The organism is Paenibacillus pabuli NBRC 13638 (assembly GCF_001514495.1).
GTDB lineage: Bacteria > Bacillota > Bacilli > Paenibacillales > Paenibacillaceae > Paenibacillus > Paenibacillus pabuli.
This window is the reverse complement of sequence record NZ_BCNM01000018.1, coordinates 1-161,758: the sequence shown is the minus strand read 5'-3', so window position 1 is coordinate 161,758 and position 161,758 is coordinate 1. Positions and strand designations below refer to the sequence as shown.

General features: G+C 48.1%; 150 protein-coding genes, 2 pseudogenes, 2 riboswitches and 1 other annotated feature. Of the genes and pseudogenes, 111 read left to right on the top strand and 41 right to left on the bottom strand.

Going from position 1 to position 161,758, the window contains the following annotated elements:
• The 3 genes from PPA03S_RS33415 to PPA03S_RS23040 form a co-directional block, all read left to right on the top strand.
• On the top strand, window positions 1-232 hold a 232-nt coding region (locus PPA03S_RS33415; protein ID WP_167666088.1), incomplete at its 5' end, for a hypothetical protein.
• Window positions 233-515: 283 nt separating this feature from the next.
• Window positions 516-1,487: a M15 family metallopeptidase gene (locus PPA03S_RS23045; protein ID WP_062326317.1), complete on the top strand. Its 972-nt coding sequence runs from the start codon at window positions 516-518 to the stop codon at window positions 1,485-1,487.
• Window positions 1,488-1,713: 226 nt separating this feature from the next.
• Window positions 1,714-2,148 carry a RidA family protein gene (locus PPA03S_RS23040; protein WP_062326316.1) on the top strand — a complete coding sequence of 145 codons (435 nt, stop codon included), beginning with the start codon at window positions 1,714-1,716 and terminating at the stop codon, window positions 2,146-2,148.
• A gap of 144 nt (window positions 2,149-2,292) precedes the next feature.
• On the opposite strand, the gene PPA03S_RS23035 is transcribed toward PPA03S_RS23040, so the two are convergent.
• Window positions 2,293-3,378: a copper amine oxidase N-terminal domain-containing protein gene (locus PPA03S_RS23035; protein WP_082704278.1), complete on the bottom strand. Its 1,086-nt coding sequence runs from the start codon at window positions 3,376-3,378 to the stop codon at window positions 2,293-2,295.
• A 284-nt stretch (window positions 3,379-3,662) separates the two neighbouring features.
• Between PPA03S_RS23035 and PPA03S_RS23030 the strand changes: the two genes are divergently transcribed.
• On the top strand, window positions 3,663-4,139 hold the full coding sequence (locus PPA03S_RS23030; protein ID WP_062326314.1) for a GNAT family N-acetyltransferase: 477 nt from the start codon (window positions 3,663-3,665) through the stop codon (window positions 4,137-4,139).
• 38 nt (window positions 4,140-4,177) lie between these two features.
• Window positions 4,178-5,248 carry a Gfo/Idh/MocA family protein gene (locus PPA03S_RS23025; protein ID WP_062326313.1) on the top strand — a complete coding sequence of 357 codons (1,071 nt, stop codon included), beginning with the start codon at window positions 4,178-4,180 and terminating at the stop codon, window positions 5,246-5,248.
• Window positions 5,249-5,401: 153 nt separating this feature from the next.
• On the opposite strand, the gene PPA03S_RS23020 is transcribed toward PPA03S_RS23025, so the two are convergent.
• A complete protein-coding gene (locus PPA03S_RS23020) occupies window positions 5,402-5,635 on the bottom strand; it encodes a hypothetical protein (RefSeq protein WP_062326312.1) in 234 nt (77 codons plus the stop codon).
• Window positions 5,636-5,777: 142 nt separating this feature from the next.
• On the opposite strand from PPA03S_RS23020, the gene PPA03S_RS23015 reads away from it, so the two are divergent.
• Entirely contained in the window at window positions 5,778-6,446 is a 669-nt protein-coding gene (locus PPA03S_RS23015) for a TASOR family protein (RefSeq protein WP_157284330.1), read from the top strand.
• Window positions 6,447-6,543: 97 nt separating this feature from the next.
• On the opposite strand, the pseudogene PPA03S_RS32475 reads toward PPA03S_RS23015, so the two are convergent.
• From PPA03S_RS32475 to PPA03S_RS22990, 5 genes and pseudogenes are all read right to left on the bottom strand, one after another.
• Window positions 6,544-6,756, bottom strand: a pseudogene (locus tag PPA03S_RS32475) (transposase); the annotation flags it as partial.
• 57 nt (window positions 6,757-6,813) lie between these two features.
• Window positions 6,814-7,854 (bottom strand): zinc-binding alcohol dehydrogenase family protein, encoded by a 1,041-nt coding sequence (locus PPA03S_RS23005; protein ID WP_157284328.1) that lies wholly within the window; start codon window positions 7,852-7,854, stop codon window positions 6,814-6,816.
• Window positions 7,855-8,056: 202 nt separating this feature from the next.
• Entirely contained in the window at window positions 8,057-8,425 is a 369-nt protein-coding gene (locus PPA03S_RS23000) for a hypothetical protein (RefSeq protein WP_062326310.1), read from the bottom strand.
• 97 nt (window positions 8,426-8,522) lie between these two features.
• On the bottom strand, window positions 8,523-8,840 hold the full coding sequence (locus PPA03S_RS22995; protein ID WP_062326309.1) for a hypothetical protein: 318 nt from the start codon (window positions 8,838-8,840) through the stop codon (window positions 8,523-8,525).
• 231 nt (window positions 8,841-9,071) lie between these two features.
• On the bottom strand, window positions 9,072-11,636 hold the full coding sequence (locus tag PPA03S_RS22990) for a UvrD-helicase domain-containing protein (RefSeq protein ID WP_062326308.1): 2,565 nt from the start codon (window positions 11,634-11,636) through the stop codon (window positions 9,072-9,074).
• Between the two features lie 344 nt (window positions 11,637-11,980).
• Between PPA03S_RS22990 and PPA03S_RS22985 the strand changes: the two genes are divergently transcribed.
• Complete coding sequence (locus PPA03S_RS22985) at window positions 11,981-12,772, top strand: zinc ribbon domain-containing protein (protein ID WP_062326307.1); 792 nt, start codon at window positions 11,981-11,983, stop codon at window positions 12,770-12,772.
• Window positions 12,773-12,831: 59 nt separating this feature from the next.
• Window positions 12,832-13,635 carry a TrmB family transcriptional regulator gene (locus tag PPA03S_RS22980; RefSeq protein ID WP_062326306.1) on the top strand — a complete coding sequence of 268 codons (804 nt, stop codon included), beginning with the start codon at window positions 12,832-12,834 and terminating at the stop codon, window positions 13,633-13,635.
• 260 nt (window positions 13,636-13,895) lie between these two features.
• Here PPA03S_RS22980 and PPA03S_RS22975 read toward each other — a convergent pair whose 3' ends face one another.
• Window positions 13,896-14,591 carry an NUDIX hydrolase gene (locus PPA03S_RS22975; protein ID WP_062326305.1) on the bottom strand — a complete coding sequence of 232 codons (696 nt, stop codon included), beginning with the start codon at window positions 14,589-14,591 and terminating at the stop codon, window positions 13,896-13,898.
• 79 nt (window positions 14,592-14,670) lie between these two features.
• On the opposite strand from PPA03S_RS22975, the gene PPA03S_RS22970 reads away from it, so the two are divergent.
• A complete protein-coding gene (locus PPA03S_RS22970) occupies window positions 14,671-14,973 on the top strand; it encodes a hypothetical protein (protein WP_062326304.1) in 303 nt (100 codons plus the stop codon).
• Window positions 14,974-15,133: 160 nt separating this feature from the next.
• Here PPA03S_RS22970 and mscL read toward each other — a convergent pair whose 3' ends face one another.
• Window positions 15,134-15,631 (bottom strand): large conductance mechanosensitive channel protein MscL, encoded by a 498-nt coding sequence (gene mscL / locus PPA03S_RS22965; RefSeq protein ID WP_062326303.1) that lies wholly within the window; start codon window positions 15,629-15,631, stop codon window positions 15,134-15,136.
• Window positions 15,632-15,898: 267 nt separating this feature from the next.
• Window positions 15,899-15,998: riboswitch (purine riboswitch) on the top strand.
• Between the two features lie 248 nt (window positions 15,999-16,246).
• Between mscL and PPA03S_RS22960 the strand changes: the two genes are divergently transcribed.
• Together PPA03S_RS22960 and PPA03S_RS22955 are read left to right on the top strand one after the other, a co-directional pair.
• Window positions 16,247-16,834 (top strand): xanthine phosphoribosyltransferase, encoded by a 588-nt coding sequence (locus PPA03S_RS22960; RefSeq protein ID WP_062326302.1) that lies wholly within the window; start codon window positions 16,247-16,249, stop codon window positions 16,832-16,834.
• Window positions 16,835-16,836: 2 nt separating this feature from the next.
• Window positions 16,837-18,198, top strand: a complete 1,362-nt coding sequence (locus PPA03S_RS22955) for a nucleobase:cation symporter-2 family protein (protein WP_062326301.1) — start codon at window positions 16,837-16,839, stop codon at window positions 18,196-18,198.
• 216 nt (window positions 18,199-18,414) lie between these two features.
• On the opposite strand, the gene PPA03S_RS22950 is transcribed toward PPA03S_RS22955, so the two are convergent.
• Window positions 18,415-18,753, bottom strand: a complete 339-nt coding sequence (locus PPA03S_RS22950; protein WP_062326300.1) for a DUF4870 domain-containing protein — start codon at window positions 18,751-18,753, stop codon at window positions 18,415-18,417.
• A gap of 305 nt (window positions 18,754-19,058) precedes the next feature.
• Here PPA03S_RS22950 and PPA03S_RS22945 point away from each other — a divergent pair, with 305 nt between their 5' ends.
• A complete protein-coding gene (locus tag PPA03S_RS22945) occupies window positions 19,059-20,309 on the top strand; it encodes a M48 family metallopeptidase (protein ID WP_217998964.1) in 1,251 nt (416 codons plus the stop codon).
• Between the two features lie 106 nt (window positions 20,310-20,415).
• Here the strand turns inward: PPA03S_RS22945 and PPA03S_RS22940 are convergent, their stop codons facing one another.
• A complete protein-coding gene (locus PPA03S_RS22940; protein WP_062326298.1) occupies window positions 20,416-20,691 on the bottom strand; it encodes a hypothetical protein in 276 nt (91 codons plus the stop codon).
• Between the two features lie 394 nt (window positions 20,692-21,085).
• Between PPA03S_RS22940 and PPA03S_RS22935 the strand changes: the two genes are divergently transcribed.
• The 35 genes from PPA03S_RS22935 (at window position 21,086) to PPA03S_RS22765 (ending at window position 61,748) form a co-directional block, all read left to right on the top strand.
• The gene (locus PPA03S_RS22935) at window positions 21,086-21,274 is read left to right on the top strand and encodes a hypothetical protein (RefSeq protein WP_017690840.1); all 189 of its coding nucleotides are present in this window, start codon (window positions 21,086-21,088) and stop codon (window positions 21,272-21,274) included.
• A 156-nt stretch (window positions 21,275-21,430) separates the two neighbouring features.
• The gene (gene map, locus PPA03S_RS22930; protein ID WP_062326297.1) at window positions 21,431-22,192 is read left to right on the top strand and encodes a type I methionyl aminopeptidase; all 762 of its coding nucleotides are present in this window, start codon (window positions 21,431-21,433) and stop codon (window positions 22,190-22,192) included.
• Window positions 22,193-22,772: 580 nt separating this feature from the next.
• Window positions 22,773-23,825 (top strand): cytochrome c oxidase subunit II, encoded by a 1,053-nt coding sequence (coxB, locus tag PPA03S_RS22925; RefSeq protein ID WP_062326296.1) that lies wholly within the window; start codon window positions 22,773-22,775, stop codon window positions 23,823-23,825.
• Between the two features lie 71 nt (window positions 23,826-23,896).
• Window positions 23,897-25,747 (top strand): cytochrome c oxidase subunit I, encoded by a 1,851-nt coding sequence (gene ctaD / locus PPA03S_RS22920; RefSeq protein WP_411835388.1) that lies wholly within the window; start codon window positions 23,897-23,899, stop codon window positions 25,745-25,747.
• Window positions 25,744-26,370: a cytochrome (ubi)quinol oxidase subunit III gene (locus PPA03S_RS22915; protein ID WP_062326294.1), complete on the top strand. Its 627-nt coding sequence runs from the start codon at window positions 25,744-25,746 to the stop codon at window positions 26,368-26,370. Before ctaD ends, PPA03S_RS22915 begins: the two co-directional genes overlap by 4 nt.
• Before the next feature lie 3 nt (window positions 26,371-26,373).
• Complete coding sequence (locus PPA03S_RS22910; protein WP_062326293.1) at window positions 26,374-26,694, top strand: cytochrome C oxidase subunit IV family protein; 321 nt, start codon at window positions 26,374-26,376, stop codon at window positions 26,692-26,694.
• A 106-nt stretch (window positions 26,695-26,800) separates the two neighbouring features.
• Window positions 26,801-27,724, top strand: a complete 924-nt coding sequence (gene ctaG, locus PPA03S_RS22905) for a cytochrome c oxidase assembly factor CtaG (protein ID WP_062326292.1) — start codon at window positions 26,801-26,803, stop codon at window positions 27,722-27,724.
• Between the two features lie 35 nt (window positions 27,725-27,759).
• Window positions 27,760-28,224, top strand: a complete 465-nt coding sequence (locus tag PPA03S_RS22900) for a DUF420 domain-containing protein (protein WP_062326291.1) — start codon at window positions 27,760-27,762, stop codon at window positions 28,222-28,224.
• Window positions 28,225-28,337: 113 nt separating this feature from the next.
• Window positions 28,338-28,709: a hypothetical protein gene (locus PPA03S_RS22895; RefSeq protein WP_062326290.1), complete on the top strand. Its 372-nt coding sequence runs from the start codon at window positions 28,338-28,340 to the stop codon at window positions 28,707-28,709.
• A gap of 256 nt (window positions 28,710-28,965) precedes the next feature.
• Window positions 28,966-29,679: a hypothetical protein gene (locus tag PPA03S_RS22890; protein ID WP_068964202.1), complete on the top strand. Its 714-nt coding sequence runs from the start codon at window positions 28,966-28,968 to the stop codon at window positions 29,677-29,679.
• Between the two features lie 95 nt (window positions 29,680-29,774).
• Entirely contained in the window at window positions 29,775-30,164 is a 390-nt protein-coding gene (locus tag PPA03S_RS22885) for a GntR family transcriptional regulator (protein ID WP_062326327.1), read from the top strand.
• 15 nt (window positions 30,165-30,179) lie between these two features.
• Window positions 30,180-31,076 (top strand): ATP-binding cassette domain-containing protein, encoded by an 897-nt coding sequence (locus tag PPA03S_RS22880; RefSeq protein WP_062326288.1) that lies wholly within the window; start codon window positions 30,180-30,182, stop codon window positions 31,074-31,076.
• A 20-nt stretch (window positions 31,077-31,096) separates the two neighbouring features.
• Window positions 31,097-31,999, top strand: a complete 903-nt coding sequence (locus PPA03S_RS22875) for an ABC transporter ATP-binding protein (protein WP_062326326.1) — start codon at window positions 31,097-31,099, stop codon at window positions 31,997-31,999.
• A complete protein-coding gene (locus tag PPA03S_RS22870; RefSeq protein ID WP_062326287.1) occupies window positions 31,992-33,290 on the top strand; it encodes an ABC transporter permease in 1,299 nt (432 codons plus the stop codon). Before PPA03S_RS22875 ends, PPA03S_RS22870 begins: the two co-directional genes overlap by 8 nt.
• Before the next feature lie 70 nt (window positions 33,291-33,360).
• Window positions 33,361-34,566, top strand: coding sequence for a TraB/GumN family protein (locus tag PPA03S_RS22865; RefSeq protein ID WP_062326286.1), 1,206 nt, complete (start codon window positions 33,361-33,363; stop codon window positions 34,564-34,566).
• Between the two features lie 213 nt (window positions 34,567-34,779).
• Window positions 34,780-35,154 carry a FlxA-like family protein gene (locus PPA03S_RS22860; RefSeq protein WP_245683706.1) on the top strand — a complete coding sequence of 125 codons (375 nt, stop codon included), beginning with the start codon at window positions 34,780-34,782 and terminating at the stop codon, window positions 35,152-35,154.
• A gap of 188 nt (window positions 35,155-35,342) precedes the next feature.
• Window positions 35,343-36,485, top strand: a complete 1,143-nt coding sequence (locus tag PPA03S_RS22855) for a GntR family transcriptional regulator (protein WP_062326284.1) — start codon at window positions 35,343-35,345, stop codon at window positions 36,483-36,485.
• 164 nt (window positions 36,486-36,649) lie between these two features.
• Window positions 36,650-38,872, top strand: coding sequence for a hypothetical protein (locus tag PPA03S_RS22850; protein WP_062326283.1), 2,223 nt, complete (start codon window positions 36,650-36,652; stop codon window positions 38,870-38,872).
• Between the two features lie 27 nt (window positions 38,873-38,899).
• Window positions 38,900-41,974: an alpha-mannosidase gene (locus PPA03S_RS22845; protein ID WP_062326282.1), complete on the top strand. Its 3,075-nt coding sequence runs from the start codon at window positions 38,900-38,902 to the stop codon at window positions 41,972-41,974.
• 48 nt (window positions 41,975-42,022) lie between these two features.
• On the top strand, window positions 42,023-42,937 hold the full coding sequence (locus PPA03S_RS22840) for an ABC transporter permease (protein WP_245683705.1): 915 nt from the start codon (window positions 42,023-42,025) through the stop codon (window positions 42,935-42,937).
• A gap of 12 nt (window positions 42,938-42,949) precedes the next feature.
• A complete protein-coding gene (locus tag PPA03S_RS22835; RefSeq protein ID WP_062326281.1) occupies window positions 42,950-43,846 on the top strand; it encodes a carbohydrate ABC transporter permease in 897 nt (298 codons plus the stop codon).
• A gap of 80 nt (window positions 43,847-43,926) precedes the next feature.
• Complete coding sequence (locus tag PPA03S_RS22830) at window positions 43,927-45,582, top strand: extracellular solute-binding protein (RefSeq protein WP_062326280.1); 1,656 nt, start codon at window positions 43,927-43,929, stop codon at window positions 45,580-45,582.
• A gap of 54 nt (window positions 45,583-45,636) precedes the next feature.
• Entirely contained in the window at window positions 45,637-47,643 is a 2,007-nt protein-coding gene (locus PPA03S_RS22825) for a glutaminase family protein (RefSeq protein WP_062326279.1), read from the top strand.
• Window positions 47,644-47,667: 24 nt separating this feature from the next.
• Window positions 47,668-50,955 carry a glycosyl hydrolase gene (locus tag PPA03S_RS22820; protein ID WP_062326278.1) on the top strand — a complete coding sequence of 1,096 codons (3,288 nt, stop codon included), beginning with the start codon at window positions 47,668-47,670 and terminating at the stop codon, window positions 50,953-50,955.
• A 28-nt stretch (window positions 50,956-50,983) separates the two neighbouring features.
• Window positions 50,984-53,020, top strand: a complete 2,037-nt coding sequence (locus tag PPA03S_RS22815; protein ID WP_062326277.1) for a GxGYxYP domain-containing protein — start codon at window positions 50,984-50,986, stop codon at window positions 53,018-53,020.
• A 166-nt stretch (window positions 53,021-53,186) separates the two neighbouring features.
• Complete coding sequence (locus PPA03S_RS22810) at window positions 53,187-53,921, top strand: class I SAM-dependent methyltransferase (protein WP_062326276.1); 735 nt, start codon at window positions 53,187-53,189, stop codon at window positions 53,919-53,921.
• 174 nt (window positions 53,922-54,095) lie between these two features.
• Complete coding sequence (locus tag PPA03S_RS22805) at window positions 54,096-54,674, top strand: RNA polymerase sigma factor (RefSeq protein ID WP_062326275.1); 579 nt, start codon at window positions 54,096-54,098, stop codon at window positions 54,672-54,674.
• Complete coding sequence (locus tag PPA03S_RS22800; protein ID WP_062326274.1) at window positions 54,671-55,927, top strand: hypothetical protein; 1,257 nt, start codon at window positions 54,671-54,673, stop codon at window positions 55,925-55,927. The genes PPA03S_RS22805 and PPA03S_RS22800 overlap by 4 nt, the downstream gene beginning before the upstream one ends.
• Before the next feature lie 60 nt (window positions 55,928-55,987).
• Window positions 55,988-56,446 carry a 2-thiouracil desulfurase family protein gene (locus PPA03S_RS22795; RefSeq protein WP_062326273.1) on the top strand — a complete coding sequence of 153 codons (459 nt, stop codon included), beginning with the start codon at window positions 55,988-55,990 and terminating at the stop codon, window positions 56,444-56,446.
• 255 nt (window positions 56,447-56,701) lie between these two features.
• The gene (locus tag PPA03S_RS22790; RefSeq protein WP_062326272.1) at window positions 56,702-57,379 is read left to right on the top strand and encodes an NAD(P)H-dependent oxidoreductase; all 678 of its coding nucleotides are present in this window, start codon (window positions 56,702-56,704) and stop codon (window positions 57,377-57,379) included.
• 109 nt (window positions 57,380-57,488) lie between these two features.
• Entirely contained in the window at window positions 57,489-57,926 is a 438-nt protein-coding gene (locus PPA03S_RS22785) for a MarR family winged helix-turn-helix transcriptional regulator (RefSeq protein WP_326100344.1), read from the top strand.
• A gap of 161 nt (window positions 57,927-58,087) precedes the next feature.
• Window positions 58,088-58,669, top strand: a complete 582-nt coding sequence (locus PPA03S_RS22780) for an NAD(P)H-dependent oxidoreductase (protein ID WP_062326271.1) — start codon at window positions 58,088-58,090, stop codon at window positions 58,667-58,669.
• Window positions 58,670-58,763: 94 nt separating this feature from the next.
• Window positions 58,764-59,075, top strand: coding sequence for an ArsR/SmtB family transcription factor (locus tag PPA03S_RS22775; protein ID WP_062326270.1), 312 nt, complete (start codon window positions 58,764-58,766; stop codon window positions 59,073-59,075).
• Window positions 59,076-59,236: 161 nt separating this feature from the next.
• On the top strand, window positions 59,237-60,271 hold the full coding sequence (locus PPA03S_RS22770; protein WP_024632969.1) for an LLM class flavin-dependent oxidoreductase: 1,035 nt from the start codon (window positions 59,237-59,239) through the stop codon (window positions 60,269-60,271).
• Window positions 60,272-60,587: 316 nt separating this feature from the next.
• Complete coding sequence (locus PPA03S_RS22765; protein WP_062326269.1) at window positions 60,588-61,748, top strand: AI-2E family transporter; 1,161 nt, start codon at window positions 60,588-60,590, stop codon at window positions 61,746-61,748.
• Window positions 61,749-61,887: 139 nt separating this feature from the next.
• Here PPA03S_RS22765 and PPA03S_RS22760 read toward each other — a convergent pair whose 3' ends face one another.
• Entirely contained in the window at window positions 61,888-62,259 is a 372-nt protein-coding gene (locus PPA03S_RS22760) for an ArsR/SmtB family transcription factor (RefSeq protein WP_024632971.1), read from the bottom strand.
• 264 nt (window positions 62,260-62,523) lie between these two features.
• On the opposite strand from PPA03S_RS22760, the gene PPA03S_RS22755 reads away from it, so the two are divergent.
• The 7 genes from PPA03S_RS22755 (at window position 62,524) to PPA03S_RS22725 (ending at window position 70,613) form a co-directional block, all read left to right on the top strand.
• Window positions 62,524-64,920: a heavy metal translocating P-type ATPase gene (locus tag PPA03S_RS22755; protein ID WP_062326268.1), complete on the top strand. Its 2,397-nt coding sequence runs from the start codon at window positions 62,524-62,526 to the stop codon at window positions 64,918-64,920.
• 100 nt (window positions 64,921-65,020) lie between these two features.
• Window positions 65,021-65,380: an SdpI family protein gene (locus PPA03S_RS22750; protein WP_062326267.1), complete on the top strand. Its 360-nt coding sequence runs from the start codon at window positions 65,021-65,023 to the stop codon at window positions 65,378-65,380.
• Between the two features lie 247 nt (window positions 65,381-65,627).
• Window positions 65,628-66,068 carry a helix-turn-helix domain-containing protein gene (locus PPA03S_RS22745; RefSeq protein WP_062326266.1) on the top strand — a complete coding sequence of 147 codons (441 nt, stop codon included), beginning with the start codon at window positions 65,628-65,630 and terminating at the stop codon, window positions 66,066-66,068.
• 179 nt (window positions 66,069-66,247) lie between these two features.
• Window positions 66,248-67,468 carry an MFS transporter gene (locus PPA03S_RS22740; RefSeq protein ID WP_062326265.1) on the top strand — a complete coding sequence of 407 codons (1,221 nt, stop codon included), beginning with the start codon at window positions 66,248-66,250 and terminating at the stop codon, window positions 67,466-67,468.
• A gap of 19 nt (window positions 67,469-67,487) precedes the next feature.
• Window positions 67,488-67,910: a universal stress protein gene (locus PPA03S_RS22735; RefSeq protein ID WP_062326264.1), complete on the top strand. Its 423-nt coding sequence runs from the start codon at window positions 67,488-67,490 to the stop codon at window positions 67,908-67,910.
• An 89-nt stretch (window positions 67,911-67,999) separates the two neighbouring features.
• Window positions 68,000-69,424 (top strand): aldehyde dehydrogenase family protein, encoded by a 1,425-nt coding sequence (locus PPA03S_RS22730; RefSeq protein WP_062326263.1) that lies wholly within the window; start codon window positions 68,000-68,002, stop codon window positions 69,422-69,424.
• 367 nt (window positions 69,425-69,791) lie between these two features.
• Window positions 69,792-70,613 (top strand): MerR family transcriptional regulator, encoded by an 822-nt coding sequence (locus PPA03S_RS22725; RefSeq protein WP_062326262.1) that lies wholly within the window; start codon window positions 69,792-69,794, stop codon window positions 70,611-70,613.
• Window positions 70,614-70,769: 156 nt separating this feature from the next.
• Here the strand turns inward: PPA03S_RS22725 and msrC are convergent, their stop codons facing one another.
• Entirely contained in the window at window positions 70,770-71,258 is a 489-nt protein-coding gene (gene msrC, locus PPA03S_RS22720; RefSeq protein ID WP_062326261.1) for a free L-methionine (R)-S-oxide reductase MsrC, read from the bottom strand.
• A 185-nt stretch (window positions 71,259-71,443) separates the two neighbouring features.
• Here msrC and PPA03S_RS22715 point away from each other — a divergent pair, with 185 nt between their 5' ends.
• The 6 genes from PPA03S_RS22715 to PPA03S_RS22695 all read left to right on the top strand — a co-directional run bounded on the left by PPA03S_RS22715 (window position 71,444) and on the right by PPA03S_RS22695 (window position 74,922).
• Window positions 71,444-71,740: a hypothetical protein gene (locus PPA03S_RS22715; protein ID WP_062326260.1), complete on the top strand. Its 297-nt coding sequence runs from the start codon at window positions 71,444-71,446 to the stop codon at window positions 71,738-71,740.
• Between the two features lie 2 nt (window positions 71,741-71,742).
• Entirely contained in the window at window positions 71,743-71,886 is a 144-nt protein-coding gene (locus PPA03S_RS33410; protein WP_167666086.1) for a hypothetical protein, read from the top strand.
• A gap of 54 nt (window positions 71,887-71,940) precedes the next feature.
• Entirely contained in the window at window positions 71,941-72,513 is a 573-nt protein-coding gene (locus PPA03S_RS22710; protein ID WP_062326323.1) for a GNAT family N-acetyltransferase, read from the top strand.
• A 63-nt stretch (window positions 72,514-72,576) separates the two neighbouring features.
• Complete coding sequence (locus PPA03S_RS22705; protein ID WP_082704280.1) at window positions 72,577-74,085, top strand: MDR family MFS transporter; 1,509 nt, start codon at window positions 72,577-72,579, stop codon at window positions 74,083-74,085.
• A 130-nt stretch (window positions 74,086-74,215) separates the two neighbouring features.
• Window positions 74,216-74,710 (top strand): hypothetical protein, encoded by a 495-nt coding sequence (locus tag PPA03S_RS22700; RefSeq protein WP_157284326.1) that lies wholly within the window; start codon window positions 74,216-74,218, stop codon window positions 74,708-74,710.
• A gap of 26 nt (window positions 74,711-74,736) precedes the next feature.
• Window positions 74,737-74,922 carry a hypothetical protein gene (locus PPA03S_RS22695; RefSeq protein WP_139295705.1) on the top strand — a complete coding sequence of 62 codons (186 nt, stop codon included), beginning with the start codon at window positions 74,737-74,739 and terminating at the stop codon, window positions 74,920-74,922.
• Between the two features lie 80 nt (window positions 74,923-75,002).
• On the opposite strand, the gene PPA03S_RS22690 is transcribed toward PPA03S_RS22695, so the two are convergent.
• Window positions 75,003-75,464, bottom strand: a complete 462-nt coding sequence (locus tag PPA03S_RS22690; RefSeq protein WP_062326256.1) for a MarR family winged helix-turn-helix transcriptional regulator — start codon at window positions 75,462-75,464, stop codon at window positions 75,003-75,005.
• Window positions 75,465-75,782: 318 nt separating this feature from the next.
• Between PPA03S_RS22690 and PPA03S_RS22685 the strand changes: the two genes are divergently transcribed.
• Window positions 75,783-77,114: an MFS transporter gene (locus PPA03S_RS22685; RefSeq protein WP_062326255.1), complete on the top strand. Its 1,332-nt coding sequence runs from the start codon at window positions 75,783-75,785 to the stop codon at window positions 77,112-77,114.
• 123 nt (window positions 77,115-77,237) lie between these two features.
• Here PPA03S_RS22685 and PPA03S_RS22680 read toward each other — a convergent pair whose 3' ends face one another.
• Complete coding sequence (locus PPA03S_RS22680) at window positions 77,238-77,630, bottom strand: type II toxin-antitoxin system death-on-curing family toxin (protein WP_062326254.1); 393 nt, start codon at window positions 77,628-77,630, stop codon at window positions 77,238-77,240.
• 2 nt (window positions 77,631-77,632) lie between these two features.
• Window positions 77,633-77,926: an AbrB/MazE/SpoVT family DNA-binding domain-containing protein gene (locus PPA03S_RS22675; RefSeq protein WP_062326253.1), complete on the bottom strand. Its 294-nt coding sequence runs from the start codon at window positions 77,924-77,926 to the stop codon at window positions 77,633-77,635.
• Window positions 77,927-78,130: 204 nt separating this feature from the next.
• Between PPA03S_RS22675 and PPA03S_RS22670 the strand changes: the two genes are divergently transcribed.
• The 3 genes from PPA03S_RS22670 to PPA03S_RS22660 all read left to right on the top strand — a co-directional run bounded on the left by PPA03S_RS22670 (window position 78,131) and on the right by PPA03S_RS22660 (window position 80,638).
• Window positions 78,131-78,868: an ABC transporter ATP-binding protein gene (locus tag PPA03S_RS22670; RefSeq protein WP_062326252.1), complete on the top strand. Its 738-nt coding sequence runs from the start codon at window positions 78,131-78,133 to the stop codon at window positions 78,866-78,868.
• A 20-nt stretch (window positions 78,869-78,888) separates the two neighbouring features.
• The gene (locus PPA03S_RS22665) at window positions 78,889-80,139 is read left to right on the top strand and encodes an ABC transporter permease (protein WP_062326251.1); all 1,251 of its coding nucleotides are present in this window, start codon (window positions 78,889-78,891) and stop codon (window positions 80,137-80,139) included.
• Window positions 80,140-80,254: 115 nt separating this feature from the next.
• Window positions 80,255-80,638: a hypothetical protein gene (locus PPA03S_RS22660; RefSeq protein WP_062326250.1), complete on the top strand. Its 384-nt coding sequence runs from the start codon at window positions 80,255-80,257 to the stop codon at window positions 80,636-80,638.
• 170 nt (window positions 80,639-80,808) lie between these two features.
• On the opposite strand, the gene PPA03S_RS22655 is transcribed toward PPA03S_RS22660, so the two are convergent.
• Complete coding sequence (locus PPA03S_RS22655) at window positions 80,809-82,077, bottom strand: BaiN/RdsA family NAD(P)/FAD-dependent oxidoreductase (RefSeq protein WP_062326249.1); 1,269 nt, start codon at window positions 82,075-82,077, stop codon at window positions 80,809-80,811.
• Window positions 82,078-82,378: 301 nt separating this feature from the next.
• Here PPA03S_RS22655 and PPA03S_RS22650 point away from each other — a divergent pair, with 301 nt between their 5' ends.
• From PPA03S_RS22650 to nadE, 3 genes are all read left to right on the top strand, one after another.
• Window positions 82,379-84,073, top strand: coding sequence for an ATP-binding protein (locus PPA03S_RS22650; protein ID WP_062326248.1), 1,695 nt, complete (start codon window positions 82,379-82,381; stop codon window positions 84,071-84,073).
• A gap of 169 nt (window positions 84,074-84,242) precedes the next feature.
• Window positions 84,243-84,677: a BrxA/BrxB family bacilliredoxin gene (locus PPA03S_RS22645; RefSeq protein ID WP_062326247.1), complete on the top strand. Its 435-nt coding sequence runs from the start codon at window positions 84,243-84,245 to the stop codon at window positions 84,675-84,677.
• 148 nt (window positions 84,678-84,825) lie between these two features.
• Window positions 84,826-85,635, top strand: a complete 810-nt coding sequence (gene nadE, locus PPA03S_RS22640; protein ID WP_062326246.1) for an NAD(+) synthase — start codon at window positions 84,826-84,828, stop codon at window positions 85,633-85,635.
• A gap of 108 nt (window positions 85,636-85,743) precedes the next feature.
• Here nadE and PPA03S_RS22635 read toward each other — a convergent pair whose 3' ends face one another.
• Complete coding sequence (locus tag PPA03S_RS22635; RefSeq protein ID WP_062326245.1) at window positions 85,744-86,559, bottom strand: alpha/beta hydrolase family protein; 816 nt, start codon at window positions 86,557-86,559, stop codon at window positions 85,744-85,746.
• Between the two features lie 187 nt (window positions 86,560-86,746).
• On the opposite strand from PPA03S_RS22635, the gene acpS reads away from it, so the two are divergent.
• Window positions 86,747-87,145 carry a holo-ACP synthase gene (gene acpS, locus PPA03S_RS22630; protein ID WP_062326244.1) on the top strand — a complete coding sequence of 133 codons (399 nt, stop codon included), beginning with the start codon at window positions 86,747-86,749 and terminating at the stop codon, window positions 87,143-87,145.
• A gap of 83 nt (window positions 87,146-87,228) precedes the next feature.
• Entirely contained in the window at window positions 87,229-88,590 is a 1,362-nt protein-coding gene (mutY, locus tag PPA03S_RS22625) for an A/G-specific adenine glycosylase (RefSeq protein WP_062326243.1), read from the top strand.
• A gap of 691 nt (window positions 88,591-89,281) precedes the next feature.
• Here the strand turns inward: mutY and PPA03S_RS22620 are convergent.
• The gene (locus tag PPA03S_RS22620) at window positions 89,282-89,893 is read right to left on the bottom strand and encodes a superoxide dismutase (RefSeq protein ID WP_024632995.1); all 612 of its coding nucleotides are present in this window, start codon (window positions 89,891-89,893) and stop codon (window positions 89,282-89,284) included.
• 536 nt (window positions 89,894-90,429) lie between these two features.
• On the opposite strand from PPA03S_RS22620, the gene PPA03S_RS22615 reads away from it, so the two are divergent.
• From PPA03S_RS22615 to PPA03S_RS22575, 9 genes are all read left to right on the top strand, one after another.
• Window positions 90,430-90,855: a GNAT family N-acetyltransferase gene (locus PPA03S_RS22615; RefSeq protein WP_024632996.1), complete on the top strand. Its 426-nt coding sequence runs from the start codon at window positions 90,430-90,432 to the stop codon at window positions 90,853-90,855.
• A gap of 413 nt (window positions 90,856-91,268) precedes the next feature.
• On the top strand, window positions 91,269-91,814 hold the full coding sequence (gene lepB, locus PPA03S_RS22610; protein WP_062326322.1) for a signal peptidase I: 546 nt from the start codon (window positions 91,269-91,271) through the stop codon (window positions 91,812-91,814).
• 173 nt (window positions 91,815-91,987) lie between these two features.
• The gene (gene queG, locus PPA03S_RS22605; RefSeq protein ID WP_062326242.1) at window positions 91,988-93,886 is read left to right on the top strand and encodes a tRNA epoxyqueuosine(34) reductase QueG; all 1,899 of its coding nucleotides are present in this window, start codon (window positions 91,988-91,990) and stop codon (window positions 93,884-93,886) included.
• Between the two features lie 15 nt (window positions 93,887-93,901).
• Window positions 93,902-94,933 carry an HD domain-containing phosphohydrolase gene (locus tag PPA03S_RS22600; RefSeq protein WP_062326241.1) on the top strand — a complete coding sequence of 344 codons (1,032 nt, stop codon included), beginning with the start codon at window positions 93,902-93,904 and terminating at the stop codon, window positions 94,931-94,933.
• Window positions 94,934-95,156: 223 nt separating this feature from the next.
• Window positions 95,157-95,420, top strand: a complete 264-nt coding sequence (locus PPA03S_RS22595; protein ID WP_062326240.1) for a YneF family protein — start codon at window positions 95,157-95,159, stop codon at window positions 95,418-95,420.
• A 79-nt stretch (window positions 95,421-95,499) separates the two neighbouring features.
• Window positions 95,500-96,093, top strand: a complete 594-nt coding sequence (gene folE, locus PPA03S_RS22590) for a GTP cyclohydrolase I FolE (protein ID WP_062326239.1) — start codon at window positions 95,500-95,502, stop codon at window positions 96,091-96,093.
• A gap of 217 nt (window positions 96,094-96,310) precedes the next feature.
• Entirely contained in the window at window positions 96,311-97,165 is an 855-nt protein-coding gene (locus PPA03S_RS22585) for a lipoate--protein ligase family protein (protein ID WP_082704274.1), read from the top strand.
• Window positions 97,166-97,235: 70 nt separating this feature from the next.
• Window positions 97,236-97,460, top strand: coding sequence for a hypothetical protein (locus PPA03S_RS22580; protein ID WP_062326238.1), 225 nt, complete (start codon window positions 97,236-97,238; stop codon window positions 97,458-97,460).
• Between the two features lie 214 nt (window positions 97,461-97,674).
• Window positions 97,675-98,511, top strand: a complete 837-nt coding sequence (locus PPA03S_RS22575) for an alpha/beta fold hydrolase (RefSeq protein WP_062326237.1) — start codon at window positions 97,675-97,677, stop codon at window positions 98,509-98,511.
• Window positions 98,512-98,647: 136 nt separating this feature from the next.
• Here the strand turns inward: PPA03S_RS22575 and PPA03S_RS22570 are convergent, their stop codons facing one another.
• A complete protein-coding gene (locus PPA03S_RS22570; RefSeq protein ID WP_062326236.1) occupies window positions 98,648-99,967 on the bottom strand; it encodes a Fe-Mn family superoxide dismutase in 1,320 nt (439 codons plus the stop codon).
• A gap of 203 nt (window positions 99,968-100,170) precedes the next feature.
• Entirely contained in the window at window positions 100,171-101,199 is a 1,029-nt protein-coding gene (locus PPA03S_RS22565) for an alpha/beta hydrolase (protein WP_062326235.1), read from the bottom strand.
• A 356-nt stretch (window positions 101,200-101,555) separates the two neighbouring features.
• Here PPA03S_RS22565 and PPA03S_RS22560 point away from each other — a divergent pair, with 356 nt between their 5' ends.
• Window positions 101,556-102,299: an IclR family transcriptional regulator gene (locus PPA03S_RS22560; protein WP_062326234.1), complete on the top strand. Its 744-nt coding sequence runs from the start codon at window positions 101,556-101,558 to the stop codon at window positions 102,297-102,299.
• Between the two features lie 119 nt (window positions 102,300-102,418).
• Window positions 102,419-102,532: riboswitch (TPP riboswitch) on the top strand.
• Between the two features lie 365 nt (window positions 102,533-102,897).
• Window positions 102,898-104,682, top strand: coding sequence for a phosphomethylpyrimidine synthase ThiC (gene thiC, locus PPA03S_RS22555; protein WP_062326320.1), 1,785 nt, complete (start codon window positions 102,898-102,900; stop codon window positions 104,680-104,682).
• A gap of 358 nt (window positions 104,683-105,040) precedes the next feature.
• On the opposite strand, the gene PPA03S_RS22550 is transcribed toward thiC, so the two are convergent.
• The 4 genes from PPA03S_RS22550 to PPA03S_RS22540 form a co-directional block, all read right to left on the bottom strand.
• Window positions 105,041-105,730: an aspartate/glutamate racemase family protein gene (locus PPA03S_RS22550; protein WP_062326233.1), complete on the bottom strand. Its 690-nt coding sequence runs from the start codon at window positions 105,728-105,730 to the stop codon at window positions 105,041-105,043.
• A 200-nt stretch (window positions 105,731-105,930) separates the two neighbouring features.
• Window positions 105,931-106,098 (bottom strand): hypothetical protein, encoded by a 168-nt coding sequence (locus tag PPA03S_RS33015; protein ID WP_017690769.1) that lies wholly within the window; start codon window positions 106,096-106,098, stop codon window positions 105,931-105,933.
• A gap of 544 nt (window positions 106,099-106,642) precedes the next feature.
• A complete protein-coding gene (locus PPA03S_RS22545; RefSeq protein WP_082704272.1) occupies window positions 106,643-107,464 on the bottom strand; it encodes a zinc ribbon domain-containing protein in 822 nt (273 codons plus the stop codon).
• Between the two features lie 69 nt (window positions 107,465-107,533).
• Complete coding sequence (locus tag PPA03S_RS22540) at window positions 107,534-108,484, bottom strand: helix-turn-helix transcriptional regulator (protein ID WP_062326231.1); 951 nt, start codon at window positions 108,482-108,484, stop codon at window positions 107,534-107,536.
• Between the two features lie 83 nt (window positions 108,485-108,567).
• On the opposite strand from PPA03S_RS22540, the gene PPA03S_RS22535 reads away from it, so the two are divergent.
• The 7 genes and pseudogenes from PPA03S_RS22535 to PPA03S_RS22505 all read left to right on the top strand — a co-directional run bounded on the left by PPA03S_RS22535 (window position 108,568) and on the right by PPA03S_RS22505 (window position 113,088).
• Complete coding sequence (locus tag PPA03S_RS22535; protein WP_062326230.1) at window positions 108,568-109,263, top strand: response regulator transcription factor; 696 nt, start codon at window positions 108,568-108,570, stop codon at window positions 109,261-109,263.
• Window positions 109,256-110,344: a HAMP domain-containing sensor histidine kinase gene (locus tag PPA03S_RS22530; RefSeq protein WP_062326229.1), complete on the top strand. Its 1,089-nt coding sequence runs from the start codon at window positions 109,256-109,258 to the stop codon at window positions 110,342-110,344. The genes PPA03S_RS22535 and PPA03S_RS22530 overlap by 8 nt, the downstream gene beginning before the upstream one ends.
• Window positions 110,345-110,442: 98 nt before the next feature.
• Window positions 110,443-111,103, top strand: a pseudogene (locus tag PPA03S_RS22525) (M15 family metallopeptidase); the annotation flags it as partial.
• Between the two features lie 231 nt (window positions 111,104-111,334).
• Entirely contained in the window at window positions 111,335-111,886 is a 552-nt protein-coding gene (locus PPA03S_RS22520) for a VanZ family protein (RefSeq protein WP_062326227.1), read from the top strand.
• 12 nt (window positions 111,887-111,898) lie between these two features.
• A complete protein-coding gene (locus PPA03S_RS22515) occupies window positions 111,899-112,114 on the top strand; it encodes a hypothetical protein (RefSeq protein ID WP_157284324.1) in 216 nt (71 codons plus the stop codon).
• A 225-nt stretch (window positions 112,115-112,339) separates the two neighbouring features.
• On the top strand, window positions 112,340-112,738 hold the full coding sequence (locus tag PPA03S_RS22510; protein WP_062326225.1) for a hypothetical protein: 399 nt from the start codon (window positions 112,340-112,342) through the stop codon (window positions 112,736-112,738).
• Window positions 112,739-112,773: 35 nt separating this feature from the next.
• Entirely contained in the window at window positions 112,774-113,088 is a 315-nt protein-coding gene (locus tag PPA03S_RS22505; RefSeq protein ID WP_062326224.1) for a hypothetical protein, read from the top strand.
• 141 nt (window positions 113,089-113,229) lie between these two features.
• On the opposite strand, the gene acnA is transcribed toward PPA03S_RS22505, so the two are convergent.
• Window positions 113,230-115,944: an aconitate hydratase AcnA gene (gene acnA, locus PPA03S_RS22500; RefSeq protein WP_062326223.1), complete on the bottom strand. Its 2,715-nt coding sequence runs from the start codon at window positions 115,942-115,944 to the stop codon at window positions 113,230-113,232.
• Window positions 115,945-116,326: 382 nt separating this feature from the next.
• Between acnA and PPA03S_RS22490 the strand changes: the two genes are divergently transcribed.
• The 7 genes from PPA03S_RS22490 to PPA03S_RS22460 all read left to right on the top strand — a co-directional run bounded on the left by PPA03S_RS22490 (window position 116,327) and on the right by PPA03S_RS22460 (window position 122,903).
• Entirely contained in the window at window positions 116,327-117,325 is a 999-nt protein-coding gene (locus PPA03S_RS22490) for an amidase domain-containing protein (RefSeq protein WP_439955834.1), read from the top strand.
• A gap of 131 nt (window positions 117,326-117,456) precedes the next feature.
• The gene (locus PPA03S_RS22485) at window positions 117,457-118,557 is read left to right on the top strand and encodes a D-alanine--D-alanine ligase (protein ID WP_062326220.1); all 1,101 of its coding nucleotides are present in this window, start codon (window positions 117,457-117,459) and stop codon (window positions 118,555-118,557) included.
• A 31-nt stretch (window positions 118,558-118,588) separates the two neighbouring features.
• A complete protein-coding gene (locus PPA03S_RS22480; RefSeq protein ID WP_062326219.1) occupies window positions 118,589-118,912 on the top strand; it encodes a hypothetical protein in 324 nt (107 codons plus the stop codon).
• Window positions 118,913-119,069: 157 nt separating this feature from the next.
• Window positions 119,070-120,071 carry a UV DNA damage repair endonuclease UvsE gene (uvsE, locus tag PPA03S_RS22475; protein WP_062326218.1) on the top strand — a complete coding sequence of 334 codons (1,002 nt, stop codon included), beginning with the start codon at window positions 119,070-119,072 and terminating at the stop codon, window positions 120,069-120,071.
• A gap of 107 nt (window positions 120,072-120,178) precedes the next feature.
• The gene (locus tag PPA03S_RS22470; RefSeq protein ID WP_411835399.1) at window positions 120,179-121,042 is read left to right on the top strand and encodes an inositol monophosphatase family protein; all 864 of its coding nucleotides are present in this window, start codon (window positions 120,179-120,181) and stop codon (window positions 121,040-121,042) included.
• A 27-nt stretch (window positions 121,043-121,069) separates the two neighbouring features.
• Window positions 121,070-121,360, top strand: coding sequence for a hypothetical protein (locus tag PPA03S_RS22465; protein WP_062326216.1), 291 nt, complete (start codon window positions 121,070-121,072; stop codon window positions 121,358-121,360).
• Between the two features lie 220 nt (window positions 121,361-121,580).
• Window positions 121,581-122,903 (top strand): SGNH/GDSL hydrolase family protein, encoded by a 1,323-nt coding sequence (locus PPA03S_RS22460; protein ID WP_062326215.1) that lies wholly within the window; start codon window positions 121,581-121,583, stop codon window positions 122,901-122,903.
• Window positions 122,904-123,265: 362 nt separating this feature from the next.
• Here the strand turns inward: PPA03S_RS22460 and PPA03S_RS22455 are convergent, their stop codons facing one another.
• On the bottom strand, window positions 123,266-124,750 hold the full coding sequence (locus PPA03S_RS22455; RefSeq protein WP_062326214.1) for a serine hydrolase domain-containing protein: 1,485 nt from the start codon (window positions 124,748-124,750) through the stop codon (window positions 123,266-123,268).
• Between the two features lie 309 nt (window positions 124,751-125,059).
• Here PPA03S_RS22455 and PPA03S_RS22450 point away from each other — a divergent pair, with 309 nt between their 5' ends.
• The 7 genes from PPA03S_RS22450 to PPA03S_RS22420 all read left to right on the top strand — a co-directional run bounded on the left by PPA03S_RS22450 (window position 125,060) and on the right by PPA03S_RS22420 (window position 134,146).
• The gene (locus tag PPA03S_RS22450; RefSeq protein WP_062326213.1) at window positions 125,060-126,847 is read left to right on the top strand and encodes a sensor histidine kinase; all 1,788 of its coding nucleotides are present in this window, start codon (window positions 125,060-125,062) and stop codon (window positions 126,845-126,847) included.
• Window positions 126,822-128,375 (top strand): response regulator transcription factor, encoded by a 1,554-nt coding sequence (locus PPA03S_RS22445; protein ID WP_062326212.1) that lies wholly within the window; start codon window positions 126,822-126,824, stop codon window positions 128,373-128,375. Before PPA03S_RS22450 ends, PPA03S_RS22445 begins: the two co-directional genes overlap by 26 nt.
• Window positions 128,376-128,595: 220 nt before the next feature.
• Window positions 128,596-129,882 (top strand): ABC transporter substrate-binding protein, encoded by a 1,287-nt coding sequence (locus PPA03S_RS22440; protein ID WP_062326211.1) that lies wholly within the window; start codon window positions 128,596-128,598, stop codon window positions 129,880-129,882.
• Between the two features lie 138 nt (window positions 129,883-130,020).
• Window positions 130,021-130,923 carry a carbohydrate ABC transporter permease gene (locus PPA03S_RS22435; protein WP_062326210.1) on the top strand — a complete coding sequence of 301 codons (903 nt, stop codon included), beginning with the start codon at window positions 130,021-130,023 and terminating at the stop codon, window positions 130,921-130,923.
• A gap of 2 nt (window positions 130,924-130,925) precedes the next feature.
• Window positions 130,926-131,765: a carbohydrate ABC transporter permease gene (locus PPA03S_RS22430; protein ID WP_062326209.1), complete on the top strand. Its 840-nt coding sequence runs from the start codon at window positions 130,926-130,928 to the stop codon at window positions 131,763-131,765.
• A gap of 99 nt (window positions 131,766-131,864) precedes the next feature.
• The gene (locus tag PPA03S_RS22425; protein ID WP_062326319.1) at window positions 131,865-133,064 is read left to right on the top strand and encodes a rhamnogalacturonan acetylesterase; all 1,200 of its coding nucleotides are present in this window, start codon (window positions 131,865-131,867) and stop codon (window positions 133,062-133,064) included.
• 671 nt (window positions 133,065-133,735) lie between these two features.
• Window positions 133,736-134,146, top strand: a complete 411-nt coding sequence (locus PPA03S_RS22420) for a sensory rhodopsin transducer (protein ID WP_062326208.1) — start codon at window positions 133,736-133,738, stop codon at window positions 134,144-134,146.
• Between the two features lie 77 nt (window positions 134,147-134,223).
• Here PPA03S_RS22420 and PPA03S_RS22415 read toward each other — a convergent pair whose 3' ends face one another.
• The 5 genes from PPA03S_RS22415 to PPA03S_RS22390 all read right to left on the bottom strand — a co-directional run bounded on the left by PPA03S_RS22415 (window position 134,224) and on the right by PPA03S_RS22390 (window position 140,639).
• Complete coding sequence (locus PPA03S_RS22415) at window positions 134,224-135,381, bottom strand: Ger(x)C family spore germination protein (protein WP_062326207.1); 1,158 nt, start codon at window positions 135,379-135,381, stop codon at window positions 134,224-134,226.
• Window positions 135,378-136,847, bottom strand: a complete 1,470-nt coding sequence (locus PPA03S_RS22410; RefSeq protein WP_062326206.1) for a spore germination protein — start codon at window positions 136,845-136,847, stop codon at window positions 135,378-135,380. Before PPA03S_RS22410 ends, PPA03S_RS22415 begins: the two co-directional genes overlap by 4 nt.
• On the bottom strand, window positions 136,828-137,934 hold the full coding sequence (locus PPA03S_RS22405; protein ID WP_062326205.1) for a GerAB/ArcD/ProY family transporter: 1,107 nt from the start codon (window positions 137,932-137,934) through the stop codon (window positions 136,828-136,830). Before PPA03S_RS22405 ends, PPA03S_RS22410 begins: the two co-directional genes overlap by 20 nt.
• An 83-nt stretch (window positions 137,935-138,017) precedes the next feature.
• Complete coding sequence (gene trpS, locus PPA03S_RS22400) at window positions 138,018-139,013, bottom strand: tryptophan--tRNA ligase (protein ID WP_062326204.1); 996 nt, start codon at window positions 139,011-139,013, stop codon at window positions 138,018-138,020.
• 343 nt (window positions 139,014-139,356) lie between these two features.
• Window positions 139,357-139,676 (bottom strand) — a binding site (T-box leader).
• Window positions 139,677-139,703: 27 nt separating this feature from the next.
• Window positions 139,704-140,639 carry a DMT family transporter gene (locus tag PPA03S_RS22390; RefSeq protein ID WP_062326202.1) on the bottom strand — a complete coding sequence of 312 codons (936 nt, stop codon included), beginning with the start codon at window positions 140,637-140,639 and terminating at the stop codon, window positions 139,704-139,706.
• Between the two features lie 131 nt (window positions 140,640-140,770).
• Here PPA03S_RS22390 and PPA03S_RS22385 point away from each other — a divergent pair, with 131 nt between their 5' ends.
• Window positions 140,771-142,165, top strand: a complete 1,395-nt coding sequence (locus PPA03S_RS22385) for an aminotransferase-like domain-containing protein (protein WP_062326201.1) — start codon at window positions 140,771-140,773, stop codon at window positions 142,163-142,165.
• Window positions 142,166-142,248: 83 nt separating this feature from the next.
• Here PPA03S_RS22385 and PPA03S_RS22380 read toward each other — a convergent pair whose 3' ends face one another.
• From PPA03S_RS22380 to PPA03S_RS33735, 3 genes are all read right to left on the bottom strand, one after another.
• On the bottom strand, window positions 142,249-143,568 hold the full coding sequence (locus PPA03S_RS22380; RefSeq protein WP_062326200.1) for a glutamate-1-semialdehyde 2,1-aminomutase: 1,320 nt from the start codon (window positions 143,566-143,568) through the stop codon (window positions 142,249-142,251).
• A gap of 87 nt (window positions 143,569-143,655) precedes the next feature.
• Window positions 143,656-144,699, bottom strand: a complete 1,044-nt coding sequence (locus PPA03S_RS22375; protein ID WP_062326199.1) for an LCP family protein — start codon at window positions 144,697-144,699, stop codon at window positions 143,656-143,658.
• 1 nt (window position 144,700) lies between these two features.
• Window positions 144,701-144,847 carry a hypothetical protein gene (locus tag PPA03S_RS33735; protein WP_217998963.1) on the bottom strand — a complete coding sequence of 49 codons (147 nt, stop codon included), beginning with the start codon at window positions 144,845-144,847 and terminating at the stop codon, window positions 144,701-144,703.
• A gap of 56 nt (window positions 144,848-144,903) precedes the next feature.
• Here PPA03S_RS33735 and PPA03S_RS22370 point away from each other — a divergent pair, with 56 nt between their 5' ends.
• From PPA03S_RS22370 to bcp, 4 genes are read left to right on the top strand one after another with little or no spacing between them, the layout of a single operon-like run.
• Complete coding sequence (locus PPA03S_RS22370; protein ID WP_062326198.1) at window positions 144,904-145,950, top strand: ABC transporter ATP-binding protein; 1,047 nt, start codon at window positions 144,904-144,906, stop codon at window positions 145,948-145,950.
• A gap of 1 nt (window position 145,951) precedes the next feature.
• Entirely contained in the window at window positions 145,952-146,746 is a 795-nt protein-coding gene (locus tag PPA03S_RS22365; protein ID WP_062326197.1) for an ABC transporter permease, read from the top strand.
• Between the two features lie 4 nt (window positions 146,747-146,750).
• Window positions 146,751-147,536: an ABC transporter permease gene (locus tag PPA03S_RS22360; RefSeq protein WP_062326196.1), complete on the top strand. Its 786-nt coding sequence runs from the start codon at window positions 146,751-146,753 to the stop codon at window positions 147,534-147,536.
• Window positions 147,537-147,580: 44 nt separating this feature from the next.
• A complete protein-coding gene (gene bcp / locus PPA03S_RS22355; protein WP_062326195.1) occupies window positions 147,581-148,045 on the top strand; it encodes a thioredoxin-dependent thiol peroxidase in 465 nt (154 codons plus the stop codon).
• A 183-nt stretch (window positions 148,046-148,228) separates the two neighbouring features.
• Here the strand turns inward: bcp and PPA03S_RS22350 are convergent, their stop codons facing one another.
• The 5 genes from PPA03S_RS22350 to PPA03S_RS22330 are packed head-to-tail and all read right to left on the bottom strand — an operon-like array spanning window position 148,229 to window position 153,508.
• Window positions 148,229-149,356: a GerAB/ArcD/ProY family transporter gene (locus PPA03S_RS22350; RefSeq protein ID WP_062326194.1), complete on the bottom strand. Its 1,128-nt coding sequence runs from the start codon at window positions 149,354-149,356 to the stop codon at window positions 148,229-148,231.
• Between the two features lie 43 nt (window positions 149,357-149,399).
• The gene (locus PPA03S_RS22345; RefSeq protein WP_062326193.1) at window positions 149,400-150,506 is read right to left on the bottom strand and encodes a GerAB/ArcD/ProY family transporter; all 1,107 of its coding nucleotides are present in this window, start codon (window positions 150,504-150,506) and stop codon (window positions 149,400-149,402) included.
• Window positions 150,507-150,524: 18 nt separating this feature from the next.
• Entirely contained in the window at window positions 150,525-150,761 is a 237-nt protein-coding gene (locus tag PPA03S_RS22340; RefSeq protein WP_062326192.1) for a hypothetical protein, read from the bottom strand.
• Window positions 150,762-150,766: 5 nt separating this feature from the next.
• Window positions 150,767-151,969 carry a Ger(x)C family spore germination protein gene (locus PPA03S_RS22335; protein ID WP_062326191.1) on the bottom strand — a complete coding sequence of 401 codons (1,203 nt, stop codon included), beginning with the start codon at window positions 151,967-151,969 and terminating at the stop codon, window positions 150,767-150,769.
• Between the two features lie 18 nt (window positions 151,970-151,987).
• Entirely contained in the window at window positions 151,988-153,508 is a 1,521-nt protein-coding gene (locus PPA03S_RS22330; RefSeq protein WP_062326190.1) for a spore germination protein, read from the bottom strand.
• 174 nt (window positions 153,509-153,682) lie between these two features.
• Between PPA03S_RS22330 and PPA03S_RS22325 the strand changes: the two genes are divergently transcribed.
• Window positions 153,683-154,999: an MFS transporter gene (locus PPA03S_RS22325; protein ID WP_062326189.1), complete on the top strand. Its 1,317-nt coding sequence runs from the start codon at window positions 153,683-153,685 to the stop codon at window positions 154,997-154,999.
• Window positions 155,000-155,107: 108 nt separating this feature from the next.
• Here PPA03S_RS22325 and PPA03S_RS22320 read toward each other — a convergent pair whose 3' ends face one another.
• A complete protein-coding gene (locus PPA03S_RS22320; protein ID WP_062326188.1) occupies window positions 155,108-155,752 on the bottom strand; it encodes a DedA family protein in 645 nt (214 codons plus the stop codon).
• Window positions 155,753-155,994: 242 nt separating this feature from the next.
• Between PPA03S_RS22320 and PPA03S_RS22315 the strand changes: the two genes are divergently transcribed.
• From PPA03S_RS22315 to PPA03S_RS22300, 4 genes are all read left to right on the top strand, one after another.
• Window positions 155,995-157,263, top strand: a complete 1,269-nt coding sequence (locus tag PPA03S_RS22315) for a polysaccharide deacetylase family protein (protein WP_062326187.1) — start codon at window positions 155,995-155,997, stop codon at window positions 157,261-157,263.
• Between the two features lie 121 nt (window positions 157,264-157,384).
• Complete coding sequence (locus PPA03S_RS22310; protein WP_245683703.1) at window positions 157,385-158,359, top strand: AAA family ATPase; 975 nt, start codon at window positions 157,385-157,387, stop codon at window positions 158,357-158,359.
• Window positions 158,356-159,735: a DUF58 domain-containing protein gene (locus tag PPA03S_RS22305; RefSeq protein WP_062326185.1), complete on the top strand. Its 1,380-nt coding sequence runs from the start codon at window positions 158,356-158,358 to the stop codon at window positions 159,733-159,735. The genes PPA03S_RS22310 and PPA03S_RS22305 overlap by 4 nt, the downstream gene beginning before the upstream one ends.
• Window positions 159,722-161,758 (top strand): transglutaminase TgpA family protein (locus tag PPA03S_RS22300; RefSeq protein ID WP_062326184.1); only part of this gene is annotated, 2,037 nt, incomplete at its 3' end. The genes PPA03S_RS22305 and PPA03S_RS22300, both read left to right, overlap by 14 nt.

Genomic DNA, 161,758 nt, shown 5'->3' with positions numbered 1-161,758 from the left:
CCATGCACCAGCCGGGGCCTGGCTTCGGCGCCGTGAAGGTGCGGCTGGCGCAGCCGGGCAAGCCCCCGGCAACGCCGGAACTGGCGGCGCTGCTGCCAGGCGTGCCTGCCACCGCAGGGCTGGCATTAATCCGCGAGCGCGTAGCTGCGCGGATGTGGGAGGCTGTCCAGAAGAAGAAGAAGGACAGCCCGGCAACCAAATGATGCACTATTCTGAGCGGGGGAGATCTTAGATCATCCCCGCTTGTTTGTGATGTGCATCGGCGCAATCATCCAAAATGGATATACAAACGTTCAATTTGCTTCTTTTTGTCTACATCCTTGGGATGGGGTCTAAACGTCCAAAAAACGACCGTACAAGCTGTACACCTGGTATATCTTGAGGATGGTCTCCCCTCAAGGGAGTCTTTACTGGTGGAGCTTCGCTGTAATTTAAGGTATACTGTCGCAGGGGATGACAAGCCCCGATGGACAATTTTCAGCCATTTTCGATTATATTGCGATAGGAGTTTTTACATGAAAACACGTACAGGACGACAGCGCTACATTGCAGTTATGCTGTCTTCACTTATGATATGCGGTGCCTTGCTGTCTGCTTGCCAGGATGGTTCCGGATCAGAGGAGAACCAGAATCTGAACGCAGCCGGAAACGCACAGCAAGAATCGGATGGTACCACGGTTCATTTTACCGAGGATACCGGCAAGGAAGGTAACACAGGTGGGGATGACAGCTCATCTTCCGGTGATAGCGATGAAGGCGCGGACGGTAGTTCGAGTAATACTTCAGCTGGTGAAGAACAAGGATCTTCTGACGCAGGCAATGGTGCCACAGCTGAAGACCCCCTGATGGAGAAACGCAGCATTAGCGCGCTGCAAACGACGGTTGATGCTCAATCCGTAGTGACCAACGCGGTGGCTATGACAGTGATCGTTAACAAACAGCGCAGCTTGCCCGAGGGATACGAGCCGGATGACCTGGTGGAGCCTAACGTACCATTCTCCTTCGACGGGCCACATGAGAAGCGTCATATGCGCAAGGAAGCTGCCGAGGCGCTGGAGAAGCTGTTTGCAGGTGCCAAAGCGGACGACATTGAGCTTCGGGCGGTATCTGGATACCGTTCTTATCAGCGTCAGGTTTCGATCTATAACAACAATGTCAAAACCAAAGGTCAAGAGTACACGGACCGTGTAAGCTCCGTGCCAGGCCACAGCGAACATCAGACCGGACTTGCGATTGACGTTTCCAGTCCAAGTGTAGGTAATGCGCTGGAAGAGGTCTTTGGCACATCGAAAGAAGGCCAGTGGTTGGCCGAGCACGCAGCTGAATATGGCTTCATCATCCGTTATCCGAAAGGTGAGGAAGGTATAACCGGCTATGTGTACGAGCCTTGGCATATTCGCTATGTCGGCACTGATCTGGCTCCAGATGTTGTGAAAAGCGGCCTGACACTTGAAGAATACTTTGACGAGGCCAATATCAAGCTGTAAGTTAAGGATGCTTTATGTTTTGCATACAACAGCGTAACAGGACCCATGTTCCGAGGTCCCTGAAGGATCACTACTTACCGAGGTAAATGGTGTTCAGTCAGGGGCTTTTTTTACGATTTATGAAATCCAGTTCTGAGAACCTTAATTTCCTTGTCCGCATCGACAGTAGACTGATATACTTCAGAGATTAATCGAGGGGTATGACAATGAAAGCGAGGGATGCAGAATGAGCAGAAAGCAGGTGTTTACCGGTTCTCCATGGGAGCCGCTGGTGGGGTACTGCCGTGCCATCCGGGTAGGCCATCGGATTGAGGTGGCGGGTACAACGGCTATGCAAGACGGTGTGGTGGTTGGAGCAGGTGATCCATATGCACAGACGAGATTTATTTTGCAGACCATTGAAAAAGCACTGAAAGAATTGGGAGCAGACATGTCTCATGTCGTTAGAACCCGCATGTTTGTAACAGACATTTCCCGGTGGGAAGAAGTGGGCAAGGCTCATGGTGAATTTTTTGGTCAGATCCAGCCTGTCGCCACGATGGTGGAGGTTCGCGCACTGATTGATCCTTTGTTGATGGTCGAGATCGAAGCGGAAGCCATTGTTGAAACGGAAACTGAAGCTGAATTTGAACATGAAGTTGATGCCGAAATAACAGAATAGATCGATGTAAAATGCAGGATAGAGAAATAACCTTACCCAACCTCCATGAAGGAGGATATCGGGGTAAGGTTATTTGTTGTGCATTAACCATGTTGATCTGTGGTGTTTTGCAGATGAGTCAGGCTAGCTCTTCTTATTGATTATTTATTTCGCTTCGGATGGTGCTGCTGGTGCTTCCAGTACCACTTTCCAAGCCGTTCCGATCGGTGGCAAACTGCGCGTCAGGACCGGGCTGTAGAATCCAATGACTTTGGCCCCTTTGGTCAGCTCTTCCGGTTTAACCGTTTCCCCTTTATGGTTCACCAGTTGTGTATCCTTGCCAATGTTAAGAATAACGTGATCAGGTGCTGTCTCTGTCAGACGGGAACCGGAGATCTCGATCTGAGAGCCATGATCTTCTGTTGTTTTCACGTTTTCAATCGTGCCTGCTGTACCCAGAACCTCTTTTGGTTGTGCTTCGGATTCGGAAGCTGCAGGATCCAGTACAGTGACCTTATAGGTAGGTGTTTGCGGTGGCAAACTCATGGTTGCAATCTCTGAATGCTCTGCTTCCACGTTCATGCCAATGCTCAGATCGGTGAGTTTGATTTCTTTGCCATCCGCAGATTTGAATACGGTATCTTCACTAACATTAAGTACAATCCCGTCTGTACCGGCACCGCCGATATGGATGGATTGATATTTGCCCTCGCTGTTCATTCCCGTAATGACACCACGTTCAGTAACGGTTTTCACGTCCTCTTCCAGCGAAATGTTAACCTGATTTCCCGTTGTTTTCACTTGAGCATGCAGTACCTTTTCTGCAAAAGAAGCAGGTACAAACAGCTTGCCGCCCGTGATTTCGGGTGCTGTTCCCAGCGTAAGCAGCATTTTGTTAACCGAATACTGGTCTTTGCCTGTGATAACGAGTGTCCAGAGGGTACCTTTGGTCAGCTCCGCAGATTTGTTTTCCTTGTTCCATTTCAGTTCAATGCCAAGTGCCTCGGTAAGATCACGCAGTGCAATCATCGGTACTTGACCATCTTTGTTCCAATAGCCGTCAGCCAGTGATGCGCCATTCACAGATACTTTAACGGCTTCGGCGCCTTGGCTGTCAGCCGTTACGGAAGTTGAGTTCATCGGTTGTGTACTGTCCAGAGCAGCTGCATATGCCGCTCCACCGCTCAGGGCCAAGGACAGGACCATCAGGGCGCTTACTTTTTTCATGTTGCTGTTCATCGTTGATTTCATCCCTTCTAATCTTGGTTATATCGCGGTAAACTCCTAATTAGGGCCTCGCTTCATTTTATAGACGGGACAACTTGATCAAGTGTTGCACTTGCATGTAAAGAATGGAAGCAGTATGTCAGTTGTTTATTTACAATATCGGCCACATCACAGGTTACAGGCACCAGGATACGGTTAAATTCCAGGTGAGTGGTAAAACCTGTAATTCATTTTCCGGATGGCTTTGATTTTGGAATGAAAATTTGATGTGGTTGACACAACATTCAATACAAGGAGGAACGTGTCAGATGAGTGATATGTTGGTTGCACTTTATAATTTACCGGAACAAGAGAGTGGACTGAAAAAGTTGGAGGATTCCTCCATTGTCATCCGAAGAGCCATCGCACCAGAGAAGCAGCTTGTGCTGAATTGGGTGAAATCTCATTTTAGCCAGCCGTGGGTGGATGAGTGTGATGTGGCTTTTGCGCGTCAGCCGGTGTCTTGTTATATTGCGCTTGAGCATGGCAAAATGATCGGATTTGCCTGTTATGAGGCGACGTGTCGTAATTTCTTTGGTCCAACAGGTGTTGGTCCGGAGGCAAGGGGGAAAGGGGTAGGTACGGCTTTGCTGCTGGCCTGTATGCACGCCATGAAGGCTGATGGTTACGCTTACGCGATCATTGGGTCGGCGGGACCCGTGGATTTCTATGCTAAGACACTCGGCGCCGTTAAGATCGAAAATTCAACACCAGGGATATACAAAGGCATGCTCCGGGCAGACTAGACGATATTCATGTTCTGGAAAAGGAAGGGAGGATGAAGATGAGCACAAGCAAAATGCTGCAGATCGGCATGATCGGCACAGGGTCCATCTCAGACCTTCATATGAGGTGTTATGCCAAGAACGAGCATGCCATCATCTACGCCATCTGTGATCTAAACGAACAGCGAGCGACCGCAGCTGCAGAGAAATATAATGCACAATCGGTATACACAGATTATCGGGAGATGCTGAATGACCCGCATGTCGATGCCGTTAGCATCTGTACGTGGAACAATACGCATGCCGAATTTGCCATCGCTGCGCTGGAGGCAGGTAAACATGTGCTGCTGGAGAAACCAGTGGCAACCAACGTACAGGATGCGATGCGAATTGAAGAGGCTGTGAAAAAAAGCGGATGTACACTCATCGTTGGTTTTGTCCGTCGGTATGACAACAATATGCAGATGCTGCGCAGTTTCATTGATGCGGGTGAGTTTGGCGAAATATATTATGCCAAGGCTTCTATTTTGCGGCGTCTGGGGAATCCCGGAGGCTGGTTCGCGGACAAAAACCGTTCCGGCGGTGGCCCGCTCATTGATCTGGGCGTACATATTATCGACCAATGCTGGTATCTGATGGGCAGACCGAAGCCTGTTTCGGTCAGTGGGAATACGTATCGGAAGCTGGGCAATCGCGCCCATATCAAACATCTTTCTTTTTATAAGGCCGCAGACTACAGTTCCGCCGTCAATAATGTCGAGGATATGGCGAACGCGCTGATTCGCTTTGAGAATGGAGCCTCTTTGGCGGTAGATGTGAGCTTTACCCTGCATGCACGTGGGGAGGAATCTTCAGTCAGATTGTACGGCGAGCGCGGTGGGGTCGAGCTGGAGCCCAAGACGCTAATCGTCACCGAAAAACACAATACGATCCTGAACATTGAACCCCAGACAGACGATAAAGGTCTCGACATTCACGGCGCCTTCCAGAATCAGATTGATCACTTTGTGGATTGTTGTCTGAATGGTACCAAGCCGATCAGTCCAATCGCGGACGGCGTGGCTTCAACAAGGATGCTGTGTGGGGTGTACGAGTCAGCCGCAAAAGGTCAGGAGATTCGACTGGACTGAAAAATTTAGATCCGTGTCTTTCGTGAAATAGTGTTGTTACACGTTAAAGTGTTCTGGTAGAAATGGATCTACCAGAACACTTTTTTAAATAGTAGCTTGGACTAATTTACAATATTCATTTCTCTGCAACTGGACTGGAATTACATAGCGCGTTTAGTCATTTTTTTTACTCGAAAAACCAATAACGCAAAAGATCAATCCTAAGAATACAAAAAATGGAATAAAGAGATTGCTGAAAAATCCAGGGTATAACACTGTTAAATCAACAGAGATACCTTCTTTGCCAATACTTGTAATGTAGGTAGAGAAATAGGCAACCATACGTTCAAGAGTATATAAAAATCCTCCTAAAGATAAAAGTAATATGCCTGCAGTTCGGAAACTCATTTAAAATCCTCCTTTATTTGAATTATTTTACAAATCTTTTTCCTTTATTATGGATTATGTACCAAATTATAAACGAAAAGAGGGAATATATGTTGTCTATTAGGAAAAAATTTTTATACCAGTTGTTGCAGCTTCTTTATGTTTGGGTAGTTCTTTATCGTCCATAGCAATGGCCCAATCTATTGAGGATACGGTTGCTCCAGTTTCTAGTAATATTGAAAAGGTTATTGACGGAAAGAACTTTTCCATCTCACCCAATGTAGTAGGGAAAATAACCGATGAGGAATTGAAAGCTATTTCTCAGCAAGCTAATGGAACAGGGGATATCATCATTTCAAATGTTATTGAAGGTACCAATCAAATCTCTCCTTTTTCACAAAACACTGTCACTCCAAGTGCATGGTATGATACTCACATTATTTGGGATATTACTAAACAAGTAACTCAAAGAGATACTCCTTTAGCTGCTCAACAGATAACAAGCGTTGGCCAGTCTCAAGAAAGAACTATAAATACCACATACAAGTTGAGTGCTAATGTCTCTGCTAGTGTAACGATTCCATCTAGTTTAAAAACCTCAATCGAAGCTGGGTTGGCTAGTGAAATTAGCCAAAGCATAAATACAAAATATTCAGGACCGAAAGTTGGTAGCGGTATTGTTTCTTATGTTTTTTGGATAACGCCATTCGTAAATCGCGGAACATGGAATGCAACAGGAAAAGGTAATTTCTCTGGTGACATTTCTGGGCCCTATTCTGGATCGTGGCAAGAACCTAATAAATTCGTAGAATGGACACAAGCAATTAAATAATTCAGCGAATTAAAAAAGAGGCTGTCTCAAAAGTCCTTAAAAACTATCGGTGAATAATAGTCACCATGGATACGTGCAAAAAAGCCGAAGCAGAGGTTCATCCTGCTTCGGTCCTTTTGCATTTTTCTGTCATTGCGGCTTTTTTAAGCAGATTGTAGGCAAGGCAAAGCCGATCGACCTCCAGGCTTACTTTTTGCAAGCCGCGAAGCAGGAATCTCCGGAATCCCCGGTTGTTTTTAACTTGTCCAAATACACTTTCAGGCTCCGTCATGCGCCGAACCGAAAGGATGTACCCTTCCTCGCTACGCAGGGGACAGCCCCTTTGATTCATTGATCGTGATCAGACATAACGAGTTTCCGTTTACTTTTACTTTTCAAACCCTTCCAACACGATTTTTCCGATCGCCGTACCCGATTTGCTCTTCCGGTAGGCTTCCAGCAGGTTAGCCGCATTAATCGGTTCCATTCGCTCTGCCATCGTGGTATGAATCTTGCCAGCCTCCACCAGATCTGCGATTTCATTAAGCAGAAGATGTTGCTTAATCATATCATCTGTCTGGAACATCGGACGGGTGAACATCATTTCCCAAACAAGCGTTATGCTTTTTGAGAATAACTTTTGAAGTTCGGCTGGTTTTTCGAATGGCAGAATGGAACAAATTTTCCCTTGCGGCAAAATAACCTCTGCCATCTCTTCCATATGCTCATCGATATGATTTAGCACGAAAATATATTGTACCCCAGCGAGTCCGAGATCTTTAAGTTGTGGTCCAAATGGTTGATGATGGTTGATCACATGGTCTGCTCCGTTTGATTTTGCCCAAGAGACCGATTCGGGACGCGAGGCAGTGGCTATGACTTTAAGGCCAACCAGCTTGGCTAATTGAGTAGCGATCGATCCGACACCTCCCGCGGCACCGATAATAAGCATACTGCTGCCTTCGTTATCCGATTCATTTCTGGAAATGCCCAAGCGCTCGAAAAAAGCTTCTCCTGCCGTAAGGCTTGTCAGAGGTAAGGCAGCCGCCTGGGCGAAGTCCAGATTTTTCGGCTTTCTGCCGACAATTCGTTCATCCACTAAATGAAACTCACTATGTCCGCCTGGGCGAATATTGCTGCCCGCATAATATACTTCGTCACCCACGTTGAACAAATTGCATTCGGAGCCGATGTCCACTACCACGCCTGCTACATCACGACCAGGCACCGTCAGGGATAAATCGTCCGGATGTTTGGAAATATGCGACCTCCAGTCCGTCGGGTTGACGGAGACCGCCTTCACCTCAACGAGTAAATCCTGTCCTGCAGGTTTTGGTTTCTCCACTTCCACTTCCTGAAATGGCGGTATGTCAGTCTCTAACCCAGGCTCGTAATATCCGAACGCTTTCATCATGATTGGATTTTCCATCGCTATAGTTATCCTCCTTGCAGAAATAAGTTTATATATAAAATATATAGTATAATATCGAAAATAAACAGTAGTATCATTTTTGGTTTATAGTATAAATAATGATACTATTGGAGTTAAATTTATAAAAAAAGACTCCCATTACTCCTGAAGCAGACCATTGGCCTGAATTCATGGGAGAGGAAGTCTTTGTGAAAAGAGTTCATTTATTCAGCGGTGAGTTCTCATACCCCGGGTCCTCGTAATCCGTATCTTGCAGCCGGGGGAGCACATTCATGCTCTCAATCGCCTGCCGGGTATCCGGTGTGCCGTGGTCGTACAGAAAAGTGTACAGCAGCGTCATGCCATCCGAAAATTGTTCCGTGGCCTCATCATGATCCGCCGATTTGTAAGGTACCGGGGCGCGTTGCAGCGTATAGGCATCTTCATCCTCCAGCACGTTCATCAGGTCTTTCAGACGATTTAACTGCTCATCGTCCACGATGACTTCAAACGGTGTTGATTCGTTCCTGGTCTGTTCAATGAGATTATGGGTTACCGATACATAGTAATGCTTTTTGCCGTCCTGCATAATCCAACCTCCATTCTAAAATGGAAAAAAGACGCTTCTACTGTTAATAAACAGCAGGAAGCGTCCTGAAACGAATGACAATCGTTCATCCTTCGTTTTACTCATCAAGGTACTCGGTTACAACCGACCACCCATTGCCTATGCTCCTCAAACGACCTTGTTCAAAAAAATCAATTCCAGTAACTGTGATACTCACTGCAATCATTTCTGGTTCATTTTCTACAGGATCTGCAACAATGAATCCTTTATCCAATAAATAAGTGATCGTTCTCTGTCTCTCTATGTGTGCATCCGGATAGAATCTTTTTTTGGCGACGATGTAAGCAGGATTTTCAGTAAACCATATAGTATACAGTTCTTGTAATATGTCGAATCTTTCTTGTATCCGCTCTTTAATTACAGTTTCCAATTCCATAACTCACCTCTTTTAAAGGGGTTAGAACCTATAAACAACCAAAATCGACGAAATAAGGTCTCTGTGATTCGTTACACCTAAGCTCTAAGCAAACCGAAGCAGTTAGCGTGTGCTAGTTTCGTTAGACAAAAAACAAAAGGTACAACCTGCGTACTCATGACTTACGGGATAGTCCTTCCTCTGTTCGTCATATAATGTTCAGTAATAAAATGCCTTAGTTATACGCGCTTGTTATCTTCCGAACCGCCCGGTTACGGGAACCTTCCGGGTACTGGCCTCCATTGTGCCTGAACACAGGGGACAGGCTGGAGGTCCAGACGTCGCCTTTTTGGATGTTTTGGCTGAAGGCACATCGGGTTTCTGGCGCAGCCATGCTTTGCAGGTAGAAGAGCTGCACTTCCAGATCGCTACGGTCTCCGTACGTTCAGCATCTCCTGAAGCACGCGATACCGAACTGGCTGAGGATGCCTGACTTACACCCGTTGTGCTGAATGCTTTATGATTGCGGAGTTCACCACTGCCACGCCGTTCACTGAGCCGATCATCGTCACGTTCATTATGCACTTCGAAGTCACGACGATCACTGTGGCTGATGGCACGACGCTGTACGACGTCCCGACCTTCGGAACGGCCGCCAGAGCGGGAGCGCTGATCATTGCCTTTGCTATATGACGCGTGATGGCTTGTTCGGCTGTCTTCGCGGTTTTTGCGTTTGTCCGGAACCTCCATGCCAAAGGCCTCAAGCAGAAAGCGGGAAACATCTGCGGGCTTCCCGTGATGACTGGCGGGAGAAGTAACATATAAATACTGCTTGGCCCGCGTAATGGCTACATAAGCGAGTCTGCGTTCTTCTTCCAGAGCCATGTCCAGTTCTGCATCCGTTTGCTGCACCGTTAGGGCAGCCTTCTGGTCTTCGGGAATATCCTGCCGCAGAGCTGTGCTATGAGGCACGATTCCTTCGCTGGCTCCGATCCAATACACACATGGGAACTCAAGCCCTTTGGCACGATGGATGGTCATCAGTTGTACCGCGTCACTGTCCTGTGCACGGCGCAGCGATTCCATCTCTCGGTGCCTGCGGGAGAGTTCATCCGCAAATTGGATGAATTCTTCAACGGTTTCGAACTTTTTGGCGGCAGCTTCGAATTCATCCAATGTCTCCAGCATAGTCTCCTTGTAATGGGTAAAGATGCTTGGATCACCGCTCTCCATATACTTGTCGTAGAACTGTCGGCGCATTTCCTGAATGGCAATAACCGGTTTCAGTTTCGTTAGCGATTTGATCAGTTTGATGCGTTCCTTGACCTGTTCCTGTTGAAAAGGTTTCAGCTTATCCCATTTGGCCAGATGGATGAGTGGATATTTCTTGGCCTGCTGCTGTTCACTGCGCTGAATCCACTCCAGACCGGCGTCGCGGGACACATAGAGTGGCCCAAGTGCGCTCGGCAGAGCTTCCATGGCGCGTGGGTTCAGTGAGAGACGCATATGGTCCATCAACGGTCTGATCAGGGACTGGTCATAGAAGACCGGCGAAGCCCCATGTTGTACAAACGGAATATCTTTCAGTACAAGTTGCTCAAATATAGCTCGGCTGCTGCTGGCTGTCCGGTGGAGAATCGCTATGTCGCGATAGGTATGCAGCCCTTCCTCCACCTGTTGACACAGCTGGTTCACGACCCAGGCAGCTTCTTCCTCGGCATTGGAGGGAGTAGCAAACCGAGGGGCGTCCCCGCGGTGTCCGGCTGCCCGCAGCCGTTTTTCGCGTCTGCGTTTGTTCCGGGCAACCAGTTCGCTGCCCAGTCCCAGAATACGCGCATCACTGCGGTAGTTGATATCCAGCGTCACGATGCGTGCACCAGGGTACACTTTATCAAATTCGAGTATGGATTCCTGGCGCGCTCCATTAAACGTATAGATTGTCTGGTCGTCATCTCCCACAACCATGAGATTGCGATGGGCTGCAGCCAGTTTTTGTACAATCTCATATTGCAGACCGTTGGTATCCTGGAACTCATCAACCATGATGTATTGAAAACGCTGCTGAAGCGGTTTAAGCACCGCAGGGTCACGCAGCAGAGCAGCTGCGCGCAGCAAAATATCATCAAAATCCATTTTGCTCCGATCCCGCTTCCAGGCTTCATAACCAAGAAGAACACGCTTGGCATCGCGTTCTTCCTGGGATTTTTCGGGCAGATCGTTGGTTTCCGATCCTTGCATCTTCCAGGCAGACAGCATGGCCAGCAGACTCTCCGGTTGGAATGCCTCACTCATGCCATATTGGCGAAGAAGCATTTTGATGACAGTGTGCTGAGCCCGGGACTCGCCAAAAATATCCTCCTGCACGCCGTAATGACGCAGCAGCGTCAGTGCAAAGGAGTGGAAGGTTCGGGCCTGCACCGCTCTGGCGGCCGCGGGACGGATGCCAGGCAGTGCGGCAATGCGGTCCTTCATCTCGGCAGCAGCTTTGTTGGTGAACGTCACCAGTAGGATGCTGCCGGCATGAACACCACTAACCTCCATTAGATAGCCCGCTCGTGCAGCGAGTACGGTTGTTTTGCCGCAGCCCGCTCCTGCGAGTGTCAGCAAGGGTCCCTTGCCATGACGAACCGCGGAGATTTGGGGTCCGTTCAGCCGGATACCAACTTCCTCCAGTGAGCGGAAATAAGGGGCATCGCGTTCATCGCTGCTTACAAGTTGCCTGCTCGTCTCCAATGGAGCGGAAGGGGAGTTAGGCAAGGATGCTGCCGGGGTAACCCCAAGCGGACGGGGGTAGAACGTTGAGTTCGGACTTAACATGTTTCATCCACCTCTGTATGCATTCAGGGATAGGGACTATCCCGATTCAAAAGTAATCCATTTGCCCTTTTCACAATCACATTGTAAATTGGTATGATAGAGTTAATTACCCAAGTAGGCGGATCAACAGGGCCAAAGCTCCATTATAACCGAACGTATGGTCCTGACGAAAGCCCCCGAATTCATCCAGCATCGGCAGAAAACGGGCATTCACGCGAGATTGCGCAACTTTTTGGCATGATATCGTATAAGTTATATACTGGAGCATCATCTGATTATGCAGGATGCTTAACAATGAAACATTCAAATGATATGGGTTTTGACGGGACCGAGGAGGAGATTTGATGAAATTGCTTCAACGAATCAAAAACGGAGCGAACAAAGCAACAGAGCGTGCCCAACACGCTGTTGAAATTGGGAAATTGAATAACCAGATTGTGGGCTTGCAGCAGGAACAGGAAGTCCATTTTACAGATATGGGTCGCATCTTCTATGAGGGTTATCGGGCACAGGACATGACGCGTGCAGAAAAAGAGATGGTCGATCTGTCACGGTTGTGCGACGAGCTGCAGGATGAGATCGATGGTCTGCGCAACAAAATTGCCGAACTCAAAAATGAACGGTTATGCGAATGCGGGCACGTCGCTTCACTGGATGCCAACTTCTGTCCAAAATGCGGACGCAAGCTGGGAGAATTCAAGCCAGCAGCGGCGTCGGTGGGAGCTACAAGTGCGGCGAGACAGGAAGCAGCTGTAGCCCAAAGCCCGGAGCGGCCGGCTTACGATGCGCCAGTTGAAGAGGAGCTGGAGGAAGCGGAGCCGTATCATACGGTAATCCCGTCCATCGCGGACCTGGAGACTGAATCCGAATATAACAGCACGGAGTTTACCCAGGAAGAAAAGGAAGCGTTCGATGCAGAGTGGGAGCGCCGCCGGGATGAAGAAATGCAGCGAGAGCGTGAACGTCAGCAGGAACTGGATGAGCGCATTCGGTACTGGAAGGAAAATAACCCCATTGTGAATACGGTAGACGTAAAGACAGAAGTGCCACGTGAAATGGTCAATTGTCAGATTTGTGCAGCTGAGCTGCCCAAAGGTTCGAAATGGTGCCCGCGTTGTGGTGCTGAGCAGATCTGATGCAGTAGAAGTGCTGCATAAGGCAGCGCTGGTTGCTGACAGCATGGGGGGACGGGAATATGGACCAACTGCTGCATCATTTGCGTCACCTCGGGTTTACCGAGATGGAATCTAAAATTATGGTGGAACTCGCCCGTCAAGGGTCAGCCTCGGGATATGAGGTTGCCAAACGGCTGGGCGTGTCCCGTTCCAATGTATATGCCACCCTGCAGCGTCTGGAACAGCGTGGATTCCTGCGTTGCAGTGCAGGGGAGCCTGCGAAGTACAGTGTGCTGAAGCCTGACGAGATGACAAGCATGATCTCTGGGCAGATGCGTGCCTCGCTGGATTATGTGCAGAGTAGTATGCCGCAGCATGAGCCGGAGAAGCCAGTCTTCTACAACATCGAAGGCGACAAAAATGTATTCGAGAACCTAAGCCGTGAACTGGCTGAGGCCCAACATGAGATTGTGGTGGATGTATGGCGGGAGGAAGCAGAATTGCTGCATGATGACTTGCGGCGCGCGGAGGACCGTGGTGTACGTCTGTTATGGTCCTGTGATGGTGGAGAAGGCATTATGGACCAACCCGCTCCCTGGCCAGGTTTGCCTCTGTACGGTACCGGTAATGGCCGCAAGTTCTCCCTCGTGGTTGATCGCCGCTGGAGCATGTTAGGGATGCGCGGAGAATCCTGCGCTACTCAGGCGTTGGTGACAGAACATCCGGTCATGACCGGACTGCTGCTGAACCATTTTGCACAGGAACTGGTGTTGTATGAATTGGAGCAGGACATGGGTGAGGAGCTGGAGAAGCGTTATGGACATCGGTACCAAAACCTATCCGCACGTTATTGGTCGGTTCCTTCAAGAGAAGATCGGGCCTGAGCACGAATGTTGAATCATCCTCAACCAGCATATGTACGTATCGTATCTTGAACAGAACAAGGTTCCTATGAACCTCAATACATGCTTAAACGAAGCAGGCGCTGCCATCAGGCAGACGCCTGTTTATGCTGCTTAAACCGAAGCAGTGATGTTCATCACAGCAAATGTTCCCCGCTAAGCTAATGTAATAGAGTATGAAGTCATGCTATTTTTGAGAAAAATGAAGCTATGAACGTAAATTGATCTTAGGCAGAATTGGATCAGTCTTTGGGCACGTGGTATAACGCTTCAAGTACATCGATGTAATATGCTGTACCGTGTGGCACAAACTCGGATGCTCGTATCTGGCAAATGTGACGTGGATGAATGGGCAAGGAAATAAGTTTGCCATTTGTCTGATTCACCAGATCTGTCTGATCCGACATCTCTGATTGGTCAGCCTGTACCCCTGTCGCATGAATCACGTCTGTTTCACCTCGGAACAAGGCGAGCAGATCATCCAAAGGCACTTCGAACAGGCTGTCGACTTCACTGGCTTGCAGGGTATATGCTTCGAGAGGCTGGTTCAGGCAAAGTCCATACACGGAACTGAGTTCCCGATCGATAAAAGGTACACCGCGCACTTCCCCCTGTAACTGCTGTTTTGCAGTCAACAGGTAGGTCAATTTTTCAAAAGGCGTCTGTACACCCAGTTCTTCTTCCAGTTCACGACTGGCTTCATGCAGCTGTTCGCCGGCAGTGAGGTGCCCTGCAGCTGTGATGTCGTAACATCCAGGGAAGGTATCCTTAATCTCCCGTCGTCGCTGAAAAAGAACCAAACGCTGTTCGCCTTCGTCACGAACGATCCAGCAGTGGAATGAACGATGCCAGTATCCTTTGGCATGGACCACACTGCGCAGCTCGGTACCTATCCAATTTTGCTGATCGTCATAAATATCGAAACGTTCTGGGGTCATGAAACGTATCTCCTTATATAGCAAGTTTTAAAGTTCAAAATTTCACAAAGTATGTTTTAAACGAAAGGGGAACGATTGTATGGAATGCATTGTACACTTTCAGGTCATTTATCCGCAACCTCAGGAGCGAAAAAATCTTAGAGGGTTGATTATAGTAGGGCAGGGTCAGGAGCCAGCCAATAGCCAGTTAACGACGATGTTCAAGGATATGGGTTTCAACGTACGTCTGGAAGACGAGAGCCAATTGTTGTTCAAACCTGTGGATGCTTCAATGAATTTTGAGTATATCCGGGTAACTGAGCTGGATACCGGGGAAGAAGTGTATAAAGAGGATAAGGACTTGAAGTCGATTTTGGAGCACTTGCTGCCGCGTCGATTCTAGTCTGCAAGCAGGCACAGGTAGGTGAGAAATAGGAAAGGCCCCACCTTTACGGTGAGACCTTTCAAGTATTTTTTACATAAAACTAAGAATGATATCCATTGTTTTTAATCGAAGCTAAGCTGAAAATCAAGTTCTTTGATATGTTGAAGCCCGGAAACGATTACGCTGTAACGTGGCTTCCTTCTGCTTCCAGTTCTGAAGTACAGTGTGAGCAGCGGGTAGCGGCAGCAGGAATTTCTGATAGACAGTACTTGCAAGCCTTGGTCGTTTTTTGCGGCTCGGGCTTTTTGTGCTCTTTGCTTTTAATATAGTTGATACCCTTCACCAGCATGAAAATACAGAAAGCAACGATGAGAAAATCAATCATCACGTTAATGAATTGTCCATACGCTATCACGGTGGCCCCGGCTTCATTGGCCTGTGCCAATGTTGTGATTTCTTGTCCACTGGCGGTTCTCATATCCCAATCCAGATTGTAAATTTTCTGACTGAAATCAATGCCTCCAAGCAGTTTACCAACCGGGGGCATGATAATATCATTCACGAGAGATGTAACGATTTTACCAAAAGCAGCCCCGATAATGACACCGACAGCCAGATCGATGACGTTACCGCGTACGGCAAATTCTTTGAATTCCTTAAGTACACCTTTCACCATCTGCAAATCTCCTTTGACGTAATTTCATAACACAGGCGGCGTTTCCATCCTTTCTCCGTTCGGACACGCGCTTCCGTTCTCATATTGTACCTAAAAAACACGCAGCAATCATCCCCTGAATGCAAATTAAGACAAGTTTCCGCAATTTCCATGAAAATACTTCTTTATTTCACGGCGCTGATTCGGTATACTTCTAACATTATCAGTTACGTTCACACGTTTATATTCAGGTTCGCGATCATACATTGTAACGAATCATGGAGCCAAAAAATTAAATATGCCGTTACTCGTATATGTGCAGGAATAGGCCTGCATGTCTCTACCCGATCACCGGAATGATCGGACTACGGGGAAGATCTGCACGGTTTCTCATGGTGAGGAAATTGGCGACTCTCAGATGTTACAGACGTTGTGTCTGAATGATTCTGTCGTCACGTCATCCCTAACTATACTTGCAGTATTCATACGGCTTGTCCCTTATACGTACAAGTCCGTCTTTCCCGTCTCCGGTTATACCCGCAGCGTGGGAAAAGGCGGGCTTTTTGTTTTTTACACTTGTGAGATTGGAGAACATGCGGGCATCTGCTCAGAGGGGCATACAGGGGGAAGAATGACATGCAATTGTTAAAAGACAAGGTAAGACAAGAAGGCATTGTCCTGTCCGAACAGGTGCTGAAAGTGGATTCATTCCTGAACCACCAGATGGACCCGGTTCTGATGAAGGAAGTCGGCAAGGAGTTTATCCGCCGCTTCGAGGGAGAGAACATTACACGTGTACTGACCATTGAGTCGTCCGGAATCGCACCCGGGATCATGACTGCGCTGGAACTGAACGTACCCCTTATTTTTGCACGGAAACAGAAGTCGCTCACACTCACAGAAGATATTCTGGTAGAGAAAGTGTACTCTTTCACCAAGCAGGAGACCAATGAAATTACAGTCGCCAAGAAGTTTATGCAGCCTGGTGACCGCGTACTGATCATTGATGATTTCCTTGCCAACGGCGAGGCGGCATTTGGTCTGGCCCGCATTGTAGAACAAGTCGGCGCTGAAGTAGTTGGGATTGGGATCGTTATTGAAAAGGCGTTCCAGCCGGGAGGTCGTCTGCTGAAAGAAGCAGGATACCGTGTGGAATCGTTGGTTCGCATCGGGGCACTGTCTGACGGACAAGTAACGTTTGCGGATGAGGAGGTCACGATCTAATTATGGCACGCGAACGTATTTTTCAGCGGCATCGTCATCCGGTCAAAACCTTCTCCCTGGGTCTCCAGCATGTGCTGGCCATGTATGCAGGAGCCGTTGTTGTTCCGCTTATTGTCAGCAAGGCACTTGGCTTCACGCAGGAGCAATTGACCTATCTGATTGCGATAGACCTTCTCGCCTGTGGTGTAGCCACATTGCTGCAAGTCTGGGGCAACCGCTTCTTCGGGGTTGGTCTGCCGGTCATGCTGGGGTGTGCCTTCCAGGCGGTATCTCCGATGATCCTGATTGGGATCAACAGCGGAGTATCTGCCATATATGGTGCGATTATTGCATCGGGAATATTTGTCGTTCTGTTCTCGGGAATTTTCGGTAAATTGATTCGTCTCTTTCCGCCAGTCGTGACCGGTTCGGTCGTTACCATTATTGGTCTGACCCTGATTCCGGTAGCATTCAATGATCTGGGCGGCGGTCAGGGAGCTGAGGATTTTGGCAGTGGTGTTCATCTTCTGCTCGGATTCGGTGTTCTGGTATTTATCATTCTGATGACGCGGTTTACTACAGGCTTTATTCGTTCGATCTCTGTACTGATCGGGCTTCTCGTGGGTACAGTGGCAGCCGGGTTTATGGGCGAAGTTAACTTTGCACCCATTCGTGAAGCGAGCTGGTTCCACGTCGTGCAGCCGTTTTACTTTGGCAAACCGACGTTTGAGATTGTTCCGATCCTGACCATGATTCTGGTTGCCATTGTCAGCGTGGCAGAATCAACAGGTGTATTTATGGCTCTAGGCAAAATCCTGGACAAAGATCTGTCCTCCAAGGATCTGGCCCGGGGTTATCGTGCGGAAGGGCTTGCCATTGTGTTGGGCGGTATATTTAACTCTTTCCCTTATACAACTTATTCGCAAAATGTAGGGCTTGTTCAAATGACTCGCGTGAAAACACGGGATGTTATTGTTGTTGCGGGTGGACTGCTTGTTGTCATCGGATTTGTACCGAAGATTGCCGCATTGGCACAGTTGGTCCCAGGCTCGGTGCTGGGTGGAGCGATGGTGGCGTTGTTCGGCATGGTGGTGTCATCCGGTATTCGTATTTTGGGCAGTCAGGTGGATCTCAACCGTCATGAGAACCTGTTTATCATTGCCTGCTCTGTAGGCATGGGGCTGGGTGTCACGGTTGTGCCTCAATTGTTCGCAGGTGCACCGGACTGGGCACAGATTATGCTTGGTAACGGAATTATTGCTGGTAGTTTTACTGCTATTTTCATGAATTTGCTGTTTAATGGTCTTGGAACCAAGGCAGAAGCTGCCAAGATGGCTGAACAACAGGCAGATGTGATTCTTGGAGAAAATGGCAAGTCCGCGTAACCTATCATGCTATGAAATATAAATGATATGAAATAAAAAAAATACCTTATAAACGATTTAGGGGATGAATCACTTATCCCGTGAATAGTTAACACCGGAAACGCCTGCTCGGAAGAGTAGATATCCGGTGTTTTTTTTGTGTTTTTAGATTGAAATACAAATCAATGATTATGTTGACTCACGGGATGAATTACTTTTGAATCGAACTCGCACCTGTTACAGATGCCGCATCTGTTTCTCTGCAAAGTCTCCGACCCATGGGAGTTTTAGCCATTTGCCTTGCAGACTGGTGACCACCATGAGAAGCCAAACCACCACACCAAGTAGGGATAACAGCGATGCCAGCAGCGGCCCAAACAGTGGGAGAAATGCACACAACACATGACCAACCATAATGATGCCAAATACCGTGACGGATTGAAGCGCGTGAAAAAGTACGAAACGGCTGCGCTTCTCTACGGCCAGAAAGATGATCCCGCCTATAAAGGTGAACAAATAACAGAGCATGCCGGCCAAATTTTCATCCAGACCGCTAGACGATTTCATGGGGGACATTCGGTCCAGCCTCCTTTGTCCTTTTTTATAAGGATATGAGGAAGGTGGACAGAACTGAACCGGTAAGATCAAGGAATGTTCCGGATGGACAAAGAAGATGTAACACTCAATATATGTAAACACTGAGACTAAGGATTCATTTGAAATTTGAAGTGCGTATATACACATCCAATTTGAGACTTTCTACATATTCAAAATATTCCATAAAATCCCGATTACTATAAATACCCAGTTAATATTTATAGATGAAAGGGAGGGGACAGCGAACTTATCAGGAATTCGACATTACATAGTGTAGTTGAGGAGTGGAAGAAATTTTGCATTACACAGAGCAAGAGATTTGTCCGGAATGTGCAAACAAGATGGAAGTGAATCCGGGGTACAGCACCTGGTGTGAGAAGTGTAATTGGAATGTTTATGAGGATGAGAAAGGACAAGGAACAGATGAAGGGTTAAACGAGATGAATAGGAATGCTGATAAACGATCATCAGACCGATTGTTAGAGGAGTTTAAGTATAGTATAAATCGGGATCTTCCCTTCACTAAACAGAGGTTTTTCACCTATTTAGTTGCTCTAACCGTGCATCTGTCAACGTTATCCATTTTGGGAGTGGCAATATTTTTCTTTTCGACCAATTCAACATGGCTAGGTATATTTGGTATTGCGTTGTTGTTCCTCTGGATCACAATTATATTGCCATACCGGAAGCGACTTCCGGGCAGGGTCATCTCCAGAGACGAATATCCAGAATTGTATGGAATGATTGATGAGATTGGTGAGCGCTTGAATGTTCCACCTGTGGATATGGTCATCATTAGCGAAGAATATAACATGTACAACCTGCATCTCAAAAGGAAAAAGAGAGCACTTGTCTTAGGTGTTCCCTTTTTTGCAGCCCTGACGTTACAGGAGAAGATAGCCGCGATCAGTCACCAAATGAGTCAATTCGCACATCCGAACATCTCCAACAGCTCACTGGTTGAGCGAGCAATGCATGTACTGAATTCTTGGATTGACACCGTTGATCCACAAGGCAGCGGCCTGTTATATTGGGTAGTGTTTCCACTCATAATACTACGTTTATTGTTATTTGCTGTTATTGGCGGCATCTATGCATTGTTAATCAAAAGCATGCGGAATGAAATGCAACGAGTATTCTACATCGCAGATCATGAAGCATCAGAGACAGCTGGCAGTGAGGCAGTGTTATCTCTATTTTTAAAGTCCGAGATGGAAGGCCTATTTGCACATACGGCTGAACAGGTTGCGGAATATCATTATAACAAGGAGCTGTATGAGGAGTTCAGAAAACGGATTTCGACCGTTCCAACTCAAGAATTTCTTCGGATTCAGCGGCTGCAAGAATTGAATGATACTAAGAACCGTAGCTATCATCCTCCAATGAAGAATCGCATAGAATTGATACGTGAGCACTGGGTAATGATTCCTGCGTATCGGCCGGATGCTGCAAAAGAGCGAAGAATCAACGAAGAGTGTTGTCTATTGGAGCAGAGCTCTCAGAAAATCCTGCTGAGTGATTTGAGGGGAAACTAACCAAAAAATTTCAATGAAAAAATAAAAAATCAGGGGCAGCAGCCAATGTACAGCTTGTTCTGCCCCTGATTTTTTGTGGTTTAACCTAGGTTAACCTTCAGAACAGTTATCCGCCCTGGAATTGTCTGCGCGGGCTGGTGATCTTGCCGCTTTTGTCCGTATCATTCTCTTTGGGTACCAAACGTTCATCGGTACGCCCTTCATGGTGGTTATCGAATGCAAATTCGGTAAGTTTCCATTCCGACTTGCCAAGCACGGGGTCAGCCGGGAAATGCTGCCCCCGGTGCAGATGCTCCTCGCGTCCGGCTTCGTTAATGTAAACTCCGTCCACTTCCACCTTTTCATGCGAAAGGGGCAGCATATCCTGTTCTTTGCGGTCCATGAAACGGCCTCCTTTTGGATAGCAGTAATTTAACTGTATAGGTAGTCCGTGATAATATCCCCCGAATAGTTGAGTGTTATGCTGGACAGATTAATCCGTATAGAATGGTCACATTCATGAATATGATTCGGAATTAAACTTTTTGGGCATAAAAACCGTTATAAATATTAGGTCAAATCGTCAAGTCGTAAGATACTTCCGAATATGCTACAATAAGATTATGATTCATTCTGAATCATATCGGGTATTTATAGTGTCAGGTACTTGCTTAAGCAAGGTTCCCGACCTAAAGCTTGCTTTGAGCCGCGCACACAACTTCATGGATGGCATTTAAGACTTATTCGGCATTCTCTAAACGGAGCATTCACTTTCAACGTTTTGGGAGGGAATTACAATGGCAACGAAAGGTCACAATGAGGTCAAAGAAAGTTTGAGGGAAATGACTCGGATTTTCCGTCCTAAAGATCCAAAAAAATTCGTGAAGGAGTACGTGAGAAAATACCGGATTACGGGTGGATACGAGGAAGAATTGACTTCTGTGGTTGAGCATGAGCTTGTCAAGATGGATTCTTCCGTGTCCTGAAACACACACAACTCTGATTATACTGTTCCGATATGAATAGAACCGTCTCCCGGGCGTCATGCTCCGGCAGACGGTTTTTTTTGTTTGAAAAATGATGGGGGTTGTGTTCCGTTCCTGCGCATATACATGGAAGTACACCTATGGCAGGAAGGATGAATGCATGTGGACCCTATTTTAAAAACAAAAGAAGAGATTGGCTACATGCGTGAAGCAGGACGAATCCTGCGAAGTTGCCATGAGCATATTGAAAAGTGGCTCACTCCTGGTGTAACGACAGGAGATATTGACCAGCGAGTGGAGGCTTTCCTGGCTGAAAGAGGAGCTGCACCGGCGCAAAAGGGATACAAAGGCTATCCTTACGCCACATGTGCCTCAGTAAATGAAGTGGTTTGCCACGGCTTTCCGAATGACAGGAAGCTGGCCGAGGGGGACGTAGTCACCATTGATATGGTCGTGAACAAAGATGGCTGGCTTGCCGATTCTGCATGGACATACGGGATCGGTGAACAACGCAGATCCATACGCAAACTAATGAATCGAACGGAAAGGGCGCTTCATAAGGCGATAGCACAGGCAGTGCCAGGTAATACGCTGGGGGATATCGGGAATGCGATTGAGCGGACAGCGAGGCTCTATCGTTACGGGATTGTGAAACCGCTCATTGGTCATGGAATCGGTCAATATATTCATGAACCACCGAATGTCCTCCCTTACGGGAAACGCAGGACGGGCATGATGCTGACAGAGGGCATGGTCATTACGATTGAGCCCATATTTACGAAAGGCAGCTCGGGAGCGGTTGTATGGGATGAAGACGGATGGACGGTAAGGACGGTTGATGGAAGCTGGGGAGTCCAGTATGAGCATACAGTAGCCATTACCGGGGGCGGCCCTGTTATACTGACTGACGGGACTTGAACGCTCAATCTATCGCCAGCTGCTAGTGAATGCGTATAGGGTATCCGGGATCTAAAGTTATTTCATAGACTCCGTGCCGTCTAATCCTGGAGGGGGCGGTATGGAGCTCGATTGCTTCTTCCAGGAGCTGTAAGAAGGACAACCGGATGCAGGCTGTTCTCTTTTGCATAATACTGCATGTTTCCGAAGTGAGAAAAATCGGCAAAAAAATCAATTTCATCACCGAAATTTGGCAAAAATTTTCAAATGTAGATAGTAATATTTTTAACTGAAATCGTTTACAAAACAAGTTGTGGTGCGGTTTTTTACATATAGTGAACAATTTGTGAACATGTGTCCAAAGATTGACAAAATCATACCCTCAACTTATATTTAATAAGTGATTGAACCATATAGAATGAATTGGAAGAATGCGCAGACATGCCCTGAGCAGGAAATGACGGGAGTGCTGGAAGCGTTATTTTTGTAAGCGTTCTGTATGACGGACAGGATTACGTGTATCGTATTGAAACGGACTGTGTTTTGTTTGTTCCAACACGACACTGGTAATCTACGAAAATGTAAAAAGTGGGGTAGATCAATGATGAAACAGTGGCAGGTTGCAAAGCGAATTCTCCCCTTGCTAGCGGTGTTCTCTTTGCTGCTATCCGCATGCGGGCGGGAAGACTTGTCGGTAATGAAACCTCAGGGTCCTGTGGCGCAAGGCCAATATGATCTGATGAAGCTGTCCATTGCGATTATGATCGTGGTGCTCATCATTGTATTTGCAATTGCCGCCTATGTGTTGATCCGGTTTCGCAGACGAGCCGGGCAGAATGAAGTGCCCGAACAGGTTGAAGGCAATTTCAAGCTGGAAGTAATATGGACAGCCATTCCGTTGCTGCTCGTTATCGTTCTGGCAGTACCGACGGTCAAAACGATTTTTGCCCAAGGCGAAGATCTGTCCAACGACAAAAATGCAATTCAGGTCAAAGTTACCTCGCATCAGTACTGGTGGGAATTCACTTATCCTCAATATGACGTAACCACCGCTCAAGACCTCATCATCCCGACCGGAAAGAAAATCGCATTCGAATTAAAAACCGCTGACGTGCTTCACTCCTTCTGGGTGCCGTCACTCGCGGGTAAAATGGACACAAACCCGGATGGAACGCTTAACAAGTTTAGCTTCTCGGCGCCGAATGAAGGCGTTTACCGAGGAAAGTGTGCTGAATTATGCGGCAGATCGCATGCCTTCATGGAATTCAAGGTCAAAGCGGTCAGCCAGGAATCCTTTGACAAATGGGTCAAGGAAATGAAAGCTCCGGCAGTACTTCCGGAAGATACCCAATTGGCCGAGAAGTTCAAAACGAACTGCCTTTCTTGCCATGCAGTCGGGGATCAGGGCGGGCCAGTTGCACCTAACCTGACAGGTATCGGAGGGAAGCAATCCGTGGCAGGCATTTTGCTGAATCAGGGCGAAGGCCAGGAAGACGGGAATCCGGTACTGGACAACATGAAAGAATGGCTCCATGATCCACAATCCGTGAAGCCGGGTAATACGATGCCTAATCCGAAAGACCTTGGACTCACAGATGAAGAAATCGACGGAATTGCCGAATATCTGGCCAACTACAAATTGGACTATGAATAGAACAGCAAGGACGAAGAAGGGGGTACACAACCTTGGCTCATGCTCATAGCGTCAAGCGGTACAGGGGCTTGATGGATTGGATTACCACTGTCGATCACAAAAAAATCGCCGTGCTGTACTTAATTGCGGGTGGATTTTTCTTTGGAATCGGCGGCATTGAAGCCATTTTGATTCGGATTCAGCTGATGAAACCGATGAATGATTTTGTGTCGGCGCAGGTCTTCAACGAATTGATTACAATGCACGGAACAACGATGATTTTCCTTGGTGTCATGCCTATTATTTTTGCCGTTATGAATGCCGTTGTGCCTTTGCAGATTGGGGCGCGGGATGTCGCTTTCCCTTTTGTTAATGCTTTGGGTTTCTGGACGTTCCTGTTTGGCGGACTGCTGCTGAACCTGAGCTGGTTGATGGGAGGGGCGCCGGACGCCGGCTGGACTTCTTATACGCCACTCTCTGGCAGCGAGTACAGCGGGACGCACGGTGTGGATTTCTACACGATCGGTCTCCAGATCGCAGGTCTCGGGACACTCATCGGGGGCATTAACTTTCTCGCCACCATCATCACAATGCGTGCGCCGGGAATGTCCTATATGCGGATGCCAATGTTTACCTGGACTACATTTATTACATCAGCCATTATCCTTTTTGCGTTCCCTGCCATTACGGTAGGACTTGTACTGTTAACATTTGACCGTATACTGGGAGCGAATTTCTTCGATGTTGCAGGTGGCGGTAACCCGGTACTCTGGCAGCATATCTTCTGGATTTTCGGGCACCCGGAAGTTTATATTCTCATATTGCCCGCATTTGGTATTATCTCTGAGGTTATTCCAACCTTTGCTCGTAAAAGATTGTTCGGTTACAGCTCCATGGTGTTTGCCACCATCCTGATTGCCTTCCTGGGATTCATGGTGTGGGCGCATCACATGTTTACGACAGGTCTGGGGACAGTTGCCAATGCATTGTTCTCGATCTCGACGATGCTGATTGCTGTACCAACAGGGATCAAAATATTTAACTGGCTCTTTACGATGTGGGGTGGTCAGATTCGTTTTACGGCAGCAAATCTGTTTGCTGTTGGATTCGTTCCAACCTTCGTTATGGGCGGGGTTACCGGTGTCATGCTGGCATCTGCACCTGCGGATTTCCAGTTCCATGATACGTACTTTGTTGTAGCTCACTTCCATTACGTTATCGTTGGTGGATTGGTACTTGGCTTGTTCTCGGGACTTCATTACTGGTGGCCGAAGATGTTCGGTCGCGTGCTGAGCGAGACGCTCGGAAAATGGACATTCTGGACGTTCATGATCGGCTTCCAACTAACGTTCTTCGTACAGCATTTCCTTGGCTTAATGGGGATGCAGCGCCGGATCGTTACATACTTGCCGAATCAGGATTTTGACCTGCTTAACCTGGTCAGTTCCGTCGGTGCATTCCTGATGGGTGTGGGGGTAATCCTGTTCCTTGTGAACATCGTGATCACAACGAGAAAACCAGCAGATGCGCCAAATGATCCGTGGGAGGATGGCCGTACGCTGGAATGGTCCATTCCATCTCCGCCACCGGAATACAACTTTAAGCAGACTCCGCTGGTTCGCGGTATTGATGCGTACTGGAAGGAAAAGATGGCAGGACATACAGAGATGACACCGGCCGAACCTGTAGGTTCGATCCATATGCCGTCCGCGACTCCGCTGCCGTTTGTGATGTCCGTTGGTATATTCATTGCCGGACTTGGCCTCATGTTCAGCAAGGATGATTTCCACAATGCGTTTATGAACGGATTGTTCAACAATTATATTGTGGTCATTATAGGTCTGCTGATTACATTTGGTGCGATGGCACTGCGTTCACTTTACGATGATCACGGCTGGCATATTGAACCGGAGGATCAGGATGAGAAGGGGGTTAGAACATGACAACTTCACATGCCGAACCGGTAAACGGCAAGTTGCCGCATGAACCGGAGAAAGCAACGCTGGAAGGACGCAACAAGCTTATCGGCTTCTGGTTGTTCCTTGGCGGCGAGACAGTACTGTTCGGAACCCTTTTCGCAACCTTTTTAGCCCTCCGCGGCCAAACGAATGACGGACCAACGGCGAATGAATTGTTTCATCTGCCACTCGTGGCTGCCGCAACTTTTATTCTCCTGGTCAGCAGTTTGACAAGTGTATTTGCCATCCAGGCTATGCACAAGGGGAAGCGCAATGCTCTCGCTCTCTGGCTTGGCATTACCGTTGTACTGGGTCTCGGATTCCTCGGTCTGGAAATTTACGAGTTCTATGAATATGTGAAACATAAAGAGTTCGGCATGACCACCAGTGCATTCAGCTCAGCGTTCTATACGCTGGTTGGGTTCCACGGAGCTCACGTTGCATTCGGTATTATGTGGATCGGGCTAATTATCGGGCAACTGTTCAGAAAAGGATTAACGGTCGTAACTGCACCTAAAGTATACGTCTCCGCAATGTACTGGCACTTTATTGACGTGGTCTGGGTGTTTATCTTTACGGTCGTGTACCTGCTCGGAAAGGTGGGGTAACACATGTCGGTACAGGATAAGAGTGACCAGCAGCCTGTGAAGCATCGTCACCGGGTGGAAGGGCCACAGAAACACGTCGTTGTTTTCATTTTCTCGATCATCCTGACGCTCATTGCGTTCGCGGCTACGGCTGCGGGAGGAGTTAATACGACCTTTACCATTATTATATTGGTGGTTATGGCAATCCTTCAGGTGTTTGTACAGCTCGGTTACTGGATGCACTTGAAGGATAAAGGGCATTTGATGCCGATCCTGTTCATGTCCTTCGGATTTTTCGTAGCTTTTACATGTATCATTATGGCACTCTATTGGGTTTGGTGGTAAAAGAGATGGCGGCGGCTAATTGTCGCCGTCTTTTCCCCTTTTAGGCGAATCAATCCATCAATGGATTCAGGCAACAACCAAATCAGGTCACGGGGAGGTTTCCCGTATGCTCGGGTTGCAATATTTTAGTTTTAACGATTTATGGAGTCCGCTTATTCTGGCATTGTTTTTGCTCATTGCCGCAGCTTATCTAGTGCTCGTTGGTCCGTTCAGTGAGCGGATCAGGGAGGCTGATCAGACAACGGCTTCGCAGAAAATCATGTTTATTACTGGACTTATCGTGTTGTATCTGGCTCAAGCAGGGCCATTCAATCTGCTCGGTCATGTGATGTTCAGCTTCCATATGGTGAGCATGGCTTTATCTTACCTTGTTGCACCGCCGCTTTTGATGAAGGGTTTGCCGCTCTGGGTATGGCGGAAAATAGTTCAGTGGATGCCGACAAGGCAGTTATCTTTTCTGGCTCATCCCATCGTGGCAGCAGTAATATTTAACGGATTGTTTTCGTTATATCATCTGCCGGTAGTACATGATTATGTCATGCTGAATTTCACGGTTCACCGCTTGTATTACATTGTACTCTTTATCACTTCCATGCTCATGTGGTGGACACTGCTTAATCCGCTGCCGGAAGGCAGACAGGCATCGGGCTTGTCCAAAATAGGATTTATTTTTTTGAATATGGTGCTTCTGACACCAGCTTGTGGGCTAATTATTTTTGCTTCCGAACCGTTGTATGCGACCTACAGCAATCCTGCCGTATGGGCCGAGGCGATGCGGTATTGTGTATCCGGGGATTCCACGGCATTACTGCGATCATTCGGTGGACCGGCGTTCTTCAACTTTCTGTCCTCTGCCAAGGAGGATCAGCAGGTGGGCGGTATTTTGATGAAATTCATACAGGAAGGCATCTTCGTTTCCATGCTGGCGTATGTCTTTTTCCAATGGTACCGCAAGGAAAAACGAGAGGATGATGATGAACCATACCCTGTAGAGAATACGGGAGGACCGCTTAATCCTGCAGCGAAATAACACAAGTTTTGTTTGGACAAGAGGGGGAACACACGATGGATATGTATTTTTGGCTACCCACGATCAGTACTTCTTTCATTGTGATTAGTGCGGTGCTGGTTGGGATCGGATGGGTGCTGATTATTCGTGGCAAACGGGAGGCACATCAAAAAGCGATGGTTGCAGGGGCCGTTGCTGCGCTGCTGTTCTTTGTCATATATACGTCTCGTACTATCTTTGTTGGCAATACAGCTTGGGGCGGAGACCCGGAGATGGAGATCTTTTATCGGATATTTCTGATCTTTCATATTATCCTCGCTACTGTGGCAGCGGTCTTCGGCATCTCCACACTGGTGCTTGGTTTCAAAAAGAAATTCAAGACACATCGCCGCTGGGGACGATTCACATCCATGATCTGGTTTAGCAGCGCCATTACTGGCGTCATTGTATATGTTTTGTTGTACTTGCTGTATCCAGGTGGACATACACGCCCGGTATGGGAAGTCATCCTTGGGGTGTAGGTCAATGAATTCAACACTTTGAAAATATGAAAATGGATGGATTGATCCGTAGATGCGTCCAAGCTTCCTCTCGCTTTCATTCATAGAATGAGATCGAGAGGGGGGAATAACAAATGAAAAAAACAGTCCATGTCAGTCAAACGTATCCACGTCTTACGGTGTATTCAGATGAGAACTATAACGGTAGAAGCCGGGTCTACCGTGGCAACACGGGACTCCGAAATCTGGACAACATTCTGGGTGGAGTAGAGAGCCTGCGTTTTTTCTCGACAAGTTCGAATGCAACGCTGGTTGTGTTTACGAGACCCAACTTTCAAGGTGGGTTCCGTGTTTATCGTGGAAACACCAACTTGAGAGATTTGGATGATCTGATCCGTGGGAATGATGTGGAATCCCTGATTTCCACCAATCAGCGTTTGACGCTGGCTGAGATTCGCGCGATTCGCAGAAATCGCAGTCTGCCAAGTGGCTACGACCTCGTTTAAGAATTAGACCTCTTCTGTATTCAGGTGCCGGGAAACAGGAAAGAGCTGTTCCGAATTGTGTTCGCACAATATCGGATACAGCTCTTTTTTTGGTCTGAAGAGTGTCCTTAATCTCCATTCGGGGATCAATCCTCTGTTTTCCTGATTCAGGAAAATAGGGGATTGACGAGATAAGCGAGTAGTCTGTATACTGTGTATAATGATATATACAGTAGATACAGTGAACACAGTCAAAATGGAAAGGCAGGCAGGCGATATGAACGCATGGAAACAGGCGTGGTGGCTGACCCGCAGCGAGATGAACAAGGATAAGCTCCAATGGCTGTGGACCGCAATTTTTATGATATACACTGGCTGCATGAGCGGTGTGATGTTATTAGGACAACAGAAGACAGACTTCATAAATCCTGTTGTAGATACTTTCTTTTTGATTATGGTGCCATTTCAGGGATTTGTGTTCAGCAGGCGCTCTTTCCGTTACATACATGAGGATTCTTATACACAGATGCTGGCCTATTATCGACGACTTCCGATACCGAACGAAACGGTGATGTGGTCAAGGCTTCAGCAGTCACTGATGGCGTTTACGTATAATGGTATCTTTTTCTATGGATCACTGTATGTGGTCGGGTTGCACGACGAAGGGTTTCGATGGGATCAGTACCTGGCATTTGGCATAACCTGTTCAGGTTATGGGCTGTTCATGACAGGCTTATATATTTATGGAGAATTTCTGCACAGTGGCAAAAAATACTTGCTTCTCAGTTCGTTGTTCTTGCCGCTTACGATCATCGTATCCTTCCTGATCCGAATGTCAGGCAGCTACGGTTTTACGATTGTAATTGATCAGAGTAAATCATGGGGGCTGCTTTCCCCAATGATGTGGGTTGCTTTGGTGGCGGGCATAGCGGGATTATGGCTGTTCAGTCAATTGACACTAAAGAAGCTGGCTTGTCGGGATTTGAGTTAAATGTATGAGCTATGGAGTGTATGTACGATACAGGATGAAACCGGTGCTGTTACGTCACAGACTGACTGAAGTTACCGGAGGGCGAGGTGCAAGATGTGAATATACCCATTCAAATTAATGAAAATAGCGCTGAACCTTTATACCACCAAATTGAGAATCAGTTAAGATCTTTCATTATTACAGGTCAGTTGGAGGAGGGAACCCATTTGCCGTCCATTCGTGAATTTGCCGGATCACTGAATTGCAGTGTTATTACGGTTAGACGGGTCTATCAGGATCTGGAGAACGAGGGCTTGCTTCGCACGAAGCAAGGGACAGGTACATTTGTGGCCCAGGTAGAGGCAGGGGACAGGGAAAATTATAGATTGAAGGCCGCGCGAGAAGCGATGCAGGCAGCAGTTCAGTCTGGAAAAGCGGTAGGGTGCTCCGAAAAGGAAATGGCGAATCTGTTCCAGGAAGCACTGAAGGATATCTATACAAAGTAAGGAAGTGATGGATTCATGGAGCCCATAGCAGTTCAGTTGAACGGTGTATCCAAAATGAGAAAACGCAGAGTTATTGGCCCAATCGATCTGACTATTCCAGAAGGATATGTAGTTGCCATTCTGGGCCATAACGGTTCAGGCAAAAGCACACTTCTTAACATGCTGCAGCAAGTGGTGCTGCCAGATAGCGGTCAGATTACATGGTTTGGCCAGCAACATGAGGGACCGCTTCCCATTGAACTGAGACAGCAGATAGGTTTTGTGGCAGACAATGGTGGATTGGAAGAGAACCATATCACTGCTCGGGAAGCAGCTGACTTCCGATCCTATTGGTACCCGCGTTGGGATATGAACCTGTTTGATCAGCTGATGGATGATATGGAAGTGCCTTTTGATGTGAAACTGATCAAAATGTCCAAAGGGGAACGGCGCAAATTCGAGATTGCAGCTGCGCTTGCAGCTCGTCCCAGATTACTCATTTTGGATGAACCTTCTTCGGGACTGGACCCCTTTGCCTGGAAGGTGATGGTGGAGCAATTCCGGAGTTTCATGGCCGAAGGGGACACGACGATCCTGATTGCCACGCATATTGCCGACGAAGTGAAGCGGCTTGCAGACTACATTGTGCTGATGCATCGTGGACAGTCGCTGGGGATGGCGGAGAAAGATGCCGTACTCGATCAATGGAAGGAAATCTGGTATGAAGGCGAGCTGCGCCCTGAGAGCATTCCCGGTGTCGTTGAATCGGTTCAGGAAGAGAACGGTCTGATCCGGGTCATTACAACCCGGGTCAGTGAAGCACAGGAACGGTTGGAGCTTGCAGGGATCCGGGTCATGAAAGTCCGGAATCTGGAGCTGAATGAAGTGCTGGCATTCTGGATTGCTGGGTATGCACCAGCACAGTGGAGATAACCGAAGGGAGACGATACATGATGAACCGATTGGAATTGAAGCAGGTAGTCAAGCAATATGCAGACAAAACAGCCGTTAATGGAGTAACGCTCAATGTAAAAGAAGGGGAGATTTACGGACTGCTCGGAGCCAATGGTGCAGGCAAAACAACAACGATGCGTATGGTGCTGGGGCTTATTCACCCGGACAGCGGTAATATTCAGTACAATGGAAAACCCTATAGCACGGAATTACAGCAGATCATGGGTTATCTTCCGGAAGAGCGCGGTCTGTATCCGAAGGTAAAAGTTAGTGAACAGATCAACTACCTGGCCCGGCTGCGCGGCATGAATGGGAAGGACGCGGACCAGAGCCTGAAGTATTGGCTGGATCGATTTGAAGTGCCAGAGTATTACGACAAAAAGATTGAGGAATTATCCAAAGGGAATCAACAGAAAATGGGCTTTATTGCCGCAGTGGTGCATAGACCGCAAATTCTGATTCTGGATGAAGCCTTCAGCGGACTTGATCCGGTGAACGTGGAATTGCTTAAGTCCACGGTCAAAGAATTGCGTGATGAGGGTACGGCCATTCTGTTCTCAACACACCGCATGGAGCACGTCGAGGAATTGTGCCGTCAGATAACAATATTGCATCGCTCCAATACCGTAGTGCAGGGAGAGATCAAGGAGATCAAGAGTCGTTATCCGCGTGAGCAGGTGTTCCTGAGCACAACAGGCAGTGTGAGTGGTCTGGAACAGCTGCCAGGTGTGAACAAGGTAGAGAAAAATGAGCGCGGATACCTGATTCATATCGGTCAAATGGAAGCGGCACAGGAAATTCTGAGAGCAGCGATGGCTCAGACGACCGTGGAGCATTTTGAAATCAAGGAACCAACGCTTAACCAAATCTTTATTCGTGAGGTAGGTGAGTCGAATGAATAAAATGGGGACGATTACCGGATTTACGTTCAAAAACAAAGTGAAAACGAAGTCTTTCATGGTGACGACCATTGTACTTGCGCTTTTAATTACGATCGGACTCAATATCCCATATTTCATTACTTTATTTAATGGGGGTTCCATTGGCGGTGGTGCAGGCGGAAGTGATCCTGTGAACATCGGTCTGCTGAGCAAAGGACAAACGGAGGTAGCTGAGAAACTGGAGACATACTCATCTGCTCAAGGTAATCAGACGTATCACTTCGTTAACGATGCGGGTAAAGATGAAGCGGCACTTAAATCCGACGTGGAGTCAGGGGTTCTGGATGGCTACCTGAAGTTTGAGCCTGTTGCGGGGCAAGAATTTCCACAGCCTGTCCTGTACTCAAGCGAAGATATCTCTCCGCAGGTTGTAGCACCCATTGAAGCGGCACTTCAAATTGTGAGGCTGGATGTGGTGGTGAAGGATACACTTACGGCGGAGCAAAAACAGCTTATTAGTACGCCGGTGAAACTGACGGAGCAAAGCCTTGATTCGGATTCGAGTGGAGCTGCTGCCGAGTCGGAAGGTGGCATGAGCGGCATCAATTATATTGTGGTCTACCTGTTGATTATCCTGTTGTTCACTTCAACGATGATGACAGGTAATATGATTGCTTCCGAAATTACGGCTGAGAAGAGCTCGCGAATTATGGAAATTCTGATTACAAGTGTATCTCCGCTGAGCCAGATGTTTGGTAAAATTATCGGTATTTTCTTGGTTGGTTTGCTGCAAATCGGTATTTTCGGTGCGGTCGTTGCCGGCAATATGCTGTTGCCCCATAACCGCGATGTACTGAGTGATTTCAACATGAACCTGAGTGATGTGAATGTCGCAGTCATTGTATATGGACTGATCTTCTACATTCTGGGCTACTTCCTGTATGCGGTGATGTTTGCAGCCATTGGCTCGATGGTGAGTCGGACAGAAGAACTGGGGCAGGCCGTATTGCCGATTACGATGTTGTCCCTGGTTTCCTTCTATATCGCCATCTTCAGTATTGCTACACCGAACATCCTGTTGTTGAAAGTGGCGAGCTTCATTCCGTTCACTTCCCCAACGGCGATTCTGGTACGGATTGGGGCAGGCGTTGCACCAACCTGGCAGATATGGACGTCACTTGCGATTCTCCTGGTTTCGATTATGATCTTCGGCTGGCTCGCAGCCAAAATCTATCGTACAGGTGTGCTGATGTATGGTAAACGCCCAACGTTCAAGGAATTGTTCAAAGCAATGAAGGCTTATAAAATCTGATCCAAGCTTACAATGGTGGGTTGGTGGACAACACCACAACACCTACACTATCTAAGGAGGAATAATGGATATGAGAAATTGGAGAAAATCGCTCTTATCGCTCATCATTTCTGCGGGTTTGCTGGCAGCAGCAGTCCCGGCTATGGCTGCTCCGCAGCAGACGGGGTTGAAGGTTAATGATCAAAATGTAGAATATACCAACCACTCCCCTATTGTGGATCAGGGTACAACCCTGGTTCCGTTGAGAACAACACTTCAAGCGATGGATATCAAGCTGAAGGACGTTGAGAATGGTACCATTCATATCGTTATGGGTGGCAAGGATATCACGCTGAAAAGCAAGACAAAGCTGATTAACGGCGTGACATATGCTCCGATCCGGGTTGTGGGTGAGGCAGCAGGCTACGAGGTTCGTTGGGATCGGCAATCTCGCACCGTGCTTCTGGTGTCTCAGTCAACTGGGAAAGGCGCCCGTGGTTTTATGTGGGAAGTCGAGCATAATGGTAATACAGTATATCTGGTAGGCTCCATGCATATTGCAGATGATAGCTTCTACCCATTACGTCCGGAGTTTGAGGAAGCTTTTGCAGATGCCGACTACCTGGGTGTAGAGATTGATATCAGTAAGGCGGCTGATGAAGCACAGCAGAAGCTGATTATGGATATGGGAACATACCAGGATGGAACAACACTCAAGGACCATGTGTCCAAGGAAACCTATGCCAAGCTCGGTGACATTTTGAAACAAAGTGGCCTGGAGGCCAATGCTCTTGATACATTCAAACCATGGGTAGCGGAAACGACCATCAGCAGACTGAAATCCGTAAAGGCTGGGTATGAAGCGTCTGCGGGTATTGATCTGTATTTTATTCAGAAAGCCATTGAACGGAAATTGCCCGTGCTGGAGCTGGAGTCATATGAATCCCAGTTAGGCATGTTCAATGATTTTTCCAAGGAGCTGCAAGAGAAAAATTTGAACGCTGCGCTCGACAATTTCGATATGCTTGATGATAGTGTCGACCAGATGGCTGAAATGTGGAAAACCGGGGATGACCAAGGATTGCTTGAGTTCACCAATAGCATGGCTTTTGACCCGGAATATAACAAAGCGATGCTGATTGATCGGAATATCGGGATGGCAGACAAAATCGATGGCTATCTGAAAAGTGATAAGCAAGAGGAATACTTTATCGTGGTTGGCGCCGGTCACTTCCTGGGTAAGGATGGGGTCATCCAATTGCTGAAGGATAAGGGATATAACGTTGTGCGTAAATGATTGCTTTGACCAAAGAAAGCCTTTGACACATTAGGCTGATATAAAAATCCGAAATCCCCTTAGAATTTATTTGGTGCCTGTCAGGAAACCAATGGATTCTAAGGTTTTTTTAATTCAGCAATCTTTCAGTTGAATTTAACGTTTCTTTCGTCTGGGTGGGACATAGTGGAACCAAGAAAGAGAAGGAGAGCCATGATGAATATTTCTTCAGCCGTGAGTTCCACGACATCCTACATATCTACATCTTCGTCCAGTTCGAACAGCACAAGTGAACTGGAGAAGCAAAAGACGAAGCTGGAAGCTGAACTGGAAAAAGTACAATCCAGCAAGGACGATGAGAAAACCAAGGAAACCAAAACAAAACAGCTAGAGCAGCAAATCAAACAAATCGAAGCCCAAATCTCACAGCAAAGCTCCCAAAGCAGTGATACAGCTGCAACGAAGAGGCCCCTCCGGCCAAACCGCCGACTAATGGCATGCAAGCAGCTTCTCCGCAAGAAATTGCAAACGCAACAACGGCTAGCAATGGTCGATTTGATATTCGCATATAGAGCGAAACAGGTGAACGAAGCGTGTTCCTCTGGATAAATAGGTATACTGGAAGGCCAGCAGATCGATAGAATCGATATTGCAGGTTTTTTTGTTTTATTTGCACCCAAGGGCCTATGGTGAAGCATTGACAGGCATTATATGGTTGTTTATTGTACTTATATGTGTAAAAATATATTATATATATATATTAAAAATATAATGAATGAATTGGTGATGTGATTATCATGAGTACGAATGATCGAATACCGTTATACCAACAAATTCAAGACTATATCCGCAAATTCATTGCTTCGGAAAAAATGAAGCCGGGTGATCGAATACCGACAGAGAAGGAACTCATGGATCAATTTAACGTTAGCAAAATTACAGTTGTCAATGCCCTGACAGGCTTGGCTAACGAGAAATTGATTGCACGCGTCCCAGGGAAAGGAAGTTTTGTCGCGGAAGGCACAGATGAAACTGACACCGCATTTTCTGAATCCCCGGCAGTAAGGGGAGGCAGATCGAGTACAAGAATGATTGGGGTGATCATGCCTACGATTCATGATTACTTTGCGATTCGACTCATCGAAGGAATCGAGCAGTCACTCAATCAGGAAGGTTATCGCAGCATGATCATGCTGACGCAAGGCAGCATCGAGAAAGAAAAGGACGCGATCAGGGAGCTAAAGGCACTTGGAGCTGAGGGGCTGTTAATCTTTCCTGTGGATGAAGGTAACTATAACGAGGAGATTCTCGGAATGAAGTTATCGGGGTTCCCATTTTTGCTGATCGACCGATATTTGCCTGGCGTTGAAACCCATTACATTGCGGCTGATGGAAGATTGGGCGTGAGACTGGCCGTTGAACATTTATGGGAGCTTGGGCATCGTGATATAGCAATCTGCTCGGATTCTCCACTGCAAACCGTCACGGTCCAGGAGCGAATTGACGGTTATATTGAAGCGCTGAAGGATAAAGGAGCATTGATTAACCCTGCTCATATGATTACAGATTTCAAACCGCTGCCTGTTCTGAAGGATGCAGAATCCCATCCATTGTACCGATATATCAGCAACAAGATGGTGACTGCTTATATATCGCTTAACGGAAGGCTGGGGGTTCAGATCTATCAAATGGCCAAGCAAGCCGGTCTTCGCATTCCCGAAGATGTATCGATTGTAAGCTTTGATGACCCTACTTCCATCGTGGAGGAATTCAGTATTTTTACGCATGTAAAGCAATTTGAGAGAGAGATGGGAATCCGTGCAGCCAACCAGCTTCTCGAAGTCATTCGGAATAGCCCTCAGCTTACAGGCTTCAGCAAAATTCTGATTGAACCTGAACTTGTCGTTCGTCAAACGACGGGAAGCTGTCCTTTATCGTAATTTGAAAACTTAAATTCAAGTCTTTTCCGTAGATGTACGGAAAGGGCTTTTTTATTTTTCTCAAAAAAACATATTGAATATATTCTTAATGTATATTATATTTTATGAAATGGTGAATATTGACAACGAAAGACCCATCCAACAAGGGCAGGGAGGTCAAGGCTGTGGTCAGAGATCGGAAAGAAGAACGAACCGGATTTCAGGAATCAGCACCGTATCATCCCGATTATGATCTGCAAACGGATTTTGTCATGGTGTATGGAATTGACGAAACGATGCCGCAACGTATTCAGCAGTGGAAGGATAAAGGGTACGTCGTGCATTTAATGACAGGAGTAGCATGGGGGACCTATAACGACTATCTGGACGGGGAAGTAGACGGGGAAACGCATTGGGATGAAGCCCAGATGGATCGCAATGGCGAGATGATTGTTCATGGCAAGGATCCTATTATTCCTTACATGGTCCCAACCGTTTCCTTTGGTACATATATCGCTGAACGCATACGAGCAGCTGTTGATTCGGGTGTGGAGGCGATCCATCTGGAAGAACCTGAATTCTGGGTGAATGGGGGGTACTCGGAATCGTTTAAGAGAGAATGGCAGCTGTATTACAAAGAACCCTGGATTGCGCCTCATTCGTCACCTGATGCACAGTTTCGGGCCTCCAAATTGAAAGCGTATTTATACACGCGTGTGTTAGACCGATTGTGTACCGAGATGAAAGATTATGCCTTAAAACGTTACAGTCGCATCTTGCGATTCTACGTCCCGACCCACAGCTTGATCAATTATACGCAGTGGCGAATTGTTAGCCCGCAGTCTCGATTGATAGAGCTTCCCTCCGTAGATGGATATATTGCGCAAATCTGGACCGGGACTTCACGCACACCGAACGTGTATGAAGGGGTGCGCAAAGAACGTACGTTTGAAACTGCTTACCTGGAATATGGTGTCATGCAAGAGCTTGTGAGGGGTACAGACAGACGGATGTGGTTTCTGCATGATCCCATCGAGGACAATCCGATATATTCATGGGCCGACTATAAACAGAACTACCTGAAGACCGTTGCTGCTTCCCTGCTGCATCCCGGGGTTTCCCATTACGAGGTCGCCCCTTGGCCGCGCAGAATCTTCCAAGGGTCATATCTGTCTGATGAAGGCGCGCATAAAGAGCAGATTCCACCTGACTATGCAACAACATTGCTGCATGTCATGCACACGCTTGGAAATATGGATCAGGACCAGATTGAAATGGATGGTGAATCTCCCCACATTGGTGTATTGATCGCCGACTCGGCCATGTTTCAACGCATGAAGCCTGAGCCGGAGGCACCGAATGCTGGAAAATATGATGGTACAGATCCGGAAGGATTCCAAGCGGATGGCGACACGGAGCTGCTGGATTTCTCTCCATTCTACGGTCTTGCTCTGCCATTGCTTAAACACGGAATACCTGTGAGACCCGTCCAGCTTGATAATGTGAGGCGCTATCCACATTACCTGGCTCCATATCGTGTCCTGCTGTTGAGTTATGAGTACATGAAGCCGGAGCACTCCGATATCCATTATGCACTGGCCCAATGGGTACAGGACGGTGGTGCGATGATCTATGTGGGAGACGACAGCGACCCCTATCACAACATCCGGGCATGGTGGAATGATGACCAGCGCAGGGAAAGCACGAATACCAGGTATCACTCCCCACGAGAGCACTTGTTTGAACAGCTGGGGCTTAAGGTAGAACAGGAAGGGATTCATCCTGTGGGCAAAGGGGCGGTGCATTGGCTCCCTGTACATCCGGCTGCATGTACGTCAAGTAAAGCGGGTGCAGATCAACTTCGCCAGACTGTGAAAGAAACATGGGAGAGACTACAGGATTCCAACCTCCGTTGGGATGCCAAGCATTATTTTAAAATCAAACGGGGGCCCTACATCATTGCCTCTGTCCTGGATGAGTCGGTATCTGAAGAACCGTTGGTTATCCAAGGTCCGGTTGTAGACTTGTTCGATCCTACCCTGCATGTTCGGCAAGAAGTCAGGTTAGCCCCTGGTGAACAAGCATTGTTATACGACATTACGGCCGGAAAGCCACAACAAGGCAAGGTCAGCCTGATCTCCGCTTCTTCCAGAATTGAAGATCTGAAGTTAACCAATACAGGTTTTCAATGTGCAGCCAAAGGCCCGTCAAACATGCAGGCCACGGCCAGATTCTACTGTCCACTTGAACCTATATCCGTGTGCGGTATTGATCAAGACAAGTCGGTACCGATCAGATGGGAATGGGACTCGGAATCGAAAACCGTACTGTTGAAGTACGAACATGGCAGTAAGAACAAGGTGGAGATTCAGGTGAAGTGGGATCGTGAGAATAATACAAAAGCTTGATGAATGAGAGGAGAGAACCAAACAACTATGCCATATGAACCGATCAGACTCGGGCATTTGAATCAAATGCTGTCCAAACTCCGTGAAGCGATTTATGAGCCCATTGCCAAGTTGAATGTGACGGCATGGGTTACCCCGGAGCCTGTTCCATTCGAGGAAAGAATGTCAGGTCAGCAAATCACTCTTTCACAGGGCGAACGTTGGGGGGAGTTATGGGATTGTGCCTGGTTTTGTTTTACAGGGAGCATTCCTCCTTCCGGTAGTGACGCCAAGGCTGTTCTTCTGCTGGACGTGAACGGCGAACTCTGTCTGGTGGACCACGAAGGAACGCCTGTACAGGGACTGACAACGATTAATTCAGAGTTTGAATTCACATTGGGTCTCCCCGGGAAAAGAGTGGTTGAACTGGACCATTCGTCGATAACGGTGACGGACGGAACATTCGAACTGTGGGCTGACGCTGGCAATAACGACTTATTTGGCAAATACCAAGGCGGTACGGTAAAAGAAGCGATGTTGGCCCATTGTCATGAAGATATAAGAAGCCTGTATTACGACACCGAAGTGCTTCTGGAGACGGCAGAACACCTTCCTGTCAACACGGCTCGCAGAGAAAGGATTCTTCAATCCCTGTATGACGCTTCCATAGTATTGACGGAATTCACGCCTGACCGCATACATCGCGCCAAGCAATTATTGAACGAACAATTATCACGTCGTGGCGGCGATCCTGTGCTGAACATAAGTGCAGTTGGGCATGCGCATATTGATTTGGCCTGGCTATGGCCGATCCGTGAGACGATCCGAAAGGGCGCAAGAACATTCTCCACGGTGCTTCGCATGATGGAGCGTTATCCGGATTATGTGTTCGGGGCGAGCCAGCCTCAGCTATACGATTGGATGAAGCAGCACTATCCCAAGCTGTATGACCAGATCAAGGAACGGGTGCAGGAAGGCAGATGGGAACCGCAAGGGGCCATGTGGGTGGAGTCGGATACCAATGTGCCGGGTGGTGAATCTCTTGTACGCCAGATCCTGTATGGCAAGCGCTACTTTCAACAGGAATTTGGAATGGAGATGAAGTCACTGTGGATGCCAGACGTATTTGGCTACTCCGCAAGCTTGCCGCAGTTGCTGAAGAAATCCGGTGTGGATTACATGATGACCCAGAAGCTCTCTTGGAGTGAGTACAACCGCCATCCTCATCATTCCTTTCTATGGGAAGGGATCGACGGTTCCTCGGTATTAACACATATGCCGCCTGAGGATACGTACAACAGTCCGGCCGCCCCGCGTTCCATTGCCAAAGCAGAACGGGAGTATCTGGACAAAAATGTATCCAGCCACGCATTAATGCTCTTTGGCATTGGAGACGGTGGCGGCGGTCCTGGTGAGGAGCACTTGGAACGCCTGGAGCGCGAAAAGAACCTGCTGGGGCTGGCGCCTGTGGTTCAGGAACCCTCCTGGAGATTCTTTGAACGATTGAATGAAGAAAGAGAACGATTCCAGATCTGGCGTGGGGAGCTGTATCTCGAGAAGCACCAGGGGACCCTGACCAGTCAGGCCCGAAGCAAGCGGTATAACCGCAAGATGGAGAAAGCTTTACGCGAGCTGGAGTTTGCAGCTGTGCTGGCAGCCCGCATGGGCAAGTCTTATCCGGCCGAAGCACTGGAGACAATCTGGAAGGAAGTTCTCCTGTACCAGTTCCATGACATCCTCCCAGGATCTTCGATTAAGCGAGTATATGATGAGTCGTTAATACGGTATGAGGAATTGCTCCAGCAGACGGAAGGCATGATCACCGAAACCTACAGCTATATTGCAGATCATATCTCTTCCCAAGAGGGAAGAGACGATTCAACTGTAGTATTCAACTCACTGCCGTGGGAACGTCAGGAGTGGCTTTGCTTCAATGGACAATGGCGTAAAGTGTCGGTTCCGTCCATGGGCTACACCGTGGTATCCGATCATGGCGACCGGGAAGTTCTCGGGGAGATTGCAACGGGCGTTGAAACGGACGCAGCTGCGCTGGAAACGGATTTCCGTGTTACCACCAAGGAGCGCAGTATGGAGAATGACTTCTTCGTCCTAACATTTGATGAGAATGGCGGCATCACCTCGATCATGGATAAGCTGGAAGGACGCGAAGTCATCCAGCAAGGACAGCTGGGGAATAACCTTCGTGTGTATCATGATGAAGGCGATGCCTGGGATTTCCGCCATGATTATTCAGCGCAGGAGGGAATGCCGTTAATTCTGAATGATATCCATGAGTTTCGGGATGGTCCGAAGGTTGGGCTGTCTTTGGATTACAGCTATGGAGAGTCCTCTCTAACCCAGACCGTCATTCTGACCGAGGGCAGCCGGCGTATTGATTTTGATACGGTTGTGAACTGGCAGGAAAACGGTAAAATGTTACGCACTTCATTCCCGGTGAATATCCGGACCGATCAGGTTCAGTGTGAAATCCAGTTCGGCAGCTTGAGCAGACCGACTCATCGCAATACGATGTGGGACTTTGCGAAGGATGAGATTTGCGCTCACCAATGGGTGGATATATCGGAGCCCGATTATGGAGTCGCCCTGCTTAATGATTGTAAATACGGGCATCGAGCCATCCACAATGTGCTTGACCTTCATTTGCTGCGCAGCAGCTCCTACCCGGATCCGGTGGCGGATCGCGCAGAGCATTCATTCACCTATTCGTTATATCCACATCAGGGGAGTCATGTTCAGGCTGAGATCTATCGAAGAGGAAATGAGCTGAATATTCCGCTTCGCCTGAGTTCCTTATCTGTACCTTCAACGGATGCAGCAGAGGAAAAGCTGCCTTACACGAAGTCATTCTTGCAGCCGGATCATCCGAACATCATGGTGGAATCGATCAAAAAAGCGGAGGACAGTAACGACATTATCGTCCGTCTGTATGAGACCTCGGGAACCCAGGTCAAAACGAAACTGTCTATCGGATGGAATGCTGCTGAAGTCTGGGAGGTTGATCTCATGGAAAATAACATGTCATCCCTGGAGCTTCAAAATAAATCTGATGTAGTGTTGTCCTTCACACCATTCGAGATCATCTCGCTGCGACTGAAAGGGTAGCAAGAGTAATGGGTTCGACCTTCCACAAGGGAAAGGAGCGTTGGGAATGTGATTAAGAACAGTTTATTAATGAAGCGAATCTGGAAGCATAAGCTCTTTTACTTGTTCATGTTACCTGGAATTATCTGGTTCTTCTTATTCTCCTATGTTCCCTTATACGGAATTCAGGTTGCCTTCAGGGATTATACCTTCGTTGGCGGTTTTACCGGAAGTCCGTGGGCAGGCTTCAAGTATTTTCAACAGTTCTTTAACTATTATCAGTCCGGTGATATCATCCGCAACACGGTGATTATCAGTCTTATGAAGCTGTTAATCGGCTTTCCGATGCCGATCATTCTTGCCATTCTTTTAAACGAAATACGCATGATCAGATTCAAGAAAACCGTTCAAACGCTCTCCTATTTACCCTATTTTGTATCCTGGATTGTGGTTGTCACCCTGATGCAAAGATTACTCACGCCATATGGCGGGCCAGTTAATGATTTGCTGGGATCATTCGGAACCGATCCGATCCAATTCCTGAACAATCCCACCTGGTTCTATCAGATGATTGTTGGATCGGATATTTGGAAGAACATCGGCTGGAACTCCATCATCTTCATGGCTGCCATTGCCGGAATTGACCAGCAGCAATATGAAGCTGCCAAGATCGATGGCGCAGGGCGTTTTCAACAGATGTGGCATGTGACTCTTCCGGGTATTCGTAATGTCGCCATCATATTATTTATTCTCGCCGTGGGTAACCTGATGAGCGCGGGTTATGAGCAGCTGCTTCTCCTAAATGGACCTGCGACTGCCGGTATGGGAAGTGTACTGGACGTACACGCCATTAACTCGGGTATCCGGGAAGGGCGTCTGAGTTACGCGGCAGCTGTTGGGCTGTTCCAGAGTGTGATTGGGCTGATCTTGGTACTGACGGTCAACCGGATTGCCCGCAAAGTCAGTGATGTATCCCTGTTCTAAGGAGGTGACGTGATGACACGCAAATGGTCCTTATTTTCCGTTATAAACTATACCATTCTCGCTTTGGTCGGATTCTCCATGATCTACCCGTTTATTTACATCCTGGCTTACTCGCTCAATGACGGCAAGGATTCCATGCAGGGCGCGATCTATTTCCTTCCTCGACAATTTACACTGGAGAACTATGCCCAGGTATTTGATAACGCGCGCATCTGGAAGGCGTATCAGATCACCATCATGAGAACCGTGCTGGGTACGTTCCTTCATGTGATCCTGTGTACGTTGATGGCTTACGCGCTTTCGAAGAAATCCTTGCCGGGGCGTTCATTCTTTACCTTTTATATCTTTTTGCCTACGATTTTCAGTGCCGGATTCATCCCGTTCTTCATTACGCTTCAGAAACTGCATCTGATCAATACGTTCTGGGTGTACGTCTTGCCGCTGTTATTCAACTTCATGCATATCATCATTATTCGAACCTTTCTGCAAGGTATTCCCGAAGAGTTGGAGGAATCAGCCCACATTGACGGGTACGGGGATTTTCAAATCTTCATTCGCATCATTCTGCCTCTCTCGGGACCCGTGCTGGCAACGATCTCTCTCTTTATTGGGGTCGCCCACTGGAATGACTGGTTCTCAGGTGCCTACTATGTGTCCAACAAGGATCTGATTCCGGTTCAAACCCTCTTGCAGGAGATGCTGACCGAAGCGGAGTCGCTGTCCAATTCGATGCAGCGCGCAGCACAACAGGGAGGACAGACAGTTGGTGGTTCAGGCGGTGCGGGGGCGACGCCCGAATCCCTGCGTATGGCTTTGCTTGTTATCACAGTCTTCCCAATCCTGTGCATCTACCCGTTCCTGCAGCGATATTTCGTAAAAGGAGTGATGATCGGTTCGGTCAAAGGTTAGGGTATCCTGACCCGGAATTTGCTGAGCTTTGCCAAGCTTGACCAAGATCATTCATATTCATATTTCAGGAGGCGATTGGTTTGAACAGGATTTGGTCGAAAGGCGTATCCGTATTACTCGTGTCTATCTTGGCTGGAGGATTGTTGAGCGGATGCACGGATTCATCAGGCAACGGGAATGGCGGAGAATCAGCCGATGGTTCTTATAAGCTCAAAATATTGCACAACTGGAACGGTTCAGGTGGTTCGGACAACGGAATAACGCCTGTGGAAGAAGTCATCAAGGAGAAGACCGGCGTCACGCTGGATTGGGAGTACACCAAGGGCAGTGAGACCGAGAAGGTAAACCAGATATTTGCGACGCAGGATCTGCCGGATATCTATACCGGACCCGCATGGGGGGGCGAGCTGGATGGCATTATCAAGGCTGCCAAAGAAGGGCAGCTCGTCGATATCTCCGACAAATTGGGGGATTATCCTAACCTCGCGAAATCCATTGCAGAAGAAAATGTCCCCCCGGCGCTTTACGAGAAAGCGATAAATGCATATGACGGCAAAAAATATTTGCTTCTGCAAAATCAGCCTGCTACGAACGAAGACGGCATGGACTGGCTTTACGGCTTCTATGTTCGTAAAGATATCGCGGATAAGGTGGGTATAGACCCTCAATCGGTCGTAACGAAGGAGGATTTCTATAACTTCCTCAAAACGATCAAAGATGCCAATCTGCAGGAAAATGGCCAACCGGTCTTCCCGCTGGGCGGCTTCAGTAACGGCTGGTCCGTGGGCATCGGTAACACCATGTTCTACTCGGGTGCCGGTTATGTTGACAAAGGTGACGGAACGGTAGAGCATAACTTTTTCACGAAAGGCTATGAAGAGTACACGCTATTCTATCGGAAGTTGGTTGAGGAAGGGTTAATGGACCCGGAAGCATTTACCCAGACTGACCCGATCGCCAAGGAGAAAATCAATCAGGGTCGTATCGCTATTCTAGCTGCCCACTATCCGGCCATTCTGGATGCTTCTAAAGAATATGTCACTTCGCACCCTGGAAGCGATTACATCCCTATTGGCCCGTTGGAACGGGCAGATGTTGATCCGAATCGCCCTGTGGATCTGGGCATTCAAGGCAACAACGTAACAGCCATCACCAAGAACTGCAAGGGCGCATGTGTGGATGCGGCGCTGAAGTTCCTCGATTACATGGCTTCCGATGAAGGCTTCATGTTGGCAAGATATGGAGTTCAGGGCGTTCATTGGGATATGAAAGAGGGTAAACCTGTTGCCAATCCGGAATGGTTCGATAAGTTTACGGCAGATCAATCGGGCAAAGTTCGCAAGAACGAAGGCATTTCCATTGGTTTGGAATCCATCACAGGGCCTGATCGAATCAATTCGGTCGCAGGCGGAGATATATGGGCGGATCAGAAACGGCTTGATGCCATGGAGAAGGCACGCAAAATCCTGCGACCTAATGGCATTCATGTCATTACAGCCTATAACCCGGGCGATGTGATTACCAAAGCACCAGAATGGGAGATGCTGAAGCCCTCAATGGACCGCATGAGTGATGCCTGGAAGGAAGCGATCTTTGCAAAGTCGGATGAAGCGGCGATGGGGATTATTAACGAACTTCGCGAGCAGCTTCGAAAGACCGGATATGATCAAGCCATGCAATTTACGAACGAAAATCTGAAAGGGAAAGATGTAGTTACCGTTCAAATGCCGAACTGATGACGGCAATTGTTATTCTTGATTCTGACTTTTACACGAAGGAGTTGTAAGGATATGACCACCCGTTTCAGACCACCTTCCGTACCTCTTGTCACCGTGGACCCTTACTTTAGTGTATGGTCGGCCGCAGACCATCTGTATGAAGATCATACCCGGCATTGGACGAACAAAACGAATGGCATAGTGGGCTTGGCGGTGATCGATGGAAAGCTTCGACGATTTATGGGGAAAGTGGGATCGGAGGAGCGTACAGCTGTCCAGGAACCTGAAGTGCTGGTGCAGACCAACCTGACTGTCCAGCCCGTAACGACTCGATATACCTTTCAAGGCGAAGGAATAGAGCTTAATGTTCAGTTCACCACACCTTTATTGCTGGATGATTTGGACCTGTTATCCAGGCCTGTGACGTATTTGAATTTTCAGGTCAAATCGATCGATGGGGCCTCCCACCAAGTCAAAATTTACGTCGATGTAACAGGCGAATGGTGTGTAAACACAACCGATCAGCACGTAACCTGGGAACGCCATGTCATTGAGGAACAATGGAATGCCATGTCCATGGGTACTGTGGATCAGCCCGTATTGAAACTTGCCGGTGATGATACACGAATCGATTGGGGATATATGATTCTCGCTGTTCCTCAATCCTCTCATATCCAGACGGCCATTCACTCAGTTACAGGCCGCGAACAGTATGTACGCTCCCGTCAATTGCCGACAGAAGATGATCAGCACCAGCCGCGAGCTGTATCGGACAACATGCCGGTTATGGCAGCCGAGATCGATCTGGGGGCTGTCCAGGACGAACCGATATCCGAATTTCTCATGCTTGCATATGACGATATTCATGCGATTGAATATTTTCAACAACCGCTGACTGCGTATTGGAAAAGAAATGGATTAACGTTTCAGGAGATGCTGTTACTGGCAGCTCAACAATACGAAGAGATTCAGCAGCGCTGTGACAGCTTTAATCTTGAACTCATGGCAGAGAGTCAGGCCGCAGGCGGTGAGAAATACCGGGATATTGTGGCGCTAACCTACAGACAGGCGATTGCAGCGCATAAGCTGGTTGCCGATGAGGAGGGGAATGTTCTATTTTTCTCCAAAGAGAATTTCAGCAATGGATGTATCGCTACGGTGGATGTCAGCTACCCTTCGATCCCACTTTTCCTCAGGTACAACCCTGAACTGATCAAGGGCATGATGCGTCCGATTTACAGGTATGCGATGAGCCATGATTGGACGTTTGATTTTGCACCTCATGATGTAGGAACATACCCTAGGGCCAACGGTCAGGTGTACGGTGAGAACAAGTTGGAATACCAGATGCCAATTGAGGAATGTGGAAATATGCTCTTGATGGCTGCGGCGGTCAGCAAGTATGAGGGGAACAACGATTTTGCCCGGAGTCATTGGGAACCCCTTACGAGATGGGCAGACTATCTGCTGCAAAATGGACTTGATCCTGTAAACCAGCTGTGCACAGATGACTTTGCGGGACATTTGGCGCACAATACTAATTTATCGATCAAGGCCATATTGGGTATCGCCGCGTATTCCTACCTGTGTGAAAAGCTCGGTTTGCAGGAAGGGGCGAAGTACCTTGAGGAAGCTCGGAACATGGCTCAGGAGTGGGTGTCCATGGCAGATGCCGGGGATCACTATAAGCTGACGTTTGACAGTCCCACCGATTCATGGAGCATGAAGTACAATCTGGTCTGGGATCATCTGCTCGACCTGCATCTGTTCCCTAAAGAGATTGCTGCTAAAGAGCTCGCATATTATACGAACAAACAAAATCGCTATGGCTTGCCGCTGGATAGCCGTGAAACGTATACCAAATCCGATTGGCTGGTATGGTGTGCCTCCATGAGTTCAACGCAAGCGCAGTTTGAGTCTTTCATTTCACCACTGTGGGATTTCATGAATGAAACTTCGTCTCGTGTTCCCGTAACGGATTGGTATGACACGATCACCGCTAAGCAGATGAATTTTCAGAATCGTTCTGTGGTCGGCGGCTTTTTTATCCAATTACTCATGCAACAGTCTACAGACTAATGGGTGTGAAGGCAGGTGGTGAGTATGAAGGCAGACGCAGAAGAAATCTGTAACCCTTCCATACAACTCAAACAGGAATTTGCGAATCCGGATGAAACATATCGTCCACAGCCTTTTTGGTTTCTGAATCATGAGCTGGAGAAGACGGAACTGGAGAGCCAGATTCAATCCATGTTTGAAGCGGGAGTGGGTGGCGTGGTTCTGCATGCTCGGCATGGGATGCAAATGCCATATCTTTCGCCGGAATTCATGGAAGTGCTGGAGTTCTGCACAGCAGAATGCGAGAAACGAAATATGGTTGTTTGGCTGTACGATGAGGAGAATTGGCCGAGCGGAACATTGGGTGGAAAACTGACACGGGAGCACCCGGAATATCGCATGCGTTATTTGAGAATAGAGGAAAAACGGTATTTGCAAGGTACATCGCAGGAAGGCATGAAGCTGGACTTTGCCTCCTGCGATCACAATGAGCTGATCGCCATTCTGGCCTATCGCGCGATTAATTGCGACGGAGAGTGGCTGCTTCAGGATGAATCGGAAGATATCACACATTATTGGGGGCGGGAGTGGACGCCGAATCATGTCGATGATTCTTATATCGTGCTCGCCTGCTGGTCTTGTGAAATTGCCGAAGGAATCACCTTTGCTCAAGGGTATTATCTGGATACATTGAACCCGAAAGCGGTTCAGTCTTTCATTCAGATGTCTTATGAACCGTTTCTTGCATTAAAGCCCTATTACGGCTCAACCATCCAAGGGGTGTTTACAGACGAGCCGGGGCTTATGATTCATGATGGTTTCTTCGGCGTGGAGGCAATCCGAACAGCTGTTCATGATGTGGAGGCTACTTTGCCTGGGCTCGTCTTCGCTTGGACTGAGGGGATGGCCGAACGATATCAGCAAGAGAATGGGTATGATCTAATCCCGCGGTTAGGTGCATTGTTGTATCGAGTGGCAGACGGCAGCCGATCCACAAGGCAGCAATATTATGATACGATCACCCGTTGGTATGTGGAGGGATATCATGCCGGGATTCGTTCATGGTGTGAACAATCCGGTCTGCTCTATATCGGTCATACGCTGGAGGAGCCTGTCTGGGGGCAGGCTCGATCTCAAGGCAATCAGACCCGGGTATTGCAGCAATTCCACTATGCAGGCGTGGATTATCTCACTCCCGGCATCGGGTCAAAGGCAAATCCGCATCGCATTGTGTCCGTCAAGACGGCGGCTTCTGTCGCGCAGCTGAACAGGAAGGAACGAGTGATCTGTGAAGCCTTTGGTGCAAGTGGTCACGGTTATTCCATGCGCCAGCGGCGACTTGATGCCAATTTTATGGCCTTTTTGGGAGTTAATCTGTTTATTCCGCATGCATTCTATTATTCGTTTGCCGGGTATCGGAAGACCGACTTTCCACCGACTGAATTCAAACATGCACCCCATTGGCTGCATTATCGTGCTTTTGCCGATTATATAGGGCGATTGAGTTTGCTTGGAGCAAAAGGAAAACGAACGCCGGAAGTTCTGCTGTTATCGCCTATCCATACGGTATATGAAAACATGTTCACATCAGGCGAAGCGGATATGCATCCTTCATCAGATGTGCTGTTCTCTCTTTTGTCAGATCGCTTGCTGCGATCATCTATCGACTACGACTACGTGGATGAATGCCAGCTTCGCGATGCGCTCCTTGTTGAAGGAGAGGGTCTGCAATTTGATGGAGATGGTCATGGCTATTCGATGGTCATTATGCCGGAGATCGAGGTGATGTCAAGGGACATCGCAACCAGGCTTGTATCCTTTGTTAAGCAGGGCGGAACGTTAATTGCGATAGGTACAATTCCGCGGCATAGTGAATCCTTGCGGCAAGACCCAGCGCTGCTGAAGGATATCCAGGAGCTGTTTGGTTCCGATCCTCAGCACGGAAAATTAGTTGCTGTTGGCAAGGGGCACAGTCTGTTTTACTCCATGGATGAGGCTGTTCATCAAGGCGGTCAGAGTCAGCGTCTGGACCAACTCGAAGCGTTTTGTATTCAATTAGGGGAGTTGATCAGAGAACCACCGGTAATACGATGGGATTGGATTGAAGGTCAGTCTGACGATTTAATTAGCGTCGAACGCAGAATTGGAAATCTGGTGTATGTATGGCTGATGAATTGGTCGGAGCACTCCGTGACCATTAAGCTCATTTGCGATGAAAAGAAAGGTGGCTTGGAAGAGTGGGAGTTGGAGAGTGGAAGAGTATGCAGCATTGACGCTGAATCGTTCCTTTCATTCGTACCCGGAGAGCTGCGTGTGCTGTCGGTAAGCCCCCAAGAGAGCTCCTCTTTTCCGCAAGAACGTACGGATCAAGCGGAGTATACAGAGCAAGCGTGCATGGGAGATAAATCTTTTTCCACGAATGTGGTAGAGGTCATTCTGGATGAGCGGTGGCGGTTCAGGACAGCAGGCCCCAACGTTCTTCAGCTAGATCAATGGCATGTCACGTTGAATGACCGACATTCCAGGATGAACGCGACCATGCCCGGGCAAGTAAATACGTATCGCACGACGTTTGTCATGACGCCAAAATTGATTGAACGGCTTCAATCCCGGCGTGGTTCGGATCGTTCCGGTAAGGCGGGAGAAGAATCATGGGGCAGGATGGAATTGCTTCTGGATGATGTAGATCAGATAATTCCATCCCATATCGGATTTTTGCAGCGTAGGCGTAATCTTGAAATATTCGTCAATGGGGTACGTCAGGAAGCGTTAAGACGCTCTTCGTGGCAGGATGGTGATTATGACAGTGTAGATATCACTCCGCATTTATTGGTCGGTGAGAATGAGCTGGAAATTCTGACGGTTTCGTTATTGGAGCCGATGCCCGCTATTTCATTCCCAGCATTTCTGATTGGTCCGTTCGCGATAGAAAACGATACGACGTTAAATACCGATGTGGAACAATGGGGTGGATGTTGGAATGCTGCTGGCTATCCTTATTATTCAGGTACGGGTGTCTACTCGCAGCAGGTGGATTTGTCTAACGTAAACTTAGCTGCAAATGAGGAGCTATGGCTGGTAGCCGAAGATATAAGGGAGACAGCAAGCCTATATGTGAATGATATTGAAGCAGGTATTCGTTTATGGCCGCCTTACCAATGGGACATAACGCCATATATTCAAGAAGGATTGAATGAAATGAACTTACATGCCGCAAATACACTGGAGAATTTGTATGGAAAGTCAGCGCTGACATCAGGAATTAATGGACAGGTGAGGTTAATCCGACGAACGCGAAGAACATCACAGACGCAACATGACAACAAATCATAAAAAAACATTAAAAGGAGATATGAACTTTATGATTCGTAAATTAACTGTTTTGTGTGTTGCCCTGGTCTGTACAACCGTGTTATCGGCTAGCGCATTTGCTGCCACAGATGAGTTGAAACATACAAACTCTTTGAAATGGCCCCAAAATCAAGCGCTTCCAACGTTCAATAAAGTAGAACGTTTGGATGTGGCGAATGTATATGAGGAATCTGGCGATATCAAATTGCTTTTGACGACGCTTGAAGGAGTTATCAATCGGGAAAAACCACGAATTTACATTCAACAGAATAAAGTAGACCCTTGGCTGCAGGACTTGAACGTCCCTTATAAGCAGCATGACAACGTAATGGACGTTCTCAAGAAATATGCGAAAGAGATCAAAGGCATTATCGTATACGATCCGCAGTTGCCGGACTCCATTAACGTGGCAACGACACTTGCCGGGCTCAAAAATGCTGTTGTTGCCAGTCCTGAACTGGCTCAACAATTGACTGCTGCACCGTACCACCTGTCGGTAATCGAAGACTTGCAGGGCAAGTTCAAGAATCGTATGGATGCATACAACTGGCAGTATGAGCATCTCTGGAGCCAGACCACTCAACGAATGTTGGTCGGATTGAGTCCAGACACCTCCATCCCGATTCCGTCCGGGAATTTTGATTCATTCCAAACGGTTGGAGTCGAGAAGGAACAGATTCGTGATGCAAGCAACAGGAAGACCTATGACTATGACTTGTCATCCTATTTGGGAAAAGAAGCGGTCTACCTTCGCTTTAATGATGCCTTTCCTCAGGATGGCTGGGGGCCTGCCGTTCATCAAGTGACGGTGAAAGCAGATGGACAGATTATTGCGGATTTCAAAACGGGTTCTTCTGAGGAAGAAGCGTTTCTCTATGACCGACATAACTCCAAATTTTTGCCTGGAAGCGATCACCGCTTCGCAGATAATGGAAACTACTTTGTATACGAATTTAAGCCTGCAGCGGACACAAAGCAACTAACCGTATCGATCGAGATGTGGAACCAATACAAGGTATCTGCGAGCAATGTTCAACCACTCTCGTCTGAAGAAAAGGAACCTTATGGCTATCTCCGCGATTATGCCGTAGCGAACAAAGCCATGGTGTTCTGGTTGTCTACCAGTGTGCCAGAGGAAAAGGCGCTGTTCGAGAAGATTCTGTCTGATGTAAAGTCAGGGACTCCTTATCTGGGTTGGTTCGACAATGATTTTGAAGGCGAAGTTGCTGGCATAGAACTCACATCTCGTCATGGTGTCTATGTTGTTCCTTCCGACTGGTTCCATAACATGACCGTATTTTCAGGAACAAACGTAAAACAACAGCCTGCTCCCAAACCGGTAAAATCCAAGCTAGAGAACAAAATCTATGTAACCTATACCTTCGGCGAAGGTGACAACATGCAATACGATCAGAATCATATGCGCAACCTGTGGGCTGATCCCGCTCGGGGTAAAGTGCCTATCAACTGGACTTCTAGTCCGTTACTCTATGATGCAGCTCCTGCCATCCTAAACTATTACCGTTCAACCGCAACACCAAATGATCAGCTTGTTGCAGGCCCATCCGGAGTGGGTTACTTCAATCCAAATGTCTGGCCAACAGGCACATTTCCGGAGTATCTGAAACAAACCTTTTCTTATCTGAAAAAGACGAACATGTCGTACCCTTTTGTCCTCAATCGTGAACTTGGTAAGGACGTTCCGCTGAGTGATTCGATTGCAACTGCGTACGAGAAGAACTATAAACTTCCAGGCCTGTTCCTCGCAGGCGAAGATAAAGCCAATGTTCAGATTATGAATGGGAGCCTTCCGGTCTCCATTCTGCGAGGCATCTCAACCGTGCAGGATGGTAAAAATATCTTGAATACTACCAAGTCCGAGTGGGATGGCAGCTCTCCAACGTTTATCTCGGTTGGCATCAACGCGTGGAGCATGACACCATCGGATGTTCTGGCGATCACGGAATCTCTTGGAGCAGAATTCCAGGTTGTGAAGGCGGATGAGTACTTCTCGCTGATCCGAAAAGCGTACGGCTTGTCCAAGTAAGGTGTCAAAGTGAGCTTAAGGACCTTTGCGCCGTCTTCAAAGCAATCGGAAGCTCGAATAAAAGACCTGCCTGATCCTTGCGGATCAGGCGGGTCTTTGGCTTGTTAATACGTTTATATGATAGAGTTAATGAATGGATTATCTTGGATGACACGGGGGGATCGCTATGAAGCAAAATAAATACGATGAAGACGAATTTTTCGGCAATTACAGTCAGATGGCCCGATCGACACACGGATTGGAGGCTGCTGGCGAGTGGCATGAATTGAAAACGATGCTGCCGGACTTGAAGGGCAAGAGCGTACTGGACCTTGGGTGCGGCTTTGGCTGGCATTGTCGATATGCACGTGAGCAAGGTGCACGTTCTGTGGTTGGCGTGGATTTGTCTGCAAATATGTTGCAACGTGCACGCGAGATGACGGATGACCCTTATATCGAGTATCAGCGTCTGGCGATGGAGGATATTGATTTTGCACCCGGACAATTCGATGTGGTTATCAGTTCACTGGCCTTGCATTATATCGAGCGTCTGGATCAGGTATATGCCAAGATCAATGCATGTCTTGTTCAAGGAGGTACGTTTGTCCTGTCTGCGGAACATCCGATCTTCACGGCGCGGGCGGAGCAGGATTGGCATTATGGACCTCAGGGCGAGATCATGCACTGGCCCGTGGATCATTATCAAGAAGAAGGGCAGCGGATAGCGAATTTTCTAAATCAGGATGTGGTTAAATATCACAGGACCCTGGCGACTCATCTGAATGAATTGATTCAGGCCGGGTTTGTCATTCAACAGGTAGCGGAGTCCAAGCCATCCCCAGAGATGATGGAACAGGTTCCCGGTATGCGAGACGAGAGCCGTCGACCGATGTTTCTCATGATGGCTGCGGTTAAGGCATAACTGGCTGCGAGATTAGGAAGAAAGAAGAGATATAGCTTTGTCATAAATAGACCAGCGCATTCCGCACATGTGGATCTTGCTGGTTTATTTATTTTGCAGGATAGGGAGAAGAAATATACCGTTTGGGAACCAAACCCGATTGGATGCAGTCTTATTAAGTGAGGTGAACATCAGTTGGACTATCAATATCTGGAACACGCTCAGACGATCGACAATTACACACTTAGCAGCATGATGGATGAGTACGGGAACGATGTTTGGAACTACGCGTACTTTCTGACCAAAAGTAACGAGCAGGCGGATGAGTTGTCACAAGAGGTGTTTATCCGGGCGTATTCCGGGATCGCCCATTTTCGAGGAGAATGCTCATTGAAGACATGGCTGCTGACCATTACTAGGAACACGACATTTACATACCGGAAGTCCAGATTTTTTCGCAGCAGTTTATGGGGAGAGACACTGCCAATCCACACGGAACAGGTTAATACGAGCTTGGGTGAGATGAAGCCTGAAAAATTGGTTCACCCCTCTGCCGAAGCCGAGGCGATCAGCAGGGAGCACGTTCACGAAATCTGGGACATTATCATGGCTCTGCCGGACAAATTCCGGGAATTGCTTTTGCTGCATCTGAAGTATGAGCTTACGACGAGTGAAATTGCTGAAATGCTGGGCATCAGCGCGGGAACGGTCAAATCGCGACTGTCCAGGGCGAAGGCCAAAGTAAGGAAACAGTGGGAGGAGCGGAGCGAATGAAACATAAGGATGACGAATGGGAAAAAGTAGTCAGACAGGAGCCGTTTGCGGCGTCTCCTTTTACCGAGGAGCATAAACAGAACGTACTTCGCCAGGTAGCCTGGCTCAAATCGGGATCTGCACAGAAAATGAGTGATACTGGGGTTAAGTCTGCCGAGCAAAAAAAACTACCCAATCAACACAGACGCCGTTTTCGCTCCCGCAGAGCCGTTATGGCGTACACGACGATTGCAGCCGTGGCAACGGCGGTCATTCTCTGGAACGGCCAGATTGTGGAGCCTGTAATCGGAAAAGTATATCCCACAGCAGCGCTACAATATACGGATGATGCCGGCATGAGCCTGCTCACAGACAAGATGAAAAAGAATGTAGCTGTCACGATGCGAGACTATCTTGGCAAACAATTACTCATAACCAAAGTGCAGGACCTGCCTGTCTCTGGTAGAGTGTATGTCGAGGCTGGAAAAGAAGGCGATGAAGAATATGCGTTGATCTGGCTTGATGCGGCAACAGGCAATCTACGTGAGGTACAGATGAGACGGGAGATGTCAGCTAGTGAGCTGGAGCATCGTTATTTGCGTCAAGTATCGTCACTGCTACAGGGTATTGGTGGGGACCCTGCGCTCAAACCAGTATCAGCCAAGCGATATGTGAGTATGAAGCAGGGCGAATTGGAACCGAAATCGTATACTACTCTAATGTTAGAGAATGAAAAAAGCTATGGAGAGATTATTTGGGTGCAGGATAAAGCGATCTCTGTTTCCGGTGATCTCGATCCTAAACAAGTTTCTCAAACAGCTTTGGCGTATGCAGAAGATTCCATTGAGGCGTTTACTGGCAACGCTGATCTTGATCTGATTAGCATACACCGGACAAAAGATGATGAGAATGGTAGAGATTTGATTACTTTTAGCTTTGAAAATCACTATTTTGTTCAGACGACTGAAGGTACTTTGGGTATTAATTATGCCGTTATAGATGCGAATTCTTATCAAAAAGACTATACTACCTGGGAAGAAGTGGAGGCTTATCATGAGAAGCTTCTTCAAGTTAAGGAATCGACCCTCAGGAAAAAGGTAGAGCCTTTAATTAAAAAAATATTCAAAGTTGATCTTCAAGCATATAAACTTCATCGAAATACCGAAGCACCGGGAATCGTTACATTTGAACTGGAATCGACAAGGGATGTTTTTCAGATTCGATATAACGAGGATGCTCGTATTACGATGATCACAAGGGATGCAAACCTCTAAGATTTGGTTTCATATGGTACAATCAATTTAATAGATGATTGGAGCATAAGGAGCATAACGATGAAATATTTGGTGAGTTCATGTCTTGCTGGCGTAGCCTGCCGTTACAACGGAACAGCGAGTCTGGATGCAAAGATTCAGGAGCTTGTGGAGCAGGAACAGGCAAAGATGGTCTGCCCGGAGCTGCTTGGAGGGTTTTCCACCCCGCGGGAGCCAGCTGAAATTATCGGCGGTACGGGTAAGGATGTGCTGGCAGGTACAGCCAAGGTAATTGAGAAAAGTGGCAATGACGTCACGGATCTGTACATTAAAGGAGCCTATCAGACACTTGAATGGGCGCAAAAACTGGATGTCACCTGTGTGGTGCTCAAAGAATTCAGTCCTTCCTGCGGTACACAGATGATCTACGATGGGAATTTTGCTAACCACAAAGTCGTGGGCGAAGGGGTTACGTCTGCTTTGCTGCGGCAAGAGGGATTTACGGTTATCTCGGAAAATGAGCTCATGGAACAGCTCTAATTGTTGTAATTTTATGACACGAATCACAGGTAAGTCGCCTTGGGGAGCAGCAGGTCCATAGCGACTTGTTTTTTGTTACAATAGGGGCACCCTTAATCATTGAAAACCTTGTTAGATAACAATAGTTACTTTTATAAACTAAGAAACATTATTGTGCGTACTTTTATATTTTGATTATAAACTCTAAAATAATACTTAGGTATTCAGGTTTAGACCATAAACATGAACATAAACAAGAAAAGGATGTGCAGACATATGGAATCCTCGGCAAAAGCCATTACGAAAGAAAACATCTTGAACGCTTACCATTTTCGGCATGCAACCAAACAGTTTGATGCTTCACGTATCATTTCGGAAGAAGATTTTGAGTTTATTCTAGAAACGGGACGATTGTCGCCAAGCTCAATTGGTTTGGAACCTTGGAAATTTCTGATTGTACAGAACCCGGACTTGCGCAAACGCCTGTCCGAAGTCTCTTCAGGGGCTCAGAAACAATTGGCAACGGCAAGCCATTTTGTTGTCATTCTGGCCCGGTCTGATGCAAGTTACAACTCGCCTTACGCGGAATATATGCTGAAAGAAATCAAGGGCATGCCGGATGACGTATTTGAGTTAACCCGTGAAGCTTATGGCAAGTTTCAAAAGAACCAACGAATGCTTGAGAACCCGCGTACTTTATTGGACTGGGCGTCCAAACAGACTTACATTGCACTCGGCAATATGATGACAGCTGCAGCGCTGATTGGCATCGATTCTTGCCCGATTGAAGGGTTTAACTATGAGGCTGTACATCGTCTTCTGGATGAAGAAGGTCTCCTGGAGGATGGATTATGGGATGTTTCTGCCATGGCAGCCTTTGGATATCGGGCGGAAAATCCTCCACGCGAGAAATCCCGTCAGCCCTTGGATAAAATCACGCAGTGGATTGATTAAAGCTTCACGTGATCTGATGTTTATATATAAATATCACATGCCCCGTTTCTTCCTTTTTGGAAGGTCGAGGGCTTGTGATATAAAAAGACTTGAATATACATAGACATCTATGTATAATGAACACATGCCAAATTACAACGCAATTGCACTGATCGCAAGAATCAGAGATCACATTAACAAACAGATTGTTCAGGAGCTGGAGAAGAATAATGTTACAGGAATTGTCCCGTCCCACGGTGACATCCTGATGTTCCTCTACCGTGAAGATGCACTTTCCATCAAGATGCTGGCGGAGCGAGTCCATCGGACCCAACCAACTGTCACTGTACTGGTGAACAAGTTGGAGAAGTTGGGGTATGTAGAACGCAGTAAGAGTGCCGAAGACAGCCGAGTGACGATGATTCGTTTGACAGAACAGGGCCTGCAATTGGAACCTGTATTCCATCAGGTATCACACCAGATTAATGGGATGGTGTACGGTCATTTGACTGATGATCAGGCAGAACAGCTGGAGAACTTATTAACCGGTATCGTTCGCAAATTATAATGAAGCATTTTGCATAATCCCACACCAGAGACAAATCGGATGTATACAAAGTGCTTCAACCATTTTTTTGCACATATACATAGACGTCTATGTATTATGGAGAAGTATTGATTTACCATTTTTGCAGCAAACTTATCATAAACCTGGAGGGATTATTTCTTATGAAACATCTAATCGTGTATGCGCACCCGAACACAGACAGCTTGAACAACGCCATTTTGAACACCGCAGTGGAAACACTTGAGGCTCAAGGCCACGACGTCGTTGTACGGGATCTGTACTCACTTGGATTCCAGCCTGTATTGAGCGCGGCGGATACAGCGTCCATGCGTGCAGGACAGACACCTGAAGATATCGCAACCGAGCAGCAATATGTCAAGGATGCAGAGGCCATCACCTTTATTTATCCCATCTGGTGGACAGGTCTTCCAGCAATCATAAAAGGGTATGTTGATCGTGTATTCGCATACGGTTTTGCTTATGCTTCCGGTGAAGCAGGCATTGAGAAATTGCTGACGGGTAAAAAAGGTCTGATCATTAATACACACGGCACGCCAAGTGAAATTTACAACCAAATCGGCATGACTGCCAGCATAAAAATGACTTCCGATATCGGTATCTTCGATTTTGTAGGTATTGAAGCGGTAGATCACTTGCTGTTCGGCAGTATCGGATATTTGGAAGCTACGGCTTATCAGTCCATGCTGGAACAAGTAAAAGAAACGGTCAGCACCAAGTTCTAAACGTATACACATGTATTTATTGGCAGACCGGTTCGTTCGCCCGAATCGGTCTGTTTGGTTTGCAAAATGAAAGAAAGGCGGTATAATCTTACCCATGGAACCTATACTCATATTCAAAGCATTATCCAACGAGACACGTCGACAGATTCTGTTGTGGCTCAAAAACCCGGAGCAGCACTTTCCGCCACTGGAGCTATCCCAGCATCCGGATTCAGGGAAGAGTGGCATATGTGTGGGTACGATTCAGGTGAAGGCCGGACTGGCTCAATCCGTCATATCCAGCTATCTGCTGACCATGCTCAAAGCCGGGCTGCTGATCTCCGAACGCAGGGGACAGTGGACGTATTATCGCCGCAACGAAGAAACCATTCGTCAATTTGCCGAGTACGTACAGCACGAGCTATAAGCCGGACGCCGAGACGGAAGCAGGAATGCAGGTGCAGGCGGGTATTCCGTCCGGATGTAAACGGCTGAGGAGCAGCTCTGTACATCAATTTTTGCGCTTTTAAATCTATATATCTGGATATACAAAAATAAAAATATAACTATAGAGGAGATTTTTCTATTATGTCTACCGAAAACACAGCTGCATCCCATAAAAAACATATTAACGACGTTAAATTATCCATTCTGGATTTGGCTCCTGTCGTTGTAGGTGCCACACCTGCGGATGCGTTGCGCAACAGTCTGGATCTCGCTCAGCACGCAGAGCGTTGGGGATATCACCGCTACTGGGTTGCGGAGCATCACAACATGCCGGGTATCGCTTCTTCCGCGACCTCGGTTGTCATTGGTTATCTTGCAGGTGGAACGAAGACCATTCGTCTCGGTTCAGGCGGAATCATGCTGCCTAACCATGCGCCGCTGGTGATTGCCGAGCAATTTGGTACACTGGAGTCCCTGTATCCAGGCCGTATAGACCTTGGGCTGGGCCGTGCACCGGGTAGTGACCGTCGTACGTCTCTTGCTTTGCGCAAAGACCTGAACAGCGGTGAAGATTTCCCCGAATTGCTGGCTGAGCTTAGAGCATATTTCGATGCTTCTGCTACATCGTATCATGCACCCGTACGCGCCGTGCCCGGTGAAGGTTTGAATATCCCGATTTATCTGCTTGGCTCCAGTGATTTCAGTGCTCGACTCGCAGGGCAGCTGGGATTGCCTTTTGCTTTTGCCAGCCACTTCTCACCGGATTACACCCGGATTGCACTGGAAACGTATCGGAGCAGCTTCCAGCCATCCGATCATTTGAAGGAGCCTCATGTGATTGTAGGTGTAAATGCAGTCGTTGCAGATACCGACGAAGAAGCCGCATGGCTTGGTACGACGATGCAGCAGCAGTTCCTGAACATTATTCGTGGCACAACCGGATTGGTGCAGCCACCAGCCGATATGGAAGGCAAATGGACGGATCGTGAGAAAGCGGGTGTAGAGCAGACGCTGAAAGCAGCTGTGAATGGTTCTCCGGAGACCGTTCGCGGTCAACTGGAATCATTTATTGCTCAGACCCAAGCAGATGAGCTAATTATTACGTCGATGATCTATGATCATCAGGCACGTCTGCACTCGTATGAGTTGATTGCACAACTGGCGGGAAAAGCGTAAGCAAAAAGCATAAACCGAACAGCGGACGTGAGCCTGGGGCTCAGATGCTGCTGACCTATTGACGGTTTGTCTCTTCGGAGGCAAGCCGTTTTTTGATAGGGATATTTTTCATTGGATTCGTATGGGGCAGAAGGTTCTTTTTAGGGTAAAATGAACGTACTGGTCTAATTTGAAACGGTTAAACAGCGCCATACGTATAAACTTCATGTGTTATACATATGTTGGCTTGTACAAGGAACATTATTCGCAGGGAAAGAGCATGCAGATTTATAGTTCATTCGTTGATTAAGGATACATAAGAGAGGAAGACAAGCCTATGGAGCAACCCGAGCAACCCCGTATTTGGCCGGACCGGTTTAAGAGATTTTTTCTGAATAACAAGTTCGTGCTTTTTCTGTTAATTCTGCTGCTGGTAGGACTAAACGTGATGGTTCTTACCAAAGTATCCTTTGTTTTGCATCCGCTCGCGGTGCTGATCAAAACGATCGTGCTGCCAATTATTCTGTCGGGTATCCTCTATTACCTGTTGAATCCGCTCGTGGATGTCATGGAAAAGTGGAAGATCAAGCGCGGCTGGTCCATTCTGATCTTATATCTCGCCATCGGAGGCATCCTGACAGTCGTCGTGCTGGCAGTCATTCCGGTCGTGCGCAACCAGATTATGGGGCTGATCGAAAATTTCCCAACATACAGTGAGACGGTAAAGCATCAGTTTGAGGAACTTACGGGCAGCCAGCTGTTCAGTCAGTTCCAGGAAGCGGTGAATCTGAATGCTCAAGACTGGTGGGGCACGATATCCCAGAAAGCCACTGAAATTCTGAATTCGACCTGGACCAAATTGGGCGGATTCCTCGGTGCGTTCACCGAGACGGTACTGTCCATTGTAACGGTTCCGTTTATCCTGTTCTATCTGCTGAAAGACGGCAAGAAGCTTCCAGCGAAAATTCTGTCTTTCCTGCCAATCAAGAGTCGTACGGGTGCAATGCATGTGCTGGAAGATATCAATCACCAGATCAGTTCATTCATTCGTGGACAGATTATCGTTAGTTTCTGCATCGGTATTCTGCTCTATATCGGTTATATGATTATTGGTCTGGACTATGCGCTGATTCTTGCGATTATCGCATCGTTCACGAGTGTTGTTCCGTACCTGGGACCTGCAATCGCGATTACGCCAGCGCTGATCGTGGCTCTGGTGACTTCCCCGGTGATGCTGCTGAAGATGGTAGCGGTGTGGACAATCGTGCAATTAATTGAAGGGAAGTTCATCTCCCCTCAGATCATGGGCAAAACGCTCAAGATTCACCCAATCACGATTATCTTCGTTATTCTGACTTCAGGCAATCTGTTTGGTGTAGTGGGCATTCTGCTGGCCGTTCCGGGATACGCGGTGCTGAAAGTGTGTGTGTCGCATATCTTCAACTGGTTCAAGGTACGATCCGGCCTGTATGATCCGAAGAATAACAATCTATTGTAACCGGAGTAGGCAAGCCCTTAGCTAGACCTGTGATAAACTTCTATTTCTGGCAAAACGGTGCCCTTATTCAAGAGAACCCCCGTCCATCGGCTAAGGCCGAGAGGCGGGGGTTCTCTTGTGTGAACAGGCAGGCTAATGCCTAGCCATGTTTAATATGCTGGAGCGTTTGCAGGAAGATCTGCTCAATATGAGCGTCATCCAGAGAATAATACACGGTCTTGCCTTCTTTGCGCCGCTTGACAATCCGCATGTTGCGGAGTGACCGCAGCTGGTGCGAAATGGCCGACTGTCCCATATCGAGCAGCACCGTCAGATCGTGTACACATAATTCCTTCTGCAACAGCGCATCAATAATACGAAGCCGGGTCGGGTCGCTGAAAGCCTTGAACCAGTCGGCCATCTCGGAAGAGGTCTCACGATCCATGAGAGAAGCACGAAGGGTCTGCACGTCAGCCTCTGTTCCAGAGCAGGCCGCGTCGCATTCGGCTGGAGCTTTAACCGGTTGTTCCATTTCCTATCACCACCTATATGAATTCAACCTAAGATGAAGTGTTGTTCTTCGATAAGCCTATTATATCCAAAAAACGTCTAAAGCGAAATGATTACTATTAGCATATTCTGTATGAAAAATCAACTGAAATTGTTGACACTCGTGTTTAGGCGTGCATATAATAGGGGTAATTAAACATATGAATGATTGCTCATATATTGATTGTAAATACGAAAGATTACGGATAACCATCATGTTTTACGTATTGCAAAGGGGAGAGTTCACATGGGAACCGGACAGGAACAGGTGAAAAGGGAACTGCTGCTGGATGGGTTGGATTGCGCGAACTGCGCATTGAAAATTGAGAATGGCGTCAAAAAGATTAAAGGCATTACCGATTGCTCGGTCAATTTTGTGACCAAAACTTTATCCATGCACACTACATCCGATATGGATGAGCAGGTGGTGGAGGAAGCGAAACGCAAAGTTCTTCGGCTGGAGCCGCATATTCGTATTTCGGAAAAAGGGAAGCCTTCGCACGGAAGTCGTGCTACTGCCGCGACAGAAGGCTCGACATCCGGCAACATGCACGCATATGCAGGTAGTGTGACCCACGGGCATGAACATGCTTCGAGTGGGCACGATCATGATGGTCATGCCCATAACCATAACCATGGAGCGCATGATCATGCACATGACCACAGCCATCATCACGGCATTCAAGGGCAAGCGCATGATCATGGAAGTCATGCCGGACATGATCACGGTCATGCAGATGGTCACGATCACGACGCGCATGCCGGACACTCGCATGAACATGGCGCTGGGCAGACGAAGGTGCTGCTGGCACGTCTGGCGGCGGGTTCCATTCTGGTGGCAGCCGCGATCTGGTCTCCGCTGGAAGGATGGGCGCAGCTTGCACTCTATGTTGTCGCTTATCTGATCGCAGGGGGAGATATCGTCCTTCAGGCATTCAAAAATATCATTCGCGGTCAGGTATTTGATGAATACTTCCTCATGTCCGTCGCCACCATTGGTGCCTTTGCCATTGGTCAATATCCTGAGGGTGTTGCGGTTATGCTCTTCTATCAGCTCGGTGAGCTGTTTCAGGGAATGGCGGTTAATCGCTCAAGGAAGTCGATCCAGTCGCTTATGGATATTCGCCCGGATTATGCCAACATGCTGATTGGCACAGGAGAAGAGACCAAGCGGGTTTCTCCGGAAGAAGTTCGTATTGGGGATCGCATCGTGGTTAAAGCGGGTGAGCGGGTACCCCTGGACGGGATCGTCAAAACAGGTCGTTCCATGGTGGATACGTCCGCTCTGACGGGTGAATCGGTGCCTCGTGAACTGGAACCCGGCAGCGATGTGCTGAGTGGATTCGTGAACAAAAACGGGATGTTAACTATTGAAGTAACGAAAACTTTTGGTGAATCGACGGTATCCAAAATTTTGGATCTGGTGCAGAATGCGAGCAGCCGCAAAGCCAAAACGGAACATTTTATTAGCAAATTTGCCCGGTATTATACGCCGGTTGTTGTCATTCTGGCTGCGCTGATTGCGCTCGTTCCGCCGCTGGTATTCAGTGGTGCGACATTTGCCGATTGGATCTATCGTGCACTGGTCTTCCTCGTGATCTCTTGTCCATGTGCACTGGTTGTTTCCATTCCGCTTGGTTTTTTCGGCGGCATCGGAGCTGCTTCACGTAACGGTATACTCATCAAAGGAAGCAACTACCTTGAAGCATTGAACGATGTCAAAGTCGTTGTTTTCGATAAAACGGGTACACTAACCAAAGGTGTTTTTAAAGTAACAGCCATTCGCCCTGAAGGCGGGCGTACGGAAGATGAATTGATGGAGCTTGCTGCCATTGCCGAAGCCCATTCCAATCATCCCATTGCTGAATCCATTCGCGCAGCTTGGGCTCAGGATATTCGGACCCAGGGTGTGGACGATTACGATGAGGTTGCCGGACATGGTATCAAGGTCCGTGTGGATGGACGGGAAGTGCTTGCTGGTAACGCCAAATTGATGGAACAGGCAGGTATCTCCTACACGACTCCGCAAACCGTAGGCACAGTGGTGCACGTTGCCGAAGCGGGTTCGTATGTCGGTCACCTGATCATTGCCGATGAAGTGAAGGATGATGCAGCGGCTGCCATCCAGGCACTCAAGAAGCTTGGCATCCGCAAAACCGTGATGCTGACAGGGGATGCCAAAGCTGTTGGTGAAGCTGTAGGGCGTGAGCTAGGTGTAGACGAAGTATACGCTGAGCTGCTGCCACAGCATAAAGTCGAACAGCTGGAGCGCCTCGAAGCTGCCAAATCACCGAAAGAGAAAATGGTATTTGTCGGTGATGGCATTAACGATACGCCGGTGCTGGCGCGTGCCGATGTGGGCGTAGCAATGGGTGGGCTTGGTTCGGATGCCGCGATTGAAGCGGCAGACGTTGTCATCATGACAGATGAGCCATCCAGACTGGCAAGTGCGATCCGGATTGCAAAACGGACACGAACCATTGTCTGGCAAAATATCGGTTTTGCGCTGGGGGTAAAAGCGATCTTTCTGCTGCTCGGTGTATTCGGTATTGCCACCATGTGGGAAGCGGTATTCTCTGATGTAGGGGTGACCGTGCTGGCTGTCCTGAACGCCATGCGTGTACTGCGGGTGAAGGACATCTAAGTTTTGCGAAACGATCCGGACGGCTCTTCGTATATACGTAGAGCCGTTTTTTTGTTTTAATATCTGTGTTGTATTTTGAATGGAGTTAGGGGAGGACATTGTGGCAGGAGCAATTGTTGGTTTGATATGCGGTGTATGTTATTTCGTATTGGGGTTCATGGTTTACAAAAAACCGCCGAAAAGAATTAATGGCATATATGGTTACCGTACCCCGCGCGCGATGAGCAACCCGGAACTATGGGAAGAGGCACAACGATATAGCGCCAATCTGATGATGCAGTTCGGTGTCATTATTACCGTGTTTGGTATTCTCGGTTTCTGGTTTACCGATGTACAAGCATTGGTTCTGAGTCTCTTTGCTGTTGTGTTCTATACGGTACGACTGTTTACGAAGGTCGAAGGCCGCTTGAAGGAAATGCAGCGTGTCCAGCAACAGGGACAGAAGAAGCAAGGCGCTTAGAGGGCACGATGTGGAATCGCATCTGAACGAAGATCCGCGAGAGCGGATCTTTTTTGCATTTTATAGGGGCGGAGGATAACTGGGAACTACTTTTAACAACGTATTGTAAAAATTACCACTGGGATAATCTGTTCATGTTTGAGACATACTATATATTCGAGTCTAAAATCTAACGTTGACGTTAACGTTAATAATATATATAATTATGTACATAACATTATAGACATATTGAAGTGAGGTGAAGGAAATGAGTTTATATAAAATCGATGACGTAGCCAAGGAATGCGGTTTGACCAAGCGTACCATTCGGTATTACGAAGAGATCGGCGTTATGCCTTCACCTCAGCGGACGGACGGTGGCACACGATTATACACCCGGGAAGATATCGATTATCTGAAGAAGGTGGTTCGGGCGAAGGAAGTGCTGGGATTCTCGCTTCAGGAGCTGCATACTTATGTGGCAACGGCGGATGCACTGAACGAACAGCGTTTTGACTACCAGCAGACCACTGAAGTGAGAGAGCGGATCGAGAAGCTCACCAGGATGGAAACGACGTTGGATGACCAGCTGCAGCTGATCGAGCAGAAACTTCAGAGCATTCATGCCGTGCAGGAGGAACTTGAGGAATTACGTGAACGGGTTCAGAACGGTATTCGACGATTAGAAGAGCACGAGAATGACACATAATGGAGCATTTGATTTCAATCGAATGATGCAAACTGCTAAATGAGTATTCCACGATAAGCACCGGGAGATCCGGTGTCATTTGTGCCGTTTTCTTTCCTTTATTTCTGAAAATAAAGATGAGTATTTCATTGTTTTCACAATAGTTCACAACATAAATCATGAACCGGGAGGAATCACATATGAAAAGAGAACCATCATTACCTGACGAATTGCCGTCATCACGCGGGGGTCTGCTGTCCCAGCCCAGAGCGGTATGGGCGGTAGCCTTCGCTTGTATTATCTCCTTTATGGGTCTGGGGTTGGTTGACCCGATTCTGCCTGCCATTGCCGATCAACTGCATGCTTCCAAAAGTCAGGTATCCCTGCTCTTTACAAGTTATAACGCAGTTACCGGGGTTGCCATGCTGATTACCGGTGTTGTATCCAGCCGGATTGGTGTGAAGTGGACCCTGCTCAGTGGGATTTTGCTGATTATTGTCTTCTCTTTCCTCGGCGGGACCTCTGATACCGTAGGTGCTCTCGTCGGTTACCGTGGTGGTTGGGGGCTAGGGAACGCCCTGTTCATCGCAACCGCATTATCCGCTATTGTAGGACTGTCCACTTCGGGGACAGCCAAAGCGATTATTTTGTACGAAGCAGCACTTGGTCTGGGGATTGCTGTGGGTCCATTGCTCGGTGGTGAACTGGGTTCCATCTCATGGCGTGGCCCGTTCTATGGAGTAGCTGTTCTGATGGCGATTGCTTTTATCAGTATTACGTTTATGCTGCCTAAGATGGCCAAACCGAAAACCCGCAGTTCCTTGTCCGATCCGTTCAAGGCTCTGGGTTATCCTTCACTGAAAACATTGGCGATTACGGCCTTCCTGTATAACTTTGGATTCTTTACCTTGATGGCTTATTCTCCGTATGTCATGAATCTGGATGAACATGGACTTGGTTATGTGTTCTTCGGTTGGGGTCTGATGCTGGCGATTACGTCTGTATTCGTGGCCCCAAGACTGCAACGTCGATTCGGATCGGTTCCTTCCATGAGCGTTATGCTGACCCTGTTCGCCATAGATTTGCTGGTGATGGCGATAGGTACAGTAATGGGATCATCTACCACCGTGATCGTAGCTGTTATCGTTGCCGGGATTTTCCTCGGGATCAACAACACGTTAATTACTACGGCAGTTATGGAAGCTGCGCCAGTGGAACGTTCTGTGGCATCGGCTGCTTACAGCTTTGTCCGGTTCCTTGGAGGTGCGCTGGCACCTTGGCTTGCGGGTAAATTATCCGAGTGGTTCCTGCCGGAGACACCGTTTTATTTTGGCGCATTGATGGTACTGATCGGGGTTGTTGTGCTTCTCGTACGCCGCAGACATCTGCGTGATATCGATGCTGCCATTACACATCATTAATGAACAGGAGGAATGGAAAATGTTGAAACAAATTTTGGTTGCTGTTGATGGGTCGGAACATGCACATAAGGCGCTGGAGCAAGCGGTTGTTCTGGCAGAAAGTTTGAAACAACCGGCTTCCCTAATAATTGTACATGTGAATCCTTCGGTCTCGCTGAATGAGCCCGCACTAGGCGTGGATCTGGAGGCACGGATCGCTGAAGAAGGGCAGCATATCATACAACCTGTTAATGATTTGTTAGCCGCTCGTTCTGTTCATTATGAAACTTTGCTGATTGCTGGAGATCCCGTGAATGAGATCTGCCGTGCAGCGAAGGATAGAAACTGTGATCTCATTGTAATGGGGGCGGCCGGGAAAAGCATGCTCGCTGAAATCGTCGTGGGCAGTGTCAGCCACGGCGTCCTGAAACATGCAGGTTGTCCGGTCCTGACCGTTAAATAAAAGATATGGCTTGTGTGGATGGTGCTAAAGTAGTGTATAAATAGGTATGGGAAAACGCTGCGGTAAACATGAATGGGGGATGAGGTTAAATGAAAAAACAACATCTGTTCATCGGGGGCAAGCCCACCGAATCAGTAGACTATATAACACTTCAGGCACCGTACTCGAAAGAAACACTGGCAGAAGTATCCTCGGCGTCAGCTGAGGAAGTCCAATCAGCGATTGCCGCCGCTGTTCAGGCGGGCAAAGAGATGCGCAGAATGCCTGCCTATCAGCGTGCAGACATCCTTTATAAGCTGTCCGCCCTGCTGGAAGAACGGAAGGAAGAAGCGGCACGGATCATTGCGCTGGAGGCGGCAAAGCCGATTACGGCGGCACTCGCCGAGGTTGATCGTACGGTGGAAACGTATCGTTTCGCCGCAGAGGAAGCCAAGCGGCTCACTGGAGAGACTGTTCCCATGGACGCAGCCAAAGGCGGAGAGGGACGCATGGGGTATACGATGCGACAGCCCTTGGGCGTTATCGGAGCCATTACACCGTTTAATTTTCCAATGAATCTGGTGGCTCACAAGGTGGGCCCGGCGCTGGCAGCAGGTAATACGATTGTACTGAAGCCTGCGGAGCAGACGCCGCTGTCTTCCTATTATATCGCCAATTTGCTCCAGGAGGCCGGATTACCGGATGGCGCATTGAATGTGGTGAGCGGTGACGGCAAAACGATTGGTGACGTGCTTGTAGAGCATCCCGATATGGCTCATATTACATTTACAGGCAGCCCTGCTGTAGGCCGAAGCATTCGCAGCAAAGCCGGATTGAAACGGGTAACATTGGAGCTAGGGTCCAATGCGGCAGTTATTATAGACGCAGATGCCAATTTTGACAAGGTGGTCCCAAGATGTGTGACCGGGGCTTTTACTTACCAAGGTCAGGTATGTATCTCGCTGCAGCGGATTTATGTGCACAGCGAGATTGCGGACGAGTTTATTCGCCGCTTCGCTGAAGCGGCAAAACAAGTTGTGGTAGGAGACCCGCTGAACCCGGATACTGTCGTCTCTGCGCTCATTACATCCAAAGACGTACAGCGTACACTCGATTGGATTGCTGAAGCGAAGCAGGCAGGCGCTGAAGTTGCAGCAGGTGGTGAGGCTGAGGGAGGCGTCTTGCATCCAACGGTGCTGGTTAATGTTCCACGGGATGCCAAGGTATCTTGTCAGGAGGTATTCGCCCCCATCGTCGTGATTAATACGGTGGAATCGGTTGATGAAGGCATTGAGCATGTAAATGATTCGATGTATGGGCTTCAGGCGGGTGTGTTCACGAATGATATTCGTACGGCATTGCATGCAGCAGATCATATCGAAGCAGGCGGCGTAATGATTAATGATATCCCCACGTTCCGTGTAGACCATATGCCTTATGGCGGCGTGAAGCAGAGTGGGATGGGACGTGAAGGTGTTAAATATGCTTTAGAGGAAATGACGGAATTGAAGTTTGTCATGTTTAACAAGAACTGAAGACATGTTTAGGACGAGTGGACATTTGAGGTGAAAACAAAATAGGTTATCCTGTACCCAAGTTATTGGGTGCAGGATTTTTTTGCTTTTCTGCATCAGTCCATTCCCGTAAAAAATACATAGTCTTTCTTCTATGACCCGGGGTTCACATCTGATGAGAAGGGTATAAATACTTATCATACCGCAAATCTACCCATCAGATGCCGTTCATGTCACCGAAGCATTGTGTATCCATCCAGAGAAATGAACGGGAATGTGGAGTACAGAATGGTTGAACGTTTTATAATCCCACACTCGAATTTAAATACAATGCAGTATGATCAAGCCTGAACGAGAAAGTTACAGGCCAGTCAGGAGGTGTATTCAAATGGCATATTCCATGGTTGATGTATCCGGGATGTCCGGCGTAAGTCTGAGTGAATTGGGACAGTACGCAGAGACGGGTCTGCTGAATCCTGCCTTCGTAGGTCAAGATGAAGACATCTACTATGAAAAACCGGAGTTGTTGAGGCTGCAGCAGATTCTCTTCTGTAAAGAAGTAGGCATGGAGGAAGAAGAGATCAGACCGATGCTCAGGGACAATCCCCGAGACATGATTCGTATCATGCAGCAGCATCGGATTGAGATGCTGGAGAAGGCACTTCATTTGCATGGATTGATTCAGACACTGGACAAAACCATCTCCTATTTACGTGGCGAGCAGGAACTGAATGAGGATGAACTGTATGCTGGGTTTTCGAATAAGGGGCGTCATCGGCTTTTGAATGAAGCAACCTCTGATCATGCAACCAAGAACTTTTCTGAACAGATGCAGACAGAGGGCAATCAGAAATACAACGCTATTTCCTCTTCCGCGAAGCAGGCAACCTCCCTGTCTGAGGGTCAGGAGATGAAGTCGAAGGAAGATTTTCTCGACTCCCAGGCGAAGATTGACCGAATTCATCTGGATTTGCAGAGCGCTATCGAGAATGGATTACAACCCGGAAGCTCGGAAGTGCAGCAGATTATTGGCAGACATCTCGAATGGATCAAGGATTATTACACCCCGACGGCAGAGATCTACCGGGATCTGGGCAATCTGTACGTCGAGCACAAAAATTTTCGCCAGATGTATGATGGATACCACCCCAAGTTGGCCGAGTTTTTACGAGACGGGATGATGATCAAGGCGGAACAGGAATTATCCTAGCTGCATACAGTATCCTGGGCGAGCAGAACATGGGTGTGAAGAAAATAATCACAACAAAGAGCGCAGAACCTCAAGGAGGAGTGCGCTCTTTGTTAGTGCATATCATTGCAGGGCTGGGGAATTCCCCATCAGCCTTATGACCCGTACTTCATGCAGTTAGGATAATTCCAGCTGCTCTGTAATCAGGCTTACCGCCTTTTCCAGGAAGACACGGTCTTCATCGTCAAAACGGTTCTTGAGCGGGCTGTCGATATCGAGCACGCCGTACAATTCGCCGTTTTTGATAATCGGCACAACGATTTCGCTGTTCGATGCGGCATCACAGGCGATATGGCCTGGAAAGGCATGAACATCTTCAACGACCATCGTACGTCTTTCCGCAGCAGATGTGCCGCATACACCGCGTCCCAGCGGAATACGGATGCAGGCAGGCAACCCCTGGAAGGGACCGAGTACAAGTTCTTTTCCATCATACAGATAGAAGCCGACCCAGTTGGTATCGGTCAAAAATACATTGAGCAGCGCCGCAGCGTTTGCCAGATTGGCAATGGCGCTAGGTTCATCGCGGATCAGAGCACTTAACTGTCCCAGGACGGCGGTGTGCTGCTCGCTTCGTGTTCCTTCATAGGAAACAGCTTGAAACATGGTAAATCACCCTCCCGAGCAAAAATGGTACTTATTTTCAAGATAGTGCAGAGCCTGCGGTTAGTCAAGCGGAGGATTTCGGAAAAGGAGGCCAATCCGTGAGTACCCTCCTGTTTCTCATCTTCCTGCCTGGGGTAATTACTTAGCAATCACGAAGGGCTACAACCCGGGAAGGAGCTTGGCTTATGCATGCAGAGGTACAGAATCTTTTTGTACGAATTCATCTTCTATATTTCGCTCAGAATCAGGACTTAACCATTGGCGACGCGCTGCCTCTATTGGAAGAACGGGGATATCGCGTTGGGGAGCGGGAGATCAAGCAAGAGCTTGAGCACCTGACACAGGAGAACTTCCTGACTGCCCATGGAGATCAATGGAGCCTCACAGGGACAGGCATAGAGGAGTTTAAAGAAATCATAGCTGTCTTTGGCCGCGTAAGCGAGGAATTACTTGCCACTGACAAGAAAACGTCTACAGTCTGAACTTGAAATTGGACAGGCATGCCCGGGCATACTTTCAAAAATGGAAGGATTCATACGTAACAACAAGACCGGGAGCGGAAGCGGCCCGGTTTTTTGACGTGATTATGATGACTGAACAGTTGCCAATCGGTGCAGGTTATGGTTAGATGGCTATTGAATCTTATGGTCTCAGAGATGGATCGGATCGGAGTGTCTTTTTCATGTATAAATGCAAAGGGAGAATTCCCGAACTAGAGACAGGGCGTCTGCGCCTGCGCAAAATGCGTCGTCGGGACGCGGCCCAGATGTTTGCCTGCTGGTCAGACAGGGACGTGACCCGTTATATGAATTTGGCGCCCATGATGGGGACAAGCGAAGCGGCGGATATGATTGGGCTGCTGAACCATATGGCAGGAGAGGAGGAGGCGATTCGCTGGGGAATCGAACTCAAGGAGACGGGACGGCTTATTGGCAGCTGTGGTTATAACACATGGCAGCTCGAAGGTGCATTCCGGGGTGAAATCGGATATGAGTTGGGTCGTGAACATTGGCGTCACGGGTACATGACGGAGGCATTTTCGGTCATGCTGCCCTTCGGATATGAAACGATGGGTCTCAATCGGATCGAGGCGCTCGTAGATCCGCGTAATTTGGCTTCTGGAGAGTTCCTGACGAACCAGGGATTCACGCAGGAAGGTCTGCTGCGTCAGGTGCAGCATACGTCAACCGGATACAAAGATATGGTGATGTATTCCCTGTTGTACGATGAGTTTTTGCGCAAGAGAGATGTGTAAATCAATGTTCCAATGATATAGAGAATTGAAGAGAGAAGGGTTTGTGTGAATGCAACCGGAGGTTTGAAACGCAGCTTCATCTTGGCAGGATTGTTGCTGGCAACCTTTTTGTCAGCGATTGAAGGCACGGTGATTGGTCCGGCCGGACCAACCATCGTTAGTGAATTGGGTAGTGTGCAGCTTCTCAGCTGGATCTTTACTGCTTATCTGCTGACGATGGCAGTGAGTACGCCGATCTTTGGCAAAATCAGTGACCTGTACGGGCGTAAGCCGGTATTTCTGATTGGCTGTGCCTTATTTATACTGGGTTCACTCCTGTGCTGCCTTTCGCAGAACATGGAGCAGTTGATTATTTTCCGCGCGATTCAAGGGATTGGTGCCGGTGCGGTTGTACCGGTTACGTTTACGATTATTGGGGACATCTACCGTATTGAAGAACGAGGCAAAATACAAGGTTGGATCAGTTCGGTGTGGGGCATTTCATCTCTGGCCGGACCGCTGCTGGGCGGTTACTTTGTAGATAATCTGGGCTGGCAGTGGATCTTTGGATTCAATGTGCCGTTCGGGCTGCTGGCCATGTGGTTTGTGTTTCGTTATTTGAAGGAAGAAATGTCTCCTCGTACGGCCAAAATTGACTATATGGGTGCATTGACCTTTACCGTTGGTATTACAGCATTGCTCTTTGTATTGTCCGCGGGTGGACAGTATTATGCCTGGGGTTCTCCGATTATAGTGGGACTGAGCATTGTGGCAGTAGTCTTTATGATTTTATTTTTTGTGGTGGAAAAAAGGGCTCAAGCCCCGATGGTTCCTCTCCATCTGTTCCGTATTCAGGACATTCGGGTGGCGAATATCGCCGGGCTGTTAACCAGTACCCTGATGATTGGCCTAACGAGTTATTTGCCACTGTGGGTTCAGGGGGTTCGGGGCGGTAATGCGACTGAATCGGGGCTGCTGCTTGCACCAATGTCGGTTGGCTGGCTGATCGGTAGTGTACTTGCCGGCCGTCTGTTAATGAAGATTGGATCACGCTTAACCGCAGTGATTGGATTAACCGGAATCGCCATAGGATCGGGAGGACTCTTCCTGGTCGGTGGAACGTCGCCTCAGGCGGTGCTGTTTATACTGACCTTTATTTACGGACTCGGCTTTGGATTTGCTTTTACCATATTCACCATTATTGCACAGTCCTCGGTCGGATATAAGGAACGTGGATCTTCCACGGCGCTGCATACCTTCATGCGTACGCTGGGACAGACCATCGGTGCGGCAGCGTTTGGTACGTGGTTGAATTACCGTATTTCAACGTTGTCGGACGAGCAGCATCTTGCAGATGCAGGCATCTCGGAAGGTGATCTGAATCAGCTGCTTGCTCCGCATACAGAAGCAGCGCTGTCGGATGACAAATGGGCGCTTCTGCGTAACGTATTGGAAGGAAGTCTGCACTCCTTGTTTGTCATCATGTTTGTCATTGCCATAATCTCATGGGTAACGACACTGGCCTTGCGCAAACGGCTAATCGTTCCTGAGAATGCCGATGCTCCGCCGCAAACCCAGGCTTCCGGGCAGTAACGTAGTATGACTATTAAGAGAATCTTACTTCATTAACGATGTGAAGAGAATCAAGGCAGCTGTTCCTTGGCTGCTTTTTTGGTTTATAATTTTCTAAAGGGGAGTCACCAATAAAGGGGGGTGAGTTGAGATGAGAAATCAATGGATAAGATCCGTCTGGTTAGTCCCTATCCCAATCAAATTTCTAGCAGCCATACTAACCAGCACTTCGCTTTCTCTGATTATCGGGATCATGGAGTACGTCCCCTTGGCGGAACGAGCGGAACATACATATTACTATCCCTTCTGGTATACATTGATCATAAGCATTCTGATCAGCTCGGCTATTCTTCTGTTTCTGATTCTGCCTTTATCGTTATTCGCGGATCATATGCTTGCTTCCCGAAAAATGAATGGACGTGTAACGAAAGCGACCTTTGCAATCTTAACGTATTTGCTTCTTGGAGTGGGGAGTGGAGTACTGTTCTCCATCTTTGTATTCAAGTTGGATGCCTTTGAGTATACCGCTCAATATCCGTACATCATGGTAATGACCTTCGTTTTTCTGTTATGGCAATTAGGGTTAAGCGGGCTATTAAGCAGAGTCCGTAATAAGAACAGACCAGCTAGCGTTATGGATAAATAGTCAGCACATGCTGAATGGAGGCCTGGATGATGTTTCCCAATAATCTGAATTCGTCCAAGGAAGATGAAGCCAAAAGCAAATACGAAGAGACTCAAAGGGAGATTGAGGGTCACAGCCGCTCAGGTCTGTCCAGTTACATTGTCGATTTGCTGATTGCAGGTGGATTGGTCGTCGCTGTCCTCACGGTGTTGATGTGGATTCTGTATCTTTGATTAACAAATAGGAATAACCGGTACCGCCTTTATAGGCGAACCGGTTATTTTTAGTTTGGATCAGATGATATGATCTGGCTTTAGCCGTTTGCGGATAAACGATCCGCGCCGAGTGCAAGCCTTTCCAACAGCTCAGAGAGGAGCGTTTTGTCATCCTCACTTAGGCCGCTGACCGCACGATCTATTTTGTGTGCGTAGCCTGGATAGATGTCATCCATCGTACGTTGGCCTTCTTCGGTCAATTCTACGAAAATAATGCGTCTGTCCTGCGGACAATGTTTTCGATGTAAAAGTCCTTTTTGCTCCAGCTTATCAATGACATAGGTGACATTCCCGCTTTGCAGCAGAAGCTGTGCACCGACTTGTTGAATGGGCTGTGCTCCTTTCATATATAACACTTCGAGCACCCCGTAAGCGGTGGGGTTGAAGCCGTGCACTTTGCTTCCGGATACAGCGTGTTCATTCACGCTCTTGAATGTCTGGGCCAAGGTGCGGTACAGATGAAGAGAACGTTCGGTTCCGATTTCCTGTAATTCCAGCATGCTGATCCCGCCTTTTCAGATTATTGGAGTTGATGTGAATTTACATTTGACGATTCAGAGGTTCGCCATACTTTTATTGTAAGTGTCTGTTTGCACGAAAAACATGCGATATGTCACAAGATTTGCATTTTTAGCAATTAAAATTTAATCATTTTCCAACTTGTCAGTGTACATAGAAAGTTTCATTTTAAAATAAGTACTGGAAAAATCATCCGGAAGGCGCCGCTTCTTCTCCGTCTCTGGCAGGAGGTGAGGGTACAGCCTGCTCTCTATAATGAGTTCATATGATGAATGAGTTGAGGGCGGAGGAGCAAAAAAATGACAAACGAATTAACGGTTCAGGTGCCAAGGTCTCTGAAGTACAATCGATCCTTTGTAACATTAATGACTGCGCAGGCCATCTCCAATCTGGGAGACTGGCTGCATCTGCTGGCGATCCTTACGCTGGTGGGCATTCGCTGGAATGCTACGCCGTGGGAGATTACGTTCACGACGCTGTGTGCAGCATTGCCTGTCTTGCTTACAGGGCCATTTGCAGGGGCGCTCGCAGATCGGGTTAATCGGAAGTGGCTGATGATTGCTGCCGACGGTGCACGAATTGTGATCGTTGGAGGGTTCATTTTTGCCGATCAAATCTGGCATGTCTATGTACTGCTTATTCTCAAGTCCTTGTTCGATGTGGTGTTCTCGCCCGCCAAGAACGGCAAGCTTAAGGAGATTGTACCGCAGGAGCAATTGGGGCAGGCAGTGTCCATCAGCTCGGTGATCGAACAGATGTCCAAAATTATCGGCCCGGCTCTTGGCGGGCTGCTGGTTGCAGCTTTTGGGATTACCTGGTGTTTCGTATTGGATTCCGCGTCTTTTCTAATCTCAGGGATTATTTTGCTGTGGATTCCTGGAGCACGGATGATCCAATCCGCGAGTCAGAACGTAGAACATGTAAGGAAAGAGACAGCAGGTGTTGCTCCATCAGGTGAACAAGCTGCGTTTTTGAAAGATACGATGGAGGGCATCCGCATGCTCGCTTCTCTTCCTCAGGTGGGGACTTCCCTGATCCTGCTTGCTTCGGCTATTCTGTTTCTGCAATTTGCCGATTCACAGACGGTGGTCCTGTTTAGACAGCTTCCGGGTATTTCAAGTGATCTGCTCGGATGGTGCGTGGCGGCCAGCGGTGTGGGAACGTTAATTGCGGCAATGAGCGTCCAGAAGTGGAAAAAAGCAGGGCATGTGGTCAAGATGGGTCTTGGAACATCCATGATGGGTCTGGTCATTGGTGCAGCAGGCATGATTGTTGGGGTATGGCCGCATGCGGGGCTTGGAGCCACTTTACTGCTGATATCGTTATTTGCCCTGGCAGGTGTAGGTATTGGTTTCGCTATTGTACCGTTTCAAATTCTGCTTCAGGAGCAAACCCCTGAATCCATGACGGGGCGTGTGTTTGGCACGGTTGGCAGCATCATGACAGCCAGTAATATCATGGGTCCGGTGGTAGGTGGATTTCTGGTCACTTCATTCGGAGTGGTTCCGGCTTTTATCTGTTCAGGCATTTTGCTGACGTTGCTTGGCGTGATGCATGTAATGATTCGCAGGCAAAAAAGGAACAGCATGGACGGGAGTCTTGCAGCAAAGTCGATGGTTACCGGTGAGTGAAATGAGTTGGCAAATGCCCCTGTTTCAGAGGTGGGGAAAGGAAAAAATTATGAGATTTTCACTGTAATATAAAGAAGCAGGGGTCCCGGAGCCCCTGCTTCTTTCGTTTATTATAAAATGATGTTACCGCACGACTGAATGGTACTTTAATATATTTGCTATGCTTTCAAATGAGTGTTTGCCCTCTGCAATATTGACCATGAACTCCACTGCATATTGACGTTCCATTTGGAGATGGTAACCATTCAACATTAAAAACGATTTGGTTACGAGATACGCTGTCCGTTTGTTCCCATTATGAAAGCAGTGATTTTTAACTAAGGACTCTAATATAGCACTAGCTTTATCAAATAAAGAAGGATAGGCATCTTTTCCAAACAAAGTTTGTTGGGGTCTATTTACAGCAGAGTCCAACAAAGAATAGTTCTTCACTCCAGCTTGTGCTGTGTCATTCATCCTCTTCATCATAAAATAATGAGCGGCTACCACTTCTTCTATTGATAGGAATATGATCATGATTAACGATCTCTTAAATCCTGGAGGATGCCCTCATCCTCTTCAAAAACATCAAAAAAAGCTTCCAGTACTTCAGGTCTTACATTTTCAGGTGTTTTCAACTGTCTAACTTTTTTGAGTATAATCTCACCTTGACTGTTCTCAATAAATTCAATCTCATCACCTTGTGACACATCGAGCTTATCGATCAAAACCTTTGGCAAGCTAACGCCTAAGCTATTACCCATTTTACCTATCTTACGAGATAAAATTTTCTTCTTAAAATGGTCCTCTTTCATTTGGGCCCCACCATTCATAGTATGTTCCTCCTATAGTATGATCCAACTTAAGAAATGAATACGTAAGTAAGTATAAATGTTAGTACGTTATAACATTATAACATGAATTCCAAATGTAAAATCACTATACAAAAGCTCAAAATGATCAAACAATTCCTCACGAACTCGATTACAATATCAATAGAATTAAACAAGCACCTGACAGGGCAGGGAGTGAATGAGATGGAAATCAAAAACGAAAACGAAGATACAGCTGCACAGGGGTCCATATTGGACGTACATATTACGGAAGCGGGATATGCGGCGGGGGAATCGACAATACGAAATATCCGGCTCCATGTGTCGCCTGGGGAACTTGTGGGCATTATCGGACCGAACGGAGCCGGTAAAAGCACCACCATCAAAACGTTGCTTGGCCTGCTGGAGCATGCCCAGTACGACGTAACCATTGGAGGAGACGGACGTTATGCCTATATCCCCGAACAACCTGTTTTTTACGAATATATGACGCTGTGGGAACATCTCGATCTGGCTGCAGCTGCTTATGAGATGGAGGAAGACATCTTCATAACCAGAGCGGAGGAGCTGCTGGTTCGTTTCGGAATGGACCACGTCCGCAACGATCTTCCGGCCAGTTTTTCCAAAGGCATGCGGCAGAAAATGATGCTGATGATCGGTTTTCTGTCCTCGCCGGATGTATATATTGTGGACGAGCCTTTCATCGGGCTGGACCCGCGGGCAACCAAGGATTTTCTGAAATTGCTGGATGATGAACGCCGCCGCGGTGCAGGTGTGCTTATGTCCACGCATGTCCTGGATACTGCTGAGCGAATCTGTGATCGCTTTATACTCATCCACTCTGGGCGCTCTGCTGCCGAGGGAACGCTGGACGAAATTCGCGCAGCCGCAGATTTGCCGGCTGCCTCGTTATTTGATTGTTTTGATACACTGACATCCTGATCGGAAAGGGGGAAGAAGAGATGGAAACCTTCCAGCGATACACACCACTTGGTTTATACCGCCGCAGGCGCAGAGAGCACTTCAATGAACAGTTGAAAAACCTGAAACTGGTGGTCGATTGGACGGTATGGGTATACCTGCTTGTTCCCGGTCTGCTATATCTTGGCGGGTGGTATGTGAGTTTATGGACCAAACCGCTGCCCTCATGGGCAACCGGCCTAACGATGCCAACACTGACCGGGCTGATCGATATCGTTATATTAACAGGCGGTGTGCTGATATTTATAGAGGAAGCGGACGTGTTGTTCCTGAAGTCGAGACCACTTTGGATGCGAACATTGATGAGGCAGGGAATGTACCGGGCTTGTTGGCAGCATTTGGGTAAAATGATTGCGATTACAGCTCTGACCGCGCCATTATGGTCCAGGGTGTATGACATGTCTTTTATCCAGATTGCTGTGGTAGCAGTATGGTTCGGAGCCGTTGCCTCCGTTCAGGCCATCGTGCTGCATATGACGAAAGTGCGTTATACCGGGTGGAGACGCTGGGTTCGAATGATTCCTTTGGCGGTTGCCATGGGCATCATCACGATTGGGGCAACGTTCTGGATGCATGGACACATCTGGACACTGCTTGCAGGAATTGTGGCCGCAATCCTTCTTTTAATTACAGTTGGCCAGATGAGACTGACCATGAAGGGAACATTTGAAGGCGATGTTCGTGAGGATCTACGAGAAAGGTTAAAGCTCACGGCACTTTTACTGAGTCGATCAATAACTAAGCCAAAAGCACCGCGTACACGGACGATGATCTTTCGCAAACCGCGCAAGCTGCTGCGTAATCGCTCCATCGCTAATCGGACAGCAGAGACAGCATTCAAGGCATTTTTTCGGAACTCATCAACCATGAAGTTGTATTTGCAGCTTGGTAGCCTATCGATCGCTGCCGTAGCGCTGCCGCCTTTTCCGGTCAATGTAATTGTGTGTGTATTATTGATGATCATGCTGAGTGTACTCTTTTATCGTTCATGGGATGTATTTGCAACCTCCGATTATATTCAGCTCGTATCTTACGATAACGAGGCGTTGAATCGGGCAGCACAGACCATGGTAAGGATGCTGTTCGTACCACTGGGGATTCTGATGGGATTTTCATTGGGAGCAGCATGGTTGGGCTGGTTGGAGGGCATTGTTACAGCTGCTGCTGTCGTAGCATTCGGGCTATTCATTCTGTCTGTAACAGGTTGGGTTCGTTCCCTTCGATCCGATTGATTGATATTCTTCCTCGCATCATAGCATATCCGGTCGTGTAACTGACCATGCTATATAAGAGCGTATCTTTATTGTTTAAAAGTAAGGGACCAGCTCTATCAAGGAGGAAGAGATCATGTTGGAAGATCGTGAACTTCAGGTACATTTCTCGGACCATACAGCTATGCTTGCCGCGCAGGCGACACTGGAGGAACTGGGTTATAAGCCTTATCAATCAGGTCCTCTGGAATTGTACATTCCTACAGATCGTCAGGATCCGCAGTCTGCTGTGGAAATCGTACAATCCCATGGGGGGAGTGCGGTGTTTGCCTCTTCTGTAGAGGATTTGGATCAGTTTCAGAACATATCCATACCGGCTCATCTTGTGAACGAAGATTGGAATGAAGCATATACGAACGGAAGCCAGACAGAGAGCCCCGAACAGGGTCTGCATAACCGGGACGATGACCCGACATATGATGATGCGGTCGATGGATTTTCGGGCAGTGTCAAAGCATAAAGATAAGTTGCGTGATCACCTCGCTGCTTGTTTACGGTGTTATTGAATGAAGAGAAACATACATTTCAAAAAACCTCGAACATCACAGATAGTGTGATGTTCGAGGTTTTTTCATGTTCCTGCTGCGGAAGTATGCAACAAGAATAGTTAATCCAAAAGATATATTTGCATCATACACGTGCGTTTTTATACGCTGCTGCATGCATACCAGCCGTGTATCCTGTAGAGAAGGCAGCGGTAATATTATAGCCTCCTGTGTATCCGTGAATGTCCAAAACTTCACCGCAAAAGAATAGTCCGGGCAGCAGCTTGGATTCCATTGTTTTTGGGTATATCTCCTTTAAGTGGATTCCTCCGCCAGTTACAAAGGCTTCTTTGAGAGAGCGTGTTCCGTCTGCGCGAAAGGTAAAAGCCTTCATTAGGCCAACCAATGCAGTTAACAGGCCTTTGGGGAAATGGTGGAATGTGAGGTCTTCACTGATCTCCGCACGTTTCATTAATAATGGAATCATGCGTTCAGGAACCCATGTTTTCAGTATGTTTTTGACTGCTTTGCGGGATTCTTGTTCCAGCACCTGCTGAACCTGGTTTTCCAGTGCACCAGCAGACAGATCCGGGAACAGATCAATACTCATCGTGACCTGAGGGTTTCCTGATTTCATCTGTACCTTGCGAATGAACTGGCTGCAACGCAGTGCGATAGGTCCAGATACGCCAAAATGGGTGAAAATCATATCTCCGCGATGGGAGATGACCGATTTGCCTTTGGCATCTAAAACGGATAATCCAACATCGCGCAAGGACAAGCCCTGTAGTTCTTTGGATTGAATCCAGCTCTCGCCAGACACAATCGGTACTTCCGTCGGATAGAGCTCTGTAATTGTATGACCAGCAGCTTCCGCCCAAGGATAGCCATCTCCGGTTGATCCGGTTTGAGGAACGGATTTGCCCCCGGTAGCGATGATGACCGATCGTCCAAGCACCGTTGTGCCTGAAGCCAGCTTAACGCCCTGCACATGTTGCCCGTTTTGAATTAACTCCTTAACCGGCTGTTTGGTGCGGATCTCTACCCCAAGGGAAACGATTTTGCCTACCAATGCATCAACGACCGTTTTGGCTTTATCGGTGACCGGGAACATTCTCCCGTTATCCTCTTCTTTTAGGGCAATACCGAGATTCTCGAAGAAACGCATGATACCCTGATTGTCCAAATTCTGAAATGAACTATATAAAAAGCGTCCGTTGCCCGGAATATGTCTGATCAGTTCATCCGTCTCCTTGGCATTGGTCACATTACAGCGACCACCCCCAGAGATTCCGAGCTTGCGGCCGAGTTGATCTCCTTTATCCAACAGCAGCACGGAGGCTCCGTGCTCGGCAGCAGCCACACAAGCCATTAGGCCCGCCGATCCGCCGCCAATTACAATGACGTCATACATACATGATTACCCTCTTTTTTTATTAATTTTATCGGTATATCTTTAGTTGTATCCATTCTTGGGATTGAAAATGAATAATCTATATATAGGTTTGTATTTGTTGTTTCGTCTATATATTGTGGATTCAGGCCTTTATTATCGAATTATGCAGGATTATGTTTAAATGGTACATATTTTTGACCATTTATGGCAAATCGATCGTTCTATTATGCTGTCTTGAGGGATATATTGTAATATACTGTCGCCTATGTTTTAATCAGAAATACATAAGGGATGTGCAGGCGAGGAGGGAGATGGCATTGTGGTTGCGTTAAAGGACATTCTTTTACAGGTACTGCTTGCAGGATCTGCAGTATTCCTGATTCCCTTATTCCATCTAGGGCTCACCAGACAGGCTGCTGCCAAGTTGGAACGTGCTGGAATGACGCAGATCAGTTTGGCTGCAGCCAGCGTGGTAAGCATGTTGCTGTGTTTGCTTTTTGCCTACTATGCGAGTTCAGTGTCCGTTCCCATCTCCATGGGTATTGTACCTTTGACCCTCGTCATATTGTATTGCAAACCCCGCATCGGTGTCATGTTGTCTGTTCTCCACGTACTCTTCTATTTTCTCTTTGCGCATCCCTATAATCTGTTCGAATTTCTACTTCAAACGGGCATTCTTCTCTATCCTATTGTATGGTTGTCAGCCAAACGATTCAAGCATTATACACGTTCACGCAAAATGGGGACGATGATCGCGTTGATTTCGGCTGAATTGGCTGTAGCGAGTGTATTGTACATCCTATCGCTTGAAAGCCAATCCATGTTCTCCACCGTGCAGTGGGTAATGACATCGCTGGGGTACACGATCGGTGCAATCATAGCGGGCAGCCTTAGTATGCTCTGGATTGAACAGATGCATCATCATCGGGGACTTGAACAGCATCTATCCGAAGTTCATCACAGATACATAGCAGAAACGGAAAAGCTTAACCAGATTCTGAATGCCGTGCCTTTATCGATCGCCACCGTCGATAAGGAAGGGACCGTTCAGTTTGTCAACGACACCATGGAGCAAACGGCGCGGGATCAATTGCCCTGCACAACGACACCGGACCTGATTGGACATCCGGCAAGTCAGTTTGTCGAACAGGCTCAGGCAGACAAGATGGAAACCGGCATTCAAAAAGCCATCGTTCATGGTGAAGTGAGCGGACTGACCGTACGTTACGGCTCACATGTGTTCCAGTCCCGAACAGTGCCTCTCTATTCTTTTTCCAAAGAGTATCCACGAGAGGTCACAGGAGCCATGTTGATCATTCAGGATATCACTGAGCTTGAAATGCTGCGAAGTGAGCTTGATAATGTGGATCGCCTCAGTCTGGTGGGACAAATGGCTGCGAGTATTACCCATGAAGTAAGGAATCCGATGGCGGTTGTGCGTGGTTTTCTTCAATTAATGCAGGAGAAGAGCCCGCAGTCCCTGGATCATTATTACCGAATCGTTCTGGAAGAGCTGGATCGTGCCAACAGCATTATCAATGATTTTCTGTCATTGGCACAAAATCGGATTGCCGAGAAAGAAGAATCCCAGCTGCATGACATTATTCATGAATTAAGTCCATTGTTATGGGCGGATGCAAATTTGCGCGGTCAAAGTATCGAATTCAAGCTTGCTCATAATGTACCCAAGCTGCATCTGAATTCCAAAGAAATTAAGCAAGTCGTCCTTAATCTGGCCCGTAACGGCATGGAGGCCATGAATGAAAAGGGCATACTCACGCTGGAGACCCGGGTGGTGGACGACACTGTGGAGCTCTGTGTACGAGACACAGGGCCAGGTATTCCGCCAGGAAAACATGAGAAGCTATTCGAACCTTTTTTTACAACCAAGGCCAAAGGAACCGGATTGGGTCTATCCATGTGTCTGAGCATTGTGGAAAGGCATAACGGCCGTATCACTGTAGAATCGGAGGAGAATCAGGGGACGACGTTCAAGGTGACATTTCAACGCTGAGCTTTAAGCATGTTTTGCCAAGAATGAAGACATAATATTGAAAGAAGAAGCCTTTCCGCAGGCGGTGTCTGATCCTTGCTTTCATTGCTTAGGGATGTATAATAGGAGTAGCATAAAAGCATTTAATTTTTTAAATAATAGAACCTACATGTTTAAGGAGTGAAACTGAATGTCGATGTCATTTGATCAATACATGAAAGATATGGTTCAGCCGATGCGGGATGAGTTGACTCGTTTGGGAATTCAGGAGCTTCGTACGCCGGAAGAAGTTGAAGCAAGTTTGCCGGATGCGAAAGGTACTGCTCTGGTTGTCATTAACTCCGTCTGCGGATGTGCCGCAGGTCAGTGCCGCCCGGGTGTATCCCAGGCACTTCAGCACGATATTACACCAGACCACCTGTACACGGTATTTGCCGGTCAGGATAAGGAAGCCACCGCGAAAGCACGTGAATTCTTTGCACCGTATCCTCCATCTTCACCGTCCATCGCTTTGATGAAAGACGGAGAACTCGTTCACTTTATCGAGCGTCACCAAGTGGAAGACCGTTCTGCGGAGGAAATTGCGGCTGAGCTCACAACTGCGTTTGACCGTTACTGCCGTTAATCAGCTCTAACAGCGCCCCGCCCTTCGGATAACCGATGCCGGGGCGTTTCATTTTGGGTGGATAAGGTTATTGAACCATTCAGACCTGATTCAGACCTTTCAAAGTGGACATCAAATTTCATTCTTGTAGAAACGGGGTGTGTGAACGATGAGTTTGCAACAACAGATCATCGCTGAATTGAAGGTTAAACCAAGCATTAATGTAGAGGAGGAAGTGCGCAAACGCGTTGACTTTCTTAAAACGTATGTAAAGAACGCAGGTTCCAAAGGATTGCTGATTGCGATTAGTGGCGGCATAGACAGCGCTGTAGCTGCTGCACTCTGCAAAAAAGCGACGGACGAGCTGACTTCCGAGAATAACCAGGAATATAAGACGCTGGGTGTGTTCCAGCCTTACGGGGAGCAATCGGATATCAGCGATAGCTATGCTGTTGCGAAAGCCTTTGACCTGAAGCATGTCGTGGAAACAAACATTGAAGATGCTGTTAACGAGATTGCTCTTGAAGTGGAGCAAGGCTTCAAATCCATGGGCAGCCCGCGTCATATGACTCACCAGGGCAAAGGGAACGTGAAAGCGAGAACCCGCATGGTCATGCAATATGCTCTGTCTTTTGAGGAAAACCTGCTGGTAGTAGGTACCGATCATGCTTCCGAAGCCATTACGGGCTTTTACACCAAATGGGGTGACGGTGCTGTCGATATCACACCACTGAGCAGTCTGAACAAACGTCAGGTGCGTCAGCTGGCTGCCTATCTTAACGTACCGCAGTCCATTTTGGACAAAGCTCCTTCGGCGGGATTATGGGAAGGTCAGACGGATGAGGATGAACTGGGCATTTCGTATGAAGCGAATAGTGACTATCTGGAAGGCAAAACCATCGACCCGGCTGCTCAGGAACGTCTTGAAGCATTCTACAAGCGTACACATCACAAACGCAATGCCATTCCTGGCATCTAATAACGAAGCAGGCTTGTCAGCCAAGAATGGTTAAAGCCAGTATCTGAACAGGGTGAACAAGTAAAGAGTCACTGCATAAGCAGCGGCTCTTTTTGTTGTGCGACAATACTAGTACCTCCAAACCGCGATCTGACGAAGCGTTTCGGTGATGGCCTGTTCCAACTGCGGGGTCGTTTCCTGAAATGGATGTACTGTGTTAAAGGTATGATTTCCTCCAGCAATCTGATGCCAGGGAATATCCGATCGGACCCTTACAAGGGCAGCTGAACCGTCCCGCAGACGTTGACTATCCTCTGTTCCCTGAAAGAGTGCCACACGCAGAGATGAAGAAGCCAAGCGATCTATAATTGCGTAACGTTCTTTGTATTTGTCCAGATCTTCCAGGATAGATACGTCCAGGGGCATCTGCTGGTTTGTTCGTGCATTCGTGACATGGCTCCGCCCATGGGTGCGCATTTCTTCTTTTTGCTCCGGGGTGAAGAGATCCAGGTTTGTTACGCCATTCCAGGAGAGTACACCGGCGATCTGTTCTGGATGATCCAATGCATATACCAGACTGACTCCCGCACCACGACTATGTCCAATCAGATACACCGGCAGTCTTTTAAGCTCAAACTGTGTAGTTACGTATCCAAGCAATAGTGCCAAGTCCGCAAGCTCCCGACTGTACGTATTGACAGCAAACTTTTCGAGTTCTGAAAATGTTCCCAAATCTTCTCCAACACCGTTATGAGAGAAATTGAAGGTCAGGACGTGATGATCCTCGCTTAGTTGTGATGCAGCATAGGGAAACATGCCCCAGTCTTTGAAGCCTTTATATCCGTGGGCCAGAATAATGACCCCTTGAGCGGGTTGGCGGGCGAAAAAAGTATTTCCGCGAATGACACCATCTGCGTCTGTGGGCAATTCAAATGCTGTGGGCATAATTTCATACCTCCTATAATTTTTAATGGCTCTTACTCGTATTTTAACATAAATGGTAATACGGATAGGAGGCACTCGCTTCTGCGCGCGCCTCCTGCTACAATAGAATACGTGTTCGGAGAGTAACGGATAATATGACCGAATGGAGATCTTTTACAGTATAAAAGATTAAGCGGGTGAAGCGTTGATGATATATGGCATCGGTAATGATGTGCTGGAGATCGGACGCATGCGCAAGCTGCTGTCCGGTCGCCACGCGGAAGCGTTTATGAAGCGGGTTTTAACGCAGGCAGAGCGGGAAATGGCGGAACAAAGAGGAAAACGGTTGATAGAGTTTGTATCCGGGCGATTCGCAGCGAAGGAAGCAGTATCCAAGGCGTTTGGCTGCGGCATTGGGAGCTTGATAAGTTTTACTGACATTGAAGTGCTGCCTGATGAGAAGGGGCGTCCGGTCGCTACACTGTCCGCTCAGGCATGGGAACGACTTCAGTTGCCGCAAGGCAAGCAATATGACATTCATCTGAGTATTACGCATCAGACAGAATTGGCAGCGGCCTTTGCCATTGTGGAGCAGAAGGGCCATTAATTGGCTCGGGCTGAAGCAGCACCATGCGGGAGTGAATGAAAAGTGGGAAGAATGTTAACAAGGCAACAGGAGAGGACGGAAATATGGGTTTAATGGAACAGAAACAACATTTCAGCGTGAATTTGCTGGATTGGTATATGGTCAACCGACGGGATCTGCCGTGGCGTCGCCACAACAATCCGTATTTTACATGGGTATCGGAAATTATGCTTCAACAGACACGGGTAGATACGGTGATTCCGTATTTCAACCGTTTTATCGGAAACTTTCCGACAGTAAAGGCTTTGGCCGAAGCGCCGGAAGAAGAAGTTCTGAAAAATTGGGAGGGACTCGGATATTACTCTCGTGCCCGCAATCTTCAGGCAGCCGCGAGACAAGTGATGGAACTGCATGGCGGGGAGATACCGCAGGACAAGCAGGCGGTCTTTGCGTTAAAAGGCGTGGGCCCGTATACAGCCGGGGCCATTCTCAGCATTGCCTTTAACCAGCCGCAGCCTGCAGTGGATGGCAATGTGATGCGGGTGCTGTCCCGTTACTTCCTCATTGATGAGGACATTATGAAGGGCAGCACCCGGGTGTTGATGGAAGAGCTCGCAGGAGAGCTCATTCCGGAAGGGCGGGCGCGTGATTTCAATCAGGCGCTGATGGAGCTTGGCGCGCTGGTGTGCACACCAAAGGCGCCGCACTGCCTGACTTGCCCGGTGATGGAGCAATGTTCCGGCCGCATCGCCGGACGGGAGCTCACACTGCCGGTCAAGACCAAGGCGAAGCCGCCGCGCCCTGAGCAGCGGCTGGTCGCCATTGTGGAGGGCCGCGGTGCCCATCGCGGCCGTGTGCTTGTGCGGCAGCGCCCAGCGACGGGCCTGTTGGCCCGCATGTGGGAGCTGCCGCATGTGCTGGCGGCGCCCGCCGCAGCCGGCAAGGCGGCGGGGCCGCTGGCAGATGAGCCGGCCATGGCTTTGCTGGCCGGCAGTCTGTGGGCGGAAGGCTTCGCTGCCCGCCCGGAAGGGCTGGCTACCCATGCGGAGCATGTGTTCAGCCATATTGTCTGGGGCCTGCAGGTGTACAAGTGTACCGAGCAGGACCAGATTGGCGAGCTTCCGCTGATCGCCGCGGAAGCCAGAGCCGCCTACGACGCACAGGCGGCTGCCAAGGACAACTCCTCCTCAGCACCAGCTGCGTTGGAGGAGCCGGCAGCGAATCTTACGGAGCAGCTCAGTCCAGAGGCACTCCCACTTGCGAATTCACAGGATGATCCGAGTCTGCGAACTGAATCACCACAGGTGGATCATGCAAACACGCAGCTCATGCTGACAGGGAAGGGCGATGGCCTCACCTATTGCTGGATTGGACCGGAAGATATGGACAAGATGGCATTTCCGAACATCTTCCTGAAGCTGATCAGCAGTTATTTTGCAGGCTCATACGATCAACTGAGCGAATGAACTGAAATTAACCTGAATATTTACTTTAATAAAGAGCACAGAACCAGTCTGAAGGAGCAGAGCTTGTGCCTGGGCCTGTGTCTGTGTCTGTGCCTAAATGAAGTAGTCCCCTCACGAATACCAAAAAGACGGTTATTTGGAATGGATGTTCACCCAGCTTACAGCGCTAACGAATCCTACAGAACCTTATAACACAGATAACGATAGATATGAATATTTAACGAACCTGAGAGACGTTATCCAAGTGAAAAATGGGTGAATACAGTAAAGCAGCTCACTGTCTGGTCAAATAGCGTCTCTGTAGTTCGTTAGATTTCCAGTCTGTGGATTCGACGCCAATAGCGCTTCCTCGCTTCGTTAGATTGTTTAGCGTGTGAAGTGGTGTAAACCCATGCTTCAAGGGATATAGAGGTATAGAGGGTTAGAGGAATAGAGATATGAAGGTAAGTTGCGATGATGGCAAGTATATAGGGATGCAAGCAAGCATGTGTCTATCTATGTATGGCTGTTTTTGTGGCTATCTATGTGTGTATAATTGTGTGTTATGTATGTATGTATGTATGTATGTATCTACGAATGACTGTGTTTGTGTGCTATGTATGTGAGTATATTTGTATGTACCCCAAAATAACTAAAAAGAGCCTGATCCGGTCGTAATGACCGATCAGGCTCTTCTTTTATGCCGGCAGTCTTATTTCGCTGCAGCGTAACGTTTGTTTACTTCATCCCAGTTGATTACATTCCAGAAAGCACCGATGTAGTCAGGGCGTTTGTTTTGATATTTCAGGTAGTAAGCGTGCTCCCATACGTCCAGACCCAGAACCGGAGTCAGACCTTCGAAGAGCGGGCTATCTTGGTTAGGCGTGCTAGTGATGGACAATTTGCCATCTTTGCCTACTACGAGCCAAGCCCAGCCGGAACCAAAACGAGTTGTAGCTGCTTTGGCAAAATCCTCTTTGAATTTGTCAAAGCCACCCAGTTCACTATCGATGGCTGCTGCGATGTCGCCAGTAGGAGCGCCGCCGCCGTTAGGTCCGATGATTTCCCAGAACAGGCTGTGGTTTGCATGTCCGCCACCATTGTTACGAACCGCTGTGCGGATGCCTTCAGGTACGCTGTCCAGGTTAGCAATCAGATCTTCCAAGCTTTTTCCTTGCAGTTCAGGAGCGCTTTCCAGAGCTGCGTTCAAGTTAGTTACGTAAGTATTGTGATGGCGATCGTGGTGGATTTCCATCGTTTGTGCATCAATATGTGGTTCCAATGCATCGTTAGCGTAAGGAAGTGCTGGTAATTGAAAAGTCATTTTGAAATACCTCCTGAGATTTTTGATTTTTGGTTAAGGTTAGCATTTTGCATAATTCAATTTGAAGCGCTCTTGGGACAAGATGTAGACGAACAGAATCATTCAATCTATATTTTGCCAATGGGAGTCGCTCATTTGGATTTATGCAAATTGCTCAGGTACCTATGTAATAATACCCTTGTCACTAATATTAAACCGCATTCGGGCTAATTAAGCAACATTTTTGTTTATTAAGTCCCCCGAGACGTTGATCTAAACCTGGGCCAAAGATAACAAACATATTTTACCCATTATGAATATATTTATGTGATTTTCGGTAGAAAAATAGAGATAAAGTTTAATATTCGGATGTAAACGTTTACAATTAAGCGCTTTCAAAAGAAAATGCGTGTTTTATGGAGTAAAGTATGGTTTAATTGACGAAGAAGCGGTATTTTCTCGTTTTTTGTCATTATATGAACATTGGGTTTTTGGTAAAAAGGGGAGCCCCTTTTTGTAAAACCTCATCTAAGCTAACGAAAAGGGAGATTTAAGACATGCACGTTCGTTCCTTTCAGTTGAGTGATGCAAGCCAGATGACGGAGCTTCTCCAGGTTGCACTATCGGAAGAGTGTTATGAGAACACGATGGGCCCGTTTGCCCGTCAATTGTCATGGGATTCTGACCTGATCATGGTCGCAGAAGAAGAGGGAGACCTCGTCGGCGCTTTGATCGGTACGATTGATCACAACCAGGGATGCATCTACCGTATTGCGGTCCATCCAGACTATCGCCGCCGCGGAGTCGGCAAAAAACTTGTCGAGGCCATGGAACAACGGTTCCAGCAGCGTAAAGTCAGCCAAATATGGGTGGCAGGTGATGAGCACAACAAAGTAGCCATGCCTCTGTATGAAGCAATGGGTTATGGTGCCAATCAGATTATGAGTGCTTTCCAGAAACTTAGTATCTTGTCCAAAGCTTAGTTTGTATGGTTAAACAGAAATAAAAACAGATTTTGATTTCATATTAGGCGTATCTCTTCAGCGTGTAACTACGTGAGGGATACGCCTTTCTATTTTATGTGCGCTATCCCCGAATGATTCCCCTTTTTCGCATCTTCTGCCGTGTATTGGTGCTCATAACCAATTGTTTCACTCTTCCAAATGAAGTAGAATTAAAGGGAGTATGATCCATCGAATTGGATCATAACTGAACGTATATGCCCACTGAGCACGGACTTTCTGATTATGGATGAGTAACGTCTTAGGCGTGGACAATCTTGCTGAAAGTGTGGAAGTAGACGTTTTTTAATAAAATGGATAAACGAGGTGTCCCTTTGAATTCCAATAACTTTTCTACGGAGCATACGGCTCCAAAGGAACGAAACGGGTCTTCCATGCCTGATCAACCGGGGAAATCCTGGGCTGCAGAGCTGTGGGACTGGGTGAAAACGATTGTGATTGCTTTTGTAATCATGATGCTGCTCAATCTGTTTGTATTTAATCTCTCGATGGTCAAGGGGCAATCCATGCAGCCGACGCTGGTTGAACGGGACCGTTTATTTGTAAATAAAATTGTATATGACTTTGGGGCACCCTCCCGATCCGATGTCATCGTACTTCGTGATCCAAGCGAAGGTGTGGAGAAGAAGGATTTTCTGGTCAAACGGATTGTCGGACTTCCTGGAGATACGGTTGAAGTACGGGACCATCATTTGTACGTGAATGGCGAGCAGCAAGCGGAAACGTATACGGATACGAAGGTTCAGGACCCTGATTTTGGACCGGTTACGCTGGAAGCAGACCATTACTTCGTGATGGGGGATAACCGTCATGAAGGCAAGAGCAAGGATAGCCGTGTGTTTGGAAGTATTACCTCCAGTGAAATTGTAGGCCGGGCGGAGTTTATCTTTTGGCCGTTCTCGGAGATTAGAAAACTGTAAAATGTTGGAGGGACAACAACTTCACAACACATTTTGCGTAAATTATATAGACTCGGTTTCATATTCAAATACGTTATGCAAGATTTGCATATCGAAATCAGCGCCTGTCCTCCCTCGTGAGGCGGGCGTTCCCTGTTTACGGAATACGAGTTGGAAGAAACGAGGGAAGAGATATGACAAGCGTACAGACCGGGGCAGCACAGGCAGCCGCTGTATGGGAGAAGTTAAAACAGGAGATTAAAGCTGCTGCCCCAGGGCTGGGCATTGATGATATTGGATTTGCTTCGGCAGAACCGTTTGTAACATTAAAATCCATACTGGAACAGCATCGGGCTAAAGGTTATGAGTCCGGATTTGAGGAGTCTGATATTGAGAAAAGGGTACGTCCCGAACTGAAAGATGGCGAGCCTGCTTCGCTCATTGCGATTGCCGTGGCTTATCCGTCGAAGATGGTCAATCCACCGAAGTCGGAGCCGGGTGCATACCGCGGTATTCTGGCCCGTTCCGCCTGGGGTCAGGATTATCATCAGGTCCTGCGGGCAGCGATGGACAAGCTGGTAAATTTTATACGTGAGCGTGTACCTGAAGCCATGATCGAAAGCATGGTAGACACCGGGGCGTTGGTAGATCGTGCAGTTTCTCAGCGTGCGGGGATTGGATTCAGTGCCAAGAACTGTGCCATTATATCTCCAAAATTCGGTTCATGGATCTTTCTCGGTGAACTGGTTACCAATATTCCATTTCAGCCGGATACCCCGGTGACGGAGGATTGTGGCGAATGCACCAAGTGTATTGATGCCTGTCCGACAGGAGCCTTGGTGGGACCTGGACAGCTGAATGCGCAGCGCTGTATTTCATTTGTGACCCAGACCAAAGGGTTCGTGGATGAAGAGTTTATGCTGAAAATTGGTAACCGTCTGTACGGTTGTGATACTTGTCAGATCGTCTGTCCGAAGAATCGGGGTAAAAACTGGGACCACCATCCCGAGTTTCATCCCGATCCGGAGATTGTAAAACCTTTGCTGCTACCGCTGCTGGACATCGGTAACCGTGAATTCAAAGAGCGCTTCGGCCAAAGCTCCGCCGCTTGGCGGGGCAAGAAGCCTATCCAGCGCAACGCCGTAATTGCCCTGGGCAATTTCAAAGACAAAACCGCTGTACCGAAACTAACCGAGGTACTGAAACGTGATCCGCGTCCCGAGCTGCGGGGAACTGCAGCCTGGGCGCTGAGCAGAATTGGAGGAGAAGACGCAATGAGAGCGATTGGGGAAGCTGCCGCTAACGAACAAGATGGGAACGTGCTAAGCATGCTGCAGAAGGCCAAGGAACGACTGAGTGCGTCCAAGACCTTACCCGATAAGACTGAGGCAAAGCAAGTAAGCCATGTTAAGTCTGAGGAACAGAAGGAACACAACAACCAGAATAACCAGAATAACCCTTTGAATATGGAACAGCCGAATCAGAAAACGGAAGATGCACCCGTACAGGAAAGCGGGCAAACGACTAAGCCCACCAAACCGGAAGCTGCAGCATGGAAACCTTCGGCCGTAACGGGACTGCACGGTACGCCAGTGTATTACGATGAGGTACTGACACCAATTGGTACGCTTACGCTCTGTGCTACGGATAAAGGTCTGTGTCACATTGATTTTGGAGCTTTCCACGTGCGCGAAGCGCATCTGCAGCAATGGGCCCGTACCTGGATTGGCGAGTATCGATATGAGAGAAATGAAGAGAAGCTTGGTGAAGCTGCAAAGCAGGTACAAGCGTATTTTGCTGGAGAACGAAAAGTGTTTGATCTGAAGCTTGATTTGTTTGGAACGCCGTTTCAGCTACAAGTATGGCAAGTCCTGTCCGATATATCTTATGGAGAGGCCTCATCACACCAACAGGTTGCGGAGATCATCGGCAGACCCAAAGCAGTTCGTGCTGTTCTGGATGCGATTAGCAAAAATCCGATTCCGATCATTATTCCCTGTCACCGCATCAGCGGCAAGGACGGAACCCTGGTGGGTTATGTAGGCGGTCTGCAAACCAAAGAGCAATTGCTCACATTGGAGCAGCAATCGTAAGAGCGGGGGACGTTCATGAAGTATGTTAACGTGGAGAGCGTGGAAGCGGGGGAGCTTCTGGGCAAAACAGTATATTCCGGTAACGGTACGGTATTGCTGTCTGCCGGGGTCCAGCTCACCGTATTTATGGTTAATACGCTGAAGCGTATTGGCGTTACCATGCTATACATCCAGGATGAAGCGTATAAAGATGTGGATACAGAAGACATTCTGGATGAAGCCACGAAAAAGGCAGTAATTAATGAAATGAGTGTCACACTTGACTCTATCCGTTCAGGGAAGGATTGGAGCCCGAAAAAGGTTGCAATCAGCATAGACAAACTGCTGAACGATGTCCTGAATGGACGTGAACTGCTAGTTCAGCTCACCGATATTCGGACCAAGGATAACGCACAGTATGTTCATGCCATGAATGTATGCCTGCTGTCGTCTGTCATAGGCCTGAATCTGGGGCTGAATTATGTGCAGCTTAAGGATCTCGCTATTGGAGCCTTGCTGCATGATATCGGCAAAGTGGGCGAGTCATCCGGCAGCGGTTCGGCAGCAAACTCTTCCTTGCATCATACGTGGAGGGGATTTGAGCTGATCAAATCCAAACGGGAGTTCAATCTGCTCGTGGCACATACGTCTCTGCAGCATCATGAGCATGTGGATGGCACAGGGCTGCCAAGAGGCATTAAGGGAAAAGACATTCATCTGTTTGCCAAAATCGTCAGTGCAGCTAACACGTATGATAATCTGATTAACGGTTTGTCGGGTCGCAGCATGCTGCCACACGAAGCATGTGAAGAGATGATGGCCATGTCAGGCACGAGGCTGGACCGTGATATTCTGATTGAATTCAACCGAAGTGTGTCCGTTTACCCGAATGGAACAGCCGTTCGATTGTCTACCAAAGAGACCGGAGTTATTGTACGTCAGCATCGGGGGTTGCCCGGCAGGCCGGTCATTCGGGTTGCTCGTGGCAGTACACGTTATGATCTGGATGTGATAGAAGTGGATCTGGCTCAGCAAACAACCGTTTTCATAGAATCAGTGCTTGCGTAGCTGATTCGGATCTGCCTGAGTGGTTTTAAGCACCGTTTTCTGTACGTTTGCTGGGTGACAAATTCAGAAACCAACTGGAAAATCCGTTTGCTCAAGGCGTGCGGAAATGCTATGATAGCTTTCAGGAAATCCGGTTCGTGGCATATTTACATCTTGAGCGTTTAACATCATATGATGACACGGATCATAGGCTTTTTAGATTGCATACAGAGGTGTCTAAGAGATGGAAATAGCAATACCGATTATTACATTGATTGTTGGTCTGGTCGGAGGATTTTTCATCGGGGTATACTACTTGCGGAAACAACTTGAGAAAATGCAAAGTGATCCCGACATGCTCCAGAAGATGGCGAAGCAAATGGGTTATAACCTGAATGGCAAGCAAATGCAGCGCGCCCAGCAGATGATGAAGAACCAGCAGCCTGGCGCGAAGATGCCACAGCCTGGGCAACATCCTGCGCGTAAAAATTCGGGCCGCCGAAAATAATAGCTGTGAGTGAGCATTTTGCATAATGCTGAATTGAATGGCTGCTTACAGCATGTGGTTCGAAAGGAGGCGTTCGGTAGTGGCTGGCGTTAAAGATTATTTGAATTCAAAAGTATCCGACAATCGGGAGCAGATCGAGTATCACGTTGAGCAGATCCTGAAATTGATCGGTGAGGATAGTACGCGTGAGGGGCTGCTTGAAACACCTGCGCGTGTAACCCGGATGTATGAAGAGATTTTTGGCGGATATGAAGTTGACCCGCGCGATGTACTTGGTGTTACGTTTGATGAGAATCATGAAGAACTGGTCATTGTGAAGGATATCGTCTATTACAGTCAATGTGAACACCATATGGCGCCGTTCTTCGGCAAGGTGCACATTGGATATGTACCGAGTGGCAAGATTGTGGGATTGAGCAAAATGGCTCGTCTGGTTGAAGCGGTTACCCGCCGCCTGCAGGTTCAGGAGCGTATTACCTCACAGATTGCCGATATTCTAACTGAAGCGGTAGAGCCGAACGGTGTCATGGTCGTTGTGGAAGGCGAGCACTTGTGCATGTGTTCCCGCGGCGTGAAGAAGCCGGGCAGCAAGACGGTAACGTCGGCTGTACGTGGGTCTTTCCGTGACAACCCGGCACAGCGTGCCGAGTTCCTGTCGCTCGTGAAAGATTAAGATTGGCTTATTCCATTCGTGGACAAGCCAGAAGTATTGAATCCATTGGCAATGGCAGAATCGATGCTGCTGCCAATGGAAGATTCCATAAACAAGCCGTGTTCCTTGAGGAACCGGCTTATTTATATATTCCTTTTGCATGTACATCAGATGGTACATAAGGATCACGCGATTACTTCAATCTATCCAGATTAGTTTAGTCGGAGGCTATCATAATATGAGTGTACCGTCCAATTCAGATCAACCCGGATCACCGGGAGCAGAGCAACAAATGCAGCTTCATCATTCCTTGCGTCTACAGATTTGGGAGACTCCACTGCTGCGGCATGGGAGCAGCGTTCTTGATGCATTTGCCTGGGAGGAAATCATATGCCGTAGAGTGGGAGAGGGGCAGCTACCTGTTGCTCATATTTGGCGGCATCCAGATGCCTTTGTAGCGGGGCTGCGGGACCGAAGGCTGCCACATGCCGTAGAAGCCATGGAGCGCATTAGAGACAAGGGAACGGCGGTCTGTGTTCGTCCATCTGGTGGAGCGGCAGTTCCCCTGAATCCAGGGGTGGTCAATGTATCGTTGATTTTACCCAACCCGGGCCGAGCAATGAATATACATGATGATTTCCGGGAGATGGCATCGCTGATCGCAGAATCGCTCGCACCCTGGTCGAGTCAGGCACAGACGGGTGAAATCAAAGGTGCTTTCTGTCCTGGTGATTATGACGTCAGTGTGGGTGGACTAAAATTCTGTGGCATTGCCCAGCGCAGACAGGCCAAGGCTTATATCCTTACTGCTTTTATCATCGTGGAAGGACAAGGAGACCAACTGGCAGCAGACGTGCGTAAGTTCTATCAGGACGCAGCAGACGGTGCCAGTGAAGGATACCCTGATGTTCGGCCCGGAACGATGGCAAGTCTGCAGGAACTCGCAGGTGTCCCTTCTGCTGCGGCATATACCGCTTCGCTGGTGCGCACACTGCGTCAGCGGTATCCGCTAGCAGAGACAAACCGAGTGTTGACTGTGGATCAGGAGGCTGTAAGACTCACTGCCGAGCAGATGAAGCTGCGCTACGATTAGGTTCACAAGCTTGGACTTGGAATTGGGTAATAGAGATGATATGATGTGATTTCGGAAGGAGAGTGTCTACATGGAAACATTAAGATATACGTATTTATATGAGGTCATTTCCACAGGCGAAACATCTGAATTCAGCCAAATGGCAACAAGCAAGGAAGAAGCAGCCGCCCTAATCGTTGCACGTATCGCTGATCTTGAATTTACAGGTGAAGAAGATATCAAGCTGGGCGATCTGATCTCGATTAGCAAACAGGTTGGTGACAACTATGTGGCCTGTGAGGGCTGCGCCTCTTAATGGTGGTTGTACTCATAGAGTATCTCAGTACAAGCAAGTCTTCTTGAATCAAGAGGCTTGCTTTTTTGTAATCCAAATGAAAGAGATATCTTCCAATCATCATAACATTGAATGATTCTATTTGATTCTTGGGTACGATTGACAATAATAGATTGCATATGTAGCATTTGTATAGTAACAACCAAACAGTTTATAACTGATGGAGGGATTTTCCATGGCTAAAGTAAACGTAGGCGAAGAGAATGCACAACCGATTGAACTGTATTACGAAGATCATGGTGAGGGGAAACCCATTATCCTTATTCATGGCTGGCCATTGAGTGGACGATCCTGGGAGAAGCAAGTACCTGCCCTGATTGAAGCGGGCTACCGCGTCATCACGTATGACCGTCGTGGTTTTGGTCAGTCTTCCCAACTTTGGGATGGTTATGACTATGATACATTTGCTTCTGATTTACATAAATTGATTTTACACCTCGATTTGCGAGATGCCACACTGGTCGGTTTCTCCATGGGAGGCGGCGAAGTGGCTCGCTATGTCGGAACATATGGAACAGAACGGGTTTCCAAAGCTGTATTTGCTGGTGCTGTGCCTCCTTACCTGTATAAGTCCGAGGACAACCCACAGGGAGGATTGGATGATGCAACGATTGCAGAATTCCAAAATGGGGTTAAGGGAGATCGTATAGCCTTTTTGGATGGATTTACGAATAACTTTTTCGCAGCAGGAGATCGTACAGATCTGGTGAGCGAACCGTTCCGTCAATATAACCGGGATATCGCTGTTCTGGCATCACCAAAGGGCACTCTGGATTGCATCGCTGCCTTTGCTCTTACCGATTTCCGTCAGGACCTGGAGAAATTCGATATTCCGACGCTGGTTATTCATGGTGATTCCGATGCTGTTGTGCCGCTTGAAGTCAGTGGACAACGTACACATGAATCCATCCCTGGCAGTCGCCTTGTTGTTGTAGAGGGGGGACCGCATGGCTTTAATGCGACACATCCTGAAGCATTTAATGCAGCGCTGATCGAGTTTTTGCATGACTAAGCATTACTTAAATTACTTATAAACCCAAGTGAAACGCAAAAAAGCAGGACACCCTTTCTGAAGTAGGGTGTCCTGCTTTTTCAACTGTTAAAGAACTTCGACTGCCCAGGCAAGATAATTTCCGAATGTTCAATTCTTAGTAAGGCGGCCACAACAGCTTGCGTGCGGTCTCGTAACGTTCGGCCACTGCGGGCCAGTACACCACATTCCACCAGTCCTCAATATATTTTTTTCGTTCATTCTGGTGTTTCAGGTAATAGGCATGCTCCCATACATCAAGTGGTAAGAGTGGAACGATATCGGATTGGGACAAGTTCTGATGTTTCTCCGCCTGCAAAATCTCCAATCTGTGCGCCCGCGGGCTCCAGACCAGCATAGCCCAGCCACTGCCTTCCACTTTGTTGGCGGCTTCGGTGAATTGATTTTTGAACGCTTCATAGCTGCCGAAATCCCGCTTGATCTGCTCTGCGAGCATACCGGAAGGTTTGCCTCCCCCCTTGGGATTCATGACCGTCCAGAAAATCGTATGCAGGTAGTGGCCTGCCCCATTAAAGGCGAGTTCACGTTCCCAATGTTTGACGAGTTCGAAATTATTCTTTTTCCGCGATTCTGCCAACTTTTTCTCTGCAGTGTTCAGTCCGTCCACGTAAGATTGATGGTGCTTGTCATGATGAATGCGCATCGTCATCTCATCAATATGGGGCTCAAGGGCGTTATAAGCATAGGGCAGGGGAGGAAGTGTGTGTCCACCGATGGGAACGGGCTTCTCCTTGACTGGCGCTGCTGAAGAGGTAGATGAGCCCTCTGTAGTTGAAGGGCTAAACTGAACAGCCGCAGATGATTGTGCCTGCTCTGATGGAGGAGGGCTCCCTTTTCCGACTGTAGGAGAAGGGCCTTCCGCTGCTTCCCGATTGGCCTGCCCGGAATCGTAGGTCAGGTTTTCCTGTAAATAGGGTTCAGACAGGTGTCCCGAAGTTTGTAGAATCTGTTCCGGTGAAGAAGATGGGTCAGATGCCAAATCCCGCATAACTCCAGGCTGCTTCAGCGTATCGAGTACGCCCAGGAAGTACTCGGATTCACGGATGACATGCAGGATAACCAATTTGGCGAGCGGCACAGCCTGCACCGCAGTACTTTGCTCCAGCAGGACATACAACTGTCTAATGAACTCCCGCGATTGTGAGCAGGAGGCGGCGATCAGCTGTTCAATGCAGCGGATGATATAGGGGGCCGGAGGATGAGTTCCTGGCAGGAGCTGCTTCAGCAGTTGGTTGGCCGTTCGCTCACTATTCGCAAAGGTGGCCTCCCATTCCTCAAGCAACTTGACATAAGAGGGCTCAAGCTCAGGAACCAGTGCAGAAATAACCCGTGTATGCTCCTTCTCTTGCTCTTTCCAGAAACGGATCTCTTCAAGGATCCGCAGAGGCAGCAGATGCCCATATCCATACCAATTCATATACGGTGAACCTCCATTCAAATGAATTCATTATTCAGACCCAACAACAGAGATAAAATCGGATCGCCCGGTTCGCTCCATTTTAATGTACAAGCTAGAGCTGTCTTTAATTACGTCCCCAGAGTATATTCTCCCGGCATGTTGTCCTATGTGTACATAAAAAAAAGAGCCCCTAAGGGCTCTGCTCTTGAATTACCGAATCATCACGATTCTCCGCTATTGGTATTATCCACATCATCGCTGCTCGTCTTGGTCACATGACTCAGGAATGTAGAGACACGGCGCAGATATTCCTTCGGATGCTCCCGGAAGATCAGCTCATGATGGGCATCGTCCACAATCCATTCTTCGGAATACGGATTGGTCTGGTTTGCAGCGAGCAGCTCCGCAATGGGGTAAGGGGCTTTCTCATCTTCGGTACCATGGATGAAGAAAATCGGGAAAGGATAATCTTCTTTTTTCACTTCCTGATACGGAATTTGCTGCAATCCGGTTCCATTCAGAATCGGGAACAGCAGGTTCATAATCTCCAGCGTAGGCTGACGCGGTAGATCAATCTGATTATGGATGTTGTGGTACAGCGTATCCGGCTCAAGCAGGAACGTGCTGTCCAGAATCATCGCATCCACGTCTTTGGTAATAAGTCCAGTCTGGAGGGCTGTACCTGCACCCATGGAAAAACCCCATACAACAAGCTCCTGCGCTCCGCGCTGCTTCGCAAATTGAATTGCACCAAGCAGCTGCTGGGACTCGGCTTTACCGCCAGTGGCGACGGCTTTGTTCACCTGAGAGGCGAAGCCATAATCGAACATCACCACATTGAAGCCAAGCTGGTGAGCATAATGGGCCAGGTCATACATCGGAACCCAGGTTTCCTCACGATTCGCACCATACCCATGGCTGAATATGATGGTTTTGTTTGCATTATCGTCGGCTGGAATATACCAGCCCTGCATCGTTCGACTGCCGTCAGCTGCCGGGAACGTAATGTCTTGATACTTCATGTTCTTGGCCTGCATGGGATTGGAGAAGACAGGCGCTACAGTTGGATTGGATAACACCCAGGCAATATACCCGTGTAGTGCAATGAAACAAAAGAGCAGAAAAAATACAACGGAGAGCAATAACGCCACGACAATATGTTTGAACCGGATCAGCCTCGGTGACAACGAAGAGGGCAGATCGGATACTTTCGTTTGCAGCGGGGCTTCGCTCTGGGATGTCTGATACATGATTGCCCCTCCTTTAAAATCAAATGAAGATAACAACGAGACGAACAGAGCGGATAAATGATTTTTCTGACTACTGATGAAGCAAAATCTTAATTTAATATACCTTTATCGTATGTTCCAATATAGTCAAAGTCAATTGATTGGAGGCATTTGTTACGCAATTGTTATATAGTTCTGAAGATATATGGTTAACATTTCCTAAGGGTGCAAATTGCAGGGGATTTATATTTATAAAAAAAAAATATTTACACTTCTCCCTCTTCCATATTGGCGCTTTTGGTTTACAGATGAGACCGTTTCTCATATAATTTATGTAACCAAGTTTCATGTGATGAAACATGAGGAGGATAACATCCATGGAAGACCGCAAGTTAACCGTCCGGGCTGTAGAACGGGCGCTGGATATATTATTGTGTTTTACAACCCGGAGTGATCTGGGACTCACGGAAATTGCCAGCCAGATCGGTCTGCACAAAAGTACAGTCCACCGTCTGATGGCAACTTTGGAGGAAAGGGGATTTGTCATCCGTGATGCAGCCACCGAGAAGTATCGACTCGGCATACGTATCTGGGAGCTCTCTGCCCATATGTCTCGCAGCGATGATCCAGCCATTCTGCTCCTGCCTGCAATGGAGCGGCTAAGAGATCGACTGGGCGAAACCGTGAGTTTATATTTGCGTGATGGCAGTGAGCGGATTCGGATTCAAGCTGTGCAGAGTGATCAGGCGATTCGTCGTGTTGCTCCGGTAGGAGTGAGGCTCCCGCTATCCGTGGGAGCATCCAGCAAAGTGTTGATGGCTTTTGCGACCGAGGAGGACCGCGAAGACCTGATGAACGGGCCGGAATGGCCTGTATTTATCGATCCCCAAGTGTACCTCGCACAGATGGCTGACATTCGCGAGACTGGATATGCAACAAGTTATGAGGAACGCGAGCCGGGAGCAGCAGCTGTTTCTGTCCCTATTATGGATCGCAGAGGTAATATCGCTGCCGCCTTGTCGGTGTCTGGTCCAGTAAGTCGTTTGTCCCAGGAGACATTGCACGAATACGCACCTGTGTTGAAGGAAGCTGCCACCCAGATGGGGCTTATGCTGTCCTGATTTTAGATTTCTGGAATATAAAGGTTGTCTTTTTTATTTCGTTACGCTACTCTGTAATGGACGGCCTTACAGGCCAGCATAACTGAATATGAATCTGCAGTGTATATGCTGCAACTTGTTAACGTTACTGGGGGAGTCCGAATTGTCCGGACTGAGACGGAATCGCATGAGATTCCGGACCCTTTGCACCTGATCTGGATCATACCAGCGTAGGGAAGTAATCGGCGATACGACCACGAACACCACATGATGTGACCTATGAATGGACTCCGCTAAGGAGTCTCTGTATGGTGCATTATTGGTGATGGACATAAGCCGGTTCCCTTGGGAACCGGCTTTTTTATATACCGTATACAGGCGAACGGACGACACCAGAGCTGCTTTTTGGACCATGTGCTGAGAGCGGCTCGCGAGCGTTGGGAGGAAGTGCTTTTGCCCCGCTGTCTGTATAACTTGGAATGGGATGTCCTTATCTTCTGACGTTCGGCCGCTTTCCTTTTCTATGTTGTGGATGATCCGGGAACTGTGCGCAAGCATATCCAATCGGGCAACCACCAATGAGGAGGAGACAAGAGCGATGAGTACAGAGAACAGAACGATGGGACAAGACGAGCAGGACCAGGTATTGGAAAAGAGTGCAGGTGCAGCCGGACGGGTTCAGCCCTTCCCGGGCAGCCGCAAAGTGTACATTCAGGGCTCACGACCGGACATTGCTGTACCGGAGCGTGAAATTGCCCTTCATGACACGAATACTCCCCAAGGGGTGGAGCATAACGAGCCGCTGCGTGTCTACGATACGAGCGGACCGATGACTGATCCCGGATTTCATGCTGATATCCGGGCAGGATTGCCCGCGCTCCGTACCCGCTGGATTACGGAGCGTCAAGATGTTGAAGCCTACGAGGGACGAACGGTAAAACCGGAGGATAACGGACTGAAACCGGGCGGGAAGCGAGCGGGAGCCGAAGAATACCCTGGCTTACGCGGTAAACCACTGCGAGGGCAGGCTGGGCGCAGCGTGACCCAGATGCATTATGCAAGGCAGGGAATTATCACGCCGGAGATGGAGTTCGCCGCCATTCGTGAAGGGGTGGAGCCGGAGTTTGTGCGGCAGGAGCTGGCGAGTGGCAGGGCGATCCTGCCGTCGAACATCAATCACCCGGAGAGTGAGCCGATGCTGATCGGACGTCATTTTCACGTAAAGATCAACGCGAACATCGGAAATTCTGCCGTATCTTCCTCCATCGAGGAAGAGGTGGAGAAGATGACCTGGGCCGTACGCTGGGGCTCGGATACGGTGATGGACCTGTCCACAGGCAAAGACATTCATACCACCCGGGAATGGATCATCCGTAATTCACCTGTGCCGATTGGCACGGTGCCGCTCTATCAGGCGCTGGAGAAGGTCAATGGCGAAGCCGAAGCACTGACCTGGGAATTGTATCGAGACACGCTTATCGAGCAGGCAGAGCAGGGCGTGGATTACTTCACGATCCATGCAGGCGTGCTGCTGCGATATATTCCCATGACCGCCAAGCGGATGACCGGTATCGTGTCACGGGGCGGGTCGATTATGGCGGCATGGTGTCTTGCACATCATCAGGAGAATTTTTTGTATACCCATTTTGAAGATATCTGCGAGATTATGAAAAGGTATGACGTGGCGTTCTCTCTCGGAGACGGACTGCGCCCAGGCAGCATCTACGATGCCAATGATGAGGCGCAGATGGCGGAACTGGCTACGCTTGGGGAACTTACGCAAATTGCCTGGAAGCATGATGTGCAGGTGATGATTGAAGGTCCGGGACATGTGCCGATGCACAAGATTAAGGAGAATGTCGAGCTGCAAATGGAGATCTGTAAAGAGGCGCCGTTCTATACGCTGGGACCGCTGACAACCGATATTGCGCCAGGATACGATCACATTACCTCAGCCATTGGGGCAGCGATGATCGGATGGTTCGGTACGTCCATGCTCTGTTATGTTACGCCAAAAGAACATCTGGGCCTGCCCAACAAGGATGATGTGCGCGAAGGCGTCATCGCCTACAAGATTGCGGCTCATGCCGCCGATCTGGCGAAGGGGCACCCGCGTGCACAGCGACGGGATGATGCGCTGTCCAAGGCACGGTTCGAGTTCCGCTGGCGGGACCAGTTTAACCTGTCGCTGGACCCGGAACGTGCGCTGTCCTACCATGATGAGACGCTGCCCGCTGAAGGCGCCAAGGAAGCCCACTTCTGCTCCATGTGCGGTCCGAAGTTCTGTAGTATGCGGATTACGCAGGATATACGTGCTTTTGCCGCGGACAAAGGAATGTCCGAGAATGAGGCCGTAGCCGTGGGTATGCAGGAAAAGGCTGAGGAATACCGGACTCGCTCTTAGGCCTCGTTCAGCGCAATCTGGGCGGCCTGACATAATGAAAGCCGCTCCTCTCCGTGATCGCGGAGAAGAGCGGCTTTAACTCGGTATGTGGTGCGCAGGAGAAGGAGTACGACGGAACATATTCTATCGGTTATAAGTTGAGTGTCTAACAGATGTTTAATAAAATTAAAAATAAGCTAAAAACAAATAAGAGTAGCCAGGCTAGTGGCTACTCCTGCACAGCATTTGCGGTGGGTATTCCTCCAAGTGCAGCATAGTTCAGACGAAGTGACCCGTCAGGCCTGTCAACCTGTGGCGGGTCACTTCTTTTTACGATCGATCTATGTCAGGAGCGTAATAATCAACATTGCGAACACGATTACCGCTGCACTATATTCAACTTCTTCTCCAAATAAGCCGCTAGCGAAGCCAAGGGGCTATGGATCGCCATGCCTGTGTCTGCTGTGACGCGTGCTGCTGCGGGAGCCATGGACAGTTGAGCGGCGACTACCGTGCTATCCGGGTACTGCTCAGCAAGTTGTTGTAACCCGGCGCTCACGGCTGCAAGATAGCCTTCCTTATCGCCTCGCATAATTAACTCGAATGTGCCCGGGATCAATACCGCTTCAGTCTCTACCGCTTCGATCTCGTTTCGCTGCCCATCTTTACGTTCTTGCTGTAAAGCCTGATTCACCCGCGCCATCGTTCCTTCAATCGTTGCGGGGTTGGTAAACGCTAGGATGTACTCGCCAGGATTCCGCTGCATTTCCTGAAGTAAGGGATCGTCAATGCCAACCACAGGGATGGGCACATGCTGCGCCTCCTGCCCTAGCACGGCTGCAAACAGGGTACAGGTGACGAGGATGGCATCTGCATGACAATGTGCGATCCATTGCAGCGTTTGTGAGACTTTCTCATGCGTAACTGCCTCGTTGAAATCGGCATCATGTTTGAGGCGATCCAGACCCGGATCAACATAATGTACAAGTTCAACCTCATAGGAAGCGAGTGCTTCTTCAATCAGTACAATATTGGAATAGTGAGCGTGAAAACAGCCAATGGTTATCATCGAATTTCCCCCTGAAATGGATTAAGTCTCAATAAGTGCCGCAGATATTTAACCCATTATAGGGGTGTGACCATAGACTGTACATATGTAAAATGACTGAGGTAACAGAAATTAAAGTGAAATTGCGAATAACCGTTCATCCGCAACTTCGCAGAAGAACGGTGCAACGCAAGCGATTCTCAATTCGCTAGTCATTTCTTTTATCGTAAAGAAGGGGAAGCGTTCTTTTTAGCCATCTTTTGCTGCAAAATTTCATGAAAGGATAGACCTTGAGTGTTCTCATTCTCCTTTTTGGGCGCAGTGGTCGCCGTGTTGCGCGGATATTGGTGGTGGTACGGGATCATTTGCTGAATAGGCATGCGGATCATCTTGGTTCCTCCTTTTAATGCATTTTCGAATATGCATATGTGATTGTTAAATCGATTATGTATTCCGACGGGTTATCGTCTCTGTTACGCAAATAGGTATATGTGACTTGTTAGCCGAAACAGGCAACTTTAGGTGTAATTCCAATTGGATTGTAGTGATTTTACCCCGTATCGGGGAGATGTAAACGTTTTTGAGGAAATTCAGGAGGAAAGGACTGCATATGTGAGGTTTCGTATGGGAGGATAGAAGCGGTTGTTAAGTGAATAGACCCAGTTTCGGGAATGCCATTTGTGTCGAAATTAAGACATATTGTCTGGTTGTATAGGTATGACGCTAGCTAGCTAACTTGGTTCCATGGTCGGTTGTCGGGTGCATATTAGGGAATTTTTTGATGGATAGACCACGGGGAGACACCAAAAAGCCGCCAGGAAGACCCAGCAGCTTAATAGCAATTTGCATAAATCCGGCGAGCGGTATTCAATTGCCAAGATATAGATCAAAACGTCCAATTGGAATTAAGAAATGACCATAATCACTTTTTTCTTATTTTTCTTGGCGAACAGCAATATACAGGTCCACTTGTACATTCTCAGGATCGAGACTCCGCTCATCGTACAATTCGAAATCTCCGGTAAACGTGCGTTCCCCCTGATTGTTCCAGGCCCACACCGCACCCCAGGCCTCACCTACGACCTCGGACATCGGGCCCTTTCTGGAGGTGAACACCGCATAGGTTGCAGGTGGCAGCTCAACGGAACTCACTCCCTCAGGCAAAGATTCATCCGGACCCACCTCATGACCCACCAGAATGGTGTATTCGCCAGTGATGCCATCTGTATAATCAGCGTAACAGCCATAGCGGGCGGCTTCAGGGGCAGGCTGATGATCTGAAGCGAAGTAGCTGTTCCAGAGGCCCTGAATGCAGCCTTTACCACTAATCTCAATGGCATTGGTCGTTCTCGCCGAAACACCTGCAAGGCGTTTTCCTGGCAGCGTCACATACCGAATGGGTTCTGTGGAGAGCGTATTGTCGGAAGCTGCGTGATTAAGCTCAACGGACTCATCCGAATGTTCTGCTGATAATGTCACGTTCCGATCTGAGCCGGATGCATTCCATCTTTTCAAATAAGGAAGTTGATTGCGCAGCATTGACCTTGCTGATTCCTCATCCATACCTTCCTGATTCAGAATGGCGGTGCACATTTCAATCATGCCCTCCAGCGTAAGATTGGGCTGCTCGAACTTGCCTTCTTTGTAACAATAGATACAGTATTCTCGGGTTGTAGTACCCTCTGCTTCTGTTCCCAATTGGGCAGGGGTGGTCAGCGGCATTCCGCAGCTTTGGCATACGGTGACGTTCATCATCAATTCCTCCTCGTTATGTACAGCTTGAATATAGTAGAAGTATAACGGGAGGAACTGGACATCTGTCTGTCAGGTTAGGGGAGGAGCTTTATAATTTTCCACAATTTGTTCAGCGATTCTACGAATCTCCTCTCGAATATGCAGAGGCTCCAGCACTTCGACATCCGCGCCAAATCCAAGAATGAACCCATACAGCCAGTTGTCCTCCGGAAATGCGACTTGGCTGATATAATACCCCTCACCATCTGAAACGACGTTCTCTATGCCAAACCATTCTTCTGCGATGTGACGGATACGGGCATGGAATCTCAGGCTCAGGGCCACCTTATTATCCGGAGTAGCCCAATCCTGCTGCCAGGGCCTGTCCTGCAGGTTAATCGGCTTGCGTTCAAAGCTTCCTTGGGCAAGGGCGACGTCTCGCATGCGGACCAGCTTGAACATCCGAAACTCGCTGCGTTCGTGGCAGAACGCATAGAGGTACCAGGAATGCTTTTTGAGCACAAGAGTATGTGGATCGGTCGTTCGATGGGTCCGGGTACCCTCGGCACTGCAATAGGTAAATGTGATAGGTCGGAGTTGATCCATGCCCTGTTCAATGAGCTGAAGCTTGATTTGCAGCGCTTCGGGATGCGTCCACATCGAATAATCCACAATGAAGCGGCTGGTATTGGCTTGGAAATCCTCATTCTTGGCTTCAGGTACAATGCTGCTGAGCTTCTCCATCAACAAGTCCCGTGCCACATTCGTATGGGAGGTGGAGACACTGCGCAGCGCAGTGACAATGGAGGCCAGATCTTTGTCAGTTAGTACATTCCGGTCAAGTCGGTAGCCCTCTGCAAGGCCGATACCACCGCTTGCGCCCTGATAGGTGACAACAGGAATACCGGCCTGACCCAGCGTGTCTATATCCCGGTAAATGGTGCGGATGGATACTTCAAACGTATCCGCCAGATCCTTGGCCTGTACCCGTCCGCGATTGATCAGCAGCACAACAATAGCTAATAAACGATCCAGTTTCATATATTGGATTCCTTTCAATCATTTATAAGTTGGATGCAGATATGTTATATTGTTGAGCATCACATATAGGAGTGGAATAAGCAATGAAGCGTATTACGATTTTGATCGCAGATGATGAAGTTGAGATCGCTGATCTGGTTGCATTGCACTTGCAAAAAGAAGGATATCACATCATCAAGGCATTCGATGGGAAAGCGGCGGTGCAAGCCGTTCAAACACAAGCGATAGATTTGGCCATTCTTGATATCATGATGCCTGGTATGGATGGTTATGAGGTGACCCGTAAAATTCGGGAGCACTACCACTTGCCTATCATTTTTTTGAGCGCCAAAACCTCCGATATGGATAAGATCACTGGACTTGTGATGGGGGCAGATGATTATATGACCAAACCATTCAACCCGATGGAACTGGTAGCCCGGGTTAATTCCCAGCTGCGCCGTTCACTTCAATTCAGCCAGTCTACACCGGTCCAGCGCTCCATCCTGGAAAAAGGCGGGCTCATTATCTCTCCAGACCAGCATAGCGTCACCCTGTACAGCAAACCAGTAGAGTTAACACCGAAGGAGTTCGACATCCTGTATCTGCTCGCGAGTCATCCCAAACAGGTGTTCAGTGCGGAGAGCATCTTTGAACAGGTGTGGGGAGAGGCTTATTATGAGAGCGGCAATACGGTGATGGTTCATATTCGGACCCTGCGCAAGAAGCTGGGCGAAGATGTGGACAAGAACAAGTTTATCAAAACGATCTGGGGTGTGGGGTACACGTTCAATGAATAAACGCAGAAGTTTTCGAACGACCATGATTCTGTTGCTTGGTTTAAGCATGCTGGCCTCGGGCGCCATCACCTTTGCGGTATATAAACTAATGCAATACTATTACACGGGTGTGCGTGCGGAGGATCCGCTCGCAGAGTATCGCCATTTTATGAGAAGTATAGGGGACATCTACTTTTTCCTCATCTTGTTCATTCCGCTTGCCATCCTGTTTTTCTTCTGGTTTACGAAGCCGTACGTTACTTATTTCAAAAATATCTCGACAGGTATTCGACATCTCGCGAGTGGTGATTTTCAGCACCGGGTGCAGATTTCGACCAAGGATGAGCTGGGTGCCATTGCGGAGGATATTAATCTGGCGAGTCTGAAACTGAGGGAAGCGGTAGAACGGGGAGACTTTGCGGAGAGCAGCAAGGACCAACTGGTTGTAAACCTGGCCCATGATTTGCGTACCCCGTTAACTTCCGTACTGGGTTATCTGGATCTGTTGATGAAGGATGATCAGCTGACGGAGGAGCAGGTCAGGCACTTTACAGCGATTGCTTTTACCAAATCTCAGCGTCTCGAGAAACTGATCGATGATTTGTTTGAGATTACACGAATGAACTATGGCATGCTGACGATTGAGAAAAAAAGACTTGATCTTAGTGAACTGCTAAGGCAGATGAACGAAGAGCTGTATCCCGTTTTTGAAAAGAACCGTCTGGTTACCCGACTGCATATCGATTCCGATTTAACCATCTCCGGCGATGGGGAGGTGCTTGCACGCGTATTTGAGAACCTGTTGATCAATGCAGCGCGTCACGGTAAGGATGGCCTCTATGTGGATATCCATGGGCATCGTGATGCAGGACAGGTGGTCATTCAGATCATGAACTATGGGGGACATATTCATCCGGATGATCTGCCTCATATTTTCGATATGTACTATACTGGAGATCGTGCGCGGACACCTCAGGAAGGTGGAACAGGTCTGGGCCTGTTTATCGCCAAAAATATCGTGGAGCAGCATGATGGGACTATCTCGGCCCAAAGTGATGTGGTACGGACCGTATTTGAAGTTCGTCTGCCCGCATTAGAATGAAGTCCTATGCTAATTTAAGAAAAACTTTAGAATTGCCCTGCTTTTTTTTAACTAGTTTTTTCTATCCTTGATCATACGAGGTAAAGGAGGAGCATGGAATGAAAAAGTGGGGATTTTTGATATGTATCATTGTACTGGGATATTTTCTGATCAAATCACCTGCATGGCTTCAACAGAAGGAAGAAGCGAATCTGGAAGTTCAGGATACGGGTGAAATTCGGGCAGGTTATACCAAAACAATTAACGTGGATATGAAGAATCAAGTACATAAAGGGAATTTATTGCTCGTCAATTCGGAGTATCCCGTTCATGCGGAAGGGATTAGAACCGACATTGTCAATTTGGCTGAACAACAGGAACTGGTCCGCGGATACGGATTGCTGGATCAAAATATCATGTTGTCAAAGTACGTAGCGCAATCGTTCCAGAAGATGATTGAAGCTGCTGGGGAGGATGACGTGCGATATTTTATTATTAGCAGTGGCTATCGGGACTTTGCAAAACAGAAACAGCTTTATAAGGAAAAAGGTTCGGATTATGCGCTTCCTGCGGGTCACAGTGAACATAATCTGGGCTTGTCCATGGATATCGGCTCTACCCTGGCTGCCATGAGTGAAGCGCCAGAGGGAGCTTGGCTGGAGAAGAATGCATGGAAATACGGATTCGTTCTGCGTTACCCAAAGGATAAAGTGGACATCACCGGAATTCAATACGAACCATGGCATTTCCGGTACGTAGGACTGCCGCATAGTGCCATCATGTACCATAATCATCTGGTGCTGGAACAGTATCTGGAGCTGCTGCAGCAGAAAAAGAGCATTTCTGCGGAAGTTGGGGACGAGCACTATGTTATACATTATTACGATGCATCCGAAGGTAAGACCATCAACATACCTGAACACGGCCAATATGAGATATCGGGAGACAACATGAAGGGAGTTATCGTGACAGTGGCGGAATAAACAACAAGAAATACACGGAGGGTTCATTATGAAACCGAAGGGATTCAATATGAAGATCGTTTGGGTGGCAGCATTCATCGTATATTTATATCTGTTAACCAAACTGATTCTGTTCAAGTGGCATACAGTGGATTGGGATATCGTGAGGGTTCAACTTATGACGATCGCGCAGCAGCCTGAATTGATTTATACGCGTACCGTTAACCTGACGCCATTTCAGGAAATTTCAAGAGACTGGAATAGCCTGTCCATGAATCGTCCGGGTACCACGATCCATCTGCTCGGCAATGTCATGGCTTTTATCCCACTGGGCATCTTTATTCCTGTCCTTATGGGGAACAAGCTGTTGTCTGGGGCCAAAGTGCTCGTACTTTCCTTGCTCTTAAGTTTTGCTTTTGAAGCGACACAGTTATTGACGGGTATGGGCATATTCGACGTGGATGATCTTATGTTGAACACCCTGGGTGGAATGATCGGTTATGTACTGTATACTATACTTATTGGTTTGAAACGGATAATCGTCGGTGGAGCGGCTCGCACTGCAAGTAAAGAGTATAACTCCAATCAGAGTCGCGTGTAAGGAGGGGAGCATTTGATGATTTTCTTGGCTGCTTTAATGATTGGCACAGGAATTGTATTTATCGTTCGTCCACGTTATACTACTCATTCTTCGTCGGGGGATGGAACCAACAACAATCAAATTACTGCCAGATGGATTGGATACTCACTGATTATGATGTCCTGTCTGTTCCTGATTATGTCCACACTGCAATTGTTGGATCAAGCTTCACATTACATTGGACATTAAAAGGAAGTGTTGAGGCGTTACACAGCCTTTGTCATAGTAATCAAAAAAAGCTCCCCGTCAACGTGCAGAGCGCATGTGGTGGGGAGCTTTTCTGATGTGCCACAGGAGATTACATATAGGAGTAAAACAAGAAACAAGTCATCACGGTTTGTACATGGGATTGCTAATAAGGTAGAGTAGAGATGATACACCTATTAACCCATATCCTTACAAGGAGGACATATATTGTATTCATTAGCCAAACAACTCGCAGGAAGAATGAAAGCAATCATGGAAATTGAAAGTAAAATTGCTGAAACTGAGCGTAATCACCAAAGTGAAGAAATAGTACGTAATTTAGAACAGAAAAAGTCCGATTTGATAAAAACCTTTACGCGTGATGAGTTACTGGTCATCAAAACGGTAATGAATGTTGGGCGATCAGAGAGAGGATATCGATTCTATTTTGACTCGGAAGACGTTGAAATCATTCACTTACCGATTGAGTTGACCGAGCATGAGTTAATGCAGAAATATTCCTACTATCTGGTACATAAGACTAAAGAGGAATTAGCAAATGGAATTGAGTATTACACGGCTGTCTCGGAACAACTAAAAGAAGGTATGGAAATATTGAAACTATAAACTGCTATCAAGATAGGCTGTAGGAGGTCTGCAAGATGATAATGAAAATTTCGTACTATACGCCAGATGGTTTCTATTATTATGTTCCCGATCAATATGCAGAGCAGATGGAAGAGTGGAGAATTGAATTTTCTGATTTCTTGCAAAGTATAGAGGGGAAGCATCCGTTCACAGAATATATAGAATCTATTAATTATGAGGGTAATTTAGAATATGCTGTTTTTAGCCGTAGTTACGGCGGGGATGATTTTATGGACTGGATCAACGTAGAGAAATTGAACTGCAGAGGGGTATATCGTATTCCTTCGCCACCGGATGATTCGGAAGTTGGATTGAGGATTGATTTTTAAACAAATGTGCTTATAAATAACGCTTCCTGGATTCGTAAGAGGAGGTATAACGTCAAAAAGAGCGTCCCAAAGGTCTTGTTGCTGACCTTTTGGGACGCTCTTTTTGATTATATAAACTTACAGCATTAAACGTTCATGCAATTAAGCTTTTTTCATCATTTGACGCAATACAGTTTGCAGGATACCACCGTTATGATAGTAGTCCACGTCCACCATGCTGTCCAGACGAGCGATAACAGGGAAGTCGAACTTGGTGCCGTCCTCACGAGTTACGGTAACCGTCAGTTCTTGACCCGGTTTCACATCATTGCTCAGACCTGTGATGTCGTACGTTTCGCGACCGTTCAGACCGAGGCTGGACCAGCCATGACCTTCCTGGAATTGCAATGGCATTACGCCCATGCCTACCAGGTTACTGCGGTGAATACGTTCAAAGCTTTCTGCGATAACGGCTTTGACGCCAAGCAGGAATGTTCCTTTTGCTGCCCAGTCACGGGAGCTTCCTGTACCATACTCTTTACCCGCAATAACGATCAGGTTCTGTCCTTCGTCCTGATACTTCATGGAAGCATCGTAGATGGACATTTCTTCGTCCGTTGGCAGGTATTTCGTAATACCACCCTCAGTACCTGGAGCCACTTGGTTACGGATACGAATGTTTGCAAAAGTACCACGCATCATAACTTCATGGTTACCACGACGGGAGCCGTAGGAGTTGAAGTCTTTGCGTTCCACACCATGTTCTTTCAGATACAGTCCAGCCGGACTGGATGGTGCGATATTACCCGCTGGCGAGATGTGATCCGTTGTTACGGAATCAGCAAGCAATGCCATAACACGTGCGGAACGAATATCTGCGATATCAGTCAACTTGTCGCCAAGCTCCTGGAAGAATGGTGGATTCTGAATGTATGTGGAGTTTGGATCCCACTCATACAATTCGCCTTCCGGTACAGGGATCGTATTCCAACGTTCGTTAGCTGTAAATACGTTCTCGTATTTGTTGCGGAACATCTGTGCGTTCAGCGAGCTAGCGATGGTATCCTTGATTTCCTCGGAGCTAGGCCAGAGGTCTTTCAGGAATACAGGCTCGTTGTTGGTATCATAACCGATTGGATCGGTTGCAAAATCAATATTAACAGTACCCGCAAGAGCATACGCTACAACGAGTGGCGGGGAAGCCAGATAGTTGGCTTTGACCTGAGCGTGCACACGACCTTCAAAGTTACGGTTACCGGACAATACAGCCGCTACCGTCAAATCGTTCTCGGCGATTGCTTCGCTTACTTCGTCTGGCAGTGGGCCAGAGTTACCGATGCAAGTTGCGCAACCATAGCCGGCAACGTTGAATCCGAGTTTATCGAGATATTCGATCAAGCCTGCTTTTTCGAGATACTCGGTAACCACGAGGGAACCTGGAGTCAAGCTGCTTTTCACATAGCCAGGCTTGGTCAGACCACGCTCAACGGCCTTTTTCGCAAGCAATCCGGCTCCAACCATAACGCTAGGGTTCGATGTGTTGGTACAGCTTGTGATCGCCGCGATAACGACAGCACCAGCAGTCAGTTCGCTCTTGGAACCGTCAGGGTGTTTCACAGGCACTTTTTCTGCAATTTTCTCGTCGCTCAGTCCATAGCCGCCTTTGTCGATCGGTGTACGGATGATGCTGTTGAAGCTTTCTTTCATTTGAGTCAGCTCGATGCGATCCTGTGGACGCTTAGGTCCTGCGAGACTTGGTACAACGGAAGCCAGGTCCAGTTCAATCACATCTGTAAATTCAGGATCAACCGTGCTGGAAGTCCGGAACATGCCTTGAGCTTTGTAATAAGCTTCAACCAGTTCTACCTGTTCGTCGGAACGGCCAGTGTTACGCATATAGTTCAGTGTTTCACTATCAACAGGGAAGAAACCGATGGTTGCGCCGTATTCCGGTGCCATGTTGGCTACCGTTGCACGGTCAGCCAGACTGATGTTGGCAAGGCCTGGTCCGTAGAACTCAACAAACTTGCCGACAACGCCTTTTTTACGCAGCATTTGTGTCACTGTGAGTGCCAGATCCGTTGCAGTTGCGCCTTCGCTCAGGCTGCCTGTCAATTTGAAACCGATAACGTCAGGTGTTACAAAATAAAGCGGTTGGCCCAGCATGCCTGCTTCGGCCTCGATCCCGCCAACGCCCCAGCCAACAACGCCGAGTCCGTTGATCATGGTCGTGTGGGAATCCGTACCTACGAGGGAATCCGGGAATACAACCGTCTCGCCATCAATCGTTTTGGTTGCAGCCACGGAAGCCAGATACTCCAGGTTAACCTGGTGGACGATCCCAGTGGATGGTGGAACGGCACGGAAGTTGTTGAATGCCGTTTGCGCCCAGCGCAGGAAGCGATAACGCTCTTCGTTACGCTCGAATTCAACCTTGATGTTGTAGTCCAGTGCATCGTTGGTTCCGAATGCATCGACCATGACGGAGTGGTCAATAACGAGATCGACCGGTACGAGCGGATTGATCTGTTTTGGATCGCCGCCTGCTTTTTTTACAGTATCGCGCATCGCTGCAAGGTCAACGACAACCGGTACACCGGTGAAATCCTGCAGTACGATACGTGCAGGAATGAATGGAATTTCTTTGTTATTGTCACGGCCTTCTGCCCAGCCGGTCAGTTGTTTCACATGTTCTTCGGTAATGGCACGTCCGTCGAATTGACGAACGGCTGCTTCGAGGAGCACTTTAATGGAGAAAGGAAGCTTGGAAAGGTCGCCGTAGCCGCCTTCCTGAAGAGCATCGAGACTGTAGTAGCGGTAAGACTTGCCTCCGACCTCAAGACTGCGGGCGGCGGAGAAATGATTCTTGGCTGACATACATGTACCTCCTTAAAATGTGTCGGTGAGATGAAGAAAACGTTCATTTAGGTGAAGAACAGGCCTTCATCGTTCCGTGTCCTTGTTCGTTAGTTTCATTAGATGAAACGTAATTTCATAATCGTAACTTTAGTTTTAAGTATACCGTTTTCAGCTCCGTACGTAAAGGGCTTTTTGCCCGCCCAATCAAGCCATTGCGACAATGAATACGTTTTCCCGGGAAGGTCATGGAGATGATCTCTTTCGTTCGCATTTTCCCCTATTGCAAGGCCTCCAAACCCCAACCGGACACATACAACCGAAAATTCCCTCATATAAGTAGAAAGAGTATACATGTAATGGATTATTCCAGACAGAACTCATGCCAAAGGGGGACACAGGCTTGGAACGCGAATGGAAGAGTGCTTTATATACCTACGTGAACCAGTATAATCGCTGTGAGATTGACTACCGTCCACAGACGAGTGAACGGATCGTTACCGATCCGGAATTTGTGCTGGAACGGGGAGAGCGGATGGCCAGACTGGACCAATGGTATCGCAAGCGGCGGGCCGTTCCTCTTCGCAGCGAGACCAGTGCCAAGCTTGTGCGGACACTTATGGATGGTTCGGATGAATCGGTGGTGGATGTGCAATTATACAGCAGGCTCTTCTATGAAAAGAGCGGCTTGACCCATCGGGAGGACCGGATTGAGCGGGAACGTCTGACCTTTCTTAGGCAAGGCGGTGTTTGGACCATTGCACGTGTGGAACGTGAAGTGCCGGAGCGTCGTCCGGTAGGGGAAGGACGTCCTTTTCAACAGGCGGATTTTGTACAGGGGATGAATCGGCCGCTCCTTAACCGGGAAGTGCTGGGACAGGGCAGAAGATCAAGGCAGCAAATGTATCGCAGGGATCTGGCTGTTGCCTACGCGGATCGTTGGTGGAATGCGGGAAACCCGGCATTTGAGGAATTTGAGGTAGACTGCACCAATTATGTGTCCCAATGTCTCTTTGCAGGGGGAGCACCCATCCACTATACTGGTAAAAGAGAAGCAGGTTGGTGGTATAAAGGGTATGTAAATGGCTCGGAAATGTGGAGTTACAGCTGGGCGGTCTCCAATAGTCTAGAGCGTTATTTATCCGGCAGCAGTTGGGGGTTATCTGCCACAGAAGTGGAACGTCCCGAGCAATTGATGCTTGGCGATGTAATCCTCTATGACTGGGATGGCGATGGCAGGTTTCAGCACAGTACCGTGGTGACCGCCTTTGATGCGGGAGGCATGCCGCTTGTTAACGCACATACGGTCAGCAGCCGCCACCGTTTTTGGGATTACCGGGATTCTTACGCTTGGAACGAGCGGACGGTGTACCGGCTTTTTCACATTGCAGATGAGTTTTGAGAGCCAAGGATTTTACGGGATTCGGTGACGTGGACATCCGCTTCCGTGTAAAATAAGTCTAGATAGCAGAATAAATGTGGTGCTGAACATGCAGAGCTGGCAGCATCATGCACAGATAATCGGAGGTACGCATGAGTATGGATAAATTAAAAGTAGGCGTCGTTTACGGCGGGAAGTCAGGCGAGCACGAGGTGTCGCTGCAAACGGCGTTTGCTGTAACAAACGCATTTGATTATGAAAAGTATGAACTGGTTCCTTTTTACATCTCCAAGCAGGGGACGTGGAAAAAAGGACCTGTCATGCATGCGCCGTTCGCGCAGATTGAAGATTTGAAGCTGGAGCAATCGGCGGGTGGAACGCAGGATGCGCTGAACGCCCTGTTTGGCCGTTTGTATGGCGGAGCAGAAGCGCTAGACGTGATGTTCCCTCTGCTGCATGGTACGTTTGGAGAGGATGGCACCATTCAGGGCATGTTCGAGATGGCGGATATGCCATATGTAGGTGCAGGTGTACTGGCTTCGGCTGGCGGCATGGACAAAGTGGTCATGAAAAAGCTGTTTGCACAGGCTGGCATTGACCAATGTGCCTTTACGTATTTTAACGCGACACAATGGAAGCAGACAGAGCACGAAATGATCGTACAGGTCGAAGATCAGCTGGGGTATCCTTGTTTTATCAAACCGGCGAATCTGGGCTCCAGCGTAGGAATCTCGAAAGCACGCAATCGGGATGAACTCAAGACAGCTGTCGAGTTTGCACTTCGTTATGATACGAAGGTTGTCATTGAAGAGTTTGTGGAAGCGCGTGAAGTTGAAGTCAGCGTGCTTGGCAATGATGAGCCGATGGCTTCCGTACCAGGAGAAATCGTATCTTCCGGTGAATATTATGACTATGCAGCCAAATATATTGATGGGCAGTCACAGATGCTGATCCCTGCTCCGCTAGACCCGGAAGCAGCAGATCGGATCCGTGAAGCTGCATTGCAGGCATTCCGTGCGATAGAAGGCAATGGGATTTCCCGTGCAGACTTTTTCATTCGCAAATCGGATGGGGCCTTGCTTATTAATGAGGTAAACACTATGCCAGGTTTTACTCCATACAGCATGTATCCGCTCTTGTGGCGTGAGACAGGTGTATCGTATGCCGAGCTGCTGGATCGCATGATTGAGCTGGCCTTGGAACGATACAACCGCAAGCAGGCGCTGAACTACGAGAACGGCGTACAGGCATAGCCTGAGAACAATAATATAAGGAGGGGTATGAATGGGATTTCAGACTGAATTCAATTCCGTATGCAAATTCAAGAATGAACAAGAGCTGTTTGAATTGCTTGAATACGGGCGTGGCAAAATGGTCAAGCAAGGCTTTCGGGTATTTCCTACCGGACAGAAAGTCATTGCGTATACACCGGATAACGTGGCCGTAGCCATCGTAAAAATCGTAGTCTCCATTGCGGAGATCAACTTCCAGGGTCAGGAAGTAACTGAGGTGGAGATGCAATTGATCCGCAAACTAAACGAGGAAGAATCACGCATTCAGACCGCACTCGCAGATGAGATGTTCTTTGGGGAGCAGGCGCAGGAATAGTTTGCCTCATTATATGAAGCGGAACGGGTAGAAGGATTTGTCCAAATCACGATTATGGTCACTCTTTTAGGGTAAAACTTGGTTATATACATTGACGGGAAGACAACCGGTATACATGCCAGGAAGGATTTCCGCCCTAATAGAGAGGAAGAACTTCATGCTTGTACGTTTTGGCTACGTGGCGATGTCCGTGCTTGTGGAAAATGCTTCACCATCCCGGACGATGACCATGTCCAGTTTCAAGAAAATTGATGACAGGGAAGCGGCGATTCGCAAGCTGGAACGGATTGCAGCCGAGAATCTGCATAATACATTACGTTTGCTCAGGCACAACAAAGGCAGTCATATTCATGTATATCGTTTCTCTTCCAAATTAATTCCGCTCGCAACACATGAGGATTTGAGTGATTGGGACCCGTTTCCCGCGCTCAAGCAGGACTTTGCTGCAATTGGTGATTTTGTGAAGGCGAACGAGATGCGTGTATCCTTCCATCCGGATCATTTTACAGTACTCAGTACACCAAGGGAGGAAGTGCTGCGCAACTCTATGCGTGACCTTCGTCATCATGTACGGATGCTGGATGCCATGGGTTTGAATGCCACTGCCAAGAATAATATACATATTGGTGGTGCATACGGGGACAAGCCTAGTGCAGCGCTGCGTTTTGAAGAGAATTTTCTGAAGCTGGATCAGGATATTCAGGAGCGGTTGACGCTTGAAAATGATGACAAAACGTTCAATGCACCCGAGACACTCGCGGTTTGTCAACGTATGGGGCTGCCCATGGTGCTGGATATCCATCATCAATGGGTGAACAATGAAGGCGAACAGCCATGGGATCTATGGCCGGATATATTGAAGACCTGGGAGTCCCCGCTTGCCCAAGCGGATTCGCCGATAGACAAGCCGCTGCCTCCCAAAATTCACGTCTCCAGTCCAAAGAGTGAGAAGGACCTGCGTGGTCATGCTGATGGTGTTGAAGTAGAGCCGTTGCTCGCATTTTTACGTCATATAGCAGCAGATACGCCCGCCCTGGATGTGATGATTGAGGCCAAGCGCAAGGACGAAGCTCTGGTGCAGTTGATGCAGAAGCTAGCATTCTATCACGAAGAGGGTGTGGAATGGGTGGACGAGTCGACGGTCATCATTCATCCGTAGCGCCAAAAGGGGCCTGGGCACCGAGAAACTTTACGACCCTCGGGGCGTATACTTTTAACAAGTATTTTAATTTTTCGTAGATTGATATAGAAAGTAGAGTGAACGCTTTGAATGAGAAGGAAAAAACACCTTATGTCGTGACAAGCAAAAGCTATACTGCCGTTGCTATTAATGCAGCTTCCAAAGCTGGAGAGTGGATCAAGACCCGTCTCGGAACGGTGGGGGATCCCGGAACCAAGTATTCACCGCAGGATCTCGTTACCGAAGTGGATAAAGGAGCGGAGCAGATGATCCGCCGCCTGATTCTGACGCATTTCCCCCAACATGCCATTCTGGGTGAAGAAGGCGTCGAACCAGGACCGGAAGCTTCGGCGAAAGCGCTGAAAGAAGCGGAGGAAGAAGAGTTTCTCTGGATTGTGGACCCGGTGGACGGAACGACAAATTTTGTGCATGGTTTCCCGTTTTACTCCGTATCCATCGCTTTGGCTCATAACGGTGAGGTGATTGTGGGGGTAATCTACGACCCTTCCCGTGACGAGATGTTTGTTGCGGAAAAAGGAAAGGGCGCCTACGTCCATGGAAACCGCATGGTTGTGTCTGGTGAACAGGAATTGGCTCAGAGCCTGATCGCGGTTGGTTTTCCGGCGGACACGACCTACGCGTTGCCGATTAATATGGCCGCTGTCCAGGCACTTGCGCCGCAAGTGCGCAGTCTGCGCGCAGGCGGTTCTGCTGCCCTGCATTTGGCATATGTTGCAGCGGGGCGTCTCAGCGCTTATACCGAAGTGGGTTTGAAACCATGGGATATCGCCGCAGGTGCATTGCTGGTTGAGGAATCTGGCGGCAAGGTTACCGATACCGTGGGGACACCTTACCAACTGTCGGTGAGTCATGTGGTTGCGAGCAATGGCAAGATTCATGATGCACTGACAGGTGTGCTCAAGGAAGCAAAAGCAACAGGTCTGGAGTAAAAAAATTTACTGAAGGAGCGAACAACAATGGATGAATCCAAAGAACTGGAACGACGTTTGAGTGATATGCTGACTGAAGGGGACATGGAGGAGTCCGGCGATGCTGACAAGCGTGAACGCCAGCTGATTCCTCCCAAGTACGAGGTGCGCATCCAGACAGAACGGGACCCGATTGTCGAGGAAACGTTGAAGTACCGGGATATGGCCCGAGAAGTGGATGATCGCTATGATCGGTATATCGAACGTTCAGCCGAAAACAAGCCGGATATGGAAACGATGGGTTCCCATTCCGGAGACGCGGAGAAACCGAAATCTTGACAGATTAGCTTTTGATCTGTGGTAAACGAAGGGGCTTTCCAATAGTCATGAATATGACGGGAAGCCCCTTTTAGGTGAGGGCATGCTTTTTCGTGCAGACGACAGAGCCCCTTTAATAATGGTAGAATAGGGTTACACGAATTCTTCTGTCATCGGAGTGAACAGTGTAATATGTAATTATTTTATTCTATAGATATGAGAAAAAGGAGTGTTACCCCGAATGAAGCGTAAACGTATATGGAGCAATACAGCGGCAAGTTTAACAGCCAGCATGTTGGCGGGTATGTTGTTATTGGCATCTTCCGCACAGCCTGCGCACGCCGCAGATAACAGTTCTATCGCATTGCCAGCGGGTAAAACCCAAGCATCCCTGCCTGCACAGAAAGATGCAATTGCGTTAACCAAGGAATTCCGTATTGTAACTTTGGGGGATTCTATTACGGTCGGCTATGAGCCGAATCTGAAAGAACTGCCTTATGGTTATGTAGAACGGTTGCAGGAACAAGGCCTGCTCCATGGACGTACCAAGGTGGACAACTATGGGATTGCCGGCTTGAAGAGCACAGGGCTGAAAAACTTCACAGATGCGATGAAGGAAAGTAAAGCCATCACATCCGAAGCTATCCAACCCTCCCTTCCTGATCCAAGAGCTGGACAAGTGGGTGCCAATATTGCTGCTGTCCGTGAAGATGTAGCTCAGGCTAATCTGGTTGCGATCACCATTGGAGGCAATGATGTATCCGAGTTGCTGGGTTCAGCAGATAAGCTCAGTGATGCGGAAATGGAAGCAAAAGTAAAAGAATTGCTATCTTCCTATACAGCGAATGTTAGCGCTGTGATCAATAATATACATGAGGTTAACCCCAACGCCAAAATCGTGATCGCTGACCAGTACCAACCTATGCCAGAAGTAGCTGGTAAGGAGCTTTATGCGAAACTGATGGAAGCCTCTCAGGGATTCACTGCAACCATTGATGGTATTGCGGCTGAATTTTCCGCTAAAGGGATCGACGTAAAAGTGGCTCATGTGGCCAAGGAATTTGTTGGCGGTGAGGGCACGATGACTCACATGATTAAGGACCGCGATTTCCATCCGAATCAGTATGGATATGAAACGATTGCCAACGTATTCGCACAAACGATTTGGGGCGATTACACCAAACTGACAGCTCCTGCTGCAGGCCAACCGATGAATATCATCGTCAGTGGCAAAACGCTGGATACACCGTACAAACCAATCATCCGCAATGGCAAAAACTTTGTGGCGATCCAGGATATTGTGAACGCGGTTGGCGCAACCACGGTATGGGATAACAAAACCTCAACCGCAACCATTACATACGGGGACCGGAAGGTTGACGTGAAGATCGGTGCCACAGCCGTTCAGGTAAACGGTGCATCCGTAACTGTGGATACACCTGCATTCCTGAACAAGGTCGGCAAAGAGTCCAAAACATATGTACCTCTTGCCATGGTAGCCGAGGGTCTTGGTTTTGATGTGCAGTATGTAGCCAAGTTGAAAACCGTTTTTGTAAACCCATAAGCTCAGAACAACTATGTTGACTGGACACTGAAGACGTTTTGGGAATTGAATTCTCTATAGCTAAATGGATATAGATAGGTGTTTATAATGTAAAAAGAGCCAGTCTTCTTTTCTGAAGATTGGCTCTTGCATTTTATCCCATGGTCTAGACCCCGCTCATGTCCAAACTATTTATTGGACGCTCTTCTTTCTTTTTTTGTAAAGATGACAGCACTAGGACTAAGTTTTGAAAGTAACTTACCGAGGTAATCTCCACCGTAACGTAGGGCAGAAGTGATTGCTTTTTTTATAACATTCGAAATGAGATTTTGTGTTCCTACATCGCCTTTATATAGAGCTGCTGACGTTATGAATCCATAAAGTTAAAGTTCCGGGGAATCCATTTTGGTTATACGGTTAATATGGATTTTTTTTTTGGGAAAAAAGCCAGTGACAAACCATGCCCCAAACCAGATCAGGATACAAACCAAGATGCTCTTTTTGCCTGAATGCAGGTCCACAAGGGTTGCTGCATAGGACAGATAAAACAGTGCTGAACTTATGAGTACTAACATGATGGATCGAAAGGCTAATCGAACAACGTGTTTATGGGGTTGCTTTGTTATGAATAACCTTTTTCCTTGAAATAGGGAAATGCAAAAAAGTAGGAGGTATGCGCTAACCCATGCACCAAGAACGATAGCAATCAAGGCGTTGACTCTTTGAGCCTGCATAAGTGCATCTTGCTTTTCAGGCCGAATTCCGGTTTGGGATTCGATCCAGTCGTGATATACTTCCTGACGCAAATCTACGCCGGTCTCACTGTTGGTAAGTATAACTAATCCGTCTCCTGTGGAGGGAATCCAGCCATAAAAGGAATGCCATCCCCGGTTGTCCCCGGGATGATAGAGAAGAGTGGTTTGATTGGATAATGTTCTTGAAAATATGCCTAAACCGTTCTCCGAAATGACGGGGGTCTGCATCTCTTTAACCAGTTTGCTTGAAATGACTCCCCGCCCCTGATGATCATTATTTTTGCTTTCCATGCTGGTCAGAATGAGCTTTACCATATCACTGGCTGTTGTCTGCAATCCGGCCGCAGCTTGCTCGGTGAACTGATAAGTAGGAATCTGTTGCCCAAAATAACCGTAGGCTTTAGAAAGTTTGGGGTTAGCTGGATTTTGTTGAAATGTACTATGCTGCATGTCCAGTGGTTGCATGACCTGCTCATCCATGTATCGGTCAAAAGGCATGCCCGTAATCTCTTCAATGACGAGCTGCAGTAAAGTGTACCCTGCCCCTGAATACAGGGGTTCAGTTCCAGGTTTGTGATCAATCGTTAACGGAGTGTTCAGCAGCCCTTTGCCCGATAAGGACTCTTCAATCGTGGAAAGTGGCTTTCCCGGTGCTGTTCCCAAGTATCCACGATGTGCAGAAAGACCGGCTGTATGGCTCAGTAGTCTTCGAATGGTAACTTCTTTTTGGCTATAAACCCCATCAGGTAGATGCCAACGTGTAAGAAATTTATCAACCGGATCGTCGAGCGACAGTTTACCTTCTTCAACCAGATGCAGTATTCCCCATGCGGTCAGGCTTTTGGAAATAGAACCTGCCTGAAACAGGGTATCTTCATTCAAGGCGATTTTACGAGATTGGTCTGCATAACCGTAGTGAAGTATGTAGGCGGGTTTCCCGTCTTGAACAATACCAACAGCTACACCCGCAACCCCATACTTTTGTTGAAGTTGAGGCATTTTCCTGTCCAGATGAAGCTTAAAGTCACCCACATTTTCGGCGGAGGATAAGCCCGGTGACCAGATACATAGAATAATTACAAGTAACACGGGTGCCTTCTTCAAAATACTCATCGATTTGCTCCTCTTTGCTTAAACGTTATGATGGATAATCTAAGCATAAAACATATAAATGTTTCTTCCATCGATTGGTCTCTCATTTCCATGGGCCAACTAACATTTTTGTCACATCCATTGTTTGTTGCAGCAACGAGGCATGCTTTTTTTGAAATTAAAGGGTGTATACCTTCGATAATGACCCGAGATGTTGCATAAATATGGCTTGTCATCTGACCATGGATGTGTAAATATGAAAATAACTTACAGTAGATCGAAAACCCTTTCGAATGACAGCACCCTTCGCGAGCCAAAGGAGCGCTTTGAATGAGGAAAATTAAGAACGCTTTCACGACATTGCCCATTCATCACAAAACCATTCTTCTCATCGGACTTTTGATGTTGATCAGTTTCACGTTCTATGTATCTGTCCTCGGATACGTGTTCAGGATCTATGATCGACAGATCTATGAGAAATCGTCACAGGTACTTAATATGTCTTCCGTAGGCATTGAGAATCAACTGCGCGAAATCTCTAATCTATCCTTTAAAGTCATGTCTGACGAGCCGCTCCAGCAATACCTTCTTCAGTTGGGAAAAGCCGAGACGGGATATGAGCAAAATGGCCTGCGTAAAAAAATTACCAACAGGCTGGTCGCATATGCCGGTTCAGAGAAATACGTCTATTCCATGATCTTTATCGATAATGATAATAACATAATGGCAGCTGGGAATCGGGAGGGTGTTTCGGAGGCAAACCAAAAAGAATTGGTTGCACTTGGGCAGCAATATTCAGGCTCCAATGCCTGGTACACGAGTGGAGATCAACAAGCGAGACTGTTGTCTGTTAGACAGGTCAAGTCCTTTACCGGCGGAGCATTTACGCTGGAGAAGCTGGGTACACTCGTAATTTGTGTACGACTGGACCGGATTGTGCAGGATCAGATGCAGCACCCGGCAGAGGATTCACAGCTATTAATTACAGATGGCCGGGAAGTGATCTATCCCACACAATCCACGGTAAGTGAAGAAGAGCTTAACTCGGAATTGAAGCGCACCCAGCCTTACGGGATTGCGATGTTTGAGAAGGGGAGGAATTTCGTCGCCCGTGCGCATTCATCCTATACGGATTGGGTGTATCTGTACATGACTCCCTTTGACCAGATGTTTAAACAGATCCAGTTTGTGAAACAGTTGGTCACGGTTATTTTTATCATGATCTTCCTGGCGGCACTTGTATTTGGAGCGAAATTGTCCAGAAGCATTACACAGCCAATTGCCCAATTAATCAAGAAAATGCGCAATATTGAAAAAGGGGATCTCGATAAACTGGAGGAAGCTGCACTTGGAAACGTTCCGGTATCTTCACAAAATGAGGTCGGATTGCTGCATCGGACGTTCAAGATGATGTTACAGCGGATACGTGAACTTATTGATGAAAATTATGCGAAGCAGCTGGTCATTCGTGAAACAGAATTGAAAGCGCTTCAGGCACAGATTAATCCACATTTTCTATATAACACACTTGAATCGATTAACTGGCTCGCCAAAGTACAGAAACAGCACCAGATTTCCGAAATGGTTGAAGCACTCGGATTTTTGCTGCGCAGCTCGGTGAATATGTCCGAGAAGTGGATCACGCTGGAAAGAGAGCTTGATATCGTTCGCAGTTATGTGACGATCCAGCGCACGCGTTTTGAGGAAAGATTGGATTTTGAGATGGACATTGCTCCCGAAGTCGGGACTGCACGCATCCCGAAGTTAACTTTACAGCCATTGGTAGAGAACGCCATTCATTATGCATTGGAACCAAGTATTGACCCAAGTCGGATTCGGATCAGGGCGAGAGCCGATGGAGCCAACGTTGTTATTGAAGTGGAAGACGATGGTCCGGGCATGACTCCGGAATTTCTGGAACAGTTGCGGGAAGGGCGAATACAGACGAGGGGACAGGGGATCGGGTTGTCGAACATCAAGGAACGGATCAGATTGACCTTTGGCGACGAAGGCGAAATGATCATGAGCAGCAATCCTGGCGCAGGGACCGTAGTATCGATCAGAATACCTTGGATCAGAGAGGACGATGACGATGTACAAAGTGATGCTCGTAGATGATGAACGTGTCATTCTGGAAGGGATTTCGCAGGTCGTGGACTGGGCTGCAGCGGGGACGGAACTGGTGGATACCGCGAGAAACGGAATTGAAGCGCTGGACAAAATCAATCAGTCCAGACCGGATATTATCATTACGGATATATCCATGCCGGGCCTGGATGGTCTTGGACTAATCGAAAAGGCTTCCGAAGCCTATCCTGGACTTCGTTTTATCATGCTGTCTGGCTACAAGGAGTTCGAGTATGCCCGTCGGGCCATGCAATACGGAGTAAAGCATTATCTGCTCAAACCGTGTAATGAGAACCAGATTCATGATGCCCTGGCTGAATTGCTTCAGGAACAGCAGGATGCCCAGGTGAAGGAACATGTGGCAGGAGAGATGAAACAACGGCTGCAGCGAGTGCTTCCGCATGTGAAGGAGCAGTTTCTGTTGGAGTTTATGACCAACCGAACCTATGGGCCTGTTGACCTGGAGTATTATCAGGAGCTGTTTGATCTTGAACTTGAGGCTAACGAAGTTCGACTGCTGCTGTTCCGAATTGCGGATGAACATGATTATAGTCACCTGTTTGCGATCAAAAATATTGCCAGTGATCTGCTGCCTCATGTTCTGTTAAGCACCACCATTGAAGGCAAGCTGTTAATTCTGCTAGCCGACTCTGCCGATCCTGCGAGGCTAAAGGCGAGCATCGAGGAAGTGCGGGCTGCTTTTACCCGACTGTACAAGTTGGAAGTCACGGCTGCACTCAGCGAAGCGGATCGAATGATCCAGTCCCGGCGGTTGTTCCGTGAGGCATTGCAATGTCTGAACCATCGCTTTTTTATTGGCGAAGGCAAGCTGATTACCAAGAATGATTTGGAACTGGCCGGAGAATGCGACGGGGTGCATGTTGAACGTGATGCAGAGCAGCTGTGCCTGTTAATTAAATCAGGCAGCACCGAGGAAGCAGCAGCTGAAGTGGAGCGTTTGTTTGATCTTCTGGCCGGTCAACAGCTTGAAATTGGGGTTACCCGTTCTTATGTGGTGCAGCTGTATTCCGCCATGATCCATGTCTGTCCTCCTGAGGAGGCGGCAGAGTTCACGCAGCGCATGGCAGAGTTGTCCCATATCGACACCTTGTCTGGCTTGAAGTCCTTTGTCGCCGGAAGTGCAGCCCGATTAACCTCCGGTTATTATAAAAACCATATTAGCCGCCAGTCTTCTGCTGTAGAGAAGATGATGGATATCGTGGATCGTCATTACGGTGAAGCGGATCTTTCGCTCAATGGAGTCGCTCACCAGATGTTGTATATGAACCCGGATTATCTTGGTAAAATTTTCAAAAAGGTGACGGGCGAAAACTTCTCCAACTATGTCAATCGTTTGCGTATTGAACGAGCCTGTGATCATATTCGCAGAGGTGGAGATGTAAAGGTATTTGAGCTTGCCGAACTGTTTGGCTTTGGGGGCAACTCGCAATATTTCAGCCAAGTGTTCAAAAAATGGACCGGTATGACACCGACCGAATTCCGTAGAATCGGCATATAACAATTGACTACCGATCATGTAGTCGATATGGGGGAGGACGAACAGTACCATATAGGGTGCTGTTGTCCTCCTCTGTTTTTTGAACCAATAAGACGGTTTTGTGTATTCAACTCTGACCGCACATTTGCGAAAATGACAATATAAAGTTTGTGAAAGCGTTATCAGGAATTAAAAGGTAACTCGTTCACACAATCATTTCAACATAAAAGGGGAGATTGGCATGGTGAAAAAGGCAATATTCCTGATGATGGCCGCATTGCTGGTTTTAACGACGGCATGCAGCAGCAGCAGCGGAGAATCGGGCGGAACGTCTGCGGATGGTTCGGTAACACTTCGTATCGCGTGGTGGGGATCGGATGCAAGGCACGAATACACGCAGAAGGTCATTGACTTGTACAAAGAAAAAAATCCGAATGTCAAAATTGATGTGGAATATGCCTCATTCGATGATTACTGGAAAAAGCTCGCTCCACAAGCTGCCGCGAATCAGCTGCCGGACATTGTCCAAATGGATATTTCCTACATCAGCCAATACGCCCAGAATGGTCAGCTTGAGGATTTAGCGCCGTATTTGGGCAACCAGATCAAAGTGGACGACGTGTCCGAGAACGTTATCAGCACTGGAGTAATCAACGATAAACAATACGGTGTGCCTGCAGGGGTTAACGTATTGGGCTTCCAATATGATCCGGCTTTGCTGAAAAAAGCGGGAGTGGATACTTTCCCGGAAAACTTGACTTGGGAATCTTATGAAGCCCTGGGTAAAGAAACAGCCGCCAAAGGACTGTTCCTGGATGGGGGCGTTGCCCCGGATATTTTCTTCCACTACTTCCTGCGGACCAAAGGATTGTCTCTCTACAATGCAGAAGGAACGGGCCTTGGCTATGACGACGATAAACTGTTTGTGGAGTTCTTCGGATTGATGCGCCGAATGATTGAGCAGGGTGCAGCACCTTCACCGGATGTGGCTAACCAGACAAAAGGCATTATTGAAGAATCGGATTTGGTCAAAGAAAAAGGAATTGGTGTATGGCAATGGTCGAACCAATTTGTAGCCTTGCAGCAGGTAGCCAACCGTCCATTGGAGTTTGCTCCAATGCCTGGACCGGATATGGAAAAAGGATTATACATGCAACCAAGCATGTACTGGGCTGTAACCTCCAATTCGAAGGTGAAGGAAGAGGCTGCCAAATTCATTGATTTCTGGGTGAACGACGTGGAAGCTAACAAACTGATCAAAGGTGAGCGCGGAGTGCCGATTTCCGGCAAAATCAAGGAAGCCATTGCGCCTGAGTTGAGCGAGCCAACGAAACAGGTATTTGACTTTGTAGCGGCCATGGAGCCGAAAGCATCTCCAATGAGCCCGCCTCCACCCGTGGGTTCACCTGAAGTTATCGCTGCTCTGGCGGATGTCGTAGAGGAACTGAACTTTGGCAAGATTACACCGGAACAGGCAGCAGAGACATTCCGCAAAAACGCCGAATCTGTTCTTGCCAACAATAAATAATAGTTGAATGATTGCTTGCTCATCCGCACAACGGGATGGATGGGAATAGGGCTGCTCGCTTCATGCGAGGGCCTTTCCCGTCCTGTAATTTGAATCGGTATGGCGGGGCAAGCATATCAATAAAGGAGGTTCGTTCCGTTGAGGCAGTATTCGTCATTGCGCAGAAATCTAACCGGGTATGCATTTATAAGTCCGTTTATTATCGGTTTTTTGGGCTTTACGCTCATTCCGATGTTTGTATCCCTATACATGTCGTTTACGAGCTATAACCTGTTCACTTCCCCGCGATGGATCGGGATGGACAACTACACCAAAATGTTTTTTGATGATCCGAAGTATTGGAACTCGGTTAAGGTAACGTTCCTGTACGTGTTCATTGGTGTGCCGCTGAGGCTGGTCTTTGCACTTTTCGTAGCCATGATCCTGAATACGGGGTCGCGAATGGTCGGTACGTATCGGACCTTGTACTACCTGCCATCGATTATCGGCGGTAGTGTGGCCGTATCCATTATGTGGCGTAATCTTTTCAGTAATGAAGGTGTCATCAACAGTGCATTAACGGCAATCGGAATTGGACCAATCAGCTGGTTTGGTGATCCAAATGCATCCTTGGTCATGCTGATCTCGCTATCCGTTTGGCAGTTTGGATCTTCCATGCTCATTTTCCTGGCAGGTCTGAAAAACATCTCACCCGAGATGTACGAGGCGGCAGGGGTGGATGGGGCAAACCCCATTCGCAAGTTCTTCGGTATCACCTTACCACTGCTCAGTCCAATCATCCTGTTCAACCTGATTATGCAAACGATCGGTGCATTCATGACCTTCGTACCTGCATATATCATTTCCAAAGGAGAGGGCGGTCCAATGGACGGTACGATGCTCTACTCGCTGTATCTGTTCCGTCAGGCATTTATGTTTAACAACATGGGTTATGCTTCGGCCATGGCCTGGATCATGCTTATTATGATCGGCATACTCACAGTTGCGGTGTTCCTGACATCCAAGTTCTGGGTGTTCTATGAATCTGAAGGAGGGAAGTAACGATGGTTTGGAGAAATGTAAAATGGCCTATTTATCACCTGTTCGTTGCAGCTTTGGCCCTCCTGATGCTCTATCCGGTGCTTTGGATGCTGTTCAGCTCCTTCAAGGAAAGCCGGACCATCTTCGTGACTGCCGAGTCCCTGTTTCCTACGGAATGGATCTGGAGTAACTATGCGGATGGTTGGAAGGGTGCAGGCGGAAGACCGTTTATGGATTATATCACCAACTCGCTTGTTATCGTGGTTATCTCCACCATTGGAGTCGTGTTATCCTCGTCGTTGATCGCTTTCGGTTTTGCGCGGCTCAACTTCAAAGGGCGTAACTTCTGGTTCTCCCTGATGATGCTGACCCTGATGCTGCCCCATGATGTGGTACTGGTACCTCAATATATTATCTTCACCAAGCTTGGGTGGCTGAACACCATTCTGCCGATTGTTGTACCTACCTTCTTCGGGATGCCGTTCTTCATCTTCCTGATGGTTCAGTTCATTCGTACCATTCCGAAAGAGCTGGACGAAGCAGCTACGATTGATGGATGTAACAAGTTCAGGTTGTATGTGCAGATTATTATGCCGCTCATCAAGTCATCACTCGCAACAGCTGCAATTTTCTCCTTCTACTGGAGATGGGAGGATTTGCTTGGTCCAGTGCTGTACCTGAATTCACCGGAGAAATATACCGTATCCATGGCATTGAAAATGTTCCTGGATAGCGAATCGGCTTCGAACTGGGGAGCGATGTTCGCGATGTCCATCGTTAGCCTCGTACCTGTTGTGGCCGTGTTCTTCATTTTCCAGAAACAAATTGTGCAAGGTATGAGCACCAGCGGTTTGAAAGGTTAACAGATATTGTGGATCAAACCCAAGGCGGGATGCTGAACAAGGAGGTTGTTCCTATTGGATCGAGCCCAGGACGATGATCAGGCCGCTGCCGTACAGGCAGTGGCAAAGGGCGTTAGAGAGGCGGTTACCGCCTGGAGGTTTAATTTTGGACCGGCCGTTGGAATCGAGGATGATCCTGCGGGTTACCTGAACATATCCGCTGGTACACTTTATGAAGAACAAAGTGGATACGGATTTGAATCCGGTTCTCTTGTGTATGAGAAACAACGAATTGGTGGAGACGAAGTGACGATTACGAATGTTGCAAACCATGTAATTCAGCGACAGACTAACGTATCTGCCCAGCTGCGTTCAGGCTTCTGCATTCCGCTCAAGGCGTCTTTCATCGTTGATGCAGCCGATGGAACTTATCAAGTATTACTTATCGCAGGAGATGAATTAGCAGAGACAATCACCCGAGTGAATGCAGGCGAGGGTAGATTGATGCTGCCAACCATTCGCACGCTTCCCGGACAATGGGCAGAGGTCCGATTCTCGGTTGTGGTTCGTGGCGGCAAGCTTAGGTTATCCTTCTCGGGTCCCGCGCCCAGAATTAATGCGTTGGAAATCACGCTTGCAAATCAGACGATGACTGTGTTTCTTGCTGGTGATTCCACGGTGACAGATCAGCCGGAGAGCGGGTATCCGTATTGTGGATGGGGACAGCTGTTGCCTGCACAGTTCAAACATGATGTGGCTGTAGATAATCATGCCCAGTCGGGGCGAAGCTCCCGCAGCTTTATTAATGAAGGCAGGCTGGATGGCATTGTAGACCACATGAAGCCGGAAGATTTTTTGTTTATTCAATTTGGACATAACGATGAGAAGCCGGACCCTGAACGGGGGACGGAGCCTTTCACAACATATAAGGAATATTTGAAAAAGTATATTGATGCCGCCCGCGAAGCCAAGGCTCGTCCGGTGCTCGTGACCCCTGTGCATCGGCGATATTTCGCTGATGATGGAACATTGACCGACACCCATGGTAATTATATCGTTGCCGTGCGAGAGCTGGCCGAGGAGGAGGGAGTGCCGCTGATTGATCTGGCTGAGCGCAGCCGTCTTCTGTTCGAGCAGGCGGGAGTTGAGGGCAGCAAAGATGGTTTTATGTGGGTGCTGCCCGGCGAGTTCGTGAACTTTCCAGCAGGCGTGGAGGATAACACGCACTTCCAGGAGCGCGGTGCCCGCCGCCTCGCTGCCCAGGTGGCAGAAGCCATACGCGAGTTGCAACTGCAGCCGCTGCAAATGTATTTGCGATAAGGGCAATAGTAGAGAACCCAATTCCACCCCTAAAGAAGGCTAATCACCGCAGGATTTTAAGTCCTGTGCGTCTGTAATGAGCTAATCCTTATGCTAAATTAAGTGATCCAGATTTTTACTATACCATAATAGCAAAGCGAGTTAACGAAGCAACGAGCATTCCGCAAAGTTGCCCCGTGAACATAGCGAAGGCAATAAGCCTTTAAAAAGCTATGGCGAGCGCTGCAGCGAAGAAGGGTGGAATCGGGGCAGAGGGAGCGAAGCGTCCGCCTTTGGAGCGGGATTTCCCCTGCTGAGGGGGAATGAAAAGAAATCCCGAGCCAACAGCGGCGCGCAGCCCGATCCACCCGCCGAAGCGCCCGCCCCGCGAGCAATGCTTTTATTCAGCGAGTTAACGAAGCAACGAGCATTCCGCAAAGTTGCCCCGCGAACATAGCGAAGGCAATAAGCCTTTAAAAAGCTATGGCGAGCGCTGCAGCGAAGAAGGGTGGAATCGGAGCAGAGGGAGCGAAGCGTCCGCCTTTGGAGCGGGATTTCCCCTGCTGAGGGGGAATGAACAGAAATCCCGAGCCAACAGCGGCCCGCAGCCCGATCCACCCGCCGAAGCGCCCGCCGCGCGAGCAACCATCGTTTTTAACTAATTATTGCATTCGCAAAGGAGGACATATTGGATGACACAAAATCAGACGAGCTCTTCAGCACATAAAACATCTTCTGTAGCGACAGGTCACACCTACTGGGTGATTCCGGATGGTTACATCCCACCGGACAGCTCAGGTACACTGGAGAGTCACGAAAGTATCTGCGTATTGAATACAGGTATAACGGATGCCCAATTGCAAATCACGATCTACTTCGAAGATAGGGAACCACTCGAAGACATCGTGGCTGAGGTACCTGCAAGACGAACCAAGCATATTCGGACGGCCTCGCTGAAATCGGGTGATCAACGGATTCCGCCGGGAGTACCCTATGCAATTACAGTTTCCAGCAATGTTCCTGTAATCATCCAGTACAGTCGTCTGGATTCAACCCAGCCTGAATTGGCACTGATGAGTGTGATGGCTTTTCCGTTGGGATAGATAACATATTGGTACGTAAAAAGCCAAGACGACCATTAGCCTTGCATGAACTGCAGGCCGCTGGTCGTCTTTTGTCACTACTCATTGTATTTATATGTGCTGGCATTAAGGATTTTCACACGAACCTCCACCTTCCCGAGTTTGAATCGTTCGAGTGGATTAGCCCGTTGATAAACTTCCTGTCTCCACAAGGGAAGGTCATGCCGATAGAGGTATTCCGTAAACCCGTATGAATCAATCTTGCGTGACTTGGTTTTCTCAAACGTCTCACGGATTTCGGACTCAATCTGTTTTTCGGCATCCTTTTCCATGGACTGAGGAGAACGGAGAGAGCCGTGATCCTCGATTATGGCACTTTTAACCGAAGTACTCAGGTCAAATGTTATACCATTTCCCTCTTTCCTCGCCTTGATGGTCGTCTTCGGATTGTTGAGCCTGAGAGTCAGGTCAGGTGACTTTCCACCATTCATGTACACGTATAACGGGTACTGATAGACCCGATCATAGTTGACGAATCGTGTACCGTCTGCTTCCTTGCCGTCTACTTTACCCTGATTCTTACCATTGGAAACGACATAGAAGCCATCCATTTTGATAAGCGGAGGCGTTTCATCCCCGTTATACCAGGTCTGATTTTTATTGGTGATGGACGGCAAAAGAATGATCGAAGCAGGCTCCCGGAACCCGTCAAGAAGCTGATGGAGCCGGATCGGTTCGAAGGCAGAATACTGCTTGTACAATTTCATTGGTTCAAACAGCTCGATGGTCTGGGCAGATTGATTCAGCAATGCAGAGGGTGAGAGCACATCCGGGATGTTATGATCTGTACCGTAGATCCATGGTGTATATCTCAACTGGCCTGAATGAAGCAGCGTATTAAAAATATCCTCCATTTGCCCGTCCAAGGCTTTTTTTGATAAAACAATTGCTTTTATATGGGTCCACAACGTTTGCTGCTGTGAAGTTTTATAGAGATCATTAATAGCCATACTAAGCGTCGTACCTTCACCCCGACCTATCCAGATATCACTTGCTTCTCTTGAAGTTGGCCCTTCTTGCTTGGCGATACTGGAGAAATCGATCAACTGGGCATAAACAATGTAGTGATCATCTTCGTAGTCTATTCCTATTGCCGTGATAAAGTTAATACTCTGGACCTCTTTGGCATCCCAGCACCCCGTTAGCAGGATCAAGCAGCCTATAAGCAAACTGCCTAAGGATAACCTTCTTGTCACGGGCGTTTCCTCCGGCGTGTGGAATCCTGAGTATGAAGTACTGCTGGACGTTTGGTCCGTTTCATGGAAGGGCGCATGGATACAGCCTGGCTGAAGTCTCCGGGAATATACGGTGATACGGGGGAGAGGTACGATACGCCATAAGACTCCAAGGAGACAAGGTGCACGAGCAGAGCAAATAATCCAATCATAAATCCAAATAGCCCAAGGATGGAAGAGATAATAAGCATGCCGATCCGAACTTGTGCTGTAGCACCACTAATTACAGTGTTCACCAATATGTAGCTGGAGATGACCGAGATGGCTACTGTGACAATGATGGTAGGAGAAGTGATTCCAGCACGAATAGCTGCATCTCCAATGATGAGTCCACCTACAACACTGACGGTCTGTCCCAAAGCACGAGGCAGTCTTCGACCTGCTTCATTAAACAACTCAAACATAAATATCATCAGAAATGCTTCCAATGTCACTGGCATGGGGAGACCCATACGAGTACCCGAAATGGTGGCGAGCAGAGGCAAGGGAATCTGTTCCACATTGAAACTGGTCAGCCCGATGTAGAAACCAGGAAAGAAGCAGGCGATCAGCAACCCGGAAATGCGCAAAATCCGTTCAAAAGTCACAATGAAAAAAGGAGTGCTCTCGTCTTCGGGTGATTTTAACTGATTAAACAGTGTAGTTGGCGCAATGATGGCTACGGGAGAACCTTCGATAAGTACAGCAAACCGACCATTTAAAAGCGAGTCCACGACATAGTCGGGACGCTCTGTATTATCAGTCAGCGGGAATATACTTCGGATACCTCCCATTACAGCGCGTTCCATAATGGAGGTGCCGAGAATGCCATCAATTTTAATTTGATCAAGATTGCTTCGGGCTTCTTTCAGAATATCCGGGTTAATAATGTCTTTTACATACAACAGGCCGATTGATGTCTGAGTACGACCACCTTTAACATATTTTTCATAACACATCGAAGAGGTCTTCATTCGTTTGCGTACGAGGGCGATATTCACGGAAAGCTCTTCGGTGAATCCATCCCGAGGTCCTTTAATAGACGATTCAATGGCTGATTCTTCCGGGTTTCTGCCTGGAATGTTCGCGATATCCAGACTGCAGGACTGATCGCCGTTTCCGAATATTAGAATTAATTGTCCGCTGAAAATCAAAAGGTTTATATTCTCTACATCTGTGAGATCCTCTATCGGATTCAATGTTAATCCTAATTCTTTGGGATGTGCCACTTCTATAAGTAGAGAATGCTGTTCCAGCCGAGGGATAATAAACTGGTTGATTTGTTTGCCATCGACCAAGCCTTCACAATAGAGCATAATCACCGACAGATCGGTTTCGTCTTTGGCAGGAAAGGTTTGGATAACAACATCGGCGCAGGGATTGAACTGCTTTTCCAAAGAGGCAAGCAGTGTTTCATGGGACGTGGTGTCAATCGTTTGGTGTTCCATGATGTTTCCTCCTCTGATGGCGTGAACTAATGTATGCAACGGTTGTTGCAATCACCGCTAGTCCGCTCAGGTACATGAGATTGAACGGGAATATGTAGTGGACAAGCAGCTTTTCGAATGTCATATCATCCAGAGGGTACATCATGGAAAAGATAAATACGACGGCTAACGAGATACAGCTGATGATCCTTCTGGAGGCTCTCTTAATATTCCAAATTTCGATCACGATATACATGGCAAGGCTTATCCGGATAAAAGAACCAGCCAGCCATTGGTAGATGGAGAAGAAGTCGGTCTGGGCAATATATTTGCCCAAGGAGGCAATTCGCCATTCCTCAAAGGCAGGGTATCGCATTTTGGCTGCCTCAAACGGATCAAATTCCACGATAGCCCCGATGAGTGGGCCAAGTGTCAGTCCCAGAATAATGAACGCAAGCATCAGATACTGCCACACACGTATGCGTTTGGAGAGATGGGGCTGTATGTACCAGATAAATAATAACTCAAACATGCCGGCAAGACTGTAAACGACGCCATGAAGCACGGGATGCCAGCCATGTTCAAGCACAGGCAGCAGACGGCTGTAATCCTTGTATTGTGTATTAACGATAGCGACATAGAAGCCAAGCAGCACAACCAGGGGCAGGATCAATCCTGCTGTGAATGCCAGAGAACGCATTCCTTTATAAGCCGCATAGGCACAGAGAGACATCAGCGCAATGCTTGTAACCAATATGGGCGTCTCTGTCAGGTAATTGGTTTTGGCCCAGGTGGTGGTATCATGCAGAGTAAAGTAGATGATCGACAGAAAAAAGAGGCTGTTCCCGATCCGAAACAGCAGGCCAAGAGGCTTGCCCAGATGGGAAGTCAGCCAATCATGCAGGTTTTGGTGCTGGAGAAAACGAGAGACATAGGCCAGCATTAGAGTGAATAACAGATAAGGAACTGCAGACAACAACACGGATATCCACGCATCTCTTTTGGCCGAAGACAACAGAGCAGGGATGATCAGGACATGGCTAATCAGACCGACAGATAACATGATTAACATCATGGCTTGCAAAAAAGAAGGCTGTGTTGGTTTCATGCTGAGGGGTCCCCTTTTCCCAATAGACTATCCTCAGCATTGTTAACGTGATTTGGGATGTTCATACAGGTAACTCTTAAATACTAGAGATCAAAATAACGGATGCCCATGGCTTCACGTACCTCGGACATCGTTTCCCTGGCCACCTTTCGTGCTTGACGTGTACCTTCGATCAAAATTTCTTTCACCTCATCTCCACGGTGCTCATAGTTGTGTCTTCGTGCCCGGAACGGAGCAAGCAGCTCATTAATGGCATCACCAGCCATTTGTTTGCAGTCCCTGCATCCAATCGTTCCCTGGCTGCAGCTGATATGGATTTCTTCAGCATTCTCCTTACGGAAGAGTTGATGGTAGGCGAATACCGGACAGATATCCGGGTGTCCCGGATCGGATCGATAAATACGCGCCGGATCTGTCTTGGCTTTGGTCAGCTTGGCATGTACCTCATCCGGGTGAGCATTCAGGAAGATGGCATTTCCCATGCTTTTGCTCATTTTTCCGATGCCATCGAGTCCACCCAGGCGTTCTCCGATTAGGATGTTCGGCTCAGGCAGAACCGGAGCATATAACTCATTAAAACGACGTACCAGTTTCCGTGCTGTTTCGATATGAGGAATCTGGTCTTCGCCTGCCGGCACGAGAGTTGCTTTGCAGAATGCAATGTCCGCAGCCTGACTGACGGGATAACCGAGAAATCCGTAATATAGATCCTGATAGCCGCGGTCACGTGCCTCGCTCTTAATCGTCGGGTTGTGCCGAAGAGTATTCACGGTGATAAACATGGAGAAAATGACAGTCAGCTCGGCAATTTCCGGTATCATGGATTGGATGAACAGGGTAGCTTTGTTGGGGTCAATCCCTACAGCAAGATAATCCAGTGTTACTTGATGCACGCTGTCTGCAATCAGCCCCGGTTGATCATAGTGGGTTGTGAGTGCCTGTACATCCGCCAATAAAATATACGTTTTGTACTCATCCTGTAATTGCACCCGGCTGCGCAGGCTGCCCACGTAATGGCCGAGATGAAGCTGACCCGTTGTCCGGTCTCCGGTTAAAATAATATCTTTGTTTTTGTTCATGGTTTAGTCTCCTTTGAATTTGTGATGTTCCGATTATAGGTTGCTGACGCCACCAGCCGTCTTCCACGACCATCACTTCCTTTCAGCCTGCATCTTATCAGTCGAACTAAAGATTATTTACACCTGTCACTTCGATGACAGAACAACCTTCCGATCGCTGTTATCCCCTGATTTTTTGATACACTTTCACAAAAGGTGAAAATCCGGGGATAAAGGCGAACACTCCGCTTCTTCAGGTTATTTCTGTCCTCTCCGTTCTCGTGTAAATGTTGAGTTGAACAAATATAGAAATTAAAATCAAAAAAGCTTCGTCCTTCATCCTGTTTCCCGGACGGGAACAGAATAGAAGGACGAAGCTTATGCCTCGCGGTGCCACCTTGATTGGCCGCTGGTTACGTGGCCCACTTGAGAGATACGGATTACCATATATGCGGAAAGCCCGGTTGAGGAAGTCCACATATACCTTATCGATATCCTGTCCATGGATAACGGCTGAACATGCCGCCTTGCCTACTGACGATCCAAGCTCCTGATTACGGTGCAGACCGGGTTCAACTCGGAACTCCGAAGCCCATTTCCACATGACCGATTCACCTGCTCACACCATCCGCCGGCTCTCTGAAGAATCCTGTCCTGTGTACTTCTCTTCATCATTGTTGATAACATCCGTTTACAATTTTTAACATTATATCATGCTTTGACCGGGTTGACCAGTCCGCGTTTTCTTCTGCTCATATTGGTGCCGAGTACACCAGCGATGATGAGCAGGGCACCCACAAAGTGGTAGCCATGTACCGGCTCATGCAATATCCAGGCCCCGCCTGCAATGGATATCAGTGTGGACAGATTACTGAACACACTCATCTTGGAAGCTTCCAAATGAGTTAATGCATAGCTGGCCAGCAGCGTGGAGATCATCGTGGAAAGGATGGCGAGATAGGCCAGCGCCCCCAGATACGATGCATCTCCAAGTGGTTTCACATATTCGATCAGGGTTCCGCTTGATGCATGACGGATCAGGGATGCTGCATTGAAGACTATAAATCCAACCATCAGCGTTACCCAGGTTAATTCCATCGGTTTATATTTCTGAGCCAAGGGCCGTGCAAGCACCCCATATCCTGCAAAACAAACGGTGGAAAGTAGCAGTAAAGCAATCCCTTTAAAGTTGCCTGCGGACATCCCGCTGCCTTTCATGACAAAAATAAAGACTACACCCGCTACAGACAGCAGCAGGAACAATTTTTGCAGGGTGGACGTACGCTCTTTCAGAAAGATGGAAGCGAGAACAAGAGTGAATACAGGGGCAGTAGCCTGGATAATACCTGCTTCCGAAGAATTGGACGAGACGAGTCCGAATGCCTGAAAAGCAAAAAATAAAACAGGCGAGAGCAGCCCCAAAGGAATGATACGCCACAGATCACGCAGTGTTAGCCTAATCCTGATCCATCCAAAAATAATAGGGATGCTGACTACGAGTAACGACAAGGCAAAACGATGTGCCAGTACATCGATTGGATGTGCAACGCTAACCGTCATTTTTACAAATAAAAAGGATAAACCAATAATGGCTGCATATAAAACAGCTGCTACATATGCGGATGTTCGAGTTCGGGTAGGGCTCATAGGGTTTCCTCCAATGTGTACAATCTGACCTTATTTAATATACGGCCAGAACAATGGTGGTACAATAGACAAAAACGAATACTGTACCGGTACAATTAAGGAAGCTTGAACAGAAGGAGGGAAAGAAACCAATGAGGAAATATGAGATCATCGCCGAATCCCTGAAACAATGGATTCAGGAGCAATTGCGACAACAGAACAGTGGACAATGGTTGGACAAAGGGATCAAGCTCCCGGCTGTACGTGTTCTCGCCGAGCAATATCAATGCAGCGTGAGTACCGCCATCCGAGCATATGAGTGGCTGGAAGAGCGGCATCTGGTCTACGCTGTGCCTCAGTCGGGGTATTATGCAGTACAGAATGGAGTAGAAGTAGAGGATGGGGAGTGGCAGGGACCGCTGGATTTTGCCTCCGCAGCTCCTGATCCGCGTGTATTCCCTTACTCTGATTTTCGCCATTGTGTGGACCAGGCGATGGAGAATAAACAGGCAGACTTGTTTTTGTACGGAACGGAAAGGGGGTTGCCTTCATTGATAGCGCTGCTCCAGAAGCAATTCACCGATTATCAGGTATTTGCCCGGAAGGAGCAGTTTTTTATTACGTCAGGGGTGCAGCAAGCACTGGCTGTATTGGCCTTAATGCCTTTTCCGAATGGGAAAAAGCAGGTACTGCTGGAACTTCCGGGTTATCATAATATGCCTTCGCTTCTTAAGGGATTAGATATACCCATCGCTGGCGTCAGACGCTCTCTGAACGGCCTGGATTGGGATGCGCTTGAACGACAGTTTCGAGAAGGAGATATCAAATTTTTCTATGTTATGCCCCGTTTTCATAACCCGATTGGCACTTCCCTGACGGCAGCAGAGAAGAAGAGATTGATTCGGCTGGCTCATCGTTACGATGTGTATTTGGTAGAGGATGATTATCTGGCCGATCTGGAAGAGAACACGAAGCAGGACCCGTTATGGTCTTATGATAGGGAAGGGCGAGTTATTTATCTGAAAAGTTACTCCAAAATCCTGTTTCCCGGCCTGCGGATTGGTGTGGCCATCCTGCCTGCAAATCTCACTGCTCCGTTCAGCACGTACAAAAAAATGCTCGATATTGACACTGCCGTACTGTCTCAGGCTGCACTTGAGGTCTACATCCGTAATGGGATGTTTGCTCACCATGGTAAAGTCATCCGCAGCCGTTATGCTGCCCGCATGAGCAGGTTACATCAACAGCTTGATGCCTTTCCTGACTTCACACCATTTGCGAGTGCGCCGCGAACAGGAGGGGAGCATACGGTTCTTCCGCTGGCTAAGGATATGCCGCTCAGGGTGTTGTTGGCCCGTTTGGATCAACGTGGAGTCATTGTTGATACCACAGAACGTTATTATCCGGATGCTGTTCAAGGGATACATCAGGATAAAATGCTGCGGTTGAACATATCCAATGTACCCAAGCAGCGGATCAAGGAAGGCCTGGAGATCATCCGTGAGGAGATCATGAAACTGCAAAAGGCGTCCACACAAGCGGAATAATCGCCAGTGTGGACGCCTTCTTTCATACGATCATATGTTCAATAGCTGTATTATGGTTCGCTGCGTGAAAAGTGGATAACGGTTTAAGCCTGCGCCATGGCTTTGAACGATGCCTCTGCAGCTTCGAGTGTTTCCTGAACATCCCTGTCCGTATGTGCAGTCGTCAGGAACCAGGCTTCATACTTGGAAGGAGCCAGGTTAATGCCGCGGTTCAGCATGTGACGGAAGAAGGAAGCGAACAGTTCTCCGTCAGTATCCTGGGCCTGATCATAGTTCGTAACCGGGTGGTCACAGAAATGTGTAGAGAAGGCGCCGCGAATCCGGTTGATCGTCAGGGCAATACCATGACGGTCAGCAGAAGCCTGCAATCCTGTCGTCAGGTCAATCGCCAGACGCTCCATCTCTTCATACACCCCTTGGCCTTGCAGAACTTCCAAACATGCAATGCCAGCAGAGATGGAAGCCGGATTGCCGGCCATCGTACCCGCCTGATATGCAGGGCCGAGCGGAGCGACTTGCTCCATAATTTGTTTACGACCGCCATAAGCACCAATGGGCAGACCGCCGCCAATGATTTTGCCCAGAGCAGTCAGATCCGGTTCAATCTCAGCATGGTTTTCCAGCCCGGCGTATGTCTGGGTAGAACCATAATGGAAACGGAAAGCAGTGATGACCTCATCGTAAATGACGAGTGAGCCGTTGGACCGAGTCATGGCACAGAGTCCCTCCAGAAAGCCGGGTTCCGGCATAACCATACCGAAATTGCCGACAATCGGTTCAACCATGACAGCAGCAACATCATCGCCCCAACGCTCCAGAGCTGCTTTCAAGCTTTCCAGATCGTTAAAAGGCACCGTGATGACTTCGTGTGCAATACTGGTCGGGATGCCGGCACTATCCGGAATTCCCAGTGTAGAAGGGCCAGAGCCTGCAGCCACAAGGACAAGGTCGGAGTGACCGTGGTAACATCCGGCGAATTTCACAATTTTGTTGCGTTTGGTATATGCACGGGCAACCCGGATGGTGGTCATGACCGATTCTGTACCGGAGTTCACAAAACGAACCTTGTCCATCGAAGGAATGGCTTCTTTCAGCATTTTGGCGAGTTTGATTTCAAGTTCCGTTGGCGTGCCGTACAGTACCCCATTCGCAGCTGCTTCGGTAATCGCCTGGGTAATATGGGGATGGGCATGTCCTGTAACAATCGGGCCGTACGCCGCAAGATAATCAATATAGCGGTTATCATCCACATCCCAGAAGTGCGCACCTTGAGCCTTTTTCATAAATACAGGTGCACCGCCACCGACGGCTTTGAACGAGCGGGAGGGGCTGTTAACACCTCCTACAATGTGTTGAAGGGCTTCTTCATATAAAAGTTCGGAACGGGAACGTGATGGATTCATAAGATAACTTCCTTTCGTATTTGATAATCTAATACAGAACACAGCGAAAGGGCAGCGTATTGGCTGCCCTCTGCATGTTTCACTTCGTTACTGTGCCGGCTGCTCCGAATTTTTTTCGTTCGCGCTGGCTGTTTTGTCGTCTGCTTCGGTCTGGGTGTCTTCCGACTGGGCAGGGGGATGAATGATATCTTGAATAAGCTGTTTCAACTTCTCTTCGTTGGTAACGGACAATACTTGAGCCCCGCCTGCAGTCCGTTCTTCCTTGAGCATGTTCATTGGCGGAATTTGCTCACTGCCATTCATGCTGCTCTGGTAGCCCAGTCCACCCAGTTTCCACATGTCAGAGAGGGTCAGGTTGGTATCCACATAAGGATTGACCTGTTCCAGAATGGAAGGCAGCTTGGCAATCGTAGTTGTTGATTGCATTTTCGCTGCTACTGCTTTCAGGAATTCACGCTGACGTTCGGAACGTGCGAAATCCGACATGGCATCATGGCGAAAACGTACGTACATCAGAGCTGTTTCACCGTCCAGATGCTGGTAACCCTTTTTCAGATCAATATCGTACTCATTTTTGTCCGCTTTACTTGTATAGTGCATGTCCTTCTCTACGTCAAAATCCACACCGCCAACAGCGTCCACCAATTTGATGAATCCTTGAAAATCGGTATACACATAATACTGAACAGGGATGCCCAGCAGATCTCCGGCAGCTTTCATCGCTGCATTGGGACCGTGGGTAATCGCTGTATTAATGCGTTCTTTGCCATATCCATCGATATCGACGTATGTGTCTCGCAGAATCGAGAACAAATTGATTTTTTTGGTAGTTGGATCAAGGGATACGACCATCATGCTGTCAGAGCGGGGAATTTCCCCTTCCTTCAGGCCGCGGGCATCAACGCCCATAACCAGGATGTTCACTGTTTCGGTGCCTTCCCATTTTGGAGGGTCCGGGGTGTTTACTTTTTCAACATTATCGATACCGGCAAACGGGGATTCGTCGCCTTCCTTTTGCAAGCCATTCAACTGATTAAGAATAGAACCGAAATAAAATGCCGCTGCGCCTCCAACGATCAACACGAAGGTGGCAAGAGAGATCCAGATGGTTCTCTTCGTCTTTCTGGTCATGCTAGCTCTCCTTTGTATTCAGAATGAAATTAAAAACGGGTTCGGGCAATCCACTATTCCGAAGCTGTCCGAACACATCATCCATCCTTTCGGCAGAGGATGCGGCTTCAGAGTATTTTAAAGCTTGCTGAATTTTGACTGATACCATTATAATTTCTTTTTGGGCTACAAGCAATTTCAACAAAATCCAAGTGAGGTATAATCATGCTGGCGATTGATGTCAAAGATTTACGCAAGTCGTTTAGTGTCCAGAAAAGTCGAGGCGGACTTAAGGGCGCATTCCAGGACCTGTTTGCACGTCAATACCAGGAGGTATTGGCTGTAAATGATATTTCATTTCAGATTCCGCAAGGCGAAATATGCGGATATATTGGGGAGAACGGTGCCGGTAAATCAACTACGATCAAGATGTTGACCGGCATTTTGGTGCCTACTTCAGGGCAAATATCGGTTGGTGGATATGTTCCGTATTTGGAACGGGAGAAGTTTGTACAGAATATTGGTGTCGTTTTTGGTCAACGCAGCCAACTATGGTGGGATATCGGTGTCATTGAGTCCTTCCATCTGCTGCGCAAGGTATATCGGGTAGGAGAGGTTGATTTTCGTAAACGGCTGGATGAACTGGTGGAGCGGTTGCAGCTTACGGAACTGCTGAACCGTCCGGTTCGCAAGCTCAGTCTTGGACAGCGTATGCGCTGTGAGCTGGTTGCTGCGCTGCTGCACAATCCGGATATTGTTTTTCTGGATGAGCCAACCATCGGTCTGGATATTGTCGTGAAATCGGAAATTCGTGAATTCCTGAAAGACATGAATAAAGAACACGGAACAACCATTTTGCTGACGACCCACGATCTGCAGGACATCGAAGCGCTGTGTTCAAGAGTCATTATGCTTGATGCAGGCCATATCATCTATGATGGCGGTCTGGATCACCTGAAGTCCCAATGGGGGAAGGAACGGGAAATCCGATTCAAGTTTGGAACGGGTCATACCATGGAACAAATGCTGGAATGGACTGCTGCACTGCCTGTTCGCTGGACAATGGAGAACGAACTGTCCGCATCGGTCTGGATTCCGCTTGAACTCAATGTGTCGGATGTGCTTGGACGTGTGGTTGGACAGGCAGATATTACCGATATTCAGATTATTGAGATTAACACGGATGAGATCGTGCGCAGTATTTATCAATCCGGTTCCGCCGAGCGTCCCGAGATTGTGGGCGCAGGGAACGAAGCGGTGGGTGTATCCTAAGATGAATAGTGCATTTTTTGATTTTATGCGCATCCGGTTTCTGACGATGCTTGCATACCGGGTGAATTATTATTCCGGCATTTTGATATATACGCTGAATATCGGCGTGTATTACTTTACGTGGCAAGCGATTTACGGCAGTAGTGGTGAGCTGGGCGGGTTTACGGCAGCTCAGATGACGACATATGTGGCGGTATCGTGGATGGCGCGTGCGTTTTATTTTAACAACCTGGACCGGGAGATCGCCGCGGACATTCGCGATGGCTCCATTGCCATTCAATTCATCAGGCCGATCAACTATGTCATGGTCAAAATGATGCAGGGTCTGGGCGAAGGTATTTTCCGTTTCCTGCTGCTCATGATTCCTGGAATGCTCATTGCCATTCTGTTGTTCCCGGTTGAACTTCCTACGGCGCCGTCCGCGTGGATTGGCTTTCTGGTCATGCTGTTCTTCAGTTTTCTCATTAACTCGCAGATTAATGTTATAACGGGACTGGCGGCATTTTTTGTGGAAAATAATGAAGGCATGATGCGCATGAAACGCGTTGTGGTCGATTTGTTCTCCGGTCTGATTATCCCGATCAGCCTGTATCCAGGGTGGATGTCTGCAGTGATGAAGGTATTGCCTTTTCAGGCCATTACGTATCTGCCCGGCTCGGTTTTCACCGGAAGAGTGGAAGGTACAGGCATTTGGAGCGTACTCGGCATTCAGGTGTTCTGGTTTGTCATACTGCTCGTTCCGATGATGCTGATCTGGCGTCAGGCGCGCAAGCGTCTGTTCGTGCAAGGAGGGTAATGTAATGTACTATATAGGTTTGATCTGGGAATATTTGAAGAACTATATGAAAACCAGGCTCACGTACCGTGCCGACTTCTGGGTGGAAATCCTGTCGGATCTGTTGTTCCAGGCAACGAACCTGATCTTTATTTTTGTCGTATTCAGACATACGGATAATCTGGGCGGCTGGAGTGAGAGCGAAGTCCTTTTTGTTTATGGATATTTTATGGTGCCTTACGGCATCTTCAGTTGTTTTATCAATTTGTGGGGGTTCAGCGAGCGGTATATTGTCAAAGGTGAGATGGATCGCATATTGACCCGTCCGGCGCATAACCTGTTCCAGATTTTACTTGAAAATGTGGACCCGCCTGCGCTTGTAGGTTCGTTTATCGGCCTGGTTATCATGGGCATCAGCGGTGCGGAGATGGGACTCATGCTGGAGTGGTGGCATATCCCGGCCCTCATTATTCTTGCTCTTAGCTCCGTATTAATCTACGCAGGCATCTATATCACCTTGACGTCGTTGTCTTTTTATTCGGACGCGCCTACAGGTATCCTGCCATTAATGTACAACATTCAGGGATATGGACGTTATCCGGTAACGATCTATAACCGTGCGATTCAGGTTCTGTTAACATGGGTCATTCCGTTTGCCTTCGTAGGGATCTATCCGGCAGCGCTGTTCCTGGAGCGATCGGAGATGCACCGCATGGCGATGCTGACACCTGTGGTAGGGATCGTATTTGGCTCCATTGGTCTCCTGCTGTGGAATTACGGTGTAAAGAAGTATCGCGGAGCAGGATCATAACCGAATTCCTTGTGAAAGGAAGATGAGGATGAGGAGGAATTGAGATGACATTAACTGAAGGCCAGCTCGCTCCAGATTTTGAGCTCCCGTCGAGTACGGGAGATACGGTGAAGCTGTCGGATTATCGCGGGCAGCGGGTACTGCTTTATTTTTACCCGAAGGATATGACTTCGTCCTGTACGCAGGAGGCATGTGATTTTCGTGATCGCCACGAGGAGTTCAAGGGATTGAATACCGTTATTTTGGGCGTCAGCACCGATCCGATGACACGACACGATAAATTCATTGCCAAATACGGCTTGCCATTCATTCTGTTGTCAGACGAAGAGCATCAGGTAGCCGAGCAATACGGCGTATGGCAGCTCAAGAAGTTGTATGGCAAGGAGTATATGGGTGTGGTACGCTCCACGTTTCTCATTGATGAGGAGGGTGTTCTACTGAAGTCGTGGCTGAAGGTACGAGTTAAAGGACATATCGAAGCAGCACTTGAGGCTGTAAAGGAATTGTAGAAAAGGGAATGTGCCTGTTCTCTCCATATAGGAACAATGTGTTCACTTCATGCGAAGGGCTGTGCTCGCGGAATTTACCGTGGAACACAGCCTTTTTATGTTATACTTTTTCAATTTGTAATAGGGCATGGTGGGTCTATTTCTCGCGAATTGCAAAAGGCTTTATGGATTTATGCCACATGTTCATGTGTGTAACCGTTCTGGTCTGGTTTGACCTTTTTTGCTCTTGCCAAAGCGTATACGATGAACCAGCAAAAGGAACAGGGGGATGATGAAACCTACGGTCATGTCCCAATCCACCCACTCGGGCATAATGGTATTGGTGTAGAAAATGACATTTGGAGAGATCAGAATAGACAATGAAAACATGAGCAAGTTTGAAGGTAATATAAGGGGTTTATAGGTTTTCAACTGGAACAGGTGAGCTAGTCCAATAACAAATGCAAACATATACAGCAGGCTTTTGAAATAAGTTGCAATTAACCATGCAGTAGCCATGAGAGCTTCAATGCGTTCAAAAAAATTACCGATATTAATTTTCTGGGACAGGGCATATGAAATATAAATATCATGCTGGGTCATGAATGGCCCCACCACGAGCAGGGAGAACAGTAACAGCACACTGAGAAGCAAACCTCCCATTAAAGTGGCGAGCAGCATATCACGTTTAACATTTGGCCCTTTCATTACATAAGGAAGAACCATGGTAAGTACGATCAGCTCACCGAATGAAGTGAAAGCTCCACGGACCACTGCTTCAATCAGATGTGTCCACTTGACGCTCAAGAAAGGTTGCAGATGTGAACCGTCTATTTTGGGCAAAAGCCCCATGAACAGGAGAAGCATAAAGACAACAACAACAGGGGTCAGCATTTCAATGCTGGCTGCCATGGGCTGCAAACCTTTCCTAAGGCCCCAGATCAGAGAGCATATGAGCATAATCAAGATGACACGAATGGGAGTCTGGAGGTAAATCTGGGTAGTCATAAAGTCTCCAACCTCACGGATACAGACGGCTGCACCTATGGCGAAATAGAACAGGTAACCAGCGGATAGGACCGAGCCTGCCCATAGGCCAAGCAGCTTTCTAATGATTTCAATTAGAGAAAGATCCGGAAATGTCTGATGGAGTTTGTACAGAATCCAAATAATGAACAGACCGATGGGCTGGCCGAGGATAGAGCATAACCATGCATCATTTTTACCCAAAGCAGTGACCAAAGACGGATAAATCAGAATCATATCTCCCACCATGACAAGAAAGGTAAGCAAGGTAAATTGCCGAATGCTGATTTTATCTTTAATGATCATGGTCTCTATCCTCCCTTCTGATCGATACCTTATAGAAGCACTGTTATCCGGAAGACTTGGTTTTCCAGCGCTTTTTGAACATGTGCACCAACAATAACAACCCAGGCAAAATAATGCTTAAAGTGGTGTCCCAATCTACCCAGTACGGAACGACCGTAATGACGATGAAAGTCAAACTGGGCGAGACCAGATTGGCAAGGCCAAAGACCAACAGGGATGTCGGGAGGATCAGCATGCGGTACTGCTTGAGCTTGAACAGTTCTGCGGTTCCCAAAACAAATGCATACATATACACCATGGCTTTGAAATATGTAGAGATAAGCCAGGAAGAGGCCATAATCGCTTCAATGCGCTCGAAAAAACCGCCGATATTAATCTTTTGAGATAAAGTAAAAGAAGCATAAATATTATGCTGTGTAAGGAAAGCACCCAGAACCAGCAGAGAGATGGTAACGAGTGCTACCAGGATCAGGTTGCCGAGCCCTGCAGCAGCGAGAACATCCCGAGTGCGGTGTGCCTGATTCAACGTGTAGGGGACAATCATCATGATGGGAATCAGTTCGCCTACGGGGTATATGATACTAACGAGGATCCCTTGCAGGATCGAGACCACACCCGTATCTGTAGCAGGCTTCAAATTGTTGGGATCAACCTGGGGCAGCAGACAGAATGTAAGCACAAGAATAAACACAATAAGGACTGGCATGAGCAATTCACTGCTTCGTCCCATCGTTTCCAGCCCATGGTATACTCCCCAGCCAAGCGCAACAACAAACATCAGAGCAATGACGCGAAGCGGAGTGTACTGAAAAATTTGTGAGGTGATGAAATCTCCGACTTCCCGGATGTGTGTGGAGGTGCCTACCACAAAAAAGAAAAGATAAAAAATGGAGACAAGCGTGCCTGGCCAAAATCCCAGAATACTTCGTGAAATCTGTATCAGATTTTTCTCCGGATAAAGACTGCACAGCTTCAAAAACAGAAGCATGAGGGCCATTCCGAGAGGGACACCGACAAGAGCGCATATCCAGGCATCTTGATTGGCATAGGAAGTGATAACCGAGGGATAGATCAGCATCATATCCCCGACGACCATCATGAAAATGAGAGTGGACAATTGTCGTGTTCCAATCCGGCCCTGCTCCAGCATAGTGTCCCTCTCCTTTTCCTAAGTTCCAGTCAGATGTGCCAGAAATTGATTTACAGGTTCATAGATCCATATGATGAGATATAGGGGACTCGGGAATTCCCACAAGTTTGCTGCAATGACACTTAAGAAGGTAGCCAGCAGAAGCAAGGTACTGTATACAGCTATTTCTTTCCATTCCTTGCTTCGTATGAGGGCAGGAAGATCGAACCACCCGATAAGCCCAGCAGTTACAATGACGCCAAGTGTAAGCAACATCCCGTTCACTCCCTGAGTTCATTTTTGAACGAATCATCCAGTGTCCCTACACGCTTGATTTGCACATTAACATCGTAATGCACATCCAGATGTTCAAGATAGCTATCCCAGTCTTTCTCCACTTTTTTAAAGAAGGCAGGGTCCGCGTGATAGACCTCTTGTCCAAATCCGAAAATATCAACATGGAACTTGCGCTGCACTGATTTGATGGATTCTTGCATCAGATCCACAAGCCGCTCCTCATTGTCCCGCTCCAGTTCCTTGAGAACGTCCATGGAACCAATCTTGATTCCGCATTCCACAGCACCGATGGAGGACACATTTTTGATTTTGATGCTGATCACAGGATGACCGGCAACGACTTTTGCTTTGCGTTTGGTTGTTGAGCGCAGGGTTTTGAAGGTCACGTTCCCACCTTTTCGGCAAGGAAGATGTCCAATGGTGGATTTCACATTGTCTCGGATATAGTTATATCCCTTGGACTCATCCTCCGTCAGCCAGCCAACCAGCTTGTCCTTTCTGAATACGGAAAGTCCGGTTGAATTCAGGCTGGCGGGAGAATCGATGGTTGAAATATTATCCTTGCTTCCGCTTTTCTTCTGAGGACCAACAATCTCCACGCCGGTTATTACAGGCTGTATGCCGGGAGCAATCATATATTCCATTAACTGATCTCCGGTAACGGTTGTCGTGGGTGACCAGATTTTGGAGGATACATCCAGTGAATTAAACAACTTCTCTGCCGGCAAGTTCTCAAGTGGCGTTAACACATCCAGCACTTTGGCAGCCGTTGTATTTCGGGCCACCATGACATAGTAGTCAGGGCGTACCGTAGGTTCCCGCATTAGAGCTTCAGTTACATCATAAATACCGACTTTCCGGGCATATTCTTCACCAATGACCATTACGCGAATATGCGCCATAAAGATACGGCGGGGACTAGATTGCGTTAATTTTTGCATCGCTTCAAACAATGTTGGGGCAGATGCTTGGTACTGCGTCACAGGGGTCCCTTTACCTCCTCCTGATTTGGAAGATACTTCATTGGGCACAACCACTTGAGCGGTCACCTTAATCATTTCACCATCCTTGTCCACACCCAGTCCCAGCATGATGCCGAGCTCATTGAGTTCCTGTCGATCCCAGCATCCGGTAAGGAGAGGGAGCAGAACGGCAAAAGACAGAATCAATTGTAGACATTTGTTCATACACGTTCTCCTTACCGATTATCGTTTTGTTTTTTGGTTTGCCTGTCTGGTTTTGTTTGGCGTTCCGGTAGAAAGAGGACGGGTCTTCATCCGGGTCCAAGGCACGCGGAACAGGGTATCTTTGAGATCTTTCCCGATATAAGGCGCAAACGGGGACATATATGACACGCCAAAAGACCTTAAACTGCATAGATGAGTTACAGTGATCAGCAGAACGATCAGAATGCCGTAGAATCCGAAGGCAGCAGCCAAGATCATCAGAACAAAACGCAGAATTCGCACAGAGATGGACAATCCATTTTCCGGGATGACATAACTGGATATCGCTGTAATGGATACGATGATAACCATGGCAGCCGATACAACGCCTGCATCTACAGCGGCCTGACCAATAACAAGGGTACCGACAATGGAAACGGCCTGACCGACAGTCTTTGGAATCCGGATGCCCGCTTCCCGCAAAATTTCATAGGTCAGCTCCATCAAGATGGCTTCTATGAATGCCGGGAATGGGACCCCTTCACGCTGAGCTGCCAGGCTAATGAGCAGGTTGGTAGGCAGCATCTCCTGATGAAAGGTAGTAATGGCAATATAAAAGGATGGGGCAAGTAACGCGATAAAGAAGGCCAGATAACGAATCATTCGAATCAATGAACTAATATCGGCCCGCTGGTAATAATCTTCAGGAGACTGAAAGAAATGAACAAACAGGGCCGGCACCAGCAGCACGAAAGGAGTACCATCTATAATAATGGCCACCCGGCCTTCAAGCAGGGCAGCACAGACGGTGTCTGGCCGCTCGCTATTATAGACTGTAGGGAAAATTGTGCCTGTCTTGTCCTGCACGAGCTCCTCGATATATCCGCTTTCCAGAATGGAGTCAATATCAATCCCATCAAGCCTGCGCCGAAGTTCTTTGACGACCTCCTGATCGACGATATGTTCCAGATAGACTACCGCTATCCTGGTGTTGGTGACTCGACCAATCTCCCTTTCTTCGATCCAAAGATGGGGGTCGCGAATTCGTTTGCGTATCAAGCTGGTATTCGTTCGCAAATTTTCATTAAAGCCTTCCATCGGACCGCGAACAACCGTCTGGGAAATAGGTTCACCGACGGCGCGGTCTTCCCAGCCCGCAGCTGCAATTTTCAAGCCCTGATTCGATCCTTCAAGGAGTACCACGACAAAGCCTGCCAGAAGAGCATCGAGGACCTCTTTCATCTCATCGATCAAGAGCACATTGCTGGCCACCAGAACATCGTTCTGGAGATAGCTCAGATGTTCATTATCCGCCGAAAAGTCAGGCAGCTCACGGGTCTGTAACAAGGATTCAAGGATGGAATGATTAACAATCTGTACATCTACCATTCCATCAATGTACAACATGACAGAAGACCATTTGTGCAGACATTGCAGAGGACGAATCATCAGGTCTTTGCTGTTCCCCATCACCTTCTTGCAGTAATCGGTATTTTCCGTAAGATCCGGAGATATTTTTTTTGTACTTTGACTCGGATTGTGCTGCTCTGCTGTACTCATTCCTTCACCCCCTCTACACCCTATAATTGCAAATTAGTATGACCTGGATGAATCCGGATTATCACGAAAAGTGATATTGAATATCCTTGGGCGAAAAAGAAGATTGCCAATTCTTATATATTAGAATAATATCTAATTAGATAAGTGTCTAATAAAACGAAAAGAGGATTGTTCATGTTATTCGGATTTTCCATGCTGTCTTTGCTGCAAAAGGAGCCGGGGTACCGCAGGATTTTCATTGCGGGAATGGTCAACGGCATCGGGGATCGGTTTTCCCAGATCGCCGTGCTTTCATTAATTCTGAGTATCACAGGATCTGGACTGGCCGTAGGACTTGTGCTTGGACTTCGTGTGCTTCCGTTTCTGGTGCTTGCCCCCGCAGGGGGCTTGTTGACCATGCATTTTTCAAGGCGAACGATTATGCTAATGACCAATTTGTTGAGAGTTCCTCTTGCCTTGAGCTATTTGTTTGTCAATCATGCGGATGATTTGTGGATTCTGTACACCGTCAGTACTTTACTTGCTTGTGCGGAGGCCCTCTATGCACCGGTTCGCAAATCAGGAATACCACTGCTCGTACAGCCGGGTAATCTGCTCCGGATTAATGGGCTTGAACAGGTGATGAATGGAACGGTGCTCATTGTTGGTGCTTTAATTGGAGGAATTACTTCATCCATGATGGGACCTCAGGCCGCTTTTATAACCAATGCATTGTGTTTCCTAACAGCAGCTATGGTGATCCGTAAAATTTCATTTCCATCAGAAAGGGATGCTGAATCCGGTGAGATTTCAATTGAAAATGGAGAGCGTTCAACCAGTGTCTCAGCCAGTGTGACCTCTGATCATACTTCAGGGATTACTCGCGACCAGGGTGAAGTTCATGTTTCTTCTGTAATCTGGCGGCTGGTTCGGTCTTCTGTAGTATTACAGATGATCATCCTGTTTGAGTTATGGGTTCCGGTCATAAACGGAATCGATAATGTATTGATCAGTGTGTATGCGATTGAAGTGTTTGCGCTGGGGGATTGGGGAGTAGGCATGTTCTATGCTGCACTCGGAACGGGCCTGGTATTGAGCAGCTGGTGTTCTCGTTATTTCCAGCACTGGTTACTTCCTGGTGTAATCGTATGCCTGCTGGTAGAAGGAGGGCTGCTTATGCTGCTGAGTATTGCGGCTCAACCATGGCTTGCTTCCCTGATCTACGTTCTGCTTGCGCTCATGTCAGGCGTAGGCAATACCTGTCTGGATACATTATTGATGCGTGAAACGCCTAAGAAGTATCGTGGACTCATCTTTGGATTGGTGACGGCATGCAGCAGTTGTATGCTGGGATTGTCCATGTTTGGTGCGGGTTTATTATTGGAGGTGGTAGAACCGCGAACGCTAGGATTTGCAGGAGGTTTGGGTTTCGCAGCCATTGCTGTATTGCTGACATCATATGGATGGCTAAGGGCCCGTGAGGCTTTTAATATCAGACGCATGGACAAATGAATATGAAAAAAGGAGTGCGACTTGTACGCAGCTCCTTGCTTATCCTATATACAGTTGAAACATCTCTCAAATTAGAAACATCAAACATCCGTAATCCGGACTTTTGGTTTACTTTTGTCTTTGACGAACAGGAGCTGGCTTACGCAGGGATCTCGCTGTCCAGGCTTTTCGATAACGGTACAATATCGCTGCAATCAGCAGCAGTCCAATACCCGCCGCGATGTACGCTGCATATTGATGTGCCAGGTGGAACACGGCGTTCCACTGGGGTCCGAATATTTTGCCAATACCGAGAAATAACAATACCCAGAACAGCGCGCCTGAATAGGCGTATAATGCGAATTTGCGAAAGGGAACAGCAGCTATTCCGGCGAAATATCCGGTGAAATGCCTTATACCAGGAATGAAATAACCAATAAAAATCAGGGCATTGCCATACTTGGCAAACCACTTTTGTGTCTTATCGAGCTTGTCCTGCTTCATCAGAAACCATTTTCCATACCGTGTAATAAACGGCAGACCTGCTTTGGCTCCAATAAAATAGGTGATGGTCATGCCAATCGTTGTTCCGAGAAAAGCCAGAATGGCGAGTATACCAAAATCCAGGTGTCCCTTGTAGGACAGGAATCCTGCGTAAGCCATCGTTGTTTCTCCCGGAAAGGGAAGGGCGATAAATTCCAGCAGCAAGCCAAAAAACAAAACGCTGTATCCGTAGGACCCAAACAGATGCTGGACCTTCTCAAGCAATTCCAATAGATTTCACTCTCCTGCAGACTGGGTGGGAGCCTAACTACTCTCCATGGTGTTTCGTTCCTGATCCTACCTGTCCATTATGCTACCTAATCCGAAGCGAAGAATCAATCACAGGCCATCCCAAATTGTGAAAAATATAAAACAAAATCGCGTCTTTTTTCGGCGAATCCTCCATATAATTCTAACAAATCTGCTGAAGTCTATCAGCAAATTCACTAGAGACGCTGGAGGTTGATTTATTCATGGTAACACCAATACATATATTTTTATCGGGTAAAAGGTCTGCTCTCATTCTTCGAATTATGGTATTGCTGTGTGTATTTGCTGCATATGCAGGCACATCGTACGCTTCCTCTGGGTCAGGCTTTGTAGCGGCTGCCTCCAAAGAAAAGAATCTCCAGGACAAAGTAGTCTATTTGAGTTTTGACGATGGACCGGGCAAACATACCCGTGAAGTATTGGATATTTTGCGTAAAGAGAAGGTTCAGGCTACATTTTTTGTGTTGGGTGAGCAGGCAGAACGTTATCCGGAGATGATCCGTTCCGTTGTAGAGGATGGACATGCTCTGGGCAATCATACATTTAATCATCAGTACGAACAGCTGTACAGTGATTTTAAAGTGTTCTGGAAGCAGATCAAACAGACAGAGGCCGTAGTGGAGCGAATTACCGGATTTCGTCCAAATCTGGTCCGGGCACCGGGTGGGACCTATGGGCATTTTGATCAGAGCTATTTTGATCTGTTGAAACAGGGCGGGTATACCGTCATGGATTGGAATGTAGACAGTGGTGACTCCAAACGCAAAGGCGTTCCGGCCAAAGAAATTCTGACGAACGCAACCCAAGTGCCAGCCGGAGCACGTTCTGTCATTGTACTGATGCACGATGGGGGCGCTCATGCCGAGACGGTAAAAGCACTGCCGGGTATCATCAAGTATTACCGCGATCAAGGCTATCGATTTGATACGATGAAAGCCACGGATCAGCCTGTCCAATTCCGCGTACATCCCGCTGAGAAATACAAGTCCCGCAAGGCTCCGGGAAAGGCGTGGATTGCAGAGCACGTGCAGGAGAACAGCAATCTTTGGCTTGCGGGCAAGGAACTAAAGGTGGAAATGGGTCTGGCGGCAGCCACATTGAAACCAGGGGAGTTTCGCGTGGAAGATCAGCGGATTATGGTGCCTTTGCGGACCTTTATGAAGAAGTTCGGAAGCAGCGCCCGCTGGGATGCAGAGACCAGAACCGCTACTGCGGTATGGAAAGACCGAATCATCCATGCAAACAGTATCAGCGGAGAGCTAAAAACGAAGCGTGCAGACCAGGTGGATGACATGAGGACAGTGGGGGCCGTACAAACCCAGGGAGGGACGACTTGGGTTCCCCTGCGAGAGTTGATGGAGCACATGGGTGTTAACGTACAATCCATGAAGGTGAACGAAAAAGAATGGATTGTGAAAGCCAGTATGCCTCTGGCAGCAGCAAACAGCATGTATATCTATAAAATGATCTGAAGAAAGTCGTTCTTGCAGGACTATTCTCTCTACTTCCGGGCAACACTGAATCATAGATTACTATGGCTCAGGAATGCCGATGGATGGAAGGATGGAGATCAAGAAAATGACTTATATCCGAATGGAACACGAGCATGCTGTTGAATTGCTGAATAGAGTTATGAAGCGAGTTGAAAGTGTGATTGTTGGCAAAAAACAAGAGATTCGTTATGTGCTGACTTCGATGCTCAGTGGAGGTCATGTGCTTCTGGAAGATGTACCGGGTACAGGCAAAACGATGCTGGTTCGCGCCGTCGCTTCCGCGCTGGATTGCTCCCTGGGGCGGATTCAGTTTACGTCGGACGTGATGCCGGCAGATGTGACGGGTACATCGATGTATCATCCGCATACTGGCGAATTCAAATTTCGACCAGGACCTGTTATGTCCAACATCGTTCTGGCAGATGAAATCAACCGTGCTTCTCCCCGGACCCAGTCGGCACTTCTGGAAGCGATGGAGGAACGACGCATTACGGTGGATGGCACAACCTATGCTTTGCCGCGTCCGTTCTTTTTGCTGGCGACGCAGAATCCGCTGCAATTTGAGGGTACCTACCGCTTGCCTGAAGCACAGCTGGATCGATTTATCATGAAAATCGGGCTGGGCTATCCTGAACCGGAGCAGGAAGTGGAACTGTTAACCCGGATGTACAGCAGAGAATTATTGGATGAGCTTCGTCCGGTCATGCTTGCGGAAGAGATCTCAGCCATGCAGCGTGAAGTAAAACAGGTCCATGTCGATCCTGTCGTCAAGCAGTATCTGGTTGCTGTTGCCGTGGCCTCCCGAAGTCATCCGGCAGTAAGGCTGGGAATCAGCCCGCGTGGAACGTTGGCCTGGATGGTGGCTGCCCAATCATTCGCTTACCTGCAGGGACGCAGTTACGTCATTCCCGATGATGTCAAAGAGATGGCTGTACCTGTCCTTTCCCATCGTATTCAATTGAAGGCCCAGAATAGAGGGGAGGCTTGGGGCCAGGCGCAAGTCATTCAGGAAGCTCTCACATCGGTGCCTGTACCTGTACAAATGGCGTCCCAGGGAAGGGGACGGCGTCAATGACTGTCTTGGGTCAACGGGTGCTGTGTGTTGTTTTGGTAGTTGCTTTTACTACTTTGTATATATGGCATGGAGGAAGAGCGGCCCTGTTTCTGTCTATTCTGGCAGCCTTGATGCTTGCAAGCGGGATGCTTCTCCATTTCTTCGGCCCGCGCAATGTTGTCATTCGGCGGCAGATGCAAGCGAATCGGATTGCAGCAGGGGAAAAGGCGCGGGTACAGGTGGAGTTGGCATTCGACTGCCGTATGCCATTGTTATGGATCATTTTGTGTGAGAACACCCCTGCTGGTATACACCGCAAATTAATCTTCCCGGGAGCCCGGCGTCAGTTTACGTATCAATATGAACTATCGGGTCTGCGCAGAGGTGTGTACAGATGGGAGACAGGCAAACTGTACTGGGGTGATGTTTTCGGTTGGAATACGGTCTCTGCAGAGACAATGGTTCATACTCCCCTGATTGTTGTCCCCCAAGCTGCAGACTGGAGCGAGAATAATTGTGGTGAATACTCAGCAATGGGCGAAGATTCGCTGTCTGAGCGGAGAAGCAGTCAGGGGAACCGCAGCCCGGATTATCGTGAATATCAGCAGGGAGACCCGCTGGGACGTATTCACTGGAAGAGCACGGCCAAAACCGGTCGGCTTCAGACCTTTTTGCCCGAAACATCGGATACAGCCTCACTCGGTATATTGGTATATGAAGGTGCATCGGGATATGAGTTGAGACAGTCGGAAAAGAGAGACACTCCCGCGTTTGAACATGCGGTTCGTGCAGCTGCCCGCTGGATTTATACTGCAGAACGGGACCATATTGCTTATCAACTGTGGATGGAAGGTGGGCGTAGTACCTCTAACCAACAAGAGAAGTGGCAAGAAAACATCCTGCATCAGACGGAGGATACTCATGCACTGGACAGACTGGCTCAGGCACAAATATCCAAGGTTCACTCTGTCTCTCCATCGATTCGCACAGATATGTTGGATAGCTTGGCACTAGGGTCACGAATTGTAGTTCTCACAGGGATAATGGATGAATCTCTGATAGACTGGGTAACCAGAGTAACGGGACGGGGATATCGGGTAGAGATTCAGCTAACCGGGCTTGCAGCTGAAGAAGAATTATCGCGCACACGCTTGAAGCCGCCTTTAGGAAGCCATTTGGAGGAGAATCGATTACATCATGTGGACGATCTGGCTGCCAACAGGGTCTCAAATTCCGTGCAGCCCTCCTCACCAGGCCCGTTATATCATAATTCCGAGAATGGATTTAACCGGGATAACTTGGAACAGCTTCGTCACAGAGGGGTGCACATCCAGTGGATCACAGACAGGTCGCTACCTTCCATGGGAAAGGCGGAGGTAACCGATGTGGGAGCCTAATGGGACTCATCAAGCGAACGCCACTGTGGCAGACAGAGGCCCCCTAACCAGTTCGAGATTCGAATCTGTTCGTTCCCCTTATATAGCAGAGCCCAAGACAGTTGGTCCAGGTTTGAAGCATATTGGACAAGGTAAAGTACCTGTCCTGTATACATTTTTCGTTTCTGCCATTTTGCTTGTCTTGTCCCTGGAGTGGATTTATCCTGTTACGTCATCAGGTCAGCAGGGGAGTGAACGGTTCTTGTCCGTGATGACTGCATTGACGGGGACTCTCCTGCTCGCAGGGTTGCTTCGAACAGGCTGGATCACGGGGATTCTGGTCCGGCTCTGTATTGCTTTGGTAGCATTATGCTGGATGTACGGAGGAATTGACCCCGCAGGGTGGGCGGTGACATATCCTTCAACACTTGCAGCGGATATGGGCAGTTTTTTCCATACCTGGCGTTTTCACTCGATTAGTGTAGAAACCAGAGGCTTGCTTATGATGTGCGGTTGGAGCATGTTGATTACTTCCGTGCAATCGCTTGTACTGCTGCGACGAAGTGTGATGCTGTTTGGCAGTGCAACATTGGTGTATTTGCTGTTGCTTGAATCTTTTGCCGGACTGGATGTATATGCTTCGGTGATTCGCTCTGTGTTATGGATCTTGCTCATTCAGGCCATGCTGCAGCTGCTCCGCCTCAATGGTGGAGTGACTACTCCGATTTACGGACGCAGTCCCTATGTGCTCTGGTCTACGGTAACTCTTGCGGTGTCGGCATGTATGATTCTTTTCTCGGCGATTCCTGGTCAACTGGTTTCCATTCCTCCACCGGAACGTATATCCCTTGAGCAGATGGGTGAGCGGCTGGCCCACTGGGCAGGCTATACACAGCACGCAAGCATTCCTGCCGCAACTGCCGTTACTGGATATAGTACAGCGGATGCACCAATGGGGGCACCTTTGACCCAGGGAGACACCCTCTTTTTTGAGGCGAAAAGCCCGGAAGCCACGTATTGGCGGGGCGAGACACGTTCATATTATAACGGAAGTACCTGGAGTGATCCGGCGCAGCGCTTTGAGACGGCGAGTCCATCCGGATTGGTGCGTGCCGATGGTTGGGAAAATCCGACCTACTGGCAGCGTATTCGTCAAACCGTGACGATGAAGCGAGAATGGAGAGGACCAAATCCCCTCTTTACAGGTGGGATGCCACTCCAGCTTGCATTACAGGATAAGAACAGTGATCACCAGAAGAACAAACGTTTACTGCTGTCGAATGAAGATTCTGCAACGTTATGGCTGGCGGGTACTTATGACGATCAACCGGTCAAAAGTTATACGGCTGACGTCATGATTCCTGTGGCAACTCCTGAACAACTACGCCTGCTGGGGAAGACGTCCAAAATGAAAGATCCGGCTGTAATTCGCAGAACGTATTTGCAGCTACCAACTACGCTTCCCGGACGCGTACAGGCTCTTGCCAAGGAAATCATTCAGGGAAGTGAGACCCGTTATGATGCCGTGCAAGCTGTAAAGTCGTACCTTGCCAACCATGCCTCATATACGCTGGATACTCGTATGCCGCCGCGCGGAACGGATTTTGTGGACGATTTTCTATTTGTCACGCGGCAGGGGTATTGCAATCATTTCTCAACAGCCATGATTGTGCTGCTGCGTGCAGAGGGTATCCCGGCACGCTGGGTTAAGGGGTTCGGGCCTGGAGAAGCAGATCCAACGGTTTCCGGGCAATACGTCATAACCCAGGGCGATGCACACTCCTGGGTTGAAGTGTATTTCCCTGGCGTGGGCTGGATGCCATTCGAGGCTACCCCTGGCTTCACCATGACGCAGGGTGAAGGTCAAGGTGCTGCTGCGCTTGGCGGGCAGCAGTCCGCCGTAACCCCGTCGCTGACGGATGGCGGGGTGGCTCGCGCGGGCGCATGGCTGCTCGCCCGCGTAAGGGCCATTGCCGCGCAGCCATGGCTCGTGGCAGCTCTTGCAGCGGCGGCGCTGCTGTGCGCCGCCGGGGCCCTGCGCATG

Excerpts from the sequence above, each read along its gene's own strand:
- PPA03S_RS23045 (WP_062326317.1), top strand. The coding sequence starts at position 516 with ATGAAAACACGTACAGGACGACAGCGCTACATTGCAGTTATGCTGTCT.
- PPA03S_RS23040 (WP_062326316.1), top strand. The coding sequence starts at position 1,714 with ATGAGCAGAAAGCAGGTGTTTACCGGTTCTCCATGGGAGCCGCTGGTG.
- PPA03S_RS23035 (WP_082704278.1), bottom strand. The coding sequence starts at position 3,378 with ATGAAATCAACGATGAACAGCAACATGAAAAAAGTAAGCGCCCTGATG.
- PPA03S_RS23030 (WP_062326314.1), top strand. The coding sequence starts at position 3,663 with ATGAGTGATATGTTGGTTGCACTTTATAATTTACCGGAACAAGAGAGT.
- PPA03S_RS23025 (WP_062326313.1), top strand. The coding sequence starts at position 4,178 with ATGAGCACAAGCAAAATGCTGCAGATCGGCATGATCGGCACAGGGTCC.
- PPA03S_RS23020 (WP_062326312.1), bottom strand. The coding sequence starts at position 5,635 with ATGAGTTTCCGAACTGCAGGCATATTACTTTTATCTTTAGGAGGATTT.
- PPA03S_RS23005 (WP_157284328.1), bottom strand. The coding sequence starts at position 7,854 with ATGGAAAATCCAATCATGATGAAAGCGTTCGGATATTACGAGCCTGGG.
- PPA03S_RS23000 (WP_062326310.1), bottom strand. The coding sequence starts at position 8,425 with ATGCAGGACGGCAAAAAGCATTACTATGTATCGGTAACCCATAATCTC.
- PPA03S_RS22995 (WP_062326309.1), bottom strand. The coding sequence starts at position 8,840 with ATGGAATTGGAAACTGTAATTAAAGAGCGGATACAAGAAAGATTCGAC.
- PPA03S_RS22990 (WP_062326308.1), bottom strand. The coding sequence starts at position 11,636 with ATGTTAAGTCCGAACTCAACGTTCTACCCCCGTCCGCTTGGGGTTACC.
- PPA03S_RS22985 (WP_062326307.1), top strand. The coding sequence starts at position 11,981 with ATGAAATTGCTTCAACGAATCAAAAACGGAGCGAACAAAGCAACAGAG.
- PPA03S_RS22980 (WP_062326306.1), top strand. The coding sequence starts at position 12,832 with ATGGACCAACTGCTGCATCATTTGCGTCACCTCGGGTTTACCGAGATG.
- PPA03S_RS22975 (WP_062326305.1), bottom strand. The coding sequence starts at position 14,591 with ATGACCCCAGAACGTTTCGATATTTATGACGATCAGCAAAATTGGATA.
- PPA03S_RS22970 (WP_062326304.1), top strand. The coding sequence starts at position 14,671 with ATGGAATGCATTGTACACTTTCAGGTCATTTATCCGCAACCTCAGGAG.
- mscL (WP_062326303.1), bottom strand. The coding sequence starts at position 15,631 with ATGGTGAAAGGTGTACTTAAGGAATTCAAAGAATTTGCCGTACGCGGT.
- PPA03S_RS22960 (WP_062326302.1), top strand. The coding sequence starts at position 16,247 with ATGCAATTGTTAAAAGACAAGGTAAGACAAGAAGGCATTGTCCTGTCC.
- PPA03S_RS22955 (WP_062326301.1), top strand. The coding sequence starts at position 16,837 with ATGGCACGCGAACGTATTTTTCAGCGGCATCGTCATCCGGTCAAAACC.
- PPA03S_RS22950 (WP_062326300.1), bottom strand. The coding sequence starts at position 18,753 with ATGTCCCCCATGAAATCGTCTAGCGGTCTGGATGAAAATTTGGCCGGC.
- PPA03S_RS22940 (WP_062326298.1), bottom strand. The coding sequence starts at position 20,691 with ATGGACCGCAAAGAACAGGATATGCTGCCCCTTTCGCATGAAAAGGTG.
- PPA03S_RS22935 (WP_017690840.1), top strand. The coding sequence starts at position 21,086 with ATGGCAACGAAAGGTCACAATGAGGTCAAAGAAAGTTTGAGGGAAATG.
- map (WP_062326297.1), top strand. The coding sequence starts at position 21,431 with ATGCATGTGGACCCTATTTTAAAAACAAAAGAAGAGATTGGCTACATG.
- coxB (WP_062326296.1), top strand. The coding sequence starts at position 22,773 with ATGATGAAACAGTGGCAGGTTGCAAAGCGAATTCTCCCCTTGCTAGCG.
- ctaD (WP_411835388.1), top strand. The coding sequence starts at position 23,897 with ATGGATTGGATTACCACTGTCGATCACAAAAAAATCGCCGTGCTGTAC.
- PPA03S_RS22915 (WP_062326294.1), top strand. The coding sequence starts at position 25,744 with ATGACAACTTCACATGCCGAACCGGTAAACGGCAAGTTGCCGCATGAA.
- PPA03S_RS22910 (WP_062326293.1), top strand. The coding sequence starts at position 26,374 with ATGTCGGTACAGGATAAGAGTGACCAGCAGCCTGTGAAGCATCGTCAC.
- ctaG (WP_062326292.1), top strand. The coding sequence starts at position 26,801 with ATGCTCGGGTTGCAATATTTTAGTTTTAACGATTTATGGAGTCCGCTT.
- PPA03S_RS22900 (WP_062326291.1), top strand. The coding sequence starts at position 27,760 with ATGGATATGTATTTTTGGCTACCCACGATCAGTACTTCTTTCATTGTG.
- PPA03S_RS22895 (WP_062326290.1), top strand. The coding sequence starts at position 28,338 with ATGAAAAAAACAGTCCATGTCAGTCAAACGTATCCACGTCTTACGGTG.
- PPA03S_RS22890 (WP_068964202.1), top strand. The coding sequence starts at position 28,966 with ATGAACGCATGGAAACAGGCGTGGTGGCTGACCCGCAGCGAGATGAAC.
- PPA03S_RS22880 (WP_062326288.1), top strand. The coding sequence starts at position 30,180 with ATGGAGCCCATAGCAGTTCAGTTGAACGGTGTATCCAAAATGAGAAAA.
- PPA03S_RS22875 (WP_062326326.1), top strand. The coding sequence starts at position 31,097 with ATGAACCGATTGGAATTGAAGCAGGTAGTCAAGCAATATGCAGACAAA.
- PPA03S_RS22870 (WP_062326287.1), top strand. The coding sequence starts at position 31,992 with ATGAATAAAATGGGGACGATTACCGGATTTACGTTCAAAAACAAAGTG.
- PPA03S_RS22865 (WP_062326286.1), top strand. The coding sequence starts at position 33,361 with ATGAGAAATTGGAGAAAATCGCTCTTATCGCTCATCATTTCTGCGGGT.
- PPA03S_RS22855 (WP_062326284.1), top strand. The coding sequence starts at position 35,343 with ATGAGTACGAATGATCGAATACCGTTATACCAACAAATTCAAGACTAT.
- PPA03S_RS22845 (WP_062326282.1), top strand. The coding sequence starts at position 38,900 with ATGCCATATGAACCGATCAGACTCGGGCATTTGAATCAAATGCTGTCC.
- PPA03S_RS22835 (WP_062326281.1), top strand. The coding sequence starts at position 42,950 with ATGACACGCAAATGGTCCTTATTTTCCGTTATAAACTATACCATTCTC.
- PPA03S_RS22825 (WP_062326279.1), top strand. The coding sequence starts at position 45,637 with ATGACCACCCGTTTCAGACCACCTTCCGTACCTCTTGTCACCGTGGAC.
- PPA03S_RS22820 (WP_062326278.1), top strand. The coding sequence starts at position 47,668 with ATGAAGGCAGACGCAGAAGAAATCTGTAACCCTTCCATACAACTCAAA.
- PPA03S_RS22815 (WP_062326277.1), top strand. The coding sequence starts at position 50,984 with ATGATTCGTAAATTAACTGTTTTGTGTGTTGCCCTGGTCTGTACAACC.
- PPA03S_RS22810 (WP_062326276.1), top strand. The coding sequence starts at position 53,187 with ATGAAGCAAAATAAATACGATGAAGACGAATTTTTCGGCAATTACAGT.
- PPA03S_RS22800 (WP_062326274.1), top strand. The coding sequence starts at position 54,671 with ATGAAACATAAGGATGACGAATGGGAAAAAGTAGTCAGACAGGAGCCG.
- PPA03S_RS22795 (WP_062326273.1), top strand. The coding sequence starts at position 55,988 with ATGAAATATTTGGTGAGTTCATGTCTTGCTGGCGTAGCCTGCCGTTAC.
- PPA03S_RS22790 (WP_062326272.1), top strand. The coding sequence starts at position 56,702 with ATGGAATCCTCGGCAAAAGCCATTACGAAAGAAAACATCTTGAACGCT.
- PPA03S_RS22785 (WP_326100344.1), top strand. The coding sequence starts at position 57,489 with ATGTATAATGAACACATGCCAAATTACAACGCAATTGCACTGATCGCA.
- PPA03S_RS22780 (WP_062326271.1), top strand. The coding sequence starts at position 58,088 with ATGAAACATCTAATCGTGTATGCGCACCCGAACACAGACAGCTTGAAC.
- PPA03S_RS22775 (WP_062326270.1), top strand. The coding sequence starts at position 58,764 with ATGGAACCTATACTCATATTCAAAGCATTATCCAACGAGACACGTCGA.
- PPA03S_RS22770 (WP_024632969.1), top strand. The coding sequence starts at position 59,237 with ATGTCTACCGAAAACACAGCTGCATCCCATAAAAAACATATTAACGAC.
- PPA03S_RS22765 (WP_062326269.1), top strand. The coding sequence starts at position 60,588 with ATGGAGCAACCCGAGCAACCCCGTATTTGGCCGGACCGGTTTAAGAGA.
- PPA03S_RS22760 (WP_024632971.1), bottom strand. The coding sequence starts at position 62,259 with ATGGAACAACCGGTTAAAGCTCCAGCCGAATGCGACGCGGCCTGCTCT.
- PPA03S_RS22755 (WP_062326268.1), top strand. The coding sequence starts at position 62,524 with ATGGGAACCGGACAGGAACAGGTGAAAAGGGAACTGCTGCTGGATGGG.
- PPA03S_RS22745 (WP_062326266.1), top strand. The coding sequence starts at position 65,628 with ATGAGTTTATATAAAATCGATGACGTAGCCAAGGAATGCGGTTTGACC.
- PPA03S_RS22740 (WP_062326265.1), top strand. The coding sequence starts at position 66,248 with ATGAAAAGAGAACCATCATTACCTGACGAATTGCCGTCATCACGCGGG.
- PPA03S_RS22735 (WP_062326264.1), top strand. The coding sequence starts at position 67,488 with ATGTTGAAACAAATTTTGGTTGCTGTTGATGGGTCGGAACATGCACAT.
- PPA03S_RS22730 (WP_062326263.1), top strand. The coding sequence starts at position 68,000 with ATGAAAAAACAACATCTGTTCATCGGGGGCAAGCCCACCGAATCAGTA.
- PPA03S_RS22725 (WP_062326262.1), top strand. The coding sequence starts at position 69,792 with ATGGCATATTCCATGGTTGATGTATCCGGGATGTCCGGCGTAAGTCTG.
- msrC (WP_062326261.1), bottom strand. The coding sequence starts at position 71,258 with ATGTTTCAAGCTGTTTCCTATGAAGGAACACGAAGCGAGCAGCACACC.
- PPA03S_RS22715 (WP_062326260.1), top strand. The coding sequence starts at position 71,444 with ATGCATGCAGAGGTACAGAATCTTTTTGTACGAATTCATCTTCTATAT.
- PPA03S_RS22710 (WP_062326323.1), top strand. The coding sequence starts at position 71,941 with ATGTATAAATGCAAAGGGAGAATTCCCGAACTAGAGACAGGGCGTCTG.
- PPA03S_RS22700 (WP_157284326.1), top strand. The coding sequence starts at position 74,216 with ATGAGAAATCAATGGATAAGATCCGTCTGGTTAGTCCCTATCCCAATC.
- PPA03S_RS22695 (WP_139295705.1), top strand. The coding sequence starts at position 74,737 with ATGATGTTTCCCAATAATCTGAATTCGTCCAAGGAAGATGAAGCCAAA.
- PPA03S_RS22690 (WP_062326256.1), bottom strand. The coding sequence starts at position 75,464 with ATGCTGGAATTACAGGAAATCGGAACCGAACGTTCTCTTCATCTGTAC.
- PPA03S_RS22685 (WP_062326255.1), top strand. The coding sequence starts at position 75,783 with ATGACAAACGAATTAACGGTTCAGGTGCCAAGGTCTCTGAAGTACAAT.
- PPA03S_RS22680 (WP_062326254.1), bottom strand. The coding sequence starts at position 77,630 with ATGATCATATTCCTATCAATAGAAGAAGTGGTAGCCGCTCATTATTTT.
- PPA03S_RS22675 (WP_062326253.1), bottom strand. The coding sequence starts at position 77,926 with ATGAATGGTGGGGCCCAAATGAAAGAGGACCATTTTAAGAAGAAAATT.
- PPA03S_RS22670 (WP_062326252.1), top strand. The coding sequence starts at position 78,131 with ATGGAAATCAAAAACGAAAACGAAGATACAGCTGCACAGGGGTCCATA.
- PPA03S_RS22665 (WP_062326251.1), top strand. The coding sequence starts at position 78,889 with ATGGAAACCTTCCAGCGATACACACCACTTGGTTTATACCGCCGCAGG.
- PPA03S_RS22660 (WP_062326250.1), top strand. The coding sequence starts at position 80,255 with ATGTTGGAAGATCGTGAACTTCAGGTACATTTCTCGGACCATACAGCT.
- PPA03S_RS22655 (WP_062326249.1), bottom strand. The coding sequence starts at position 82,077 with ATGTATGACGTCATTGTAATTGGCGGCGGATCGGCGGGCCTAATGGCT.
- PPA03S_RS22645 (WP_062326247.1), top strand. The coding sequence starts at position 84,243 with ATGTCGATGTCATTTGATCAATACATGAAAGATATGGTTCAGCCGATG.
- nadE (WP_062326246.1), top strand. The coding sequence starts at position 84,826 with ATGAGTTTGCAACAACAGATCATCGCTGAATTGAAGGTTAAACCAAGC.
- PPA03S_RS22635 (WP_062326245.1), bottom strand. The coding sequence starts at position 86,559 with ATGCCCACAGCATTTGAATTGCCCACAGACGCAGATGGTGTCATTCGC.
- acpS (WP_062326244.1), top strand. The coding sequence starts at position 86,747 with ATGATATATGGCATCGGTAATGATGTGCTGGAGATCGGACGCATGCGC.
- mutY (WP_062326243.1), top strand. The coding sequence starts at position 87,229 with ATGGGTTTAATGGAACAGAAACAACATTTCAGCGTGAATTTGCTGGAT.
- PPA03S_RS22620 (WP_024632995.1), bottom strand. The coding sequence starts at position 89,893 with ATGACTTTTCAATTACCAGCACTTCCTTACGCTAACGATGCATTGGAA.
- PPA03S_RS22615 (WP_024632996.1), top strand. The coding sequence starts at position 90,430 with ATGCACGTTCGTTCCTTTCAGTTGAGTGATGCAAGCCAGATGACGGAG.
- lepB (WP_062326322.1), top strand. The coding sequence starts at position 91,269 with ATGCCTGATCAACCGGGGAAATCCTGGGCTGCAGAGCTGTGGGACTGG.
- queG (WP_062326242.1), top strand. The coding sequence starts at position 91,988 with ATGACAAGCGTACAGACCGGGGCAGCACAGGCAGCCGCTGTATGGGAG.
- PPA03S_RS22600 (WP_062326241.1), top strand. The coding sequence starts at position 93,902 with ATGAAGTATGTTAACGTGGAGAGCGTGGAAGCGGGGGAGCTTCTGGGC.
- PPA03S_RS22595 (WP_062326240.1), top strand. The coding sequence starts at position 95,157 with ATGGAAATAGCAATACCGATTATTACATTGATTGTTGGTCTGGTCGGA.
- PPA03S_RS22585 (WP_082704274.1), top strand. The coding sequence starts at position 96,311 with ATGAGTGTACCGTCCAATTCAGATCAACCCGGATCACCGGGAGCAGAG.
- PPA03S_RS22580 (WP_062326238.1), top strand. The coding sequence starts at position 97,236 with ATGGAAACATTAAGATATACGTATTTATATGAGGTCATTTCCACAGGC.
- PPA03S_RS22575 (WP_062326237.1), top strand. The coding sequence starts at position 97,675 with ATGGCTAAAGTAAACGTAGGCGAAGAGAATGCACAACCGATTGAACTG.
- PPA03S_RS22570 (WP_062326236.1), bottom strand. The coding sequence starts at position 99,967 with ATGAATTGGTATGGATATGGGCATCTGCTGCCTCTGCGGATCCTTGAA.
- PPA03S_RS22565 (WP_062326235.1), bottom strand. The coding sequence starts at position 101,199 with ATGTATCAGACATCCCAGAGCGAAGCCCCGCTGCAAACGAAAGTATCC.
- PPA03S_RS22560 (WP_062326234.1), top strand. The coding sequence starts at position 101,556 with ATGGAAGACCGCAAGTTAACCGTCCGGGCTGTAGAACGGGCGCTGGAT.
- thiC (WP_062326320.1), top strand. The coding sequence starts at position 102,898 with ATGGGACAAGACGAGCAGGACCAGGTATTGGAAAAGAGTGCAGGTGCA.
- PPA03S_RS22550 (WP_062326233.1), bottom strand. The coding sequence starts at position 105,730 with ATGATAACCATTGGCTGTTTTCACGCTCACTATTCCAATATTGTACTG.
- PPA03S_RS33015 (WP_017690769.1), bottom strand. The coding sequence starts at position 106,098 with ATGATCCGCATGCCTATTCAGCAAATGATCCCGTACCACCACCAATAT.
- PPA03S_RS22545 (WP_082704272.1), bottom strand. The coding sequence starts at position 107,464 with ATGATGAACGTCACCGTATGCCAAAGCTGCGGAATGCCGCTGACCACC.
- PPA03S_RS22540 (WP_062326231.1), bottom strand. The coding sequence starts at position 108,484 with ATGAAACTGGATCGTTTATTAGCTATTGTTGTGCTGCTGATCAATCGC.
- PPA03S_RS22535 (WP_062326230.1), top strand. The coding sequence starts at position 108,568 with ATGAAGCGTATTACGATTTTGATCGCAGATGATGAAGTTGAGATCGCT.
- PPA03S_RS22530 (WP_062326229.1), top strand. The coding sequence starts at position 109,256 with ATGAATAAACGCAGAAGTTTTCGAACGACCATGATTCTGTTGCTTGGT.
- PPA03S_RS22520 (WP_062326227.1), top strand. The coding sequence starts at position 111,335 with ATGAAACCGAAGGGATTCAATATGAAGATCGTTTGGGTGGCAGCATTC.
- PPA03S_RS22505 (WP_062326224.1), top strand. The coding sequence starts at position 112,774 with ATGATAATGAAAATTTCGTACTATACGCCAGATGGTTTCTATTATTAT.
- acnA (WP_062326223.1), bottom strand. The coding sequence starts at position 115,944 with ATGTCAGCCAAGAATCATTTCTCCGCCGCCCGCAGTCTTGAGGTCGGA.
- PPA03S_RS22485 (WP_062326220.1), top strand. The coding sequence starts at position 117,457 with ATGAGTATGGATAAATTAAAAGTAGGCGTCGTTTACGGCGGGAAGTCA.
- PPA03S_RS22480 (WP_062326219.1), top strand. The coding sequence starts at position 118,589 with ATGGGATTTCAGACTGAATTCAATTCCGTATGCAAATTCAAGAATGAA.
- uvsE (WP_062326218.1), top strand. The coding sequence starts at position 119,070 with ATGCTTGTACGTTTTGGCTACGTGGCGATGTCCGTGCTTGTGGAAAAT.
- PPA03S_RS22465 (WP_062326216.1), top strand. The coding sequence starts at position 121,070 with ATGGATGAATCCAAAGAACTGGAACGACGTTTGAGTGATATGCTGACT.
- PPA03S_RS22460 (WP_062326215.1), top strand. The coding sequence starts at position 121,581 with ATGAAGCGTAAACGTATATGGAGCAATACAGCGGCAAGTTTAACAGCC.
- PPA03S_RS22455 (WP_062326214.1), bottom strand. The coding sequence starts at position 124,750 with ATGAGTATTTTGAAGAAGGCACCCGTGTTACTTGTAATTATTCTATGT.
- PPA03S_RS22450 (WP_062326213.1), top strand. The coding sequence starts at position 125,060 with ATGAGGAAAATTAAGAACGCTTTCACGACATTGCCCATTCATCACAAA.
- PPA03S_RS22445 (WP_062326212.1), top strand. The coding sequence starts at position 126,822 with ATGTACAAAGTGATGCTCGTAGATGATGAACGTGTCATTCTGGAAGGG.
- PPA03S_RS22440 (WP_062326211.1), top strand. The coding sequence starts at position 128,596 with ATGGTGAAAAAGGCAATATTCCTGATGATGGCCGCATTGCTGGTTTTA.
- PPA03S_RS22430 (WP_062326209.1), top strand. The coding sequence starts at position 130,926 with ATGGTTTGGAGAAATGTAAAATGGCCTATTTATCACCTGTTCGTTGCA.
- PPA03S_RS22420 (WP_062326208.1), top strand. The coding sequence starts at position 133,736 with ATGACACAAAATCAGACGAGCTCTTCAGCACATAAAACATCTTCTGTA.
- PPA03S_RS22410 (WP_062326206.1), bottom strand. The coding sequence starts at position 136,847 with ATGGAACACCAAACGATTGACACCACGTCCCATGAAACACTGCTTGCC.
- PPA03S_RS22405 (WP_062326205.1), bottom strand. The coding sequence starts at position 137,934 with ATGAAACCAACACAGCCTTCTTTTTTGCAAGCCATGATGTTAATCATG.
- trpS (WP_062326204.1), bottom strand. The coding sequence starts at position 139,013 with ATGAACAAAAACAAAGATATTATTTTAACCGGAGACCGGACAACGGGT.
- PPA03S_RS22390 (WP_062326202.1), bottom strand. The coding sequence starts at position 140,639 with ATGAGCCCTACCCGAACTCGAACATCCGCATATGTAGCAGCTGTTTTA.
- PPA03S_RS22385 (WP_062326201.1), top strand. The coding sequence starts at position 140,771 with ATGAGGAAATATGAGATCATCGCCGAATCCCTGAAACAATGGATTCAG.
- PPA03S_RS22380 (WP_062326200.1), bottom strand. The coding sequence starts at position 143,568 with ATGAATCCATCACGTTCCCGTTCCGAACTTTTATATGAAGAAGCCCTT.
- PPA03S_RS22375 (WP_062326199.1), bottom strand. The coding sequence starts at position 144,699 with ATGACCAGAAAGACGAAGAGAACCATCTGGATCTCTCTTGCCACCTTC.
- PPA03S_RS33735 (WP_217998963.1), bottom strand. The coding sequence starts at position 144,847 with ATGGTATCAGTCAAAATTCAGCAAGCTTTAAAATACTCTGAAGCCGCA.
- PPA03S_RS22370 (WP_062326198.1), top strand. The coding sequence starts at position 144,904 with ATGCTGGCGATTGATGTCAAAGATTTACGCAAGTCGTTTAGTGTCCAG.
- PPA03S_RS22365 (WP_062326197.1), top strand. The coding sequence starts at position 145,952 with ATGAATAGTGCATTTTTTGATTTTATGCGCATCCGGTTTCTGACGATG.
- PPA03S_RS22360 (WP_062326196.1), top strand. The coding sequence starts at position 146,751 with ATGTACTATATAGGTTTGATCTGGGAATATTTGAAGAACTATATGAAA.
- bcp (WP_062326195.1), top strand. The coding sequence starts at position 147,581 with ATGACATTAACTGAAGGCCAGCTCGCTCCAGATTTTGAGCTCCCGTCG.
- PPA03S_RS22350 (WP_062326194.1), bottom strand. The coding sequence starts at position 149,356 with ATGATCATTAAAGATAAAATCAGCATTCGGCAATTTACCTTGCTTACC.
- PPA03S_RS22345 (WP_062326193.1), bottom strand. The coding sequence starts at position 150,506 with ATGCTGGAGCAGGGCCGGATTGGAACACGACAATTGTCCACTCTCATT.
- PPA03S_RS22340 (WP_062326192.1), bottom strand. The coding sequence starts at position 150,761 with ATGTTGCTTACACTTGGCGTCATTGTAACTGCTGGGCTTATCGGGTGG.
- PPA03S_RS22335 (WP_062326191.1), bottom strand. The coding sequence starts at position 151,969 with ATGAACAAATGTCTACAATTGATTCTGTCTTTTGCCGTTCTGCTCCCT.
- PPA03S_RS22330 (WP_062326190.1), bottom strand. The coding sequence starts at position 153,508 with ATGAGTACAGCAGAGCAGCACAATCCGAGTCAAAGTACAAAAAAAATA.
- PPA03S_RS22325 (WP_062326189.1), top strand. The coding sequence starts at position 153,683 with ATGTTATTCGGATTTTCCATGCTGTCTTTGCTGCAAAAGGAGCCGGGG.
- PPA03S_RS22315 (WP_062326187.1), top strand. The coding sequence starts at position 155,995 with ATGGTAACACCAATACATATATTTTTATCGGGTAAAAGGTCTGCTCTC.
- PPA03S_RS22310 (WP_245683703.1), top strand. The coding sequence starts at position 157,385 with ATGGAACACGAGCATGCTGTTGAATTGCTGAATAGAGTTATGAAGCGA.
- PPA03S_RS22305 (WP_062326185.1), top strand. The coding sequence starts at position 158,356 with ATGACTGTCTTGGGTCAACGGGTGCTGTGTGTTGTTTTGGTAGTTGCT.